The 230,686-nt window shown below is 60.0% G+C and carries 201 protein-coding genes, 3 tRNA genes, 1 other RNA gene and 4 pseudogenes (2 of these 209 running past the window's edge); 80 read left to right on the plus strand and 129 right to left on the minus strand.

Going from position 1 to position 230,686, the window contains the following annotated elements; all coding sequences use genetic code 11:
* Positions 1 to 896: the final stretch of a TonB-dependent Fe(3+) dicitrate receptor FecA gene (gene fecA / locus ACMYUN_RS10015; protein ID WP_415763608.1), read on the plus strand. The gene continues 1,438 nt to the left of window position 1, outside the view; 896 of the gene's 2,334 nt are visible here — the last part of the coding sequence; its start codon lies beyond the left edge, outside the window; it ends in the stop codon at positions 894 to 896.
* Positions 897 to 966: 70 nt separating this feature from the next.
* Here fecA and ACMYUN_RS10020 read toward each other — a convergent pair whose 3' ends face one another.
* Together ACMYUN_RS10020 and ACMYUN_RS10025 are read right to left on the minus strand one after the other, a co-directional pair.
* Complete coding sequence (locus ACMYUN_RS10020; RefSeq protein ID WP_039759281.1) at positions 967 to 1,374, minus strand: HPF/RaiA family ribosome-associated protein; 408 nt, start codon at positions 1,372 to 1,374, stop codon at positions 967 to 969.
* 200 nt (positions 1,375 to 1,574) lie between these two features.
* Positions 1,575 to 2,522 (minus strand): LysR substrate-binding domain-containing protein, encoded by a 948-nt coding sequence (locus ACMYUN_RS10025; protein WP_039759283.1) that lies wholly within the window; start codon positions 2,520 to 2,522, stop codon positions 1,575 to 1,577.
* Positions 2,523 to 2,657: 135 nt separating this feature from the next.
* Between ACMYUN_RS10025 and ACMYUN_RS10030 the strand changes: the two genes are divergently transcribed.
* Both ACMYUN_RS10030 and ACMYUN_RS10035 read left to right on the plus strand, forming a co-directional pair.
* Complete coding sequence (locus ACMYUN_RS10030; RefSeq protein ID WP_415763609.1) at positions 2,658 to 4,034, plus strand: L-serine ammonia-lyase; 1,377 nt, start codon at positions 2,658 to 2,660, stop codon at positions 4,032 to 4,034.
* A gap of 263 nt (positions 4,035 to 4,297) precedes the next feature.
* Entirely contained in the window at positions 4,298 to 4,615 is a 318-nt protein-coding gene (locus ACMYUN_RS10035; RefSeq protein WP_130928281.1) for a DUF3509 domain-containing protein, read from the plus strand.
* Here the strand turns inward: ACMYUN_RS10035 and ACMYUN_RS10040 are convergent.
* On the minus strand, positions 4,612 to 5,112 hold the full coding sequence (locus ACMYUN_RS10040; protein ID WP_016771633.1) for a phosphate-starvation-inducible protein PsiE: 501 nt from the start codon (positions 5,110 to 5,112) through the stop codon (positions 4,612 to 4,614). The two genes, ACMYUN_RS10035 and ACMYUN_RS10040, sit on opposite strands and share 4 nt — an antisense overlap.
* Positions 5,113 to 5,448: 336 nt before the next feature.
* Here ACMYUN_RS10040 and ACMYUN_RS10045 point away from each other — a divergent pair.
* Positions 5,449 to 5,703 (plus strand): annotated as a pseudogene (locus tag ACMYUN_RS10045) (YebG family protein); the annotation flags it as partial.
* Positions 5,704 to 5,858: 155 nt separating this feature from the next.
* Here ACMYUN_RS10045 and ACMYUN_RS10050 read toward each other — a convergent pair.
* Positions 5,859 to 6,878, minus strand: a complete 1,020-nt coding sequence (locus ACMYUN_RS10050) for a Glu/Leu/Phe/Val dehydrogenase dimerization domain-containing protein (protein WP_415763610.1) — start codon at positions 6,876 to 6,878, stop codon at positions 5,859 to 5,861.
* A gap of 184 nt (positions 6,879 to 7,062) precedes the next feature.
* Here ACMYUN_RS10050 and ACMYUN_RS10055 point away from each other — a divergent pair, with 184 nt between their 5' ends.
* Positions 7,063 to 7,866: a SirB1 family protein gene (locus tag ACMYUN_RS10055; protein WP_039759293.1), complete on the plus strand. Its 804-nt coding sequence runs from the start codon at positions 7,063 to 7,065 to the stop codon at positions 7,864 to 7,866.
* Positions 7,867 to 7,956: 90 nt separating this feature from the next.
* On the opposite strand, the gene ACMYUN_RS10060 is transcribed toward ACMYUN_RS10055, so the two are convergent.
* The 4 genes from ACMYUN_RS10060 to hmgA form a co-directional block, all read right to left on the minus strand.
* Positions 7,957 to 9,327: an aromatic acid/H+ symport family MFS transporter gene (locus ACMYUN_RS10060; RefSeq protein ID WP_310409035.1), complete on the minus strand. Its 1,371-nt coding sequence runs from the start codon at positions 9,325 to 9,327 to the stop codon at positions 7,957 to 7,959.
* 124 nt (positions 9,328 to 9,451) lie between these two features.
* Positions 9,452 to 10,090 (minus strand): maleylacetoacetate isomerase, encoded by a 639-nt coding sequence (gene maiA, locus ACMYUN_RS10065; protein WP_415763611.1) that lies wholly within the window; start codon positions 10,088 to 10,090, stop codon positions 9,452 to 9,454.
* A gap of 12 nt (positions 10,091 to 10,102) precedes the next feature.
* On the minus strand, positions 10,103 to 11,407 hold the full coding sequence (fahA, locus tag ACMYUN_RS10070) for a fumarylacetoacetase (RefSeq protein ID WP_415763612.1): 1,305 nt from the start codon (positions 11,405 to 11,407) through the stop codon (positions 10,103 to 10,105).
* 3 nt (positions 11,408 to 11,410) lie between these two features.
* The gene (hmgA, locus tag ACMYUN_RS10075) at positions 11,411 to 12,715 is read right to left on the minus strand and encodes a homogentisate 1,2-dioxygenase (protein WP_415763613.1); all 1,305 of its coding nucleotides are present in this window, start codon (positions 12,713 to 12,715) and stop codon (positions 11,411 to 11,413) included.
* 163 nt (positions 12,716 to 12,878) lie between these two features.
* Here hmgA and ACMYUN_RS10080 point away from each other — a divergent pair, with 163 nt between their 5' ends.
* Positions 12,879 to 13,658: an IclR family transcriptional regulator gene (locus ACMYUN_RS10080; RefSeq protein ID WP_415763614.1), complete on the plus strand. Its 780-nt coding sequence runs from the start codon at positions 12,879 to 12,881 to the stop codon at positions 13,656 to 13,658.
* Between the two features lie 27 nt (positions 13,659 to 13,685).
* Here ACMYUN_RS10080 and ACMYUN_RS10085 read toward each other — a convergent pair whose 3' ends face one another.
* The 8 genes from ACMYUN_RS10085 to ACMYUN_RS10120 form a co-directional block, all read right to left on the minus strand.
* Positions 13,686 to 17,147, minus strand: a complete 3,462-nt coding sequence (locus ACMYUN_RS10085; RefSeq protein WP_415763615.1) for a dermonecrotic toxin domain-containing protein — start codon at positions 17,145 to 17,147, stop codon at positions 13,686 to 13,688.
* A 159-nt stretch (positions 17,148 to 17,306) separates the two neighbouring features.
* Positions 17,307 to 19,862, minus strand: a complete 2,556-nt coding sequence (locus tag ACMYUN_RS10090) for a LuxR C-terminal-related transcriptional regulator (RefSeq protein WP_415763616.1) — start codon at positions 19,860 to 19,862, stop codon at positions 17,307 to 17,309.
* 138 nt (positions 19,863 to 20,000) lie between these two features.
* The gene (locus ACMYUN_RS10095; protein ID WP_415763617.1) at positions 20,001 to 21,368 is read right to left on the minus strand and encodes a DUF1329 domain-containing protein; all 1,368 of its coding nucleotides are present in this window, start codon (positions 21,366 to 21,368) and stop codon (positions 20,001 to 20,003) included.
* A gap of 23 nt (positions 21,369 to 21,391) precedes the next feature.
* Positions 21,392 to 23,185 (minus strand): DUF1302 domain-containing protein, encoded by a 1,794-nt coding sequence (locus ACMYUN_RS10100; RefSeq protein ID WP_129999908.1) that lies wholly within the window; start codon positions 23,183 to 23,185, stop codon positions 21,392 to 21,394.
* A gap of 506 nt (positions 23,186 to 23,691) precedes the next feature.
* Positions 23,692 to 24,603 carry an SDR family oxidoreductase gene (locus tag ACMYUN_RS10105; RefSeq protein ID WP_415763618.1) on the minus strand — a complete coding sequence of 304 codons (912 nt, stop codon included), beginning with the start codon at positions 24,601 to 24,603 and terminating at the stop codon, positions 23,692 to 23,694.
* A 153-nt stretch (positions 24,604 to 24,756) separates the two neighbouring features.
* A complete protein-coding gene (locus tag ACMYUN_RS10110) occupies positions 24,757 to 25,659 on the minus strand; it encodes an alpha/beta fold hydrolase (RefSeq protein WP_415763619.1) in 903 nt (300 codons plus the stop codon).
* Positions 25,659 to 26,441, minus strand: a complete 783-nt coding sequence (locus ACMYUN_RS10115; protein WP_039759314.1) for a class II aldolase/adducin family protein — start codon at positions 26,439 to 26,441, stop codon at positions 25,659 to 25,661. Before ACMYUN_RS10115 ends, ACMYUN_RS10110 begins: the two co-directional genes overlap by 1 nt.
* A 176-nt stretch (positions 26,442 to 26,617) precedes the next feature.
* Positions 26,618 to 27,073 carry a flavodoxin gene (locus ACMYUN_RS10120; protein ID WP_129999912.1) on the minus strand — a complete coding sequence of 152 codons (456 nt, stop codon included), beginning with the start codon at positions 27,071 to 27,073 and terminating at the stop codon, positions 26,618 to 26,620.
* A 153-nt stretch (positions 27,074 to 27,226) separates the two neighbouring features.
* Between ACMYUN_RS10120 and ACMYUN_RS10125 the strand changes: the two genes are divergently transcribed.
* The gene (locus tag ACMYUN_RS10125; RefSeq protein WP_129999913.1) at positions 27,227 to 27,703 is read left to right on the plus strand and encodes a PAS domain-containing protein; all 477 of its coding nucleotides are present in this window, start codon (positions 27,227 to 27,229) and stop codon (positions 27,701 to 27,703) included.
* A 54-nt stretch (positions 27,704 to 27,757) separates the two neighbouring features.
* Positions 27,758 to 28,363, plus strand: coding sequence for a hypothetical protein (locus ACMYUN_RS10130; RefSeq protein WP_415763620.1), 606 nt, complete (start codon positions 27,758 to 27,760; stop codon positions 28,361 to 28,363).
* 3 nt (positions 28,364 to 28,366) lie between these two features.
* Here ACMYUN_RS10130 and ACMYUN_RS10135 read toward each other — a convergent pair whose 3' ends face one another.
* On the minus strand, positions 28,367 to 29,326 hold the full coding sequence (locus ACMYUN_RS10135; RefSeq protein WP_129999914.1) for a MerR family transcriptional regulator: 960 nt from the start codon (positions 29,324 to 29,326) through the stop codon (positions 28,367 to 28,369).
* 210 nt (positions 29,327 to 29,536) lie between these two features.
* Here ACMYUN_RS10135 and ACMYUN_RS10140 point away from each other — a divergent pair, with 210 nt between their 5' ends.
* From ACMYUN_RS10140 to ACMYUN_RS10160, 5 genes are all read left to right on the plus strand, one after another.
* Positions 29,537 to 30,106, plus strand: a complete 570-nt coding sequence (locus tag ACMYUN_RS10140; RefSeq protein ID WP_039759321.1) for an antibiotic biosynthesis monooxygenase — start codon at positions 29,537 to 29,539, stop codon at positions 30,104 to 30,106.
* A gap of 58 nt (positions 30,107 to 30,164) precedes the next feature.
* A complete protein-coding gene (gene folM, locus ACMYUN_RS10145) occupies positions 30,165 to 30,875 on the plus strand; it encodes a dihydromonapterin reductase (RefSeq protein ID WP_310409011.1) in 711 nt (236 codons plus the stop codon).
* Positions 30,876 to 30,947: 72 nt separating this feature from the next.
* Positions 30,948 to 31,319 carry a dihydroneopterin triphosphate 2'-epimerase gene (gene folX, locus ACMYUN_RS10150; protein ID WP_016771653.1) on the plus strand — a complete coding sequence of 124 codons (372 nt, stop codon included), beginning with the start codon at positions 30,948 to 30,950 and terminating at the stop codon, positions 31,317 to 31,319.
* Positions 31,320 to 31,445: 126 nt separating this feature from the next.
* On the plus strand, positions 31,446 to 31,742 hold the full coding sequence (locus ACMYUN_RS10155; RefSeq protein ID WP_056782977.1) for a DUF1244 domain-containing protein: 297 nt from the start codon (positions 31,446 to 31,448) through the stop codon (positions 31,740 to 31,742).
* Positions 31,735 to 32,082 (plus strand): HopJ type III effector protein, encoded by a 348-nt coding sequence (locus ACMYUN_RS10160; RefSeq protein ID WP_415763621.1) that lies wholly within the window; start codon positions 31,735 to 31,737, stop codon positions 32,080 to 32,082. The genes ACMYUN_RS10155 and ACMYUN_RS10160 overlap by 8 nt, the downstream gene beginning before the upstream one ends.
* Before the next feature lie 181 nt (positions 32,083 to 32,263).
* Here the strand turns inward: ACMYUN_RS10160 and trxB are convergent, their stop codons facing one another.
* Positions 32,264 to 33,226, minus strand: coding sequence for a thioredoxin-disulfide reductase (gene trxB, locus ACMYUN_RS10165; protein WP_016771656.1), 963 nt, complete (start codon positions 33,224 to 33,226; stop codon positions 32,264 to 32,266).
* A 312-nt stretch (positions 33,227 to 33,538) separates the two neighbouring features.
* Between trxB and cysZ the strand changes: the two genes are divergently transcribed.
* Positions 33,539 to 34,291, plus strand: coding sequence for a sulfate transporter CysZ (cysZ, locus tag ACMYUN_RS10170; protein ID WP_042607646.1), 753 nt, complete (start codon positions 33,539 to 33,541; stop codon positions 34,289 to 34,291).
* Positions 34,292 to 34,331: 40 nt separating this feature from the next.
* Positions 34,332 to 35,531, plus strand: coding sequence for a glycosyltransferase family 4 protein (locus tag ACMYUN_RS10175; protein WP_039759328.1), 1,200 nt, complete (start codon positions 34,332 to 34,334; stop codon positions 35,529 to 35,531).
* Between the two features lie 127 nt (positions 35,532 to 35,658).
* Here ACMYUN_RS10175 and ACMYUN_RS10180 read toward each other — a convergent pair whose 3' ends face one another.
* From ACMYUN_RS10180 to ACMYUN_RS10190, 3 genes are all read right to left on the minus strand, one after another.
* Positions 35,659 to 36,762: an NADH:flavin oxidoreductase gene (locus ACMYUN_RS10180; RefSeq protein WP_415763622.1), complete on the minus strand. Its 1,104-nt coding sequence runs from the start codon at positions 36,760 to 36,762 to the stop codon at positions 35,659 to 35,661.
* 154 nt (positions 36,763 to 36,916) lie between these two features.
* A complete protein-coding gene (locus ACMYUN_RS10185; protein WP_415763623.1) occupies positions 36,917 to 37,399 on the minus strand; it encodes a glutathione peroxidase in 483 nt (160 codons plus the stop codon).
* 123 nt (positions 37,400 to 37,522) lie between these two features.
* Positions 37,523 to 38,008: an FKBP-type peptidyl-prolyl cis-trans isomerase gene (locus ACMYUN_RS10190; RefSeq protein ID WP_016771661.1), complete on the minus strand. Its 486-nt coding sequence runs from the start codon at positions 38,006 to 38,008 to the stop codon at positions 37,523 to 37,525.
* Between ACMYUN_RS10190 and ACMYUN_RS10195 the strand changes: the two genes are divergently transcribed.
* From ACMYUN_RS10195 to ACMYUN_RS10205, 3 genes are read left to right on the plus strand one after another with little or no spacing between them, the layout of a single operon-like run.
* A complete protein-coding gene (locus ACMYUN_RS10195; RefSeq protein ID WP_073473919.1) occupies positions 37,977 to 38,303 on the plus strand; it encodes a DUF3565 domain-containing protein in 327 nt (108 codons plus the stop codon). The two genes, ACMYUN_RS10190 and ACMYUN_RS10195, sit on opposite strands and share 32 nt — an antisense overlap.
* A 51-nt stretch (positions 38,304 to 38,354) precedes the next feature.
* On the plus strand, positions 38,355 to 40,454 hold the full coding sequence (pta, locus tag ACMYUN_RS10200; protein ID WP_415763624.1) for a phosphate acetyltransferase: 2,100 nt from the start codon (positions 38,355 to 38,357) through the stop codon (positions 40,452 to 40,454).
* Positions 40,455 to 41,360, plus strand: coding sequence for an acyltransferase (locus tag ACMYUN_RS10205; RefSeq protein WP_122610824.1), 906 nt, complete (start codon positions 40,455 to 40,457; stop codon positions 41,358 to 41,360).
* A 232-nt stretch (positions 41,361 to 41,592) separates the two neighbouring features.
* On the opposite strand, the gene cysN is transcribed toward ACMYUN_RS10205, so the two are convergent.
* The 3 genes from cysN to ACMYUN_RS10220 all read right to left on the minus strand — a co-directional run bounded on the left by cysN (position 41,593) and on the right by ACMYUN_RS10220 (position 45,434).
* The gene (gene cysN / locus ACMYUN_RS10210) at positions 41,593 to 43,491 is read right to left on the minus strand and encodes a sulfate adenylyltransferase subunit CysN (RefSeq protein ID WP_129999918.1); all 1,899 of its coding nucleotides are present in this window, start codon (positions 43,489 to 43,491) and stop codon (positions 41,593 to 41,595) included.
* 9 nt (positions 43,492 to 43,500) lie between these two features.
* Positions 43,501 to 44,418: a sulfate adenylyltransferase subunit CysD gene (cysD, locus tag ACMYUN_RS10215; RefSeq protein WP_016771664.1), complete on the minus strand. Its 918-nt coding sequence runs from the start codon at positions 44,416 to 44,418 to the stop codon at positions 43,501 to 43,503.
* Positions 44,419 to 44,675: 257 nt separating this feature from the next.
* Positions 44,676 to 45,434 (minus strand): Nif3-like dinuclear metal center hexameric protein, encoded by a 759-nt coding sequence (locus ACMYUN_RS10220; protein WP_415763625.1) that lies wholly within the window; start codon positions 45,432 to 45,434, stop codon positions 44,676 to 44,678.
* Between the two features lie 104 nt (positions 45,435 to 45,538).
* Between ACMYUN_RS10220 and algW the strand changes: the two genes are divergently transcribed.
* From algW to ACMYUN_RS10240, 4 genes are all read left to right on the plus strand, one after another.
* Positions 45,539 to 46,696 carry a Do family serine endopeptidase AlgW gene (gene algW, locus ACMYUN_RS10225; RefSeq protein WP_039759347.1) on the plus strand — a complete coding sequence of 386 codons (1,158 nt, stop codon included), beginning with the start codon at positions 45,539 to 45,541 and terminating at the stop codon, positions 46,694 to 46,696.
* A gap of 88 nt (positions 46,697 to 46,784) precedes the next feature.
* Positions 46,785 to 48,890, plus strand: a complete 2,106-nt coding sequence (locus ACMYUN_RS10230) for a TonB-dependent siderophore receptor (RefSeq protein ID WP_415763626.1) — start codon at positions 46,785 to 46,787, stop codon at positions 48,888 to 48,890.
* Positions 48,891 to 48,902: 12 nt separating this feature from the next.
* The gene (locus ACMYUN_RS10235) at positions 48,903 to 49,619 is read left to right on the plus strand and encodes a DUF4198 domain-containing protein (protein ID WP_415763627.1); all 717 of its coding nucleotides are present in this window, start codon (positions 48,903 to 48,905) and stop codon (positions 49,617 to 49,619) included.
* Positions 49,620 to 49,749: 130 nt separating this feature from the next.
* On the plus strand, positions 49,750 to 50,202 hold the full coding sequence (locus tag ACMYUN_RS10240) for a hypothetical protein (RefSeq protein ID WP_415763628.1): 453 nt from the start codon (positions 49,750 to 49,752) through the stop codon (positions 50,200 to 50,202).
* A 66-nt stretch (positions 50,203 to 50,268) separates the two neighbouring features.
* On the opposite strand, the gene hisC is transcribed toward ACMYUN_RS10240, so the two are convergent.
* From hisC to ACMYUN_RS10290, 10 genes are all read right to left on the minus strand, one after another.
* Entirely contained in the window at positions 50,269 to 51,321 is a 1,053-nt protein-coding gene (gene hisC / locus ACMYUN_RS10245) for a histidinol-phosphate transaminase (protein WP_415763629.1), read from the minus strand.
* Positions 51,322 to 51,324: 3 nt separating this feature from the next.
* Entirely contained in the window at positions 51,325 to 52,662 is a 1,338-nt protein-coding gene (hisD, locus tag ACMYUN_RS10250) for a histidinol dehydrogenase (RefSeq protein WP_415763630.1), read from the minus strand.
* Positions 52,663 to 52,787: 125 nt separating this feature from the next.
* On the minus strand, positions 52,788 to 53,423 hold the full coding sequence (gene hisG / locus ACMYUN_RS10255) for an ATP phosphoribosyltransferase (RefSeq protein WP_016771668.1): 636 nt from the start codon (positions 53,421 to 53,423) through the stop codon (positions 52,788 to 52,790).
* A gap of 128 nt (positions 53,424 to 53,551) precedes the next feature.
* Entirely contained in the window at positions 53,552 to 54,817 is a 1,266-nt protein-coding gene (gene murA / locus ACMYUN_RS10260; protein ID WP_016771669.1) for a UDP-N-acetylglucosamine 1-carboxyvinyltransferase, read from the minus strand.
* 22 nt (positions 54,818 to 54,839) lie between these two features.
* Positions 54,840 to 55,079: a BolA family protein gene (locus ACMYUN_RS10265; RefSeq protein ID WP_016771670.1), complete on the minus strand. Its 240-nt coding sequence runs from the start codon at positions 55,077 to 55,079 to the stop codon at positions 54,840 to 54,842.
* Between the two features lie 115 nt (positions 55,080 to 55,194).
* Positions 55,195 to 55,500 (minus strand): lipid asymmetry maintenance protein MlaB, encoded by a 306-nt coding sequence (locus tag ACMYUN_RS10270; protein ID WP_039759362.1) that lies wholly within the window; start codon positions 55,498 to 55,500, stop codon positions 55,195 to 55,197.
* On the minus strand, positions 55,497 to 56,150 hold the full coding sequence (locus ACMYUN_RS10275) for an MlaC/ttg2D family ABC transporter substrate-binding protein (RefSeq protein WP_415763631.1): 654 nt from the start codon (positions 56,148 to 56,150) through the stop codon (positions 55,497 to 55,499). Before ACMYUN_RS10275 ends, ACMYUN_RS10270 begins: the two co-directional genes overlap by 4 nt.
* A gap of 11 nt (positions 56,151 to 56,161) precedes the next feature.
* Positions 56,162 to 56,629, minus strand: coding sequence for an outer membrane lipid asymmetry maintenance protein MlaD (mlaD, locus tag ACMYUN_RS10280; RefSeq protein ID WP_016771673.1), 468 nt, complete (start codon positions 56,627 to 56,629; stop codon positions 56,162 to 56,164).
* Complete coding sequence (mlaE, locus tag ACMYUN_RS10285; protein ID WP_039759366.1) at positions 56,629 to 57,426, minus strand: lipid asymmetry maintenance ABC transporter permease subunit MlaE; 798 nt, start codon at positions 57,424 to 57,426, stop codon at positions 56,629 to 56,631. The genes mlaD and mlaE overlap by 1 nt, the downstream gene beginning before the upstream one ends.
* Positions 57,426 to 58,235 (minus strand): ATP-binding cassette domain-containing protein, encoded by an 810-nt coding sequence (locus tag ACMYUN_RS10290; RefSeq protein WP_039759369.1) that lies wholly within the window; start codon positions 58,233 to 58,235, stop codon positions 57,426 to 57,428. The genes mlaE and ACMYUN_RS10290 overlap by 1 nt, the downstream gene beginning before the upstream one ends.
* A gap of 272 nt (positions 58,236 to 58,507) precedes the next feature.
* Between ACMYUN_RS10290 and ACMYUN_RS10295 the strand changes: the two genes are divergently transcribed.
* The 10 genes from ACMYUN_RS10295 (at position 58,508) to ACMYUN_RS10340 (ending at position 65,511) form a co-directional block, all read left to right on the plus strand.
* Entirely contained in the window at positions 58,508 to 59,482 is a 975-nt protein-coding gene (locus tag ACMYUN_RS10295) for a KpsF/GutQ family sugar-phosphate isomerase (protein WP_039759372.1), read from the plus strand.
* On the plus strand, positions 59,482 to 60,006 hold the full coding sequence (locus ACMYUN_RS10300; protein WP_016771677.1) for a KdsC family phosphatase: 525 nt from the start codon (positions 59,482 to 59,484) through the stop codon (positions 60,004 to 60,006). The genes ACMYUN_RS10295 and ACMYUN_RS10300 overlap by 1 nt, the downstream gene beginning before the upstream one ends.
* Positions 60,007 to 60,014: 8 nt before the next feature.
* A complete protein-coding gene (gene lptC / locus ACMYUN_RS10305; protein WP_039759708.1) occupies positions 60,015 to 60,587 on the plus strand; it encodes an LPS export ABC transporter periplasmic protein LptC in 573 nt (190 codons plus the stop codon).
* Positions 60,574 to 61,119 carry a lipopolysaccharide transport periplasmic protein LptA gene (gene lptA, locus ACMYUN_RS10310; RefSeq protein WP_016771679.1) on the plus strand — a complete coding sequence of 182 codons (546 nt, stop codon included), beginning with the start codon at positions 60,574 to 60,576 and terminating at the stop codon, positions 61,117 to 61,119. The genes lptC and lptA overlap by 14 nt, the downstream gene beginning before the upstream one ends.
* Positions 61,119 to 61,844: an LPS export ABC transporter ATP-binding protein gene (lptB, locus tag ACMYUN_RS10315; RefSeq protein WP_024011621.1), complete on the plus strand. Its 726-nt coding sequence runs from the start codon at positions 61,119 to 61,121 to the stop codon at positions 61,842 to 61,844. The genes lptA and lptB overlap by 1 nt, the downstream gene beginning before the upstream one ends.
* Positions 61,845 to 62,010: 166 nt before the next feature.
* Positions 62,011 to 63,501 (plus strand): RNA polymerase factor sigma-54, encoded by a 1,491-nt coding sequence (locus ACMYUN_RS10320; RefSeq protein WP_110603721.1) that lies wholly within the window; start codon positions 62,011 to 62,013, stop codon positions 63,499 to 63,501.
* 73 nt (positions 63,502 to 63,574) lie between these two features.
* On the plus strand, positions 63,575 to 63,883 hold the full coding sequence (gene hpf / locus ACMYUN_RS10325; protein WP_007912419.1) for a ribosome hibernation-promoting factor, HPF/YfiA family: 309 nt from the start codon (positions 63,575 to 63,577) through the stop codon (positions 63,881 to 63,883).
* Between the two features lie 12 nt (positions 63,884 to 63,895).
* Entirely contained in the window at positions 63,896 to 64,360 is a 465-nt protein-coding gene (gene ptsN, locus ACMYUN_RS10330) for a PTS IIA-like nitrogen regulatory protein PtsN (RefSeq protein WP_039759380.1), read from the plus strand.
* A gap of 2 nt (positions 64,361 to 64,362) precedes the next feature.
* Positions 64,363 to 65,220: an RNase adapter RapZ gene (rapZ, locus tag ACMYUN_RS10335; protein ID WP_039759382.1), complete on the plus strand. Its 858-nt coding sequence runs from the start codon at positions 64,363 to 64,365 to the stop codon at positions 65,218 to 65,220.
* A 15-nt stretch (positions 65,221 to 65,235) separates the two neighbouring features.
* The gene (locus ACMYUN_RS10340) at positions 65,236 to 65,511 is read left to right on the plus strand and encodes an HPr family phosphocarrier protein (protein WP_039759385.1); all 276 of its coding nucleotides are present in this window, start codon (positions 65,236 to 65,238) and stop codon (positions 65,509 to 65,511) included.
* Positions 65,512 to 65,605: 94 nt separating this feature from the next.
* On the opposite strand, the gene ACMYUN_RS10345 is transcribed toward ACMYUN_RS10340, so the two are convergent.
* The 6 genes from ACMYUN_RS10345 to pmbA all read right to left on the minus strand — a co-directional run bounded on the left by ACMYUN_RS10345 (position 65,606) and on the right by pmbA (position 70,961).
* On the minus strand, positions 65,606 to 66,499 hold the full coding sequence (locus tag ACMYUN_RS10345; protein ID WP_415763633.1) for a ZIP family metal transporter: 894 nt from the start codon (positions 66,497 to 66,499) through the stop codon (positions 65,606 to 65,608).
* A gap of 29 nt (positions 66,500 to 66,528) precedes the next feature.
* A complete protein-coding gene (locus tag ACMYUN_RS10350) occupies positions 66,529 to 67,140 on the minus strand; it encodes a superoxide dismutase (protein ID WP_039759389.1) in 612 nt (203 codons plus the stop codon).
* A gap of 1 nt (position 67,141) precedes the next feature.
* Positions 67,142 to 67,582 carry a hypothetical protein gene (locus ACMYUN_RS10355; RefSeq protein WP_039759390.1) on the minus strand — a complete coding sequence of 147 codons (441 nt, stop codon included), beginning with the start codon at positions 67,580 to 67,582 and terminating at the stop codon, positions 67,142 to 67,144.
* 27 nt (positions 67,583 to 67,609) lie between these two features.
* On the minus strand, positions 67,610 to 68,986 hold the full coding sequence (locus ACMYUN_RS10360; protein WP_415763634.1) for a class II fumarate hydratase: 1,377 nt from the start codon (positions 68,984 to 68,986) through the stop codon (positions 67,610 to 67,612).
* On the minus strand, positions 68,967 to 69,374 hold the full coding sequence (locus ACMYUN_RS10365; protein WP_415763635.1) for a FagA protein: 408 nt from the start codon (positions 69,372 to 69,374) through the stop codon (positions 68,967 to 68,969). Before ACMYUN_RS10365 ends, ACMYUN_RS10360 begins: the two co-directional genes overlap by 20 nt.
* Before the next feature lie 240 nt (positions 69,375 to 69,614).
* On the minus strand, positions 69,615 to 70,961 hold the full coding sequence (gene pmbA / locus ACMYUN_RS10370; protein ID WP_415763636.1) for a metalloprotease PmbA: 1,347 nt from the start codon (positions 70,959 to 70,961) through the stop codon (positions 69,615 to 69,617).
* Positions 70,962 to 71,069: 108 nt separating this feature from the next.
* Between pmbA and yjgA the strand changes: the two genes are divergently transcribed.
* Positions 71,070 to 71,594: a ribosome biogenesis factor YjgA gene (gene yjgA / locus ACMYUN_RS10375; protein WP_016771692.1), complete on the plus strand. Its 525-nt coding sequence runs from the start codon at positions 71,070 to 71,072 to the stop codon at positions 71,592 to 71,594.
* A 51-nt stretch (positions 71,595 to 71,645) separates the two neighbouring features.
* On the opposite strand, the gene tldD is transcribed toward yjgA, so the two are convergent.
* The 8 genes from tldD to mreB form a co-directional block, all read right to left on the minus strand.
* The gene (gene tldD / locus ACMYUN_RS10380; RefSeq protein WP_016771693.1) at positions 71,646 to 73,088 is read right to left on the minus strand and encodes a metalloprotease TldD; all 1,443 of its coding nucleotides are present in this window, start codon (positions 73,086 to 73,088) and stop codon (positions 71,646 to 71,648) included.
* 4 nt (positions 73,089 to 73,092) lie between these two features.
* Positions 73,093 to 73,953 carry a carbon-nitrogen hydrolase family protein gene (locus ACMYUN_RS10385; protein WP_415763637.1) on the minus strand — a complete coding sequence of 287 codons (861 nt, stop codon included), beginning with the start codon at positions 73,951 to 73,953 and terminating at the stop codon, positions 73,093 to 73,095.
* A gap of 58 nt (positions 73,954 to 74,011) precedes the next feature.
* Complete coding sequence (locus ACMYUN_RS10390) at positions 74,012 to 77,815, minus strand: YhdP family protein (protein WP_415763638.1); 3,804 nt, start codon at positions 77,813 to 77,815, stop codon at positions 74,012 to 74,014.
* A gap of 75 nt (positions 77,816 to 77,890) precedes the next feature.
* Entirely contained in the window at positions 77,891 to 79,348 is a 1,458-nt protein-coding gene (gene rng, locus ACMYUN_RS10395; protein ID WP_016771696.1) for a ribonuclease G, read from the minus strand.
* A gap of 58 nt (positions 79,349 to 79,406) precedes the next feature.
* On the minus strand, positions 79,407 to 80,003 hold the full coding sequence (locus ACMYUN_RS10400; protein WP_129999936.1) for a Maf family protein: 597 nt from the start codon (positions 80,001 to 80,003) through the stop codon (positions 79,407 to 79,409).
* Between the two features lie 37 nt (positions 80,004 to 80,040).
* Entirely contained in the window at positions 80,041 to 80,532 is a 492-nt protein-coding gene (gene mreD / locus ACMYUN_RS10405) for a rod shape-determining protein MreD (protein ID WP_024011608.1), read from the minus strand.
* Positions 80,532 to 81,599, minus strand: coding sequence for a rod shape-determining protein MreC (gene mreC / locus ACMYUN_RS10410; RefSeq protein WP_415763967.1), 1,068 nt, complete (start codon positions 81,597 to 81,599; stop codon positions 80,532 to 80,534). The genes mreD and mreC overlap by 1 nt, the downstream gene beginning before the upstream one ends.
* A 176-nt stretch (positions 81,600 to 81,775) precedes the next feature.
* Complete coding sequence (gene mreB, locus ACMYUN_RS10415; protein WP_002555108.1) at positions 81,776 to 82,813, minus strand: rod shape-determining protein MreB; 1,038 nt, start codon at positions 82,811 to 82,813, stop codon at positions 81,776 to 81,778.
* Positions 82,814 to 83,024: 211 nt separating this feature from the next.
* On the opposite strand from mreB, the gene gatC reads away from it, so the two are divergent.
* The 6 genes from gatC to ACMYUN_RS10445 all read left to right on the plus strand — a co-directional run bounded on the left by gatC (position 83,025) and on the right by ACMYUN_RS10445 (position 88,311).
* Entirely contained in the window at positions 83,025 to 83,312 is a 288-nt protein-coding gene (gene gatC, locus ACMYUN_RS10420) for an Asp-tRNA(Asn)/Glu-tRNA(Gln) amidotransferase subunit GatC (RefSeq protein WP_024011606.1), read from the plus strand.
* A gap of 16 nt (positions 83,313 to 83,328) precedes the next feature.
* A complete protein-coding gene (gene gatA / locus ACMYUN_RS10425) occupies positions 83,329 to 84,780 on the plus strand; it encodes an Asp-tRNA(Asn)/Glu-tRNA(Gln) amidotransferase subunit GatA (RefSeq protein ID WP_415763639.1) in 1,452 nt (483 codons plus the stop codon).
* A 10-nt stretch (positions 84,781 to 84,790) separates the two neighbouring features.
* Positions 84,791 to 86,236, plus strand: a complete 1,446-nt coding sequence (gene gatB, locus ACMYUN_RS10430; RefSeq protein ID WP_016771702.1) for an Asp-tRNA(Asn)/Glu-tRNA(Gln) amidotransferase subunit GatB — start codon at positions 84,791 to 84,793, stop codon at positions 86,234 to 86,236.
* A gap of 218 nt (positions 86,237 to 86,454) precedes the next feature.
* A complete protein-coding gene (locus ACMYUN_RS10435) occupies positions 86,455 to 86,826 on the plus strand; it encodes a septal ring lytic transglycosylase RlpA family protein (protein ID WP_016771703.1) in 372 nt (123 codons plus the stop codon).
* 97 nt (positions 86,827 to 86,923) lie between these two features.
* Complete coding sequence (locus tag ACMYUN_RS10440; RefSeq protein ID WP_052269099.1) at positions 86,924 to 87,934, plus strand: calcium/sodium antiporter; 1,011 nt, start codon at positions 86,924 to 86,926, stop codon at positions 87,932 to 87,934.
* Positions 87,931 to 88,311: a carboxymuconolactone decarboxylase family protein gene (locus ACMYUN_RS10445; protein WP_039759431.1), complete on the plus strand. Its 381-nt coding sequence runs from the start codon at positions 87,931 to 87,933 to the stop codon at positions 88,309 to 88,311. The genes ACMYUN_RS10440 and ACMYUN_RS10445 overlap by 4 nt, the downstream gene beginning before the upstream one ends.
* A gap of 100 nt (positions 88,312 to 88,411) precedes the next feature.
* Here the strand turns inward: ACMYUN_RS10445 and ACMYUN_RS10450 are convergent, their stop codons facing one another.
* The 5 genes from ACMYUN_RS10450 to kdgD form a co-directional block, all read right to left on the minus strand.
* Positions 88,412 to 89,353, minus strand: coding sequence for an AEC family transporter (locus ACMYUN_RS10450; RefSeq protein WP_039759433.1), 942 nt, complete (start codon positions 89,351 to 89,353; stop codon positions 88,412 to 88,414).
* A gap of 207 nt (positions 89,354 to 89,560) precedes the next feature.
* On the minus strand, positions 89,561 to 91,114 hold the full coding sequence (gene garD, locus ACMYUN_RS10455) for a galactarate dehydratase (RefSeq protein WP_415763640.1): 1,554 nt from the start codon (positions 91,112 to 91,114) through the stop codon (positions 89,561 to 89,563).
* An 11-nt stretch (positions 91,115 to 91,125) separates the two neighbouring features.
* Entirely contained in the window at positions 91,126 to 92,490 is a 1,365-nt protein-coding gene (locus ACMYUN_RS10460) for an MFS transporter (protein WP_039759710.1), read from the minus strand.
* 153 nt (positions 92,491 to 92,643) lie between these two features.
* Positions 92,644 to 94,089, minus strand: coding sequence for an aldehyde dehydrogenase family protein (locus ACMYUN_RS10465; protein WP_129999941.1), 1,446 nt, complete (start codon positions 94,087 to 94,089; stop codon positions 92,644 to 92,646).
* Between the two features lie 71 nt (positions 94,090 to 94,160).
* Positions 94,161 to 95,072, minus strand: a complete 912-nt coding sequence (kdgD, locus tag ACMYUN_RS10470; protein WP_039759443.1) for a 5-dehydro-4-deoxyglucarate dehydratase — start codon at positions 95,070 to 95,072, stop codon at positions 94,161 to 94,163.
* A 298-nt stretch (positions 95,073 to 95,370) separates the two neighbouring features.
* Between kdgD and ACMYUN_RS10475 the strand changes: the two genes are divergently transcribed.
* The gene (locus ACMYUN_RS10475; RefSeq protein ID WP_415763641.1) at positions 95,371 to 95,751 is read left to right on the plus strand and encodes a hypothetical protein; all 381 of its coding nucleotides are present in this window, start codon (positions 95,371 to 95,373) and stop codon (positions 95,749 to 95,751) included.
* Between the two features lie 147 nt (positions 95,752 to 95,898).
* On the plus strand, positions 95,899 to 96,249 hold the full coding sequence (locus ACMYUN_RS10480; protein ID WP_415763642.1) for a hypothetical protein: 351 nt from the start codon (positions 95,899 to 95,901) through the stop codon (positions 96,247 to 96,249).
* Between the two features lie 15 nt (positions 96,250 to 96,264).
* Here the strand turns inward: ACMYUN_RS10480 and ACMYUN_RS10485 are convergent, their stop codons facing one another.
* The 4 genes from ACMYUN_RS10485 to ACMYUN_RS10500 all read right to left on the minus strand — a co-directional run bounded on the left by ACMYUN_RS10485 (position 96,265) and on the right by ACMYUN_RS10500 (position 100,838).
* Positions 96,265 to 97,011, minus strand: coding sequence for a FadR/GntR family transcriptional regulator (locus ACMYUN_RS10485; protein WP_415763643.1), 747 nt, complete (start codon positions 97,009 to 97,011; stop codon positions 96,265 to 96,267).
* Positions 97,012 to 97,197: 186 nt separating this feature from the next.
* On the minus strand, positions 97,198 to 98,925 hold the full coding sequence (locus tag ACMYUN_RS10490; protein WP_129999944.1) for an ABC transporter ATP-binding protein/permease: 1,728 nt from the start codon (positions 98,923 to 98,925) through the stop codon (positions 97,198 to 97,200).
* Positions 98,926 to 99,021: 96 nt separating this feature from the next.
* Positions 99,022 to 99,582 (minus strand): response regulator transcription factor, encoded by a 561-nt coding sequence (locus tag ACMYUN_RS10495; RefSeq protein WP_003221630.1) that lies wholly within the window; start codon positions 99,580 to 99,582, stop codon positions 99,022 to 99,024.
* A complete protein-coding gene (locus tag ACMYUN_RS10500; protein WP_129999945.1) occupies positions 99,579 to 100,838 on the minus strand; it encodes an ATP-binding protein in 1,260 nt (419 codons plus the stop codon). The genes ACMYUN_RS10495 and ACMYUN_RS10500 overlap by 4 nt, the downstream gene beginning before the upstream one ends.
* Positions 100,839 to 101,089: 251 nt before the next feature.
* Between ACMYUN_RS10500 and ACMYUN_RS10505 the strand changes: the two genes are divergently transcribed.
* Positions 101,090 to 101,806: an SIMPL domain-containing protein gene (locus tag ACMYUN_RS10505; RefSeq protein ID WP_016771714.1), complete on the plus strand. Its 717-nt coding sequence runs from the start codon at positions 101,090 to 101,092 to the stop codon at positions 101,804 to 101,806.
* A 197-nt stretch (positions 101,807 to 102,003) separates the two neighbouring features.
* On the opposite strand, the gene ACMYUN_RS10510 is transcribed toward ACMYUN_RS10505, so the two are convergent.
* Positions 102,004 to 102,366: a DUF6124 family protein gene (locus ACMYUN_RS10510; protein WP_415763644.1), complete on the minus strand. Its 363-nt coding sequence runs from the start codon at positions 102,364 to 102,366 to the stop codon at positions 102,004 to 102,006.
* 965 nt (positions 102,367 to 103,331) lie between these two features.
* On the opposite strand from ACMYUN_RS10510, the gene ACMYUN_RS10515 reads away from it, so the two are divergent.
* The 9 genes from ACMYUN_RS10515 (at position 103,332) to ACMYUN_RS10555 (ending at position 115,964) form a co-directional block, all read left to right on the plus strand.
* Positions 103,332 to 104,933: an ABC transporter substrate-binding protein gene (locus ACMYUN_RS10515; RefSeq protein ID WP_415763645.1), complete on the plus strand. Its 1,602-nt coding sequence runs from the start codon at positions 103,332 to 103,334 to the stop codon at positions 104,931 to 104,933.
* A 260-nt stretch (positions 104,934 to 105,193) separates the two neighbouring features.
* Entirely contained in the window at positions 105,194 to 106,819 is a 1,626-nt protein-coding gene (locus ACMYUN_RS10520; protein WP_016771716.1) for an ABC transporter substrate-binding protein, read from the plus strand.
* 300 nt (positions 106,820 to 107,119) lie between these two features.
* On the plus strand, positions 107,120 to 108,718 hold the full coding sequence (locus tag ACMYUN_RS10525; RefSeq protein ID WP_415763646.1) for an ABC transporter substrate-binding protein: 1,599 nt from the start codon (positions 107,120 to 107,122) through the stop codon (positions 108,716 to 108,718).
* A 176-nt stretch (positions 108,719 to 108,894) separates the two neighbouring features.
* The gene (locus ACMYUN_RS10530) at positions 108,895 to 110,310 is read left to right on the plus strand and encodes an OprD family porin (protein ID WP_130000134.1); all 1,416 of its coding nucleotides are present in this window, start codon (positions 108,895 to 108,897) and stop codon (positions 110,308 to 110,310) included.
* 77 nt (positions 110,311 to 110,387) lie between these two features.
* Entirely contained in the window at positions 110,388 to 111,983 is a 1,596-nt protein-coding gene (locus ACMYUN_RS10535) for an ABC transporter substrate-binding protein (RefSeq protein WP_310408030.1), read from the plus strand.
* Positions 111,984 to 112,056: 73 nt separating this feature from the next.
* Positions 112,057 to 113,067, plus strand: coding sequence for an ABC transporter permease subunit (locus ACMYUN_RS10540; protein WP_016771720.1), 1,011 nt, complete (start codon positions 112,057 to 112,059; stop codon positions 113,065 to 113,067).
* Between the two features lie 11 nt (positions 113,068 to 113,078).
* Complete coding sequence (locus ACMYUN_RS10545; protein ID WP_016771721.1) at positions 113,079 to 114,005, plus strand: ABC transporter permease subunit; 927 nt, start codon at positions 113,079 to 113,081, stop codon at positions 114,003 to 114,005.
* A 10-nt stretch (positions 114,006 to 114,015) separates the two neighbouring features.
* On the plus strand, positions 114,016 to 114,984 hold the full coding sequence (locus tag ACMYUN_RS10550; RefSeq protein ID WP_016771722.1) for an ABC transporter ATP-binding protein: 969 nt from the start codon (positions 114,016 to 114,018) through the stop codon (positions 114,982 to 114,984).
* Complete coding sequence (locus tag ACMYUN_RS10555; protein ID WP_039759476.1) at positions 114,984 to 115,964, plus strand: peptide ABC transporter ATP-binding protein; 981 nt, start codon at positions 114,984 to 114,986, stop codon at positions 115,962 to 115,964. Before ACMYUN_RS10550 ends, ACMYUN_RS10555 begins: the two co-directional genes overlap by 1 nt.
* 216 nt (positions 115,965 to 116,180) lie before the next feature.
* Here ACMYUN_RS10555 and ACMYUN_RS10560 read toward each other — a convergent pair whose 3' ends face one another.
* Together ACMYUN_RS10560 and ACMYUN_RS10565 are read right to left on the minus strand one after the other, a co-directional pair.
* The gene (locus ACMYUN_RS10560; protein WP_039759479.1) at positions 116,181 to 116,444 is read right to left on the minus strand and encodes a hypothetical protein; all 264 of its coding nucleotides are present in this window, start codon (positions 116,442 to 116,444) and stop codon (positions 116,181 to 116,183) included.
* Positions 116,445 to 117,206: 762 nt separating this feature from the next.
* Positions 117,207 to 118,790, minus strand: a complete 1,584-nt coding sequence (locus ACMYUN_RS10565) for a peptide chain release factor 3 (RefSeq protein ID WP_415763647.1) — start codon at positions 118,788 to 118,790, stop codon at positions 117,207 to 117,209.
* Between the two features lie 357 nt (positions 118,791 to 119,147).
* Between ACMYUN_RS10565 and ACMYUN_RS10570 the strand changes: the two genes are divergently transcribed.
* From ACMYUN_RS10570 to ACMYUN_RS10590, 5 genes are all read left to right on the plus strand, one after another.
* The gene (locus tag ACMYUN_RS10570; RefSeq protein WP_166554532.1) at positions 119,148 to 119,837 is read left to right on the plus strand and encodes an ABC transporter permease; all 690 of its coding nucleotides are present in this window, start codon (positions 119,148 to 119,150) and stop codon (positions 119,835 to 119,837) included.
* A gap of 20 nt (positions 119,838 to 119,857) precedes the next feature.
* Positions 119,858 to 120,751: a glycine betaine ABC transporter substrate-binding protein gene (locus tag ACMYUN_RS10575; protein WP_016771730.1), complete on the plus strand. Its 894-nt coding sequence runs from the start codon at positions 119,858 to 119,860 to the stop codon at positions 120,749 to 120,751.
* Between the two features lie 13 nt (positions 120,752 to 120,764).
* Positions 120,765 to 121,418, plus strand: coding sequence for an ABC transporter permease (locus ACMYUN_RS10580; RefSeq protein ID WP_123443381.1), 654 nt, complete (start codon positions 120,765 to 120,767; stop codon positions 121,416 to 121,418).
* Positions 121,415 to 122,572 carry a betaine/proline/choline family ABC transporter ATP-binding protein gene (locus tag ACMYUN_RS10585; protein WP_016771732.1) on the plus strand — a complete coding sequence of 386 codons (1,158 nt, stop codon included), beginning with the start codon at positions 121,415 to 121,417 and terminating at the stop codon, positions 122,570 to 122,572. The genes ACMYUN_RS10580 and ACMYUN_RS10585 overlap by 4 nt, the downstream gene beginning before the upstream one ends.
* A gap of 637 nt (positions 122,573 to 123,209) precedes the next feature.
* Positions 123,210 to 124,373: a type III PLP-dependent enzyme gene (locus ACMYUN_RS10590; RefSeq protein ID WP_034154440.1), complete on the plus strand. Its 1,164-nt coding sequence runs from the start codon at positions 123,210 to 123,212 to the stop codon at positions 124,371 to 124,373.
* Between the two features lie 186 nt (positions 124,374 to 124,559).
* Here ACMYUN_RS10590 and ACMYUN_RS10595 read toward each other — a convergent pair whose 3' ends face one another.
* Both ACMYUN_RS10595 and ACMYUN_RS10600 read right to left on the minus strand, forming a co-directional pair.
* Positions 124,560 to 125,318, minus strand: a complete 759-nt coding sequence (locus ACMYUN_RS10595) for a tetratricopeptide repeat protein (RefSeq protein WP_415763648.1) — start codon at positions 125,316 to 125,318, stop codon at positions 124,560 to 124,562.
* A complete protein-coding gene (locus ACMYUN_RS10600; RefSeq protein ID WP_415763649.1) occupies positions 125,315 to 125,995 on the minus strand; it encodes a Fe2+-dependent dioxygenase in 681 nt (226 codons plus the stop codon). Before ACMYUN_RS10600 ends, ACMYUN_RS10595 begins: the two co-directional genes overlap by 4 nt.
* Positions 125,996 to 126,202: 207 nt before the next feature.
* Here ACMYUN_RS10600 and ACMYUN_RS10605 point away from each other — a divergent pair, with 207 nt between their 5' ends.
* Positions 126,203 to 128,518: a TonB-dependent receptor gene (locus ACMYUN_RS10605; RefSeq protein WP_415763650.1), complete on the plus strand. Its 2,316-nt coding sequence runs from the start codon at positions 126,203 to 126,205 to the stop codon at positions 128,516 to 128,518.
* Between the two features lie 236 nt (positions 128,519 to 128,754).
* The gene (locus ACMYUN_RS10610) at positions 128,755 to 131,283 is read left to right on the plus strand and encodes a PepSY domain-containing protein (RefSeq protein WP_415763968.1); all 2,529 of its coding nucleotides are present in this window, start codon (positions 128,755 to 128,757) and stop codon (positions 131,281 to 131,283) included.
* A gap of 119 nt (positions 131,284 to 131,402) precedes the next feature.
* Here the strand turns inward: ACMYUN_RS10610 and ACMYUN_RS10615 are convergent, their stop codons facing one another.
* The 4 genes from ACMYUN_RS10615 to ptsP form a co-directional block, all read right to left on the minus strand.
* Positions 131,403 to 132,944, minus strand: coding sequence for an alkaline phosphatase D family protein (locus ACMYUN_RS10615; RefSeq protein WP_415763651.1), 1,542 nt, complete (start codon positions 132,942 to 132,944; stop codon positions 131,403 to 131,405).
* 247 nt (positions 132,945 to 133,191) lie between these two features.
* Positions 133,192 to 134,925, minus strand: coding sequence for a PTS fructose-like transporter subunit IIB (locus ACMYUN_RS10620; protein ID WP_415763652.1), 1,734 nt, complete (start codon positions 134,923 to 134,925; stop codon positions 133,192 to 133,194).
* A gap of 11 nt (positions 134,926 to 134,936) precedes the next feature.
* Positions 134,937 to 135,878 (minus strand): 1-phosphofructokinase, encoded by a 942-nt coding sequence (pfkB, locus tag ACMYUN_RS10625; RefSeq protein WP_415763653.1) that lies wholly within the window; start codon positions 135,876 to 135,878, stop codon positions 134,937 to 134,939.
* A complete protein-coding gene (gene ptsP / locus ACMYUN_RS10630) occupies positions 135,879 to 138,740 on the minus strand; it encodes a phosphoenolpyruvate--protein phosphotransferase (RefSeq protein WP_415763654.1) in 2,862 nt (953 codons plus the stop codon).
* 305 nt (positions 138,741 to 139,045) lie between these two features.
* Between ptsP and cra the strand changes: the two genes are divergently transcribed.
* On the plus strand, positions 139,046 to 140,041 hold the full coding sequence (cra, locus tag ACMYUN_RS10635) for a catabolite repressor/activator (RefSeq protein ID WP_415763655.1): 996 nt from the start codon (positions 139,046 to 139,048) through the stop codon (positions 140,039 to 140,041).
* 3 nt (positions 140,042 to 140,044) lie between these two features.
* Positions 140,045 to 140,821: a TatD family hydrolase gene (locus ACMYUN_RS10640; protein ID WP_415763656.1), complete on the plus strand. Its 777-nt coding sequence runs from the start codon at positions 140,045 to 140,047 to the stop codon at positions 140,819 to 140,821.
* A 125-nt stretch (positions 140,822 to 140,946) separates the two neighbouring features.
* Here the strand turns inward: ACMYUN_RS10640 and ACMYUN_RS10645 are convergent, their stop codons facing one another.
* The 5 genes and pseudogenes from ACMYUN_RS10645 to ACMYUN_RS10665 form a co-directional block, all read right to left on the minus strand.
* Positions 140,947 to 141,876 carry a methyl-accepting chemotaxis protein gene (locus ACMYUN_RS10645; RefSeq protein WP_401205007.1) on the minus strand — a complete coding sequence of 310 codons (930 nt, stop codon included), beginning with the start codon at positions 141,874 to 141,876 and terminating at the stop codon, positions 140,947 to 140,949.
* Positions 141,853 to 142,944: pseudogene (locus ACMYUN_RS10650) on the minus strand (methyl-accepting chemotaxis protein); the annotation flags it as partial. The gene ACMYUN_RS10645 and the pseudogene ACMYUN_RS10650, both read right to left, overlap by 24 nt.
* 215 nt (positions 142,945 to 143,159) lie before the next feature.
* A complete protein-coding gene (gene ampE / locus ACMYUN_RS10655; protein WP_415763657.1) occupies positions 143,160 to 143,999 on the minus strand; it encodes a regulatory signaling modulator protein AmpE in 840 nt (279 codons plus the stop codon).
* On the minus strand, positions 143,996 to 144,556 hold the full coding sequence (gene ampD / locus ACMYUN_RS10660; RefSeq protein WP_130000122.1) for a 1,6-anhydro-N-acetylmuramyl-L-alanine amidase AmpD: 561 nt from the start codon (positions 144,554 to 144,556) through the stop codon (positions 143,996 to 143,998). The genes ampE and ampD overlap by 4 nt, the downstream gene beginning before the upstream one ends.
* Positions 144,557 to 144,620: 64 nt before the next feature.
* Entirely contained in the window at positions 144,621 to 146,798 is a 2,178-nt protein-coding gene (locus ACMYUN_RS10665; protein ID WP_415763658.1) for a DUF1631 domain-containing protein, read from the minus strand.
* Positions 146,799 to 147,064: 266 nt separating this feature from the next.
* Here ACMYUN_RS10665 and nadC point away from each other — a divergent pair, with 266 nt between their 5' ends.
* Entirely contained in the window at positions 147,065 to 147,913 is an 849-nt protein-coding gene (gene nadC / locus ACMYUN_RS10670; protein WP_415763659.1) for a carboxylating nicotinate-nucleotide diphosphorylase, read from the plus strand.
* Positions 147,914 to 148,002: 89 nt separating this feature from the next.
* Here the strand turns inward: nadC and ACMYUN_RS10675 are convergent, their stop codons facing one another.
* From ACMYUN_RS10675 to rlmE, 17 genes are all read right to left on the minus strand, one after another.
* The gene (locus ACMYUN_RS10675; RefSeq protein WP_024011573.1) at positions 148,003 to 148,302 is read right to left on the minus strand and encodes a DUF6388 family protein; all 300 of its coding nucleotides are present in this window, start codon (positions 148,300 to 148,302) and stop codon (positions 148,003 to 148,005) included.
* Positions 148,303 to 148,531: 229 nt separating this feature from the next.
* Positions 148,532 to 148,607 (minus strand) — tRNA-Thr (locus ACMYUN_RS10680).
* Positions 148,608 to 148,764: 157 nt separating this feature from the next.
* Positions 148,765 to 150,870 (minus strand): polyribonucleotide nucleotidyltransferase, encoded by a 2,106-nt coding sequence (pnp, locus tag ACMYUN_RS10685; protein ID WP_415763660.1) that lies wholly within the window; start codon positions 150,868 to 150,870, stop codon positions 148,765 to 148,767.
* Positions 150,871 to 151,074: 204 nt separating this feature from the next.
* Entirely contained in the window at positions 151,075 to 151,344 is a 270-nt protein-coding gene (gene rpsO / locus ACMYUN_RS10690) for a 30S ribosomal protein S15 (RefSeq protein WP_016771751.1), read from the minus strand.
* A gap of 142 nt (positions 151,345 to 151,486) precedes the next feature.
* Positions 151,487 to 152,404, minus strand: a complete 918-nt coding sequence (truB, locus tag ACMYUN_RS10695; RefSeq protein ID WP_024011571.1) for a tRNA pseudouridine(55) synthase TruB — start codon at positions 152,402 to 152,404, stop codon at positions 151,487 to 151,489.
* 4 nt (positions 152,405 to 152,408) lie between these two features.
* Entirely contained in the window at positions 152,409 to 152,810 is a 402-nt protein-coding gene (rbfA, locus tag ACMYUN_RS10700) for a 30S ribosome-binding factor RbfA (protein ID WP_016771753.1), read from the minus strand.
* A 159-nt stretch (positions 152,811 to 152,969) separates the two neighbouring features.
* Positions 152,970 to 155,498, minus strand: coding sequence for a translation initiation factor IF-2 (infB, locus tag ACMYUN_RS10705; protein WP_415763661.1), 2,529 nt, complete (start codon positions 155,496 to 155,498; stop codon positions 152,970 to 152,972).
* Between the two features lie 27 nt (positions 155,499 to 155,525).
* Positions 155,526 to 157,007 carry a transcription termination factor NusA gene (gene nusA / locus ACMYUN_RS10710; RefSeq protein WP_024011569.1) on the minus strand — a complete coding sequence of 494 codons (1,482 nt, stop codon included), beginning with the start codon at positions 157,005 to 157,007 and terminating at the stop codon, positions 155,526 to 155,528.
* 47 nt (positions 157,008 to 157,054) lie between these two features.
* The gene (rimP, locus tag ACMYUN_RS10715; RefSeq protein ID WP_007973115.1) at positions 157,055 to 157,513 is read right to left on the minus strand and encodes a ribosome maturation factor RimP; all 459 of its coding nucleotides are present in this window, start codon (positions 157,511 to 157,513) and stop codon (positions 157,055 to 157,057) included.
* Positions 157,514 to 157,652: 139 nt separating this feature from the next.
* Positions 157,653 to 157,729 (minus strand) — tRNA-Met (locus ACMYUN_RS10720).
* Between the two features lie 97 nt (positions 157,730 to 157,826).
* Positions 157,827 to 157,912: transfer RNA gene (locus ACMYUN_RS10725), tRNA-Leu, on the minus strand.
* A 22-nt stretch (positions 157,913 to 157,934) separates the two neighbouring features.
* Positions 157,935 to 158,318 carry a preprotein translocase subunit SecG gene (gene secG, locus ACMYUN_RS10730; protein WP_016771756.1) on the minus strand — a complete coding sequence of 128 codons (384 nt, stop codon included), beginning with the start codon at positions 158,316 to 158,318 and terminating at the stop codon, positions 157,935 to 157,937.
* Positions 158,319 to 158,322: 4 nt separating this feature from the next.
* The gene (tpiA, locus tag ACMYUN_RS10735) at positions 158,323 to 159,078 is read right to left on the minus strand and encodes a triose-phosphate isomerase (protein WP_041477932.1); all 756 of its coding nucleotides are present in this window, start codon (positions 159,076 to 159,078) and stop codon (positions 158,323 to 158,325) included.
* 65 nt (positions 159,079 to 159,143) lie between these two features.
* Positions 159,144 to 160,481 carry a phosphoglucosamine mutase gene (glmM, locus tag ACMYUN_RS10740; protein ID WP_130000120.1) on the minus strand — a complete coding sequence of 446 codons (1,338 nt, stop codon included), beginning with the start codon at positions 160,479 to 160,481 and terminating at the stop codon, positions 159,144 to 159,146.
* Positions 160,482 to 160,497: 16 nt separating this feature from the next.
* Positions 160,498 to 161,349: a dihydropteroate synthase gene (gene folP / locus ACMYUN_RS10745; RefSeq protein ID WP_415763662.1), complete on the minus strand. Its 852-nt coding sequence runs from the start codon at positions 161,347 to 161,349 to the stop codon at positions 160,498 to 160,500.
* Positions 161,350 to 161,357: 8 nt separating this feature from the next.
* The gene (gene ftsH, locus ACMYUN_RS10750; protein ID WP_016771759.1) at positions 161,358 to 163,265 is read right to left on the minus strand and encodes an ATP-dependent zinc metalloprotease FtsH; all 1,908 of its coding nucleotides are present in this window, start codon (positions 163,263 to 163,265) and stop codon (positions 161,358 to 161,360) included.
* Positions 163,266 to 163,467: 202 nt separating this feature from the next.
* Positions 163,468 to 164,097: a 23S rRNA (uridine(2552)-2'-O)-methyltransferase RlmE gene (rlmE, locus tag ACMYUN_RS10755; RefSeq protein WP_016771760.1), complete on the minus strand. Its 630-nt coding sequence runs from the start codon at positions 164,095 to 164,097 to the stop codon at positions 163,468 to 163,470.
* Between the two features lie 101 nt (positions 164,098 to 164,198).
* Between rlmE and ACMYUN_RS10760 the strand changes: the two genes are divergently transcribed.
* A complete protein-coding gene (locus tag ACMYUN_RS10760) occupies positions 164,199 to 164,507 on the plus strand; it encodes a YhbY family RNA-binding protein (RefSeq protein ID WP_016771761.1) in 309 nt (102 codons plus the stop codon).
* 9 nt (positions 164,508 to 164,516) lie between these two features.
* Here the strand turns inward: ACMYUN_RS10760 and ACMYUN_RS10765 are convergent, their stop codons facing one another.
* From ACMYUN_RS10765 to grpE, 8 genes are all read right to left on the minus strand, one after another.
* Complete coding sequence (locus tag ACMYUN_RS10765) at positions 164,517 to 164,921, minus strand: hypothetical protein (RefSeq protein WP_016771762.1); 405 nt, start codon at positions 164,919 to 164,921, stop codon at positions 164,517 to 164,519.
* A gap of 28 nt (positions 164,922 to 164,949) precedes the next feature.
* A complete protein-coding gene (gene greA / locus ACMYUN_RS10770; protein WP_038861135.1) occupies positions 164,950 to 165,426 on the minus strand; it encodes a transcription elongation factor GreA in 477 nt (158 codons plus the stop codon).
* A 2-nt stretch (positions 165,427 to 165,428) separates the two neighbouring features.
* Complete coding sequence (gene carB / locus ACMYUN_RS10775) at positions 165,429 to 168,650, minus strand: carbamoyl-phosphate synthase large subunit (RefSeq protein ID WP_039759558.1); 3,222 nt, start codon at positions 168,648 to 168,650, stop codon at positions 165,429 to 165,431.
* A 124-nt stretch (positions 168,651 to 168,774) separates the two neighbouring features.
* A complete protein-coding gene (gene carA / locus ACMYUN_RS10780) occupies positions 168,775 to 169,911 on the minus strand; it encodes a glutamine-hydrolyzing carbamoyl-phosphate synthase small subunit (RefSeq protein ID WP_415763663.1) in 1,137 nt (378 codons plus the stop codon).
* A 258-nt stretch (positions 169,912 to 170,169) separates the two neighbouring features.
* Positions 170,170 to 170,973, minus strand: a complete 804-nt coding sequence (gene dapB / locus ACMYUN_RS10785) for a 4-hydroxy-tetrahydrodipicolinate reductase (RefSeq protein WP_016771766.1) — start codon at positions 170,971 to 170,973, stop codon at positions 170,170 to 170,172.
* A 9-nt stretch (positions 170,974 to 170,982) separates the two neighbouring features.
* Positions 170,983 to 172,107, minus strand: coding sequence for a molecular chaperone DnaJ (gene dnaJ / locus ACMYUN_RS10790; protein ID WP_415763664.1), 1,125 nt, complete (start codon positions 172,105 to 172,107; stop codon positions 170,983 to 170,985).
* A gap of 297 nt (positions 172,108 to 172,404) precedes the next feature.
* The gene (gene dnaK / locus ACMYUN_RS10795; RefSeq protein ID WP_310408124.1) at positions 172,405 to 174,321 is read right to left on the minus strand and encodes a molecular chaperone DnaK; all 1,917 of its coding nucleotides are present in this window, start codon (positions 174,319 to 174,321) and stop codon (positions 172,405 to 172,407) included.
* 102 nt (positions 174,322 to 174,423) lie between these two features.
* Positions 174,424 to 174,990, minus strand: a complete 567-nt coding sequence (grpE, locus tag ACMYUN_RS10800) for a nucleotide exchange factor GrpE (RefSeq protein ID WP_039759570.1) — start codon at positions 174,988 to 174,990, stop codon at positions 174,424 to 174,426.
* A gap of 240 nt (positions 174,991 to 175,230) precedes the next feature.
* Between grpE and recN the strand changes: the two genes are divergently transcribed.
* Entirely contained in the window at positions 175,231 to 176,904 is a 1,674-nt protein-coding gene (recN, locus tag ACMYUN_RS10805; protein WP_415763665.1) for a DNA repair protein RecN, read from the plus strand.
* 76 nt (positions 176,905 to 176,980) lie between these two features.
* Here recN and fur read toward each other — a convergent pair whose 3' ends face one another.
* Positions 176,981 to 177,385 (minus strand): ferric iron uptake transcriptional regulator, encoded by a 405-nt coding sequence (fur, locus tag ACMYUN_RS10810; protein ID WP_016771770.1) that lies wholly within the window; start codon positions 177,383 to 177,385, stop codon positions 176,981 to 176,983.
* Between the two features lie 97 nt (positions 177,386 to 177,482).
* Between fur and ACMYUN_RS10815 the strand changes: the two genes are divergently transcribed.
* On the plus strand, positions 177,483 to 178,010 hold the full coding sequence (locus tag ACMYUN_RS10815) for an outer membrane protein assembly factor BamE (RefSeq protein WP_039759575.1): 528 nt from the start codon (positions 177,483 to 177,485) through the stop codon (positions 178,008 to 178,010).
* Between the two features lie 61 nt (positions 178,011 to 178,071).
* Here ACMYUN_RS10815 and ACMYUN_RS10820 read toward each other — a convergent pair whose 3' ends face one another.
* The 3 genes from ACMYUN_RS10820 to ACMYUN_RS10830 are packed head-to-tail and all read right to left on the minus strand — an operon-like array spanning position 178,072 to position 180,224.
* The gene (locus tag ACMYUN_RS10820; RefSeq protein WP_415763666.1) at positions 178,072 to 178,386 is read right to left on the minus strand and encodes an RnfH family protein; all 315 of its coding nucleotides are present in this window, start codon (positions 178,384 to 178,386) and stop codon (positions 178,072 to 178,074) included.
* The gene (locus ACMYUN_RS10825; RefSeq protein ID WP_415763667.1) at positions 178,379 to 178,813 is read right to left on the minus strand and encodes a type II toxin-antitoxin system RatA family toxin; all 435 of its coding nucleotides are present in this window, start codon (positions 178,811 to 178,813) and stop codon (positions 178,379 to 178,381) included. Before ACMYUN_RS10825 ends, ACMYUN_RS10820 begins: the two co-directional genes overlap by 8 nt.
* 7 nt (positions 178,814 to 178,820) lie before the next feature.
* Complete coding sequence (locus ACMYUN_RS10830) at positions 178,821 to 180,224, minus strand: sodium-dependent transporter (RefSeq protein WP_130000113.1); 1,404 nt, start codon at positions 180,222 to 180,224, stop codon at positions 178,821 to 178,823.
* A 119-nt stretch (positions 180,225 to 180,343) separates the two neighbouring features.
* Between ACMYUN_RS10830 and smpB the strand changes: the two genes are divergently transcribed.
* A complete protein-coding gene (smpB, locus tag ACMYUN_RS10835) occupies positions 180,344 to 180,826 on the plus strand; it encodes an SsrA-binding protein SmpB (protein WP_415763668.1) in 483 nt (160 codons plus the stop codon).
* Positions 180,827 to 180,942: 116 nt separating this feature from the next.
* On the opposite strand, the gene ACMYUN_RS10840 is transcribed toward smpB, so the two are convergent.
* Complete coding sequence (locus ACMYUN_RS10840) at positions 180,943 to 181,710, minus strand: FCD domain-containing protein (RefSeq protein ID WP_016771775.1); 768 nt, start codon at positions 181,708 to 181,710, stop codon at positions 180,943 to 180,945.
* Positions 181,711 to 181,973: 263 nt separating this feature from the next.
* Here ACMYUN_RS10840 and ACMYUN_RS10845 point away from each other — a divergent pair, with 263 nt between their 5' ends.
* The 7 genes from ACMYUN_RS10845 to ssrA all read left to right on the plus strand — a co-directional run bounded on the left by ACMYUN_RS10845 (position 181,974) and on the right by ssrA (position 190,466).
* The gene (locus ACMYUN_RS10845) at positions 181,974 to 183,668 is read left to right on the plus strand and encodes a lactate permease LctP family transporter (protein WP_122601818.1); all 1,695 of its coding nucleotides are present in this window, start codon (positions 181,974 to 181,976) and stop codon (positions 183,666 to 183,668) included.
* A 149-nt stretch (positions 183,669 to 183,817) separates the two neighbouring features.
* Positions 183,818 to 184,642: a (Fe-S)-binding protein gene (locus tag ACMYUN_RS10850; RefSeq protein ID WP_415763669.1), complete on the plus strand. Its 825-nt coding sequence runs from the start codon at positions 183,818 to 183,820 to the stop codon at positions 184,640 to 184,642.
* Positions 184,639 to 186,096: a LutB/LldF family L-lactate oxidation iron-sulfur protein gene (locus ACMYUN_RS10855; RefSeq protein ID WP_415763670.1), complete on the plus strand. Its 1,458-nt coding sequence runs from the start codon at positions 184,639 to 184,641 to the stop codon at positions 186,094 to 186,096. Before ACMYUN_RS10850 ends, ACMYUN_RS10855 begins: the two co-directional genes overlap by 4 nt.
* Positions 186,093 to 186,764 (plus strand): LutC/YkgG family protein, encoded by a 672-nt coding sequence (locus tag ACMYUN_RS10860; protein ID WP_415763671.1) that lies wholly within the window; start codon positions 186,093 to 186,095, stop codon positions 186,762 to 186,764. Before ACMYUN_RS10855 ends, ACMYUN_RS10860 begins: the two co-directional genes overlap by 4 nt.
* On the plus strand, positions 186,761 to 189,571 hold the full coding sequence (locus ACMYUN_RS10865) for an FAD-binding and (Fe-S)-binding domain-containing protein (RefSeq protein WP_415763673.1): 2,811 nt from the start codon (positions 186,761 to 186,763) through the stop codon (positions 189,569 to 189,571). The genes ACMYUN_RS10860 and ACMYUN_RS10865 overlap by 4 nt, the downstream gene beginning before the upstream one ends.
* Positions 189,572 to 189,700: 129 nt before the next feature.
* Complete coding sequence (locus ACMYUN_RS10870) at positions 189,701 to 189,979, plus strand: hypothetical protein (RefSeq protein ID WP_415763674.1); 279 nt, start codon at positions 189,701 to 189,703, stop codon at positions 189,977 to 189,979.
* A gap of 98 nt (positions 189,980 to 190,077) precedes the next feature.
* Positions 190,078 to 190,466: a transfer-messenger RNA gene (ssrA, locus tag ACMYUN_RS10875) on the plus strand.
* A gap of 602 nt (positions 190,467 to 191,068) precedes the next feature.
* On the opposite strand, the gene ACMYUN_RS10880 is transcribed toward ssrA, so the two are convergent.
* The 11 genes from ACMYUN_RS10880 to ACMYUN_RS10930 all read right to left on the minus strand — a co-directional run bounded on the left by ACMYUN_RS10880 (position 191,069) and on the right by ACMYUN_RS10930 (position 206,264).
* Positions 191,069 to 191,980, minus strand: a complete 912-nt coding sequence (locus tag ACMYUN_RS10880) for a restriction endonuclease (protein WP_415763675.1) — start codon at positions 191,978 to 191,980, stop codon at positions 191,069 to 191,071.
* 26 nt (positions 191,981 to 192,006) lie between these two features.
* Entirely contained in the window at positions 192,007 to 195,207 is a 3,201-nt protein-coding gene (locus tag ACMYUN_RS10885) for a type I restriction endonuclease subunit R (RefSeq protein ID WP_415763676.1), read from the minus strand.
* Positions 195,207 to 196,613, minus strand: a complete 1,407-nt coding sequence (locus tag ACMYUN_RS10890; protein WP_415763677.1) for a restriction endonuclease subunit S — start codon at positions 196,611 to 196,613, stop codon at positions 195,207 to 195,209. Before ACMYUN_RS10890 ends, ACMYUN_RS10885 begins: the two co-directional genes overlap by 1 nt.
* Positions 196,610 to 198,586, minus strand: coding sequence for a type I restriction-modification system subunit M (locus ACMYUN_RS10895; protein ID WP_415763678.1), 1,977 nt, complete (start codon positions 198,584 to 198,586; stop codon positions 196,610 to 196,612). Before ACMYUN_RS10895 ends, ACMYUN_RS10890 begins: the two co-directional genes overlap by 4 nt.
* A gap of 999 nt (positions 198,587 to 199,585) precedes the next feature.
* Positions 199,586 to 200,479 (minus strand): glycine betaine ABC transporter substrate-binding protein, encoded by an 894-nt coding sequence (locus ACMYUN_RS10900; RefSeq protein ID WP_415763679.1) that lies wholly within the window; start codon positions 200,477 to 200,479, stop codon positions 199,586 to 199,588.
* Between the two features lie 42 nt (positions 200,480 to 200,521).
* Positions 200,522 to 201,190, minus strand: a complete 669-nt coding sequence (locus ACMYUN_RS10905; protein WP_415763680.1) for an ABC transporter permease — start codon at positions 201,188 to 201,190, stop codon at positions 200,522 to 200,524.
* A 2-nt stretch (positions 201,191 to 201,192) separates the two neighbouring features.
* On the minus strand, positions 201,193 to 202,191 hold the full coding sequence (locus ACMYUN_RS10910) for an ABC transporter ATP-binding protein (RefSeq protein WP_415763681.1): 999 nt from the start codon (positions 202,189 to 202,191) through the stop codon (positions 201,193 to 201,195).
* Positions 202,188 to 202,877 (minus strand): ABC transporter permease, encoded by a 690-nt coding sequence (locus ACMYUN_RS10915; protein WP_415763682.1) that lies wholly within the window; start codon positions 202,875 to 202,877, stop codon positions 202,188 to 202,190. Before ACMYUN_RS10915 ends, ACMYUN_RS10910 begins: the two co-directional genes overlap by 4 nt.
* Positions 202,878 to 203,200: 323 nt before the next feature.
* On the minus strand, positions 203,201 to 204,196 hold the full coding sequence (locus ACMYUN_RS10920; protein ID WP_415763683.1) for a GlxA family transcriptional regulator: 996 nt from the start codon (positions 204,194 to 204,196) through the stop codon (positions 203,201 to 203,203).
* Between the two features lie 162 nt (positions 204,197 to 204,358).
* Positions 204,359 to 205,333 carry an alpha/beta hydrolase gene (locus ACMYUN_RS10925; protein ID WP_415763684.1) on the minus strand — a complete coding sequence of 325 codons (975 nt, stop codon included), beginning with the start codon at positions 205,331 to 205,333 and terminating at the stop codon, positions 204,359 to 204,361.
* 37 nt (positions 205,334 to 205,370) lie between these two features.
* Entirely contained in the window at positions 205,371 to 206,264 is an 894-nt protein-coding gene (locus ACMYUN_RS10930; protein WP_415763685.1) for an amidohydrolase family protein, read from the minus strand.
* 399 nt (positions 206,265 to 206,663) lie between these two features.
* Between ACMYUN_RS10930 and ACMYUN_RS10935 the strand changes: the two are divergent.
* Positions 206,664 to 207,249 (plus strand): annotated as a pseudogene (locus ACMYUN_RS10935) (GNAT family N-acetyltransferase).
* A gap of 28 nt (positions 207,250 to 207,277) precedes the next feature.
* Here ACMYUN_RS10935 and ACMYUN_RS10940 read toward each other — a convergent pair.
* Together ACMYUN_RS10940 and ACMYUN_RS10945 are read right to left on the minus strand one after the other, a co-directional pair.
* Positions 207,278 to 208,099: a phosphatase PAP2 family protein gene (locus ACMYUN_RS10940; protein ID WP_415763686.1), complete on the minus strand. Its 822-nt coding sequence runs from the start codon at positions 208,097 to 208,099 to the stop codon at positions 207,278 to 207,280.
* Positions 208,096 to 208,767, minus strand: coding sequence for a histidine phosphatase family protein (locus tag ACMYUN_RS10945; RefSeq protein ID WP_415763687.1), 672 nt, complete (start codon positions 208,765 to 208,767; stop codon positions 208,096 to 208,098). Before ACMYUN_RS10945 ends, ACMYUN_RS10940 begins: the two co-directional genes overlap by 4 nt.
* A 387-nt stretch (positions 208,768 to 209,154) precedes the next feature.
* Between ACMYUN_RS10945 and ACMYUN_RS10950 the strand changes: the two are divergent.
* Positions 209,155 to 210,033 (plus strand): annotated as a pseudogene (locus ACMYUN_RS10950) (methyl-accepting chemotaxis protein); the annotation flags it as partial.
* Positions 210,034 to 210,234: 201 nt separating this feature from the next.
* Positions 210,235 to 210,939 carry a methyl-accepting chemotaxis protein gene (locus ACMYUN_RS10955; RefSeq protein WP_370593651.1) on the plus strand — a complete coding sequence of 235 codons (705 nt, stop codon included), beginning with the start codon at positions 210,235 to 210,237 and terminating at the stop codon, positions 210,937 to 210,939.
* Between the two features lie 330 nt (positions 210,940 to 211,269).
* Here the strand turns inward: ACMYUN_RS10955 and ACMYUN_RS10960 are convergent, their stop codons facing one another.
* The 5 genes from ACMYUN_RS10960 to ACMYUN_RS10980 form a co-directional block, all read right to left on the minus strand.
* Complete coding sequence (locus ACMYUN_RS10960) at positions 211,270 to 211,689, minus strand: type II toxin-antitoxin system VapC family toxin (RefSeq protein ID WP_415763688.1); 420 nt, start codon at positions 211,687 to 211,689, stop codon at positions 211,270 to 211,272.
* Positions 211,686 to 211,931 carry a FitA-like ribbon-helix-helix domain-containing protein gene (locus ACMYUN_RS10965; protein WP_415763689.1) on the minus strand — a complete coding sequence of 82 codons (246 nt, stop codon included), beginning with the start codon at positions 211,929 to 211,931 and terminating at the stop codon, positions 211,686 to 211,688. The genes ACMYUN_RS10960 and ACMYUN_RS10965 overlap by 4 nt, the downstream gene beginning before the upstream one ends.
* A gap of 219 nt (positions 211,932 to 212,150) precedes the next feature.
* Entirely contained in the window at positions 212,151 to 213,701 is a 1,551-nt protein-coding gene (locus tag ACMYUN_RS10970) for an FGGY-family carbohydrate kinase (RefSeq protein WP_415763690.1), read from the minus strand.
* Complete coding sequence (locus ACMYUN_RS10975) at positions 213,698 to 215,293, minus strand: glycerol-3-phosphate dehydrogenase/oxidase (RefSeq protein WP_415763691.1); 1,596 nt, start codon at positions 215,291 to 215,293, stop codon at positions 213,698 to 213,700. Before ACMYUN_RS10975 ends, ACMYUN_RS10970 begins: the two co-directional genes overlap by 4 nt.
* Positions 215,290 to 216,894, minus strand: a complete 1,605-nt coding sequence (locus ACMYUN_RS10980) for an FAD-binding oxidoreductase (protein WP_415763692.1) — start codon at positions 216,892 to 216,894, stop codon at positions 215,290 to 215,292. The genes ACMYUN_RS10975 and ACMYUN_RS10980 overlap by 4 nt, the downstream gene beginning before the upstream one ends.
* A 188-nt stretch (positions 216,895 to 217,082) precedes the next feature.
* On the opposite strand from ACMYUN_RS10980, the gene ACMYUN_RS10985 reads away from it, so the two are divergent.
* Both ACMYUN_RS10985 and ACMYUN_RS10990 read left to right on the plus strand, forming a co-directional pair.
* The gene (locus tag ACMYUN_RS10985) at positions 217,083 to 218,099 is read left to right on the plus strand and encodes an AraC family transcriptional regulator (RefSeq protein WP_415763693.1); all 1,017 of its coding nucleotides are present in this window, start codon (positions 217,083 to 217,085) and stop codon (positions 218,097 to 218,099) included.
* 501 nt (positions 218,100 to 218,600) lie between these two features.
* Positions 218,601 to 218,966: a DUF6124 family protein gene (locus ACMYUN_RS10990; RefSeq protein WP_041477886.1), complete on the plus strand. Its 366-nt coding sequence runs from the start codon at positions 218,601 to 218,603 to the stop codon at positions 218,964 to 218,966.
* Positions 218,967 to 219,037: 71 nt separating this feature from the next.
* On the opposite strand, the gene ACMYUN_RS10995 is transcribed toward ACMYUN_RS10990, so the two are convergent.
* The 8 genes from ACMYUN_RS10995 to ACMYUN_RS11030 all read right to left on the minus strand — a co-directional run bounded on the left by ACMYUN_RS10995 (position 219,038) and on the right by ACMYUN_RS11030 (position 226,821).
* The gene (locus tag ACMYUN_RS10995) at positions 219,038 to 219,406 is read right to left on the minus strand and encodes a glyoxalase superfamily protein (RefSeq protein WP_039759638.1); all 369 of its coding nucleotides are present in this window, start codon (positions 219,404 to 219,406) and stop codon (positions 219,038 to 219,040) included.
* A gap of 118 nt (positions 219,407 to 219,524) precedes the next feature.
* Positions 219,525 to 220,982 carry an N-acyl-D-amino-acid deacylase family protein gene (locus ACMYUN_RS11000; protein WP_415763694.1) on the minus strand — a complete coding sequence of 486 codons (1,458 nt, stop codon included), beginning with the start codon at positions 220,980 to 220,982 and terminating at the stop codon, positions 219,525 to 219,527.
* A gap of 1 nt (position 220,983) precedes the next feature.
* Entirely contained in the window at positions 220,984 to 221,844 is an 861-nt protein-coding gene (locus ACMYUN_RS11005; RefSeq protein ID WP_042608818.1) for a MurR/RpiR family transcriptional regulator, read from the minus strand.
* Between the two features lie 16 nt (positions 221,845 to 221,860).
* On the minus strand, positions 221,861 to 223,210 hold the full coding sequence (locus ACMYUN_RS11010) for a GntP family permease (RefSeq protein WP_415763695.1): 1,350 nt from the start codon (positions 223,208 to 223,210) through the stop codon (positions 221,861 to 221,863).
* 69 nt (positions 223,211 to 223,279) lie between these two features.
* A complete protein-coding gene (locus ACMYUN_RS11015; RefSeq protein ID WP_415763696.1) occupies positions 223,280 to 223,732 on the minus strand; it encodes a hypothetical protein in 453 nt (150 codons plus the stop codon).
* A 482-nt stretch (positions 223,733 to 224,214) separates the two neighbouring features.
* Entirely contained in the window at positions 224,215 to 225,108 is an 894-nt protein-coding gene (locus ACMYUN_RS11020) for an NAD-dependent epimerase/dehydratase family protein (protein ID WP_415763697.1), read from the minus strand.
* A gap of 103 nt (positions 225,109 to 225,211) precedes the next feature.
* Positions 225,212 to 226,123: a LysR substrate-binding domain-containing protein gene (locus ACMYUN_RS11025; RefSeq protein ID WP_415763698.1), complete on the minus strand. Its 912-nt coding sequence runs from the start codon at positions 226,121 to 226,123 to the stop codon at positions 225,212 to 225,214.
* Between the two features lie 107 nt (positions 226,124 to 226,230).
* Positions 226,231 to 226,821 (minus strand): NAD(P)H-dependent oxidoreductase, encoded by a 591-nt coding sequence (locus ACMYUN_RS11030; RefSeq protein WP_415763699.1) that lies wholly within the window; start codon positions 226,819 to 226,821, stop codon positions 226,231 to 226,233.
* 182 nt (positions 226,822 to 227,003) lie between these two features.
* On the opposite strand from ACMYUN_RS11030, the gene ACMYUN_RS11035 reads away from it, so the two are divergent.
* A complete protein-coding gene (locus tag ACMYUN_RS11035; RefSeq protein ID WP_042608813.1) occupies positions 227,004 to 227,318 on the plus strand; it encodes a putative quinol monooxygenase in 315 nt (104 codons plus the stop codon).
* Here ACMYUN_RS11035 and ACMYUN_RS11040 read toward each other — a convergent pair.
* Complete coding sequence (locus ACMYUN_RS11040; protein WP_415763700.1) at positions 227,308 to 228,072, minus strand: sulfite exporter TauE/SafE family protein; 765 nt, start codon at positions 228,070 to 228,072, stop codon at positions 227,308 to 227,310. The two genes, ACMYUN_RS11035 and ACMYUN_RS11040, sit on opposite strands and share 11 nt — an antisense overlap.
* Positions 228,073 to 228,287: 215 nt before the next feature.
* Here ACMYUN_RS11040 and ACMYUN_RS11045 point away from each other — a divergent pair, with 215 nt between their 5' ends.
* The gene (locus ACMYUN_RS11045; protein ID WP_415763701.1) at positions 228,288 to 229,226 is read left to right on the plus strand and encodes a LysR family transcriptional regulator; all 939 of its coding nucleotides are present in this window, start codon (positions 228,288 to 228,290) and stop codon (positions 229,224 to 229,226) included.
* Positions 229,227 to 229,267: 41 nt separating this feature from the next.
* On the plus strand, positions 229,268 to 229,618 hold the full coding sequence (locus ACMYUN_RS11050) for a cupin domain-containing protein (protein WP_016770579.1): 351 nt from the start codon (positions 229,268 to 229,270) through the stop codon (positions 229,616 to 229,618).
* A 201-nt stretch (positions 229,619 to 229,819) separates the two neighbouring features.
* Here ACMYUN_RS11050 and mmsB read toward each other — a convergent pair whose 3' ends face one another.
* Positions 229,820 to 230,686 carry the 3' portion of a 3-hydroxyisobutyrate dehydrogenase gene (gene mmsB / locus ACMYUN_RS11055; protein WP_016770578.1) on the minus strand. It continues 21 nt past the right edge of the window, so only the last 867 of its 888 coding nucleotides appear in the window; its start codon lies beyond the right edge, outside the window; its stop codon occupies positions 229,820 to 229,822.

Here is a 230,686-nt window from a genome sequence, read left to right on the forward strand (position 1 = left end):
CCGAGGCCAACGCATTCTTCGTCGATGACCGTATCGATATCGGCAAATGGACCATCACCCCGGGCGTGCGCTACGAGATGATCGAGTCGCAGCAGACCAACAACCTGACCAACGTCAAATACAAGGGCGACTACAACACCGCGCTGCCGGCGCTGAACGTGCTCTATCACCTCACCGACAGCTGGAACCTGTACGCCAACACCGAAGGCTCGTTTGGCAGCGTGCAATACAGCCAGATGCCCAACCGCGTGAGCAGCGGCGAAGTGAAGCCGGAAAAGGCCCGCACCTGGGAGCTCGGCACGCGCTACGACAACGGTGCCCTGCGCGCGGAGATCGGCGCATTTCTGATCAACTTCGACAACCAGTACGAAAGCAACCAGACCAACGATTCGGTGATCGCTCGTGGTGAAACCCGCCATCAAGGCATCGAGACCAGCGTCAACTACGCACTGGATGACTTGAGCCCGGCGCTGGCCGGTTTCGATGTCTACGCCAGTTATGCCTATGTCGACGCAACTATTCGCGAGAATGGTCCGAACAAAGGCAACCGCGTGCCGTTTTCTTCCAAACACAAAGGCACGATTGGCGTCGGTTATACCGAAGGGCCATGGAAGCTGAATCTGGACAGCAGCTTCCAGAGCGACCAGTTTGCCGACAACGCCAACACTTCGAAGGAAAGCGCCGATGGAAGCACCGGCAAGATCCCCGGCTACATGCTGTTCAGCAGCCGCGCCGGGTATGACTTCGGACCGCAGCTTTCCGATCTGAACGTGGCGGTGGGGGTGAAGAACATTTTCAACACGCAGTACTTCACACGCTCGTTCGATGACAACAACAAGGGCAAGTATGCAGGTGAGCCGCGGACGGTTTATGTGCAGACTTCGGTGACGTTCTAAAAAATCGCCAAAAAAAACGGGCCTGCATCAGCAGGCCCGTTCTCCTTGTGTGACTTGTGAAATCAGCGCATCAACTGTTGATCGCTGCCTGTTCGTTCTCGTCGAATTCTTCCGCCAACAGCTTGTCGTTGGCTTTGCCGCTAAATGGCACTACAGCGGCGCGTGGTTTACCTCGCAGTTTGCCGAACAGATGATCCAGTTTGTGCTCGAGTTTCTCGGCAGCACCGTCGATCGCCTGTTCCAGCGAATCGGCTTTGTGGGTCACGGAAATCGGTTGGTGGCCTTTTGGCCGCGCTTCCAGTTGGCAGCGCAAGTCATGGGGACCTGGTTTCTCGCCGTTCTCGTCGCTGAGGTGGACTTCGACACGGGTCAGGTCTTCTTCATAACGGTCGAGCGTGCTCTCAATAGTTGTACGTACCCACTCCTCCAGTCGCTTACTGCTTTGAATATGGTTATCGCTGTTGACTTGGATTTGCATAGTTCATCCCTTATTTCAGCTAGCTCGCTGGAGGCCTTGAAGTGAATTTCCTGACCTCCTGGTTACAACAATCGGCCCGAGCGGCGAACATTTCAACCCCTGAAAAAAGAAAAATATTCATTCGCAAAAAAAGCCGGACAACCGAGCGAGGCGCTGTTAATGTCGGGAGTTGGGTCGCCTCGCCCATTGGCAAAATCTGCTCACAATTGCCCGTCATTCAGCGGGTGCAGACTGCGGAAAATTCCCGCCTCCTCCACCAGCCAGTCATGCACAGCGCGCACGCCCGGATGGCTCAACGCCCCCGGCGCATACAGCAGCACGTAACGCTTGTGATTGGGCACCGACAGGCCGAACGGCACGATCAAGGTACCGCGTTCCAGCTCATCATTGAGCAACGTGCGCCGGGCAATCGCCACGCCCATGCCGGCAATCGCCGCTTCGATGGTCAGGTGATTGCGATTGAACGTGTGGCCGCGTCGTACATCGGCACCTTCGAAGCCGATCGCATTCAAATAGAACTCCCATTCCGCGTATTCGTAACTGCCACGCCAGGCGGTGATGTCGTGCAGCAACGGGAAATGCACCAGATCCGCCGGCCCGTGCAACGGCGGTCGCCCGCGCAACAGGCTCGGCGCGCACACGGGGAAAATCTGCTCGTCGAGCAAGGCTGTGGATAACAATCCCGGGTAGCTGCCATCGTTGAGGTCGATGGCCAGATCAAAATCGCCCTCGTGCAACGGCACGCTGCTGTCCTCCGCCACCAGGCGCAACTGGATATCCGGAAAACGTTGCTGCAAGCGCGGCAGGCGTGGGGTCAGCCACTTGCCGAGAAACGACGGTATCGAACGCAACCGCAGCGTCCCGCTGATCATCCCGGCGTCCAGCCGGCGCAACTCCGCATCGATGCTGCCATAGGCTTCGTTGACGGTCATCGCCAGCCGCTGCCCCTGCGCACTCAACTCAACGCCCCGCGCGCGCCGATGAAACAGGCGAAAGCCCAAGCGTTCTTCCAATTGGCGAATCTGCTGGCTGACCGCGCCCGGGGTGATGTGCAGCTCTTCGGCACAACGGGTGAACGACAGGTGCCGCGCGGCACAGGCAAACACCTGCAGCCAGACATAGGTCTGGGCATGCAATTGACGACTCATTGTTTAGTCCTGCTAAAGGCTGTCTTAGGAGGTTTCGTTGGTCACCTCGAAGCGAGGCAGGCAGTATCGCCGACATTGCGCTTGTCCGACAAAAAATGGCAGCGATTCCTACTCCATTGCTTGTAAGGGTTTAGCATGGCTATCAGTGTTTTTGATCTATTTAAAGTGGGCATCGGCCCGTCCAGTTCCCATACCGTCGGCCCGATGCGTGCAGCGGCGACCTTTGCCCAGGCTCTTGTAGATCAGCATTTGCTCAATGATGTGCGACGGGTGCAGATCCGCCTGTACGGTTCGCTCTCGGCCACCGGCGTCGGCCACGCGACTGACCGCGCAACGGTCATGGGCCTGATGGGCGAGTGGCCGGACAGCATCGATCCTTCGACCATCGAGCCACGCATCCAGCAACTGCGCGAAACCGGGCAACTATCCCTCGCTGGTCAGCGTTCGATTGCTTTCGATTGGCAGAATGATCTGCTGCTGCTCGATGAGAGCCTGCCCTATCATCCCAATGCTATGTCGCTGACGGCCCTTGGCGAAAGCGCCGAGCTGTTCGCGCAAACCTATTACTCGGTGGGGGGCGGATTCATCGTCGAAGCGGCTGAAGCCGAATCCGGTGTGGCGCCCGCCAGCGACGTGGTGTTGCCCTACGATTTTTCCAGCGCCGCCGAGCTGCTCGCTTTGTGCAAACAGCACAATCTGCGCGTTTCCGAACTGATGATGGCCAACGAGCGCGCCTGGCGCAGCGACGCCGAGATCCGTCAGGGCCTGTTGCACATCTGGTCGGTGATGCGCGAGTGCGTCGAACAAGGTTTGCGCCACGAAGGCATCCTGCCCGGCGGTCTGAAAGTACCGCGTCGCGCGGCGAAACTGCACCGCAGTTTGCTCGAAATCGGCAAACCGAATGTGATCAGCTCGACCCTGTCGGCGATGGAATGGGTCAACCTGTTCGCCCTCGCCGTCAACGAAGAAAATGCTGCCGGCGGGCGCATGGTCACCGCGCCGACCAATGGCGCCGCCGGGATCATTCCGGCCGTTCTGCACTACTACATGAAATTCAATCCGGATGCGTCTGATGATGACGTCGTCGCGTTCTTTCTCGGTGCAGCTGCCGTCGGCATTCTGTGCAAGAAAAATGCATCGATCTCCGGCGCCGAGGTCGGCTGTCAGGGCGAAGTCGGCTCAGCTTGTGCGATGGCTGCCGCCGGTCTGGCCGACGTCCTCGGCGCGACACCGGAGCAACTGGAAAACGCTGCCGAAATCGGCCTGGAACACAACCTCGGCCTGACCTGCGATCCGGTCGGTGGCCTGGTGCAAGTGCCGTGCATCGAGCGCAATGCCATCGCGGCGGTGAAAGCAATCAACGCCACGCAAATGGCCCTGCGCGGCGACGGCAATCACTTCATTTCCCTCGACCGGGTGATCCGCACCATGCGCGACACCGGCGCCGACATGCACGATAAATACAAGGAAACCTCGCGGGGCGGGCTGGCGGTGAACTGGGTGGAATGCTGATCGGCCTGTTTGCACTGTCAGCGGTCATCGCCCGATTCCTGCCCTGAAAACGCGCCATAAAAAACGGCGAGCCAAATGGTTCGCCGTTTTTTATGGCGTATTCATTGTCTGACAATTTTTCCGGCATGCCCCTTGCTATATCCCTCTTGAGGCAAACGGACGTTGCAAACCTCAGCGAACGAGATGCCAGTGGTCTGGTGTTGCGAACCAAATCGGATCATGGCCGGTCAACAACTGCACGTTCAATCAGGCGGTGACGCATCATGGACAACCCATTTCAAATCATTACCGATGCCTTCGCGCCGGACTATCAGATCAATCTGAGCATTCAGGGCCTGGACGGCAGCATCATGCTGACGCTTTCCAACGCCGGCCGCATCGTGGCCAAGCGCATGATCAGTGCCGAACAGCGCAATGATCCCGAGCGTTTGAAACGGCTGGTGCAAAGCATCCAGTTCGGCATCGCCATCGAACAGGGCCACAGCGCCATGTCGATTCTCGAAGCCATGACCAGCGGCGTCGGACTGACCCCGCCACCGCCACGGGTCAAAGGTCAGCCCGGCCAGGCGGCGGGCCTTTAGAGCTCGCCCTTTTCCACTTCAGGATGCTCGCTGGAACCCGTGCCGATCTTGCGCTGCGGGTTCTCGATCTTCACTGAGGGGAACTGCGAGGAGGCGTAACGCACTACCAGAATCGCGAATGCCAGTAACAGAATGCCGCCGCACAGGTAGATGATGCCCATGTCCGGCGGGTTGTGGTGCGAGACGTTGGAAATCAGCAAGCGCGTCAGTGCAGTGATCGCCACGTAGATCAGGAAGCGCACCGGCATGTGGTTGGTCTTGAAATAAATCCCGACCATCGCGCCCAGTTCCAGATAGATGAACAGCAACAGGATGTCATCAATCTTGATGTGCCCGACTTCGAGCATGCCGAGAAACTCCATCACCGCCGCCCACGCCGTCACCGCACCGATGGCGAACAGCGCCAGGTAATGAAAGGTTTCGACGAACAGGTTGCCCAGGGACTCGGCCAGTTGGTGCACGTTGCGCCGCAGTTTCTCGGCCCAGTTGATTTTCACGATGAGTTTCCTTAGCCCGTATCGGGCGGATGATGCGTATCGCACGTGACGGTTTTGCGCGTGCGCCTTGTAGCCACGGTTTTCATGCAGGTTCAGGGCCACGCATCATGGCGATCCGCCGCAAATCCCGCGCCGTGGCGTTTGGTCGCACCGCTGGATTTTTTGTGGGAGCGAGCCTGCTCGCGAAGAGCAGCGACACGGTTCCCTGACAAACACCAAATCCGGTCTACATTGAAAAGCCACTACCCATGGCGCAGGGATTCGCTTATCCTTTTCGCTGTATATGGATACAGTAGTCGTCAAGACAACTTAATGTGAAGGCATGTGAGGTGGTGAATGGCCGTCGAAGTGGTATACCGCAGCAGCCGAGATCTGGAGCGCTTGTTCATGGATAAAGCCGAAGCTGATCGTCATGACAAAATGCTCGAACTGGCCGAATATCTGGCCGATGTGCTGCAAAAAGCCGTTCCGTCCCTGACTGAACAGCAAGTGGAAGAAGCCGGAATCTACATGGCGAAGAATCGTGATGTGTTCGCCCGAGCATTCAAGAGCCAGCCCGATGCGCTGTCGGAGCTGATCAATGCGCCGGCCGAGCCTGTCGAAAAAGCTGAAGCGACAGAACCTGATGAGACGCCGACGAAGCCAGCCAAAGCAGCGAAAGCGCCGAAGTAATTAAAAAGATCGCAGCCTTCGGCAGCTCCTACATTCCGAGTGTAGGAGCTGCCGAAGGCTGCGATCTTTTGCTTTCAGCGATACAAAACCTTCTCCGCCAACTCATCCGCCACCCGCGCCGGCGAACGCTTTTCCGCCTGCGCGTGGGCAAAAACTTCGGTCAACCGCGAACTGATTTTCGACAGATGCGCCGTGATGGTCGGCAATTCCTCACCGCGATGTTTCAGCGAAACGTAGATCAGCCCACCGGCATTGATCACATAATCCGGCGCGTAAAGAATGCCGCGCCGTTCCAGTTGATCCGCCACATCCAGATGGGAAAGTTGATTGTTCGCCGAACCGGCCACAGCGGAACAGCGCAGTTGCGACACAGAGTGACTGTTGAGCACCCCACCCAAACCGCAAGGCGCGAGAATGTCGCACGGCGTGCTGAGCAATGCGTCGTTGGCGATCGGATGGGCATTGAGCTGCTCCATCGCCAGTTGCACCTTGCCGTGGTCGATGTCACTGACCAGCAACTCGGCGCCGGCAGCGTGCAGTTGCTCGGCCAGTGCATAACCGACGTTGCCAAGCCCCTGAATGGCAATGCGCAAACCTTCGAGGTTGTCGCTGCCCAGACGCGCCATCGCTGTGGCGCGAATGCCGGTGAACACGCCCATGGCCGCGTGCGGTGCCGGGTCGCCTGCCGAGGTGGTGCTGGTGACATGCCGGGTCTGCTGGGCGATGCAGTCCATGTCGGCCACTGAAGTACCGCTGTCGATGGCGGTGATGTAGCGGCCGTCGAGTTGCTCGATACAACGACCGAAAGCCTCGAACAACGCGGCGCGATTCTCGACATGGACCGGGCGCACGATCACCGCCACCCCGCCACCCTGCGCAAGGCCGGCCAGCGCCGCTTTGTAGCTCATGTTTTGCGCCAGGCGAATGGCGTCCTCGACCGCAGATTCGTCGTTGGGATAGGCAAGGTAACGGCAGCCGCCCAAGGCTGGCCCCAAGCGACTGTCATGAATGGCAATGACCGCCTTCAACCCGGTGACCGGATCCACGCTCAGGTGCAGCGATTCCAGGCGAGTGCTTTGCATGAGAGCGAACATCGATAGGCTCCCGAATCACTTCTTGTAGAACGCCAGTATAGGCTTGCCCCTGAAAATTGCTGGCGCGCACCGGCATGAGCCGCCGAGCGGACAATGTCATGCCGCAATAAGTCGCGCTCAGCGAGCCCAGCACTGGACGAACAACCCGGACGGGGCTAAAACGAGGCATTGGAGGGAGATTCAGATGAGTGCGCGCCAACGCTTTTTCGAATGCCTGCATCGTTCACCGCCAGCCCTGCTGGAAGCTGCGCTGTGGATAAGTGCCGAGCACGACAAAACTCTCGAGCCCGAGACATGGTTGCGTACCTTCAAGGATCTGCAATTACGCGTCAGCTACGGCCTGCCGATGCTGCCGGTCAGCGAACTGGCGCAACCGCTGTTGCGGCGCATGGTCGATCTCGGCTTCGCCCAGGATGATTTCCTGCCGCTGCGTCCACAGGCAGCGCTGCTGCATCGTGTGTTACACACCCAGCGGGGTCAGCCGTTGGCATTGGCGTTGATCGCACTGGAACTGGCGCATGGCCTCGAGATTCCTTTGGTCGGGGTCAACTTCCCCGGGCATTTCCTGTTGCGGGTACCCGGCGCCGACCACTTGCTCGACCCTTGCGGAGGTCGACGCTTGTATCCCAACGACTGTCGCGAGCTGTTGCAACGTCAATACGGACCGAACATGCAGCTCAGCGCCGAGCATCTGCTCACCGCGACGCCAGTGCAGATGCTCCAGCGCCTGTCGCGCAACCTGCGCCAATTGCATCTGACCCACGACGATCACATCGCCGCGCTGATCGACGCGGAACGAGTGCTCGAACTGGGTGGCGCGAAGGCTGCCGATTACATGGCTCGCGCCAGTTTGTATCAACGGCTGGATTGTCCGAACGCTGAACGCTTCGATCTGGAGCACGCGCTGTTGCTCAGCGAAGATCCGATCCAGCGCCTGCGCCTGACCGAACGCCTCGGTCATCTGCCGCCCAACTCCGTCGTTCATTGACCACCTTCCGCAGGCTTGTCCCCATCCTTGAGCCCACACAAACCTGTGTGGGAGCGAGCCTGCTCGCGAAGCAGGCACCTCGGTCTCCGGTCAAACCACGTTATCGTTCTTCGCGAGCAGGCTCGCTCCCACGGTGGCTCGGGAGGCATCAGTCGGCGAGCGCACCTGAATGATCAGCAGCGCGGCAATCACCGCCGGGATCGCGCAGAAGAAGAAAATCTGCTCCACCGGAATGTGCATCGCCAGCAGCAGACTGCCGAACAGCGGCCCGAGGATCGAACCGAATCGGCCTACGCCCAATGCCCAACCGGTACCGGTGGCGCGCACATGAGCCGGGTAGAAATTGCTGGCAAAGGCATTTAGCGTCAGTTGCCCGCCAATGATGCAGAACCCGGCGGCAAACACACAGGCCACCAGAAAACGCGGATCGTCGTGGTTGAGCCCGAGCAGAATCGTGCACAGCGCCGCCCCTGCCAGTACGCCGGACAACAGGCGCACCTTGCGTTGCAACCGGTCGGCGAACCAGGCCATGCAAATCGCGCCCAGGGTCCCGGCGAACAGGAACATCGACGTCACCAGGTTGGCTTCGTTGAGTTTCAAACCGCTTTCCAGCAGCAGTGTGGGCAGCCAGCTGATCATGAAATACAACAGAATCAGGCTGACAAAAAACGTCGCCCAGATCAGCAGGGTCGGCCGCGCATAGCCGTTGCGAAACAACTCGACCACGGTCAGTTTGCTGCCCAGTTCGCGCTCATTCTGCTCGACACTGGCGAGCGGTGGCTGCCAGTCCGGCAACATCCGCGCGGTGACCTTGCGCAGCCGTGCATACGGCGGTGCATCACGCAGCAAACGCGGCAGCGACTCCGGCAGCTTCCACCACAGAATAGGAAACAGCAGCAATGGCGTCACGCCGCCCGCGAGGAACACTGCCTGCCAACCGAACTGATCGATAAAACCGGCCGCGACAAAACCGCCCGCCGCCCCACCGAACGAGAACCCACAGGCCGCCAGCGTCACCATCAAGGTGCGCAGACGCGGTGGCGAATATTCCGACATCAAGGCCATCGCGCTGGGCATTGCGCCGCCCATGCCGATGCCGCAGATGAATCGCGCGATCATCAGCGTGTTGAGCGAATCGGCGAACACCATCAGCACCGTCAGCGTGGCGTAGATCAGCACGCAGCCGAGCAGAATCCGCCGCACACCGAAACGGTCAGCCAGTGGCGTAACCGCGAGAGACCCGAGGGTGAGGCCGAGCAGGTTGGCGCTGAACACCGGGCCGAACGCAGACTTTTCCAGACCCCAGTCCTGAGCCAGCGCGGGCACCACATAACCGAGCACCTGGGCGTCATAGCCATCGGTGACCAGCAACAACGCCAGCAGGATCAGAAGCACCCACTGATAGCGGGACACAGGCCGGGCGTCGAGCGCCGCGCGGAAGCTGGCAATCTGGTTATGCATCGCAAGGTACCTGTTTTTGTTTGATCGTTCCCACGCTCCGCGTGGGAATGCCGTCCCGGACGCTCTGCGTCCAATGTGACGCAGAGCGTCACGAGATGCATTCCCACGCAGAGCGTGGGAACGATCATTTAGGGGTGTCTGGCTGGTTGGCAGGATGCGCCTTGATAAACGCCGGATGTTCAGCCGCCAACGCAGCCACACGGCAGATCTTCGGATATGCCTCCAGGCTGACGTTGAACCGCTCTGCCGCATACAACTGCGCAATCAGATACACATCCGCCACACACGGCCATTCGCCAAAACAGAAACCGCTGTCGCCGATCAACTGCTCCACCGTCGCCAGACCTTGGCTGATCCAGTGGCTGATCCACTCCACCACCTGCGCCTCATCCTGCCCCGACTGGCGCAGGCGATTGAGCACGCTGACGTTGTGCAGCGGATGCACATCGCAGCCGATCACCGCCGCGACAGCTCGCACCTGCGCACGCGCGACAAGATCATCCGGCAGCAACGGCACCTGTGGATAACGTTCCTCCAGATACTCGATGATCGCCGGCGACTGAATCAGCAGCGCGCCATCATCGGTGCGCAAGGCCGGCACCCGACCCTGCGGATTGAGCGCCAGATACGCCGCTTGCCGATGTTCACCACCCGACGGTGCGATCAGGTTGATCGGCAGCGCCTGGTAATCGAGCCCTTTCAATGCCAGCGCAATGCGCACCCGGTACGACGAGGTGGAACGGTAATAGGTAAAGAGATCCATGAGCCGCTCCCGTCAGCGTGCAGCGATCACGGTGCCGCGACATTCGCCGAAGCCGATCGAAGCAAACCCTTCGCGGGCACAGCGGGCGCGCAGGATGATTTCGTCACCGTCCTCGAGGAACTTGCGCACTTCGCCGGAAGCCAGTTCGATCGGTTTCTTACCGCCCTCAGTGATCTCCAGCAAGCTCCCAAACTGGCCGTTTTCCGGGCCGGACAAAGTGCCCGAACCGAACAGGTCACCGGCCTGCAACTGGCAGCCGTTGACGCTGTGGTGCGCGACCATTTGCGCCACGGTCCAGTACATGTAGCGGGTGTTGCTCAGGGTCAGGCGATGGGCCGGCAGGTTCTGCTCGCGCATGGCTTCGGTGCGCAGCAGCACTTCCAACTCGATATCGAAGGCGCCGCCGTCCTGATCACGCTTGTCGAGCAGATACGGCAGCGGCTGCGGATCACCTTCGGGGCGCGCAGGTTGCGCCGTGCGGAATGGCTCGAGCGCTTCGCCCGTCACCACCCACGGCGAGACGCTGGTGATGAAACTTTTCGACAGAAACGGCCCGAGCGGCTGGTATTCCCAAGCCTGGATATCCCGTGCCGACCAGTCGTTGAGCAGGCAGAACCCGGCGATGTGCTCGGCAGCGTCAGCGATGGCAATCGGCTCGCCCATCTCGTTGCCCGGGCCGATCCAGATACCCAGCTCCAGTTCGTAATCCAGACGCGCGCAGGGGCCGAATACCGGTTCGGTCTGGCCGGCCGGCAGCGTCTGGCCTTTCGGCCGGCGCACGTCGGTGCCGGAGGCTCGCACCGTGGATGCGCGGCCGTGGTAACCGATCGGCACGTGCTTGTAGTTCGGTAGCAGCGGGTTATCCGGACGGAACAATTTGCCGACGTTCTGCGCATGCTCGATGCCGACGTAGAAGTCGGTGTAATCGCTGATTCGCGCCGGCAGGTGCATCTGGCAATCGGCAGCCAGTGGCAGCACTGTCGCACCTTGCGCTTCGATGCTGCCGCGCAGGGTGCTGCCTTCACTGAACAGTTCGATCAGCCGTGCGCGCAGGGCCACCCGCGCTTCACGGCCGAGTGCGAAGAACGCGTTCAATTGCCCGCCGTGCATGGCTTCCACGGCACTGCGTGCAACGCCGTCGAACAGACCGGCCTCAAGCGCGACTTGCAAATCGAAGATGTGCTCGCCGATCGCCACGCCTGCGCGAGGCGTCGAACTGTTCAGGCTGAACACGCCCAGCGGCAGGTTCTGCAAGGGGAAATCACTGTGACCGTTGGCCGAAGCGACCCAGCTGCGAGTAATGGAATTGTGTGTCATGAGTTATCTCCGGGTCGGGTCGAACGTAGCGGGCAGTGTCGCCCAGCAGCCGTCGTAACTGGATTGCAATTGTGGGCAGTCGAGGGCGAAACGGCTTGGGCGCAGCACCTGGCTGGTCTCGAACATGAAGGCCATGGTGTTGTCGATTTTCGTGGGTTTCAGTTCGGCATTGATCGCTTTGGTGCAGGTCTCGCCGTCCGGACCGTGGGCGCTCATGCAGCTGTGCAGCGAAGCGCCACCGGGCACGAAGCCTTCGGCCTTGGCGTCGTATTCGCCCTGGATCAGGCCCATGAATTCGTTCATCAGGTTGCGGTGGAACCAAGGTGGCCGGAAGGTGTTTTCGGCGACCATCCAGCGCGGCGGGAAGATCACGAAATCGAGGTTGGCCAGACCGTGCACGCTGGTCGGCGAGGTCAGCACGGTGAAGATCGACGGATCGGGGTGATCGAAACTCACCGTGCCGATGGTGTTGAAACGGCGCAGGTCGTATTTGTACGGCACGTTGTTGCCGTGCCAGGCGACGACATTCAGCGGTGAGTGATTGAGTTCGGTGGCCCACAACTGGCCAAGGAATTTCTGCACCAGAGTGGTCGGTTGCTGGAGGTTTTCGTACGCGGCGACCGGGGTAAGGAAATCCCGGGGATTGGCCAGACCATTGCTGCCGATCGGCCCCAGATCCGGCAAGCGCAGCGGCGCGCCATGGTTCTCGGCGAGGTAACCGCGCGCCTGCGGATCGAGCAGTTCAACGCGGAATTTCAGACCGCGCGGCAGCACGACGATTTCCAGCGGTGCCACTTCAAGCACGCCCAGTTCGGTGGCGATGCGCAGTCGGCCGAGTTGCGGCACCAGCAGCATTTCACCGTCGGCGTTGAAGAACACACGCTCCATCGAACGGTTGGCTGTGTAGTTGTAGATGCTGATGCCGGACGGTTTCTCAGCCCCGGCGTTGGCGGCCATGCTGACCAGGCCATCGATGAAATCCGTCGGTTCGGTCGGCAGCTCCAGTGGATTCCAGCGCAGGCGATTGGGCGTTACTTCACCCAAGGGCCCGCCCGCCAGTTGCCGTTCCAGTTTGACGAACGCCGGGTGATTGGCCGATGGCTGAATCCGGTACATCCAGGTGCGTCGCGCTTCGCTGCGCGGCACGGTGAACGCGGTGCCGGAGAACAATTCGGTGTAGAGGCCGTACGGGGCTTTTTGCGGGGAATTCTGGCCAACGGGCAGCGCGCCGGGCAACGCTTCAGAGCTGAATTCGTTGCCGAACCCGGACTGATACGCCAAAGCCTGAGCGGTTGAATCGAGGTTCATGGAGCCTCCTGAACAGGGAGTCGGCAATGGCCCATCGCTCTGGCTCAGAGGTCTCGGCACGCCGGGGTTGTTATTATCGTAATCTGATTACGCATAACGTAATTTGCTCGCTATCCAGCGTCAAGCTATAAAGACGCCCATTCGAACCGGAACCGCCAGCCCCATGGAAAAAACCAGCGACAGCAACGGCAAACAGAAAGTCCGCTCCGCCGAGGTCGGCACTGACATCCTCAAGGCCTTGGCCGAGTTGTCGCCATCGACTTCGCTGTCGCGTCTGGCCGAACACGTGCAGATGCCGGCGAGCAAGGTGCATCGCTATCTGCAAGCGTTGATTGCTTCGGGATTTGCCGAACAGAACGCCGCCACCAACCATTACGGCCTCGGTCGCGAAGCGCTGCGGGTGGGCCTGGCCGCACTCAACAGCATGGACGTGCTGAAGGTCGCCGCCCTGCCGCTTTCCGAGTTGCGCGACGAACTCAACGAAACCTGCTTCCTCGCGGTGTGGGGCAATCAGGGCGCAACCGTGGTGCATATCGAACCGGCGGTGCGCGCGGTGACGGTGGTGACGCAATTGGGTTCGGTGCTGCCGCTGCTCAGTTCGTCCACCGGGCTGGTGTTCAGCGCTTACCTGCCACACCGGGAAACCGATGAATTGCGCGAACAGGAAATCGCAGTCGACGAGCATCCGCTCAAGGACGAAACAGCCTATGCAGCGCTGTGCGAACAGATCCGCGAACGCGGTCTGCATCATGTGCACGGTTTGTTGATGCCGGGTGTGGATGCGCTTTCTGCGCCAGTGTTCAACGCGGTCGGGCAGATCGCCGCGGTACTGACCATCGTCGGCCCGACCTCGCTGTTCCACGCCGACGAAAACGGCCCGGCGGCGCAGCGGTTGTTGGCTGCGACGCGGGCCGTGAGTTGGCGGATGGGTTATGAAGGATAGGTCCGGACTATGAGCACTCGAAACGGCTCAGCGCACTGTGGTCTTGCTCAATGCGGTGCCAGCATCTTCCATCAGTGACTTGAAGAAGCCGATCAGCTCATCCTGGGGGTCTTCATGGCCGGTGTAATACGTAACGAGTTCGGCGACCGTCCGAGCGTCTTCAAACATGTCGAGAAACGAGCGCTGCACCCGGGTAAGTTGTTTTGCGGGTGCGCCCGCCGCCGCAGCCTTGCCTAATGTCAGCAATCCGGTCAATACATCGCGTACATGTCCCAGCGCAGCGGAATAATCCCCGCGTCGGTGCGACTGTGATGCATCGTAGATGCTCTTCATCATTTGAACGGCGACGACCACCGTACCTATCGGTGGCACCACGAGGCTGACAATGTTTGCGGCCTTCAACAGGTTGTCATAAATCAGGCTGGCGATTACTTCATTGAGACTGGTGGTGCGTTCGTCTATGTCACTGAGTACTCGGCGTACACGCTCGTCATGGAAAGTAAACAGATCAGGAAGCTTTGCGCGATTTTGCGTGCGGAGGACCGGTCTGGTATCAAGGGTGGCAACCAGGTCATCGAAATAACTTTCAACCACCTGCTTGTCAACCAGCATTATCCGCCCACTGTAATACTCTCTGAACGGACCATATCGGAAACGAATCGAAGGAATGAACTCTGCGATCGGCCGGAAGCTGACAAGATCCGGCGCGTCAGGCGTGTAGAGCAAATCATGGAAACCGGATAGCAGTTTCAGACGAAATATATAAACGCCACCCACCGTGCGGTCCCAGGTTGCTGCCAAACCCAGCTTACCAACGTTTAACTTGTAAAGTCCCTCATCACCCTCAAAGTTGTCATTAACGATCGACTGATATCCACCACTTTCCTTCAGACTATCAATGACGCGCTGCACCGCTGCAAAAGTCTCAGACGACAATCTGCCGTTAAAAAAGTCGGAAAACGCGTTGCAGTTCATTTCACAACGAATTTTTCGAGCGTGCACCGCACGTTTGAATGCGTAATCCGGGTGAGCCTTGTCCAGATACTGTTCCTTCAGCATTGCGGCATATCGGTCACCGGGGCGGAATGTTTTCGACAGCGAAGAAAGGTCGCGGATATCCAGTTTTTCAATATTGGGATGCCCATTCACCAGATAGTATTTTGGGCTGAATTTTGTTTCGTAAGCCGGATGCACCGCTTCAAAGGCGAGCCCCTCGAGCAAGACGTCGGTCACACTCTTACGATAATCTTCGGTCTGCACAATAATATGGTCGGGATTGACCGCAACGTCAGTCCCGCGAGAACGCAGGATTTCTTCTATTTGTGCTTTAACGGCGTCATAGGTGAATTGCTCGAACGTCGGGAATCCGTTGTCCCGCGCATCCACTGTGGACAGCGCCTTGAGCTCGGTGGTCAAACCGGCGTAGCGCTTGCGGCCTTCGAAACCAATCGCCCGATAAGCTGCCGGTGCAATGGCTTTATGCAGCGCCACTTCAGCGCGGTAGGCGACATTCACGTAGTCTGCCAACGGGGCTTCAGAGTCCAGATGCAGGTCAACCGGTTGACCATCCAGCGTATAGCTATATTCCAGCTGTGAGAGAGCATTGACGCGCAAAACACCCGCACCGTTCAGGTAGTCTGGGTGGATCAACAACGCCGCGTATTCACGATTTGAGGTCAGCGCCGTCTCCAACCAGCGGTTCGCCGCGTAAATATTGGAAAACTTGTGCAGTTCGAAATCACCTGCAGGGGTTTTGATGAACATCAGCGACGGTGCGTATCCTCCGACCGAGATCATCAGGACATCTTTCAACGCAGGTCCATGTAATCTGATTTTCAATCCCTGGATAGTCACCGAGGAATCACTGGCCATGACCCGCTCGATAATTTCCGCATCGGTGGAATCCAGCCGCCCAGAGTGCCGGGCAACAAAAACCGCAAACTCCATCTGGCTGAACAGATAGTTACGATAGGCCTCCTGATAGTCGACAGAAGGTGTTGAAGCGAGGTCCTGTGCATATTCTAACCGAACGTTGCGGTGCGCCAGCCACTGCTCAAGTGCTTCGGCCGTGAACCGGCTTCCATTGGGCGCGCCGGTAATAGTGAGGGTGGCTTTGTGATCATTGTCATGCAGGCCGAACACAATAAACTCTGTCAGAGTCCGGGTATCTTCCTGCTCAATAGTGCGACCGGCAATGCGCAGAGTGTAAGAGCTATGGACGCTGATCGCCTCTGGATCCAGCTGTTCGCCGAGGACCCGCCCGGCCCATCCAGCGAAGGTACGCAAAACATAGTCTTTGAACGAAAAGCATGCATCGAACGCAGTTGAATAATCAGCCTGGTATTGATCCCTGGAGTCCTCGAGTTCGGTATATCGCTCTTGGACGTCACTGCTGGCGGCCACCAGCCAGTTTGGCCATTCGGTACGTTTCAACGCGCGCCAAAGCAGGAAGAAGCGGGTATTTATGCCATAGCGCAGGACATGCATTTGCTGGTTTTCCTGCAGCGCAGAGGTCAGCGTAGTATCCAGTTGCTCACGGCCATCGACCAATGCCGACACGCTGTCAAGCTGGCCCTTGAGATGTGCCTCTGCGCAGAACCGATGAGCGCTCTGACCGGCTTTCAGATATCGGATCTGGTCGCCGGGCACAGAGAGTCGGCCTTGCAGATGTTCGTGCAATTCGCTGTTTTTCTCAAATAGCTCAAAGCCGTTTTCCGGCGTATGCAGGAGATAGCTGGTTGACTCATTGACCAGCGGCATTTCCGCTTCCGGACGCTCGGCATTGTCAAGAACGAAGCAGGGCTGCAACGACTGGAGATAATCCGGCACAGGCTGGAGGTTGACTTCAAATGTCCCGCGGCCCATGCCGTCGAGAAGATAAGCGAATCTCTCACCCAGACTGGCGTCAAAATTATTGGCCATGACCGATAGCGAAAGCTCTGCACTCGTGACCGACGCGTAGGCCTCGATGAATGCCTGCTTGTTGGACGACGACTCAGCGTCGGGACGAGCGGATTGCACCGAAGCCGCCCAGAACTTTCCGATGTCGCTGCGCAGCGCTGTTGGCAGTCCGGCAGACACTGCCGCAATTAGATCTTCGACAATCAGCGTATCGAGGGTTTCGACCTTGAACTGCTCGCCAAACGTATCCGGGAGAAGGAAAACTCCATCGCTGCCGTCAATGTAGAGCGGGCTGACATTGTTATCCAGGCAATAAAGAGTCACTTCCCAAAGCGTGCCCGACGGTCGATTTTCATCAGCCGGAAAAACAGGGTCTGTGTTGATGTACACCTTATCGATATCAATATTCTTGCGCAGCCGTGCCAACTCACTCTCAAGCAAATTCCGCACTGTATCTGCCACGGTCGGCATTGCATCGATGATTGCAAAAAGTCTGGATTTTGCCTGACTTGCCTTTTCCCACTCTTCAGCCCATGTAACTTGCTCTCCGAGCGAATGGCGCATCAGGCTTTTAAACAATTTACTCACAACTTGTCCTTGTTTTATAACTATCCAGAGCTGCGATTGCAGCCACTGCAGATAGCCGGCAAGGTAAATTCTTTTTCCACCGACCAAAAGGCCCAACAATTTACAAAACATGCACAACGAAAGGAAACAAACTAACTTTAATTAATCTTTCACAGCCCACTAAACAATTAGTCCCATTACCTTGGCTTTCGCCACAGCCTGGGTTCTACGCTCCACACCCAACTTGCCATTGATACGCCTTGCGTGAGTCTTGACGGTATGTAATGAAATAAAGAGCTTCTCGGCAACTTGCTGATTCGAAGCGCCTTGAGCAATAAGCATCAGCACTTCGCGTTCACGCCGACTCAGCCCCGGCGCAGGGTCGCCCGGCTCGGAATGCAAAGGCGGAACTTGCGCCCCGGACATTTGGCCGGCATTGCCTCGGCGCAATTCCCATTCCCGCAGGGCCTGCTGTAACCGGCAGCGCTCCACCAGCATCCCGGCGCGCTGGAAAGCTTGCTGTGCCGCTGCCGTGTCACCGCTCGATTCGGCCAACTCGGCGCAGGCCAGCAGTAACTCCGTTTCCGCCGTCAGCATGCCTTTGGCATGGGCGTGACGTAATAATCGCTCAATCGTTGGCAGACAATTTTCGGATCGATTCAATTGTGCATGCGCGCAGGCGAGCAGGTATTCAATGCGGATAATCAGCTCAAACGTCGCGGGAGGCGCCTGCAGCGCAGAAGGTCCACAGTAATGCCGTAACAGCCGGCCCAGCGCCTCCTGCACCAGTTGCGGCCGGCCCTGCTGCAACCAGAACTGGCTACTGACCTGCAGCACGACGCCGCGATAAACCGTATCGGGAATCTGCCGCTGTTGCATGACCCTCTCCGCTTCGCGCAGGCGTTCGAAAGCGCAGGCATAATCGCCGCGATTACCGGCCAGTTGCGCCTGCCCCAGGTAGCCATACAAGACCCGTTTGTCAGCACTGCGCGAGCAATCCTCAAGGCCGCGGCTGAACAGGTCCGCGGCCTGCACCTCAAGGCCCATGCACAGCGCCAGCCGTCCGCGGCGCAGGGCAATCCGGCCGAGCAGCGGCGTGGGCACCATGATGCGCTGGCGCAGCAGGTGCTCGATGTCCACCAGCAGATTCTCTGCACGCAGGGGCGCCCCGCGCTGCTCGAGCCATTGCGCGTGGTCAAGCTCAAGCAACCCTTCGAACAGCAATGAGCCGTGAGCACGCGCCAGGCACAGCGCTTCGCGGTTCAGGGCATGGGCCTGATCCAGCTCACCGCACAGTAACGCCTGCTGGGTCAGCCCCGACAGACACATCAAACGGGCCTGCCAGGCATCATCCGCCAGCGCCGCCAGCGCCTCCTGAAAGCAGGCGCGCGCCGGCTCCATCTGCCCTTGCAGATGACTGAGCCAGCCCTGTTGCGCTTGCCAACGCGCCAGCAACTGCTGTTGCAGATGCGCTGTCGGCTGCGGCATGAAGCGCGCAAGATGGGCCAGGCATTCCCCGGCCTGTTCGAATCGGCCGGCGAACAACAAAGCCCCGGTGACCAGCCCGATCAACTGCGCAGTCATCAAGGTCAGCTCCTGACTCTGTTGCTCATGCAAGCGCAACAGCAGGACGACGGTCTGGTCTTCGAACAAGTCCTCAAAGCTCAGATGCTGCAACAGGCTTACGGCGGTTTCGTATTCCTCGGCCAATAACGCTTGCTCGAACGCTGCTCGCCAATCCTGCGTCGCGGTAAACCACTGACAGGCGCGCCGGTGCCAGGAACGCGCGCACGGCCAAAGCGACGCTTGCATGATTCGCGACAGCGGGCGGAAGACCTGTAGCCAGTCAGCGGAGTCCTGCCATGGCTCGATAAAACAGCCCAGCACCTGCAGATCGTGCAGCAATTGCGCGCCTTCGCCGGGGCCGAACAAGTGCTCGCATAACGGCGCGTTGAACCGTGGCAGGTGAGCCAGAACACGCCACGCCTCGTCCTGCTCCGGCGTCAGGTGGTTGAAGAGTTCGTGCTGCAGATAGTCGAGCAACGTGTCGACCCGCTGCTGCGGCTGCGGGTTCTGCGACCAGTCGCACTTTTGCAAAATCGCCATGCGCGCGCCTGCGCACCAGCCGCCGGTACGCTCAAGGATACGAGCGGCGACACGGTCCGCCTGATCTGGCGGCAAATGGCGCAACACCGATACAACCTCATCGTGAGTCAGCGCCAGACTGGCGGGCTCGGACTCGTAGAGTTCGTCATCGAGCAACAGCCGCGGCCAGTTGCACTGCGGCCGGCGGCGAGTGCTGAGCCACCATGTGAGCATCGGGCTGCTGACCGCCAGCAAGCGATCCAGCAGAGCATCCAGAGGCGGATTTGGCTGACGACAGTAGTCGTCGATAAACAGCGAAGTCGGCCTTGACCAATGCGCCAGCTCCGTCATCAGTTGCGGTATTTCGAGACCTTCGACCAGTCCGAGCGCCCGCGTCAGACGCAGGCAGAATTCCTCGGGGCTGAACGCTGCTCCTGCCAGCGGCAGCCAAATGGCCTCGCAATCTGAGCGCACCTGCAGAAGGCATTCGGTCAGCAGTGCGGTTTTGCCGCTGCCTGCGGGGGCACATAACAGCCTGACCCGCGCGCTTGATGCCAGCAACGGTTCGCTCAGGCGATTGCGAGGCTGATGATGTGAAGAAAGCCTGGGCAGAAATCCGGGTCGATCCAGGCACGCGGTCATGGCGGTCATCGGGTGAGCCTTCTTATCGTTGTGCGCTCACCCTAGCCCTCTCCCGCGCCCTTGTTGACGAGTATTCAGCACGCTGATTGATGACCATAAAAAAGGCGACCGTGTGGTCGCCTTTTGTCCAGCGGTGGCGGCCAATCGTCAGCGTACGCCTTCGGCGCGCAGGGCCGATGGCGTGTAATCGGCAGCCTTTGCTTCGAAGCCGAATTCGAAGCTGTGCTTCTCTTCGTTCTTCATGCCCAGAGCAATGTAACGGCCGGCAATGATGTCGTAGAGCGCTTCCAGCGTGTAGGCCTGAGCCTGGTGATCGTAGTAATACTGAGCGTGGCCTTCGGCGACGCGCCACAGTTGCCCGCGACCGTCGTAGTGATCGGCCAGTGCCACTTGCCAGCTGTCTTCGTCGATGTACATGTGGCGCTTGGCGTAGATGTGCCGCTCGTTCGGTTTCACCGTGCCGATCACTTCCCAGACGCGGTGCAGTTCGTAACGGGTCAGGTCCTGATTGATGTGCCCGGCCTTGACGATGTCGTCGTACTTGAGCTTCGGCGAGTCGAGTTTGTAGCTGTTGTAGGGAATGTACATTTCCTTCTTGCCGACCAGTTTCCAGTCGTAGCGATCCGGCGCGCCGGAGAACATGTCGAAGTTGTCGGAAGTGCGCAGGCCGTCAGCCGCTGTACCCGGGCCGTCATAGGCCACTTGCGGCGCCCGACGTACGCGGCGTTGACCGGCGTTGTAGATCCACGCCAGACGCGGTTCCTTCACCTGATCGAGAGTTTCGTGCACCAGCAGTACGTTACCGGCCAACCGCGCCGGGGCAGTCACCGATTGCTTGAAGAAGGTCAGCACGTTGGCGGCTTTTTCCGGATCGATGTCCTTCATCAGTTGCGGCACGGCGATCTCTTCTTCGAAACGGATCGGCGTATAGCTGCCGTTGGTCTGCGGCGTGACTTGGGTGATGATCCGCCGCAGGTTGCCGCCGTGATAACGGGTGATGTGGTTCCACAGCACCTCGACGCCATTCTTCGGAATCGGGAACGCGTAGTAGCGATTGCCGGTGAAATTGGCCAGGCCGTTGCCGTCATTGATCGCGTTGACGTTCAGCGCGCTGCGCTTGGCCGACTCGTAGATGTCCGCCGGCGCACCCACAGTGCGGTGGGTCGGGTAGACCGGGATTTTGTAGGTTTCCGGGTAGCGTTTGAACATCGCCACCTGGCCATCGGACAGCTTGCTCTTGTACTGCTCGACGTTGACGGCAGTGATGGTGAACAGCGGTTTTTCGTTGGCAAACGGGTCGGCGAGGAAGCCTTTGCTGTCTACCGCGCCGGCGTTTTTCGGGATACCGCCGGTCCAGGCCGGAATCGAACCGTCAGCATTGCCGGCCTTCTCGGCACCGAGCGGGGTCAGGCTGGTGCCGAGTTTGTTCGCTTCATCCGGCGACACCGCCGCCATCACCTTGGCCGCCAGCAGACTCAAGGCCAGCACGCCACATTGCAGAATCGTTTTGCGCATTGCAGTCATCCTTCTCGGGCAGATCAGAAGTTCACGCCGAAGCTCAGGGCCACGAAGTCACGGTCTTCGAGGACGTTGTAGTCACCACCGAAAAAGTCGGTGTAACTCAGGCTCGCGGTGTAGGTGTTGCGGTAGTCGGCATCGACGCCGAAGCTGATGGCTTTCGCACCTTCGTTGAACAGACCGTTGGGGCCGTAACCGGCAACGTCGTGCGACCACGACAGGTTGGGCTTGAGGTTGATCCCGCCGATGACGTTGGCGTAATCGAGAATCGCCCGGGCGCGATAGCCCCACGAAGTCGAGGTGACGAAGCCGTCGGTGTCGCCGCCGAATCCGTACTGGCCGTACACCGAATCTCGGCCATAACGCAGCTCACTGCGTGACTCCAGACCACCGACATGCACCACCGCCGCTTCGCCGACCACGGTCAAGCGTTCGGCGCCCAGCACCTGATCGAAGAAGTGCGTGAGGGTGCTCTGGATCTGGGTGACTTCCTTGCGCCGGTAGCCTTTGTTGTCGGCACCCGGCGAAGTCGCAAGTGGCGATGCGGTACCGCCGGCAATCGGGTTGACCAATGCCAGGGTCAGATCGTTGGTGTTGACCTGCACCGGTGCGTTCGGCCGATAGCTGATCTCGCCGGTCCACGCGGTGCCGGTGGGCAGAGTGGTGGAGAAACTCGCGCCGTACAGGCGAATGTCTTCCGGGTATTCGAGGTAATACTGACCGCGCCCGAGCATCACACTTTGCGCCAGCCCCGCGCCGCTGCCAGGCGCAAGGCCGTTGGCAATGCCGACCAGACCTGGCAACGCCGCCAGCGTCGACAGCCCCGCCGTGGTGGTGCCGACCGTCGGCGTACGGCTGTGGTAGTTCATGAAGTAGAGGCCGTATTCGGTGTCTTCGCCGAGCCAGCGCAGCGCCGTGCCCCACTGCCCGGAATCCCGCGCATCACGATCACCGCCACGGGGAATGACAACGCCTTCGCGGGTGACCTGAATGCCTTGGCCAAACGCGGTGGTCAGCGGCACCAGCGGCGCCACCGCCGGACTGCCGACCGTGTAACCGTTGTTGCAGCCGTCCGCTGCCACGTCGACGCCAAAGAAGGTGCCGCAGTTGTCGAGAACGGTCTGGTCCCACTCCAGTTGGTAGAAACCTTCAACCGAAAGTTTGTCGGTCAGGCTCTGCGAACCAAACAGCATGTTTACCGGAATCAGGCCTTCCTTGATCTCGGCACCGGGACGGCGGAATGCCGAGACGTCGACCGGGTTGATGCTGTTGATCGAGTTGCCGATGAAGGTACTTTCGCCCCAGCTCACCACCTGCTTGCCGGCCCGCACGGTGCCCGGCAGATCGGCGATGGCGTAGTTGTGATAGACGAAGGCATCGAGGATCTGCGCGCCGGAAGACTTGGCGCCCTCCTTGCGGCCGCTGTCGCTGATCTGTTTGAACTCGCGGTCTTCGTCCTTGAGTTCGAAGTCGTACCAGTATTTGCCCCGCACGAACACGCCGGTGTCGCCGTACTTCAATTCGAGGTCGTGGATGCCCTTGAAGATCTTCGAGAAGGTTTCGCCCTTCTTGAAATTCAGGCGCCCGTCATCACCGGTGGACGATTGTCCGCTGCCGCCATTGACCGTGCCGACCAGCGAATTGTCGGCATCGCGCAGGCCCCAGCTCGCGCCGACCGAAAGTGACGAGTCGAAGGTGCCTTCGATTTCGCCGATGTTGAAGGCGACCGCGTGCGCCTGGGCGCAGCAACCCAGAGCCACCGCAGCGGCCAGCGCCTGCGGTGTGAAGATGGCGCGCATTGTTGTTTTTGTCATGCGTCTTCCCCGGTGAGTGACAGAAGGCCCCACCCTACTGCCGGGTGAAGCGGTCGATAAGCGCACCAAGGAGGTATTTGCGTTGTCGCTCGAAAGGATGAATGGCCATGTACGGCGGGGCCTGGAGTCGTTCATGGACTGGCTGGATGGCACATCATCAGTGCCATGCATGCCCACGCTACTGTTGCGCGCCCCGTAACAGTGCATGTCTGGAATCGGTATTTTTCCTACAGGCGCAAGCCCTTATCCTGAGCGCGCTTTCCCGGCACACGCTGGAAAACACGAAGCCCGCTACGCTGAAAGCGCAAGCGATTGGCTACCGATTTCGGATGAATCGATCTTCGATTTATCGCCCCGCTGTTCACTGACGTTGATTTGTAGCTCCTTGATCCAACGTCTTACCTTGGCCGCTGCGTTTGCAGCGGCCTTTTTTATGGGCGATTTCTTGTGCGATGCGCATGGGAGCGGGAATCAGGGCCCAGCAGCCCTGTGACCGGAGGGAAGGCTTAAATCGAATACTTCTGCAAATTCGCCATCATTTCCTTCAACGCTTCGATATTGTCCTTCGGGTGCGCCGCGCCTTCGAAATCACAAATCTGCTGCCAGTGCGCCGCCACATCCTCTGGCGAGAACCCTTCGCGCGGATCGAAGCCGGCACCGAGGCTGCGCTCCCAGCGCACCTTGCCCATCCAGCCGCCGCCGACCTCGAACAGGCCAGACGTTTCCTGACATTGCTCGCTGCCCAGATACACCACCAGCGGGCTGACCAGTTCCGGCTTCAGTTGCTCGAATACCTGTGGCGGGATCAGGCCCTCGGTCATGCGCGTGCCGCCGGTCGGGGCGATGGCGTTGACCAGAATGTTGTTCTTGCGGCCCTCGATCGCCAGCGTTCGGGTCAGCCCGTACAGCCCGAGCTTGGCCATGCCGTAGTTGGACTGGCCGAAATTGCCGTAAATGCCCGAAGTCGATGCAGTGAAAATCACCCGGCCGTAGTTTTGTTCGCGCAGATGCGGCCAGGCAGCGCGGGTAACCTTATAGGCGCCTTCGACGTGGACGCGATAGACCAGATCCCAGTCGGCGTCGTCCATCTTGTGAAACGATTTGTCGCGCAGGATCCCGGCGTTGTTGACCACGACGTCGACGCGGCCGAAAGCATCGAGAGCGTTCTGCACCAATTTATCGCCGTCGGTGACCGAGTCATGGTTGGCTTCGGCAATACCGCCCGCATCGCGAATTTCCGCCACCACGCGGTCGGCGGCCGAGGCATTGGCGCCCTCACCCTGCGTCGAGCCGCCGAGATCGTTGACCAGCACCTTGGCACCCTGCCTGGCGAACAGCAGCGCATGCGCACGACCGAGGCCGCCACCAGCGCCGGTGACAATCACGACTTTATCTTCGAAACGCACGGGTTCATTCATCGCAGCAACTCCAGCAGGCCAAGGGTTAATGCTCCCGAGTGTCAGGCACGACGCTTTGGCTCACAACGAACACGGCTGAGGCTGAATGGTGCGCGATAAGGTAGGGGGATGGTCGAGACTGTATAGCGCCGAGAGCGAGTGCTCCCGGTGAAATCAGGAGTACGCCACTTTGCGCGGAGGCAATACCAGACGATCACGAAACGCCAGATAGTGCTTGAGCACCTGCACCGGCGCCTCGGTCTGCGGGTAGTGGCCGATGCCCGGCAACAGCACGGTGTCCGGATCAGGGATCAGTTCGCGATAACGTTCGACCATGTGCACGCCGGAGATCGGATCGACTGCGCCGTCAATGACCCGTAGAGGAACGTCGCCACCCTGCATGGCCGCCACCCAGCGCTCGCGCTGCACCCGGCGTTCGGGAATGTAGGTGATCAGTTTGTGCAGAATGCGCGGGCCGTGGTTGCTCTCGACCAGGCTCCAGTAATCATCCAGTTCGCTTTCAGTCGGCTGGGTCTGCGGGCCGAAGATCTGCCGGAAACCTTTGACCAACGCCTCACGACTGAATGCGCGACCAAGCAGCCAGCCAATCGGGCTGAGCAGCAGTTTCTGCATCAGCAGCGGACGATGGGTTTCCGGAAACAGACCACCATTGAGAAACACACAACTGGCAACGTCGAGGTGTTTTTCGTAGTGCCGCGCGAGCAATTCCTGAGCGACGCTATCGCCATAATCGTGGGCAAGAAGGTGCACCGCTTGTTCAATCTGCAGATGGGCGAGCAGCGCCTGCTGCAGATCGGCCTGCTCCAGCAGGCTGTAGGTGTGACTGCGCGGTTTTGCCGAATCGCCGAAGCCAAGCATGTCGCAGGCGATCACCTGATAACGCTGTGCCAACGGCTGCCACAGGTAGTGCCAATCCCAACTGGCGGTGGGAAAACCGTGAATCAACAACAGCGGCTCACCCTGTCCCGCCACCCAGTAATGGATCGTCTGGCCACGAAAAACAAAGGTCCGGCTGCGCTTGCGCCAGATACACAGGGGAATCTCGGCGAGTGGCATTAGAATTTATACCCCGGATCCTGGAGATCGAGTTTGCGCAGCAGCGCCGGCCACGCCAGCGCGCCGCCCATGCCTTGAGCGCTCTTGGTGACGCCGGCAATCATTGCCTTGGCGCCGGCGAGAATCTGCGGTTCGATGGCGATCAGTTCCGTCCCGCCGGTTTGCGCCATGACTTGAATGTCGCAGGCACGCTGGAAGGTGAACATCATCAGAAAAGTATCGGCAATGGTGCCGCCACAGGTCAGCAGACCGTGGTTGTGCAGCATGAGGAAATTGTTGTCGCCGAGATCGGCTTGCAGGCGCGCCTTTTCTTCATGATTCAGCGCCACACCCTCGTAAGCGTGATAAGCCAGGCTCGACAACACGAACAGTGATTGCTGACTGATCGGCAACACCCCCTGCTTTTGCGCCGAAACGGCGACGCCTGACGCGGTGTGTGTATGCAGCACGCAAACTACATCGTGGCGGACTTCGTGAACGGCACTGTGGATGGTGTAACCAGCGGGGTTTATTTCGTAGGGACTGTCCATGAGTTTGTTGCCAGCCTGATCGACTTTCACCAGGCTTGAGGCGGTGATCTCGTGGAACATCAGCCCAAACGGATTGATCAGGAAATCTTCGGTGCCGGGCACCTTGGCGGAGATATGCGTGAAGATCAGATCGTCCCAGCCGTGCAGCGCGACCAGACGGTAACAGGCGGCAAGATCGACGCGGGTCTGCCACTCGGCAGCGCTGACCTGGTCTTTGACATTCGGCGACGATTGGACGGGGGCTACGCTCACTGTATGCACCTCTGCGTTCTTCTTGTTCTGCTCGTGTCAGCAGTCTAGTCAGGCGCTGGGCATCGCGTAGTTGCATTGGCAGCCAGCTTGATGACTGAACGAGTCAGTCGAGCAAACAGCCTGAACCACTTCCAACGCAACGACGCTTGTCCAGGTGCAGCGATATCTCTGGGCGATCAGCCCTTGAGCGCGTCGATCAGTTGCGCCAGCCACGGCTCGGCATCGGTTTCCGGCGTGACGCTTTCGCTGGCGTCGATGCGCAACATTTCCTGCACCTCGTTCACGCTCAGTTCGGCAAACAATTCTCGCAGCTGTTCACCGCCGCCGCAGAAGGTGTCGCCGTAGCTGGCATCACCGAGCGCGATCACCGCGCCGGGCAGGCCGCGCAAGGTAGCTGGCAACTGATCGCGCAAAGCTGAATACAAAGGTTGCAAGTTGTCCGGCAGCTCGCCCATGCCCGTGGTCGAAGTCACAGCGAGAAGGGCCTCCGGGCCGAACGCCTGAATATCGGCCAATGTGGCGCGGGAGTTGTAGAAGGTTTCGAAGCCGGCGGCTTTCAGCAGGTTCTGGGCGTGGCGGGCGACTTCTTCGGCGGTGCCGTAGACGGAACCTGAGAGGATGGCGACTTTCATCAATCTGATCCTGGAACTGAAAAAAAGAGCCGCGATAGTAACAGCCCACGCTGCGATGTTGCGATTCGCTCTCAATGGAGGGTGCTGGCCTATAGACAGTCCGCGGCTTTCTTCTAGAATGCCTGCCACTGACACAACGGAAGGGATTCTCGGATGATCAACGCCAGCCTGCTGCAAATGGTGATCAATGCGTCGAATGACGGAATCGTGGTCGCTGAAAAGGAAGGCGAGCAGGACAACATCCTTATTTACGTCAACCCTGCCTTTGAGCGCATGACCGGTTACAGCAGTGAGGAGATCCTCTACCAGGACTGTCGTTTTTTGCAGGCTGGAGACCGTGATCAACCAAGCCTGCAGCTGATTCGCGAGACATTGCGTGAAGGCGGTCGCTGCCGGGAAATCCTGCGCAACTATCGCAAGGATGGCACGCCGTTCTGGAACGAATTGTCATTGTCGACGATAAAAAATGCCGATGACGGACAGACCTATTTCATCGGCGTGCAGAAGGATGTGACGGTTCAGGTCAAGGCGCAGCAGCGGGTTGCGCAGCTGGAAGCACAAGTGGCGGCGCTGCAAAGCGAGTTGGCAGCACTCAAAGCGACGAACGGCGCAAACAAAACCGCGAACTGATGGTCATTAACTACAATCACCAATGACTTTGTAACTATTCACTTCGAGTTAACCATGCAGCGCGACGCCCTCCTCACCCAGGACGAGCTGGATTTCATCCAGACCATGCAGCACAACCCGCAATTGAATGTGCGGGATGCGACGTCGAGTCTGCTGGTTAATGGCGGTTCGCAAATCCGCGATCTGCTGACACGTCTGGCTGCTCATGAACAAGTGACGATCCAGGCCAATTTCGAAAATCAGCAGATGACCTTCCCGCTGCATCTGGTTGAAGACGAGTTCCACGCGCTGCATCTGCGTCTCGGTGTGCCGAGCATCTACGAAGACGGCCCGATGGTGCGCCCATGGCGCCTTCTACTGGAAGAGCCGGTGGCACTGGAAAATGCCAAAGGCCAGCCCGGCACGCTGTGGGTGCATGAGGTATCTCATAAAGGCGTGTTGCTGGAAGTGCGCAACAAGACCAAGCCACCAAAGCATTTCGCCCTGTGGTTCAGCCCTTCCGGTTATGAGCGGATATCCCTGCGCGGCCATTTCGAACGGGAAACCGAGCAAGGTTTCTTCGCTTACGAACTGAGCCAGACCGATGCCGACGAAACCGAGCGCCTGCGCCAGTTCATCCTGCAACAACATCGCCTGACTCACCCCGCCCTGCACGCCTGAGTTTCAGGTATCCAGTTTGCCTGCCATGAATTGCTTCATGCGCTGACGCATGGTCGCGCCCTCGTTACCAAGACAGGCCACCGATGAGCCGGCCAGGCTGTCCTCAGCCAAATCCGAGGCATCGCCGGCCAGCATCAATTGGCAGTCGAGGCTCATCGCCAGACGATTCAGGCGTCGCGGCAGTTCCGGCCCCGGGGCATGATTGGAAAACAGCACAAGCGCCGCAGGTTTGACCTTTTCACAAACCAGGGTCAGCTCGTCGAAGGGTTGGCCGGTGGTCAGCACCCGTACACCGGAATCGTTGCCGCTGAGAAACAGCGCCGCCACCAGTAACTCAAGTTCACGACACTGCCCGGCGAGCGCACTGACGATGATTCGACGCGGTTGCGCGCCACGCAGCATGACGATGCGCTGCAATACGCGCGCCCTGAGAAAACCATCGAAAAACAACCATTCGCTGGTCTGCCCGAACGCGTCCTGGCGCTGAAGCAGTTGCCGCCACAACGGCAGGATGATGGCTTCGAACACAACCGGCAGCGTGTACGACGAAAAAATCTGCCCGTAGACACGATCCAGTTGCTGGTCGTCGAACGCACTCACCGCCTGCTGAATCTGCTCCTGCCATTGCTTGTAATCGGCCTGCACATGGTCATCAGGAATAAAATTCGCCAGAACCTTCGCAGGTTCAGTCTTCGCCAGAATCTTGCCGACTTTACTTACCGCCACGCCACGATCGATCCAGTCGACAATGCTGCGAACGCGCTCAATGTCGTTCATTGAATACAGACGATGCCCGCTTTCGGTGCGGGTCGGCTGGATCAATCCGTAGCGGCGTTCCCAGGCACGCAAGGTCACCGGGTTGACACCGGTCAACCGCGCCACCTCGCGGATGGGAAACAGCTCTTCGCGATCGAGCGCGCCGGGGGCTGTCGAAGCCGGGCGAGTGTCCGTGATTACAGGCATCTGCGGTCAACGTCCATGTCGGTGAATTGGATCCCATTCTAAACATGATGGGGCGCAAACGTCCAAGCAATGATCTACGACGAATGTGGCTGGTTTAATCGACAAAATCAGGAATAATCCTTGCTTGTTACAAAGCGCAGGCCTCTACCCCGGCCCGCGTCAGGCGAGACTCTTACCCGGAGCGCCGCACTCGAAATACGGAGATACAAAATGTCTACTTCCCCCGTCACGCTGATGGTAGCGCGTCGCGTCGCCGATGGCCGTTATCACGATCTGATCGCCTGGCTGCGCGAAGGCGAACAATTGGCAACCGACTTCCCCGGCTATTTGGGCTCCGGCGTGCTTGCGCCGCCGCCAGGCGACAACGAATTCCAGATCATTTTCCGCTTTGTCGATGAGCAGACGCTGCATGCGTGGGAGTACTCGGCATCGCGCACAGCCTGGCTGAACCGTGGCAGCGATCTGTTCGAGCATCCCAAAGAACATCGGGTCAGTGGCATTGAAGGCTGGTTCGGTGCGGCCGGGCAACGCCCACCGCGTTGGAAGCAAGCCGTGGCGATCTGGCTGGCGTTTTTCCCGGTGTCGCTTATTTTCAACTTTATCCTCGGCCCGCTGCTGGCTGAGTTGAGCCTGTTGCCGCGGATATTGATCGGCACGGCGTGCCTGACACCGCTGATGGTGTATTTTTTCATCCCCTTATCGACGCGGCTGCTGGCGAACTGGTTGAACAGCCCACCGACGCGGCCACTGGCGGCTACACCGTCGGCGCAGAATCGCTGATCTCCAGCGGGCGGCGAGCCTGTTATAGTTTTCGCTTCAACCGCGAAGCGAGCCGCCCATGCCAGATTCCGCAGCCCCGATCCTCATCACCGGCGCCGGTCAGCGGGTCGGCCTGCACTGTGCGCAGCGCTTGCTCGAAGATGGCCATCGAGTCATCTTCACGTACCGAACCGAACGCCCCGGCGTGCAGCAATTGCGCGATCTGGGCGCGACAGGTCTGTACGCGGACTTTTCCAGCGAGGCCGGGATTCTGGCTTTTATCGATGCACTTAAAGCCCACACCGACAGTTTGCGCGCGATCGTGCACAACGCTTCTGAATGGCTGGCGGAAACTCCGGGCAGCGAAGCTGAAGCCTTCAACCGCATGTTCAGTATCCACCTGCTCGCGCCCTACTTGATCAACCTGCACTGCGCTGAGTTGCTGCAGCGTTCGGCGCCAGCCGACATCGTTCACATCAGCGACGACGTCACCCGCAAGGGCAGCAGCAAGCACATTGGTTATTGCGCCAGCAAGGCGGGGCTCGACAGCCTTACCCTGTCGTTCGCCGCGCGCTTTGCGCCCGCCATCAAGGTCAATGGCATTGCTCCGGCGCTGCTGTTGTTCAACCCCGACGATGACGCCGCTTACCGTGCCAGGGCGCTGGCCAAATCCGCGCTGGGCATCGAACCCGGCAGCGAGGTGATCTATCAAAGCCTGCGCTATCTGCTCGACAATCCTTATGTCACCGGCACAACCCTGACCCTCAACGGCGGCCGGCACGTCAAATAGGCCGTCCCGCTTCGGCTGCGAGTCGAGTAATATCCACCAGAACGCCTGCAATAGACTGGACGGAGCAAATCAATGCCACAACTTCAACCGGGAATGGCGCGCATCCGGGTCAAGGATCTGCGCTTGCGCACGTTTATCGGCATCAACGAGGATGAAATCCTCAACAAGCAGGACGTGCTGATTAACCTGACCATCCTGTACGCGGCGCAAGAAGCCGTGCGTGACAACGACATCGACCACGCGCTCAATTACCGCACCATCACCAAAGCGATCATCGCTCATGTCGAGGGCAACCGCTTCGCGCTGCTCGAACGCCTGACGCAAGAATTGCTCGATCTGGTGATGACCAATGCATCGGTGCTGTACGCCGAAGTCGAAGTCGACAAGCCGCACGCGCTGCGCTTCGCCGAGTCGGTATCGATTACGCTCGCGGCGAGCCGCTAGCTTCAAGCTTCAAGCTTCAAGCTTCAAGCTTCAAGCTTCAAGCTTCAAACGGTAAGCTAACAGCCGACCCCGATCCATCTTGCAGCTTGCAGCTTGCCGCTTGAAGCTGTCTCGAAGAGACCCCTCATGACCGATCAACAACGCCTGGAACTCGAAGCCGCCGCCTTCCGCCGACTCGTCGCTCACCTCGACAGCCGCAAGGACGTGCAGAACATCGACCTGATGAACCTCGCCGGGTTCTGCCGCAACTGCCTGTCCAAGTGGTACAAGGCCGAGGCCGACCAACGCCAGATCGAGGTCAGCCTCGATGATGCCCGGGAAGTGGTGTATGGCATGCCCTACGCCGAGTGGAAGGCCCAATACCAGCAAGAAGCCAGCGCCGAGCAGCAAGCAGCGTTTGCCAAAGGAAAACCCAATGACTGATCTGAACACCCTGCGCGCCAGCCTCAAGAGCGGCGAGCATGCTTTCGCCGACACCCTGGCGTTCATCGCCGCCGGTTACGACTACCAGCCGCAAGCGTTCAACAACGGCGGCGTGGAAAACGCTGCCGGGCAGAACGAAGGCTCGTGCAAGACGCTGGGTCTGGCCCTGCTCGAAGGTTTGAGCGATGAAGAAGCGCTGCTGGCGTTCGGCGAGCATTACCGCTCGGTGCTGGCGACCCCTGAAGGCAGCGATCACGGCAATATCCGCGCGTTGATCAAGCACGGCCTGGCCGGGGTTAAATTCAGCGCACAACCGCTGAACCGCCGCTGCCCCCAATAGCCACACCTACCCACTGTGGGAGCGAGCCTGCTCGCGAAGACGGACTGACATTCAACGTTGATGTCGACTGATACCCCGCTTTCGCGAGCAGGCTCGCTCCCATACTGGATGCGTGGCGGCTGCGAATCTCGGGCACAAAAAACCGGCCAATCTCTGGCCGGTTTTTTTGTGCCCTGCGGTCTTAGAACGTGGCGTTCTGCAGGCCGTCCAGGTAACGCTCGGTGTCCAGTGCCGCCATGCAACCGGCGCCGGCCGAGGTGATGGCCTGACGGTAAACGTGGTCAGCCACGTCACCGGCAGCGAAAATGCCTTCTACGCTGGTGGCCGTCGCGTTGCCTTCACGGCCGCCCTGCACCACCAGGTAACCGTCTTTCAGGGTCAACTGGCCTTCGAACAGGGAAGTGTTCGGGGTGTGGCCGATGGCGATGAACACGCCGTCGACTTTGATTTCGTCGAAGCTGCCATCGTTATTGCGCAGACGCGCACCGGTGACGCCCATGTTGTCGCCGAGGACTTCGTCCAGGTTGGCGTTCAACTTGAGGATGATCTTGCCTTCAGCCACACGGGCGTTGAGCTTGTCGATCAGGATCTTCTCGGCGCGGAAAGTTTCGCGACGGTGGATCAGAGTCACGGTGCTGGCGATGTTGGCCAGGTACAGCGCTTCTTCGACAGCAGTGTTGCCACCGCCAACCACGGCGACCGGCTTGTTGCGGTAGAAGAAACCGTCGCAGGTCGCGCAGGCCGAAACACCTTTACCCATGAACGCTTCTTCCGAAGGCAGGCCCAGGTAACGGGCGCTGGCACCGGTGGCGATGATCAGTGCATCGCAGGTATAGACGGCGCTGTCACCGGTCAGGGTGTACGGCTTGGCAGCGAAGTCCACGGCGTTGATGTGGTCGAAGACGATCTCGGTTTCAAAACGCTCGGCGTGCTCGCGCATGCGCTCCATCAGCACCGGCCCGGTCAGGCCGTGCACATCACCCGGCCAGTTGTCGACTTCGGTGGTGGTGGTCAGTTGACCGCCGGCCTGCATGCCGGTGATCAGCAGTGGCTTGAGGTTGGCGCGGGCCGCGTAGACCGCAGCGCTGTAACCGGCAGGGCCGGAACCGAGAATGATCACTCGCGAATGACGGACTTCAGACATAAATCTGCTCCTGTTGGCCGGCCATGAAAAATCTGGCGCGGACGCCGGACGGCCGGCGGAATAAAAAAGGACCGTGGACACCTTGGGGAAGGCTTGAACTCGACAGTCCTGTAAAAAGTTGGGTGCAGCGTATCGAGGGGGGCAAGATTAAGGAAATACGGTTTAACAATCCAGCTCATAGGTGGTCTCTATGCCGAGACGCTGACGACATAGACCTCTTTGTTACAGTGAATGTCGATTGCCCTGCCGCGCTTTCGCCGCTGGGGCAAAGCCGGTAACGTCGGCGCGTTTTCCCTTGCTTCGGAGCACCTTATGCCCGCCCCTGTTCTGTCAGGCCCGCAATACCTGCGCGAAGGCCTCAAATTGGTCCTGAGCCCTGGCCTGCGCCTGTTCGTGTTGTTGCCGCTGGCGATCAACCTGGTGCTGTTCGTCGGATTGATCTATCTGGCCGGCCACCAGTTCAGCCTGTGGGTCGACACACTGATGCCGTCGTTGCCTGAATGGCTGAGTTTCCTAAGCTATATCCTCTGGCCGCTGTTCGTGGTCCTCGTGGCCTTGATGGTGTTTTTCACCTTCACCATGCTCGCCAACATTATTGCCGCACCGTTCAACGGCTTCCTCGCGGAAAAAGTCGAAGTGGTGGTGCGCGGCACCGATGATTTCCCGGCGTTCAGTTGGGGCGAACTGATCGCGATGATCCCGCGCACCCTCGCCCGGGAAATGCGCAAGCTCGGCTACTTCTTGCCGCGCGCCATCGGCCTGTTCATCCTCTCCTTCATCCCGGTGGTGAATATTGTCGCCGCGCCGTTATGGCTGCTGTTCGGTGTGTGGATGATGGCCATCCAGTACATCGACTACCCGGCGGACAACCACAAACTCGGCTGGAACGAGATGCTCGCCTGGTTGCGGCAGAAGCGCTGGCAGAGCATGAGTTTTGGCGGGATCGTTTATCTGGTGCTGCTGATTCCAGTAGTCAATATCCTGATGATGCCAGCGGCGGTGGCCGGGGCTACGCTGTTCTGGGTGCGTGAGCGCGGTGCCGAGAATCTGGTGATTCAACACTGACCGCGTCACAAATCCATCATCCGAACGTCACAACGTCGACATGGCCTCAGCCGACACTGAGGCCATGACGACAGCTCTGCATATCACCCTCATTAGCGAAACCTTCCCTCCGGAAATCAACGGCGTGGCCAATACCCTTGGCCGCTTGTGCGAGGGTCTGCGCGCACGTGGGCATCAGGTGGAGCTGGTGCGTCCGCGCCAGGCCGGCGATCCGCAACGCAGCACAGACGATGCACTGTTGCTGTGTCGCGGATGGCCGTTGCCGGGCTATCCGGGGCTGCAGTGGGGCCAATCGTCGATGCATAAGCTGCTGCGGCGCTGGAAACGCCAACGTCCGGATGTGCTGTACATCGCCACGGAAGGGCCGCTCGGGTTGTCGGCACTGCGTGCGGCACGGCGCCTGGGGATTGCGGTGGTGAGCGGTTTTCACACCAACTTCCAGCAATACACCAGCCAGTACGGCCTCGGCCTGCTGACGCGGATGCTGACCCATTACTTGCGCTGGTTTCACAATCGTTCGGCAATGACTCTAGTGCCGAGCGTCAGTCAGCGCCTGGAGCTGGAGCGGCGGCATTTCGAGCGGCTGGCGTTGTTGTCGCGGGGTGTGGACAGCCAGTTGTTTCATCCGAGCAAACGTCAGAGCGCGTTGCGTGAGCAATGGGGGCTCTCTGATACGGATATCGCGGTTATCCACGTAGGAAGGCTCGCCCCGGAGAAGAATCTGGGGCTGCTCAAACGCTGCTTTGACACCCTGCGGGAAACTTATCCACAGCGCCATCTGAAGCTGATTGTGGTCGGAGATGGCCCGCAACGTTCAACGCTGGAAAAAGAGATGCCGGAGGCGATTTTCTGCGGAGCACAGCGCGGGGAAGCGCTGGCAGCGCACTACGCCTCAGGGGATCTGTTCGTATTTCCCAGCCTCACCGAGACCTTCGGCAATGTGGTGCTGGAAGCCCTGGCTTCGGGACTCGGCGTTGTTGCCTATGATCAGGCAGCGGCGGCGCAGCATATTCGCCACGGCTACAACGGCGTGTCAGCCATGCCCGGCGATGAGCAGGCGTTTTGCGAAGCGGCGGCATGGTTGCTGGAGGAGGATGAGCGGTTGCGCTGCGTCAGGCTGAATGCGCGGCAGCATGGCAGTCGCCAGGGCTGGGGGGCAATTATCGAGCAGTTCGAGGGGTATTTGCGTGGGGCTTGTGTGGGGGAGCTGGTAGTGACTGGGGCTCAGGCACAACCTTAGATTTTCGGCGACATAGAAACAGCTTTCGCGAGCAGGCTCGCTCCCACATGGGTACTGCATTCTTTCAGATGGAATGCGGTCGAAGGTGGGAGTGAGCCTGCTCGCGAATGGTTCGAAATGGCGCCGCTTAAACCAGCGTCATCAACGCCTCACGACTAAACGGCAGAATATCCTGTTCACGCCCGTCACGGACTTTCTGCGCCCAATCCGGATCGACCAGCAACGCGCGGCCCACTGCTACCAGGTCGAACTCTTCTTTGTTCAGACGCTCCAGCAGATTCTCCAGGCTGGCCGGTTGCGCGACCTTGTCGGTGTTGACCATGAACTGCAGGAACTCGCCGTCCAGGCCGACGCTGCCGACGGTGATGGTCGGTTTGCCGGTCAGCTTGCGGGTCCAGCCAGCAAGGTTCAGGTCGGAACCGTCAAACTCCGGCTCCCAGAAGCGGCGGGTCGAGCAGTGGAAAATGTCCACGCCGGCGTCAGACAGCGGCTTGAGAAACTCGCCCAGCGCTTCGGGGGTTTGCACCAGACGCGCGGTGTAATCCTGCTGTTTCCATTGCGAGAAGCGGAAAATGATCGGGAAGCCTTCACCGACCGCCGCGCGCACTGCTTGAATCAATTCGATGGCAAAACGCGAACGATTGGCCAGGCTGCCACCGTATTCATCGGTGCGCTGATTGCTGCCTTCCCAGAAGAACTGGTCGATCAGATAGCCGTGAGCGCCGTGGATTTCCACGCCATCCATGCCGATGCTCTGCGCATCTTTGGCAGCCTGGGCGAACGCAGCGATCACGTCCTGGATGTCCTGTTTGGTCATGCCGTGAACCACGACCTGACCGTCCTTGAGTTTTTCCGACGGACCGTAGCCCGGCACGCTGGCGTCCGGCTCGGTGCCGAGGCGGCGTACGCTGCCGACATGCCACAGTTGCGGGACGATCTTGCCGCCCTCGGCGTGCACGGCGTCGACAACTTTTTTCCAGCCCGCGAGTGGCGCTTCACCGAAAAACTGCGGCACATTTGGATAGCCATTGGACGCGATGTGGCCGACCGTGGTGCCTTCGGTGATGATCAGACCAACCCCAGCGGCCGCACGACGACGGTAGTATTCAATGACTTTAGAATTCGGCACACCGCCCGGCGAGAATGAGCGGGTCATTGGCGCCATGACCACGCGGGTCGGCAATTCGAGGGCACCGAGGTGGAAAGGTTTGAACAGGGCTTGAACGGACATCGAGAGGCTCCACGAAAACATTGGCGACGAACATTGATCGATATGACGGCGATAATATCCGGCAGGCCATCCCCGTGACAGCACTATTGATCAGAATGATTAAGGGTCAAAAGGCAGGTAAAAAAATCGCAGCTCAACGCTGCGATTTTCTGATTCAGGCTAAGGCTTTTTCGATCGCGGCGATCACTGTCGGATCATCCGGCGCCGTGCGCGGCGAGAACCGCGCCAGTACCCGGCCGTCCTTGCCTAGCAGAAACTTTTCGAAGTTCCAGGTGATGTCGCCGGGAAACTCGGCGCCTTCGCCCGCCAGCAGGCGATACAACTGATGCCGTTCGTGGCCGTTGACTTCGAGCTTGCTCGACAACGGAAAGGTCACGCCATAGTTGAGGCTGCAAAACTCCTGGATTTCTTTCTCCGAGCCCGGTTCCTGGCCGGCAAACTGGTTGCAAGGCAAGCCCAGCACAGTGAAGCCCTTCTCTTTAAATTGCTGGTACAGGTTTTCCAGTGCCGCGTACTGGGGGGTCAAGCCGCATTTGGAGGCCACGTTGACCACCAGCACGACTTGGCCCTTGAACGGCGCCAGCGGTAGCTCCTGACCATCCAGGGCTGTCAACTTAAGGTCGTGAAAAGCACTCATGCCGAACTCCAGGATTCTCGTGTTCTACTCGAAACAGCCACTTGGCGAGGCCACCAAGGACAGCCGCGGACTAAAAAGGCGCCCACAGGCGCCTCTCCAGTACTCGAAGCTTAGCGCAGAAAATCAGTGGTGATGTCCACCTTCGCCATGGACGTGACCATGAGCGATTTCTTCCTGGCTGGCGTCACGGATATCAACGATCTTCACTTCGAAGTTCAGGCGCTGACCGGCCAGAGGGTGGTTGCCATCAACGGTGACGTCGTCGCCGTCCAGATCACGGATGGTGACGATCTGCATCTGGCCGTCCGGCGCCGAAGCGTGGAACTGCATGCCGACTTCCAGCTCGTCGACGCCTTCGAACATGCTGCGGCTCAGGGTGCTGACCAGCTCGGCGGCGTATTCGCCGTAAGCATCTTCCGGCTCAACGGCTACTTTCAGCTCGTCACCGACGGCTTTGCCTTCCAGGGCTTTTTCCAGGCCCGGGATGATGTTGCCTGCGCCTTGCAGGTAAACCAGCGGAGCGCCGCCGGCGGAGCTGTCGATGACCTCACCAGCGTCGTTGGTCAGGGTATAGTCGATGGAGACAGCCTTATTGGCGGCGATCAGCATGGGGCGAGACCTTTTGCATAAGAATATAGAAAGGCCAAGTTTAGCGAAGCAATCGCGTGAAAGCGACCACAACCCGGACAAACGGGTTTCGACGATCACCGGCTTCCATCAGGACGAAGACGGCCATTGGGTGGTCGAGCTTTCCTGTGGTCACACCCAGCACCTGCGCCATCAGCCGCCGTGGCAAACCCGCGCCTGGGTCCTGGATCCGGCGCAACGTATTGAAAAAACAGGTCAACCCTTTGCCTGCGGTTGGTGTGCACAAGGCTCGGTTAGCGCTAACCTTGGCGACTGAATTTCGGTAGTCGGCCAGACATAGGCTGACACCCTTGCATAGAGAATTCCCATGCAAACTTTTTTTATCGCCCCCACCGATTTTGGCGTGGGTCTGACCTCCATCAGCCTCGGGCTGGTGCGCACGCTTGAACGCGCCGGGCTGAAAGTCGGCTTCTTCAAACCGATCGCCCAGCCACATCCGGGCGACACTGGCCCTGAGCGATCCACCGAACTGGTGGCGCGCACCCACGGCCTGAAGCCGCCGCAGCCGTTGGGGCTGGCGCACGTCGAGCGCATGCTCGGCGACGGTCAGCTCGACGAACTGCTCGAAGAAATCATCACGTTGTATCAACAGGCCGCCGTCGGCAAAGACGTGCTGGTAGTCGAAGGCATGGTGCCGACCCGTAGCGCCAGTTACGCCGCGCGGGTCAATCTGCACTTGGCCAAAAGCCTCGATGCCGAGGTGATTCTGGTCTCGGCGCCGGAAAACGAAGTGCTCGCCGAGCTTTCTGGCCGTGTCGAGCTTCAAGCGCAATTATTCGGTGGCCCGAAAGACCCGAAAGTACTCGGGGTGATCCTCAACAAGGTCAAGACCGACGAGAGCATGGAGGCCTTCGCCACGCGGCTGAAGGAGCATTCGCCGTTGTTGCGTAGCGGTGATTTCCGCTTGCTTGGCTGCATCCCGTTTCAGCCGGAACTCAACGCGCCGCGCACGCGCGACGTCGCCGACCTGATGGGCGCGCAAGTGCTCAACGCGGGCGACTACGAAACCCGGCGCATGAGCAACATCATCATTTGCGCACGGACCATGCGCAACACCGTCGAGCTGCTCAAGCCCGGTGTGCTGGTGGTGACGCCGGGCGATCGCGACGACATCATCCTCGCCGTCAGCCTCGCAGCGATCAACGGCGTGCCGCTGGCGGGCCTGCTGCTGACCAGCGACACCCTGCCCGACCCGCGCATCATGGACCTGTGCCGGGGCGCGTTGCAGGCCGGTTTGCCGGTGTTGTCGGTAAGCACTGGCTCGTACGACACCGCCAACCAGCTCAATGGCTTGAACAAGGAAATCCCCATCGATGACCGCGAGCGCGCGGAGATCATCACCGATTTCGTCGCCAGCCACCTCGACGCCAACTGGCTGCACCAGCGCTGCGGCACCCCACGGGAGATGCGCCTGTCACCGGCAGTGTTCCGCTATCAATTGATCCAGCGCGCGCAAGCGGCGAACAAGCGCATCGTCCTGCCTGAAGGCAGCGAGCCGTTGACCGTGCAAGCAGCGGCGATCTGCCAGGAACGCGGGATCGCCCGCTGCGTATTGCTGGCTAAACCCGCGGACGTCGAAGCGGTCGCCCGCGCCCAAGGGATCGTGCTGCCGCCGGGTCTGGAAATTCTCGACCCGGACCATATCCGTGAGCGTTACGTCGAACCGATGGTCGCCCTGCGCAAAAGCAAAAGCCTCAATGCACCAATGGCCGAGCAGCAACTGGAAGACACCGTGGTGATCGGCACCATGATGCTTGCGCTGGACGAGGTCGACGGCTTGGTCTCGGGTGTGATCAATACCACCGCCAATACCATCCGCCCGGCCTTGCAACTGATCAAGACCGCGCCAGGCTGCACGCTGGTGTCGTCGGTATTCTTCATGCTGTTCCCGGAAGAAGTGCTGGTCTACGGCGACTGCGTGATGAACCCGCACCCAAGCGCTGCCGAACTGGCCGAAATCGCCCTGCAAAGCGCCGACTCGGCGGCCGCATTCGGCATCAACCCACGGGTGGCGATGATCAGCTATTCCAGCGGCGAATCGGCGACTGGCGAGGAAGTCGAAAAAGTCCGCGAAGCCACCCTGCTCGCCCACGAACAACAGCACTCGCTCTTGATCGACGGCCCGCTGCAATACGACGCCGCCGCCAACGCCGATGTCGCCCGGCAACTGGCGCCGAACAGCCAGGTCGCCGGGCGAGCCACAGTGTTTGTATTCCCCGATCTGAACACCGGCAACACCACGTACAAAGCCGTACAACGCAGCGCCGATTGCGTCAGCCTCGGGCCGATGCTGCAAGGCCTGCGCAAACCGGTGAACGACCTGCCGCGCGGCGCGCAGGTCGATGACATCGTCTACACCATCGCGCTCACCGCGATTCAAGCCGCCAACCGACCTATGGATGTGTAAATGCTGGATTTTCTACCCGCACCCGTGCGCGGCGTGATCGCCTCGCTGCTGTTGGCGCTCAACACGATTCTGCTCTGCTCGTTCCTGTTCTGCGTGGCGCTGGTCAAGGCCCTGCCGTTTGCCTTTACCCAGCGCATTGCCGGTTGGCTGATGAGCCACACCCACGAGGCGTGGATCAGCAACAACAAGGGCTGGATGAATCTGGTACGGCGAACCCGCTGGCACCTCAGTGGCCTGCAGGGCCTCGACTATCAGCACTCGTACCTGATCACCAGCAACCACCAGAGCTGGGTGGATATCCTGGTGCTGCAATACGTGCTCAACCGCAAGATCCAACCGCTGAAGTTTTTCCTCAAGCAGGAGCTGATCTGGGTGCCGGTAATTGGCCTGGCCTGGTGGGCGCTGGGCTTTCCGTTCATGAAGCGCTACTCCAAGGCGTATCTGGAAAAACACCCGGAGAAAAAAGGCAAGGACCTGGAAACCACGCGCAAGACCTGCGCGAAGTTTCGCCATAACCCGGTGGGGATTTTCAACTTTGTCGAAGGCACGCGGTTCACCGAAGGCAAGCATGCGCAGCAGCAGTCACCGTTCAAATACCTGCTCAAACCGAAGGCTGGCGGCATTGCGTTTGTACTGGATGCGATGGGCGAGCAACTGGAGTCGATCGTTAACGTGACGATTCACTACCCGGCCGGGCGTCCGGGGTTCTGGGACTTGCTCTGCGGCAATGTGCGCGATGTGGTGGTGCACTTTGAAGAAATCAAAATTCCGCCGGCCTTCATCGGCAAGAACTACGACCAGGACGGCGAGTACCGCTTGCAGTTTCAGGGCTGGATCAACCAGCTGTGGCTGGACAAGGATGCGTTGCTGGAGCAGATGCACCGCGAATATCCCCCCAAACACTGACCCCTGTGGGAGTGAGCCTGCTCGCTCCCACAGTTGATCGTTCCCACGCTCCGCGTGGGAATGCGCCCGGGACGCTCCGCGTCCCTGCCGAAGCGGACGCGGAGCGTCCAATGAGGCATTCCCACGCGGAGCGTGGGAACGATCACCTAGCACAAAAAAAGCCCGCCGATGATCACTCATCGACGGGCTTTTTCTTTCCGCTTGCAGCTAAAAGCTTGCCGCTGCTTCTGCCTTAGATCGCGCCACGCTGACGCAACAACTCCAGCACTTGCTTGACGCTTTCTTCCAGGCTCAGCGACTGCGTGTCGATCACCAGGTCGGCATTGAGCGGCACATCGTACGGGAAGGATTCGCCCGGGATGTTGTCGCCGCCAGCGGCGTACAGACCTTGCGGATCACGCTCGGCGCACACGGTCGGCGAGGCCTGCACGTAGACCGTCAGCAAGCGATCCTTGCCGATCAGTTCCTTGGCCTGCTCGCGACCCTCGGCACTTGGCGCAACGAACGCGGCCAATGTCAGCAGCCCTGCTTCGTTGAACTGACGCGCCACGTGCGCGGCACGACGCCAGTTTTCGGTGCGCCCGGCGCGATCCTGCGGCAGACCTTTGTTCAGATCGTGACGCAGGTTCTGGCCGTCGAGCACAAACACCGCGCGGCCCATGTCGAACAGCTTGCGCTCGACCGCGTATGCCAGAGTGCTTTTGCCCGCGCCCGACAGACCGCTGAACAGCACGGTAGCCGGTTGCTGGCCGAAGCGCTGGGCACGTTCTTCAGTCGCCACGTGGGCCAGTTTGCCGTGGTGGGTGGCGGTGCCATGCGTTACAGGCTGAGCGACGATCATGCCGGCGCCAACGGTGCCGTTGGTCAGGCGATCGATGACGATGAATGCGCCGGTGGTGCGGTTGCTGTCGTAACCGTCGAGGGCGATCGGCGCGTCGAGCGCGATCTTCACCTTGCCGATTTCGTTGAGCTGCAACGCGCTCGCCGGGCCTTCTTCCAGAGTGTTCACGTCTACCTTGTTGACGATGCTGGCGATCGAGCCCGGCACGTAACTGGTGGCGCGTTTGATGTCGTATTTCTTGCCCGGCAGCATCGGCTCTTCAGCCATCCACACCAGCATCGCTTCGAAGCTGTCGGTGACCGGTGGCACGTTGTCGGCATGCACCAACAGGTCGCCACGGGAGATGTCGATTTCGTCTTCCATGGTCAGCGTCACCGCTTGACCTGGGCCGGCGTGCTCGAGCTCACCTTCGAAAGTGACGATGGATTTCACCCGGCTGCTCTTGCCCGACGGCAGCACTACGACTTCGTCGCCCTTGTGCACGATGCCGCTGGCCAGCGTACCGGCGAAACCACGGAAGTTCAGGTTCGGACGGTTGACGTATTGCACCGGGAAACGCAGATCGGTGAAGTTGCGATCGCCAGCGACTTCGACAGTCTCGAGGATTTCCATCAGCGACTGGCCGGTGTACCACGGCGAGCGCTCGGACTTGTTCACCACGTTGTCGCCTTTAAGGGCAGACATTGGCACGAAGTGCATGCTGGTCGGCTTCATCTTCAAGCCTTCGGCGAACTTCAGGTAGTCAGCCTTGATCGACTCGAACACGCCTTCGTCGAAGTCCTTCAGGTCCATCTTGTTGATAGCGACGACGATGTGCTTGATCCCCAGCAGGGACGCGATGAAGCTGTGCCGACGGGTCTGGGTCTGCACGCCGTAACGAGCGTCGACCAGAATGATCGCCAGGTCACAGGTGGACGCACCGGTGGCCATGTTGCGGGTGTACTGCTCATGGCCGGGGGTGTCGGCGATGATGAATTTGCGCTTGGCGGTGGAGAAATAGCGGTAGGCGACATCAATGGTGATGCCCTGCTCACGCTCGGCCTGCAGACCGTCGACCAGCAATGCCAAGTCGATGTCGTCACCGGTGGTGCCGGATTTCTTCGAATCGCGGGTGATCGCTTCGAGGTGATCTTCGTAGATCATCTTCGAGTCGTGCAGCAGGCGCCCGATCAGGGTGCTCTTGCCGTCATCGACGTTACCGCAAGTCAAAAAGCGCAGCAGCTCTTTACGTTCGTGCTGGCCCAGGTAGGCGAGGATGTCCTCGCTGATCAAATCAGATGCGTGCGACATGACAGCCCCTTAGAAATAGCCTTGACGTTTTTTGTCTTCCATCGAGCCTGCGCCATCGTGGTCGATGACCCGGCCCTGGCGCTCGGAAGTTCGCGTCAGGAGCATTTCCTGAATGATGTCCGTGAGGCTTTCGGCCTCGGACTCCACCGCGCCTGTCAACGGGTAGCAGCCAAGGGTGCGGAACCGCACTTTCTTTTTCACGATGCGCGCTTTGTCTTCGTCGGACAGGTGCTCGAGGATGCGCTCGTCGTCGATCATGATCAGCGTGCCGTTCTTCTCGATCACTTCGCGTTCGGCAGCAAAATACAGCGGCACGATCGGGATGCCTTCGAGGTAGATGTACTGCCAGATGTCCAGCTCTGTCCAGTTCGACAACGGGAACACACGGATGGATTCGCCCTTGTTGACCTTGCCGTTGTAGACGTTCCACAGCTCGGGGCGCTGGTTTTTCGGGTCCCAGCGGTGCTTGCTGTCGCGGAAGGAGTACACGCGCTCTTTGGCGCGGGATTTCTCTTCATCGCGACGGGCGCCGCCGAAGGCTGCGTCGAAACCATGCTTGTCGAGTGCCTGTTTCAGGCCTTCGGTTTTCATGATGTCGGTGTGCTTGGCGCTGCCGTGGGTGAACGGGTTGATGTTCTGCGCCACGCCATCGGGGTTGATATGGGTGATGAGGTCCAGGCCCAAGTCTTCGACCATCTTGTCGCGGAACTTGTACATCTCCTGGAATTTCCAGCGGGTGTCGACGTGCATCACCGGAAACGGCAGTTTGCCCGGGAAGAACGCCTTGCGTGCCAGGTGCAGCATCACGGCGGAGTCTTTACCGATGGAGTACAGCATCACCGGGTTGTCGAACTCGGCGGCCACCTCGCGGATGATGTGGATGCTTTCCGCCTCCAGCTGTTTCAGATGCGTCAGTTTGTCGACCATGGCTACTCACGAAAGCTTTCTTATGAACGGCCAGCGGGCCGTGTTCGAGCGGGGAATCCTAGCACAGCGACCTCTTCTAATCAGGACGCCAACTAGATCGAAAGGGTATATCAATATGCCTGCCAGTTAGGCCGAACAGCTGCTTTTCCTGTGGGAGGGGGCTTGCTCCCGAAAGCGTTGTGTCATTCGAAATCATCGTCGAATGACACACCGTTTTCGGGAGCAAGCCCCCTCCCACATTGGAGAGATGTTTAACCTCAGATCGGATTCGGGCAATCGATGAAGATGTGCTCCAGGGCAAAACGCTTCGCCAGATACTCACCCAGCGCCTGCACGCCATAGCGTTCGGTGGCGTGATGGCCGGCGGCGATGAAGCTGATGTCGTTTTCCCGCGCGCTGTGGAAAGTCTGCTCGGAGGCCTCACCGCTGATGAACAGATCGACACCCGCCGCCACGCCCTGATCGATATAACCCTGGCCACCACCGGTGCACCAGCCGACGCGACGGATCATGCCGCTGCCTTCGATCAACAGCGGCTCGCGGCCCATGACCTCCTGCACCTTGCGCGCGAAATCCCGTGCGGTCATTGGCTCATTCAGCGAACCGACCAGCCCGACGACTTTCGGGTTGCTCGGATCCAGCGGACCTTCGACAGTGATGTCGAGCTGACGCGCCAGTTGCACGTTGTTGCCGACGTCCGGGTGCAGATCCAGCGGCAGGTGATAGGCGAGCAGACTGATGTCGTGCTTGAGCAAGGTCTTCAAGCGGCGCTGTTTCATGCCAGTGACGCAGGGGGTTTCGCCTTTCCAGAAATAACCGTGATGGACCAGGATCAGGTCGGCCTCGGCTTCGACGGCGGCATCAAGCAACGCCTGGCTGGCGGTGACGCCACTGACGATGCGCATCACCTGCGGGCGGCCTTCGACCTGTAATCCGTTGGGGCAATAATCGGCGATTTTCGCACTGCCCAGGTAACGGTCGGCTTCTTCGACGAGGGTGCTGAGGGCAACGGCCATGAAAGACTCCTAAATATCCCGTTCAGAGGCACGCGCGGCCTCGTATAATGCGCGACATTATGGGCGGTCTGACCTCGCCTGCAACCTTTCCAGGAACGTGCTTAATGCTCAAGGCGCTGCGTTTTTTCGGCTGGCCGCTGTTGGCCGGTGTGCTTATCGCTCTGTTGATTATTCAGCGTTACCCCGAGTGGGTCGGGCTGCCGAGCCTCGATGTCAATCTGCAACAGGCGCCACAGACAACGATCGTGCAACAGGGCCCGGTGTCCTATGCCGACGCGGTAAGCATCGCCGCGCCGTCGGTGGTCAACCTGTACACCACCAAGGTCATCAACAAACCGGCGCATCCCTTGTTCGAGGATCCACAGTTCCGCCGCTTCTTCGGTGACAACTCGCCGAAACAGAAGCGCATGGAATCGAGCCTCGGTTCCGGGGTGATCATGAGCCCGGAAGGCTACATCCTCACCAACAACCACGTCACCAGCGGCGCCGACCAGATCGTCGTGGCGCTGAAGGATGGCCGCGAAACACTCGCGCGGGTGATTGGCAGCGATCCTGAGACTGACCTTGCGGTCCTGAAAATCGACCTGAAAAACCTGCCGGCAATCACCGTCGGCCGCTCCGACAGCATTCGCATCGGCGACGTCGCGCTGGCCATCGGCAACCCGTTCGGCGTCGGCCAGACCGTGACCATGGGCATTATCAGCGCCACCGGCCGCAATCAGCTGGGGCTGAACAACTACGAAGACTTCATCCAGACCGACGCGGCGATCAACCCGGGTAACTCCGGCGGCGCGCTGGTCGATGCCAACGGCAACCTCACCGGCATCAACACGGCGATCTTTTCCAAATCCGGCGGCTCGCAAGGCATCGGTTTTGCCATCCCGGTGAAACTGGCGATGGAAGTGATGAAATCGATCATCGAGCACGGTCAGGTGATTCGCGGCTGGCTGGGCATTGAAGTGCAGCCGCTGACGCAGGAACTGGCCGAGTCGTTTGGCTTGTCCGGGCGTCCGGGGATTGTCGTCGCCGGGATCTTCCGTGACGGCCCGGCGCAGAAAGCCGGCCTGCAACTGGGCGATGTAATTCTGAGCATCGATGGCGAGCCGGCCGGCGACGGTCGCCGCTCGATGAACCAGGTGGCGCGGATCAAACCGACCGACAAGGTGACGATCCAGGTCATGCGCAACGGCAAAGAGCTGAAGCTGACCGCTGAAATCGGCCTTCGTCCACCACCGGCACCGGTCAAAGAAAAAGAAGAGTAAAAATGTTTTCGCGCCAGCGGCGCGAATAACAGACATTCTCAAAGGGCATGTTATATTGTTTCAATTCTAGCAATTGGAACAACATAACATGTCGTCTCGCAAAAAGGCCTCACTACTCGGCCTGACCCTGGGTTTGCTCTGCGATCCCGCCTTCGCCGATGAGCCGCAGCCCGTTGAGCTGGAAGCCATCAGCGTCACTTCCGACTACGAATCACCCACCGGCCCGGTCAGCGGTTATCGCGCGACTCGCTCGGCCAGTGCGACCAAAACCGACACGGCGATTCGCGATATCCCACAAGCCATCAGCGTCGTTCCGGCCAGTGTGCTCTCGGATCTGGGCAGCAGCAGCGTTGAACGCGCGCTGGATTTTGCCGGCGGCGTGTCGAAGCAGAACAACTTCGGCGGCCTGACCCTGTACGAATACAGCGTGCGCGGCTTCACGACGTCCGAGTTCTACAAGGACGGCTTCAGTGCCAATCGCGGTTATCCGAGCACGCCGGATGCGGCCAACATCGAGCGCATCGAAGTGCTCAAAGGCCCGGCGGCGAGCCTGTACGGCCGGGGCGATCCCGGCGGCACGGTAAACATCGTCACCAAGAAGCCGCAGCCTGAAGCATTCGCTACATTGCAGACCAGCGCCGGCAGTTGGGACCGTTATCGCACCGCGCTGGACGTCAATACGCCCCTCGATGAACAGGGCAATGTGCTCTCGCGTATCAACCTCGCCGTAGAAGACAACAACAGCTTTCGCGACCACGTCGACAGCCAGCGGGTATTCGTCGCGCCTTCGTTCAGTTGGCAGTTGAACCCGGACACCTCGCTGCTGGTGGAAAGCGAAATCGTCCGTCACAACTCGACGTTCGATCGTGGCGTGGTGGCGCCGAACAACAAGTGGAGCGGCGTATCCCGTTCGACGTTCTTGGGCGAACCCAACGACGGCAACATCGACAACCACAACAACCTGCTCCAGGCCACCCTTGAGCACCATCTGAACGACAGCTGGAAACTGCGTCTGGCCAGTCACTACAAGGAAGGCAAGCTCTGGGGCGACGCTTCCGAAGCACGACCGCTGAACGCCGACGGCCATACGGTCAACCGCCGCTTGCGCGAACGCGACACGAGTTGGCACGACAGCATCACCCAACTGGAACTGCGCGGCCTGTTCGACCTCGGTGCGTGGCAGCATGAGTTGCTGATCGGCACCGAGTACGAGAATTACCGCAAGGACGAACGCGTCACCACCATTGCTGGCGGCCCCTACGCCATCGACATCTATAAGCCGGTCTACGGCCAGCCGAAACCCAACGGCGCACGCTCGGGCACCGACTTTTTCGAACACGTCGAAAGTCATGCGCTGAATCTGCAGGACCAGATCATCTTCACCGACAAGCTGCGCGGCATGCTCGGCGCGCGCTTCGAGCATTTCGATCAGCGCATCGACGATCACAGCCGCAACGCCAGAAGCCAGCAACGCCACGACGCGCTGACCCAACGCGCCGGCCTGCTCTATCAGCTCACGCCATACACCGGCCTGTTCGCCAACGCCTCGACCTCGTTCAAACCGAACAACGGCGTGGATGCCTCCGGCAAATCCTTCGACCCGGAAGAAGGCGTCGGTTACGAAGTGGGGATCAAGAACGAGCTGTTCGATGAGCGCGTGAGCAGCACCCTCGCCTTCTTCCACATCGACAAGGAAAACGTTCTCGCCCTCGATCCGGACACCGACACCAGCCGCGCCATGGGCAAGGCGCGCAGTCAGGGTTTCGATTGGCAAGTGAGCGGCCAGGTGACCGACGCAGTGCGGGTCATCGGCGCCTTCGCCTGCATCGACGCCGAGGTGACCAAGGGCGACGCGACCATTCCCACCGGCAGCCGCATCCTCGGCGTGGCCAAACGCAGCGGCAGTCTGCTGGGTGTTTATAAATTTCAGGATGGCCGACTGCGCGGTTCAGACGTCGGTGCAGCGTTCACCTACGTCGGTGATCGTTCGGGCGAATCCGGCAGCGACTTCGAATTGCCGGCCTACCAGACCGTCGACTTGCTCGCGCACTACAAGGCCAGCGACAACGTCACCGTCGGCCTGAACCTGAACAACATATTCGACGAGAAATACTACGAGCGCTCCTACAGCAACTACTGGGTCAACCCCGGCGAGCCACGCAATTTCACCGTCAGCCTGACACTCAACCTGTAAAAGGACGTCACCATGCACTACGGCAAATCCCTTCTGCTCATCGCTGCGCTGTTCACTGGTCAGGTATCGGCCCATGGCCTGTGGACAGAAGAACGACGCGGCAACATCGAAGTGGTCTACGGCCATGGCGCAGAAGACAACGCGTTCAAGGCGCGGAAGATCAGCGGCGCCTGGGCTTATGACGCCGGCGGCAAGATGATTCCGGTCAGCGTTGAGCGGCTCACCGATCACGCACGCTTGAAACCGCTGAAGTCGCCTGCGGTGATGGCCGTGGCGCTGAACAATGGCATGTGGTCGCAGACGGCGGACAAGAAGTGGGTCAACGAAGGACGCAGCAAAGTACCCGGCGCCACCGAGGCCACGCAGACGTTCAAGTACAGCCTGGCGATCTATCAGCCGGGGGCGAAGTTGCCGAAGCTCGATCAGATCAAGTTGCTGATTGTGCCCGAGATTGATCCGCTGACGGTCGGACCGGGGAATTCGCTGCCGGTGCGCGTATTGCTCGATGGCAAACCGGCGGCGGGGGTGAAGTTGTATGGCGATTACCGCAGCGCGCCGAACACGCTGAGTACCGAGACGGACAAGGATGGGCGTGCGCAGGTATTGGTGAGAAATGAGGGCTTGAATGTGATTGTGGCGCAGGTTGAAGTGCCGGTGAAGGACAGCGCGGATGTGGATAGTCGCGGGTTGTTCACGTCGCTGACATTCCTTGGCGAGCCGCATCATTAACAACTTCTCCGACATTATGGCGATTGTATATATGAGCAATCGTTATAAAAAACCGTCATATCTGACAGTTAATATTTACGCTAAAAATAGATAGTTTCATGTTTCGGATCCATCAATTCAGGACATAAATATGACTGGCAAATTGATTGAAAAGAACGACGGAACTTCAGTAACAACCGGACAGATCACATTTAGACGCGATCATGAAGCAGTGATCATTCTGAACAGATCGCCTTTCCTATACCCTCTTCCCGACACCGGAATCGGCGGAGGCTTATTCTCAGCTTCCAGTTTCAATGACGCCACTCAAGAAGCCACAACTATCCATTTGTGCTATCCAAAGGGTCTTTCATCAGGGACCAGCCATGAGCTGATCTTTGAGGATATACGCAAGCAGCTGCTACAAGGATGGGAGTTCCACTTCGAAGGCAAAGCTTACGAAGCGGTAACGGGGTCCATGAACATCCACACCGAGGCGAACAGTAGAGAAGTCTATGCCGTGAAAGGCACTTATTTTTTTACGACCGAGGAAAAAATAAAAATTGCCGGAGCATTCAATTTAATAAACTCTAACCCCAAATAACCAAACAGCCCCTGTTTACGAAAAATGCTTTGCGTAAACAGGGTTATTCCACACGCTGGCTTCTGCTTACAGTTCTCCGATGCCTTCGATCAACGCCTGATTCTGCTCCGGCGTACCCACCGATATCCGCAAGAACTGCGCAATCCGCTGCTGCTTGAAGTGCCGTACGATCACACCCTGTTCGCGCAGTTTCGCCGCCAGGCCCGCCGCGTCATGCTGCGGGTGCCGCGCGAAGATGAAGTTGGCCGCCGACGGCAGCACTTCAAAGCCCTTGGCCTGCAACTGCGCGACCACCCACTCGCGGCTCTCGATCACCTGACGACAGGTCTTGTCGAAATACTCGCGGTCTGCAAACGCCGCCGCCGCGCCGACAATCGCCAGACGATCCAGTGGATAGGAGTTGAAGCTGTTCTTGATCCGCTCCAGCGCCTCGATCAGATCCGGGTGCCCTACCGCCAGACCGACACGCAGGCCAGCCAGCGAGCGTGACTTGGACAGCGTCTGCGTCACCAGCAGGTTCGGGTAGCGATCCACCAGACTGATCGCCGTCTCGCCGCCAAAGTCGATGTAAGCCTCATCCACGACTACCACCGAATCCGGGCTGGCCTTGAGGATTTGCTCGACCGCGTCCAGCGCCAGCAGGCACCCGGTCGGGGCGTTCGGGTTGGGGAAAATGATCCCGCCGTTCGGTTTGGCGTAGTCGGCCGGGTTGATCTGGAATTGCGCATCCAGCGGCACCGCATCGAATTCAATGCCGTACAGACCGCAGTAGACCGGATAAAAGCTGTAGCTGATGTCCGGAAACAGCAGCGGCTGACCGTGTTGCAGCAAGCCGTGAAAGATGTGCGCGAGCACTTCGTCCGAACCGTTGCCAAGGAACACCTGACTGGTTTGCACGCCGTAGTATTCGGCGACGGCGTTTTTCAGCAGGTCACTGTTCGGGTCCGGGTACAGGCGCAGGTTGTCGTTGAGCTCGGCCTGCATCGCCGCCAGCGCCTTTGGCGATGGGCCGTACGGATTTTCGTTGGTATTGAGCTTGACCAGCTTGGTCAGCTTCGGCTGTTCGCCCGGCACGTAGGGCACCAGATCCTTGACGAACGGGCTCCAGAATTTACTCATCGCTCAGTTCCCCTGCCCTTTCAGAAAGTCTTGGTCTTTGATGCGGTATTCAGCGCTGCGCGCGTGGGCGCTCAGTGATTCGCCACGGGCCAGTACCGATGCAGTTTTGCCCAGCTCGGAAGCGCCGGCCTCGGAGCAGAAGATGATCGATGAGCGTTTCTGGAAGTCGTAGACGCCCAGCGGCGAGGAGAAGCGCGCGGTGCCCGAAGTCGGCAATACGTGGTTCGGGCCGGCACAGTAATCGCCCAACGCTTCGGACGTGTGGCGACCCATGAAGATCGCGCCAGCGTGGCGAATTTGCGGCAGCCAGGCTTGTGGATCAGCGACCGACAATTCCAGGTGTTCCGGGGCGATGCGGTTGGCGACTTCGATCGCCTGCGCCATGTCGCTCACTTGAATCAACGCACCGCGGCCATTGATCGAAGTTTCGATGATGGTCGCGCGGTCCATGGTCGGCAGCAATTTATTGATGCTTGCGGCCACCTTGTCGAGAAACTCGGCGTCGGGGCTGACCAGAATCGCTTGCGCGTCTTCGTCGTGCTCGGCCTGGGAGAACAAGTCCATGGCGATCCAGTCCGGATCGGTCTGGCCGTCGCAGACCACAAGAATTTCCGAAGGACCGGCGATCATGTCGATACCGACCTGGCCGAACACATGGCGCTTCGCAGTGGCGACATAGATATTGCCCGGGCCGACAACCTTGTCGACACGTGGAACGCTTTCGGTGCCGTAAGCCAGTGCGGCAACCGCTTGCGCACCACCGATGGTGAACACCCGGTCCACCCCGGCGATGCAGGCAGCGGCCAGCACCAGCTCGTTGATTTCACCGCGCGGGGTCGGCACGACCATGACCACTTCGGTCACGCCGGCGACCTTGGCCGGAATCGCGTTCATCAATACCGATGACGGATACGAGGCCTTGCCGCCCGGCACGTACAGGCCTGCGCGATCCAGTGGCGTGACTTTCTGGCCGAGCACCGTGCCGTCAGCTTCGGTGTAGCTCCAGGAGTCCTGCTTCTGTTTTTCGTGATAGCTGCGTACACGCGCGGCGGCTTTTTCCAGGGCCTCGCGCTGCGGCACGGTGATGCGGGTCAGGGCCAATTCGAGGCGCTCGCGCGGCAGGATCAGGTCAGCCATCGAGGCGACTTCGAGGCCGTCGAACTTCTGGGTGAACTCGACCAGCGCCGCGTCACCGCGCTCGCGCACAGCCTTGATGATGTCCAGCACGCGCTGATTGACCGAGTCGTCGGACACACTTTCCCAGCTCAGCAGATGATCCAGATGATGCACGAAATCCGGGTCAGCAGCGTTGAGTCGGCGAATTGCAGTCGGTGCGGTCATAGCGAGAGCCTCATAGGAATTGGCAAAAACTCAGGCGCCCGAAACTAGCATTCGATCCGCTTGGGCACCTGAGAATTCTGGCTATGAGGCGGATAGACGGCGCGGCCTCGGGCCGCGCTGGTAGATCAGCCGCGGTGTCGCGATTCCACTGCGTTGCGCAGGGTGTCGATCAACGCCTGGATTCGGGCGTGCTGCATTTTCATTGAAGCCTTGTTGACCACCAGGCGCGAGCTGATCGTGGCGATCAATTCTTGTGGCTCCAGGCCGTTGGCGCGCAGGGTATTGCCGGTGTCGACCACGTCTATGATCTTGTCGGCCAGCCCGATCAGCGGCGCCAGTTCCATCGAGCCGTACAGCTTGATGATGTCGACCTGACGGCCCTGCTCGGCGTAATAACGCTTGGCGACGTTGACGAACTTGGTCGCCACGCGCAGACGGCCCTTGGGCTCGGCGGCGCCGATCTTGCCGGCGGTCATCAGCTTGCACTGGGCGATCTGCAGGTCCAGCGGCTCGTACAGGCCCTGGCCGCTGTATTCCATCAGCACGTCCTTACCGGCGACGCCGAGGTCGGCCGCGCCATGCTCGACATAGGTCGGCACGTCGGTGGCACGCACGATCAGCAGACGCACGTCGTCCTGGGTCGTGGGAATGATCAGCTTGCGGCTCTTGTCCGGATTCTCGGTCGGCACGATGCCCGCTTCAGCGAGAAGCGGCAGGGTGTCGTCAAGGATGCGGCCCTTGGACAGTGCGATGGTCAACATGGGAAACGTCAGTCCTTATCAAGGTACTCATGCCCGGTCGCAATCGGCGCCGGACACACATCGAGGGTGCGTACACCCTCGACTCGAAACGAATTCAACGGACACGTCCCTGTGTCCCGATGCAGCGATCAGCCCGGAACGCGACGGATCTTGGCACCCAGCATTTGCAGTTTTTCTTCGATGCACTCGTAACCACGGTCGATGTGGTAGATGCGGTCGATCAGCGTGTCGCCTTCGGCAACCAGCGCCGAGATCACCAGGCTGGCCGATGCGCGCAGGTCGGTGGCCATGACTGGCGCGCCCTTGAGCTTCTCGATGCCGGTGACGATCGCGGTGTTGCCTTCAACCTGGATATGCGCGCCCATGCGGTGCAGTTCGTACACGTGCATGAAACGGTTTTCGAAGATCGTCTCGATCACTGCACCGGTGCCTTCGGCAATGGCGTTCAGCGAGATGAACTGGGCCTGCATGTCGGTCGGGAACGCCGGGTACGGCGCGGTGCGCACGTTGACCGCTTTCGGCCGCTTGCCGTGCATGTTCAGCTCGATCCAGTCTTCACCGCAGGTGATTTCCGCGCCGGCTTCACGCAGCTTTTCCAGCACTGCTTCGAGAATGGTCGGATCGGTGTCCTTGACCTTGACGCGGCCACCGGTCACGGCAGCAGCGACCAGGTAGGTGCCGGTTTCGATACGGTCAGGCATGACCTTGTAGAAAGCCGAACCCAGACGCTCGACGCCATCGATGGTGATGGTGTCGGTGCCGGCGCCGGAAACCTTGGCGCCCATGGCGTTGAGGAAGTTCGCCAGATCGACCACTTCAGGCTCACGCGCGGCGTTCTGCAACACGCTGCGGCCTTTGGCCAGTGCAGCGGCCATCATGATGTTTTCGGTACCGGTCACGCTGACGGTGTCGAAGAAGAAATGCGCGCCGCGCAGGCCGCCTTCAGGCGCCTTGGCCTTGATGTAGCCGCCTTCGACGTCGATGACCGCGCCCATGGCTTCCAGACCGCGGATGTGCAGGTCAACCGGACGCGAACCGATGGCGCAACCGCCAGGCAGTGCGACTTCGGCTTCACCGAAACGGGCAACCATAGGGCCTAGTACCAGAATCGACGCACGCATGGTTTTCACCAGTTCGTACGGGGCGATCAGGGTCTTGATGGTGCGCGGGTCGATTTCGACGCTGAGCTTCTCGTCGATCACCGGCTCGATGCCCATGCGCCCGAACAGCTCGATCATGGTGGTGATGTCGTGCAGGTGCGGCAGGTTGCCAACGGTGACCGGGCCATCGCACAGCAAGGTCGCGGCCAGAATCGGCAGGGCGGAGTTCTTCGCGCCGGAAATGCGGATCTCGCCATCAAGACGAGCGCCACCGGTAATAATCAATTTATCCATTAGTATCTCGACGCCCTAGGGCTCAGGTGCGCTCGGCCCAGGCCGCGCGGCTGAAAAATTTCATAGTGACCGCATGGATGCTGCCATCGGTGATCCATGGGTTCAAATGGGCATAGACCTGCTGCTGACGCTTCACCGGGCTCAACGCCGCCAGTTCATCGCTAATCACATTCAGCTGGAAGTTGCAGCCTTCGCCTTCAACTTCTACCAGCGTTCCTGGCAGCTTTCCTTCAAGGAAGCTCTTCACTTCTACGGCCTGCATGCTCAACCTCAATCGGCGCCCTGTGCGCACGGGTCGGACATCATACAAAAAAGCCCCGCGCCTGCGAACCCCGCAACGCAGGACTCTGACGGGGGGCTTCTTTATAGATGTCGGTTCAGGGATGCGCCAACAGCTCGGTCAGTTCACTGACCTGAGCGATTTCGCGCATGTCTTCGGGCATCGCGCGAATGCTGACGGCCTTGCCGGCCGCCTGCGCATCGCGCATGAAGCACAGCAGCAATGACAGGCCGACGCTGCTGGACTTCTGCACCGCCGAACAATCGATGACCAGCGCCGATGCCTTGCTCGATTTGATCAGCGCCTGCCCTTCCTTGCGCAGGTCGGGCCCGGTGCGGTAATCCAGCACGCCGCTGAGCACCAGCTCGTCGACATCACTCATGCGAACTGCCGCCTCACTCATTGCGCTGGCTTCGCGGCGGCTTTGTCGGTTTCCTGCTTGGCCTTGGCCACTTCACCGGCCCAGCCATCGATGGTCTTGTCCAGATCGTTGCCATTGCGCTGCATGGCGTCGGCGAACTGATCACGGAACAGCTTGCCGATGTTGATGCCGTTGATGATCACGTTGCGCAGTTTCCACTCGCCACCGATCTTCTCAAGGGTGTACTGCACCGGATAAATCGCGCCGTTGCTGCCCTTGACGGTCATGTTGACGCTGGTGCGGTCGCCAGATTCGTCCTTGGCCGGGTCAACCGTGATGCCCTGGTTGTTGTATTCCAGCAGCGCGTTGCCGTAGAACTGGAACAGACCGCGCTTGAAGTTTTCCTGGAAGCGTTGCATCTGCTCAGGCGTGGCCTTGCGCGAATACTTCACGGTCATGATGCTTTTGGAGATGCCCTCGGCATCCACCACCGGACCGACAATGTTGTTCAGCGCCGCATAGAAATCCTGCGGATCCTGCTTGTACTTCTCTTTGTTTGCCTGCAAGTCGGCAAGCATCCGGTTCGTGGTGTCCTGAATCAGGTCATGAGCCGATTGCCCCGGTGCAGCGTTAGCCATCAACGGCAGGGCCGCGAGCAACACCAACAGGCCACGTCGCAAGATAGAGATCATTCAAAAGCTCCTCATTTGGCGTCTTTGCTAACGGTATTGAGCAGGAATTTACCGATCAGGTCTTCCAGTACCAGTGACGACTGCGTGTCGTGGATGGTTCCACCGTCTTTCAACTGGGTGTCTTCACCGCCGACGCTGATACCGATGTATTTCTCGCCCAGCAGACCCGCGGTGAGGATAGACGCTGTGGAATCGACCGGCAGGTTGTCGACCTTTTTATCCACTTGCAGCGTGACCCGACCGGTGAAGCTGTCGCGATCCAGATCGATAGCGGTGACCTTGCCGATGGTCACACCGGCCATGGTCACTTTGGCTCTGACCGTCAGACCGGCGATATTGTCGAAATACGCATACAACTTGTAAGTATCGGTGGACGAAGTCGGAGACAGGCCGCTGACGCGCAAGGCGAGCAGCAGCAAAGCCAGGATCCCTGCCAGCAGGAACAGGCCGACACCGATTTCCAGGGTGCGGTTTTGCATCAGAAATCTCCAAACATCAAAGCGGTCAGAATAAAGTCCAGGCCGAGCACTGCCAGCGAGGCAAACACCACGGTCTTGGTGGTGGCACGACTGATTCCCTCGGAAGTGGGTTCACAGTCATAGCCTTGAAATACGGCGATCCAGGTCACGACGAAGGCGAAAACGACACTTTTGATCACGCCATTGAGCACGTCACTGGTGAAGGTCACGCTGTTCTGCATGTTCGCCCAGTACGAGCCTTCGTAGACACCCAGCCAGTCGACCGCGACCCACGAACCACCCCAGATGCCGACGACGCTGAAGATCATCGCCAGCACCGGCAAGGAAATGAAGCCGGCCCACAGGCGCGGGGCGATGATGTACTTGAGCGGATCGACACCGATCATTTCCAGGCTGGACAGCTGCTCGGTGGATTTCATGTTGCCGATCTCGGCGGTCAGGGCCGAACCGGCGCGACCGGCAAACAGCAATGCCGTAACCACCGGCCCGAGTTCACGCAGCAACGTCAGGGCGACCATCTGCCCCACCGCCTGCTCTGAACCATAGCTGGAAAGAATGCTGAAGCCCTGCAACGCGAGGACCATGCCGATGAAAATGCCCGAGACCACAATGATCACCAGCGACATGACGCCGACCGAATGCAGCTGCTTGATCAACAGGCCGAAACCACCGCTGATACCGCCACGGCCCAGCAGGGCGTGAAACAGGAACAGGGTCGCTCGACCAAACACCGCGACCGCGTCGATCGCCGATTCGCCGAACCGACGCACGCGTTCCATCAATGAAATTCTGCGCATCAGCGCTTCCCCAGAAGATCTGCGCGGTAATCCGTCGCTGGAAAGTGATACGGCACCGGGCCATCGGGATCGCCGGTCATGAACTGGCGGATACGCGGCTCATCCGAATTCATCAGCTCATCCGGCGTGCCCTGCCCCAGCACCTGACCATCGCCCACTACATAGATGTAGTCGGCAATGCTCGCGGTTTCCGCCAGATCGTGAGACACCACGATGCTGGTAATGCCCAACGCATCGTTGAGCAGACGGATCAGGCGCACCAGCACGCCCATGGCGATCGGGTCCTGGCCCACGAAGGGCTCGTCGTACATGAGAATCTGCGGATCGAGGGCTATCGCCCGGGCCAGCGCCACGCGGCGCTTCATGCCGCCGGACAGTTCGTCCGGCATCAGCTCGATGGCGCCACGCAGCCCCACGGCCTGCAGTTTGAGCAGGACGATGTCGCGGATCATGTCTTCCGGCAGCTGGGTGTGCACCCGCAGCGGAAAGGCCACGTTCTCGAACACATCGAGGTCGGTGAACAGCGCACCGCTCTGAAATAGCACGCCCATGTGCTTGCGCGCATCGAACAGATCACTGCGCGACAGCGTCGGCAGGTTCTGCCCATTGACCCAGACTTCGCCGCTGGACGGCCGCAACTGCGCGCCCATCAGGCGCAACAGCGTGGTCTTGCCGCAGCCAGAAGGCCCCATGATGCCGGTGACCTTGCCGCGCGGGATGCGGATATCGACGTTATTGAAAATGCTCCGCGCACCGCGCTTGAAGGAGACTCCCTTCAGCTCGACCGCGTAGGCGTTATCGGCACTCATCTAAACTCCTTGCGATGCAGCCTCTCACTGGGATGCCAGACTTTCCTCGGAAACACCTGCATCCCGGGCAGGCCGAACTGGCGGCGAACTATATCACTGCAAAGGCTGAGCGCCCAAGCGAGAACCCGGCCAAGATCGCCGACTGAAGAGGGCCTGAGCGAGTTTCAGAGGGTTTTGGTAACCAGTAATGACAAAGCACGTCGAACTTGCGTGAGGCTTTGCCACATAACCGCTATAATCGCCGCCTTTTCATCGGCCCATACGATTCTGACATGAGCAAAACCCGCGACCTGATTCAATCGGCACAACGCACCATCCGCCTCGAAGTGGAAGCCGTCCAAGGCTTGATGGCCCATATCGACGCCGATTTCGTACGCGCTTGCGAGATGATTCTGGCCAGCAAGGGCCGTGTGGTCGTGGTCGGCATGGGCAAATCCGGGCACATCGGCAACAAGATCGCCGCCACCCTCGCCAGCACCGGCACTCCGGCGTTTTTCGTGCATCCGGCCGAAGCCAGCCATGGCGACATGGGCATGATTACCCGCGACGACGTGATTCTGGCCCTGTCGAACTCTGGTTCGACCAATGAAATCGTGACGCTGCTGCCGCTGATCAAGCGCTTGGGCATTCAACTGATCAGCGTCACCGGCAATCCGCAGTCGCCCTTGGCGAAGGCTGCCGAGGTCAATCTCAATGTGCATGTCGAGCACGAAGCCTGCCCGTTGAATCTGGCACCGACTTCTTCTACTACTGCTGCGCTGGTCATGGGCGATGCCCTGGCCGTGGCGCTGCTGGAAGCTCGTGGATTTACCGCCGAAGATTTTGCCTTCTCGCATCCGGGTGGCGCCCTTGGCCGTCGCCTGCTGCTGAAAGTGGAAAACGTCATGCACGCCGGGCAAGAGCTGCCGCAGGTACAACGCGGCACCCTGCTCAAGGACGCACTGATGGAAATGACCCGCAAAGGCCTGGGCATGACCGCTATCCTTGAAGCCGACGGCAAGCTCGCCGGGATCTTCACTGACGGTGATTTGCGCCGCACCCTGGATCGCGCCATCGACATCCGCAGCGCCACCATCGATCAGGTGATGACCGCCCACGGCAAGACCGCCCGGCCCGACATGCTCGCCGCCGAAGCCCTGAAAATCATGGAAGACCATCGAATCAACGCCCTGGTAGTCGTCGACGAGGAGGATCGCCCGATCGGCGCCTTCAACCTCTCCGATCTGCTGCGCGCAGGAGTCATGTAATGAGCAACGATCTGCTGCAACGCGGCAAAGCGATCAAACTGGCAGTCTTCGATGTCGACGGTGTGCTCACCGACGGCCGCCTGTACTTTCTTGAAGACGGCAGTGAGTTCAAGACCTTCAACACCCTCGACGGCCAAGGCATCAAGATGTTGATGAATGCCGGCGTACAAACCGCAATCATCAGCGGTCGCAAGACCCCGGTGGTCGAGCGCCGCGCTAAGAACCTCGGCATCCCGCATCTGTTTCAGGGGCGTGAAGACAAACTGGTGGTGCTCGACGGCCTGCTCGCGCAACTGGGCCTAAGCTATGAAGAAGTCGCCTATCTCGGTGACGATCTGCCAGACTTGCCGGTAATCCGCCGTGTAGGGCTGGGCATGGCGGTGGCCAACGCTGCCGATTTCGTCCGCGAACACGCCCACGGCGTTACCCGCGCCCGTGGCGGCGAAGGTGCCGCCCGCGAATTCTGCGAATTGATCCTGCGCGCCCAGGGCCGCCTCGAAGCGGCCAACGCCGCGTACCTGTGAGCCTGACCATGTTTAGCAAAAAGTTTCGCAACTTCCTGCTGTTCGGCTGCATCGCGGCGATTTTCGCTGCGGTCGGCTACTGGAACATCAGCCCGGAACGCTTCCTCGACAAGCCACCGGTTTCGGCTGCCGAGAATCCGATCGACTGGTACGCGACCAACACGCATACCATTCAGTACCTGCCCGACGGTAAGGTGCAGTACGAGATGACTTCCGACAAGGCCGAGCACGTCAAGGCGACCGATGTCACCCTGGTGACCAAGCCTGACTTGAACATGTATCGCGGCACCGACTTCCCCTGGCACGTGACCAGCGAACGCGGCGAAGTGAACTCGGGCGGTACCGAAGTGGAATTGATCGATTCGGTCCGTGTGCAGCGCACCGATGAGAAAAAGCGCGGCACGCTGATCACCAGCACGCGCATGACCGTGTTCCCGCAGCAGGAATATGCGCAGACTGCGCAACCCGTTAGAATCGAGGGCGCTGGTGGCGTATCGACTGGCGTCGGAATGAAAGCGTACCTGAAGGACAGCAGGATACACCTGCAATCGAACGTAAGAGGACAGTATGAGGCTCGTTAAAACCCTCCCTATTTTGCTCAGTCTGGGCGCAGCACTGGGAAGCGCGAGCGCCTGGTCCCTGCCGAACGATCAGCAGCAGCCTATCCGCATTCAGGCCGACGACGCCCAACTGGACGACAAGAATGGCATCGCCACCTATAAAGGTGACGTGATCATTACCCAGGGTTCGATGATCGTTAAAGGCAACACCGTGACCATGACGCGCGCGCCCAATGGCGACATCGACGTGGTGACCTCGGTGGGCAACCTGGCTTACTTCGAGCAGCTGCAGACCCAGGGCGACGCCAACCCGGTCAAGGGCTACGGCGTGACGATTCAATACCACGCCCAGCAGAACCGGGTGGTGCTGATCGACAAGGCCAAGGTTATCGACAAGGATAACAACGTCACCCAGGGCGAAAAAATCGTCTACGACACCGTGAAGAAACTGGCCAGCGCCGGTCGCGCCACGGGCAGCAAGGTCACCGAATCGCGTCCGCGCATCGACATGGTGATCCAGCCGAAGAAGAAAACCGAAGAGAAATCCCAGTAATGGCAACTCTGAAAGCTCAGCACCTGGCCAAGGCCTATAAAAGCCGCCAGGTCGTGCGTGACGTCAGCCTGTCGATCGACAGCGGGCAGATCGTCGGCTTGCTCGGCCCGAACGGCGCCGGCAAGACGACGTGCTTCTACATGATCGTCGGCCTGGTGCAGGCCGATCAGGGCCGTGTGCTGATCGATGACCTGGACGTCAGCCACCAGCCGATGCACGGCCGCGCCAAGGCGGGTATCGGCTATCTGCCGCAAGAAGCGTCGATCTTCCGCAAACTGTCGGTTGCCGATAACATCATGGCGATCCTCGAGACGCGTCCGGAACTGGACAAGGCCGGTCGTCGCAAGGAGCTGGAAAGCCTGCTGCAGGAATTCCACATCAGCCACATCCGCGACAACCTCGGCATGAGCCTGTCCGGTGGTGAGCGTCGCCGGGTGGAAATCGCTCGTGCGTTGGCGACTGCGCCGAAATTCATCCTGCTCGACGAACCGTTCGCCGGTGTCGACCCGATCTCGGTGGGCGACATCAAGCAGATCATTCACCACCTCAAGGCCAAGGGCATCGGTGTGCTGATCACCGACCACAACGTCCGCGAGACACTGGATATCTGCGAAACCGCTTACATCGTCAACGACGGTCAATTGATCGCTGAAGGCGATGCCGAGACCATCCTGGCCAACGATCTGGTCAAGGAAGTGTATCTGGGTCACGAGTTCCGCCTGTAAGCGCGACAGCGCTGTATCGATTCAAGGCGCATTTATCCGCTTTAATTGTTACAGCGCTCTAGGCAAACACTTCAGTTTCAGGCATATAATTTGCTTAAGTTTGGCGCTTCGGCGCCCTGTAGTGGATGGCGCAAAGCGCCGGCGAATAAGGTGTTAAGCCCCTGCCATGAAACCATCGCTAGTCTTGAGAATGGGCCAGCAGCTGACGATGACACCGCAGCTGCAACAGGCCATCCGCCTGCTCCAATTGTCGACCCTGGACCTGCAACAGGAGATCCAGGAGGCTCTGGAATCCAATCCGATGCTTGAGCGCCAGGAAGAAGGCGACGACTTCGACAACGCCGATCCTCTGGCCGACAACGCCGAACAGAAGCCCGCCGAGATTCAGGAACCCTCCTATCAGGAAACCGCCCCGACGGTGGATAACCTCGAGGATGGCGAATGGAACGAGCGCATCCCCAACGAATTGCCGGTGGATACCGCCTGGGAAGACGTCTACCAGACCAGCGCCAGCAGCCTGCCCAGCAGCGATGACGACGAATGGGATTTCACCACCCGCACGTCCGCCGGGGAGAGTCTGCAGAGCCATCTGCTCTGGCAACTGAACCTGGCACCGATGTCCGACACCGATCGCCTGATCGCCGTGACCCTGATCGACTGCATCAACAATCAGGGCTACCTGGACGAAACGCTCGAAGAAATTCTTGAAGCGTTCGATCCTGAACTGGACATCGAGCTCGACGAGATCGAAGCCGTCCTGCATCGCATCCAGCAATTCGAGCCCGCCGGGATCGGCGCCCGCAACCTCAGCGAATGCCTGCTCCTGCAATTGCGTCAGTTGCCCGCGAAGACGCCGTGGCTGAGCGAGGCCAAACGGCTGGTCGCCGATTACATCGACCTGCTCGGCAGTCGCGATTACAGCCAGTTGATGCGCCGGATGAAGCTCAAGGAAGACGAGCTGCGCCAGGTCATCGAACTGGTGCAGAGTCTCAATCCGCGTCCCGGCTCGCAGATCGAATCGACCGAAGCCGAATACGTCATTCCCGATGTGATCGTGCGCAAGGACAACGAGCGCTGGCTGGTCGAGCTGAATCAGGAATCGGTGCCACGTCTGCGCGTCAATGCCCAGTACGCCGGGTTTGTTAAGCGTGCCGACACCAGCGCCGACAACACCTTCATGCGTAACCAGTTGCAGGAGGCCCGCTGGTTCATCAAGAGCCTGCAGAGCCGCAACGAAACGCTGATGAAAGTGGCCACGCAGATCGTCGAACATCAGCGCGGCTTCCTCGAATACGGCGACGAAGCGATGAAGCCGCTGGTATTGCATGACATCGCCGAAGCGGTCGGCATGCACGAATCAACGATTTCCCGGGTAACCACGCAAAAATTCATGCATACCCCGCGCGGTATTTATGAGCTGAAATACTTTTTCTCCAGCCACGTCAGCACCTCCGAAGGCGGCGAATGCTCGTCCACAGCGATCCGCGCGATCATCAAGAAACTGGTCGCCGCGGAAAATCAGAAAAAGCCGTTGAGTGACAGCAAGATCGCTGGTTTACTGGAGGCACAAGGCATTCAGGTGGCTCGCCGCACCGTCGCCAAGTACCGCGAATCCCTCGGAATCGCGCCTTCGAGCGAACGCAAGCGGTTGATGTAAGCCACGTTACAGCGTTCCAGTGGCAGGCTTTTCGGCCTGCCGCTTTATGCACTGGCAACGAAGGAGAAGCTGTATGCAAGTCAACATCAGTGGACACCAACTGGAAGTGACCCAACCTCTGCGTTCCTACATCGAGGAAAAACTCCAACGACTGGAGCGACATTTCGACAAGATCACCAACGTGCAGGTCACGATGTGCGTCGAAAAGCTGAAGCAGAAGATCGAAGCCACCTTGCATATCCCCGGCAGCGAAGTGGTCGCCAACGCAGAAGATACTGACATGTACGCTGCGATCGACTCACTCACCGACAAGCTGGATCGCCAACTCAAAAAGCATAAGGAAAAGACCCAGAGCCTCCTCCAGGGCGCAACCGGTCGTTAACACCCCTATCCCATGATCCGACTTGAAACCATCCTGACCCCCGGCCGTTCCCAAGTGAACGCGCCGGGCGGCAGCAAGAAAAAAGCCCTCGAACAGATTGCCAACCTGATCCACCGCGAAGTGCCGGATCTGGCGATGCAGGATGTCTTCGAGGCGCTGATCGCCCGTGAAAAACTCGGTTCCACCGGTTTCGGCAACGGCATCGCCATTCCCCATTGCCGCCTCAAGGGCTGCACGGCGCCAGTCAGCGCCCTGCTGCACCTGGAAGCCCCGATCGATTTCGACGCCATCGACGGCGCCCCGGTCGACCTGCTCTTCGTGCTGCTGGTCCCGGAGGCCGCGACTGATGCGCATCTGGAGTTGCTGCGCCAGATCGCCAGCATGCTCGACCGCAAGGAAGTGCGCGAAAAACTGCGCAGCGCCGCGAGCAACGAAGCCTTGTACCAGGTTGTACTGGACGAGCAGAACGGGCACTAATCATGCGCTTGATCATCGTCAGTGGCCGTTCGGGCTCGGGCAAAAGTACCGCCCTGAATGTCCTTGAGGACAACGGCTACTACTGCATCGACAACCTGCCGGCTGGTTTGCTGCCGGAACTGGCCGAGCGGGCGCTGATCCACACGGAGCTGGCGCAGCCGCTGGTCGCCGTGTCGATCGATGCACGCAACTTGCCCAGCCATCTGTCACGCTTTCCTGAATTGCTCGAAGACGTCCGTGCCAAACATATCAAGTGCGATGTGCTGTATCTGGACGCCGACGAAGAAACCCTGCTCAAGCGTTTTTCCGAGACCCGTCGTCGTCACCCGTTGAGTAACGCCAATCGCTCACTGGCTGAAGCGATTCACGATGAAAGCGCCCTGCTCGGCCCGATCGCCGATCTGGCCGACCTGAAAATCAACACCACCCATCTCAATCTGTACCAGCTGCGCGACACCCTGAAGTTGCGCCTGTTGAATCAGCCTGAGCCCGGCACGGCGTTCCTGGTTGAATCGTTCGGCTTCAAGCGCGGCATGCCGGTCGATGCCGATCTGGTCTTCGATGTGCGTTGCCTGCCCAATCCGTACTGGAAACCGGAGCTGCGCGCGCAGTCGGGCCTCGATGCACCGGTGGCAGAATATTTGGCCCAGCAGCCCGATGTCGAAGAAATGTATCAGGACATCTACGCTTATCTGAACAAATGGCTGCCACGTTTCGCCGCGAGCAACCGCGCCTACGTCACCGTTGCCATTGGCTGCACCGGCGGGCATCACCGCTCCGTCTACCTGACCGAACGCCTGGGTCAGGCTCTGCAGAAAACCTTGAAGAACGTCCAGGTTCGCCACCGCGACCTCACCTAAAGGATCCACACCGCGATGCCTGCTCGTGAAATCGAAATCATCAATAAGCTGGGCCTGCATGCCCGGGCATCGGCCAAGTTCGTCGGCGTGGCCGGTCAGTATCCAGACTGCACGATCAGAGTGGGACGCACACCTGAAACGACTGTCGACGGCAAGAGCATCATGGCAATGATGATGCTCGCGGCGGGCAAGGGCACCAAAATTTATTTGAGTACTGAAGGGCATCAAGAGCAGGAAGCCATGGATGCGCTGGTAGCGTTGATCAACAACTACTTCGACGAAGGTGGCTGATAGCCAAAGTCAAAAGATCGCAGCCTGCGGAGCTCCTACAGGAAACGCATTCCAAGGTGGGAGCTGCCGCAGGCTGCGACCTTTTGATCTTCTTTCAACCCAACGCCGTATCCATCACCATCATCAGACAAAACCCGATCAACAAGCCAAGACTCGCCAGTTTGTCATGTCCGTGACGGCGCGACTCCGGGATCACTTCGTGGGTCACTACCAGCAACATCGCCCCGGCCGCCAGTGCCAGTCCCAGCGGCAACAGTACCTGAGCCAGACTCACTAGCCACGCACACAACAGCGCAAACACCGGCTCAACCAACCCCGACGCCGCGCCGATCAGAAACGCCCTGACCCGTGACATTCCTGCCCCGGCCAGCACCAAAGCAATCACCAGTCCTTCCGGCACATCCTGCAGAGCGATGCCCATCGCCAGGCTGTCGGCATCCGGCATGCCGCCGCCGGCAGATACGCCGACCGCCATACCTTCCGGAATGTTGTGCGCAATGATGGCGAACACGAACAGCCAGATTCGCGGTGGAATCACCGGATGCTCCAGCGTGCCGAAGAGCATCTCCGGCGAGGCACCGGAAACCCTGCGATCAACCAGATACAGGCCAAACGCGCCGAGCAGGATGCCGAAACAGATCAGGCCACTGGCAGCCCACGGCGTCAGACCAAGACTTTCGGCCGCAGCAATCCCCGGCACGATCAACGAAAATGCGGTCGCCGCCAGCATCACCCCGGCACCAAATCCCAGCAAGGTGTCGCTGAGTGCCTGCGGCATGCGCCGGATCACCAGCACCGGCACCGCGCCAAGCGCCGTACCCAATGCGCAGATGGCACCGCCCTGCAAGGCGCGCAACAGCCTCGGTTCCAGATTCAGCCATTGCAAACCGTGGGCGACCAGTAAAGTCATCCCCGCCAACAGCAACAGTGAACCCACCGCGTAACGAAACATGCGCCCGCTGCCAATCGCCAGTGTTTGCGTGCCCATACTCAGCCCTGATTGTTTTTATGGAAGGCTTAAACCAGCGCGGCCTGATAGCGCGCAGCAACTTCCGGCCAGTTGATCACGTTGTAGAACGCGCTGATGTATTCCGGGCGACGGTTCTGGTAGCGCAAGTAGTAGGCGTGCTCCCAGACGTCGAGACCGAGGATTGGGGTATTGCCGTTCATCAACGGGCTGTCCTGGTTGCCGCTGCTTTCCACGATCAGTTTTTTCTCCGGGGTCACGCTGAGCCACGCCCAACCGCTGCCGAAACGGGTGAGCGCGGCTTTGGTGAAGGCTTCCTTGAAGCTGTCGAGTCCGCCCAGTTGCTCATCAATAGCCGTGGCCAGCGCGCCGTCGGGCTTGCCGCCACCGTTGGGCACCATGACTTCCCAGAACAGCGAATGGTTGGCGTGGCCACCGCCCTGATTGATCACCGCCGCGCGAAGCTTTTCCGGCAGTTGCTGGACACTGGCGACGAGTTTTTCCACCGGCCATTCAGCAAACTCGGTCCCTTCTACGGCGGCGTTGAGGTTGTTGATGTAGGTCTGGTGATGCTTGGTGTAATGGATCTCCATGGTCTGCGCATCGATGTGCGGCTCGAGGGCATCGTAGGCGTAAGGCAAGGCAGGCAAGGTAAAAGCCATTTCAATGGACTCCATACTGATGAGAATTTGAGGCGCGGCGAGCATTGCCGGTGTCCGGATGCAGCAGGCGCTGGGTGCGCGGGTATTCGCCGTGCTCGCTGATGAAATTCAGCAGTTCGACGTAAGTCTTGCTGCTCTGGCGCAATGCCGCTTCACGCAGGGCCGGACGCAGCCGTTCGTCCTGCATGGTCTGCAACAGGCGTTGGTGGATGGCGCAGAGGTATTCGGCGCTCTCCTCCGGTTGATTCAGGCGCAGATGCAGGTCGGCGAGGTTGTGGTGAGAGACGACGCAGGCCGCCACCGCTTCGTCGGCATCCGCCCAGCGTTCGAACAACACTTGCGCCAGGGCCAGCGCTTGCAGGTAAGCCTCACGGGCGTCGATCAGCTCGCCCAGCATGAAACAGCGATTGGCCCGTTCGATCGTGCGTTTCCAGTGCTCCATGGTGAGCCTCCAAAGCGGTTGCGGGGTTTACACGCCGCCGGCGGTGAGTTTCTCGGGGTTGAGCAACTCTGCCAGTTGGCTGCGCGACAGGTCGGTGTGTTCCAGAGCGACGTCGATCACCGCGCGGCCTTCCTTGTAGGCCTGCTTGGCGATTTCAGCGGCTTTCTGATAACCGATGATGGGGTTGAGCGCGGTGACCAGAATCGGGTTGCGCGACAACGCTTCTTGCAGGCGCGATTCGTTGACCTTGAAAGTAGCGATTGCCTTGTCAGCGAGCAGGCGACTGGAGTTGGCCAGCAGTTCGATGCTGCTCAGCAGGTTCTGCGCGATGATCGGCAGCATCACGTTCAGTTCGAAATTGCCGGATTGACCGGCGACGGTGATCACCGAGTCGTTGCCAATCACTTGCGCAGCGACCATCGCGGTGGCTTCCGGGATCACCGGGTTGACTTTGCCGGGCATGATCGACGACCCCGGTTGCAGCGCTTCGAGTTCAATTTCGCCGAGACCGGCCAAGGGACCTGAGTTCATCCAGCGCAGGTCGTTGGCGATTTTCATCAGTGATACGGCGGTGGCCTTGAGCTGCCCGGAGACGGCGACGGCGGTGTCCTGCGAGCCAATCAACGCGAACAGATTTTTGCCCGGAGTGAATTGCACGTCGGTCAGTTGGCTCAGGTGCCGACTGAATCGAGCGGCGAATTCCGGATGCGCATTGATCCCGGTACCCACCGCCGTGCCGCCCTGCGCCAGTGCTTGCAGACTCGGCAGCAAATCCTGCAGATGCGCAATGTTGGCCTTGAGCTGCTGCGCCCAGCCGTTGAGCACTTGGCTCATGCGTACCGGCATCGCGTCCATCAGATGGGTGCGCCCGGTTTTGACGTGGTGATGCACCTGCTCGGCCTTGCGCTCGATGACCTGGACCAGATGCAACAGCGCCGGCAGCAGTTGTTCATGCAGCACTAGCGCGGCGCTGACGTGGATGGTGGTCGGGATGATGTCGTTGCTGCTTTGCCCGCAATTGACGTGATCGTTGGCGTTGACCGGTTCATCGAGCATGCGGCTGGCCAGCGTGGCAATCACTTCGTTGGCGTTCATGTTCGAGCTGGTGCCAGACCCGGTCTGGAAGATGTCCACCGGGAAGTGCTGCATGAAATCACCTTCGAGCAGACCCTGCGCGGCATCACTGATGGCTTTGCCCTGGGCCGCGCTGATCTGGTTCAGCTCGACATTGGCGCGGGCGGCGGCGGCTTTGGCGAGGATCAATGCGCGAATGAACTGCGTCGGCATCGGTTTTCCGCTGATCGGGAAGTTGTCCACGGCGCGCTGGGTCTGCGCGCCATAGAGCGCATCGACCGGCACCTGCAGTTCGCCCATGCTGTCGCGTTCAATACGTGTCTTGGTCATGCGAATGTCCTTGCAGCAAATCAATGAGAGGAATCGACGGTTGCAACTCGCAAGTGGCGAGCTGCCAGGTGTAGCGTTGCCAGCGCCGCACGCGGCATTGGCATAGCGACAGGCGTTCCATTTCACGCAAGGGACGCCAGGCTTGATCGACACAGAGGCTGCGCCAATGCCACGGCAACGCGACATCGGTGGCAGTGTCGAGCAGCAGACGAAAAGACGTTTCGGCGACAGTCCAGGGCGAAATGGCTGTGCAACAGGACAGATAGCGCCCTTCGGCGAGGTAGTGTTCGATCAGGCGCGGTTCGTCGGGATCCAGCGCGCAACGGATCTGGCGGCTCATCCAGCGCCAGCTTTCGAGGTAGGGCTGCTCGTGCAAGGCAGAACTCATGATCCGGGACTCGTTCGGAGATGAGATTTATTATTAGATGATAATGAGAACCAACACAAGCAGACATGCACGCAATCCGTGGGAGCGGGCTTGCTCGCGAATGCGGTGTGTCCAGCCAGAGATGTTCTGACTGAAAGACCGCATTCGCGAGCAAGCCCGCTCCCACAGGGGATTTATGCAATCATAAAAAAGGCGCACCACCCGATGAGGTGGCGCGCCTTTTTTGTGTAACGGCCGGGCTTAGCTGCCGGCGACAGTCATCCGCTCGATCAACACCGAGCCGGTGCGGATGTTGCTGCGCAGCTCCAGATCATTACCCACCGCGACAATCTGCTTGAACATGTCGCGCATGTTGCCGGCGATGGTCACTTCCTGCACAGCGAACTGGATCTCGCCGTTCTCCACCCAGAAGCCCGCCGCACCGCGCGAATAGTCGCCGGTCACCATGTTCAGGCCATGGCCCATCAACTCGGTGACCAGCAATCCCCGGCCCATGCGCTTGAGTAGTGCTGCCTGATCTTCATCGCCATGGGTGACGAACAGGTTGTGCACCCCGCCCGCGTTGGCGGTGCTCGGCATGCCCAGTTTGCGCCCGGAGTAGGTGCCGAGGATGTATGAGACCAACTCGCCTTTTTCGACGAACGGTTTTGCGTAGGTCGCCAGGCCATCACCGTCGTAGGAAGCACTGCCCATGGCACGCATCAGATGCGGACGCTCATCGATGGTCAGCCAATCCGGGAACAACTTCTGTCCCAGCGTGCCTTCGAGAAACGACGATTTGCGATACAGGCTGCCGCCCGACACGGCCGAGAGGAAGCTGCCGAACAGGCCACCCGCAAGCTCAGCGGAAAACAGCACCGGCACCTCGCAAGTCGGTACCGGACGCGCGCCCAGACGGCTCGCTGCCCGTTGCGCGGCACGCTGGCCGATGCTCACCGGATCGGCGAGCAGACTGCCCTGGCGATTGACGTCATACCAGTAATCGCGCTGCATCTGGCCTTCGGCTTCAGCGATCATCACGCAACTCAGGCTGTGCCGGGTCGATGCGTAACCGCCGATGAAACCATGGCTGTTGCCATAAACCCGGCAGCCCTGATGGGTGCTGAGGGTGGTGCCGTCGGCGTTCTTGATCCGCGCATCGGCGTCAAACGCCGCTGCCTCGCAGAGCAAAGCCTTCTCGATAGCTTGCTCCGGGGTGATGTCCCACTCGTGAAACAGGTCGAAATCCTGCACATCCCTGGCCATCAATGCCGCATCGGCGAGGCCTGAGGCTTCATCTTCGGAAGTGTGCTTGGCGATGGCCAGTGCTGCTGCGACGGTTTCACGAATCGCCTCTGGCCCGGTGGCCGAGGTGCTGGCCGAGCCCTTGCGCTGGCCGACGTACAGGGTGATGCCAAAACCCTGATCACGATTGAATTCAACGGTTTCGACCTCGCGCTGACGCACCGAGGTCGACAGCCCCTGCTCCAGCGACACCGCGACTTCACAGGCGCTGGCGCCCTGGCGCTTGGCTTCGGCGATGATCTGCTCGACCTGTTCTTGCAGTGCCGGCAATGCCTGCGGGCCGACGCTTTGAACTGCACTCATGCTCATCTCCACTCAAATTCTGCTTTCGGCTGGGGTCATCGAGCGACCGGGCCGGACAAGCGGCCCCCGACTGGTTATCATGGCGGCGTTTCTTTGCGGACTGCCACCATGGTTGATTCTTACGACGACTCCCTCGATACGGGAGAAAAAAGCAAATCTCAGGTCAAACGCGAGCTGCATGCGCTGGTTGACCTCGGCGAGCGCCTGACCACACTCAAGCCTGATCTGGTCGCCAAACTGCCGTTGACCGACGCTTTGCGCCGGGCATTGGCCGATGCGCCCAAGCACACCGCGAACATCGCGCGTAAACGGCATTTGCAGTTCATCGGCAAACTGATGCGCGACCAGGACACGGACGCGATTCTGACTCTGCTCGATCAACTCGATGCCTCCACTCGCCAGTACAACGAGCGTTTCCATAATCTGGAACGCTGGCGTGACCGCCTGATCGCGGGCGATGACGCCGTGCTGGAGAAATTCGTCATCGAGTACCCGGACGCCGATCGCCAGCAATTGCGTTCCCTGATCCGTCAGGCCCAGCATGAGGTTGCGCAAAACAAACCACCTGCTTCGAGCCGCAAGATCTTCAAATACATTCGGGAGCTGGACGAGACTCAACGCGGCCTGCGTTGATAATCGCCACCGGGTGGCCGTCCTGCGCGCCACCCGAAAGCCCCGCCTCTCTTATGCGCCCGTGCCACCCACGGTAATCGCATCGATTTTCAGCGTTGGCTGGCCGACACCCACCGGCACCGACTGCCCATCCTTGCCACACGTACCCACACCGCTGTCCAGCGCCAGATCGTTACCGACCATCGACACCCGGCTCATCGCCTCGGGACCGTTGCCGATCAACGTCGCGCCTTTGACCGGTGCGGTGATCTTGCCGTCCTCGATCAAATAGGCCTCGCTGGTGGAGAATACGAACTTGCCGCTGGTGATATCGACCTGACCGCCGCCGAGGTTGGCGCAGTAGATGCCCTTCTTCACCGAAGCGATAATTTCCGCCGGATCACTTTCGCCACCGAGCATGTAGGTGTTGGTCATCCGTGGCATCGGCAGGTGCGCGTAGGATTCGCGGCGACCGTTACCGGTGCGCGCCACGCCCATTAGCCGCGCGTTGAGCTTGTCTTGCATGTAGCCCTTGAGTACGCCGTTTTCGATCAGCGTAGTGCACTCGGTGGGCGTGCCTTCGTCATCGACGCTCAGCGAACCGCGACGGCCGCTCAAGGTGCCGTCATCGACGATGGTGCAAAGTTTGGAGGCAACCATTTCACCCATGCGCCCGCTGTAGGCCGAGCTGCCCTTGCGGTTGAAATCGCCTTCCAGACCGTGACCGACCGCTTCGTGCAGCAGCACGCCGGACCAGCCGGAACCCAGCACCACCGGCAAGGTACCGGCCGGCGCCGGAATCGCTTCCAGATTCACCAGCGCCTGGCGCAGCGCTTCGCGGGCATAACCCATGGCGCGGTCTTCGGCGAGGAAGTAGCGGTAATCGGTACGCCCACCGCCGCCGTGCCCGCCGCGTTCGCGACGGCCATTCTGTTCGACGATAACGCTGACGTTGAAGCGCACCAGCGGTCGCACGTCGGCGGCCAGGCCACCGTCGGTGGACGCGACCAGAATCCGCTCCCAAACCCCGGCCATGCTCACGCTGACCTGCTGAATCCGTGGATCGAGTGCGCGGGTGGCGACGTCGATGCGTTTGAGCAACTCGACTTTTTCCGCGCGGCTGAGCACTTCCAGCGGGTTATCGGGCGCGTACAGTTGCGCGACGTCCTGGCTGGTGAATGCCTGCACGGTGCCATTCTGCCCGGCACGTGAGATCGAACGCGCGGCGCGGGCCGCTGCACCGAGGGCTTCGAGGGTGATCGCGTTGCTGTAGGCAAAACCGGTTTTCTCACCGGACTGCGCGCGCACGCCGACACCCTGATCGAGGTTGAAGCTGCCTTCCTTGACGATGCCGTCTTCCAGCGCCCATGACTCGGAAATCTGGCCCTGGAAATACAGGTCGGCGGCATCGATGCCCGGCCCGGCCAGATCGCCGAGCACGCCTTGCAGGCTCTCGATCGTGACACCGCCGGGTGCCAACAGGTGATCACTGACTGAGGACAACAACTCGCTCATAGGTTTACGCCTTAAATTCGTGTTCTGAAGCAGGCCGCTGAGCGCCCTGCGAGAAAAACCGCCGATGACGCGTCACCGGCATGCGCGCCCGAATGGACGCTTGTTCATCGCTGTCGCGGGCGGCCAGCAACACCGCCTCGCCTTGATCCTGCTGGGCCAGCACACGCCCCCACGGGTCGACAATCGCCGCATGCCCGAAAGTCTCGCGTGGCCCCGGATGGCTGCCGCCCTGTGCCGCCGCCAAGATATAACACTGTGTTTCGATGGCCCGCGCGCGGATCAGTACATCCCAATGCGCGGCGCCGGTCACGGCAGTAAAGGCCGACGGTGCGGTAATCAACTCGGCACCGGCGGCACGCAATTCGCTGTACAGCTCCGGGAAGCGCAAGTCGTAACACACGCTCAGACCAACGCGCCCCACCGGCGTGTCCGCCACCACTACATTACCGCCATAAGCATAGTCATCTGATTCACGGTACCGGCCGCGATTGTCGGCGACATCGACATCGAACAGATGCAGCTTGTCATAGCGCGCGACAATCTCGCCGTGATCGTTGATCAACAACGAGCAGGCATTGGCTTTGGCCGTGGGTTGACCCAATGGTGGCAACGGCAATGTGCCGGCGACTATCCATAAGGTGAGGTCGCGGGCGGCCTGTTTCAACCAGGGCAGGATCGGCCCTTCGCCCAAGGCCTCGGCGCGACCGATATCGGCGACATCACGACGGCCCATGGCGGCGAAGTTTTCCGGCAGCACCGCGAGTTTCGCTCCGCTGGCGGCAGCCTGTTCAAGCAAGCGTCGGGCCTGGGCCAGATTGGCCGGCACGTCGCTCTGGCTGACCATTTGAATCACCGCTAAAGACATGGCGAACTCCCAAAGAGGTATTTGGCCATGCTACTCCATCGCTTCAACGCCGGGCCGCTCAAAAAGGCTTGTCGAAGGTGATTTTCGGCTCTTTCCATGGCCCTTTGACGGTGTACTTGACGCTGGCGAAGCGCGCGACGCGGTCACCGATCAGCTTGTCGATGAGGAACAGCGCGCCGCCGACCGCCGGTGCGCCGACGAGCAGCGCGGCGATCGGCAGGTTGTTGGTCACCGGCAGTGTCACCAGCAATTTCGCATCGACCTTGTCGTCGACCAGATCCAGCGTGCCGTCCAATTCCAGATTGCTTGAAGGCCCGGTCAGGCGAATCGGCTCTCGGGTGACGTAGACGCCATTGTTCGCCACCAGCAAGCCTTTGACCCGATCGTAGCTCAAGCCCTTGCCGAACAGGTCGGAGAAGTCCAGACGCAGGCGCCGGCCGATTGAGTTGAAGTTGAGCAGGCCGAACACCCGCAGCGCCTGCGCGCCGCCCTCCACTTCAACGAACTGGCCCTTGTTCAGCGAGGCGTCAAGGGTGCCGGAGAAGCGCTTGGTCGCCAGCCACGCCGGCGAGCCTGGCCAACGTCCATCGACATCCATGTGGAATTCTTCACTGGTGACGCTCGGCGCAAAGCCCCAGCCTTTGAGCACGTCAGCCAGATTCTTGCCGCCAATACGCCCCTTGTACCAACTGCTGGTCGCACCCGGGGTGCCTTCCCAGCCGCCGTTGCCTTGCAGGAGGATGCCCTTGAGGCCCATGTCGAGGTTGTTCAGGGCAATGCCTTTGGCAGTCGGCCGCACTTTCAGCGACCAGCCACCGACCAGATCGGGGCCGAGGAACAACTGATTGAGGGTGATATCCAGCGCCGGGATTTTCGTCGGATCGACCGACGCCAATGGATCGGGCGCATTCTCGTCGGCCTGCACCGCCGGGTCCGGCGCCGGCAGTTTCACGTATTGCAGATTCACCGCGATCGGCATGCCCTTGACGTCCGGCAGGCTGGCCGTGCCCTTGGCCTGCTGGCTGTCGAGGGCGAGATTCCATGCGCCGGGCTTGCGATTGATCTGCACCGAGGCCTGATCCAGTGTGGTGCCGAGCGCGGTCAATTTGCCGACCTTGATGTCAGCGCTGCTGAGCAACTGTTTGGCGCTGCCGCCCGGATCCTGCCCGGCGTATTTATTCGCCAGTTCCTGCCACGGCGCAACGTCCAGCTCTGACAGCACCCCACGAATGCGCAGACCCTTGGCGCCCGGCAACACCGCTTCGCCAGCGCCGAGGAACAGTTCGCCACGGCCATCGGCGAAATTGCTCGGCGGCGCAGCAAAAGTGAAATTGGCCAGTTGATCGTAATTGACCCAGTACCGCCGCTCCTGCCCTTGCAAGGTCATGCGGAACACCGTGTCCCGCCCGACATCGGCGGCCATGCCGAAGGGCGCCGGCAGATCCACTGCCACGCCTTTGAGGCTGGAGCTGACCAGCAACTGGCTGTCTGCCCCGGAAAGATTCAGCTGCAACTGATACGGAATCGTCCCGGACACCGGCAACGGCTGGGTCACGCCCAGCCAGTCGGTGAGCTTTTTCACTTCGACCTGCCCCGACGCCGCCACCCGGGTCTTGATCTGGTTGGCGCTGCCATCGGCGAAGATCTGCGCAGTGACCGGTTTGTCGAAGGCCCGTGCAGAGATGTTCTGGCCGCTCAGGCCTTTGTTACTGTCGAAGCGGAAATCGCCCTTGAGCTGGCTCAGTTCCAGTTTCGGCTCAGCCAGTTTCAGCCGCGCATTGGCGGTCTTGAAATCAACGAGGATTTTCGGCTGTTCGCCCTTGGCCAACGGAATATCCAGTTTGAGCTTGCCGTTCAGATCACCAGCGCCTTCCCAACCGGCGAAGGTTTCGCCAGTGCCGATCGGCGCGTCCTGAAGAATCTTCAAGCCATCGCCCAGGCCACCGGCAAACGCGCCATCGAGCAACAGATGGCTGTTCTGCCCGGCCGGTACGTGAGGAATATTGACGAAGACATCGCTGACTTGGGTATCGAGCAACTGGCCTTTGCTGGCCCAGATGCGCACGCCGCTGTCTTCGATGAACACATCGCCGCTGACCTTGCTCACGTGCGGCCAGCCCGGCTGAAAGGCCAATTCGGCATCATGTACCTTGAAGAACAGGCTGATACTGCGATCAGCCTCGCCGGCATTCTTGCTCAGCGAGCCCTGATACTGGAAGAAACCCTGATCCACCGCGCCTTTGAGGATCGCTGTGCGCAGCCACTCATCAAGCGCCGGGCTCAACACCGCCGGCAGATATTTCGCGGTATAGCGGCCGTCGCCATCGACCAGACCAACGCGCAGGTCCATGTAGTCTTCCTGGCTATGGTCGAAGTGCAGGCGGATGAGGAAGTCACCGGCAATCTTGCCCTCCTCGCCCAGCACCTTCAGGTACGGCGCAATCAGGGTGAAGCCATCCTTGTCGAGCTTCCACGTCAGCCGCGCATTGGCCTGCAGGTATTGCCATGGCTTGGCGAAAATCGGATCGAGGTGCAGGACGAAATCCTTGCTGTCGAGGCGCAATTCGCCGCCGTCGAGATTGCCGCTAAGGCTGCCGCTGACATTTCGCGCCGCCGGAGCGCCGTGATAGGCATCGAAACCGACGTTGTCGAGGTTGGCGGCAAAGCCGAATTTGTTGCCGTCGGCGGCGGTCGGACGGAAGTCCAGCAGGACATTGCGCAGTCCGCCGGTGACCTTCAAACGCTCGACCACCGTGGCGAAACTCTGCGGCAGCGGCCCCAGCGCATTGATCAGCGGCGTGATCGGGGTCAGATCGAGGCGATCGGCCTGCAAGTGCCAGAGCTCTTCCGCCTTGGCGCTGGCCCGGGTCTGCTGTACCTGCACGCGGGATTCCCAGCGGGTTTCGCCAAAACTCATCGCCAGCGAATCAAGAGTGACCTTCACCCCCTCGGCGGTGTTGCGGTAATAGGCGTTGAGCGCCAGATTATTGATCTGGATCGGCTTGCGCTCGGCGTAGGCACCAGTCACTTGCGGTGCATTCAGGCGCAACGCAGCGCTCTGCAATGCGCCTTCGGCCCAATCGACCCAGAGTTCGCCGCCGGCCTTGATCTCGGAAAAATTCCATTGCTGGGTCAGGCGTTCGGGGAGCCATTTCGACCAGTCGCTTTGCGGCAGGCTGGCATAACCCTCGATGGCGCTGTTCTGCCATTGATCAGGACGCAATTGGGTCTTCAGGCTCAGCGCCACTGGCTGGCCATCGGGCAGCGTCAGACGCGCGTCGAGACGCTGGCGGCTCGCGCCGGTACGCAGATTGAGGCCGACATAGGTGAGCGTCATGGGCGGGTGGTCGAGCGGTTGCAGGGTCACCTGACTATCGAGCACCGACAGTTGCTTGATCATCTGCGAGCGCTGGAACAGTTGTGCCGCATCGAACGGCTGATCCTTCTGCACCGGCAGACCTTCCAGCGCCCAGGTGCCGTCTTCGGCTTCCTTGAGGCTGATCTTCAAACCATTGAGTTCGATATGTGCGAGGCGCACCTCGCGGGCGAGCACACTGGCCCAGAGGTCCGGTACCACCCGCACACGATCGAGGCGCAGCGCATTGGCGCCGTCGCCGACCATCACGTCGTGGGCCAGCAGAATCGGTGCGAAACCGCTCCAGTTGCCTTCCAGCTCACCGATCTGCAAGGGCATGCCGAGGGCGGCGCTGGCCTTGTCTTCGATGTCGGCGCGGTATTCCGCTACCAGCGGCGTCAGCTCGCGGCCGAGGCTGACGTACAGCGCCATCAACACCAGAACCAACGCGCACAGGCCCAGCCCCCAACGGGTGAGTGCGGCCAATATGCGTGTCAGACGTTCCATGTCAGTTGGCTCCCATGGCAAAAATACTGCGAAAAGCTGAGGCCAGCCGCGTTGAATGAAGGGTGATGCAGGGCTTCAGAGCAGCACCACGTCATATTGTTCCTGGGAATACATGGTTTCCACCTGGAAGCGTATGGTGCGGCCGATAAAGCCTTCAAGCTCGGCGACGTTACCGGATTCTTCGTCAAGCAGGCGATCCACCACTTTCTGGTTGGCCAGTACCCGATAACCCTCGGCCTGATAGGCCCGGGCCTCGCGCAGGATCTCGCGGAAGATCTCGTAACAGATGGTTTCGGCAGTCTTCAGTTTGCCGCGTCCCTGACAACTGCTGCACGGCTCGCACAGCACCTGTTCAAGACTTTCACGGGTGCGCTTGCGGGTCATCTGCACCAGGCCCAACTCGGTGATGCCGATGATGTTGGTCTTGGCGTGATCGCGCTCCAGCTGTTTCTCCAGAGTGCGCAGGACCTGCCGCTGATGCTCCTCATCTTCCATGTCGATGAAGTCGATGATGATGATCCCGCCGAGGTTGCGCAGGCGCATTTGCCGGGCAATCGCCGTGGCCGCTTCGAGATTGGTCTTGAAAATGGTTTCTTCGAGATTGCGATGGCCGACGAACGCCCCGGTGTTGACGTCGATGGTGGTCATGGCTTCCGCCGGATCGATCACCAGATAACCGCCGGACTTGAGCGGCACCTTGCGCTCCAGCGCACGCTGGATTTCGTCTTCGACACCGTAGAGGTCGAAGATCGGTCGCTCACCCGGATAGTGTTCCAGACGATCGGCGATTTCCGGCATCAGTTCGGCGACGAATTGCGTGGTTTTCTGGAAGGTTTCCCGCGAGTCAATGCGAATTTTCTCGATCTTCGGATTGACCAGGTCACGCAGAGTACGCAGGGCCAGGCCTAGGTCTTCATAGATCACGCTGGGCGCAGCGATGGTCTTGATCTGCTCGTTGATCTGGTCCCAGAGACGCCGCAGGTAGCGGATGTCCATGAGGATTTCATCAGCGCCCGCGCCTTCAGCGGCCGTGCGCAGAATGAAGCCGCCGGCCTCCTTGATACCTTCTTTGGCCACGCAATCGCTGACCACCTGCTTGAGGCGCTCGCGCTCGGCTTCGTCTTCGATCTTCAGGGAAATGCCGACGTGGGCGGTGCGCGGCATGTACACCAGATAACGCGAAGGGATCGACAGTTGCGTGGTCAGACGTGCGCCTTTGGAGCCGATCGGATCCTTGGTGACTTGTACCACCAGGCTCTGGCCCTCGTGCACCAGCGAACTGATGCTTTCCACGGCCGGGCCTTCACGCAGGGAAATTTCGGCGGCATGAATGAAAGCCGCGCGATCGAGGCCAATGTCGACAAATGCTGCCTGCATGCCCGGCAGGACGCGCACGATCTTGCCTTTATAGATGTTGCCGACGATCCCGCGTTTCTGCGTGCGCTCAACGTGGACTTCTTGCAGCACACCGTTTTCGACCACCGCCACGCGCGACTCCATCGGCGTGATGTTGATCAGAATCTCTTCACTCATGGCAGGATCTCGTTCAGGCATGTTCACGATAGTGGCCGCATCTGGATTCGTACGACGCTCAGGGCGTGTTCAGGTTTTGCCAACAGGGTATGCCGAAATGGCCCAACGCCTCGCAGGTTTCGCACAGCGGCAGGCCGACCACCGCCGAATAGCTGCCTTCGAGCCCGGCGACAAACACCGCGCCCAGGCCCTGAATGCCATAGCCGCCGGCCTTGTCGCGCGGTTCGCCACTGGCCCAGTAGGCGCCGGCCTCTTCGCGACTGATGGTGCGGAAACGCACGCGGCTGCGCACCACCCGCGACTCGCAGCGCTCACCTTCAAGCACGGCGATGGCGGTCAGCACTTCGTGTTCGTTGCCGGACAACATCATCAGCATGGCGCATGCGTCGGCTTCGTCCACCGGTTTGCCAAGTATTTTGCCGTCGAGCACCACAGCGGTGTCGGCGCCAAGCACGCAGAACGGCTGGCCAGAGACGACCGAGCGGCGCCCGGCCTCAGCCTTGCCACGCGCGAGGCGCTCGACATAGGCCGAAGGGGATTCTTCAGGAAGCGGGGTTTCGTCGATGTCTGCACTGATGGCGGAAAAGCGCACGCCGATCTGCGTGAGCAATTCACGGCGACGCGGTGAGCCGGAGGCGAGGTAAAGCAGTTTCATCAAAACATCTCCCTGTTCAGTGCCCTGCTTCACCGGCTCAATAGATTCTGTAGCGTCGGCACATCCCGCGCAGGGCGAAGCTGACCCACGGCCAGAGCAAGGCACTGACCAGCGCCGGCAAGACCAGCGCCAGGGTTGGCTGACGGTTGCCGGTCAGAGCGCTGAGCCACAGTTGCGCCAATTGTGCGAGGCCGAAGATCACCAGGATCACCAGGCACTGCTGCCACATCGGGAACATGCGCAGGCGCTGCTGCAACGACAATACAAGGAAGGTAATCAGGGTCAGGATCAGCGCGTTCTGCCCGAGCAGGTCGCCCTGCAGGACATCTTCGGCCAGTCCCAGACAGAACGCCGTCACCATGCCAACCGTGTGCGGCATGTACAGCGCCCAAAACGTCACGAGCAAGGCCAGCCACAGCGGGCGAAGGATTTCCATGAAGATCGGCAACGGTGAAACGCTGAGCAGGATGCCAACGAAGAACGTCAGCCAGATCATCCAGCCGTTTCCGGATTTTTTCGCGCCGACCATTATTCTCGTCCCCCGGTAGTCGCTGGCGGTTTCGCCGGTGGTTTGCTGGTGGCCGGTGGTTTGGCAGCGGCCGGAGCGGCAGCGGGCGGCTTGCTCGCGGCGGGCTTGGCTGGCGTGGCGGCAGGCGATGCGGCTTCAGTGGCCGGCGCTGCGGTAGCGGTCGATGGCGTGGCAGGCATGATCAACGGTTTCGGCACGCTGGCCGGCAACATCGGGCCACCGCCGTGGGCATCGAGCTGTTCTTGGGCTTGGGCCGCGTCATTGGCGCGTTCCTCGGCAGTGCGGCTGTCGCTGAACACCAGCAGCAGGTAGCGACTGCGGTTCAGGGCGGCTGTGGGCACGGCGCGGACGATAGCGAACGGTTGGCCGGAATCGTGGATGACCTCTTTTACCGTCGCCACCGGATAACCGGCCGGGAATCGCTGGCCGAGGCCGGAGCTGACCAGCAGATCGCCTTCCTTGATGTCCGCCGTGTCGGCGACATGACGCAATTCCAGGCGCTCCGGGTTGCCGGTGCCACTGGCAATCGCGCGCAGACCGTTACGGTTCACCTGTACGGGAATGCTGTGGGTAGTGTCGGTCAGCAGCAGGACACGCGAGGTGTACGGCATCAATTCAACCACCTGGCCCATCAACCCGCGGGCATCGAGCACCGGTTGGCCGAGCACCACGCCGTCGCGCTCACCTTTGTTGATGATGATGCGATGGGTGAAGGGGTTGGGGTCCATGCCGATCAGCTCGGCCACTTCGACCTTTTCATTGACCAGTGCGGAGGAGTTGAGCAACTCGCGCAGCCGAACGTTCTGCTCGGTCAGGGCCGCGAGCTTTTGCATGCGTCCCTGCAACAGCAGGTTTTCGGTCTTGAGTTTTTCGTTTTCGGCGACGAGCTCGGTGCGGCTGCCGAACTGACTGGCGACCCCTTCCCACAAGCGGCCGGGCAGGTCCGTAATCCAGTAGGCATCCATGAGCACCAGCGACGCTTGCTTGCGCGCGGGTTTGAGCAGGTCGAAACGTGCATCGACCACCATCAGTGCGACCGCGAGCACGGCCAGCACCAACAGGCGCACGCCCAACGAAGGGCCTTTGGTGAAAAGCGGTTTAATAAGCCGCTCCTCCCAGGCAAATGTTCTGTTTATTCATACGGCATCAAACCGGCCTGGATGAAGACTGACAGAAGATAAACGCCAACAGGCAGCACTGCAAAGTGCTGCCTGTGCGTTCACCCACGTATTGCATTCGAAGCTTATTCGCTCGAAAGCAGATCCATGGTGTGCTTATCCATCATTTCCAGCGCACGGCCACCGCCGCGAGCAACGCAAGTCAGCGGGTCTTCGGCAACGATCACCGGCAGACCGGTTTCCTGGGCCAGCAACTTGTCGAGGTCACGCAGCAGCGCGCCACCACCGGTCAGCACCAGGCCACGCTCGGCGATGTCGGAGGCCAGTTCCGGCGGCGATTGCTCCAGCGCGCTTTTCACCGCCTGAACGATGGTTGCCAGCGACTCTTGCAGAGCCTCGAGCACTTCGTTGGAGTTCAGGGTGAATGCGCGTGGAACGCCTTCGGCCAGGTTGCGACCGCGAACATCGACTTCGCGTACTTCGCCGCCCGGGTAGGCGGTACCGATTTCCTGCTTGATGCGCTCAGCGGTGGATTCACCGATCAGGCTGCCGTAGTTGCGGCGCACATAAGTGATGATCGCTTCGTCGAAACGGTCGCCGCCGACACGTACGGATTCGGCGTAAACCACACCGTTCAGGGAGATCAGGGCGATTTCGGTGGTACCACCACCGATGTCCACGACCATCGAACCGCGCGCTTCTTCAACCGGCAGACCGGCACCGATCGCAGCAGCCATCGGCTCTTCGATCAGGAACACTTCACGGGCACCGGCGCCAAGGGCCGATTCACGGATGGCACGACGCTCAACCTGGGTGGACTTGCATGGAACGCAGATCAGCACTCGTGGGCTGGGCTGCAGGAAACTGTTTTCGTGAACCTTGTTGATAAAGTACTGCAGCATCTTTTCGCAGACGCTGAAGTCGGCGATCACGCCGTCCTTCATCGGACGAATGGCAGCAATGTTGCCCGGCGTACGGCCAAGCATGCGCTTGGCCTCGGTGCCGACAGCGACGACACTTTTCTGGTTACCGTGTGTCCGAATGGCCACAACCGATGGCTCATTCAGGACGATACCGCGCTCGCGCACGTAAATAAGGGTGTTGGCAGTGCCCAGGTCAATGGAAAGATCGCTGGAAAACATGCCACGCAGTTTCTTGAACATGGGAAAGGGACCCTAGGCAACGCGTGGGTAAAAAAGTGCGGCAAACTCTAACAACGACAGGGATTTTGGGCAAGGCGCCAATATGTTAAATTGGCCGCTTTTCTGTGCACCAAGCCCCACAATCGCGGCCTTATGACCGTAGAAGTGCGGTAGTGTTCCGACAATCTAACACACGGACGCCGTCCGTTCTGTTTTCCACTGGAGAATCCCGATGGCGCTAGAACGCTCCGACGTGGAAAAAATCGCGCATCTGGCCTGCCTTGGCCTCAACGATGCCGATCTTCCGCACATTACTTCCGCCCTCAACAGCATTCTCGGGCTGGTCGACGAAATGCAGGCCGTTGATACCGACGGTATCGAGCCGCTGGCCCACCCTTTGGAAGCCAGTCAGCGCCTGCGCGCCGACGTGGTAACCGAGACGAATAACCGCGAGGCCTACCAGTCCATCGCACCAGCGGTCGAAAACGGCCTGTATCTGGTTCCGAAAGTCATCGACTAAAGGGAAAGAGCCTGCAATGCATCAAATGACTCTGGCCGAGATCGCCCGCGGTCTCGCCGATAAAAAGTTTTCCTCCGAAGAGCTGACCAAAGTCCTGCTGGCGCGTATTACCCAGCTCGATCCGCAGCTCAACAGTTTCATCAGCCTCACCGAGGATCTGGCCATCGAGCAGGCGAAAGCCGCCGATGCGCGCCGGGCCAATGGTGAGAGCGGCGCCCTGCTCGGCGCGCCGATCGCCCACAAGGATCTGTTCTGCACCCAGGGCATCCGCACCAGCTGCGGCTCGAAGATGCTCGACAATTTCAAGGCTCCCTACGACGCCACCGTAGTCGCGAAACTGGCCGCTGCCGGCGCGGTGACTCTGGGCAAGACCAACATGGACGAATTCGCCATGGGTTCGGCCAACGAGTCGAGCTGGTACGGCGCCGTGAAAAACCCGTGGAACCTGGAACACGTGCCAGGCGGTTCGTCCGGTGGCTCGGCGGCGGCGGTTGCCGCTCGTCTTTTGCCAGCGGCCACGGCCACTGACACCGGCGGTTCGATCCGTCAGCCGGCGGCGTTCACCAACCTCACCGGCCTGAAGCCGACCTACGGTCGCGTTTCGCGCTGGGGCATGATTGCCTACGCGTCCAGCCTCGATCAGGGCGGCCCGTTGGCGCGCACGGCCGAAGACTGCGCGATCCTCCTGCAAGGCATGGCCGGCCTCGACCCGAATGACTCCACCAGCATCGATGAGCCAGTCCCGGATTACTCCGCCAGCCTCGGCGAGTCGCTGCAAGGCCTGCGCATCGGCGTGCCGAAGGAATACTTCAGCGCCGGTCTCGACCCGCGCATTGCCGAGCTGATCCAGAACAGCATCCAGCAGTTGCAGAAGCTCGGTGCGGTGATCAAGGAAATCAGCCTGCCGAACATGCAGCACGCCATTCCGGCCTACTACGTGATCGCCCCGGCAGAAGCGTCTTCCAACCTGTCGCGTTTCGACGGCGTGCGTTTCGGCCATCGCTGCGAGAACCCGGAAAACCTCATCGACCTGTACAAGCGCTCCCGTGGCGAAGGCTTCGGCGCCGAAGTACAGCGCCGGATCATGGTCGGTGCCTACGCGCTGTCCGCCGGTTACTACGACGCTTACTACCTGAAAGCGCAAAAGATCCGTCGTCTGGTGAAGAACGACTTCATGGCTGCCTTCAATGAAGTCGACATCATCCTCGGCCCGACCACGCCGAACCCGGCGTGGAAACTCGGCGCGAAGAACAGCGACCCGGTCGCTGCCTATCTGGAAGACGTCTACACCATCACCGCCAACCTCGCCGGCCTGCCGGGCCTGTCGATGCCGGCCGGTTTTGTCGACGGTCTGCCGGTGGGCGTGCAGTTGCTCGCGCCGTATTTCCAGGAAGGTCGCCTGCTCAATGTGGCGCACCAGTACCAGCTCAATACCGACTGGCACACCCGCACCCCAACCGGCTTCTGAGGAGACACACATGCAATGGGAAGTCGTGATCGGGCTGGAGATTCACACTCAGCTCACCACCCGGTCGAAAATCTTTTCCGGTAGTTCCACCACGTTCGGTTCCGAGCCGAACACTCAGGCCAGTCTGATCGACCTGGGCATGCCCGGTGTGCTGCCGGTGCTCAACCAGGAAGCGGTGCGCATGGCGGTGATGTTCGGTCTGGCGATTGACGCCGAGATCGGCCAGCACAACGTGTTCGCCCGCAAGAACTACTTCTACCCGGACCTGCCGAAGGGCTATCAGATCAGCCAGATGGAATTGCCGATCGTTGGCAAAGGCCACCTGGACATCGCCCTGGAAGACGGCACGGTCAAACGCGTCGGCATTACCCGCGCGCACCTGGAAGAAGATGCCGGCAAGAGCCTGCACGAAGAATTCAACGGTGCCACCGGCATCGACCTGAACCGTGCCGGCACGCCGCTGCTGGAAATCGTTTCCGAGCCGGACATGCGCAGCGCCAAGGAAGCCGTGGCTTACGTCAAGGCGATCCACGCGCTGGTGCGCTACCTGGGCATTTGCGACGGCAACATGGCCGAAGGCTCGCTGCGTTGCGACTGCAACGTCTCGGTACGGCCGAAAGGCCAGGTCGAGTTCGGTACCCGCTGCGAGATCAAGAACGTCAACTCGTTCCGCTTCATCGAGAAGGCGATCAACTCGGAAATCCAGCGTCAGATCGAGCTGATCGAAGACGGCGGCAAGGTCATCCAGCAGACCCGCCTGTACGACCCGAACAAGGACGAAACCCGTCCGATGCGTTCGAAAGAGGAAGCCAACGACTACCGTTACTTCCCCGATCCGGACCTGCTGCCGGTGGTCATCGAAGAGTCGTTTCTCGGTGAAGTGCGCGCGACTCTGCCGGAACTGCCACCGCAAAAACGCGAACGCTTCCAGAGCCAGTTCGGTCTGTCGGCCTACGACGCCAACGTGCTGGCCACCAGCCGTGAGCAGGCGGACTACTTCGAGAAAGTCGCGGCCATCGGTGGCGACGCGAAACTGGCGGCGAACTGGGTGATGGTCGAGTTGGGCAGCCTGCTCAACAAGCAGGGCCTGGACATCGAGGATTCGCCGGTGTCCGCCGAGCAACTGGGCGGCATGCTACAGCGCATCAAGGACAACACCATCTCCGGCAAGATCGCCAAGGTGGTGTTCGAAGCGATGGCCAACGGCGAAGGCAGTGCTGACGAGATCATCGAAAAGCGCGGCCTCAAGCAAGTCACCGACACCGGCGCGATCTCGGCCGTGCTCGATGAAATGCTCGCGGCCAACGCCGAACAGGTCGAACAGTACCGCGCGGCAGACGAAGCCAAACGCGGCAAGATGTTCGGTTTCTTCGTCGGCCAGGCCATGAAAGCCTCCAAAGGCAAAGCCAACCCGCAGCAGGTGAACGAACTGCTGAAAAGCAAGCTCGAAGGCTGACCACCAATGGAGCCAGATCCAAAGCCTGGCTCCATCCCCTGTGGAAGGGACCTGTGGCGAGGGGATTTATCCCCGTTGGGCCGCGAAGCGGCCCCAATTGCTGAGCTTGATTTGCACCAGATAAATCGAGTTTTCAGTTTTGGGACTGCTGCGCAGTCCAACGGGGATAAATCCCCTCACCACAGGTCAATCCTACATTTGATCCGGGATACCTTTGAATGAAGCGCCTGTTTTTGAGCAGCGCCCTGCTCTCTCTGCTGGCCGGTTGCGCCAGTACCGACACCATCGACCCGCACGGTTACGACCAGACCGGCGTCGCCTCCTATTACGGAGCCAAACATCACGGTAAACGCACTGCCAGCGGCGAAGCGTTCAACCAGCATTCCCTGACCGCCGCCCACCGCCAGTTGCCATTCGGCACGCGGGTGAAGGTCACCAACCTGAAAAACGACGAATCGGTCGTGGTCCGCATCAACGACCGGGGCCCGCACACCCGTGGCCGATTGATCGATCTGTCACGCGAGGCCGCCGACGAAATCGGCATGCTGCGCAGCGGCACCGCCCGGGTACGCGTGCAGGCCCTCGACTGATGGAGCGCCGACCATTTTCGGACTAGCTGATCTGCCGCTGATCAACGTCATCGAATTGCTCAGTGGCCTGTGTCTTTTGCTCATCGGCGCCGAGCTGATGGTGCGCGCCGCCGTGCGTCTGGCCGAGCGTCTGCATGTGCGCCCGCTGATCATTGGCCTGACCATCGTCGCTCTCGGGAGCAGCGCCCCGCAAATGGCGGTGAGCCTGCAAGCGGCGCTGTCCGACAACCCCGACATCGCCGTCGGCAGCGTGGTCGGCAGCGGCATCTTCAACATCCTTGTAACCCTTGGCCTGTCGGCACTGATCATCCCGCTGCGCGTGTCGCGGCAACTGGTGCGCCTGGACATCCCGCTGATGATCGGCGCCAGCCTGTTGGTATTCATCCTCGCCTGGAACAAGGACATCGGGCGTTTCGACGGCGTGCTGCTGCTCGGCGCTTTGGCGTTGTACCTCGGCTTGCTGTTTCGCCAGTCGCGACACTCGACGCGACCGCATACAGAACCACCCACCGAGACGCAGCAATCCTGGCTGATCAGTGGGCTGATGATTCTCGCTGGCCTGGCCATGCTGGTGTTCGCCGGGCGTCTGCTGCTTGGCGCCGCCGTGGTCGTGGCCACCGACTTGGGCCTGTCGGAACGGGTCATCGGTCTGACCGTGGTCGCGGTCGGCACTTCGCTACCCGAACTGGCGACTTCGCTGATCGCTGCGTTGCGCGGACAGCGCGACATTGCCGTGGGCAACGTGATCGGCGCCAACCTGTTCAACCTGCTCGGGGTGCTCGGGCTGACCGCCCTACTCGCACCGACGCCGCTTTCCGTTTCCCCGAATGCGCTGGATTTCGACTTGCCGGTGATGCTCGGCGTCGCGGCGCTGTGCCTGCCGGTGTTCTATTCCGGCTACCGCGTGACCCGGGCCGAAGGCTTGCTGCTGCTTGGTTTGTATCTGGTCTACGGGCTGCATGTGGTGTCGTTCACCACCGGCATGCCGCTGGCCGGCAGACTCGAGCGCTTGATGCTGTTTTATGTCCTGCCGGCGCTGCTGACGTTTCTGTTGTTCACGTCGATCCGCGCCTGGCGTCGCCAACACCACAAAAGAGATGTGCCATGAACGAGTCGAAGCAGTCCGGGGTTGAAATCCGTCGTCAGGTCATGGGCGATGCCTTCGTTGATCGCGCCTTGGGCAACGCCACCGAGTTCACCCAGCCGTTGCAGGATTTCGTCAATGAACACGCCTGGGGCGGGGTGTGGAACCGCGAAGGTCTGTCGCTGAAAACCCGCAGCCTGATTACCCTCGCCGCGCTGACCGCGTTGAAGTGTCCGCAAGAGTTGAAGGGCCACGTACGCGGCGCGTTGAACAATGGCTGCACGGTGGAGGAGATTCGCGAAGCCCTGCTGCATTGCGCGGTGTATGCCGGCGTGCCGGCGGCGATCGATGCGTTTCGCGCGGCGCAGGAAGTGATCGACAGCTACCAGAAACCGCAGTGACCGCCTTCGCGAGCAGGCTCGCTCCCACATTTGCAATGCGTTTCCCTGTGGGAGCGAGCCTGCTCGCGAAGAGGCCCTGCCAGACACCGCAAATCCTTGATCAGATCCACCCACCCCACTGCAACACAAAGATCCCGACGTTGGTGGTAATCGCCGCCATCAACGTGGTCAGCACAATGATCGCCGCCGCCAGCTCATGATTGCCCTGTGCCGCCCGGGCCATGACGAAACTTGCCGCCGCCGTCGGGCTGCCAAAGTAGAGAAAGAGAATCCCCAACTCCGCCCCGCGAAAGCCCCACAACCACGCGCCCACGGTTGCCAGTAACGGCAGACCGACCATTTTCACCAGGCTGGAACTGAGCGCCATCTTGCCGCTCTTGCGCAACGCCGCCAGTGACAGCGTGCCACCGATACAAATCAGTGCCAACGGCAAAGTGGTCTGCGCCAGATACTGGCCGGAGGTTTCCAGCCAACCCGGCAAACCGATCTTGAAATAGGCGAACGGGGCCGCCGCAATCACGCTGATGATCAGCGGGTTGCTGAACACGCTTTTGCAGATGCTCCACGGATCGGACTTGATCACCGGGCTGTATACGGCCAGCACAATGGTCGACAGCGTGTTGTAGAACAGGATCACCAGCGCCGCCAGAATCGCCCCGAGCGAAATGCCGTAATCGCCGTACATGCTTGCAGCGAGCGCCAGGCCGATCACGCCGTTGTTGCCGCGAAACGCGCCCTGGGTGTAGATGCCGCGATCTTCACGCGGACACTTGAAAATTGCCCAGCCCCAGGCCACGGCGAAACTCACCAGGGTGGCGAGGGAAAAGTAGATCAGTAGCGAAGGTTGCAGCGCGGCGTGCAGGTCAGCGTGGAGGATGCCGAGAAACAGCAATGCCGGCATCGTGACGTTGAACACCAGCGATGAGGCGGTGTGGATGAAGTTGTCGTTGATCCAGTCGATGCGCTTGAGCAGCACACCGAGAAACAGCATGGCAAACACCGGCGCGGTGATGTTCAGGGTTTCAAGAAAGATTGCCAGCATGCCGGGGAGCCTTGGGTGAGCGTCGATAGGGGGCTAATGATAAGCCACTTTCGCCCTGATCGTTCCCACGCTCTGCGTGGGAACGATCACAGGCACCGCAAGTCCTTCGGCGTCTGGCAGATCGCTTTCGCGAGCAGGCTAACTCCCACATTTGCAATGCATTTCCCTGTGGGAGCGAGCCTGCTCGCGAAGAACGATGACGCGGTCTCAGGTAATCGGCGCCGGGTTGAACAAGGTGATGTCGTTATGCAGCTTGTGCTTCTCCGCCCAGGTCTGTTGCTTGCCACTGGCAACGTCCAGGTAATAGTGGAACAACTCCCAGCCGAGCTCTTCGATGGTCGCGCGCCCGGTAGCAATGCGGCCGGCGTCGATGTCGATCAGGTCCGGCCAGCGCTGCGCCAGTTCGGTCCGCGTCGATACCTTGACCACCGGCGCCATGGCCAGCCCGTATGGCGTGCCCCGACCGGTAGTGAACACGTGCAGGTTCATCCCCGCCGCCAGTTGCAACGTACCGCAGACAAAATCGCTGGCTGGCGTCGCGCAGAAAATCAGCCCCTTCTGCTTGAAACGCTCGCCTGGTCCGAGCACGCCGTTGATCGCGCTGCTGCCGGACTTGACGATCGAGCCCAGGGACTTCTCGACAATGTTCGACAACCCGCCCTTCTTGTTGCCGGGCGTGGTGTTGGCGCTGCGATCGGCTTCGCCCTTGGCCAGGTAACGATCGTACCAGTCCATCTCCCGTACCAGCTCTTCGGCGACGGTTTGCGTTTGCGCCCGCGACGTCAGCAGGTAGATCGCATCGCGCACTTCGGTGACTTCGGAAAACATCACCGTCGCCCCCGCACGCAACAGCAAGTCTGAGGCATAACCCAGCGCCGGGTTGGCGGTGATGCCGGAGAACGCGTCGCTGCCGCCGCACTGCATACCGAGAATCAGCTCGGAGGCCGGCACGGTTTCGCGGCGGCGCTGGTCGAGCTTCTTCAGGCGCACTTCGGCCAGTTCCATGATCTGCTCGATCATTTCGGTGAAGCCGTGACTGGAATCCTGCAAGCGGTACAGCCACGGATCGCTGAGATCCACCGAGGCATCGTCCTCGTGCATCACTTGCCCGGCCTGCAATTTCTCGCAGCCCAGACCGATCACCAGCGCCTCGCCGCCCAGGTTCGGGTTGCGCGCCAGATTGCGCACGGTACGAATCGGGATATAGGCGTCGGTCGCGGTGATCGCCACACCGCAGCCATAACTGTGGGTCAGTGCCACCACGTCATCGACGTGCGGGTACTTCGGCAGCAGCTCTTCCTTGATGCGCTTGACCGCGTGATCGAGCACGCCGGTGACGCACTGCACGGTCGTAGTGATGCCGAGAATGTTGCGCGTGCCGACAGTGCCGTCGGCGTTGCGATAACCCTCGAACGTGAAGCCTTCCAGCGGTGCCTGCGCATCCGGCACATCGGTGGACAGCGGCAAGCTGTCCAGCGGTGGCGCGGTCGGCATGCGCAGTTGATCTTCCTTGACCCAACTGCCGCGACGGATCGGCTGCAAGGCGTAGCCGATGATCTGCCCGTAACGAATCACCGGGCCGCCTTCGGGAATATCCTCCAGGGTGACCTTGTGGCTCTGCGGTACGAAATCCAGGGTGACCAGGCCGTCGGCGAACTCGGTACCGGCCGGTACGCCCTGATCGTTGACCACCACTACAACGTTGTCCCGCTCGTGCAGGCGGATGTAGCGCGGCGAGTCGGAATGTTCAATCAACTGCATGACGCCGCTCCTCAGGAATGCGCTTGAGACAAATTGCCGGTGGCTTCATTGCCGCCCTTGGCTGGCGGCTCTTTCAAGACCACACGCTTGATCGGGCCGACGATCACCAGGTAGCTGAACACCGCCACCAGTGCGTTGGCACCGACAAACACCAGCGCCCATTTGAACGAACCGGTGGAGCTGATGATGTAGCCAATCACGATCGGCGTGGTGATCGAAGCGATGTTGCCGAAGGTGTTGAACAGGCCACCGCTCAGACCGGCGATCTGTTTCGGCGAAGTGTCGGAAACCACCGCCCAGCCCAGTGCACCCACGCCTTTGCCAAAGAATGCCAGCGCCATGAAGCCCACGACCATCCATTCCACGTCAACATAGTTGCACGCAACGATGCTGCTAGACACCAGCAGACCAGCGATGATCGGCGCCTTGCGGGCGAAAGTCAGCGAGTGGCCCTTGCGCAGCAGGTAATCGGAAATCACCCCGCCGAGCACACCGCCGATAAAGCCGCAGATCGCCGGCAACGAAGCGATGAAACCGGCCTTGAGAATGGTCATGCCACGCTCTTGCACCAGGTACACCGGGAACCAGGTCAGGAAGAAGTAGGTGATGCCGTTGATGCAGTACTGGCCCAGATACACGCCAAGCATCATGCGGTTGGTCAGCAACTGACGGATGTAGTCCCACTTCGGCCCATCGGCTTTTTTGCCTTTGTTCTGGTCCATGTCGACCATGCCGCCGTTGTCAGCGATGAAGTTGACTTCAGCTTCGTTGGCCATCGGGTGTTGGCGCGGGCTGTGGATAACCTTCAGCCACACCAGCGAGAAGATGATGCCCAGAATCCCCATGACGATGAACACGTGCTCCCAGCCGAAGCTGTAGACGATCCAGCCCATCAGCGGCGCGAACAACACGGTGGCAAAGTATTGCGCCGAGTTGAAGATCGCCGAAGCGGTGCCGCGTTCAGCGGTCGGGAACCACGCCGCCACGATGCGCGCGTTGCCGGGGAACGATGGCGCTTCGGCCAGGCCCACGAGGAAACGCAGCATGAACAGCGCAACCACTGCCGTGGACATGCCGAATTCACCGACGAAGCCTTGCAGCACGGTGAACAGCGACCAGGTGAAAATGCTCAGGGCGTAGACTTTTTTCGAGCCGAAGCGATCGAGCAGCCAGCCACCGGGAATTTGCCCGGCGACGTAGGCCCAACCGAATGCGGAGAAGATGTAGCCGAGGGTAACGGCGTCAATGCCAAGGTCCTTTTGCAGGCTGGAGCCGGCAATGGCGATCGTGGCACGGTCGGCGTAATTGATCGTGGTCACCAGAAACAGCATGAGCAGGATCAAATAGCGGACGTGAGTCGGCTTGGAGGATTGCATGCAGATGTACTCCCACTGATTATTTTTATGCGGGTAAAACATTCTTTGGTCTTTGTGGGAGCTGGCTTGCCAGCGATGGCATCAGCGCGGCGTGCCTGAAGCACCGCGTTGCCCGAATCGCTGGCAAGCCAGCTCCCACAGGTATTGCGTGTATCAGGAACCGATGTAGGCAGTCTTCACGACCGTGTAGAACTCTTGTGCATAGCGGCCCTGCTCACGCGAGCCGTAGGACGAGCCTTTACGGCCACCGAACGGGACGTGGTAATCCACACCGGCGGTCGGCAGGTTGACCATCACCATCCCGGCCTGGGAGTGGCGCTTGAAGTGGTTGGCGTACTTCAGCGAAGTGGTCGCGATGCCGGCCGACAAGCCGAATTCGGTGTCGTTGGCCATCGCCAGCGCGGTTTCGTAATCGGCCACGCGAACGATGTTGGCCACTGGGCCGAAGATCTCTTCGCGGCTGATACGCATTGACGCTTCACTGTCGGCGAACAGGGTCGGCGCGAGGAAGTAGCCCTCGGTGTCGCATGTCACCACACCACCGCCGCTGACCAGACGCGCACCTTCGGACTGGCCGATGTCGATGTACTTCATGTCCTGCTCAAGCTGCGCCTGGGAGACCACCGGACCGATGTCGGTGCCGGCCTTCAGCGCGTGGCCGACCTTGATCGACTTCATGCGCTCGGCCATGGCTTCGACGAATTTGTCGTGGATCCCGGCAGTCACGATCAAGCGGCTCGACGCTGTGCAACGCTGGCCGGTGGAGTAGAACGCGCTCTGCACCGACAGCTCGACCGCTTGCTTGAGGTCGGCGTCGTCGAGAATGATTTGCGGGTTCTTGCCGCCCATTTCCAGTTGCACTTTGGCCTGGCGCGAAACGCAGTTCACGGCGATCTGACGACCAACGCCCACCGAACCGGTGAAGCTGATGCCGTCGACTTTCGGGCTGTTGACCAACGCCTCGCCAACCACGCGACCGCTGCCCATCACCAGGTTGAACACACCGGCCGGGAAACCTGCGCGGGAGATGATTTCCGCCAGCGCCCAGGCGCAGCCCGGCACCAGATCGGCAGGCTTGAGCACTACGCAGTTGCCGTAGGCCAGGGCCGGAGCAATTTTCCATGCCGGGATGGCGATCGGGAAGTTCCACGGGGTGATCAGACCGACCACGCCCAGTGCTTCGCGAGTGACTTCAACGTTGACGCCCGGGCGTACCGACGGCACGTAGTCACCGGACAGACGCAGGCACTCACCGGCGAAGAACTTGAAAATGTTGCCGGCGCGGGTCACTTCACCGATCGCTTCCGGCAGGGTCTTGCCCTCCTCACGGGCCAACAGCGTGCCGAGCTCTTCGCGACGGGCGAGGATCTCGCTGCCGACCTTATCCAGCGAATCGTGACGGGCCTGAATGCCCGAAGTGGAGTACGCCGGGAACGCAGCGCGCGCAGCGTCGATGGCGGCGTTGACCTGGCTCAGGTCGGCCTTGGCGTAGTCGCCGATGGTGTCGCTGAGTTCGGACGGGTTGATGTTGGCCGAGTAATCGGCACCGGCGACCCATTCGCCATTGATGTAGTTGTCGTAGCGTTTTGCAGTTGTCACAGGGCAGCCCTCAACTCTAAAAGCCTTCACGCAAAAAGCCGCTGATTGCTCAGCGGCCTCGCTTTTCTCGTTTATTGCGCGCCTTGCTTGTCGATCAGCGCGGCGAGCATTTCGTACTCTTCGCCGGTCAGGTCGGTCAGCGGCGCACGCACCGGACCTGCGTCATAGCCGGCGATTTTTGCACCTGCCTTGACGATGCTCACGGCGTAACCGGCCTTGCGGTTGCGGATGTCCAGGTACGGCAGGAAGAAGTCGTCGATGATCTTGCCGACGGTGGCGTGATCTTCGCGAGCGATCGCGTGGTAGAAGTCCATCGCGGTTTTCGGGATGAAGTTGAACACCGCCGAGGAGTACACCGGCACGCCCAACGCCTTGTAGGCAGCGGCGTAGACTTCGGCGGTCGGCAAACCACCCAGGTAGCTGAAGCGATCACCAAGGCGGCGACGGATCGACACCATCAACTCGATATCGCCCAGGCCATCCTTGTAGCCGATCAGGTTCGGGCAGCGCTCGGCCAGACGCTCCAGCAGCGGCGCGGTGAGGCGGCAGACGTTGCGGTTGTAGACGACCACGCCAATCTTCACCGACTTGCACACGGCTTCTACGTGCGCGGCAACACCGTCCTGGCTTGCTTCGGTCAGGTAGTGCGGCAGCAGCAGCAGGCCTTTGGCGCCCAGACGCTCGGCTTCCTGAGCGTACTCGATGGCCTGGCGGGTCGAACCACCGACGCCGGCGAGGATCGGAACGCTGGTTGCGCAGGTGTCGACGGCGGTCTTGATGATTTCCGAATATTCGCTGGCGGCCAGGGAGAAGAACTCACCGGTGCCGCCGGCAGCGAACAGAGCCGAAGCGCCATACGGAGCCAGCCATTCCAGGCGTTTGATGTAGCCCGCGCGGTTGAAATCGCCCTGCGCGTTGAAATCGGTCACCGGGAAAGACAGCAGGCCGGCAGAGAGGATGGACTTCAGTTCTTGTGGATTCATTATTCGAACACCCTGGTAGCAACGTTTTATTGTGAGTGGACCGTTCAGCCTTCGCCGAAGTTGTAGGTCATCGTACAACTTAAAAGATAACCGTCAACTGCATTTCATCGTTGCCAGCGATTTTTTGTCGGACAAAATCGCTTTTTGCGCTTGCTGAAATCGCTGGAAGGCCCGTCCTTGAAGCCTTCGCTGGCGGAAATATCTGGTCTGGATTCGTTTAATTGCGAGGGGACGAGCCGCTCCTAAAATACGTCGACTGCCACGAAGGATCGTGGCGGACCACTCAAAGGAAGCTGTTATGTCGATGCACTTTGCCGCCCCTACCCTCTCCCACACCGCCCCTGCTCAAGACGATTGCGTGACGCTTCAGCTCTCGCAGATGCCGGATATCCTCACCGTACAGGTGCCGGATTCCAGCGATTTCGCAGCGAACTGGAGCGTTTACGCGATTCTCGGCAGTGATGGAGAAGAACCCGAATGGGAAGGTGATGAGGTGGACACCGGCGCCTGGGACGACGCCGAGGATGAAATGGAAAAGCTGCTCGACATCGAGGTGCAGTTGCCGAAAGAGGCGCTTCAACCGTACCTGAACCGCGAGGTGGAGCTGCGCTACAAGTTTCGTGATGAGTCGAGTATGGAGCCGTATTCGCGGGCGTTGAGGCTGCGGGTCGAGGCGTAAGCATTTCCGCGTTTGAGGCCTGACCGTTGGTCGGGACTGGTATTTCTTACAGGTGCGCCCTCCCCAGACATTCAGATTAGATCAGCGGGTGAGGTGAGAACATCCCCTCATCATCCGTCCATTTCAATTTCGAGAAGGAACATCGATATGAGTTCTCAAACAAAAGTGCTCGCTGCCCCAAACGTCAAAGACGCCAACAACAATCAGTTGAAGCTAAGTGCGATCAAGGGGGATGCTGTTACGGTCCACATCCATGCATTCCCTCCAGCTATTACCGACGGAAGCAGGATCAAACTCTTTACAAAAATGGGCAATGCCGAGGACTTTGCGGAGAGCACTGTCACCACCGTCCCCAGCATCATTGAGTTGAAAGTCCGCAAGAGTTTTTTTGAAGAAAACCTGGCATCGGCCTCAAGCGCGACGTTTCATTACACCGCTGCAAACGTCGGAGGAGCCGAAGAGACTTCCGAGAAAATTATCTTGACAGTCGTCAATTAAGACTATCGCTCAATTTCACGCCTGCGCCTGCGCCTCTTCATGGGCCTGGCGCAGTCTTTCGCGGCTGTTGGTCAGGTGCAATCTCATCGCCGCACGCGCTGCATCGGAATCCTGTCGGGCAATTGCGTCGTAGATTTCTTCGTGCTCACGGCTCAGACGGCCCATGTAGTGCTGTTGATCGTCGTGGGCCAGGCGCGCCGAGTTCAGCCGGGTACGCGGAATGATGCTGGTGCCCAGGTGGGTCATGATGTCGGTGAAATAGCGGTTGCCGGTGGACAGGGCGATTTCCAGGTGGAAAGCGAAGTCCGACGACACCGCATCGCTGGCATGGGAGGCGCTTTCGTTCAGAGCGTCGAGGGCGGCGCGCATGGTTGCCAGTTGTTCGGGGCTGCGGCGTTGCGCGGCGAGGCCGGCGGATTCGACTTCGAGGCTGATGCGCAATTCGAGAATTGCCAGCACGTCACGCAGAGTGACGACGGTGGCCGGGTCGATGCGGAAACCGCTCGGGCTCGGCGTGTCGAGGACAAAGGTGCCGATGCCGTGGCGGGTTTCCACCTGGCCGGCGGCCTGCAGACGGGAAATCGCCTCGCGGACCACGGTGCGGCTGACGCCATGGGCTTCCATGATCGCCGACTCGGTGGGCAATTTGTCGCCACGTTTGAGCAGGCCATCACGGATCTGCTCGCTCAACACCGTCACCAATTCCTGGGCGAGGCTACGGCGCTTGCGGGGGAGGCGCGGGGTGTCGATCAGCTTTTCCATGATTTGTATCTTGTCTCGAAAGTTCGGCTTGGCGCCATCATAGCTCAAGCGGGTTGTACGATCACCGGGCAGATCACATTACCCCACTGTGGGAGCGAGCCTGCTCGCGAAAGCAGTGGTTCAGACGACAGATTCGTCGACCGATATGGCCCCTTCGCGAGCAGGCTCGCTCCCACAGGTGAGTGTTCAGACAGTTATGGCCTGTTCGACCAGACGACCGCTGTCGATCCGCACATGCCGTGGATGGAATCGTTTCAAACTGCTTCGATGACCGACGCTGACAATGCTCAACCCTGGAATCTCATCGATCAGCGCCTGGTACAAGGTCGCTTCGTCTTCTTCATCCATCGCCGAAGTCGCTTCGTCCATGTACAGCCATTGCGGTGCATAGAGAAGTGCACGGGCGAAAGCCAAGCGTTGCTGCTCACCCGGCGAGAGCATGCGCTGCCAGTGATTGGCCTCATCGAGCCGCCCGAGCAGATGTGGCAAACGGCAGGTTTCCAGCACCTGTGCATAACGCTCCGGCGCATAGGTGTCACCGGGTTGTGGATAACTCAGCGCCTCACGCAATGTACCGATGGGCAGATAAGGCTTCTGCGGCAGGAACAGATAACGCGCTGCCGGCAAACGAATATTGCCGTGGCCCGCCGGCCACAAATGCCCCATCGCCCGCAGCAGTGTCGACTTGCCGCTTCCGGAACGGCCGCTGAGCATCACGCGCTCACCCGGCTCCACAGTCATGTCGGCGTCGGTCAGCAAATGACGTCCATCGGCCAGATCCAGGCCGAGGCTGTGCACCTGCAATTCGCTGCCCTGGTTCTGCACATCGATGGCGGGCACGCGCTCCTCGTTGTTGCTCATGGCATTGCGGAAACTCAGCAGACGATCGCAAGTGGCGCGCCACTCGGCCAGATCCTGGTAAGCGCTGATGAACCAACTGAAGTTCTCCTGCACATTGCCGAACGCCGAGTTGATTTGCATCAGCTCACCCAGCTCGATCTTGCCGCTGAAATAACGTGGCGCGGCAACAATGAACGGGAAAATGATCGCGATCTGCCCATAGCCCGAAGTAAAGAACGTCAGGCGCTTGGACACGCGCATGATGTCCCAGAAGTTATGCCAGACCAGCCCGAAACGATTGCTCAAGCGCCGATTTTCATTCGGCTCGCCGTTGTACAACGCGATGCTTTCAGCATTTTCGCGCACCCGCACCATTGAGAAACGCAGGTCGGCTTCGAAACGCTGCTGGTTGTTGTTCAAGTCGATCAGACGTCGGCCGATCAAATGCGTCAGCCAACTGCCGACCGCCGCATAGACCAGTGCACACCAGAACATGTAGCCGGGAACAGTGAAACCGAACACCTCGATGCTGCCGGAGACGCCCCACAGAATGATCGAGAACGACACCAGACTGACGACCGTACGGATCAAGCCCAAGCCAAGCGCCAGTGTGTTCGCAGTGAATTTATTAAGGTCTTCGGAGATTCGCTGGTCCGGGTTATCGGTGTAACCGCCCTGCTCCAGCTGGTAGTAATTCTTGTGTTCAAGCCACCGGGTGAAGTGCTTTTCGGTCAGCCACGCCCGCCAGCGAATGGTCAGCATCTGCGTCAGATACTGGCGATACACCGCAGCAAGAATCGCCACAGCGGCAATACCGCAGAAATACAGGATCAACTGCCAGAACGCCGCCTCATCCTTTTTCTGCAGGGCGTTATAGAAATCCTTGTACCAACTGTTCAACCACACCGCGATCCATACGCTGAACAGCGTCAGCGCGATCACGGCAATCAGCAACGTCCAGGCCTTGCCCTTCTCTTCGCTGCGCCAGTAAGGCGTGGTCATCGCCCAGACTTTGCGAAAAAACTGCCCGCGCACAGCATCGTTGACCGCGGAATATTCAGCGTTCTGATTCATGGATAAGGCTCGATATAGAAAACAACAGACACGCGCCGATCATAGAGGATCGGCGCGATTTATCGCGAGGGCTGGCGATAGTCGTTCAGCGCAGGTTCAGCGACGGACCGGACGCTTCTGCAGTTTGCGCTGCAGGGTGCGGCGGTGCATGCCCAGCGCGCGGGCCGTGGCGGAGATGTTGCCTTCGTGCTCGGTGAGCACGCGCTGGATGTGTTCCCACTGCAAACGATCGACCGACATCGGGTTCTCCGGCACCAGACTGTCGAGGTCGGCGTGCTCGGACAGCAGCGCGGCCAGCACGTCGTCGGCATCGGCGGGTTTGCACAGGTAGTTGCAGGCGCCACGCTTGATCGCCTCGACTGCCGTGGCAATGCTCGAATAACCGGTGAGGATCACCACGCGCATTTCCGGATCGAGTTCCAGCAGCTTGGGCAGCAACACCAGTCCGGAGTCGCCGTCCATTTTCAGGTCGAGCGCGGCGTAATCCGGCAGATCGGCCTGAGCGATGGTCAAGCCTTCTTCGGCGGAACCGGCGGTGCTGACGCGAAAGCCACGGCGGGCCATGGCACGCGCCATCACGCGGGTGAAGGTCGCGTCGTCATCGACCAGCAGCAAATGCGGCAGTTCTTCGCCTTCGACTTGGATTTCGTCACTCATGTTAGGTCTCCTCGGGCGCCGTGGGGCAGGCGCAGCTCGGTGAGCGTGCCGCCTTCCTCATGACTATAGAGTTTCACTGAGCCGCCGGCGCGTGTCACGCTGGCCTTGCTCAAAAACAGGCCCAGGCCGAAACCTTTGCCCTTGGTGGTAAAAAACGGTTTGCCGATCTGCTCGGCGATGGCCAGCGGCACACCGGCGCCATGGTCGCGAATGCTGATGGTCAGCGTTTCCGCATCCCAATCCAGGGTGACCTGGAGATTTTCCGGGCAAGCGTCGGCGGCGTTGTTGAGCAGATTCAGCAGGGCCTGCGTCAGGTCCGGCGGCGGCGCCATGCGTGGCACTGCGCCTTGGCCGAGACGCTGGAAGCGATAACTGGCTTCCGGGCGCATCAGGTGCCAGCGGTTCAGCGCCTCGTCGAGCCAGTCGGTGACGTCCTGCATCTCGACCGCCAGACGCCGATTGGCCTCGGCGGCGCGGACCAGTTGCTGCAAGGTTTCCTTGCACAGTTTGACTTGATCCTGCAGCACCTTCAGATCGTCCTGCAACATCGGGTCGGGATGGTCCTGCTGCATTTCCTTGAGCAACACGCTCATGGTCGCCAGCGGCGTACCCAGCTCATGCGCCGCACCCGCGGCCTGGGTCGCCACGGCAAGCAATTGCTGATCACGCAGCCCCTCTTCACGGCGGATTGCGCGCAATTCTTCCTGCCGCCGCAACTCTTCAGCCATGCGCGCGGCGAAGAAGGTAATCACCGCTGCAGCCAGCGCAAAGCTCAGCCACATGCCGTAGATCTGCAGATTCTCACGGGCGACCGGCAGCGTTTCCAGCGGATAGAAACGCGTCAGCATCACCGTGTACAGCGCCAGCGCAATGCCGGACAGAATCACCGAATAACGCCACGGCAGCGTCACCGCCGCGATGGTCAGCGGCACCAGATAATAGGAAACGAAGGGATTGGTCGAACCGCCGGAGAAATACAGCAGCGCACTGTGAATCACCAGATCGCAGGCCAGTTGCAGCGCGTATTCAAGCTCGGTCACCGGCCACGATGTGCGCAGGCGCACGGCAGTGAACACGCAGAGCAGAATCGAACAGCCCAGGGTCATCGCCAATTGCACCCACGGCAACGGCAACAATTGCAGCCAGTAGGCCAGGCCCACGGACCCGGCCTGCGCGGCGAGCACCAGGGTGCGGATGAAAGTCAGCCGCCAGAGGTTCTGGCGAGTGGCGGAAGTCAGTTGTACGGGGGCGAGCATGAGCTCTCCTGATGAGCGCTCCAGGCGGATCGCACGGAGTATAACCAAGGCGCGGGGCTCAGAGGCGAAAGTGCGGCAAACGACCACAGGAGAGCAGCTGCAAGTTGCAAGCTTCAAGCGGCAAGCAAGATCAAAAGCGCCGCAGTTCTTGCTCTTGCCTTTACTTGCAGCTTGAAGCTTGCAACTTGCAGCTGCTTTATAGAGTCTGATGGCTCACGCAGCGCCCTCTGCGCCTCATTCAAGGAGCCTTCATGCACACATTTCGCCGCAGCGCCGCCCTCCTCGCCCTGACCGTCGGCAGCGTCGCCAGCCTCCCGGCGCTGGCCGCCGATGAGCTGCATTACAACCAGATTTCCCTGCGCGCCGAAGTCAGCCAGGAAGTGGCTCGCGACCAGATGATCGTGACGCTCTACACCGAAGAGCAGAACACCGACCCGGCCAAACTCGCCGCGGCCATCAGCACCACCATGAACAAGGCCACCGCCCAGGCCAAGCAAGTCAAAGACATCACCTTGCGCACGGGCAGCCGCAACAGCTATCCGATCTACGACACCAAAGGCCAGAAGATCACCGGCTGGCGCGAACGTGCCGAACTGCGCCTGGAAAGCACCGACTTCGCCGCCCTGTCGAAACTCACCGGCGAGCTATTGACCGACCTCAAAATGGGCGGCATGGATTTCGCCATCGCTGACCCGACCCGCAAGGCCAGCGAAGACCAATTGCTCAAAGAAGCCGTCACCGCCTTCAAGACCCGCGCCCAACTGGCCACCGATGCGCTGGGCGGCAAGGGTTACAAAATCGTCAACCTGAACCTCAACAGCAACGGTTACCCACAACCGTACCTGCGTGCGCCGATGATGATGAAAGCAGCGGCCATGGATTCCGCCCCGGTGACACCTGAAGTTGAAGCCGGCACCAGCCAGGTCAGCATGACCGCGGATGGCTCGATTGAAGTGTTGATGCAGTGATTTGAGCCTGGCTGAATGAAGGACCGGCAATCAGTAAATGGTTGCCGGTTTTTTTTGTGTCCGGGTTTTGTAGTGAATGATCCACCGCTATCGCTGGCAAGCCAGCTCCCACAGGTTTTGTAGTGTTTTGAAAATTGCATATAACACTGTGGGAGCGGGCTTGCCCGCGAAAACGATAACGCGGTGGCCCTCCCTGATTACGTACGCGGATCAACTCGATCCAGCGCCCGATTCACCGCCAGCTCCGCCAGCATGATGATCTGCTGGATCGCCAGCGCGGTATTGCGCTGCGGCCGACCGAGCTGATCGGCGAAATCGCTGGCTAGCGTATTGGCTGAAGCGAGAGATTCACAGGCGTGAGCCAGCAGGCTTTCGGTGTCGATGTCGGGCCGGATCGAAAACATCGTGCTTGGTGGATGCGGTTTGCCGGGTGGCGGGCAGAGATAGAAATCGAGGGCACGCTTGATGGCTTCGCGGTTCTTCGCGAGATCGTCGGCACGCAGCGCGGCTTCGAGGGGGGTTGGGGTTTCTTCGGGTGGGTCGGGGACTGGCTTGGTCATTAAATAGCCCTACTTTGCTAAATGAACGCCATCACCTGCCGTTTCTCACGCGGCGAAGTGGGTGGCAGCTATGTGCGGGGTGAGAAACCGGAAAAATAGGAAAACCGGCCAGACCGAAGTCTGCCCGCACACAGCCGCCATATCGCTATTGCAGACAACTGAAGAGCTGGCGGCAATTATGCGGACATGCGCACTGAATCACTAATTTTCCGGGTTCTCACACCCGATCGCTGAACAACCAGCGACGACCCAAGCCTAGAGAGCGGACGTCCGACGGACAACCTGAAAACCTTGTGGGAAGGTTCTGGCTGTTTCGCATCGGATTTAAACAGCCAAAAAGCAAACCCTCACCCTAACCCTCTCCCAGAGGGAGAGGGGACTGACCGAGGTGTTTGGGGGAGATACGCCGACGTGAAAGTCTGAGTTGAACTCAGGATTTGAAAAGCACACAAATCAGCTCCCTCTCCTCGGGGAGAGGGCTGGGGTGAGGGGCGAATTCACCACAAAGCCAAAGCCAAACACCCGCTCTTCACCACTCAATAGGCCGAGTGTCAGCTCGCCTGCTTTTGATCTTGATCCACCGGCGACGTCGGAAGGCTGAGTGGAGGGATTGATCCGGGCGTGGGAGCGCAGCGACCGTCTGGCGCAGCCAGACACAGCGGAAGGAGGTGCAGCGCAGCAAACCGTAGCCGCTGCGCCAGGATCGATCCCGGAGCGAAGGAACCCGAGCCTGCGAGGGCCGAACGCAGGAGCTAGCGTTTTTTGCTTACTTTTTTTGGCGCTTGTAAAAAAGGAAGTCGCCGTCAGGCGAAACCGTCAGCCGCAGCACCCGAAGCAACGGATACACCCCCAAACCAAGCCGCTATATACCGAGACAGACACCCCAACACAAAAAACGATATTTCCGAAGCCCTCCAAATCCCCGCTACCCTGAAAGCATAACCAGCAAATTCCCCGGGGACTCCATGCCAAGATCCACCCTCAAACCACTACTGATCACCCTCGCACTTACAGCCATCGCCCCGATCACACATGCCGCCACAACCCTGGTCTACTGCTCCGAAGCCAGCCCCGCCGGCTTCGACCCCAGCCAATACACCAGCGGCACCGACTTCGACGCCTCCGCCGAAACCGTCTTCAATCGCCTCACCCAATTCCAGCGTGGCGGCACCGACATCGAACCCGGCCTGGCGACAAAATGGGACGTCTCCAGCGACGGCCTGCACTACACTTTCCACCTGCGCGAAGGCGTGAAGTTCCACACCACCGACTATTTCACCCCGAGCCGCGACTTCAACGCCGACGACGTCCTGTTTACCTTCCAGCGTCTGCTCGACCCGGAGAGCGCCTTCCGCAAGGCCTACCCCGCCGAATCCCCGTACTTCACCGACATGGGCCTGAACACCACGATCAAGTCGGTGGAAAAACTCGACGACCACACCGTGCGCTTCAACCTCAACAACGTCGACGCCGCCTTCGTGCAAAATCTCGCCATGAGCTTCGCCTCGGTGCAGTCAGCCGAATACGCCGCACAACTGTTGAAGGACGGCAAAGCCGCCGACCTCAATCAGAAGCCGGTCGGCACCGGCCCGTTTGTGTTCAAGCGCTATCAGAAGGATTCGCAGATCCGCTACGCGGCCAACAAGGCCTACTGGAAACCCGAAGACGTGAAAATCGATAACCTGATTTTCTCGATCACACCCGACGCCGCCGTGCGCCTGCAGAAGCTCAAGGCCGGCGAATGCCAGGTCAGCGGTTATCCACGCCCCGCCGATATCGAGGTCATGGAAACAGACCCGAACCTGCGCGTGCTGAAACAGGCCGGATTCAACCTTGGCTTCCTCGCCTACAACACCACCCACCCGCCTCTTGATCAGCTCAAGGTCCGTCAGGCGCTGGACATGGCCATCGACAAACCGGCAATCATCAAGGCGGTTTACCAAGGCGCCGGTCAGTTGGCACAGAACGCTTTGCCACCTGCGCAATGGTCGTTCGACCCGAACATCAAAGACGCGCCTTACGACCCGGTGAAAGCCAAGGCGCTACTCAAGGAAGCCGGGGTTGCACCCGGTACAACCATCAACCTTTGGGCGATGACAGTGCAGCGTGCGTCGAACCCGAATGCACGTATGTCGGCGCAAATGATCCAGCAGGATTGGGACAAGATCGGCATCAAGGCCAACATTGTCAGCTATGAATGGGGCGAGTACATCAAGCGCGCAAAGAATGGCGAACATGACGCGATGATCTACGGCTGGACCGGCGACAACGGCGACCCCGACAACTGGCTGGGCGTGCTGTACAGCTGCGCGGCAGTCAAAGGCAGCAACTATGCGAAATGGTGCGACCCGGCTTACGACAAACTGGTGCAGCAGGCCAAAGTGGCCACGGATAAAGCGCAACGGGTAAAACTGTATCAACAGGCGCAACTGATCCTTAAACAGCAGGTGCCGATCACCCCGATCGCCAACTCCACAGTGTTCCAGCCGTTGCGCAAGGAAGTCAGCGACTTCCGCATCAGCCCTTTCGGTCTGACCCCCTTCTATGGGGTGGGTATAAATAAGTAACACCCGGCCCCAAGGCGGCGCGCAGCAGGTGACTGCCGCACCGTTTTGGGGCTGCATTTGCACCTTAAAAACCACTCGCAAACGGTCAAATGCGTCAAAAGTTATACGGATGCGACATTAAGGTACGTTCGTGCCACGGTTTAACGCCGTCGACCGCTCTGGATCTTGCATTGGGTATGGGCCCTGCATAAGTATCCGCAGGCACGACTCACGAGGTCGTACCTCACAACTAAAAAATGACAACAAATCATGAGGCCAACATGCTTAAACACGCGGTCATTCCGTTTCTAGTCGGCGCAGGCTTGTTAGCCTCCGCACCTTTCGCCACCGCTGCGACTAACCTGGTGTTCTGCTCCGAAGGGAGCCCGGCCGGTTTTGATCCAGGCCAGTACACCACCGGAACCGACTTCGACGCCTCAGCCGAAACCATGTTCAACCGCCTGACCCAGTTCGAGCGCGGCGGCACCGCCGTGATTCCTGGCCTGGCGACCAAGTGGGACATTTCCGATGATGGCCTGACTTACACCTTCCACCTGCGTGAAGGCGTCAAGTTCCACACCACCCCGTATTTCAAGCCGACTCGTGAATTCAACGCCGACGACGTGCTGTTTACTTTCAACCGCATGATCAACAAGGACGACCCGTTCCGTAAGGCGTACCCGACCGAATTCCCGTACTTCACCGACATGGGGATGGACACCAACATCACCAAGATCGATAAAGTCGACGACCACACCGTCAAGTTCACCCTGAAAGAAGTCGACGCCGCGTTCATTCAGAACATGGCCATGAGCTTCGCGTCCGTGCAGTCCGCCGAATACGCGGCCCAACTGCTCAAGGATGGCAAAGCCGCCGACATCAACCAGAAGCCGATCGGCACCGGCCCGTTCGTGTTCAAGAGCTACCAGAAAGACTCGAACATCCGTTACACCGGCAACAAGGATTACTGGAAACCTGAAGACGTGAAGATCGACAACCTGATCTTCGCCATCACCACCGACCCGTCGGTGCGTATCCAGAAGCTGAAGAAGAACGAGTGCCAGGTCACCCTGTTCCCGCGTCCGGCGGATCTGAAAGCGCTGAAAGAAGACAAGTCGCTGAAGATGCCGGATCAGGCCGGCTTCAACCTGGGCTACATCGCCTACAACGTGATGGACAAGGTCAAGGGCAGCAACGAGGCCAACCCATTGGCTGACCTGCGCGTGCGGCAGGCGCTGGACATGGCCGTGAACAAGCCACAAATCATCGATTCGGTTTACCAGGGCGCGGGCCAACTGGCCGTCAACGCCATGCCGCCGACCCAATGGTCCTACGACACCACCATCAAGGATGCCAAGTACGACCCTGAGAAAGCCAAACAGCTGCTCAAGGAAGCCGGCGTCAAGGAAGGTACCGAAATTGTCCTGTGGGCAATGCCGGTGCAGCGCCCGTACAACCCGAACGCCAAACTGATGGCTGAAATGCTCCAGTCCGACTGGGCCAAGATCGGCTTGAAAGTGAAGATCACCAGCTACGAGTGGGGCGAGTACATCAAGCGCTCCAAAGGTGGCGAAAACCAGGCCATGATCATTGGCTGGAGCGGTGACAATGGTGATCCGGACAACTGGCTCAACGTTCTGTTTGGCTGCGACTCGCTGAGCGGCAACAACTTCTCCAAGTGGTGCGACAAGAAATTCGACGGCCTGGTGAAAGAAGCCAAACGCACTACCGACCAGGGCAAGCGCACCGAGCTGTACAAACAGGCGCAACACGTCCTCAAAGATGCAGTTCCAATGACACCTATCGCTCACTCGACGGTGTATCAACCCATGCGCGCCAACGTGCAGGATTTCAAGATCAGCCCATTTGGCCTGAATTCCTTCTACGGCGTCAGCGTCAGCAAGTAAGACATCGCGACGGCGGCGTTTCTGACGTCGCCGTTGCTTTATCTACCGGGAAAAAAGGAAAAGGCCTACACCCAAATCCGCCGCAGATGATTGCTTCGGTATAGGCGCGTCGACTTTTCCTACGAGCATTAAGGCAATTACGTATTTACTGCCAGAGGCACGGTGCCTACCGTCGCGTACTGACCAGTGTCTGCGTGGGCCACCGGTTTTGCCGTACGTATTGGATTGAGCTCAATGCGACCAGAAAGTCCCGGGATAGGGACCCTGACGCATTGCACAACACTAAAAAGAGGGAGCGTCATGCGCCATACCTTGGTTTTTTCCGCTCTGTTGGGCGCCGGCCTGTTGGCCGCCACGTCTGCAAGCTACGCCGCCAGCGACAGCCTGGTGTTTTGCTCGGAAGGCAGCCCGGCGGGTTTCGATACCGCGCAGTACACGACGGCCACCGACAACGACGCCGCCGAGCCGCTGTACAACCGCCTGGTCGAGTTCGAAAAAGGCGCGACCAATGTCGTACCGGGCCTGGCGACCAAGTGGGACATTTCCGAAGATGGCCTGAAATACACCTTTCACCTGCGTGAAGGCGTGAAATTTCATACAACTCCTTACTTCAAGCCGAGCCGCGATTTCAACGCTGACGATGTCGTGTTCACGTTTAACCGCATGCTCGATGCGCAGCAGCCGTTTCGTAAGGCCTATCCCACCGAGTTTCCGTATTTCAACGGGATGAGCCTGAACAAGAACATCGCCAAGGTCGAGAAGACCGGGCCGCTGACCGTGGAGTTCACGCTCAACAGCGTTGACGCCGCGTTCATCCAGAACATCGCCATGAGCTTCGCTTCGATTCTGTCTGCCGAATACGCCGACAAGCTGCTGGCCGACGGCAAGCCGAGCGATATCAACCAGAAGCCGATCGGCACCGGGCCGTTCGTGTTCAAGAGCTACCAGAAAGACTCCAACATCCGCTACACCGGCAACCCGCAGTACTGGGATCCGAGCCGGGTCAAGCTGAAGAACCTGATTTTCGCGATCAACACCGATGCCTCGGTGCGCGTGCAGAAGCTCAAGGCTGGCGAATGCCAGATCACCCTGCACCCGCGTCCGGCCGATGTTGAAGCGCTGAAGGCCGACCCGAAGCTGCAACTGATTTCCAAGCCGGGGTTCAACCTCGGCTACATCGCCTACAACGTGCGCCACAAGCCCTTCGATCAACTGGAAGTGCGTCAGGCATTGGACATGGCCGTGAATAAACAGGGCATTCTCAACGCTGTTTATCAAGGCGCCGGGCAACTGGCCGTCAACGCCATGCCACCGACCCAGTGGTCCTACGACGACACCATCAAGGACGCCGCCTACAACCCGGAAAAAGCCAAGGAACTGCTCAAGGCTGCCGGCGTGAAAGAAGGCACCGAGATCACCCTGTGGGCAATGCCGGTGCAGCGTCCATACAACCCGAACGCCAAACTGATGGCCGAAATGCTCCAGTCCGACTGGGCCAAGATCGGCCTGAAAGTGAAGATTGTCAGCTACGAATGGGGCGAGTACATCAAGCGCACCAAGAACGGCGAGCACGACGTCAGCCTGATCGGCTGGACCGGTGACAACGGGGACCCGGACAACTGGCTGGGCACGCTGTACAGCTGCGACGCGATCGGCGGCAACAACTACTCCATGTGGTGCGATCCGGCGTATGACAAGCTGATCAAACAGGCCAAGGTCGTCACCGACCGCGACCAGCGCACCGAGCTTTATAAACAGGCCCAGCAATTGCTTAAACAGCAAGTGCCGATCACGCCTGTCGCCCACTCGACGGTCAACCAGCCGTTAAGCACCCGCGTCGAAGGGTTCAAAGTCAGCCCGTTCGGCCGCAACGTGTTCTCGGGTGTCAGTATCGATTAAACCCACCGATTAGCCGCAATGCTGAGGGGAGCCATCTACTCCCCTCACGCAAGCGCTTTGCCGAAATTCGCCAATCCGGCGTTTTGCAAACGTTTGCGATGTGTGAACGAGTTCTAAACCAATAACCGGCATACCAAAAAAAGCCGGGATAAAAAGAAAGTAAAGGAGCTTCACCCATGAAACTGAGCAGCACCGCGATACTGGCCCTGGCCATCAGCAGCATCACCGCTACGGCTTATGCGGAAACCCAAAGCCAGGCGTTCACCCCGGTGACCGTCAACGAGAAGAGCGCCCAGGCCGAAGCCACTGGCTTCCTCGAAGGGCAATCGATCAGCGGTTCGACCCGTAACTGGTACGCCAACGAACAACTCAAACGTGGCGGCAAGTTCGCGTATCGCAAGAACGGCCAGTCCACCGAAACCGATCGCCGGATCAACTGGGTCCAAGGCACGATCATCAAGTACAACTCGGGCTTTACCGAAGGTACCGTCGGCTTCAGCACAGAAGTGGCTGCTTACAACGCGATCGCCCTTGAGCGCGACCGCGAGAACCTTGCCGCCAACAACGGCGGCGCTCCGGGCACCCGCCCAGGCGCAGGCAACAACCGTACCCTGACCCGCGAAGGCGGTGACGCTGTCGGCCAGTGGAGCAAGCTGGGCCTGGCCAACGTCAAGGCGCGCATCTCCAACACCACTCTGACCGCCGGCCGCATGAACTTCAGCAGCCCGCAAGTCGATGTGATCGGCAACCGTCCGCTGCCATCGAGCTTCGAAGGCATCGCGATCCACAGCGAAGAGCTGAACAACCTGGCATTCGACGTCGCGACCTTCGACCGCGTTTCGCCACGTACCGAAGAAAGCCTGAGCAAGTTCCGCTCCGAATACGGTGACATCAACGCTGAAGCCGATCACGTCAACACCGCCGGTATTTCCTACCAGCCGTTCGCCAGCCTGACCACCAGCCTGTGGGGCACCCAGGCCGAAGACCTGTGGAACCAGTACTACTTCGGCGCCACCCACGTGTTGGGCGACAGCTCGGTGCTGAGCCTGACCACCGGCCTGAACTACTACAAGACCGTCGACGAAGGCAAAAAACTGCTCGGTGACATCGACAACGACACCTACTCGCTGTCGTTCGGCCTGACGCACCAGGCCCACACCGTGACCTTCTCCTATCAGGAAGTGAACGGTAACGAGTACTTCGACTACCTGCACGAAACCAACGGTATCTACCTGGCCAACTCCCTGCTCTCGGACTTCAACGGCCCGAACGAGAAATCCTTCCAGGTTTCCTATGGCATCAACATGGCCGAGTACGGTGTGCCAGGCCTGAAATTCAACATCTACCAGGCACGCGGCTGGGGCATCGACGGCACTCACTACAAGGGTGGCGGCTACGATGGCGTGCAGGCAATGGACGGCGAGCACCACTATGAATACGGCGTCGGTGCAACCTACGCAGTACAGAGCGGCCCGCTCAAGGCCACAACGATTCGCGGCACCTACACCGCGCACCGTGCCAGCGAAAACCAGGCTGACGGCAGCATCAACGAATTCCGTCTCGTAACCACCATCCCGTTCAACATTCTGTAAAAACGCCAACCGACGGCTGACTCATGATGAGTCGGCCGTTCGGTTTTCTGTCTTCAACCGATTGCAGAGGGTTATCGATGAAAATGCTTCCCCTACGTGCGGCCATCGCGGCTGCGTTGCTGAGTGTCGCTGTCGGCGCCTCGGCCAAACCCTTGGTGGTCTGCACCGAAGCCAGCCCGGAAGGCTTCGATATGGTCCAGTACACAACTGCAGTCACGGCGGACGCTGTGGCCGAAACCATCTTCAACCGCCTGGCCGATTTCAAACCCGGCACCACCGAGGTGATCCCGGCACTCGCCGAGTCCTGGGACATCAGCGAAGACGGCCTGAGCTACACGTTCCATCTGCGCAAAGGCGTCAAGTTTCACACCACCGAATACTTCAAGCCGACCCGCGACATGAACGCCGACGATGTGGTCTGGAGTTTCCAGCGTCAGCTGGACCCGAATCACCCGTGGCACAAACTGTCGAGCGTGGGCTTCCCGTACTTTGAAAGCATGGGCTTCAAGGAACTGCTCAAAAGCGTCGAGAAAGTCGACGACAACACGGTCAAGTTCACCCTGACCCGCCGCGAAGCGCCGTTCCTGGCCGACATCGCCATGGCCTTCTCGTCGATCTACCCGGCCGAATACGCCGACCAGTTGCTCAAGGCCAACAAGACCGGCGACCTGAACAACAAGCCGATCGGCACCGGCCCGTTCATCTTCCAGCGCTACGCCAAGGATGCGCAGGTGCGCTTCAAGGCCAACCCGGATTATTTCCGTGGCAAGCCGCCGGCCGACGCGTTGATTCTGGCCATCGCCACCGACAACAACGTGCGCCTGCAGAAGCTCAAGGCCAACGAGTGCCAGGTCGCGCTGTATCCGAAACCGGATGACATCCCGAGCATCAAGAAAGACAGCAACCTGAAAGTCGACGAGCTGGACGCGATGACCGTTTCGTACATCGCCATGAACACCCAGCACAAGTACATGAGCGATGTGCGCGTGCGCAAAGCCATCGACATCGCCTTCGACAAGGAGGCCTACGTCAACGCGCTGTTCGGCAAGGGCAACGCGTCGGTGGCGGTCAACCCGTACCCGCCGACTTTGCTCGGCTACAACCATGACTTGAAGAACCCGCCACGCGACCTCGATGCAGCGCGCAAGCTGCTCAAGGAAGCCGGGGTTCCGGAAGGCACCACGTTCACCTTGTTCACCCGTAACGGCGGCGGTCCGACCAACCCCAACCCGATGCTCGGCGCGCAGATGATGCAGGCTGACCTGGCGAAAGTCGGGATCAAGATCGACATCCGCGTGATGGAATGGGGCGAGATGCTCAAGCGCGCCAAGGCCGGCGAGCACGACATGGTCTCGGCCGGATGGGCGGGCGACAACGGCGACCCGGATAACTTCCTGACGCCTATGCTCAGTTGCGAGGCCGCCAAGAACGGCGAAAACTACGCACGCTGGTGCAACGAGAAATTCCAGGCACTGCTGGATGAAGCGCGGGCTAAAGTAGATCCGGCCGAACGCGCCGCGCTCTACGAACAGGCTCAAGTGCTGTTTAATCAGGACCAGCCATGGATCAGCATGGCCCATACTCGGATGTTCACTGCAATGCGCAACAATGTAGAGGGCTACCACATCAGCCCTCTCACCACTAATAACTTCGCCACCACCCAGGTGAAGTAGATAAGAAACGCCCGGCGTCCCTGACCTGAGGGACGCCGGACACGCCTAACCGGCTGATGAGGTACCACACAAGATGTTTAGTTTTATTGCCCGCCGACTGGGGTTGTTGATCCCCACGTTTTTCGGCATCACCTTGCTGACTTTCGCGTTGATTCGCATGATTCCGGGCGACCCCGTGGAAGTGATGATGGGCGAACGTCGGGTCGACCCCGAAATGCACGCTCAGGCAATGGAACGCCTGGGGCTGAACAAGCCGCTGTATGCCCAGTATCTGGACTACATCGGCAAACTGGCCCAGGGCGATCTCGGTGAGTCGTTGCGTACCCGTGAAAGCGTGTGGACCGAGTTCACCTCTCTTTTCCCGGCGACCCTGGAACTGTCCATGGCCGCCCTGCTGTTCGCTGGCATCCTCGGGCTTCTGGCCGGGGTGATCGCGGCACTCAAACGAGGATCGCTGTTCGACCACGGGGTGATGGGCATCTCCCTCGCGGGCTACTCGATGCCGATCTTCTGGTGGGGCCTGATTCTGATCATGTTCTTCTCGGTGAGCCTGGGCTGGACTCCGGTGTCCGGGCGCATCGACCTGCTGTATGACATCGAGCCGAAAACCGGCTTCATGCTGATCGACACGCTGCTGGCCGATGACGTCGGCGCGTTCTTCGACGCCCTGCATCACCTGATCCTGCCGGCCATCGTGCTAGGCACCATTCCGCTGGCGGTGATTGCGCGGATGACCCGTTCGTCGATGCTCGAAGTGCTGCGCGAAGACTACATCCGCACCGCCAAGGCCAAAGGCCTGTCGCCGTCGCGCGTGGTCTTCGTGCACGGTCTGCGCAATGCGCTGATTCCGGTGCTGACCGTGGTCGGCCTGCAAGTCGGCACGCTGCTGGCCGGTGCGGTCCTGACCGAAACCATCTTTTCCTGGCCCGGCATCGGTAAATGGCTGATCGAAGCCATCGGCGCCCGGGACTATCCGGTGGTGCAAAACGGCATCCTGTTAATCGCCTGCCTGGTGATTCTGGTCAACTTCGTGGTGGACATCCTCTACGGCTTTGCCAACCCACGCATCCGTCATCAGCGCTGAGGTCAATACCCATGAGCACTCCAACATCCTCAGTAGCCACCGCCACGTCCGCCGTGGATCAAAGCCTGCTGTACCCGTCGCCGTACAAAGAATTCTGGCAAGCGTTCTCCAAGAACAAGGGCGCCGTTGCCGGCCTGCTGTTCATGCTGCTGATCATCTTCTGCGCGATCTTCGCGCCGTGGGTCGCGCCGCATAACCCGAGCGAGCAATACCGTGACTTCCTGCTGACGCCACCGGCGTGGCTCGAAGGCGGGCAGATGCAGTTCCTGCTCGGCACCGATGAACTCGGCCGAGACCTGCTCTCGCGTCTGATCCAGGGTTCGCGTCTGTCGCTGCTGATCGGCTTGTCGTCGGTGGTCATGTCGCTGATTCCGGGGATCCTGCTGGGTCTGTTCGCCGGTTTCTTCCCGAAAGTGGTCGGCCCGACCATCATGCGCCTGATGGACATCATGCTGGCCCTGCCGTCGCTGCTGCTGGCCGTGGCGATCGTCGCCATCCTCGGCCCTGGCCTGATCAACACCGTGATCGCCATCGCTGTGGTTTCCCTGCCGTCCTACGTGCGTCTGACCCGTGCTGCCGTAATGGGCGAACTGAACCGCGACTACGTCACCGCCGCGCGCCTGGCCGGTGCCGGTCTGCCGCGCCTGATGTTCATCACCGTGCTGCCCAACTGCATGGCGCCGCTGATCGTGCAGGCGACCCTGAGCTTTTCTTCGGCGATTCTCGATGCCGCCGCACTGGGCTTCCTCGGCCTCGGCGTACAACCGCCAACCCCAGAGTGGGGCACCATGCTGGCCTCGGCCCGCGACTACATCGAACGCGCCTGGTGGGTGGTAAGTCTGCCCGGCCTGACCATTTTGCTCAGCGTGCTGGCAATCAACTTGATGGGCGACGGCCTGCGCGATGCGCTGGACCCGAAACTCAAGAACGCCGCCTGAGGAGATTCACATGTCACTGTTGGAAATCAAGAATCTCAACGTCCGCTTCGGCGACAAGACCGCGACCCCGGTGGTCGACGGCCTCGACCTCAAGGTCGACAAAGGCGAAGTGCTGGCCATCGTTGGCGAATCGGGTTCGGGTAAATCCGTGACCATGATGGCGCTGATGGGCCTGATCGAGCATCCCGGCATCGTCACCGCTGACTCGCTCAGCTTCGACGGCAAGGACATGCTCAAACTGAGCAACCGTCAACGTCGGCAGATCGTCGGCAAAGACCTGTCAATGGTCTTCCAGGACCCGATGACCGCACTGAACCCGAGCTACACCGTCGGTTTCCAGATCGAAGAAGTGCTGCGCCTGCACCTGAAAATGTCCGGCAAGCAAGCGCGCAAGCGTGCCATCGAACTGCTGGAAAAAGTGGAAATTCCGGGCGCCGCCAGCCGCATGGACGCCTATCCGCATCAACTGTCTGGCGGTATGAGCCAGCGTGTCGCGATCGCCATGGCGATTGCCGGCGAGCCGAAACTGCTGATCGCCGACGAGCCGACCACCGCGCTGGACGTGACGATTCAGGCGCAGATCATGGATCTGCTGCTGGCGTTGCAGAAAGAACAGAACATGGGCCTGGTGCTGATCACCCACGACCTGGCGGTCGTCGCGGAAACCGCCCAGCGCGTCTGCGTGATGTACGCAGGTCAGGCCGTTGAAGTCGGTCAGGTGCCGCAACTGTTCGACATCCCGGCGCACCCGTACAGCGAAGCACTGCTCAAGGCGATTCCCGAACACAGCCTCGGCGCCTCGCGTCTGTCGACCTTGCCGGGCATCGTCCCGGGCCGTTACGACCGACCGCAGGGTTGCCTGCTGTCGCCGCGCTGCCCGTATGTGCAGGACAACTGCCGCACCCAGCGTCCGGGCCTTGATCCAAAAGCCAACAGCCTCGCCCGCTGCTTCTACCCGCTGAACCAGGAGGTGGCGTAATGGCCGTCGTACTCACCGCCCGCGACCTGACCCGTCACTACGAAGTCTCCCGTGGCCTGTTCAAGGGCCACGCCACCGTGCGCGCGCTCAACGGCGTGTCGTTCGAACTGGAAGCCGGCAAGACCCTCGCCGTAGTAGGTGAATCGGGTTGCGGCAAATCCACCCTCGCCCGCGCTTTGACACTGATCGAAGAACCGTCGTCGGGCTCGCTGCAGATCGCCGGCCAGGAAGTCGCCGGCGCCGACAAGGCCGAGCGCAAGCAACTGCGCAAAGACGTGCAGATGGTCTTTCAGAGCCCATATGCGTCGTTGAACCCACGGCAGAAAATCGGTGATCAACTGGCCGAGCCGCTGCTGATCAACACCAAGCTGTCGGCCAGCGAACGTCGCGAGAAAGTCCAGGCGATGATGAAGCAGGTCGGCTTGCGTCCCGAGCATTACCAGCGCTATCCGCACATGTTCTCCGGTGGTCAGCGCCAGCGTATCGCGCTTGCCCGGGCAATGATGCTGCAACCGAAAGTGCTGGTCGCGGACGAACCGACTTCAGCGCTGGACGTGTCGATTCAAGCCCAGGTGCTCAATCTGTTCATGGACCTGCAGCAGGAGTTCAACACCGCCTACGTGTTCATCTCGCACAACCTCGCGGTGGTGCAGCACGTAGCCGATGACGTGATGGTGATGTATCTCGGTCGCCCGGTTGAACTGGGCCCGAAGAACGACATCTACGAGCGCCCGCTGCACCCGTACACCCAGGCGCTGCTGTCGGCGACCCCGACCATTCACCCGGACCCGAACAAGCCGAAAATCAAGATCGTCGGCGAACTGCCCAACCCGCTGAACCCGCCATCGGGCTGCGCCTTCCACAAGCGCTGCCCGTACGCGACCGAGCGTTGCACCACGGAAGAACCGCTGTTGCGTGAACTGGATAACCGGCAGGTGGCTTGTCACTACGCCGAGCAGTTTCTCGACGGCGCGGCGTAAGCAGATCCGGAGGCCACAAAACCCCATGTGGGAGCGAGCCTGCTCGCGAAGGCGTCATCTCGGTCAACATCATCGGTGACTGATTAACCGCTTTCGCGAGCAGGCTCGCTCCCACAGGGAGTTCGTGTTGATTCAAGAATTCATGCGTTAACAAAACCCCTTCCACCTCGATTGCGCATCAGTCGAGGCAGAAGGGGTTTTTCTTTGCCCGGCGATCTACGTCTGGCTGTCGCCTTCGTCATCCGGATCATCGCTGTCCGGCTCGTCAGTGGTCGAGTCGTCATCATCGGCGCTGCCGCCCTGATTCATATCCCCGGGCTCCGACTCGGACTTGGCGAGCATCAGCCCGCTATGCCCGACCTGGCCGTTGAACGCCTGCGAATCGTGATCCTCACACTCAGCCCACGCCGTTGCAGTACCGAGGGACAGCATCACCATCACTTTCAACAACATCAAAATCCGTAGCAATCTGCTTTTCATGGCCGACTCCATCCTGTTGCGCTAAGACATGCTTGCCGGACTGGCTCGATGTGAATCTAGTTGCGATCCGCCCGGCTCACCACTTAGGACGCGGCGGGGCGGGCAGAAATGCCATCGGTGGACAGATTGGTTTCGAATAACAGCAATAACAGAAACAGCTAAGCCCACGCGTAGCCTGAATGGGTTTCAAAGGACGTATAGCTTTCACTCAGCACTCACTCCCCTAAATGGATTCGCAGGCAGTCTGCTAAATATCGGCCGGCTGTCAGGCGGCCTTCGCGAGCAGGCTCGCTCCCACAGAAAAGCTAAATCAAAAGATCGCAGCCTTCGGCAGCTCCTACACACGATGAGCGCAAGCTCGAGTACCGCTTTTGATCTTGATCCACCGGCGACGTCGGAAGGCTGAGTGGAGGGATTGATCCGGGCGTGGGAGCGCAGCGACCGTCTGGCGCAGCCAGACACAGCGGAAGGAGGTGCAGCGAAGCAAACCGTAGCCGCTGCGCCAGGATCGATCCCGGAGCGAAGGAACCCGAGCCTGCGAGGGCCGAACGTAGGAGCAAGCCTTTTGGTTCCTTTTTGGCGTCTGAAAAAGGGACTCGCCGTAAGGGCGAAACCGCCAGCTGCAGCACAGCAAAAAACGGATATTCACCCAAATCAACCAACGCCTGGTCGGCCCAAAGGCCGCCAAGACCAAAACCGGCAGCCCATAAAAAAGCCCCCAAGGTCTACACCTCAAGGGCTTTCAGAACAACAACTCAAAACTTAGTGATGCTCCCGCGTCGCGCGGAATTTCACGTCCGGCCAGCGCTCTTCCATCAGCGCCAGATTCACCCGCGTCGGCGCCAGATAGGTCAGATGCCCACCGCCATCCAGCGCAAGGTTCTCCACCGCCTTGTTGGAAAACTCCTCAAGCTTCTTCTTGTCGTCGCACTCGATCCAGCGCGCCGAATACACCGTGATCGGCTCATACGAGCATTCGACCTTGTATTCCTCTTTCAAACGGCTGGCGACCACATCGAACTGCAGCACACCGACGGCGCCAAGAATGATGTCGTTGCTGCGCTCGGGGAAGAACACCTGCGTCGCGCCCTCTTCCGCCAACTGCTGCAGGCCCTGACGCAGCTGCTTGGATTTCAGCGGATCACGCAGACGCACGCGACGGAACAGTTCCGGGGCGAAGTGCGGAATACCGGTGAAACCGAGGACCTCGCCTTCGCTGAAGGTGTCGCCGATCTGGATCGTGCCATGGTTGTGCAGACCGATGATGTCGCCGGCGTACGCCTCTTCCAGCTGTTCACGCTCGGAGGAGAAGAACGTCAGCGCATCGCCGATGCGCACGTCCTTGCCGGTACGCACGTGGCGCATCTTCATGCCTTTTTCGTACTTGCCCGAGCAGATACGCATGAAGGCGATGCGGTCGCGGTGTTTCGGGTCCATGTTCGCCTGGATCTTGAAGATGAAGCCCGAGAACTTCTCTTCCACCGGCTCGACGGTGCGCTCGTTGGCCACACGGGCCAGCGGACGCGGCGCCCAATCGACGACAGCATCGAGCACGTGGTCGACACCAAAATTGCCCAGCGCCGTACCGAAGAACACCGGGGTCAGTTGACCGTCGAGGAATTCCTCCTGGTTGAATTCGTGGCAGGCGCCCTGTACCAGTTCCAGCTGCTCGATGAAACGATCGTACTCGTCGCCCAAGTGCGCGCGCGCCTCGTCGGAGTCGAGTTTCTCGATGATCTTGGTTTCGGTGCGCTCGTGACCGTGACCGGCGGTGTAGACGATGATGTAGTCGTCGGCCAGGTGATACACGCCCTTGAAGTCGCGGTAGCAACCGATCGGCCAGGTGATCGGCGCCGCCTTGATCTTCAGAACGGCTTCGATCTCGTCGAGCAGTTCGATCGGGTCGCGGATGTCACGGTCGAGTTTGTTGATGAAGCTGACGATCGGCGTGTCACGCAGACGGCAGACGTCCATCAGCGCAATGGTCCGTGGCTCTACACCCTTACCGCCGTCGAGCACCATCAATGCCGAGTCCACCGCCGTCAGGGTGCGGTAGGTATCTTCGGAGAAGTCTTCGTGGCCCGGGGTGTCGAGCAGGTTGATCATGTGTTCGCGATAGGGGAACTGCATGACCGACGTGGTAATGGAAATACCCCGCTGCTTCTCCATTTCCATCCAGTCGGATGTCGCATGGCGATCGGATTTACGGGATTTCACCGTACCGGCCACTGCAATCGCCTTGCCCATCAACAGGAGCTTTTCGGTGATCGTGGTTTTACCGGCATCGGGGTGGGAAATAATGGCGAAAGTGCGGCGTTTCGCGACTTCGGCGGCCTGTTGGGTCATGGGAAATCGCCTGGCGGTGATTCAAAAAAGGGCCGCGATTATAGCCCAACTCAGGACAATAACCGAACCGTTGAGCACATTAAGGGTGGCCAAATGCTGCCTCAGATGGGAACCTTTTAAAGCATGGAGACGTCCATCCCCTGTTACGAATCTTCGTCAGGGGCTGAAAAATCAGCAAGTTAGCCTGACGAGGCTGCGCTCATGGCTCGCTTTCGCACCGCTTGGCCGGTGCTGGAAAACGGCTACTTTTCGCGAACGCTGACTCCGGCAGCCAGGAATGGCTTGCCACGCGGAGCAGCGCTCGCCGACTACAAAAAAAGGAGTCCGCCTGTGGCTATCCGCTATGGCAAAGGGCTGATGGGAGGTGCGGTGGTGATCGCGCTCCTGGCCCTGCTGGTCCACTGGATCGGCATCAACACGATCGAACACTACCGCGACGATTTGTTGTTTTACCTGCAAGCTCATCTGATTCTCGTCCTCGCTTCCATGCTGGCCGCCCTTGTCGTGGGCATCCCCGCCGGTATCTTCCTCAGCCGCCCGAGCATGGTCGGCCGCGCCGAACGCTTCATGCAGATCTTCAATATCGGCAACACCGTGCCACCGCTGGCCGTGCTTGCGATTGCGCTGGGCATCCTCGGCATCGGCAGCGGCCCGGCGATCTTCGCGCTGTTCCTCGCCTCGCTGTTGCCGATCGTGCGCAACACCTATGAAGGCCTGAAAAATGTCCAGGGCTCGCTGAAGGAAGCCGCTGTCGGCATCGGCATGACCCCGCGCCAGGTGCTGTGGAAAGTCGAATTGCCCAATGCCGTGCCGATCATCGTCGGTGGCGTGCGTGTCGCGCTGGCAATCAACGTCGGCACCGCGCCGCTGGCCTTCCTGATCGGCGCCAACAGCCTCGGCAGCCTGATCTTCCCCGGCATCGCCCTGAACAATCAGCCGCAACTGCTGCTCGGCGCTGCGTGCACCGCGCTGTTGGCGCTGCTGCTCGATGGCGTGGTCACCCTCGCCAGCCGTCTCTGGCTGGAACGCGGTCTGCGCCCGTCTTAAGGCTTTGCGAAGGAGTATTTATGAAACGACTTAGCTTGATCCTAGGCTGCGTCCTGCTGTTCGCAGGAATCGCGCAAGCCGCTGAAAAACCGGTCATCCGCCTCGGCGCCCGGGTCTTCACAGAGCAGACCCTGCTCGCCGAAATCACCGCGCAATACCTGCGCAGCAAAGGCTACGACGCACAGATCACCGGCGGCCTGGGCAGCAACCTCGCGCGCAGCGCCCACGAAAGCGGCCAGTTGGACCTGCTCTGGGAATACACCGGCGTGTCGCTGGTGGCCTATAACCATGTCACCGAGAAACTCGACAGCGCGCAGTCCTACGCCCGGGTCAAAGAACTCGACGCGAAAAAAGGCTTGGTCTGGCTGACGCCGTCAAAATTCAGCAACACCTATGCCCTTGCCCTGCCGAAAAAAGTCGCCGAGCAATACCCGCAGATCGGCAACATCAGCCAGCTCAACGAAGTGCTGCGCGCCGAGGCCAAGACCAACCATCTGGTGGCTTTGGACACCGAGTTCGCCAACCGCTCCGACGGCCTCGACGGCATGGTCAAGCTCTACGACATGAACCTGACCCGCAAGAACATCCGGCAGATGGACGCCGGCCTGGTTTACACCGCACTGCGCAACGGCCAGGTGTTTGCCGGTCTGGTCTACACCACCGACGGCCGCCTCAACGCCTTCGGCCTGAAATTGCTGGAAGACGACAAGCATTACTTCCCCGACTACACCGCCGCTCCCGTGGTGCGTCAGGCCACGCTGGACGCCAACCCGAAACTGGCCGAACAACTCAAGCCGCTGGCCGAACTGTTCGACGACGAAACCATGCGCCAGCTCAACGCGCGGGTGGACGTCGACCACGAGAGCCCATCGTCCGTTGCCGCCGATTTCCTGCGCCAGCATCCATTGAATTAAGAGAGGAGAAGTCATGGAATTTCTGAACGCCTTTTCCCATCTCGACTGGCAGCAGGTGATGCACCTGACCTGGCAGCACATCACTCTGGTCGGCATCGCCGTAACGCTGGCGATCGTCATCGGCGTGCCGCTGGGCATTCTGATGACGCGTTTCCCCACCCTCGCCGGCCCGTTGCAGGCCAGCGCCACGGTGCTGCTGACCGTGCCGTCGATCGCCCTGTTCGGCCTGCTGCTGCCGTTCTACTCCAAGTTCGGCCAAGGCCTCGGGCCGCTGCCGGCGATCACTGCCGTGTTCCTTTATTCGTTGCTGCCGATCATGCGCAACACCTACCTCGCCCTCACCGGCGTCGAGCCGGGCATCCGCGAAGCCGCGCGCGGCATCGGCATGACCTTCGGCCAGCGCCTGCGCATGGTCGAGTTGCCGATTGCGGTGCCGGTGATCCTCGCCGGCGTACGTACGGCGGTGGTGATGAACATCGGCGTGATGACCATCGCCGCGACCATCGGCGCCGGCGGCCTCGGTGTGTTGATCCTCGCCTCCATCAGCCGCAGTGACATGTCGATGCTTATCGTCGGCGCGCTGCTGGTCAGTCTTCTGGCGATCTTCGCCGACCTCCTCCTGCAGTGGCTGCAACGCACGCTGACTCCAAAAGGACTCCTGAAATGATCGAACTTCAAAACCTCAGCAAAACTTTCCAAAGCAACGGCAAAGACGTCAAAGCCGTGGACTCGGTAAGCCTGACCGTCAATGAAGGCGAGATCTGCGTGTTCCTCGGGCCATCGGGTTGCGGCAAAAGCACCACGTTGAAAATGATCAACCGCCTGATCAAGCCAACCTCGGGCAAGATCCTCATCAACGGCGAAGACACCACCGATCTCGACGAAGTGACGCTGCGCCGCAACATCGGCTACGTGATCCAGCAGATCGGTCTGTTCCCGAACATGACCATCGAAGAGAACATCGTCGTGGTGCCGAAACTGCTCGGCTGGGACAAACAGAAATGCCACGACCGTGCCCGCGAACTGATGAGCATGATCAAGCTCGAGCCCAAGCAGTATCTGCATCGTTATCCGCGGGAATTGTCCGGTGGTCAGCAACAGCGTATCGGCGTGATTCGTGCGCTTGCGGCTGACGCCCCACTGCTGTTGATGGACGAGCCGTTCGGCGCGGTCGACCCGATCAACCGCGAGATGATCCAGAACGAATTCTTCGAGATGCAGCGCGCGCTGAACAAGACCGTGATCATGGTCAGCCACGACATCGACGAAGCGATCAAACTGGGCGACAAGATCGCCATTTTCCGCGCCGGCAAACTGCTGCAGATCGACCACCCGGACACCCTGCTCGCGCATCCGGCGGATGACTTCGTCAGCAACTTCGTCGGCCAGGACAGCACCCTCAAGCGCCTGCTGTTGGTGAAGGCCGAAGACGCGGCGGACAACGCGCCGTCGGTCAGCCCGGAAACGCCAGTGGCCGATGCGCTGGAATTGATGGACGAGCATGACCGCCGTTATGTCGTGGTGACTTGCGCCGAGAACAAGGCGCTGGGTTACGTGCGCCGTCGCGACCTGCATCGCCAGACCGGCACCTGCGCGCAATTCCTGCGTGAGTTCAACGCCACCGCAGCGTACGACGAGCACCTGCGTATCCTGCTGTCGCGCATGTACGAGTTCAACCGCGCCTGGCTGCCGGTGATGGATGCCGAACGGGTGTTCCTCGGCGAGGTAACGCAGGAGTCGATTGCGGCGTACCTGAGCTCGGGACGTTCGCGGGGAATGAAGACCAGTATCGTCTCGCCGGCTGAGACGGTCGTCGCCTAAAAATACAGGCCCTGTGGGAGCGAGCTTGCTCGCGAAAGCGCAATATCAGTCAACAACGATGTCGACTGTGAAAATGCCTTCGCGAGCAAGCTCGCTCCCACAGGATCCGAGTGATTTTTTCTTCACTCATCAGGCGGAAAAGAATCTCAACATATGATATTCAGAGAGCGTCTGAGAAACTCCGTCTCAAACAGCCAAAATCCCCCTACCGCCCACCTCTCGACGCCAACGTCGCCGATGTTGCCGCCATCACACTTACCTGCGATCTAGCTGACAAAAGCCACGAACGTGCAGATATGTTTAACACTCGAAAATTCGCCGGGAACATCTCCCCGTCATCTCGGTCGGGTAGAAGGAGTGATGAACGCGACGCACGTCAGAACCGTGCAAAAACGCGACATTTTTAGTTGATCTCGCGCCCCTCACGCCCTAAAGTTCGCGCCGAACGTCCATGCTGGAAACGATCCATCCGGCTCAAGTACTGACGACGAGACAGCAAGGCCAAGGGATAGCTGCACATCTCTGGGCCTTTTTGCTTTCGGCGACATGCCTTGGGAAGTAGGCGAACCAAAGTGGGGATACGGAGGGCGTTCATGCACCCATTGTTTTTACGAGTTTGCCCATAGGAGCACCCAGCATGTCGATCCAGGTCGAAGACTATTTCGCGCGCGCTACATTCGACAAAATGAAGGCGTTCGCCGACAAACAGGAAACCCCGTTCGTGGTGATCGACACCGCGATGATCGCCCAGGCCTACGATGACCTGCGCGCCGGTTTCGAATTCGCCAAGGTCTACTACGCGGTCAAGGCCAACCCGGCCGTTGAGATCATCGACCTGCTCAAGGAAAAAGGTTCGAGCTTCGACATCGCCTCGATCTACGAACTGGACAAGGTCATGGACCGCGGCGTCAGCGCCGACCGTATCAGCTACGGCAACACCATCAAGAAATCCAAGGACATCCGCTACTTCTACGAGAAGGGCGTGCGTCTGTTCTCCACCGACTCCGAAGCCGACCTGCGCAACATCGCCAAGGCTGCGCCGGGCTCGAAAGTTTACGTGCGCATCCTGACCGAAGGCTCAACCACCGCTGACTGGCCGCTGTCGCGCAAGTTCGGCTGCCAGACCGACATGGCCATGGACCTGCTGATCCTCGCCCGTGACCTCGGCCTGGTGCCATACGGCATCTCTTTCCACGTTGGTTCGCAACAGCGCGACATCAGCGTCTGGGACGCAGCGATCGCCAAGGTCAAAGTGATCTTCGAGCGCCTGAAAGAAGAAGACGGCATTCACCTCAAGCTGATCAACATGGGCGGCGGCTTCCCGGCCAACTACATCACCCGCACCAACAGCCTAGAAACCTACGCCGAAGAAATCATCCGTTTCCTCAAGGAAGATTTCGGTGATGACCTGCCGGAAATCATTCTGGAGCCGGGCCGTTCGCTGATCGCCAACGCCGGCATCCTGGTCAGCGAAGTGGTACTGGTTGCACGCAAGTCGCGCACCGCCGTCGAGCGTTGGGTGTATACCGATGTGGGCAAGTTCTCCGGCCTGATCGAAACCATGGACGAAGCGATCAAGTTCCCGATCTGGACCGAGAAGAAAGGCGAGATGGAAGAAGTGGTGATCGCCGGCCCGACCTGCGACAGCGCCGACATCATGTACGAGAACTACAAGTACGGCCTGCCGCTGAACCTGGCGATTGGTGATCGCCTGTACTGGCTGTCGACCGGTGCGTACACCACCAGCTACAGCGCGGTCGAGTTCAATGGCTTCCCGCCGCTGAAGTCGTTTTACGTTTAAGGAGCAGCTGCAAGTTTTGAGCTGCAAGCTGCAAGTGAAAAGCCCATGACGTGTCATGGGCTTTTTTGTGATCCATGAATAACTGGAGATCCCTTGTGGGAGCGAGCCTGCTCGCGAAAGCGGTGAGTCAGTACAGATGTGGGTGACTGACACGACGACTTCGCGAGCAGGCTCGCTCCCACAGGGTTATGCGGTGCGGGTCAGTTCATCTGCACGCCGCTGGTACCGAGTTGCCAAAGCCTGAATCCGCAAATCTGTCGCATCAGCCAGCGTCTGACTCGCCACCCGCAGAAAATTCAGATTTCCGGAGGCCAAGGCTTTCTCAAGCCAATCGACCGCCTCATCAATCCGCCCCTCATCCGCTAAAACTGCAGCAAAACTGAATTGCCCACGAAAATCCCCACCCTCAGCCGAGCGCCGATACCATTCACGCGCCGCAACTGGATCCGCCGGACACACCTGCCCTTCCTCCAGATAACGCCCCAGCAGATTCATCGATTTCGCATGGCCCAACTCAGCCGCGCACCGGTACAACGCCAGCGCTTGCTGATGATCTACCGCCACCCCGCGTCCGGTAGCCAGCAGATTGGCGAGGTTGTACATCGCCCAGTCCAGCCCCGCCTCCGCGGCGATCCGATAATGCTGCGCCGCCACCGAGGCATCCGCCGCACAGCCCCAACCATGCTCATGACAACGCCCGAGCATGTTGCGCGCCATCAGGTGCCCGCGACCGGCGGCGATGCCGAACCAGCGCAACGCCAGCGGTTGATCCTGCGCGATGCCCTGCCCGTCCAGCAGGATCTGCCCAAGCAACGCCTGCGCTTCAACCTCGCCCTCGCCCGCCGCCAGCAAGATCGCCTGCGCAGCGCGGGCGGGACTTTCTTCAAGCATTGCCGCCAACCCGGCGGCGTCGAGAACTTCCTCGCGGCGCAACTGGAAACTCATACCTCGACCCAACGGCGCAGCAAGTTGTGATAAGTGCCGGTGAGGCAGATCAGCGAAGGGTGATCGGGGACGTCCTGAGTCAGCTGCTGAATCGCCCCGTCCATTTCGAACAGCAGCGCACGCTGGCTGTCTTCGCGCACCAGGCTTTGCGTCCAGAAAAACGACGCATAGCGCGCACCCCGTGTGACCGCATTGACCTTGTGCAAACTGGTGCCCGGATACAACACCATGTCACCGGCCGGCAGCTTCACGCGCTGGGTGCCGTAGGTGTCCTGAATCTCCAGTTCGCCGCCGTCGTAATCTTCCGGCTCGCTGAAAAACAGCGTCGCCGACAGATCGGTGCGCACCCGCTCGATGCTGCCCTTGGGCTGGCGCACGGCATTGTCGATGTGAAAGTCGAAACTGCCGCCGGCCGTGTAGCAGTTCACCAACGGTGGAAAGACTTTGTGCGGCAATGCGGCGGACATGAACAGCGGATTCTTCCACAGCCGCTCGAGCATCGCCGCGCCAATTTCCTTGGCCAGCGGGTGGCCTTCGGGCAATTGCAGATTGTGCTTGGCCTTGGCCGACTGGAAGCCGGCGGTGATCTTGCCGTCGGCCCAATCCGCTTGCTCCAGCGCCAGGCGGATGCGCTGCACTTCGTCTTTAGCAAACAGCCCGGGAATGTGCAGCAGCATGGCGATGTCACCTGATGGCAAGAAGGCGGCAATGGTATTGATTCTTATTGACCGTGTAAAACCCGCGAGACGAACGAACAGGCAAAAACCGTAAGGGCAAATTGTAAAGAATGTAAATTCAATGCGAATAACAATGTTTCGCAATTGATACGAATACCTGTTTACCCTATATTCCGCCGCCTCAAATCCTTGGGGAGGGGAATAAAAATGGCACGTCAACACGCACAATTACCGGTCAGTTCACCACGTCTGCTCGCCTCGGCAATCGGTGTCGCAATCACCGCCGGCTCCGCTGGACAGATGGTCTTCGCAGCAGAAAAGACCGACAGCAAAGCGTCCGGCAACGCCATCGCCCTGGACGCCACCGCCATCACCGGCGAAGCCCAGGACTCGACGTCCTACCAAGTCGAAAAAGCCTCCTCGCCCAAGTACACCGCGCCACTGGTCGACACGCCGCGCTCGGTAACCGTCATCCCGCAACAAGTGCTCAAGGACACCGGCGCGCTGAACATGCAGGACGCCTTGCGTACCGTGCCGGGCATCACTTTCGGCGCCGGTGAAGGCGGCAACCCGCAGGGCGATCGTCCGTTCATTCGCGGCTTCGACGCCCAGGGCGACACCTATCTGGACGGCGTGCGCGACACCGGTTCGCAGAGCCGCGAAATCTTCGCCGTGGAAAACATCGAAGTCAGCAAAGGCCCGAACTCGGCGATTGGCGGTCGTGGCGCCGCCGGCGGCAGCATCAATCTGGTGAGCAAGAAAGCTCATCTGGGCAACTCGTTCGACGGCGGCTTCACCTACGGCTCCGACCAGACCCAGCGCTACACCCTCGACGGCAACTACCAGTTCAGCGACAGCGCTGCCGGCCGTCTCAACCTGATGAGCCACGAGAGCAACGTCGCCGGTCGCGACAAGGTCGATTACGACCGCTGGGGCATCGCGCCGTCGCTGGCCTTCGGCCTGGGCACCGATACCCGCGTAAACCTCGACTACTACCATCTGGAAAGCAACGACACCCCGGACTCGGGTATCCCTTACACCATCCCTACCGGTGGATCGGCCGCGCGCACCAAGTCCAACCCGGACAAGCCGTACGCCGGTGGCGATCACGACAATTTCTATGGTCTGGATCGCGACTTCCGCAAGGGCCGCACCGACACCGCGACCTTCGCCATCGAGCACGACCTCAATGATGCGCTGACCATCAAGAACACCCTGCGCCACGGCACCAGCATGCAGGATTACATCCTGACCCAGCCGGACGACAGCAAGGGTAACGTCAACAACGGCAGCGTCTGGCGCCGGGCCAACACGCGGGTGAGCAACACCGAAACCACCACCAACCAGACCGATCTGTTCGGCACCTTTTACGTGGCCGGTTTCAAGAACAGCTTCTCCACCGGGGTTGAGTACACCCGCGAGCAGAGCGAGAAATCCTCGTACAACGTCAACACCGACACCACGCCGCGCACCAGCGCTGTCACTACCAACTGCAACCCGGGCCTGATCGGCGCGGCCAGCGGTTACAACTGCACCTCGCTGTCTAACCCGAATCCAAACGACCCGTGGAACGGCGCGATCTCGCGCAACTACGCCGGCACCGACACCCAGGCCGACACCTACGCGCTGTACGTGTTCGACACGCTGGAGTTATCCGAGCAATGGCTGGTGAACATGGGCCTGCGCTACGACCATTTCGACACCGACTACAAGACCTACAACGCCGCCGGTACCACCACCTCCAAGGGTGATGACACCAGCGAATTCGTCACCGGCCAGTTCGGCGTGGTCTACAAACCGGCGGAAAACGGCAGCATCTACGCCTCCTATGCAACCTCGGCGACGCCGCCGGGCAACACCCTGGGCGAAGGCCAGGAAGGCAACCCGCTGGGCGGCACACCGGATCGCAGCGGCAACCTGCTGAGCAGCGACATGGAGCCGGAAACCACCAAGAACTACGAGATCGGCACCAAGTGGGATCTGCTCAACGATCGCCTGTCGCTGACCGCCGACATCTTCCGCACCGAGAAGGAAAACGCTCGCGTGCAGGTCGACACAAGTTCCTACGAGAACGCCGGCAAGACCCGCGTGCAAGGCTTCGAACTGTCGGCCAGCGGCAAGATCACCGACAAGTGGCAGGTGTTCGCCGGTTACGCCTTCATGGACAGCGAACAGGTTGATGGTGGCCCGCTGGGTCGCGCCAACGACGGCAACGATCTGCCGAACACACCGAAAAACAGCGCCAGCCTGTGGACCACGTATCAGGTCACGCCGAAGCTGACGATCGGTGGTGGCGCATTCTACGTCGACGACGTCTACGGCAGTGTCGCCAACACCACGATGGTCGATTCGTACGTGCGTTACGACGCGATGGCGGCCTACAAGCTGACCAAGAACGTCGACCTGCAACTCAACGTGCAGAACCTGACCGACGAAACCTATTACGACAAAGCCTTCTCGACTCACTTCGCCAACCAGGCGGCGGGACGGACGGCGCTGTTGAGCACCAACTTCCACTTCTGACCGATGTGAGAACCTGTGGGAGCGAGCTTGCTCGCGAAAGCGGTGGCTCAGTGAAGTCGATGCTGACTGACACGACGCCTTCGCGAGCAAGCTCGCTCCCACATGAGATCTGCGAAACGGATCAGGCCCCGTTCATTCAGTTGAACGGGGCTTTTGTGTGTTACGCAAAACGCTTCTTGATAACCCACGGCATAATGCGCGCCGTGATGACAATTTCCGAACGGACGGCGAGTGACGTGTTGAAGAAAACCCTGTTCCAGTTGCACTGGTTTTTTGGCATCACCGCAGGGCTGGTGCTGGCCCTGATGGGCATCACCGGCGCGGCCTATTCGTTTCAGGACGAGATCCTGCGCGCGCTGAATCCGTCCGTTCTGCAGGTGGAAAAACAGGTCGCCGGCGTGCTGCCGCCAGTTGAACTGGTGGAACGCATCGAAGCCGCGTCCGGCAAGAAAGTCGCGATGCTCTGGGTCGAGACCGACAGCGGTCACGCCGCACGGGTGTTCTTCACCCCGCCCAAGGGCGAACGGCGTGGCGAAATGCGCTACTTCGATCCGTACACCGCCGAGTTCAAGGGCGACGCCACCGGTCAGGATTTCTTCGGCCTGATGCTGCAACTGCACCGCTTCCTCGCCATGGGCGATACCGGGCGCAATATCACCGGCGCCTGCACCTTGATGCTGTTGTTCTTCTGTCTCTCTGGCCTCTATCTGCGCTGGCCGCGCCAGTGGAACAGCTGGCGCGTGTGGTTGACCCTGGACTGGAAAAAGAAGGGCCGCGCGTTCAATTGGGATCTGCATTCGGTAGCCGGCACCTGGTGCCTTTTGGTCTATCTACTGCTGGCGTTGACCGGCTTGTCATGGTCGTACGAGTGGTACAACAAAGGCCTGACCCGACTGCTTTCCGACGCGCCGCAAAACGAACGCGTGCGCGGCGGGCGCGGCCCGGCGCCGGAAGGTCCGGCACCGACCGCCGACTACGCGGCGATGTGGAGCAGCATCTACAGCGCCGCCGGCCCGGGTCTGGCCGCGTACAACATCCGCATGCCAGCAGTGGCCGGCCAACCGGCAACCGTGTTCTACCTGCTCGACAGCTCGCCGCATGATCGCGCGCTGAACCAGATCACACTCGACCCGGCGACCGGCGTAGTCAAACGCGTCGACCGCTATGCCGAGAAAAGCTTCAAGGCACAATTGCTGACCAGCATTTATGCGCTGCACGTGGGCAGCTATTTCGACCTTGTCGGGCGCATTATCGTAACGATTGCGGCGGTGTGCATGCCGCTGTTTTTCATCACTGGGTGGCTGCTGTATCTGGATCGCCGGCGCAAGAAAAAGCAGATCAAGGATGCGCGCCAAGGCCTCGCGCAACCGTCCGCCGATGCTTCGGCATGGCTGATCGGTTTCGCCAGTCAGAGCGGTTTCGCCGAGCAACTGGCGTGGCAGACCGCCGGGCAATTGCAGGCCGCCGGGCTGCCGGTCAACGTGCAGCCGCTGGGCAATCTCAGCGAACAGGATCTGCGGGACTCGAATAACGCATTGTTTGTGGTCAGCACCTTCGGCGACGGCGAAGCGCCGGACAGCGCCCGCGGTTTCGAACGCAAAGTGCTGGCCAAGGCCTCGACACTCGATAGCCTCAACTACGCCGTCCTCGGCCTCGGTGATCGGCAGTACGCGCACTTCTGCGGCTTCGCCAAGCGCCTGCATCAATGGCTCGGCGAACACGGCGGCAAGACGTTGTTCGCCCCAGTGGAAGTCGACAGCGGCGATCCCTACGCGCTGCGTCACTGGCAAACGCAACTCGGCCAGCTCACCGGACAGGCGCCGAGCGAAACCTGGCAAGCACCCAGCTACGACAACTGGACGCTGGTCCGTCGCGAACTGATGAACCCCGACAGCAGCGGCGCGCCGGTCTACCTGCTCGGCCTCAAAGCCCCGGACACCCGCAGTTGGCTGGCCGGTGACCTGGTCGAAGTGCTGCCGCGCAACTGCCCGTGGGCCATCGAGCATTTCCTCGACGGCCTCGGCATCCGTGGCGAAACTCAGGTGAAGGTCAATGGGATCGACGAACCACTGGAAGTCGCCCTCGCCTCACGCCAGTTGCCCGAACACCGCGCGCATCTGGTCGGTTTGCATGCGCAGTCGCTGGTCGACGCGATGGTGCCGCTGGCGATGCGCGAATACTCGATTGCCTCGATTGCCGCTGACGGCGTGCTGGAACTGATCGTCCGTCAGGAACAGCACAACGACGGCAGCCTCGGCATCGGCTCCGGCTGGCTCACCGAACACGCGCCAGTGGGCGGCAGCATCAGCCTGCGCGTGCGGCGCAACAGTGGTTTTCACCTGCCGAACGAGCCGGTGCCGATGATCCTGCTGGGCAACGGCACCGGGCTGGCCGGCCTGCGCAGCTTGCTCAAGGCACGCATTGCCGACGGTCAGCAACGACAGTGGCTGCTGTTCGGCGAGCGTAACCGCGAACACGATTTCCTCTGCCGCGCCGAGCTTGAGGAATGGCTGGTCAATGGTGATCTTGCGCGGCTGGACCTGGCGTTTTCACGGGATCAGGCTGAAAAGGTTTATGTGCAGGATCGCTTGCGTGAGTCGGCGGATGAATTGAAGAAATGGTTGGCAGATGGTGCCGTCATCTATATCTGCGGCAGCCTTCAGGGGATGGCCTCAGGCGTCGACCAGGCCCTCAACGATATCCTCGGCAGCGCCGAAGTCGAACGCCTGATCGAACAGGGCCGCTATCGCCGGGATGTTTACTGACCCAACACCATCCCCTTGTGGGAGCGAGCCTGCTCGCGAAGGCGATTTAACAGTCAACATTGGTGTTGGCTGGAAGTCCGCTTTCGCGAGCAGGCTCGCTCCCACAGGGGACGCGGTGCTCAGACCGGTTGGAGTTTCTGTTCGAAAACAGCGATGCCATCCAGATCCCGCAACACCACACTCATCTCACCGCTCTGCCCGTCGATATTCACCTCGCCAAAAAACTGAAACCCGGCAAACGGCGAGGTGTTCTGCGCCGGCGGCGCCTTCTCGAACACCACCTCAGGCCCGAACGTCTTGTCCAACGGATTCGGCCCGAAGCTGCCGGCATTCAACGGCCCGGCGACGAACTCCCAGAACGGTTCGAAATCCTGAAACGCGGCACGGTCCGGGTGGTAGTGATGCGCCGCGCAGTAATGCACGTCCGCCGTCAGAAACACGAAATTGCGCACCTGCTGCGCACGTAGAAATCCGAGCAATTCGGCAATTTCCAGCTCACGCCCCTGCGCCGGGCCAGGGTCTCCGTTGGCCACGGCTTCCCAACGCGCCACGCCTGGGCTTACCTCGCCGTCCGGGACGCCAAGGCCGATGGGCATGTCGGCGGCGATGACTTTCCACTGCGCCTTCGATGCCTTCAATTCGCGCTTGAGCCAATCCAGTTGCTCACGGCCGAGAAACGGTTTTGCCGCGCCAAGGTTGTCGTCATTGGCTTCGCGATAGCTGCGCATATCCAGCACAAATACGTCGAGCATCGGCCCGTAGCTGAGCTTGCGATAAATGCGCCCGCCGCCGTCCGCCGCTTGCAAACGCATCGGCGCGTATTCCAGCCACGCCTGCCGGGCGCGACCGACCAGCTTGTGGATATCTTTCTCCTGATAGCGCTCATCCAGTTGCTTGCCCGGTGACCAGTTGTTGACCACTTCGTGATCGTCCCACTGCCAGATCTGCGGCACTTCGGCGTTGAAGCGGCGGATGTTTTCGTCCATCAGGTTGTAGCGATAGTTGCCACGATAATCGTCGAGGGTCTGCGCGACTTTGCTCTTGGCTTCAGTGGTGATGTTGCGCCAGATGCGCCCGCTTTCGGTGGTCAGTTGCGCGGGCACCGGGCCGTCGGCATAAATGGTGTCGCCGCTGTGGATAAAGAAGTCCGGCAAGCGCAAGCGCATGGCTTCGTAGATGCGCATCCCGCCGATGTCCGGGTTGATCCCGAAGCCCTGGCCGACGGTGTCACCGCTCCAGACAAAACGGATGTCGCGTTTTGTCGTTGGCACGCTGCGCAAATGGCCGAACCACGGTTCACTGGCGACGCCGCTCTGGGCATCTTCGAAGTGCACGCGATAGAAAATTGCCTGGTTGGCCGGCAGGCCGGTGAGTTCGACGCGGGCGGTGAAATCGCTGCGCGCATCGGCCAGTGGCGAGACGAATTTGCGCGGGTTGCCGAACAGGCTGCCGGTGTCCCACTCCACCACCATGCGCGCCGGCCGATCGCTGCGGCTCCAGATCATCGCGCGGTCGCCGAGCAGGTCGCCGGACTGCACGCCGTCGGTGAGCTGCGGACGATCCTTGACCGAAGCAATCACCGCCGGCGCCAGCCCCGGCAGCAACAGCCCGGCGCCGACCGCTTGCATGACGCGACGCCGGCCGAGATTGAAATCGCTCATGGTGTTCTCCCTGCAAAAGGGAAAACTTAAGCATGCCTATATGAACTCGCCATGACACCAGACACCCCGTAGTTCCAATGTGGGAGCAGGCTCGCTTGCTCCCACCATTGATCGCGGTCCGTCTGAGTAACCGCGACTGAATGTGGGAGCGGGCTTGCTCGCGAAGACGTTGTGTCAGGCGATACTTTTTATCTGCCACTCCGCTTTCGCGAGCAAGCCCGCTCCCACAGGGATTTGGTGTTGTCGGTCAGGCCTTGGCAGGTTCCAGCGCCAACTCGACAGCCTCAGGCCTTTTGAGCAGCGCATACACCACCGCCGTGACCAGGCTCCCCGCGACAATCGCCAGCAGATACAGCAGTGCATGGTTGATCGCATTGGGAATCGCCAGCACGAACAAGCCACCGTGCGGCGCCATGAGTTTGCAGCCGAAGTACATCGACAAGGCACCGGTCAGCGCGCCGCCGGCGATGCTCGCCGGAATCACCCGCAGCGGGTCTTTCGCGGCAAACGGAATCGCCCCTTCGGAGATAAAGCACAGGCCCAGCACGAAAGCGGCTTTGCCGGCCTCGCGTTCAGTCTGGGCAAACTTGCGCCGGGCAATGAAGGTGGCGATGCCCAGACCAATCGGCGGCACCATGCCGGCGGCCATGGTCGCGGCCATCGGTGCGTAACTCTGCGAGGCCAGCAGCCCCACCGAAAACGCATAGGCCGCCTTGTTGATCGGCCCACCGAGGTCGACGCACATCATGCCGCCGAGCAACACACCCAGCAGAATTGCGTTGGTGGTGCCCATGCTATCGAGGAACTGCGTAAGCGCCGCGAGCATGCCGGCGACCGGTTTGCCGACCACGTAAATCATCACCAGGCCGGTGACCAGACTGGCCAGTAACGGGATGATGAGAATCGGCTTCAGCGCTTCCAGGCTCTGCGGCAATTTCACATAGCGGGCGATGGCTTTGGCGGCGTAACCGGCGATGAAACCGGCAATGATCCCGCCGATGAATCCAGCGCCCAAGGTGCCTGCGAGCAAGCCGCCGATCATCCCCGGAGCAAGGCCCGGACGGTCGGCAATCGAGTAGGCAATGTAACCGGCGAGCAGCGGCACCATCAGCTTGAACGCGGTTTCGCCGCCGATCTGCATCAGCGCCGCCGCCAGCGTGCCTTCTTCCTTGTACGCGGTGATGCCGAACACGAAGGACAACGCGATCAGCAAACCACCCGCCACCACCATCGGCAGCATGTACGAAACACCCGTGAGCAGGTGTTTGTAGACACCGGTTTTCTCGGACTTGGCCGGAGCCTTGCCGTCGCTTGCTGCGCTTTCCACAGCGCCTTCGGCCAGGGCTTTTTTCAGGGTTGCTTCGGACTGCTTCAGCGCAACGCCCGTGCCGCAGCGATAGATTTTCTTGCCGGCGAAACGCTCGGTGGCGACGTCGATATCTGCCGCCAGCAGCACCACGTCTGCCTCGGCGATGGCCGTTGCGCTGAGTGGGGTTTTCGCGCCGACCGAGCCTTGGGTTTCGACCTGCAATTCATAGCCCAAGCGCTTGGCCGTCTGCTGCAACGCTTCGGCGGCCATGAAGGTGTGGGCGACGCCGGTCGGGCAGGCCGTGATGGCGACGATGCGCGGCGCACGGGGCGCATCGATCGCCGGTTCGCCCTCGCTGGCCACGTAGACTTCGGCCTCTTCAGCACCGCGACGCAGCACCGCTTCGACATCCTGCAAGGCCTGCGCCGGAGCGATCTGGAACACGCGCTTGCCGACGAAGCGACTCATGTCCACCGCGCCAGTGGTGACCAGCAACACCCACTCCGCCGCTTCGATGGTCGCCGCCGACAATTCGCGTTCCGGGTGCGCCGGATCAACCACCTCGACGCTGGTGCTCCAGCCCTGACGCTGCGCCGCTGCATCGAGCAGACGCGCGCACAGCACACTGGTGACCATGCCGTTCGGGCAAGCCGTAACAATGGCTAACTTCATCACAAACCCTCTTATTGTTCTGTCAGGGGACGCACGCGCACGCCCTGTTCGAGCTGCGCCAGTTGCGCAGCGTCGTTGATGCCAAAACCGATCTGGGTCACCGCCATCGCCGCAATCGCGGTGGCGGTGCGCAGGGTTTGCTCGGGGGTATCGGCACTGAGCAAACCGTGGAGCATGCCGGCCAGCAAGGAATCGCCGGCCCCGACCGTGCTGGCCACGCTGACCTTCGGCGGCGTGGCGTGCAGGGCCGAGCCGACACTGAACCAGTTGACCCCGTCGGCGCCGTGGGAGATCACCACGTGCTCGATGCCTTGCGCATGCAGACGTGCCGCGGCTTGTGCTTCGGCGATCGGCGAGACCACTTCGCAGCCGAGGGCGTGGGCCAGTTCTTCGGTGTTCGGCTTGATCAGCCAGGGGCTGGCTTGCAACGCAGCGCGCAAGGCTTCGCCGCTGGAATCGAGGGCGACTTTCAAGCCGAGCGCGTTCAACCTTTCAATCAGCTCGCGCAACCACTGCGCAGTGACGCCGCGCGGCAGACTGCCGGCGACCACGACGGCATCGTGCCCCGGTGCGATCTGCAGCAAGCGATCAAGCATAGCTTGCTGCGCCATTGCATCGACCATTGGCCCCGGACCGTTGATGTCGGTGATGCGCCCGTCCTGTTCAGCGACTTTGATGTTGCTGCGCGTCTCGCCCGGCACGCGGATGAAGGCGTCGATAAAACCGCGCTTGGCGAACAGGGTTTCGAACGCTTGCTGATTGTCTTCGCCGAGAAAACCGCTGACGGTGACCTGATGGCCGAGATCCGCCAGCACCTGGGCGACGTTGACGCCTTTGCCCGCAGCGTGGGTGTGCATCTCCTCGCTGCGATTGACCTGACCAGCGTCCAGCCGCGACAGCTCGACGGTGAGGTCAAGAGCCGGGTTGAGGGTCAGGGTGAGAATCTTGGCCATTTACAGGGCCTCCACTAATGCGCGCACTTCATTCGCGCTGCCCAGGGCCAGGGCCTGTTGAGCGAGGGTTTGCGCCTGGGTCAGGCTGAGTTCACGGATGCGCGCCTTGACTTCGGCAATGCTGCGCCCGGAGACGCTGAGTTCGTCGACACCGAGGCCGACCAGCACCGGCACCGCCAACGGATCAGCCGCCAGCTCGCCGCAGACACCGACCCATTTGCCATGGGCATGGGCGGCGCGCACGGTGATGTCGATCAGTTGCAGGACCGCCGGGTGCAAGCCATCCGCTTGTGCAGACAGCGTCGGGTGACCACGGTCGATGGCCAGGGTGTATTGGGTGAGGTCGTTGGTGCCAACGCTAAAGAAGTCGACTTCCTTGGCCAGCACTGGCGCAAGCAACGCGGCGGACGGCACCTCGATCATGATCCCCAATTGCAGGTCGGCGACCGGAATTTCCTTGCGCAGACGTTCGGTCATGTCGCGGGCCTGGCGCCACTCTTCGACGCTGCCGACCATCGGGAACATGATCCGCAGCGGACGGTTGTCAGCCGAGCGCAGCAAGGCACGCAGTTGCGCTTCCATGATCTGCGGCCGCTGCAGGGTCAGGCGAATGCCGCGCACGCCGAGGAACGGGTTCTCTTCCTTGGCAATCGGCCAATACGGCAACGGTTTGTCACCGCCGACGTCGAGCGTGCGCACTACTAGCGGGCGCCCGGCCAAGCCATCGAGGACGCGACGGTATTCCGCTTCCTGGGTCGCCTCGTCCGGCACCTGCGGGTGGGCCATGAAAATCAGTTCGGTGCGCAGCAGACCAATGCCTTCGGCGCCCTGCTCCACCGCGCTGGTCACACCTGCGCTTTCGCCGATGTTGGCGAACACTTCAACGGCGTGACCGTCAGTGGTGTGCGCCGGTTGATGGCGCTGTTCAGCGGCAATCTTCAGGCGTTGCTCGCGGGTGTCGCGCTCTTCGGCGGCACGCTTGAGGGTCGCGGCATCAGCGTCGACATGCAGACGCCCGCGCTGGCCGTCGAGCAGCAGCGGTGTGCCCGGTTCGAGCAGCAACACCGCCGCACCCGCGCCGACCAGTGCTGGAATACCGAGGGCACGGGCGACGATCGCGCTGTGCGCGGTAGCGCCGCCGCGTGCGGTGAGAATACCCGCCACTCGCGCCGGGTCCAGCCGCGCGACATCGGACGGGCCAACTTCGTCCATCACCAGAATGTACGGTTGCTCAGGCTCGTTCGCGGTTTGCACGCCACACAACTGCGCCAGCACCCGGCGGCCGATGTCGCGCAGATCGGCGGCACGCTCGGCAAGCAAAGCGTCCTGCAGCGATTCCTGCTGTTTGGCCGCAGCTTCGATCACCGCCATCCATGCCGCTTCGGCGCTTTCGCCTTGCTTGAGGCGGGTGTCGACTTCGTCGGTCAGATCCGGGTCGTCGAGCATTTCCTGGTGAGTGATGAAAATTTCCCGAATGGCCTTGGCCTTGCTGCGTTCGATCAAGCCCTGAATGTCGCGGCGCACGTCGCTCAGCGCTTGCTTGAGGCGCTCGCGCTCGATCGCAGCAGACTCGCCGCGCAACGGGTAATCGATGGCTTGTTGCACCTGAATGTGCGCAGGGCCGATGGCAATGCCCGGTGCGGCGGGAATCGCCTGCAACAGGCTGCCCGACGCCGGAGCGACCAGCACTTCGGCGATGTCGGCGATCACTTCCCGCTGCTGACTTACGGCCGGCAGCGGCTCGACTTCCTCACCGAGGCCTTCTTCAATCGCCGCGAGCAGGGCCGGCAAGGCATCGGCGGCGATGCTCGGCTCGGCGATCAGCTCCAGCACCTGACCGCGGCGGGCGCCGAGGCTGAGCAGTTTGCTCAGGCTCTTCACCGACACGGCGCTGTCAGTGCTGTCGACGATGCGCACGCGGATTTCGCCATCAAAGCTTTTCGCCAACTGCGCGAGAATTTTCGCCGGGCGTGCGTGCAAGCCATGGGCGTTGGCCAAGGCAATGCGTGCACTCGGCCAATCGGCCGGCAGTTCACCGCCGAGCACTTCAAGGACTTTGCGGCTGCTGGTGGCGCGGCCCAATTCGTGGCCGCGACCTTCGATCAGCAACGCGCACAAACGCTCGAGCAACGCCTGATGCGCTTCGCCCAGACTGGCGAGGCAAAACAGACCGCTGAGCGGCTGGCCGAGGTAGCGCATCGGTTTGTCCGGGGTGACGAACGCCAGCCCCGGTCGCTTCACGGTCTGTTCGCTGTGCAACCACCACAGGCCATCGCCCAGTGGCAGCGCTTCGACTTGCTGCAAAACACCGGCAAAACCATTGCTGACGCAATCGGCCTGACGCAACAGACGCGCGCCACGCCAGACCAGCTCTTCGAAATCATCGGCCGACACGCCGAGGCCGATCATCTGCGCATCCAGTGCCAGTTCCTGCGGCGCGCCTTGCAGCAGTTTCAGCAACGCTTCGGGGGAGCTGGCGCGACGCAGGGCCTGGCCCAGATCGGTCTCGCCGAGGGCGCGGGTCAGCAGTTGCAGCAGGCGCAGGTGTTCATCCGATTTCGCCGCGATGCCGATCGCCAGATAAACGATCTGGCCATCGCCCCAGTCGACGCCGTCGGGAAACTGCATCAGGCGCACGCCGGTGGCGAATACCTGATCGCGGGTTTCCGGGGTGCCGTGGGGAATGGCGATGCCTTGACCGAGAAAGGTCGAGCCCTGGGCTTCCCGGGCCTGCAGGCCGGCGAGGTAACCGTCGGCCACCAGACCGTCGGCAACCAGATGACTGGCCAGCAATTGCAGGGCAGCGGGTTTATCCACGGCCGACTGGCCCATGGATATCTGCTCTATAGTGAGCTCGAGCATGCGATCTCCTTTTTGGCGCAGTTCAACGCCAGGTATTGTTTTGAATGGTTCACAGCTTAGGCGCTCTGCCGCGCTTTTCAGCGGCAGTTTTGGCGGTTTCACGGCAGGACCGGCCAAAGGCGTCTAAAACGTAGAAAATACGCTTGCTGAAACGTTTAATCTAGATTGATCGGCACGTTACTCGATAATGTCTCATCCTTGAAGTCCAACTGGTCGGATCTGCCCAGGCAACAAGTCGACTGCCCTTATCGGGTAGGATTGGCGAAAATGTCGCGGCATGCTCGAAACAACAAGGAAATACCGGGTTGAAACTCAGTGATATCGCGCGGTTGGCCGGCGTCTCCGTCACCACCGCCAGCTACGTCATCAACGGCAAGGCCGAACAGCAACGCATCAGCAACGCGACCGTCGAGCGCGTGCGCGCGGTGGTCGATCTGCACGGCTTCACGCCCAATCCGCAAGCGGCCGGCCTGCGCAGTCGGCACACGCGCACCCTGGGCTTTATCCTGCCGGATCTGGAAAACCCCAGTTACGCGCGGATCGCCAAGTTGCTCGAACAAGGCGCGCGGGCGCGCGGTTATCAATTGCTGATCGCCAGTTCCGACGATGCGCCGGACAGCGAGCGCCAGTTGCTGCAACTGTTCCGCGCGCGTCGCTGCGATGCGCTGATCGTTGCCAGTTGCCTGCCCGCCGATGATGACAGCTACCGCCAGTTGCAGGCCAAAGGTCTGCCGATCATCGCCATCGACCGGGTCATGGAGCCGGAGCATTTCTGTTCGGTGATCAGCGACGACCGCGAGGCCAGTCTGCACCTGACCCAGAGCCTGCTCGATCCGCAGCCCAAACAGATCGTGCTGCTCGGCGCACGCCCGGAGCTGAGCATCAGCCAGGAGCGTGCCGCCGGTTTCCGCGCAGCGCTCAGCGACTTCAAAGGCGAAGTGCTGGTCGAGCACGCCGAGTCGTTCAGCCGCGAGTGCGGCAAGCAATTGATGGAAGAACTCCTGCAGCGTCTGGGGCATTTGCCTGACGCGCTGGTGACCACTTCCTACGTGCTGCTGCAAGGCGTGTTCGATGCGCTGCATGATTTCCCGCTTAAATCGCGGCCGCTGCGCCTCGGCACCTTCGGCGACACGCAGTTGCTGGATTTCCTGCCGCTGCCGGTCAATGCCATGTCCCAGCAACATCAGTTGATCGCCGACAAGGCCCTGGAACTGGCCCTGGCCGCGGTCGAGCAGGACGACTACCAACCGGGCGTGCAAGCCATTGCGCGGACCTTCAAGCAGCGTATTCATCGGGACTGAATCGTGGAGCTGATCGACAGCCACACCCACCTCGACTTCCCCGACTTCGACGCCGATCGCGCCGAGTTGCTGGCCGAAAGCCGCGCCCTCGGCGTGCGGCGCATCGTTGTGCTGGGCGTGCATCAGGACAACTGGCAACGGGTCTGGGATCTGGTGCAGAGCGATGCCGAGCTGTACGCGGCGTTCGGTCTGCACCCGGTGTTTCTCGATCGCCATCGTCCCGAGGATTTGCATGCGCTGGGGGACTGGCTGACACGGTTGCGTGGGCATCGGCAGCTGTGCGCAGTCGGCGAGATCGGCCTCGATTATTTCATCGAAACCCTGGATCGCGAGCGCCAGCAATCGTTGTTCGAAGCGCAGCTGCAACTGGCGGCGGACTTCGAGTTGCCAGCACTGATCCATGTCCGCCGCAGCCACGCAGCGGTGATCGCCACGCTCAAACGCTTCAAGCTCAAGCGCGCCGGCATCATCCACGCCTTTGCCGGCAGCCGCGAGGAAGCGCGGGAATACATCAAGCTCGGTTTCAAACTGGGTCTTGGCGGTGCACCGACCTGGCCGCAGGCATTGCGCATGCATCGGGTCCTGCCGGAACTGCCGCTGCAATCGGTGGTGCTGGAAACCGATTCACCGGACATGGCCCCCGCGATGTTCCCCGGCCAGCGCAACAGCCCGGCGCATCTGCCGGCGATTTGTGCGGCGCTGGCCGAGCTGATGAATATCACCCCAGAACAACTGGCCAACGTCAGCACCGCCAACTGCTGCGAAGTCTTCGGCTGGTAACACCGCAAATCCCCTGTGGGAGCGAGCCTGCTCGCGAAAGCAATCTGTCAGTGACATCGCCAGTGCCTGACCCACCGCCTTCGCGAGCAGGCTCGCTCCCACATTTTTGATCCGGCTCCAGCCTTTCAGACGCGAAACGCGCTGATCAGTTGTTTGAGTTCTACCACCTGCGCCGACAGCGCGCGGCTGGCATCTTCGGTCTGGTGCGCACCTTGCGCTGTGCGTTCGCCGGCTCGGTTGATCTCGACGATGTTCTGGTCGATGTCATGGGCCACGGCGGTCTGCTGTTCGACGGCGGCGGCGATCTGCTGGTTCTGGTCGACGATCATGCCCACCGCGCCAAGAATATTTTCCAGTGCCTGCTGGACCTTCTCCGACTGCCCGACCGTGCCATTGGCCATCTGATGGCTGACACCCATGGCCTTCACCGCCGCGCCGACGCCGCCGTGCAACTTGGCGATCATCTGTTCGATTTCTTCGGTCGATTGCTGGGTGCGCTTGGCCAAGGTGCGTACTTCGTCGGCGACCACTGCGAAGCCTCGGCCCTGCTCACCGGCCCGGGCCGCTTCGATCGCGGCGTTGAGCGCCAGCAGGTTGGTCTGTTCGGCGATGCTTTTGATCACTTCCAGCACCCGGCTGATCGACTGGCTGTCGCTGGCCAGTTGATTGATCACTAGCACCGACTGATCGATTTCGCTGGCCAGCGCGGCAATGCTGCCTTGCTGCGATTCCACCAGACCGCGCCCGCTGAGGGTTTCGTCGTTGACGCTATGGGCGCTGCTCACCGCGGCCGCAGCACTGCGCGCGACTTCCATTGACGTCGCCGACATCTGGTTCATCGCCGTCGCCACTTGTTCGATCTGCGTACGCTGCCCGGCGACGGCCTGATTGCTTTGCGCCGACACGCTTTCGACCTGTCCGGCCTGACGCTCGACCTCGCCGACGGTGTGACCGACACGTTCGATCAAGTCGTGAATCTTCTTCACCGTGCCGTTGAACACCTCGCCCAACTCGCCCAGTTCATCACGGCTGCTGGCCTTGAAGTTGACGGTCATGTCACCGGCCGCGACCTTGTCCATCATCGCGCCAAGGCTTTTCAGGGTGGTGCGGGTCGAGGCGTAGAAACCGCCATAAAGATAGAAAATCAGCACGAACACCACCGACAGCGCCGAGGCTTGCAGAATCATGTGCGCGCGGTTCTGCGCCAGACGCTGCTGCAACTGGCTGTCGAGGAATTTCAGCGTGGCCTGATTGAGCTGGTAGGTGTGTTCCATCAGCCCGGTGACCTGATCGTAGAACGCCTGCCACGGCGCATCGAGGGTGTCGGCCATCACCACTTGCTCTTCGAACAGCTCGCTCGCCTGCTTGAGCGAGGCCTTGCTGGTGTCGGCCTGGGCACTGAGGGATTCGCGGGCGGCGCTGCTGGAACCGAGGGCGTCCTGCAGTTTCAGAGCGTACTCAGCCTGAAGTTTTTCGATCTGCACCAGCAACTCGTCAAAACGCGTGCTCGAGGAACTGTTTAGAAAGCCCTGGCCCAACGAATACGAGCCCATCGCCCGGCCTTCGCCGAGAGTCTGCGTGACGCTGGGGGTGATCAGCGTCACCAGTTCGCTGAGCTGGCGAATGTCGCTCTGGTTATCGCGACTGAGGCCGGCCTGACTGGTGATGATCTGGCTGAAAATCTGCGCACTGGCCAGCAATTTGCCAATCAACGCGCTTTTGCTTTGCAGCGAGCTCTCCGCCTGCTGGGCCTTGAACGCGGCGATCATTTCATCGCGCTTGGCCTCGAACTGCTTGATCTGCTCCGGGTCCTCGGTCATCGCCGCCAGCCCTTCCAGGCGCCCGAGCAAAGCCTGCTCCAGCGTCTGGATCTGCGCTTCGACGTTGCCGGCCTTGCCGGACTGGCCGAGGGTGACGTCGATCTGCACCAGATTGTTCAGGGTCTCCAGATCGCGACGCAGGCTCAGGCTGCTGCCCAGCAGGTCAAGGCTCTGCAGTTCGACGCGGGTGCCCTGAAATTCGCGATAGGAGTCGCGCACCAGATAGAAATTGGTCACCAGCATCGGCACCAGGAACAGCACGCTGATCAGGCTGAACTTCATGCCGAAGCTCAGACGGTTCATCAGCGAGACGGCGGGATAGAGCAAGCTCTTCACTGGAAGTCTCCCTTGGTTTTTCTTGTTTTTATTGGCAGGCGCGGGACGAGAGCAGATAGCCACTATCGGGCGCTATCTCTGTATAGCGTAAATCGGCGGGAGGTTTTGTAACTTAAGGTTAACAACGAAAAGATCGTCCGAAGGCTCGGGCCGCGATCGGACGATCTTTGATCTTGCTGTGATCAGTGAACCAGAACAGTCCACAAGGCAAACCCGGCATACCACAGCACCGCCGCGCGCAGCAGCAGTTCCCACAGGCAGTCGAGGGTGTTGATGCCGTCCGGGCCGACCACTGGCGGTGGAACCTCCCCGGCTGCCAGGCCGACCTTGTTGATCAACTGCGCTGCGCTGATGTTCCAGTTCAACAGTTCGTGCAGCATCACTCGACTGACCGCGACGAAGTTGCCGACAAGCGCCAGACTCGCCGCCAGCAAACGCACCGGCACCCAATCGAAGGCATGGCGCAACTGCGCAGCACGCTCGACCAGCGCCGGGTTGGTCCCGTGCTCTTCGGCCAGCGCCAACAGCCGATAGGCCAATGCTGCCACCGGACCGAGGAGGAAATACCAGAAGATCACCGCGAAGAAACTCTGATAGGCCTGCCACAACAAATGACCTTGCACCTGCTCGAGCAATTGCTCGCCGCTGTCAGCGCAGATGTTCAGGTCGCGCTTGGCCACGTGCGCCGCCGCTTGCAGGTCCTCACGACGCCAGGCATCGCGGAACGGCCCGAGGCCGCCGAGCAGATCGCCACGCCCGAGGCTGTAAATCACCACCAACAAGTGCACCGGCAGCGCCAGCAGACCGTAAGCCACCGGTTCCAGTACCAGCAGCAACAGCGCCAGCAACGCCACCGGGAACAGCACCAGAATCGTCAGCACCAGCCACGGCTGCCTGGCCAGTCGATTGCTGTTTTCGAGTTTGTGCAGTTCGCGGATCCATCCGCCGTCGCGTTGAAGCCGATGGCGCAGGGCCGAAAACTTCTCGATCCACACCGCCAGCAGTAACACCAGAAAACTCATTGTCCTTCCTCTTTTGCCAGGGCGGCGCGGTAGCGTGCCCAGTCGAATGCCGGTCCCGGATCGGTCTTGCGCCCCGGCGCGATATCGCTGTGGCCGCAAATGCGCTGAGCGGTGATCGCCGGAAAACGTTTCTGCAACTGCCGGGTCAGCGCAGTCAACGCGCGATATTGCTCGTCGGTGAATGGCAGATCATCGGTGCCTTCCAGCTCGATGCCCACGGAAAAATCGTTACAGGTTTCACGACCTTCGAACATCGAAACGCCGGCATGCCACGCCCGCGCAAGACAGGAGACAAACTGGGTGACCTTGCCGTCACGTTCGATCAGAAAATGCGCCGAGACGCGCAGCTCAGCGATGCCTGCAAAATAGGGGTGTTCGGTGACATCCAGACGATTCTGGAAAAATTCCTGCACCTTGCCCGTGGCGAATTGCGCCGGCGGCAGGCTGATGTTGTGGATGACCAACAGGGACACTTCGCCCGCCGGGCGCTCATTGAAGTTGGGCGACGGGCAGATCTGCACGCCATGACACCACCCGCTCGCGGGATCCAACTGCATACCGATTCCTTCAACACCGACCATGTGGGCGCCCAGTATGCCGCGATCCGCCCCCGCCGCGCGATCACTTGCCGCGATTGAGTCGCCGCAGGTCGCCCAGCACCGACTCCAATGCGCGGTCGAACAACAAGGTGTCATCCAGCGCACGCGCCGCGCCTCGGCTGAACGCCAGAGCCAGATCGGTGCGGCTGCGCTCCAGCACTTTCGTCCCGGTGCGGTCGACGAAGACATATTTGCCGGTCTCTTCGATGATCGCGGCGAGTTTGCAACGCAAGCTCTGTTCGTCGTCCTCGTCGAACACCACCCAATTGCCTACGCGCAACTGCTCGACCTGAGACAGCCCGGCAGCGTCTTGCGCCAGGCGCGGCGCCGGCGTGGCTGCTGCTTGGTCGGCGCTGTGCTGCAAGACCTCGGGCGTGACTTCGATCAGCGGCGTAACGCTGTGATCGGCGTCGTCGGAACGCTCCAGCACGCGTACGTGCAGAGCCTCCAGCTCGCTGAAGAATTCACTGGTGGCAAACGGATCGAACGCGGTGCTGCTGAGGCCATCGCGCAGCGATTTGAGCAGCCCCGGGACCAGTGCCAGCAGGCGCAGGCTGGATTCGCCGTCGTCATGGCGTTGCACGCTCCAGACCAACTGTTCCATGGTCTGCACGTCGGCGTGCCATTCGGCGGACTGATCGCCGTGCTTGAGACAGGTCAGCAACAGCACTTTGCTCCAGGCCTGCTGGACGAAACCCACCACCGTCGCCGGCAGCACTTTGCCCAGCAATGCCTGCTGTAACGCCTGCGCGACGCGCCGCTGAGCCAGCTCGGCCTTCGCCCGGCCTTCCTCGGCGTCCCGCAAACGTTGTTCAAGCAGTTCGGTGCGGCGACGTTCCTCCTGGGTGAAGGCGAGGAAGTCCGCGAGCAGTTCGGAGAAGATCGCCGGGTCGTCGACAAACTCGCTCAGCAAGCGCTGTACCACTTGCTCGATGCGCACGTAGAGGCTGTCGCGCTCAGCACCGTCGCAATCGCTCCAGCCCATTGCGGCCTCGGCGATTTCGTTGAGCAGGCGCCGCGCCGGGTGCGTGCTACGGCTGAAGAAACTTTTGTCCAGTACAGCGACCTTGAGCATCGGAATCTGTAATCGGCCGATCAGCGTCTTGAGCGCGTCAGGCACGTTGCGATCATCGAGGATGCAGTCGAAGACCATGGCGATCAGGTTGATCACGTCTTCGTCGGCGGTCGCGACGACGCGGGATCTGCCGCTTCTGACGCTGACCCGGGTCAGCAGTTGCTCGAGCTGGTGGCGCAGATCGAAATCCTCCTGAGCCTCGAGCGCAGGGACGTATTGCTGCAAGTGCGACAACAACCGCAGCAGGTCGCGGGTATTGATCGGATGCGCCGGGGCACCGGGCTCCAGGGTCGGTGTGACGCGGCCGCGCACGTGGGCGAGCAATTGCTGCATCGCTGCGAACACTTCCTCGATGCCTTCGTCCGCTGGCGGCTCGTCGAGATCTTCAATGAATGTGTCGCTATCGGCAGGCTCGACCATGCGACGAGCCACGGCGGGTTTCAGATGTGGCAACACGCCGGTGGCGAGCAGCAACTGATTGGCTTCGGCATACAGTTGCTCGGTGTCGGCCAGCACATAGCGTTCGAACAGTTTGAGCAGGATCAGCTTGACCTTGATCTCGACGCCGAGGTTACGCCCGGCCTGCAGGAAGTATTCGCAGAGCATCGCCGGGCTGAGGGGATTGTGCTGATCATCGAGACGCTTGCCGAGCATCGAGCTGAACCGTGCGGTCAGTTGGTCGAGAGCGAAGCCGTCGCGCTTGAGCACACGGCTGACCATGGTCTGCACGGCTACGGTGCGCTCCATGGCATCGGTGCGCGGCGCCGAATCTTCGACCACCAGCGTGCGTGGCAGGGTAATGGCGGCAGGGTCGTATTGGGTAAGGCCGGCGAAGGCCTCAAAGAACAGTTCAAGAAAACCGCGCTCGATGTTCTTGCGCTTGAGGCGCAGGTCGCGCATGGCTTCGAAAAAGATGTTCTGATCGACGTCGTTGCGCGCCCGGTCGGCCATTTCGAACAGGGTGTCATCAGCGTTATCGAACAATTCCTGCAAATCGTGGCGCAACTGCTGCGCGGCCTTGTCGCGAACCTGCAGCAGAATCACCGGCAGGCGGGCAAGTGGCGAGTGGTCCGCCAGATCGGCAGTCGCCCGGTGCAAAGGCACCACTTTCCCGTCGTTGCGCATCCAAGCCTCCTGGAACGGTGATTCGGTTCGTCGCTTTGACACTGCTCCCGTGGAGTCGTTCGTCAAAGCCATGACGTCAAATACAAGGCGGATTATCTGGCAAAAGAGGCCGGCGATGCTATAGGCCTCAGGGTTTCCCCTATACACCACGCACCACGCACTCAGCTCAGGAAAATCGACCAGATGCGTCAGGGACGCGCGTTCTCGCCTTGGGTTGGCTCGCGCCCTGCCCCTATAATCGAACCACTTTGTTTGTGGAGTCCGTTATGCCGAATCTACGTCTCGCCGATCTGACCGCCGAAATCGAAAACAACGTGCGCCGAGCGTTGCTCGAAGACGTCGGCAGCGGCGACATCACCGCGCAACTGATCCCGGCCGAACGCCTGGCCAAAGCCACCATCATCACCCGTGACGACGCCGTCATCTGCGGCACCGCGTGGGTCGATGCGGTGTTCCGCCAGCTCGATCCGCGCGTGGCGGTGCATTGGCAAGTGGTCGACGGCCAGCGGGTCCAAGCCAATCAGCCACTGTTTCACCTGGAAGGTCCGGCTCGCTCACTGCTGACCGGTGAACGCAGCGCGTTGAACTTCTTGCAGTTGCTGTCCGGTGTGGCGACACGCGCGCAGTTCCTGGCGGACTTCGTCGGCGAGACGCAGGTCAAGTTGCTCGACACCCGCAAGACCCTGCCCGGCCTGCGCCTGGCACAGAAATATGCGGTGACCTGCGGCGGCTGTCACAACCACCGCATCGGTCTCTACGACGCTTTCCTGATCAAGGAAAACCACATCGCCGCCAGCGGTGGCATCGCCGAAGCAGTGGCCGCCGCACACAAGATCGCCCCGGGCAAACCGGTGGAGATCGAAGTGGAAAGTCTTGAAGAACTGAAGCAGGCGCTGGAAGCCGGCGCCGACATCATCATGCTCGACGAACTGAGCCTGGACGACATGCGCGAAGCGGTACGCCTGACCGCCGGCAAAGCGAAACTGGAAGCCAGCGGCGGCATCAACGAAAGCACGCTGCTGCCGATCGCCGAAACGGGCGTGGATTACATTTCGATTGGCGCGATGACCAAGGATGTCAAAGCGGTGGATCTGTCGATGAGACTGAGTCTCTGAGCTGTAAGCTGCAAGCTGCAAGCTGCAAGCTGCAAGCTGAGCGATTCTGCTTTAACTTGTAGCTTGCAGCTCGAAACTTGTAGCTGCTTTTAAACGACTAGATTATTCATCTCGCAGTACTCTTCCCACTCGACACCCAATACTTCCGCCGCTTCCTTGTGCAGCACGAGGCGCTGCGCCTCGAACTCCTCCGGCGTGCTGGTGTACTTGAGCGTCAGCTCCCACGGCTGCAAGCCCTGCGCTTCGGCTTCGTCTTCGAAGGCCCACTGGATCTGGTCTTTCTGATCATCGGGACTCAGGTCCTTGATCTCTTCCTTCAGGTCCGGCACATCCAGAAGATATTTTTCCAGCGCTTGTTCGTGGCGTTGCTCTTGGGTCAATTCAGTCATGGGGTTCTCGCTGATCTTAGGAATGGAGGATGGATCTGGATCATCAAGGATCTCTCTGACGCGGACTGGCCGGCCTTCGGAACCATTCGGGATCATCTGAAAACTGCTAAGCGATGCTCATGCAGGCACCGAATATAGGACGTTTGCATGACGAATTACACGGCTCTTTACATCTCTTGCACAAAAAGCTGACCTGCGGAACATGTATCGACGTGGCGCGCTGAGGAGTTGGTGCCCGAGACAGGAATCGAACCTGCGACCTTCGCGTTACGAGTGCGCTGCTCTACCGGCTGAGCTACACGGGCGGTGGGCTAAACCTAGCACCGGACTCGGGCTGCGGCAAATTTGTGGGTTGTCTGATGGTTTTCTTTTGAGAACTACAATTTCTTTATTTCAGATAAAAAAATGCCCCCGCCGTTTACACGGCGGGGGCATTTTCATTGCGCTAAAGCTTTCGGGTAATTAAACGCCCGAAGCCTTGGCAGCTGCCACGTCTTTGATGGACAGCTTGATACGGCCGCGGTTGTCCACGTCCAGTACCAGCACTTCCACTTCCTGGCCTTCCTTCAGGATGTCGGTGACTTTCTCTACGCGAGCGTCGCTCAGCATCGAGATGTGCACCAGACCGTCCTTGCCTGGCAGGATGTTTACGAATGCGCCGAAGTCGACGATGCGCTCAACCTTGCCGACGTAGATCTTGCCGATCTCGGCTTCTGCAGTGATGCTCAGAACGCGCTGACGAGCAGCTTCTGCGGCATCCTTGGTTTCGCCGAAGATCTTGATCGAACCGTCGTCTTCGATGTCGATCGAAGCCTTGGTTTCTTCGCAGATCGCACGGATGGTCGCGCCACCTTTACCGATAACGTCACGGATTTTGTCGGTGTCGATCCTCATCGCGATCATGGTCGGAGCGTTGGCCGACAGTTCGGTACGCGACTGGCCAATGATCTGGTTCATCTGGCCGAGGATGTTCAGGCGCGCTTCAAGGGCCTGGCCCAGAGCGATTTCCATGATCTCTTCGGTAATGCCCTTGATCTTGATGTCCATCTGCAGCGCAGTAACGCCTTTGGCGGTACCGGCTACCTTGAAGTCCATGTCGCCCAGGTGATCTTCGTCGCCGAGGATGTCGGTCAGGACGGCGAACTTCTCGCCTTCTTTAACCAGACCCATGGCGATACCGGCCACCGGTGCTTTCATCGGTACACCAGCGTCCATCAGCGCGAGGGAAGCACCGCACACGGAAGCCATCGAGCTCGAACCGTTGGATTCGGTGATTTCCGACACCACGCGGATGGTGTACGGGAACACGTCAGCGGCCGGCAGCATGGCCGAAACCGAACGACGGGCCAGACGGCCGTGACCGATTTCGCGACGACCGGCGCCACCCATGCGACCACACTCGCCCACCGAGAACGGCGGGAAGTTGTAGTGCAGCATGAACGGGTCTTTCTTTTCGCCTTCCAGGGTGTCCAGCAGTTGCGCGTCACGGGCGGTGCCCAGTGTTGCAACAACCAGCGCCTGGGTTTCGCCGCGGGTGAACAGCGCCGAACCGTGAGTCTTCGGCAGAACGCCGACTTCGATGTTCAGCGGACGCACAGTCTTGGTGTCGCGACCGTCGATACGTGGCTTGCCGTTAACGATGTTTTCGCGAACGGTGCGGTATTCGATTTCGCCGAAGGCTGCCTTGACTTCAGCAGCGCTTGGCTGGCCTTCTTCACCGGACAGCTTGGCAACCACTTGGTCCTTCAGCTCACCCAGGCGAGCGTAACGGTCGGCCTTGATGGTGATGGTGTAGGCCTGGGAGATCGCGTCGCCGAACTCGGCACGGATCGCGCCCAGCAGCTCGGTGGCTTCTGGCGCAGGAGCCCAGTTCCAAGTTGGCTTGGCGGCTTCGGCAGCCAGTTCTTTAACAGCGTTGATCACAACCTGGAATTCGTCGTGAGCGAACAGTACTGCGCCCAGCATCTGGTCTTCGGTCAGCTCTTTGGCTTCCGATTCAACCATCAGCACGGCGTCGGAAGTACCGGCAACGACCATGTCCAGGCTCGAAGCGGCTTGCTGTTCGTAAGTCGGGTTCAGCAGGTAGCCGGTGCTTTCGTGGAAAGCCACGCGAGCGGCGCCGATCGGGCCGTCGAACGGAATGCCGGAAATGGCCAGGGCAGCCGAGGTACCGATCATCGCAGCGATGTCCGGATCGGTCTTCTTGCTGGTGGAAACGACGGTGCAGACAACCTGCACTTCGTTCATGAAGCCTTCTGGGAACAGCGGACGGATCGGACGGTCGATCAGTCGGGAAGTCAGGGTTTCTTTCTCGGAAGGACGGCCTTCACGCTTGAAGAAACCGCCAGGGATCTTACCGGCAGCGTAAGTCTTTTCCTGGTAGTGCACGGACAGAGGGAAGAAACCCTTGCCCGGATCGGCTTGCTTTGCACCGACAACAGTCACCAACACGCTGACGTCGTCGTCAACGGTGACCAATACTGCGCCGGAGGCCTGACGGGCGATACGGCCTGTCTCGAGGGTAACGGTCGATTGACCGAACTGGAATTTTTTGATTACCGGGTTCACGGTGTCCTACCTTCTTTGTGGCTCTTGGGGGAAACGGTTTCTTGCGAATTCTTGGGCAATCTCGGGAATCGGCCCGATGGCAATTGTCCGGGTGCTACGGGTAAAGCCATGCTGCAGATAAAACTTGAGGCTGGGAGCCTGCAAGGCGCCAGCGGAAAACCGCTGACGCCCGACAGACCACCAACCTCATAGCGCAATCGCTGATTAGCGACGCAGACCCAGGCGAGCGATCAGCGCGGCGTACCGGCTTACGTCCTTGCCTTTCAGGTAGTCCAGCAGCTTGCGACGCTGGTTAACCATGCGGATCAGACCACGACGGGAGTGGTGATCTTTACCGTTGGCCTTGAAGTGACCTTGCAGTTTGTTGATGTTGGCGGTCAGCAGTGCAACCTGCACTTCTGGCGAACCAGTGTCACCAACAGCTTGCTGGTAGTCAGCAACGATTTGAGCTTTTTCTTGAACGTCGAGAGCCATGAGGCAATCCTTCCTTATCAGGAAACTGTTTCAGGGAAACAGCTTCAACAGGCCAGGGACAAATCCCTGTATCTATAAATGAGTAGTGACCATGCCTGTTAACAGCCACACTCGCCGGCCCGCTTGCGCAGACCGGTTCCGGTCATTCTGACCGAATCAAGCGACGCGGCGCGATACGCCCGTCTTCGCTCACTTCACCGATACCGATGAAGCGACCATTGTGATCCTGTACTCGTACCATGCCGAACTTCGGTGCATCCGGGGCACGTACCGGCTGGCCGTTGAGCCAGTAGAACGCGCTCGCTTCCGAGAAGTGCAGCAACGGCCAATCCTGCAGGCCGCTGTCCGATGGCATCAGGAAGCGATCGACCGCTTCGTTGCCGCCTTCGGCATGTACCGCTTCCAGCTCTTCGAGGGTCACGGTCTGCGCCAGGGTGAAAGGCCCGGCCTGGGTCCGGCGCAGTTCTGCGACGTACGCACCACAACCGAGTTGCTCACCGATATCCTCCACCAGGGTGCGAATATAGGTGCCCTTGCTGCAGTCCACCGCAAGCCGCGCAGTATCGCCTTCGAAGGCCAGCAATTCCAAGCGCGCAATAGTAACAGAACGCGGTTCGCGCTCCACTACTTCGCCTGCACGTGCCAGTTTGTACAGCGGCTGGCCATCACGCTTGAGTGCCGAGTACATCGGCGGTATCTGACTGATTTGCCCACGAAATTTCGGCAGAACCGCTTCGACATCGGCGCGACCAACGGTCACCGGACGCTCCTGCAAAACCTCGCCTTCGGCATCGGCCGTGGTGGTGGTCTTGCCCAGTTGCGCCAGAGTCTCATAGCCCTTGTCGGAATCGAGCAAGTACTGCGAGAACTTGGTCGCCTCGCCGAAGCACAGCGGCAACACGCCGGTGGCCAGCGGGTCGAGGCTGCCGGTGTGCCCGGCCTTCTCGGCATTGAGCAGCCAGCGCACCTTCTGCAAGGCAGCGTTGGAGGTGAACCCCAATGGCTTGTCGAGGAGGATGATGCCGCTGACGTTACGACGGATACGTTTGACCTGAGCCACCGAATTACTCCTTGGTGTCTTCAGGTGCAGGAGCGGCAACGTGCTGATTGTCTTCAGCGACGGCGCGCTCGATCAGCGCCGACAGGTGCGCGCCACGCACGACGGATTCGTCGTAGTGGAAGTGCAATTGCGGCACACTGCGCAGCTTCATTTCGCGGGCCAATTGCATGCGCAGGAAGCCTGCGGCGGCATTGAGCACCTTGATGCTTTGCGCGATGTCTTCAGCGTTGTCCTGACCCATCACGGTGATGAAAATCTTCGCGTGACCAACGTCACGGGACACTTCCACAGCGGTGATGGTGACCAGGCCGACGCGCGGGTCTTTGACTTCGCGACGGATCAGTTGCGCCAGCTCGCGCTGCATCTGATCGCCGATACGTTGGGTACGGCTGTATTCTTTTGCCATGATTTGTTACCTGTTACTGCCCAGCGGTGAAACCCGCAAGGTCTGAAAGCGGCAAACGCCCGGCCTGACAAAAGCCAGACCGGGCGTTGCGTTTAGAGTCCGGACGCTGTGCCGTGCATTTGCATGCTACGGCCCATCGTGGCCCTTGAAGTGCGCGAGTCAGAGGCTGCGAGCAACCTGAACCTTCTCGAAGACTTCGATCTTGTCGCCGACTTTGACGTCGTTGTAGCTCTTCACGCCGATACCGCATTCCATGCCGGCGCGCACTTCGGAAGCGTCATCCTTGAAGCGGCGCAGGGATTCCAGCTCGCCTTCGAAGATAACGATGTCTTCACGCAGTACACGGATCGGACGGTTACGGTGCACAACACCTTCGATCACCATGCAACCGGCGATCGCGCCAAACTTCGGCGAACGGAACACGTCACGCACTTCGGCCACACCCAGGATGTTCTCGCGAACATCGCTGCCGAGCATGCCGGTCAGGGCTTTCTTGACGTCTTCGATGATGTCGTAGATCACGTTGTAGTAACGCATATCCAGACCTTCCTGCTCGACGATCTTGCGGGCGCCGGCATCGGCACGCACGTTGAAGCCGAACAGTACAGCGTTGGAAGCCAGTGCCAGGTTGGCGTCGGACTCGGTGATACCACCGACACCGCCACCCACGACGCGCACTTGAACTTCGTCGTTGCCCAGGCCATTCAAGGCACCGTTCAACGCTTCCAGCGAACCACGGACGTCGGATTTGAGGACGATGTTGAGCGTCTTCTTCTCCGCCTGACCCATGTTTTCGAAGATGTTTTCCAGCTTGCCGGCGTGAGCACGAGCCAGTTTGACTTCGCGGAACTTGCCTTGACGGAACAGAGCCACTTCACGGGCTTTCTTCTCGTCGGCAACCACGCTCATCTCGTCGCCAGCGTCCGGGGTACCGTCCAGGCCGAGGATCTCGACAGGGATGGATGGACCCGCTTCCTTGATTGGCTTGCCGTTCTCGTCGAGCATGGCACGTACACGGCCGTAGTTCGAACCGACCAGGACCATGTCGCCTTGACGCAGCGTACCGTCCTGAACCAGCACGGTTGCGACTGGGCCGCGACCTTTGTCGAGACGCGATTCAACCACCACACCACGGCCAGGAGCCGACGGAGTAGCTTTCAGTTCGAGAACTTCGGCCTGCAGCAGAACGGCTTCAAGCAGCTCGTCCACGCCAGTACCCATCTTCGCCGAAACCGGAACGAAAGGCGTGTCGCCACCCCAGTCTTCGGAAGTCACGCCGTGAACCGACAGTTCGCTGCGGATGCGATCGAGATCGGCGCCCGGCTTGTCGATCTTGTTCACTGCTACCACCAGCGGTACGCCAGCTGCCTGAGCATGCTGAACCGCTTCGATGGTTTGTGGCATCACGCCGTCGTCCGCTGCAACCACGAGGATCACGATGTCGGTCGCCTTGGCACCACGGGCACGCATTGCGGTAAACGCAGCGTGACCCGGGGTGTCGAGGAAAGTGACCATGCCGCGATCAGTCTCTACGTGGTATGCACCGATGTGCTGGGTGATACCGCCGGCTTCGCCAGCAGCTACCTTGGCACGACGGATGTAGTCGAGCAGGGAAGTCTTACCGTGGTCAACGTGGCCCATTACGGTCACGACTGGTGCACGGGAGAACGACTCGCCTTCAAACTTCAGGGACTCGGCCAGGGAATCTTCCAGAGCGGTGTCGCTGACCAGGGTCACTTTGTGGCCCAGTTCTTCGGCTACCAGTTGAGCAGTTTCCTGATCAAGCACCTGGTTGATGGTCGCTGGGGTACCCAGTTTGAACATGAACTTGATGATTTCAGCCGCTTTGACCGACATCTGGTTGGCCAGGTCGCCAACCGTGATGGTCTCGCCGATCTGCACATCACGCACGACAGGGCCGGTTGGGCTCTGGAAACCGTGGGCGTTGCGCTTCTTCAGCTTGGCCTTGCCGCGACCACCACGACGGAAGCCATCGCTTTCTTCGTCGGTAGTGCGTGGCGCCACACGTGGCGCCGGGGCTTTTTCTTTGACCGATGCGCGATGCGGAGCGTTTTTGCGCTCGCCATCACCGCCACCGCTGCGACGATTGTTGTCGTCGGCACGTGGCTTGTCCGGACGGCGCTGTTCGTTCTGCTTGTTGCGAACGTCAGCCGATGGAGCAGGAGCAGCAGCCACTACCGGTGCGCTTTCGCGAACAGGCTCAGCAGCAGCCGGCGCCGCAACGGCGTCGCTGGCAGCGGTTTGCGCAGCAGCAGGCTGGCGACGCGCTTCTTCTTCGGCGCGTTGCTTGGCTTCTTCTTCAGCCTTCTGACGGGCAGCATTTTCTACTGCGCGACGCTCATCCAGTTCACGCTTGCGCTCGGCTTCGATTTCTTCCGGGCTGCGCTGTACGAAAACTTTCTTCTTGCGAACTTCAACGCTGATGCTCTTGCTACCAGCCACACGCAGGGTGCTGGTGGTTTTACGCTGCAGCGTGATCTTGCGTGGTTCTTCCACTTTCGCCTTGTGACTGCTCTTCAAGTGAGTCAGCAGGGATTGCTTCTCACTGTCAGTCACATTTTCGTCGGCGGCGGTGTGCGGCAGACCTGCCTCACGCATCTGCTGCAACAGGCGCTCTACCGGTGTTTTGACCTCATCGGCCAGTTGTTTCACCGTGACTTGCGTCATGCACTTCTCTCCTCAGGCCGCGCCTAATTACTCGAACCAGTGGGCTCGGGCGGCCATGATCAACTTGCCGGCACGATCATCGTCAATGCCGTCGATGTCGAGCAGGTCGTCAATAGACTGCTCGGCCAGGTCTTCGCGGGTAATTACGCCGCGCACCGCCAGTTCCATCGCCAAATCCTTGTCCATACCCTCAAGCGAGAGCAGGTCTTCGGCCGGATGGGCGTCTGCCAGCTTTTCCTCAGTAGCGATGGCTTTGGTCAACAAGCGATCCTTGGCGCGAGCACGAAGCTCGTTGACGATGTCCTCGTCAAAGCCGTCGATGTTGAGCATTTCCTCCACCGGTACGTAGGCAATCTCTTCCAGGCTGGTGAAGCCTTCATCTACCAGCACCTGAGCCAGTTCTTCGTCGACTTCCAGCTCGTCGATGAAGTTGCGCAGGATGTCGCCGGTTTCTGCTTGCTGCTTAGCCTGGATGTCCGATTCGGTCATCACGTTCAGGGTCCAGCCAGTCAACTGGCTGGCCAGACGCACGTTCTGACCACCGCGACCGATGGCCTGAGCCAGATTGTCTGCGCCAACGGCGATGTCCATGGCATGGGCATCTTCGTCAACGATAATTGCCGCAACCTCGGCCGGGGACATGGCGTTGATCACGAACTGGGCCGGGTTGTCGTCCCACAGCACGATATCAACACGCTCACCGCCCAACTCACCCGATACCGCCTGGACGCGCGAACCGCGCATACCGATGCAGGCACCTTGTGGGTCGATGCGCTTGTCCTTGGAGCGGACGGCGATCTTGGCGCGCGAACCCGGATCACGGGAGGCGGCCATGACCTCGATGAGGCCTTCAGCAATTTCCGGCACTTCGATACGGAACAGCTCGATCAGCATTTCCGGCGCGGTACGCGACAGGATCAGCTGCGGGCCGCGGTTCTCAGTGCGGATTTCCTTGAGCAGCGCACGCAGACGCACGCCGACACGGAAGGTTTCGCGAGAAATGATGTCTTCACGGGCCAGCAACGCTTCAGCGTTGTTGCCCAGATCGACGATCACGTTGTCGCGGGTAACTTTTTTCACGGTGCCGGAGATGATTTCTCCCAGGCGCTCGCGATAGGCGTCGACCACTTGAGCGCGCTCGGCTTCGCGAACTTTCTGCACGATGACCTGCTTGGCAGTCTGTGCAGCGATGCGGCCGAACTCGATGGATTCGATTTTCTCTTCGACGACGTCACCAACCTTGGCGCCAGGGTGCGTTTCGGCAACCTTGCTTGGCCAGGTCTCGATGGCCGGATCGTCGAGATCATTCTCTTCGACGACCGTCCAGCGACGGAAGGTTTCGTAGGAACCGGTGTGGCGGTTGATTTCCACACGCAGGTCCACTTCGTCTTCAAAACGCTTTTTGGTAGCAGTGGCCAGAGCCAGCTCCAGCGCTTCAAAAATTACGCTTGCCGGTACACCCTTTTCATTGGATACCGACTCAACAACCAGCAGTACTTCTTTGCTCATCGTACGCCTCGCCTTTCGCAAGCCATTGGATCCGCGGGATCCGCGTCTCAGTCAAAACTGGGAATAATGTTGGCCTTGTCGATCATATCGATCGGCAACAGGAACTCGTGGTCTTCTACCTGCACCACGACGTCCTGCTCTTCTACACCGCGCAGAAGGCCCTGAAAGTTGCGTCGACCTTCGAAAGGCGAGCGCAGCTTGATCTTCACTTGTTCACCGGCAAATTTTGCAAACTGCTCAAGAGTGAACAGCGGGCGCTCCATGCCAGGCGAGGAAACTTCAAGGGTGTATTCAACGGAGATCGGATCTTCAACATCCAGAACACCGCTGATCTGACGGCTGACAATGGCGCAATCGTCCACCAGCACGCCACCCTCTTTATCGATATAAACGCGCAACATCGAGTGACGACCCTGAGCCGAAAACTCGATACCCCAGCATTCATAGCCCAGGGCCACGACCACCGGGGCCAGCAAGGCCTGCAACTCTTCTAGCTTGCTCGACACCTGAACCCCCTAGTGCATGATATGTGCATGCTTTGCAAAATAAAAAAATGGGCATAACGCCCATCCTTGAAACGCCGTCGAACAGCGGCGTTGAAAGTATCCAGCTAACAAAAAGCCCCTTAAAAGGGGCTCCTTAAACTGGTTGCGGGGGCCGGATTTGAACCGACGACCTTCGGGTTATGAGCCCGACGAGCTACCAGACTGCTCCACCCCGCGACAAAGCTGGGGCGGAAGTATACGACCGATCCCTTTTAGGGTCAATGTAACCTTCCACCTGCAAGAAAGCCCGCAACAGCGGGCTCTCCTGACTAATTGGTACCGAGAAGGGGACTCGAACCCCTACACCCTATGGGCACAACCACCTCAAGGTTGCGTGTCTACCAATTCCACCACCTCGGCAATACTACGTTTGGAACTCTTCTTACTTCTGCTCTTGAGCTGGAGGCACGTCAGTCGCTGGAGTAGCCGACTTTTGCTCTTGAAGCACCGGGACATCATCAGAAGCCGGTTGTTGCTTAGGTACTTCCAACACTGCTGGATCTGGCAGACCTGCTTGAGTCAGCTGATGAGCCTTCTCTTTAGCAAAGTAACCTAACCCCAAGCTGGTTATGAAGAAACCGGCGGCAAGTATAGCAGTAAACTTACTAAGAAAGGTAGAGGAACCTTGGCTTCCGAACACAGTATTTGAAGCACCTGCTCCGAAAGACGCGCCAGCGTCCGCACCCTTACCCTGCTGCAGCAAAACCAGAGCAACTACGCCCAATGCACCCAGCAGATGAAAAACGACTACGACTGTTTCCAGCATTTTTTCAGTTTCCCGCGGCGCGACAGATCGCACCGAACTCATCTGCATTCAGGGAAGCTCCACCAATGAGCCCCCCATCGATATCCGGCATGCCGAACAGTTCGACCGCATTGGCCGCCTTCACGCTGCCGCCGTATAGAAGCCGCACACCTCGTGCGACTTCAGAATTCTCTGCCGCCAACTGCTCGCGAATGGCCTTATGCACATCCTGAGCCTGTTGCGGCGTTGCAGTCAGCCCGGTACCAATGGCCCAGACCGGCTCGTAAGCAATCACTGCCTTGGCAAACGCACCGACACCCAGCTCCTCGATGATGCTGCCCAGCTGACGCCCGACAACTTCAAGCGTTTTTCCGGCTTCGCGCTGCTCGAGGGTCTCCCCTACACACAACACCGGAATCAAGCCACATGCCTGTGCCGCTGCGAACTTGCGATTCAGCATCCCGTCTCGCTCGCCGAGAATCTGGCGGCGCTCGGAATGCCCGACAAGCACCAGGGAACAACCTGCATCCACCAGTTGGCTGGGAGCAATCTCACCAGTCAACGCACCTTGCATGGCTTCCACCGCAGAATTCTGCGCGCCGACCGAAATCGACTTGCCTTTCAAGCCATCAATCACTTGATTGATATACAAGCAAGGCGGGAACACCGCGACATCAACACCGCTTGGCAAGGCCAGATGACGAAGGCCGTTGATCAGCTCAGCGACGCTGGCGCGGGTACCGTGCATCTTCCAGTTACCAGCTACCATAGGGCGACGCATGCTGTACCTCGTCGGTCAAAGTGGGCGCAGATGTTACCCAACACATTCATGGCTTGCAAGCCGTATCAGGCAGAAACTTCAGTTACCAGTTTTGCCAGCTCTTCGGCATAGCCGCGAACCTGGTTTTCGTCTTCGCCTTCGACCATGACGCGCACCAGAGGCTCTGTACCGGACTTGCGCAGAAGCACGCGGCCGCGCCCCGCCATCGCCTGAGTGACACGGGCACTGGCCTCCTTGACAGCCGGATGGTCCAGCGGGCTTTCACCGCCGCCGAAGCGGACGTTGATCAGCACCTGCGGGCACTTGCGCAACGCCTGCCGGGTTTGTGCAAGACCTTCGTTACGGGATTTCAGGGCCATCAACACCTGCAAGGCGGCGATGATCGCGTCCCCCGTGGTGGTGTGGTTGAAGCAGACCACATGCCCGGAATTTTCCCCGCCAATGAGCCAGTTGCGCTCCTGGAGTTCGGCGATCACGTAGCGGTCACCGACATTGGCGCGAACGAACGGGATCGACAGATCTGCCAATGCCAGCTCGAGGCCGAGGTTGCTCATCAACGTACCGACAACACCGCCCTGCAGTTTTCCGCGCTCGTGCAGATCGCGAGCGATGATAAACAGCAGATCGTCACCATCGACGATGGTGCCGGTGTGATCGACCATCAACACGCGATCGCCATCGCCATCGAAAGCGATGCCGAGGTCGGCATGTTCAGCCAGCACCGCAGCCTGCAACGGCCCCATGTGCGTGGAACCGCAGTTATCGTTGATGTTCAGCCCGTTCGGCTGAGCAGACAGCACGACGACTTCGGCACCCAGCTCACGGAAGACGCTCGGCGCAACCTTATAAGTGGCACCGTGCGCACAATCGATGACGATTTTCAGACCGGCGAAACTGGTCCCGGTAGGCACACTGCTTTTGCAGAACTCGATGTAGCGACCCGATGCATCATTGATTCGCGAGACTTTGCCGATCTTGCTCGACTCGACGACGGTCATCGGCGTATCGAGCAACTCTTCGATCATCAATTCCAATTCATCCGGCAGCTTGGTGCCTTTGCCGGAGAAGAACTTGATGCCGTTGTCATCATGCGGGTTGTGCGATGCACTGATCACGATCCCGGCCTCTGCCTGGAAAGTGCGCGACAGATAGGCGATGGCAGGCGTCGGCATCGGGCCGAGCAGCATCACATCGGCACCCGCCGAGGTCAGGCCCGCCTCCAGTGCCGATTCGAACATATAGCCGGAGATCCGCGTGTCCTTGCCGACCAGCACCTTGCAGGCACCCATCTTGCGGAAAGCCATGCCAGCCGCCCAGCCGAGCTTGAGCATGAAGTCAGGCGTGATCGGGTATTCACCTACGCGACCGCGAATGCCGTCGGTACCAAAATATTTCTTGCTCATAAGTGCTCCATCATTCTTATTCGGCTGATTCTACGGCCGCGATCATTCGCACTACATCGACAGTTTCCGCCACATCGTGGACGCGCAATATCCGCGCGCCCTTGACCGACGCCAGCGCTGCCAGCGCCAGGCCGCCATGCAGACGCTCGCCCACGGGACGATTCAAAGCGTGGCCAATCATACTCTTGCGTGAAACACCTACCAGCAAAGGTCGACCCAGCGCATGCAGGGCCTCCATGTGCTTGAACAAGCTTAGATTGTGCTGCAGGGTTTTGGCGAAGCCGAAGCCGGGATCGAGGATGATCCGCTCGGCAGGAATACCCGCCTGCGCGCACTGATCCATGCGTTCGGCGAGAAACTCCCCGACCTCGCGAGTGACATCCTGATACCGCGGATTGTCCTGCATATCCCCCGGTTCGCCGAGCATATGCATGAGACAGACCGGCAACCCTGTCGCGGCCGCCGCGTCCAGCGCACCATCGCGACGCAACGAACGCACATCATTGATCAGGCCAGCACCGAGCCGTGCGGTTTCGCGCATGACTGCCGGGGTGGAAGTATCGACCGAGATGATGACATCCAGCTCGCGATTGATCAGCTCGACAATCGGCGCGACGCGCTCGAGCTCCTCCAGCGGAGAAACCGCTCGCGCGCCGGGCCGAGTCGACTCGCCGCCGACGTCAATCAGCGTCGCGCCAGCCAACACCATGGCTTCGGCGTGGCGCAGAGCCGCGTCGAGCTGGCTATAGCGGCCACCATCGGAGAAAGAATCAGGAGTGACATTGAGAATGCCCATGACATGCGTCTGGGCCAAATCAAGAACCCGGTTGCCGCAAGGCAACCGGGTCAGGGACTGAACAGAAGTCATTTCAAGCCTTAAACGTCAGCAGCCGGACCGCCAATCGGTTTTTCCGGACGCTCATCCTGCACGACAGGTGGCGGAGGCGTACCGGTGCCACCCGACCAGTCGCGAGGCTCGCGTGGTGTGCGGCCGGCCATGATGTCGTCGATCTGCTCGGCATCGATGGTTTCGTACTTCATCAGCGCATCAGCCATGGCATCCAGCTTGTCACGGTTATCCGTGAGAATCTGCTTGGCGGTGCCGTAGCACTGATCAATGATGCTGCGCACTTCGGAGTCGATCAGCTTGGCGGTCTCACCGGAGAAGCTCGCAGCCTGACCACCACCGCCGCGACCGAGGAACACTTCGCCCTCTTCTTCGGCATACATCAGCGGACCGAGTTTTTCCGACAGGCCCCATTTCGTCACCATGTTCCGGGCAATCTGACTTGCACGCATGATGTCGTTGGACGCACCGGTGGTCACACCATCAAAGCCCAGAGTCATTTCTTCAGCGATACGGCCACCGTACAACGAGCAGATCTGACTGATCAGCGCACGCTTGGACAGGCTGTAGCGGTCTTCCTCCGGCAGGAACATGGTCACACCCAGCGCACGACCGCGCGGGATGATCGATACCTTGTAGACCGGATCATGCTCAGGCACAACGCGACCGACGATGGCGTGGCCGGCTTCATGGTAAGCAGTGTTCTGCTTTTCTTTCTCGGACATGACCATGGATTTGCGCTCGGCGCCCATCATGATCTTGTCTTTGGCCAGTTCGAACTCTTTCATCTCGACGATGCGCTTGCCGCTACGAGCAGCGAACAACGACGCTTCGTTGACCAGGTTGGCCAGGTCAGCACCGGAGAAGCCCGGAGTGCCACGTGCGATCACTGCCGGAGCAACGTCGTCGCCCATTGGCACTTTGCGCATGTGCACTTTGAGAATCTGCTCGCGACCACGAATATCTGGCAAGCCAACCACCACTTGACGGTCGAAACGGCCCGGACGCAGCAGCGCAGGATCGAGTACGTCCGGACGGTTGGTTGCTGCGATCACGATGATGCCGTCATTCATTTCGAAGCCGTCCATCTCCACCAGCAACTGGTTGAGAGTCTGCTCACGCTCGTCGTGACCGCCGCCCATGCCGGCGCCACGATGGCGACCTACGGCATCGATTTCGTCGATGAAGATGATGCAAGGGGCATGTTTCTTGGCTTGTTCGAACATATCGCGGACACGGCTCGCGCCGACACCCACGAACATTTCGACGAAGTCGGAACCGGAAATAGTGAAGAACGGCACTTTCGCTTCGCCAGCGATCGCCTTGGCCAGCAAGGTTTTACCGGTACCCGGCGGGCCGACCATCAGCACACCGCGCGGGATGCGGCCACCCAGACGCTGGAACTTGCCCGGATCACGCAGGAACTCAACCAGCTCGCCGACTTCTTCCTTGGCTTCGTCGCAACCGGCAACGTCAGCCAACGTGGTTTTCACCTGATCTTCGGAGAGCAGGCGCGCCTTGCTCTTGCCGAAGCTCATCGGCCCGCCCTTGCCACCGGCACCGCCCTGCATCTGGCGCATGAAGAACATGAACACCGCAATGATCACCAGGATCGGGAAGCTGGCTACCAGGAGCTGGGTCCAGATGCTTTGCTGTTCAGGCTGCTTGCCTTCAACCACAACGTGATTGTCTACCAGATCGCCGATCAGGCCATTGTCCTGAATTGCCGGACGAATGGTCTTGAAGCTGTCGCCATCGGTGCGCTTGCCGGTAATCACATAGCCGTCAACAGCTACGCGCTCGACCTTGCCATCCTTGACCTGCTGGATGAAGTCGGAATAGTTGAGGGTCTGCGGCTCGTTAGGGCTGGAGAAGTTGTTCATCACCGTCACCAGGACTGCCGCGATGATCAACCACAGGATCAGATTCTTTGCCATATCGTTCAATTAACTACCCTCTGAAGCAAGCTCCGCTACTGGCGCGCGCTTCGCATGATATTCACCGGCCTAACTTACTACATTACCTACAACTCTGGCAGGCGCCGTCTGTAACCCTTTGTGAAACACTTTCTACACAATATTCGCTTATGCCTGCAGAGCGAAATATGAAAAACCTATCGCCCCGCTGAAAAACCTCGTTTTACGCATCACCGCCGCGATAACCCCAGGCCAGCATGTACTGCTCACGGGAGCTGCCACGGGAAGAGTCTGGCTTGATCATCTGGATCTTGTCGAATTTCTTCCGCGCATCCTTCAGATAAACATCAAACCCTTCGCCCTGAAAAATCTTGATGACGAAATTGCCACCGGGCTTGAGGATCCGTTCCGCCAGGTCCAGCGCCAGCTCACAGAGGAACATGGCCTTGGGCATATCCACTTCGGGCGTACCACTCATATTGGGGGCCATATCGGAAATCACAAGGTCCACCTGCGAATTACCCACGGCCTCAAGGATCTCAGCGAGCACCGAGTCCTCAGTGAAGTCGCCCTGGATAAAATGCACGTCCGGAATGCTGTCCATTTCGAGGATGTCCGAGGCGATCAGACGCCCCTGCCCACCGATCAGCCGACTGGTGACCTGCGACCAGCCACCTGGCGCCGCGCCGAGGTCGACCACGCTCATGCCCGGGCGGATGAGTTTGTATTTTTCCTGGATCTCCAGAAGCTTGTAACTCGCACGCGAGCGGTAGCCATCCTTCTGCGCCTGCTTCACATAAGGATCGTTGACATGTCTTTTCAGCCAACCAAGGCTTGTCTTGGAACGCGCCATTGGGCACCTCGATGATTAGGGTCGTGATTAGTTGGGCGGATCCACGAACCCTCGGGTAAAATGGCCGCCATTTTACAGAATCCAGACGAAAGGGTCAGATTATGCCGCTCACTCCAGAGCAGAAGAAACAGTACAAATCCATCGGCCACCACCTCAAACCAGTGTTGACGGTGGCGGACAACGGTTTGACTGAAGGTGTTTTAGCCGAACTTGAACGCGCCCTGGCGGATCACGAGCTGATCAAGATCAAGCTCAATATCCTCGACCGCGAGTCGCGCCTGGCGCACATCGCCGAGCTGTGCAAGGTCGGCAAAGCGGACCTGGTCCAGGTCATCGGCAAGATGGCTCTGGTCTACCGCAAGAACTTCAGCGCCAACAAGCAGCTGTCGAACGTTCATCGCTTCAAGTGATGCGCAGGGTCAAGGGTGTGCTTCGCGCACCCTGCCACTCCATCCCGGCACCGGCTGCATGACCAGCACCAGCCCGGAAAATCCCAGTACCAGATAACTGAATACCTGCCAGCGCTGCGCATCCGGCCAGCCGACACGCACGGCGACATACATCGCGCACGCGTACAACGCCATTAACAGCACCTGCCCGCGAAAATCCCGCCATAGACTGCCAAGGCCCTCGGCCTGTACCAGCACCAAAGCCTGAAAGATCACGCACAGAGCGGCGAACCCCACCACCAGCACTTCGAATGCACTGGCGACTTCGTCGATCAACAGCGGCGCGAGTCCGATCTGGCCCAACGCCGGCTGCAAACCGATATGAATCAACCATAGGCCACCGACCCAAAGCATCTGGGTCAGTTGCCAAAGCATGGCGCCCGCATGCAGCGGGCGCCTTCTTTCAGATGTGACGAACTTCGACAATCTCGTACTCGATCACGCCGCTTGGCGTTTTGACGGCGACGACGTCACCCTCTTCCTTGCCGATCAAGGCACGGGCCAGCGGCGAACCGACGGAGATCTTGCCGAGTTTGAAGTCAGCCTCATCCTCACCCACGATGTGGTAAGTGACGCTTTCATCTGTCTCGACGTTGGCGATCTCGACGGTGGTACCGAAAATCACTTTACCGGTGTGAGGAATGGTCGTGACGTCGATGATGACCTGATTCTGAATCCGGCCTTCGATGTCACGAATCCGTGCTTCGACCATGCCCTGCTGTTCGCGGGCGGCATGGTATTCAGCGTTTTCCTTCAAGTCACCCAACTCGCGGGCCGTACCGATGTCCTGGCTGAGCTTCGGACGAACGACCTTGGTCAGGTGAGCATGTTCTTCTTCCAGGGCGCGAGCGCCCTGAACAGTCATTGGGTACTTGGTTATGCTCATGCCTTCAATCCTGCGTGTAGATCCTGCAAGCGGCGCACGGTCTTTTCCGGACCGAACTTCAGCGCTTCGCAGATCGCTTCGCCCGCAGCGATGGTGGTGGTGCAGTAGATCTTGTGCTGCAGGGCATTGCGACGAATGGAGTACGAATCGGCAATCGACTGACGACCTTCGGTGGTGTTGATGATCAGCGTGACTTCGTCATTCTTGATCATGTCGACCACGTGCGGACGACCCTCGGTCACCTTGTTCACGCGGCGCACTTTCAGGCCTGCCGCTTCGATCAGCTTGGCAGTGCCGGCAGTGGCGACCACTTCGAAGCCCAAGTTGATCAGATCACGGGCCACGCCTGCAACCAGTGGCTTGTCGTCATCGCGCACGCTGATGAACGCGGTACCGCCGGTCGGCAGTACTTCGCTGGCGCCCATTTGCGCCTTGGCGAATGCTTCGCCGAAGGTGTCGCCGACGCCCATCACTTCACCGGTCGATTTCATCTCTGGGCCGAGGATCGGGTCAACGCCAGGGAACTTGGCGAACGGGAACACCGCCTCTTTCACGCTGTAGAAGTTCGGGATGATTTCCTTGGTGAAGCCGATTTCCTTCAGCGTCTTACCGGCCATCACGCGCGCAGCGATCATGGCCAGGGAAACACCGATGCACTTGGAAACGAACGGCACGGTACGCGAGGCGCGCGGGTTGACTTCGATGACGTAGATGTCTTCGCCCTGCAAGGCCAACTGCACGTTCATCAGGCCGACAACGCCCAGTTCCAGAGCCATTTTCTTGACCTGTTCGCGCATCTCGTCCTGGATGTGCGCCGGCAGCGAGTACGGCGGCAGCGAGCATGCGGAGTCACCGGAGTGAACGCCAGCTTGTTCGATGTGCTGCATGATCGCGCCGATGACGACGTCTTTGCCGTCGCAAACCGCATCCACGTCCATTTCGATGGCGCAATTGAGGAAGTGGTCGAGCAGCACCGGGCTGTCGTTGGACACTTGCACCGCGTCACGCAGATAGCGCTTGAGTTCGTCTTCCTTGTAAACGATTTCCATCGCACGGCCGCCCAACACGTAGGACGGGCGCACCACCAGCGGATAACCGATCTTCGCCGCAGCGCGAACAGCTTCATCTTCGCTACGCACAGTGGCGTTTGGCGGCTGACGCAGGTTCAGGCGCTCGACCATTTGCTGGAAGCGCTCGCGGTCTTCGGCGCGGTCGATGGCGTCAGGGCTGGTGCCGATGATCGGCACGCCAGCAGCTTCCAGAGCACGAGCCAGTTTCAGCGGAGTCTGGCCGCCGTACTGGACGATCACGCCTTTCGGCTTCTCGACGCGACAGATTTCCAGCACGTCTTCCAGGGTTACCGGCTCGAAGTACAGACGGTCGGAGGTGTCGTAGTCGGTGGAGACGGTTTCCGGGTTGCAGTTGACCATGATGGTTTCGTAGCCGTCTTCGCGCAGGGCGAGAGCAGCGTGAACGCAGCAGTAGTCGAACTCGATGCCCTGGCCGATACGGTTCGGACCGCCGCCCAGGATCATGATCTTGTCGCGACCCGACGGCGCGGCTTCGCACTCTTCCTCGTAGGTCGAGTACAGGTAAGCAGTGTCGGTGGCGAATTCGGCGGCGCAGGTGTCAACGCGCTTGTAGACCGGGAACACTTCCAGCTTCTGACGGTGCGTACGCAGGTTTTTCTCGGTCACGCCCAGCAGCTTGGCCAGACGCTGATCGGAGAAGCCTTTGCGCTTGAGCTTGAACATCAGGTCGCGGTCGATCGAGGACAGACCGAGGGTCTTGACCTTCTCTTCGTCCTTGATCAGGTCTTCGATCTGCACCAGGAACCAAGGGTCTATCATGTTCATGCCGAAGATGTCTTCGACCGACAGACCGGCGCGGAAGGCGTCAGCCACGTACCAGATACGCTCGGCGCCCGGCACGGTCAGTTCGCGCTTGAGCACGCTCATGCTTTCCGGGTTACTCAGGTCGAGTTTCTCGTCCAGACCGCAAACGCCGACTTCCAGGCCGCGCAGGGCTTTCTGCAGGGATTCCTGGAAGGTCCGGCCAATGGCCATGACTTCACCGACCGACTTCATTTGCGTGGTCAGGCGCGCATCAGCCTTGGCGAATTTCTCGAAGGCGAAGCGTGGCAGCTTGGTGACGACGTAGTCGATCGACGGCTCGAAGGACGCCGGGGTCTTGCCGCCGGTGATGTCGTTCGACAGTTCATCAAGGGTGTAACCCACAGCCAGTTTGGCCGCGACCTTGGCGATCGGGAAACCGGTGGCTTTCGAAGCCAGCGCCGAGGAACGCGATACACGCGGGTTCATCTCGATCACGACCATGCGGCCGGTGTTCGGGCAGATACCGAACTGCACGTTGGAACCGCCAGTTTCCACGCCGATCTCGCGCAGTACCGCCAGCGAGGCGTTACGCAGGATCTGGTATTCCTTGTCGGTCAGGGTCTGGGCTGGAGCCACGGTGATCGAGTCGCCGGTGTGCACGCCCATCGGGTCGAAGTTTTCGATCGAGCAGACGATGATGCAGTTGTCCTTTTTGTCGCGGACAACTTCCATTTCGTATTCTTTCCAGCCGATCAGCGATTCATCGATCAGCAGCTCTTTGGTCGGCGACAGGTCCAGACCACGGGCGCAGATTTCTTCGAACTCTTCACGGTTGTAAGCGATACCGCCACCGGTGCCGCCCATGGTGAAGGACGGACGGATGATGCACGGGAAACCGAGGGTTTCGAGAACCGCGTTGGCCTCTTCCATGCTGTGGGCGATGCCAGAACGCGGGCACGCCAGGCCGATGGATTTCATCGCCTTGTCGAAACGCGAACGGTCTTCAGCCTTGTCGATGGTGTCGGCGTTGGCACCGATCATCTCTACGCCGAACTTCTCCAGAACGCCTTCGCGCTCCAGATCCAGGGCGCAGTTCAGAGCGGTCTGGCCGCCCATGGTTGGCAGAACGGCGTCCGGACGCTCTTTTTCGATGATCTTGGCCACGGTCTGCCACTTGATCGGCTCGATGTAGGTGGCGTCGGCCATGTCCGGGTCGGTCATGATGGTGGCCGGGTTGGAGTTCACCAGGATGACGCGGTAACCCTCTTCGCGCAGGGCTTTGCAGGCCTGGGCGCCGGAGTAGTCGAATTCACAGGCCTGGCCGATCACGATCGGGCCAGCGCCGAGAATCAGGATGCTTTTAATGTCTGTACGTTTTGGCATGGGTTGTCACTCAAATCCGCAGGTCAGTCGGCAAGCCGTCTTGATCGATTTCTGAAGTCCCGAAGGGGCCACCGGTGCCGGGGCCGCCCTCGAGGGCTTCTCTCTACAGTCTCAAGGCGAACGCTTAGCGTCGCTTGGCCATCTCGTTGATGAAGCGGTCGAACAGTGGCGCAACATCGTTCGGGCCCGGGCTCGCTTCAGGGTGGCCCTGGAAGCTGAACGCGCTCTTGTCGGTGCGCTCGATGCCTTGCAGGGTGCCGTCGAACAGCGATTTGTGGATCGCGCGCACGTTGCCCGGCAGGGTGGCTTCGTCGACCGCAAAACCGTGGTTCTGGCTGGTGATCATTACAACGCCAGTGTCCAGGTCCTGCACCGGGTGGTTGGCACCGTGGTGGCCGTGGCCCATTTTCACGGTCTTGGCGCCGGAGGCCAGAGCCAGCAACTGGTGGCCGAGGCAGATGCCGAATACCGGCGTCTCGGTTTCCAGCACTTCCTTGATCGCCTGGATCGCGTAGTCGCATGGCTCCGGATCACCCGGGCCGTTGGACAGGAACACGCCGTCCGGCTTCAGCGCCAGGACATCGGCGGCCGGGGTCTGGGCAGGCACCACCGTGACGCGGCAGCCGCGCTCGACCAGCATGCGCAGGATGTTGACCTTGACGCCGTAGTCAAAGGCCACCACGTGATACGGCAGTTCGGAGGCTTCGATGGTCGCGTGGCTGTCGGTTTTCAGATCCCAGACAGTCGAGCGCCATTCGTATTGCTTCTGGGTGCTGACGACTTTCGCCAAATCCATGCCCTTCAGGCCCGGGAAGCCTTGCGCAGCGGCGATAGCCGCTTCTTCGGAGATGTTGTCGCCGGCCATGATGCAGCCGTTCTGAGCGCCTTTTTCACGCAGGATGCGGGTCAGGCGACGGGTGTCGATACCGGCAATTGCCACAACATTGTTGGCTTTCAGGTAATCGGACAGGGACATCGTGTTACGCCAGTTGCTCGCTACCAGCGGCAGGTCACGGATGACCAGGCCAGCGGACCAGACGCGGTCGGACTCGGCATCTTCCGGCGTGGTGCCGGTGTTGCCGATGTGCGGATAAGTCAGGGTAACGATCTGTTGGGCGTAGGAAGGATCGGTAAGGATTTCCTGATAGCCGGTCATTGCGGTGTTGAACACCACCTCACCAACGGTCTGACCGTCGGCTCCAATGGCTTCGCCGCGAAAAATGCTGCCATCAGCAAGGGCGAGTATGGCTGGCTTAGTCAAGAAGACCTCCCGTAAATAACGCATGAAAGGGCAATCGCAGGTTGTAAAAAAGCGGAGTGACGTATGGACACGTCACCCCGCTTCTTCACTGAAATTATTCTGCGCGCTTTTAGTGGACACACTAAAGCTGTAGCTTACAGAAAAGGCCGTTTTTGGTCCACCGCTAAAGAGCCCTAAAGGCCGGAGAATGCGACAGGTCGTCGCCAAGCGGTAAAAACCGGCGCAAAACGGGACGTTTGCGCCGGGTTCAGCAACAGCTCAACGCAGGTCGAGCACGTCCTGCATGTCGTACAGGCCCGGCTCGCGACCATCCAGCCACAGCGCCGCACGCACCGCGCCCTTGGCGAAGGTCATGCGGCTAGAAGCCTTGTGAGTAATCTCGACGCGCTCGCCATCGGCAGCGAACAGAACGGTGTGATCACCAACGATGTCGCCAGCACGCACGGTGGCGAAACCAATGGTTTCACGCTCACGCGCCCCGGTCTGGCCTTCACGGCCGTAAACCGCGACCTTCTTCAGATCACGCCCCAAGGCATCGGCAATCACTTCACCCATGCGCACCGCGGTACCGGATGGAGCATCGACCTTGTGCCGGTGATGGGCCTCCATGATCTCGATATCGACATCGTCGCCCAGCACGCGCGCAGCGGTGTCGAGCAATTTCAGGCAGAGGTTGACGCCGACGCTGAAGTTGGCGGCGAAGACGATCGGAATGTCCTTGCCCGCCTCGGCCAGCAATTGCTTCTCTTCAACACTGAAGCCGGTGGTGCCGATGATCATCGCTTTGCCGTGTTTGCGGCAGAACGCGAGATTTTTCAAGGTCACGGTCGGGTGAGTGAAGTCGATCAACACATCGAACTCTTCAACTACACGGTCCAGATCACCGGACAGCGGCACGCCGATACGGCCCAGCGCTGCCAGCTCACCGGCGTCCGCGCCGACCAGCGTGCTGTCCGGACGATCAACCGCCGCCGTCAGACCAGCGCCCGGCGTCTGCTGCACCGCCTCGATCAGGGTCTTGCCCATGCGCCCGGCGGCGCCCATCACTGCAATACGTCGCATGCCGACTCCTTACAAATCGCCGAAGAAACGCTTCACACCGTCGAACCAACCGGTGGTTTTCGGCGAGTGGCTGTTGTCGTCGGCCAGGGAGCTGCGGAATTCTTCCAGCAGTTCACGCTGACGACGGTTGAGATTGACCGGCGTTTCCACAGCGACACGGCACATCAGGTCACCGGCACCACCACCACGCACTGGCGCAACGCCTTTGCCGCGTACGCGGAATTGCTTGCCGGTCTGCGTACCTTCGGGGATTTTCAATTTGACGCGACCGTCGAGGGTCGGAATTTCCAGCTCGCCGCCCAGTGCTGCGTCGACGAAGCTGATCGGCACTTCGCAGAACAGATGCTTGCCGTCACGCTGGAAGATGTCGTGTTCGCGCACGTTGATCACAACGTACAGGTCGCCAGTCGGCCCGCCCTGGGTACCCGCCTCGCCTTCGCCAGACAGACGAATGCGGTCGCCCGTATCGACACCGGCCGGTACTTTGACCGACAGGGTTTTGTACTCTTCGACGCGACCGTCGCCGTGGCAGGAATCGCACGGATCGGAAATGATCTTGCCCTGGCCATGGCAGCGCGGGCAGGTCTGCTGCACCGAGAAGAAGCCCTGCTGCATGCGCACCTGACCAATGCCGCCGCAGGTCGGGCACGTCGTCGGCGAGGAGCCTTTCTTGGCGCCGGAACCATCGCACGGCTTGCAGTTGACCAGTGTCGGAACGCGGATATTCACCGACGTGCCGCGCACCGCTTCTTCCAGATTCAGCTCCAGGGTGTAGCGCAGATCGCTGCCACGCTGAGCGCCGCCACGGGAACCGCCGCGACCGCCGCCGAAGAAGTCACTGAAGACATCGCCGAAGATGTCCGAGAAGTTCTGGCCACCGAAACCGGCACCGCCGCCGCCCATGCTCGGATCCACGCCGGCATGACCGTACTGGTCGTATGCCACGCGCTTGCTGGAGTCGGACAGTACTTCGTAAGCCTCGTTGGCCTCTTTGAACAACTCTTCCGATGCTTTGTCATCGGGATTACGGTCCGGGTGGTGCTTCATGGCCAGACGACGATAGGCCTTCTTCAGGTCCGCTTCGCTTGCGCCTCGCTCGACACCCAATACTTCGTAATAGTCACGCTTTGCCATAAGTTCTTTGCACTCTTAAGGACGTTCGGCAAACCCCTCCTGAGCCTCGCCAAACTCGTTGAGCCCCCATTAAGGCCCGGACCCAACTCACGTCAATTCAACGATCCTGGTCTTGATTGATGCGGTATCTGCGGCGCGAAAAGCAGGAGCATTCCCGGCCATACCGCCAGCATCCGAACGCTGTCGCATGCTGTAAAAATTCGCGTATTCCAGATACGCCAACGCGGGAGGCAAGCTCCCGCGCGGCGACATCCTACCAGTCACCGCCGCAAGGCAGTCAACCGGGCGACCAACAACTTACTTGTGGTCTTTGACTTCTTCGAACTCGGCATCGACAACGTCGTCAGCCTTCTCAGCCGATTCGCCTTGCGGGGCTGCGCCATCAGCTGGCTGAGCCTGTTCGGCGTACATCTTCTGAGCAACCGGAGCGGAGACTTTCGACAGCTCTTCAACCTTGGCTTCGATGGCAGCCTTGTCGTCGCCCTTGACGGCGGCTTCCAGGGCAACCACAGCAGCTTCGATTGCAGTCTTCTCTTCGGCGGTGACCTTGTCGCCCGCGTCAGCGATCATCTTGCGAGTCGAGTGCACCAGTGCATCACCCTGGTTACGGGCAGCGGCCAGCTCTTCGAACTTGCGGTCTTCCTCGGCATTCGCCTCGGCGTCACGCACCATGCGCTCGATTTCTTCGTCGGACAGACCAGAGTTGGCCTTGATCACGATCGACTGGGTCTTGCCGGTAGCCTTATCTTTCGCGCCGACGTGCAGGATGCCGTTGGCGTCGATGTCGAAGGTCACTTCGATCTGCGGCACGCCACGTGGAGCTGGTGGAATGTCGGCCAGGTCGAACTTGCCCAGCGATTTGTTCTGTGCGGCTTGCTTGCGCTCGCCCTGCAGAACGTGAATGGTCACAGCGCCCTGGTTGTCGTCGGCGGTCGAGAACACTTGCGATTTCTTGGTAGGAATCGTGGTGTTTTTCTCGATCAGCGCAGTCATCACGCCACCCATGGTTTCGATACCCAGGGTCAGCGGGCTGACGTCGAGCAGCAGCACGTCTTTCACGTCACCGGCCAGAACAGCGCCCTGAATCGCAGCACCCATGGCAACAGCTTCGTCCGGGTTAACGTCTTTACGCGCTTCTTTACCGAAGAAATCGGTAACCAGCTTCTGTACCAGCGGCATACGAGTCTGACCACCGACCAGAATCACGTCGTTGATCGCGCCGACGTCGATACCGGCGTCTTTCATGGCAATGCGGCAAGGTTCGATGGTGCGCTGAACCAGGTCTTCAACCAGTGCTTCGAGCTTGGCACGCGAGATTTTCACGTTCAGGTGCTTAGGACCGGTCGCGTCTGCAGTGATGTACGGCAGGTTGACGTCGGTCGACTGAGCGGACGACAGCTCGATCTTGGCTTTCTCAGCGGCTTCTTTCAGGCGCTGCATCGCCAGCGGGTCACCTTTGAGGTTCATGCCGCTTTCTTTCTTGAATTCGTCAACGAGGTAGTCGATCAGACGAATGTCAAAGTCTTCACCGCCGAGGAAGGTGTCACCGTTGGTGGCCAACACTTCGAACTGGTGCTCGCCGTCAACTTCAGCGATTTCGATAACGGATACGTCGAAGGTACCGCCACCCAGGTCATAAACGATCACGGTGTGATCGCCCTTGGCCTTGTCCATACCGTAAGCCAGAGCAGCTGCGGTTGGTTCGTTGATGATACGTTTTACGTCCAGACCAGCGATGCGGCCGGCGTCTTTGGTAGCCTGACGCTGGCTGTCGTTGAAGTAGGCCGGAACGGTGATCACCGCTTCGGTGACTGCCTCGCCGAGGTAGTCTTCGGCGGTCTTCTTCATCTTCTTCAGAATTTCAGCCGAGATTTGTGGCGGTGCCATTTTCTGGCCGTTCACTTCTACCCAGGCGTCATTGTTGTCAGCCTTGACGATCTTGTAAGGGACCATCTGGATGTCTTTCTGCACAACTTCTTCGTCGAAACGACGACCGATCAGACGCTTTACCGCGTACAGGGTGTTGTGCGGGTTGGTGACAGCCTGACGCTTGGCCGACTGACCTACCAGAATTTCGCCATCATTGGCGTAAGCGATGATCGACGGCGTGGTGCGCGCGCCTTCAGCGTTTTCAATAACTTTGGCTTTGCCGTTTTCCAGCACGGAGACGCAGGAGTTGGTAGTCCCCAGGTCGATACCGATAATTTTGCCCATGTTCACTCTCCCGAAACTTTGGATTTTGTTGCCGCAGCAGTGGTGGCTGACTGCGGTAGCACTTAAACGCTTGACTTCTAAATGGGGGCCTTGCGGCTAATTTCAAGCCTGCTCGTCAATCGAAGGCGAAACCGGTGCCGGCGCCTTGCTGACCACGACCATCGCCGGGCGCAGCAGGCGACCATTGAGCTGGTAGCCCTTCTGGAAAACCTTCAGCACGCTGTTCGGTTCGACGTCGGCACTTTCCTGCATGGCCATCGCCTGATGGTGAACGGCGTTGAACGGTTCGCCATGCGGATCGATCGCTTCAAGCTGGTAGCGCTTGAGGGTGTCGTGGAACATTTTCAGGGTCAGCTCGATGCCTTCGCGCATCGGACGGATGCTTTCGTCGTCCGGGCTCGACAGCTCGAGGCCGCGCTCCAGGCTGTCGACGATCGGCAGCAGGTCGCTGGCGAATTTCTCAAGGGCAAACTTGTGCGCCTTCTCGACGTCCTGCTCGGCCCGGCGGCGAACGTTCTGCAGATCGGCAGCAACACGCAGAGACTGATCCTGCGCGGCGGCCAATTGCTCTTCGAGCACTTGCACACGGGTCGCCAGGTCGTCACCCGAACCTTCGGGCGCCTGATTGGCATCTGGGTTTTGCGTATCTACTGTCTGTTCGTCAGCCATAGAATTCTCCTTTCAATTTCGTCCGCGAGCCTGACTCGCGCTTCTGCCCCGATATATGGGGCCGCAAAATCAGGCTTCAAGGGCTGAAAACAATTGTCCCTACAAAAAAGTGCTGAATACTCATTCTTGAATGCACTAAGAAAACGCTTCTATCAAGCAAATCGAGCTAAGCGAGAGCATTGTCAGCCCTGAGCAAAACACTGTATAAATAACCAGACCTCAAGCCTGGGAGCGGCCTTTATGCTGGTGCACCTGTCCGTACACAACTACGCCATCGTTGAACATCTCGATCTTGAACTTGATCGCGGGATGAGCGTGATCACAGGGGAAACCGGCGCCGGCAAGTCGATCATGCTCGACGCCCTGGGCCTGACGCTGGGCGATCGCGCCGACAGCGGCGTGGTTCGCCCAAGCGCCGATAAAGCCGACATTTTAGCCACCTTCGATCTCGCTGATATCCCTGAAGCCAGCGCCTGGCTGGCCGAGCGCGATCTGGAACACGACGGGCCGTGCATCCTGCGCCGGGTCATCACTTCGGAAGGTCGTTCGCGCGGCTATATCAACGGCACGCCCTGCCCGCTTGGCGACCTCAAAGCCCTCGGTGAGCTGCTGATCGATATCCACAGCCAGCATGAACATCAGTCCCTGCTGAAAACTGATACTCATCGCCGCTTGCTCGACGAGTACGCCGGCGCTACCGACCTGGCGCGTCAGGTGCAGCTTGCCGCGCAGCGCTGGCGCCAGACTCGCCAGGAACTGGAGCGGCTCTCCAACTCCGGCGACGAACAGCGCGCACGTCATCAACTGCTCAGCTATCAGCTCGAAGAACTGGAAAACCTCGGCCTCGGCGAAAACGAACTCGAGCAGTTGGAACAGGAACACAAGAACCTGACCAACGCCGAGACCTTGCTGGGCATTTGCCGGCAAGTGGTCGAGCAGTGCAGCGAAAGCGATTCAGGCAATGTGCTGAATGCGCTGACCGCCAGCCTCAATCGACTTTCCAGCGTGAACAGCTCGGTGGGGGCGCTGGGTGAAGCCAGCAGCCTGCTGACCAGCGCACAGATTCAGGTGGAAGAAGCGGTCGGCGAGCTCAACCGCTTCCTTGATAACTTCGATGCCGACCCGGCTCGCCTGCAATATCTCGAAGAACGTCTCGACGCGATCTACACGTTGGCGCGCAAACACCGGATCCAGCCGACCGAAGTCGGCGAGATGCAGCAGAAGCTGCTGGATGAAATCGAAACCCTCAACGCCAATGATGAATCCATCGAGCGCTTGGGTGAGGAACTGGCGTCCTATGCCCGCCACTATCAAGAGAAAGCGCGCGAGCTGAGCGACCTTCGCCATCAAGCCGCCGGCAGCCTCGCCAGCGCGGTGGAGCAGGAAATCCAGCGCCTGGGCATGCCGGGTGGTCGCTTCACCATCGAACTGAAAGCCAACAGCAGCGACGAGTTGCTGCCGAACGGGCTGGAACAGGTTGAACTGCTGGTCAGCGCCAACCCCGGCCAACCGCTCAAGGCGCTGGCAAAAGTCGCCTCCGGTGGTGAGCTGTCGCGGATCAGTTTGGCGATCCAGGTCATTACCGCCCAGACCTCCCGTGTGCCGACGCTGGTGTTCGACGAAGTGGACGTAGGCATTGGCGGCCCGACTGCCGAGATTGTCGGCCAGTTACTGCGCCGTCTCGGTGATCGCGGCCAGGTCTTGACCGTGACGCACTTGCCGCAAGTGGCGGCGCAGGGGCATCAGCATCTGTTCGTGCACAAGGTCCGCGACGAGAAGGCGACTCACACCGCCGTCGCCAAGCTCACAAAGAACGAGCGCATCGAAGAAGTCGCGCGCATGCTCGGCGGTATCGACCTGACCAAGGAATCCCTGGCTCACGCGAAAAAAATGGTGGTGACTGCCAAGGCTTAATAAAGAGTAGGAAGCACGAAGGCGACCCTTGGGTCGCCTTCGTTCGTTTCGCGAATGTGAAATTCGCGCGACATGCTTACTTTTTCTTGCGTACGTACAGCACCAGGTTGTGATCAACCATCTCGAAGCCATGCTTCTCGACGATCGACTTCTGAAGTTTTTCGATTTCTTCGTCGAAGAATTCGATCACTTCACCCGATTCCACGTTGACCATATGGTCGTGGTGGCCACCGTCAGCCAGTTCGAAGACCGCGTGGCCGCCGTCGAAGTTGTGGCGGACCACGAGGCCGGCCGCTTCGAACTGGGTCAGAACACGGTAAACCGTGGCCAGACCGACGTCCTCACCAGCTTCCATCAACGCCTTGTAGACGTCCTCGGCACTCATGTGGCGCTGCTCGGTAGAGTCGAGCATTTGCAGGATCTTGACCCGTGGCAGGGTCACTTTGAGGCCGGCTTTGCGTAGTTCGCTATTTTCAACCATGGTCAGCTTTCTCGCGATGCTGCTTCGCAGCTTCTCTTAATGCGGGTATGATCGGCGTTTACGTTGTCCCAGCCAAGATAGTGGAAGTCGCCCACCGATGCAAAACACCAAGCTCTTGCTAACCAGTTTCACCTTTGTGGGACTGCTCGCACTCGCCGGTTGTTCATTCCCCGGGGTTTACAAAATCGACATCCAGCAGGGCAATGTCGTCACGCAGGACATGATAGACCAGTTACGCCCGGGAATGACCCGGCCGCAAGTACGGTTTATCATGGGCAACCCTCTGCTTGCCGACACGTTCCATGCCGATCGCTGGGATTATCTGTACAGCCTGCAACCGGGTGGCGGTGAACGCCAGCAGGAACGAATCAGCGTTATCTTCAATTCCAATGACCAGCTTGTCAGCCTGTCCGGTGACTTCATGCCCGGCGTGAGCCGTGACGAAGCCATTCTCGGCAAGGACAGCGGCACGAACGTGACCGCGCCTGCTGAAAACACCGACAAGCCAGAAGCTGAAAAGCCAGCCAAACCAGGCTCCTTGCTGGATCAGATCCAGAAGGACGTCGATGGTGTGGAAACCGTACCGGTTCCGACACCAGAGCCGCTGGACACCTCGCCGCAGTAATAGGCGAGGCAATAAAAAACCCGGACATTCCGGGTTTTTTATTGCCTGCCGTTTGGCCTGATCAAATATTCCGCGCTTTCGCCTCAGCAGCCTTGGCCGCACGCAAGCGTCGAACTTCTTTGGGATCCGCCAGCAGCGGTCGATAAATTTCGATGCGATCCCCCGCCTGAACCGCGCGAGAATCGGCGTCAGTCACGACCTTGCCAAAAATACCCAGCGGGCACTCCGCGAGATCCAGCTCAGGAAACTCGGCCGCGATGCCCGATGCGTGCACCGCCGCCCGAACGCTGACGCCTTCAGCCACGCTGATCGCACGCAAAACCTGGCGATCAACCGCCGCGTACACGACTTCTATCTCGATCACCGGCTCAACCATGCATCTGCTTGGCGCGCTGGCAGAAAGCATCCACCAACTGGTTAGCCGCCTGATTGAACAGTGGCCCCAAAGTTGCGCGCACCAGCGGGCCGGCGTAGTCGAACGACAGATCCAGACTGATCTTGCAGGCCTTTTCGTTCAGCGCCTTGAATAACCAGATGCCGTGCAACTGAGTGAACGGGCCTTCTTCAAGGTTCATCTCGATCGACTGCCCCGGCACCAGCGTATTGCGCGTAACGAAATGCTGACTGAGGCCGCCCTTGGCCACGCCGACGCTGGCGCGCATATGTTCCGCCGAGCTTTCCAGCACTTCAGCCTCCGAGCACCACGGCAGAAACTCCGGGTAACGCGCGACGTCGTTGACTAGGTCGTAGAGAAACTGCGCCGGGTACGGCAGGAGCGCGGATCGTTGGATATGTGTCGTCATGTAAGCGTTACTTCCAGAGCTGAGCGGCAAAGACTACAAGAATGCCGATAGGCGCCACGTAGCGCATCAAGAACAGGGACAGGGCAAACAGAACCGGGTTACGGATGGACAATTCATCCCGCACCGCCTCACGCCCCATCACCCATCCCGCGAACAGCACGAAACACAAGCCACCGAGGGGCAACATGATCCGCGAGGTGAAGAAATCGATCACGCCGAAGAAGTCGAGACCGCTCTGCGCACCCCATTGGTAGAGGCTGAACGTCCCGCCTTCGTTCACGAAAAACTTGGCTTCCTTCCAGATATTGAAAGAAAACACTGTACCCAGACCGACAAACCAGCAGGTGAACGCCAGCCAGAAAGTCACCCAGGTGCGGCTGATTTTAGTGCGTTCAACCAGGTAAGCCACCATCGGTTCGAGCAGGGAAATCGCCGAACTCCAGGCAGCCACCGCGACCAGCACGAAGAACACCACGCCCATCAACTGGCCGAAAAATACATTACCAAAAGCAAATGGCAGGCTGACGAACATCAGTCCCGGGCCTTCGCTTGGATTCAGGCCAGCAGCAAATACAATTGGAAACAATGCCAGACCGGCCACCAGCGATACGAAAGTATCCAGCAGCGCGACACCGACCACCGTGCCCGACAGCGAGGTGTTCTTCGGCATGTAGGCGCCGTAGATCATGATCGAACCAACGCCGACGCTCAGCGAGAAGAACGCGTGCCCCATCGCTGGCAGCAGGCCGTCGAGGACTTTTTCCGGGTGGAAATCGAACATGAAATGCACGCCTTCCATGAAATGCCCGGTGGTCATGCTGTAGCCCAGCAGCACCAGAATCATCACGAACAGCAGCGGCATCATGATCCGCAGACTGCGTTCAAGCCCGGCGACCACGCCTTTGGCGATGACGAAGGCCGACAGCAGCATGAAAATCGTGTGCCAAAGTGTCAGGCGCCATGGGTTGGAGATGACATTGCCGAAATAGGCGCCGACCTGATCGGCCGTCGCGCCCTGGAAATCGCCGCGACCCATGTCGACGATGTAGTCCAGCGACCAGCCGCCGACCACACTATAGAAAGACAGAATCAGCAGAGCCGTGATCATTCCGGCAAACGCGCCCCACGACCATTTCGCCGAGTGTCCCGCTTCCAGCGCCAGCACCTTCAAGGCGTTCGCCGGACTTTGCCGGGCGCGCCGGCCGATCAGGGTTTCCGCGAGCATGACCGGCACGCCGATGAGCGCGATGCACGCCAGGAACATCAGCACGAAGGCGCCGCCCCCGTAGACCCCGACCATGTAGGGGAACTTCCAGATACTACCCAGTCCCACGGCCGAACCGGTCGCGGCGAGTATGAATACCCAGCGGCTAGCCCAACTGCCGTGGACAGAAACCTTGTCTGTCGACATCGTTTATCACGCCCAAGCGTTAGAAAAAGAGGCCGCATTGTCCGGGATTCACTCAACCTGCTCAAGCACGCAGCAACACCGTAGCCGACAGCCGAACAACTCCATATAATGCCGCCCCTATGGCTAAACAGAAGAAACACCCAATAGGGACCATCGCGCAGAACAAAAAGGCGCGACACGATTACTTCATCGAGCACAAGTTCGAGGCTGGTCTGGTCCTGGCCGGCTGGGAAGTAAAAAGTCTGCGGGCGAGCAAGTTGCAGCTGGTCGACAGCTATGTGCTGCTCAAGGACGGCGAAGCATGGTTGCTCGGCAGCCACATCACGCCGTTGATGACCGCAAGCACTCACGTCATCGCCGACCCGGTGCGCACACGCAAACTGCTGCTCAACCGCCGCGAGCTGGACAAGCTTGCCGCCGCCGTGCAGCAAAAGGGTTACGCCTGCGTCTGCCTGTCCTGGTACTGGAGCAAGCACATGGTCAAGTGCGAGATCGCTCTGGGCAAGGGCAAGAAGGAATACGACAAGCGTGACACCGAGCGCGAGCGCGATGCCGGTCGTGAATTGCAGCGTGCGGTGCGCAACAAGGGCAAGGAAGACTGATCTTTCTCCTTTAGCGCCAATTCGCGAGCAGGCTCGCTCCCACATTCGGATGCATTTCCATGTGGGAGCGAGCCTGCTCGCGAAAGCTATTTCAGCATCAACCCAAGCACACCTGATCACATCCCCTTGCGCCGCTCCGCCCGAGCCATGCGCTGCACCTCCTGACGCACCTCTTCCAGCACTTCCTGCACATACAGAATATGTCGGCTGGACACTTCTCGCGCCTGCTCGGCACGCCCTTCGATAATCGCCAGATACAATTCCCGATGTTGCGAGATCAGCATGTCGCGGGTTTCCGTACGCTGCTTGTACATGCCGCCGATGTTGGTCACGACGTTGCGCTTGAGCAGATCGAACAAGCCACGAATCGTGTGCAGCAACACCGCATTGTGGCTGGCCTCGGCAATCGCCAGATGAAACTTCGCATCCGCCGCGCCCTCTTCCGCGCGGCTGACTTCTTCATGGCGCGAGTAGCAATCCTGCAACTCTTCGAACGCAGCGGTCAGGCGCTCGCGATCAACATCGGTAGCGCGCAATGCGGCGTAGTAGGCACACGATGCCTCCAGGGTGTGGCGAAACTCGAGCAAATCGCGCTGCGCTTCGGGATTGCTCTCAAGCAATTGCAACAGTGGATCGCTGAAGGTCGAACCCAGGCCTTCCACCACATAATTACCGCCGCCCTGACGGCTGACCAGCAAGCCTTTGGCCGCGAGTTTCTGAATCGCCTCGCGCAACGACGGGCGTGATACGCCAAATTGTTCGGCCAGCGTGCGCTCGGCCGGCAATCGCTCGCCCGACTTCAGCGTGCCCTCGAGGATCATTCCCTCGAGGCGCTCGACAATATCGTCAGACAAACGGCGCTGACGTATCTGATCAAAGCCCATAACTCATTTCTCCACGATCCCGACCGCTCGCCGGGGTGTCTATTCTGGCCTATCCGCAAGCCGCCGACACCTGCCAGACGCCAGTTCGCCAAAGCGGATCAGTTGCCCCCTGCACCGCATCTTCGACGAAAGATTCAGGGCGGCAAATTGACACACCGCTACCAAGGCTTTTACCCTAGCCAACAGCGCTTGTAAATTGGTCTTACCAATTATCCAAGATTGCTCACAGTGCCTGACCAACAACAATTAGGGGCCACCCCACTATGCAAACCTGGCAACAGCTCTACAGCCCGCTCGGCAGTCTTGGCGTCTCCGCTCTCGCAGCCGTCATTCCCATCGTGTTCTTCTTTCTCGCCCTGGCGGTGTTCCGCCTCAAAGGCCACGTGGCCGGCAGCATCACCCTCGCGCTTTCGATCGCCGTGGCGATTTTCGCCTTCCAGATGCCCGTGGACATGGCCTTCGCCGCCGCTGGTTATGGTTTCGCTTATGGTCTGTGGCCGATTGCCTGGATCATTGTCGCGGCGGTGTTCCTCTACAAACTGACGGTGAAAAGCGGTCAGTTCGAGGTCATCCGCAGCTCGGTCCTGTCGATCACCGATGACCAGCGCTTGCAGGTGTTATTGATCGGTTTCTGCTTCGGCGCATTTCTGGAAGGTGCCGCCGGCTTCGGCGCGCCGGTAGCGATTACTGCCGCATTGCTTGTTGGACTGGGCTTCAATCCGCTGTACGCCGCCGGCCTGTGCCTGATCGCCAACACCGCTCCGGTGGCGTTCGGCGCGCTGGGGATTCCGATCATCGTGGCGGGCCAGGTCACTGGCATCGACGCCTTCAAGATCGGCGCCATGACCGGTCGCCAACTGCCACTGCTGTCGCTGTTCGTGCCGTTCTGGCTGGTGTTCATGATGGACGGCCTGCGCGGTGTGCGCGAAACCTGGCCGGCCGCGCTGGTGGCAGGTCTGAGTTTCGCTATCACCCAATACTTCACCTCCAACTTCATCGGCCCGGAACTGCCGGACATCACCTCGGCACTGGCCAGCCTGATTTCCCTGACCCTGTTCCTCAAGGTCTGGCAACCACGTCGCGCCGCCGGCCAGCACATCGTTGGCGCCGTATCCGCTTCGGTGGTCAGCGCCAGCGTCGGCGGCTTCGGCCAGAAGCGCACCACCGTCGCTTCGCCCTACAGCCTCGGGGAAATTTTCAAGGCGTGGTCGCCGTTCCTGATCCTCACTGTGCTGGTGACGATCTGGACGCTGAAGCCTTTCAAAGCGATGTTCGCTGCCGGCGGCTCGATGTACGGCTGGGTGTTCAACTTCGCGATTCCGCACCTTGATCAACTGGTGATCAAGACTGCGCCGATCGTGGCCAACCCGACCGCCATTCCAGCGGTGTTCAAACTCGACCCGATTTCCGCAACCGGCACGGCGATTTTCTTCTCCGCGCTGATTTCGATGCTGGTGCTGAAGATCAATTTCAAAACTGGTCTGACCACTCTGAAAGAGACCTTTTACGAACTGCGCTGGCCGATCCTGTCGATCGGCATGGTGCTGGCGTTCGCCTTCGTCACCAACTACTCCGGCATGTCCTCGACCATGGCCCTGGTGCTGGCAGGTACCGGCGCCGCGTTCCCGTTCTTCTCGCCATTCCTCGGTTGGCTGGGCGTATTCCTCACCGGTTCGGATACGTCGTCGAACGCGCTGTTCAGTTCGTTGCAAGCGACCACCGCACACCAGATCGGCGTCAACGACACTTTGCTGGTGGCGGCCAATACCAGCGGCGGCGTGACCGGCAAGATGATCTCGCCGCAATCGATCGCCGTGGCCTGCGCCGCGACCGGTCTGGTCGGCAAGGAATCGGATCTGTTCCGCTTCACCCTCAAGCACAGCCTATTCTTTGCAACGATTGTCGGTTTGATCACCCTGGCTCAGGCCTACTGGTTCACCGGCATGCTGGTGCACTAAACCTACAAGAAAGACGGAAATAACCGACGCCGGCCCGTGATCCGGCGTCAGCAATTCACCACCGGGTCTGTAAGGCTGCTGAAAGCAATGCGCTTTATATTCGGCAGCCGCAGCAGACGGATAACCGGGCCCACCCGGAGACACGCCTGATGAGCGAGCTTTTTTACAACGCTGTGCCGAACGCGACCCGCGTGGCACCGCCACTGCCCGAACCTCGGCAATACCCCAGCGAGAAACCGTCGCGGGTCTACCTTTTCGGCACGTGTGTGGTCGACCTGTTCTACCCCGAAGCCGGGATGGACGCGATCCATCTGCTGGAGCGTGAAGGGATCCGGGTCGAGTATCCGCAAGGGCAAAGTTGCTGCGGGCAACCGGCCTACACCTCGGGTTACACCGAGCAGGCACGGACGGTGGCGCGCTCGCAACTGGCGCTGTTTGCCGGGGATTATCCGGTGGTGGTGCCGTCGGGTTCCTGCGCCGGCATGCTGCGTGAGCATTACGCCGACTTGTTCAAGGACGAGCCGGAAACGTTGAAACAGGTGCAGGCCCTTGCGGCGCGCACTTATGAACTGGCCGAGTTTCTGCTGTTCGTCTGCAAGGTGCAGCTCAAGGACAGCGGCGAACCGGTGAAAGTCGCGCTGCACACCTCGTGTTCGGCACGCCGCGAAATGAATACCCACCTGCATGGCCGCGAGTTGTTGGCGCAGTTGAGCAATGTGGAGCGGGTCAATCACGACCACGAAAGCGAATGCTGTGGCTTCGGTGGGACATTCAGCGTCCGTATGCCAGACATTTCCGGCGCGATGGTGGCTGACAAGACCCGCGCACTGAAGGAGTCCGGCGCGCACAAGGTACTGAGTGCCGACTGCGGCTGTTTGATGAACATCAACGGCGCGCTGGAGAAACAGCAGGAAACGTTACGCGGGCAACATCTGGCAAGCTTCCTTTGGCAGCGAACCGGAGGTGCACAATGAGCACCTCGACGATTATTCCTACGGTCGCCGTCGAAGAAGACTTTCGCACCCGGGCACACAACGCCCTAGGTGATCAGCAGCTGCGGAACAACTTCCGCACTGCCATGGATTCACTGATGACCAAGCGGGCAGCGGCTTTCAGCGATGCCCACGAAAGAGAACACTTGCGCGCACTGGGCAATTCGATCAAGGCCCGCGCGCTGTCCAAGTTGCCCGACCTGCTCGAGCAACTGGAACAGAACCTGACCCGCAACGGTGTGACAGTGTACTGGGCGGAAACGGTGGACGAGGCCAATGGCATCGTCCTCTCGATCATCCGCGCTCACGAGGCGCGGCAAGTGATCAAGGGCAAATCGATGGTCAGCGAAGAGATGGAGATGAACCATTTCCTCGAGGCTCGGGACATTGAATGTCTGGAGTCCGACATGGGGGAGTACATCGTCCAGCTCGACCACGAGAAGCCTTCACACATCATTATGCCGGCGATCCACAAGAATGCCGGTCAGGTCGCGTCCTTGTTCCACGACAAACTTGGCGTGGAATACACCAAGGACGTTGACCAACTCATTCAGATCGGTCGCAGGGTCCTGCGGCAGAAATTCTTCGAAGCCGACATCGGCGTCTCCGGCGTCAACTTCGCCGTCGCCGAAACCGGCACCCTGCTGCTGGTGGAAAACGAAGGCAACGGGCGCATGACCACCACCGTGCCACCGGTGCATATCGCCGTGACCGGCATCGAAAAAGTCGTGGAAAACCTGCGTGACGTGGTCCCACTGCTGTCACTGCTGACGCGCTCGGCGCTGGGCATTCCGATCACCACTTACGTCAACATGATCTCCGGCCCGCGCAAGGAACATGAACTCGACGGCCCGCAGGAAGTGCATCTGGTGTTGCTCGACAACGGTCGCAGCCAGGCTTTCGCCGACAGTGAATTGCGCCAGACCCTGAACTGCATCCGCTGCGGCGCCTGCATGAATCATTGCCCGGTTTACACCCGAGTCGGCGGCCACACTTATGGCGAGGTCTACCCAGGGCCGATCGGCAAAATCATCACCCCGCACATGGTCGGCCTGGCCAAGGTTCCGGACCACCCGAGCGCGTCCTCACTGTGCGGCGCCTGCGGTGAAGTCTGCCCGGTGAAGATTCCGATCCCGGCCATCCTGCGCCGTCTGCGTGAGGAAAACGTCAAAGCTCCGGACGCGCCGAATCAGGTGATGCGCGGTCAGGGCAGCAAGTATTCGCGCAAGGAACGGTTCATCTGGAACGCCTGGGCCAAACTCAATAGCTCGCCGACGCTGTACCGCTTGTTCGCTTTTTTCGCCACGCACCTGCGCGCCCTCACGCCGAGCAATGTCGGCCCTTGGACGCAAAACCACAGCGCACCAAAACCGGCCGCGCGTTCGTTGCATGACATGGCCCGCGAGCATCTGGGCAAACAGGGAGAGCGTCGATGAGCGCCAAGCAAAATATCCTCGGCAAGCTGCGGAAAAGTCTGACCGGCACCACGCCGATCACCGACAACTTCGATGTCGACCTGGTCACCCAGCCCTACACCTACAGCGCCGAGCAACGCATCCCGCAATTGCGCAAACTGATGGAAGCGGTGCACACCGAAATCCACCTGACCTCGGCCGAGGAGTGGCCGGCATTACTCGCGCAACTGCTGCGCGACCGCCAATTGCCGAGCCTGCTGATCGCACCGACTACACCGCACGGGCAACGCATCACACAGCACTGGGCGAACAATCCCGAGCTGCCAGAACTGAAGTCCTACGACCGCCCGATGGAAGAGTGGAAAGCCGAGCTGTTCAACGACACCCCGGCCAGCCTCACCGGCACCCTCGGCGCGATCGCCGCGACCGGCAGCCTGATCATCTGGCCTACCCGTGAAGAACCGCGCCTGATGAGCCTGGTGCCGCCGGTGCATTTCGCTTTGCTCAAGGCCAGCGAAATCCGCGACAACTTCTATCAGGTGCAAGAGGAATTCGAATGGGCGCAAGGCATGCCGACCAACGCGCTGCTGGTCTCCGGCCCGTCGAAGACTGCCGATATTGAACAGGTCCTCGCCTACGGCGCGCATGGCCCGAAAGATTTGGTCGTGCTGATTCTGGAGGATCAATGAGTCTTCCTGCCGCTTTCCTGCGTGATGCCGAGCAACTGATTCCAGCACAGCGGCGCTTCGACGATCCGCTGTCGACCCTGGCCTTCGGCACCGACGCCAGTTTCTATCGGCTGATCCCGAAACTGGTGATCCGCGTCGAGTCCGAAGACGAAGTGGTGGCGCTGCTGCAACTGGCCCAGCGCGACCACGTGTCGGTGACCTTCCGCGCCGCCGGCACCAGCCTGTCCGGGCAGGCGATCAGCGACTCGGTGCTGATCGTGCTCGGGGATAACTGGAACGCCCGCGAGATTCGCGGTCAGGGCACGCAGATCCGCCTGCAACCGGGCGTGATCGGCGCGCAGGCCAACGCCTGGCTGGCACCGTTCGGGCGCAAGATCGGCCCGGATCCGGCGTCGATCAATGCCTGCAAGATCGGCGGCATCGTCGCCAACAACGCCAGCGGCATGTGCTGCGGCACCGCGCAGAATACCTATCACACCCTGGCCGGGATTCGTCTGGTGCTGGCCGACGGCACGCGCCTCGACAGCGAAGACCCTGCCAGCGTCGCGGCATTTCGTTCTAGCCACGGCGACCTGCTCGAAAGACTGGCGACATTAGGCCGCGAGACCCGCGCCAACGCAGAACTGGCCGCAAGAATCCGCCACAAATACCGTCTGAAAAATACCACCGGCCTGTCGCTCAACGCCCTGGTGGATTTTGACGAGCCTGTTGATATCCTGAGCCACCTGCTGGTCGGCTCCGAAGGCACCCTCGGCTTTATCAGCGCGGTGACTTACGACACCGTCATCGATCACCCGAACAAGGCCTCGGCGCTGATCGTGTTCCCCGATGTCGAAATCTGCTGCAACGCGGTGACCGTGCTGAAAAGCCAACCGGTATCCGCCGTGGAACTGCTCGACCGACGCAGTCTGCGCTCAGTGCAAGACAAAAAAGGCATGCCCGCTTTCGTACAGCTGCTGTCGGAAAATGCCTGCGCACTGCTGATCGAATCCCGCGCCGCGTCATCGACATTACTGCAGGAACAACTGGCGCAAATCATGGCGTCCTTGCGCAATTTCCCCGTAGAAAAGCAGGTCGACTTCACTGAAGACCCGGTGGAAAACGCCCGCCTCTGGGCCATCCGCAAAGACACCTTCCCCGCCGTCGGCGCCGTGCGCAAAACCGGCACCACAGTAATCATCGAAGACGTGACCTTCCCGGTCGAACAACTGGCCATCGGCGTCAATCGCCTGATCGAGCTGTTCGACAAACATGCCTACGACGAAGCGATCCTTTTCGGACACGCACTGGAAGGCAATCTGCACTTCGTCTTCACCCAAGGCTTCAACAGCCCGGAAGAAATCGCACGCTACCAAGCGTTCATGGACGACGTCGCGCAACTGGTCGCGGTGGAATTCGGCGGCTCGCTGAAGGCCGAACACGGCACCGGCCGCAACATGGCGCCGTTCGTGGAACTGGAATGGGGCAGCGACGCCTATCAATTGATGTGGCAGCTCAAACGCCTGCTCGACCCCAACGGCATTCTCAATCCGGACGTGGTGCTCAGCGAAGATCCGCAGATCCACCTCAAGCACCTGAAACCGCTGCCGGCGGCGGACGAGATTGTGGACAAGTGCATCGAGTGCGGTTTCTGCGAACCGGTCTGCCCATCGAAAGGCCTGACCTTGAGCCCACGCCAGCGCATCGTCATCTGGCGCGATATCCAGGCGAAAAAGCGCGCCGGCGTCGACACCACCGAACTGGAAAAAGCCTACGACTACCAAGGCATCGACACCTGCGCCGCGACCGGCCTGTGCGCGCAACGCTGCCCTGTAGGCATCAACACCGGCGAACTGGTGAAAAAGCTCCGTGGCCGAAACGCCACGCATCAGAAAACCGCTGACTGGATCGAAGGAAATTTCGCCAAGACCCTGCAAGGCGCGCGCTTCACTCTGCACGTCGCCAACGGTGCGCGAATGATGCTCGGTGCGCCGCGTCTGGCGAAGTTGTCGGCGACGCTGACGCGCTTGTCCAAAGGCCAGGCGCCGCTGTGGACCAACGCCATGCCACAGCCGGAAAAAGCCATTCGCTTCAGCCCGAGCGTGGCGGACGAGCGCCCGCGCGTGGTTTATCTGGCGGCTTGCGTCTCACGGGTCATGGGCCCGGCGGCGGGCGACAAAGAACAGATGTCGCTGTACGACAAAACCCGTGGCTTGCTGGAAAAGGCCGGTTACCAGGTCGTCTTTCCCGACAACCAGGACAACCTCTGCTGCGGCCAACCGTTCGCCTCCAAAGGCTACGCCGAACAGGCCGAGCACAAGCGCCAGGAACTGATCAGCGCCCTGCTTCACGCCAGCCGCGGCGGCCTCGATCCGATCTATTGCGACACCAGCCCATGTACGCTGCGACTGGTCCAAGACATCGGCGAAACGCGACTGGATCTGTACGATCCAGTGCGCTTCATCCGTACGCATCTGCTGGATCGTCTGGACTTCACACCCCAGGAAGCGCCGATTGCCGTGCACGTGACCTGCAGCACTCAGCACTTGGGCGAAAGCCAGGCGCTGATCGATCTGGCGCGCAAATGCAGCAACACCGTGGTGATTCCCGAAGGCATCCATTGCTGCGGGTTTGCCGGCGACAAAGGCTTCACCACGCCGGAGCTGAACAGCCATTCGCTGCGGACGCTCAAGGACGCCGTCCAGCATTGCAGCGAGGGCATTTCCACCAGCCGCACCTGCGAAATCGGCCTCACCCAGCACGGTGGCATCGACTACCACGGGCTGGTTTATCTGGTGGATCGAGTAACGCGGGCAAAAGTCGTCTGAAGAAAAATAGAACTCTTGAGCGAGACGGCAATCCACAGAACAGGCCCCGACAAATCGGGGCTTTTCCTCCATTCGGTGGCTCGCCCAGCGGTCAGCGAAGCCTGGATCCCTCAGTTCAAGGAGATACACATGAAGCGTTCTGTACTGTTAGGTCTGTTCGTTACTGCCTCGATGATGGCGTCCACTTCGTTCGCCGCAGACAAGCCTGCCGATCTGTGCGATGCCAATATTCAAACCATCAATGGTATGAAAGCTCAGCTGTCAGCGAAGCCAGAACTGAGCCAGCGTGCCGAAACCAGCGTGAGCAAGGCCCAAGCGCTGAAAGCCGAAGGCAAAATCGACGACTGCGTTGCCGAAACCTCGCAAACCATCGTAGAGCTGCGTAAATCGACCGGTACCAACAACTGATACATGCTGACGAGCCAACCTGCGGGTTGGCCTCGTCGGCGGATTGACGTACACTGTGCACGCTTGTTGCCCGATCAGATTCACCGGGCAATGAGTTCGGGGCCGTTTAGGATTCGACGCCGGTTGCGAAACTCTAGGTGCATGCCGACTTGGTAACAGAAGTCGTAAATCCACTGTTGCAACTACTTATAGTTGCCAATGACGACCAATACGGTGTTGCTCTCGCTGCTTAATTGCAGCTGACAATGCTCCTGGTACCTTCGGGTCCAGCAATCATCAGGGGATGTCTGTAAACCCGAAATGATTGTCATATAGAACAGAATCGCCGTGCAGTACGTTGTGGACGAAGCGGCTAAAACTTACACAACTCGCCCAAAGCACCCTGCCCGTCGGGTCGCTGAGGGTTAACTTAATAGACACGGCTACGCATGTAGTACCGACAGCGGAGTACTGGCGGACGGGGGTTCAAATCCCCCCGGCTCCACCAACTCGATGAAGAAGACGCCTTAGGGCGTCTTTTTTTTGGCTGGGATTTGGTGCAATCAAGGACTTCAGTTCCGGTAGCCAATCCGCCCACCAGCACCAGACGGTCAAGCAAACAACAGTCGATAAGACTCAGCGGTGATAATAACGACCAAGCCTGAGCCAAGGAAAAATGACTCGATGGGGCGGGGTTCTAGCTAGCGCGAGAGCTCAATACCTCGAATGACCGTGTTAGCCTTAACCCAAGCTTGCCGCAACAGCCTAATGGGTAGTCTCGCCATGATTAACGAACACCCGCATGCACACGACCTCGATTTTTCAGAGATGATGAGAATCAAAAGGCTCTCACGTAACCGGCAGGTTGATGCTGTCTATTCAGCTAGCCCACAATCGCTAGACTTAGCATCTCAAACTGTCAAAGCAATCCTTCGTGGAAAGACTGGCTCATTCGCCCGCCCAAAACGTTTTGCTGACATGAGCGATTGTTGAACGTCGGCAAGCCTTCGCTATCAATTGGGATAGGAGCTGTAGCAGGCCACGTTAAGCAGGGCCCTAGCCTTGAAAAATGTCCCGCACGTTGACTGCCCCTGCCAGCGACGTTGCAAGTCATTCCCCCGCGAAGTAGTCACTGTCGAGTTGCTTCACTTCGTAAACTTGCTTGATGCTCACGCCCAGGTTGTTTTCTACCATCAGGCGCGCCAGTTCAACACCGTCGATCAATACCACTTTGATATCCAGCCCGAGCGCTGCTGTGCGAGCCCCTTCAGAAAAGTCCGAGGTGGTAATAAACACGCCCTTTCGTGCACGCTGTCGAGTCAGGGCGCCTATAAACTTGTCGATTTCGGGGCGATGAACAGTGTTGGTCCAGCGCTTGGCCTGCAGATAAATCACATCAAGGCCTAGCTTGTCTTCTTTGATGATGCCGTCAATGCCGTCATCATTGGTCGCTTGGGTCGCCTTACCAGCCTCTTTACGCGAGCCGCCATATCCCATGGCGATCATGAGATCGACGACCAACTGTTCAAAGAAGCTAGGGCTGGCCAGCCTAACTTGCGTCAGCAACTCATCTGCCAAAGACTGCGTCAGCGCCTGATGCGCCTCTGCTAGTTGCTCGTCTGGAGTGGTTTCGGCAGTACCAACGTTCGGCACAGCGGGGACATCATCTGCTTGCGCTTTGGCAGTATGGAATTCTGCGAATTCGGGATACTGCTTCAGCCAGCTAACCGTGATGCGCTGCGGGCCATTGGCCAAGGCGTCAAGGCCTCGCGGAGTAATTTGCACCATGCCCTTGGTCGGAATGCAAAGCAGCCCAGCTTTATTCAAATAGGTACGAGCCCAGCCCACTCGATTGTTGATCACCGTCTGATAACCGGAAGGCAGGCGCTCCTTGCGTTCGTCCTCGGTCAGCTGAAACTGATCGGCTACACGCTCGCGCAACTCATTTAGCGGCAGCGCAGCAGTGTTCTGAACGATGCTCAACACAGGGCGCATCACACTTTGAAAATCCGGAATAGCCACTGTTGCTCCTTAATTTACCGCCTGCTTCAGACACCGCCCGTATGAATATCATCGAGGGTAGCTACCGTTTTAAGCATCTTCAAAATCACTAGCGCAAACGCCCGGCTCTTCGTCTCGTTATCCAACACTTCAAGCGACAGCTTTTCGTGGTCAGTCATGGCGTCCAGCACAGTGTCGAGAACGCGCTTGGGAAACAGGCCGTGCATAACTTGATCAATCGAATGGTTGTTTACCTGCGCCATGACATCGTCCTGGCGGCTGATGCGTTGCGCGATGCCGGTAAGGAACTGCAATTGGTCGTCGTCACTCACTTCGGCACCGAAGATATCGTTGAGCGCCTCTATGATTTCGGATAACCGCTTCTTCTCTGGATCGTGAGGTTTACCGCTGCCCACATCACTTCCCGGCTTGAGGGTGTATTCGCCAGTTTCCTCGCTCAGGCGTAGCTGGTGTTCGGCGCGTTTGCTCAGGCGATAGTGGCTCAGTTGCAGCTCGCCCACATCCACGTCGTCTTCTAGCAAGCGATCAACGCGCAGCAACGGGTGCAGGTGCTTGGCGTATACGCACAGCTGCTCCAGTTCGCGATCCTCGTAAGGCACGATCTGCGACAGAAACTCGTACAGGCGCACGAAACTCTGCAGGTTCTTGCGAAACAGGTCGAGCTGATCAACTTGCTCACCAGCTTCTTTCAATGCGTGCTCGGCTTTTTTTAGACCGGCGCTGTCTCCATTGGCTTCAGCAGTACGCTTGTAATCCAGTGCCTGCTGACGCGACTCCAGCGAGAAGGCGTACCGCTTGGCAAAGCGCTCCTTGGCCGGCGCGCAGTAATAACTGAGTTTGCTGGCTTGCGCCTTCGGGTCAAAGAAAGCCAACGCGAACGCTTCTACCTCCTGCCAGTGATAGATGCCCTCAGCATCCAGCTTCTTTTGCAGGTCATAGATGATCTGCGGGTCGGTCACGTCGGTCAGCTCGGCCTTGGTGTAGTACGGCAAAAAGGCATCGAGAATGTCCTGCGGCTCGTTAAAAAAGTCGAGGATAAAGGTTTGCTTGGTGTCACCAAAGGTGCGATTCAACCGCGATAAGGTCTGCACGCAGTCCACACCTTGCAGCTTCTTATCCACGTACATGGCGCACAGTTTGGGCTGATCGAAGCCGGTCTGGTACTTATTGGCAGCAATCATCACGTTGAAGTCTTGAGTGTCGAAAGCGTCCGCCAGGTCGCGGCCATTCAGGCCTGCATTGAGCAGACTGCTGTTTTCCGTCACCTCTTCGGGGATTTCCTCGTCCGGTAATACGCTGCCGGAGAACGCCACCAGCGGATGCACATCGCTGTAACCCATCTGCTGCACATAAGCTTTTAATGCCAACTGATAACGAACAGCTTCTTGACGACTGCTGGTCACTACCATGGCCTTGGCTTGACCATTGAGCAGACCGCGAATATTGGCGCGAAAATGCTCGACGATTACCTCGACCTTCTGGCTTATGTTGTACGGGTGTAAACGCACCCAGCGTGCCAGCTTGATGCGCGCTTTTTTGCTGTCCACCTCGTCGTCTTCGCCATCCGGGTGGGCGATCTTCCATGCGGTGCTGTAGGTGGTGTAATTGCTCAGCACGTCGAGGATGAAACCCTCTTCAATCGCCTGGCGCATGGAGTAAAGGTGAAACGGCTCAGGCTTGTTGCTGGTGCTCGCTGGCAGCGTGGAATCGGCCGGACGACCGAACAGCTCCAGGGTTTTAGCTTTTGGGGTGGCAGTAAAGGCGTAGTAGCTGATGCGCTCATTGGGTTGGCGAGCTTGTACGGCAGCATCCAGTAGCTCTTCAGCGCTGATTTCTTCCGCCTCCAGAACATCGCTGCCTAGAATCTGTTTCAGCTTGCTGGCCGAAGAGCCGGTTTGCGAGGAATGCGCCTCGTCGGCGATCACTGCATAACGCCCGCTGGCAAGTTTGGGGTACTTATCCAGCGCATCAAACAGCGCCGGGAAGGTCTGGATGGTGACGATGATGATGCGCGTCTGCTCAGCCAGCGCCTCGGCCAGTTGCTCGGACTTACTTTGGTTTCCGATATCCCGGCTGATCGGTTTGACGACGCCCTGGGCGTGCTCGAACTGATAAATGGTGTTTTGCAACTGACTGTCGAGCACCGTGCGGTCGGTGACCACGATCACCGAATTGAAAAGGCGCTGACCGGCTTCGTCGTACAGCGAAGCCAATTGATGTGCAGTCCAGGCGATGGAGTTGGACTTACCAGAGCCTGCGCTGTGCTGAATCAAATATCGCTTGCCCGGCCCTTCGGTACGGGTGGTATCGATCAGCTTATTGACCACTTCCCATTGGTGGAAACGCGGGAAGATCATCGTCTCCTTGGTCACCAGCGTGCCGTCGAAGCTTTCACTGGTTTTCTTGTCCAAGTGCAGAAAGCGCCCCAGCACCTTGAGCCACGTATCTGGCTGCAACAGGCGTTGCCAGAGGTAGCTCGTGGCGTATTGACTATCGTCCTCAGGCATCGGGTTACCCGCACCACCTTCCGCGCTGCCGAGGTTAAACGGCAGGAAGAAGGTATCTTTACCCGCAAGTTTGGTGGTCATCGCCACTTCGTTCTGGCCCACAGCAAAGTGCACTAGCGCACCGCGTTTGAAGGTCAGCAGCGGCTCAGGTTTGCGCGTTAGCGGGTCTTTTACTGGGCGGTCATTGCGGTACTGGCGCTTGGCGTTTTCCACCGACTGCTTGAACTCGCTTTTCAGCTCTAGTGTGGCGGTGGGGATGCCGTTGACGAACAGCACCAAGTCCAACCGTGGGTTGTAGCTCTGTCCACCGCTGCCAGCCTCACGCGCATGCGGCGAATAGGACACCTCAGGCACCACGCGCAGTCGGTTGCTATGGTAGCGCTTTAAGGTATCCGGGTTCATGCCGTGGTCGGGCTGGAAGCTGCACAACTCCACCTTCACCGCCGGCAGTTTAAAGCCATGGCGCAGCACATCGAGGGTGCCGCTCTGCTCCAGCTCGCGCACGAGCTTCTGCACCAGCACATCATTCGGGTTGTTCGGGTTGGCCTTGGCGAACTTGTCCCAACGCTCCGGCCAAGCTTCCTTGAAGTAGGCCAGCACGTCCTCGGTATACAACGCCGTGCGCCGGTCGTAGCCGCTGGCGGTGCCGACCAACCAGCCTTGTGCGGCCAGGGCGTCGATGATGTCCTGCTGAAACTGAGCTTCCTTGCTGTCCGCCATTACACAGCCTCTTGTTCTAATTCGGAGGATTTCGCGCGGGCCGGTGGCAGCCAGCCGCGCACGTCCATTTTGCCGGTTACGGCGGCGGAGATTAGGGCGGCGCGGCGCTCTTGGAGCAGCTCAACAATCATTTCAGAATCTCTTGTTAGCCCGTCAAGGTTGACCAGGTGATTTTCGATCACCTCAACCAACTTAACCTGCTCCGCAAGCGGTGGCACCATCAGAGGCGCTTCAGCAATATCAGTAAGACTAAGCCCCTCTTTCAGACCATATTGTTCAACATTGAAATAACTCTGACAGGCGGATGAAGACAATGCATATCCGAGATATCGAGAGTTACACGCCAGTACATACGGCCGGACAAGTCCGAGATGCTGATTGACATATGCAGCCTCGCACACCTTACCCACCACTGCTACACGACCGGTATTTGCCCCGGTAATGCAGACAACCAAATCGCCATCTTGCAGCCGAGTCCTTAAGCCTTCAGCACCTTCCGGGGTGATGATTCGCTTGGCTTTATCGAATAACACGTTCAGGCGATTATCCATATCCCCGCTTTGTAGAAAAATATCTTCACCTGATTCATCAATATAATCTGACCACCCACGTGAGCCTGATGTGATGAACGAGGCAACATTTTTTACGCGCGAAACAACCCAATGTTCCGGTACCTTTCCTAGCCACTCCACGCCAGAGTCTTTCATCGGCACGGTAGAATCGACGCCTTTGGTGACGGCGTGGGAGATCACAGCCTGACGCTTTTCCTTGAGCAGTTCGATCAGGCGCCGTTGCTCTTCGATTAGCGCGTCGATGCGTGCAGTTTCGTAGTCGAGGAAGCGGGCTATTTGGGTTTGCTCGCGAAGAGGTGGATATGGAATTCTGAGTTTCTTAATTTGACCAAGGTTGATACGTATCCGTGTGACGCCTGATGACATCAGCTCTGCGCTAATCCGAACGCAGTCAGAATTGATTGCCCAAATCAGGAAACTCAAATCAACAGACGTCAAGTCTGGAGTCATTTTCACGCAGTCAGCAACTATCACGTATTCAGAAAATTCATCAGATACAATGGCTGAACGAGCAACGGGATCAGCCATCTTCGCAATGACTATGTCGCCTGGAAAAGCAGAGTGCCGGTATAGTTCATTTCTTTTTTCTTCACTGATAAATTTCATGTTTCGAAGAACATGCAGGCCATCCCTAATGTTATTCAGCTGTATTAAAGGAATACCTTCTTCCTGGTAATCACTGCTTTTTAAATCAGAGCCAAAGGGGCCATCTACGAAAGCCGTACGTGATTCGACAGCAAGAAGTCCTAACCATTTTTGCTGCCAATGCTCGGGAATCTTGCCCAACCAGTCGACACCAGCATCCATGTAAGCGGAATACGCAGGGAAGCTCATGCCGACAGCCCCTCGATCATCTGCTTAATGCGGTCGGTACAGGCTTTCAGGTCGCGATCGATCTCGACTAGCGGACGCGGCGGCTGAAAGACGAAGAAGTGGCGGTTAAAGGGAATCTCGAAACCGACAATACCGACCCCGCCGTCCAGCTCGTCGGTTTTGCTTTGGTCGATCCAGGCATCCGGCACATGGGGGATGACTTCGCGCGCAAAGTAATCGTACACCGACTCGCCCAGCGGCACGTTCTCGTTATCGCGCAGGCCGGCGTCGGCTTCCGGCTGGCCCTTGGTCATACAGATATCCGCCTCGGGGTCGCGCTCGCTCAGGGCACTCATCAGGGCTTTTAGCTCCGATGTACTCAGGCTGACGCCGTCCGCGGCGAGGGCTCTATTGAGCAGCTTGCTGAAATGCTCACGGTTGCGGTGAAGCTGGCTGCCATCCATCGCTTGCAGGGCGGCCAGCAGTTGTTGCTGAGCGGCGCTGTCGAGCTTGTGCAGGGCTTTTTCTTCCAGCACTTTAGCGACGCGCTCGGCGCTGGTCTGGAAGTTCAGGCGCAGTGGGCGTTCGACGGTGATACGGCGGTAGCCGAAAGCATCAATGGGAAAAATTTTGCTCTGCGCGGTTTGCTCGAAGCTGCCATACAGGCGCACCAGCTCACTGATTTGATGCTCGGTGATGTACTGGCGCTTACTGCCCAGCGACTTGCGCATTTTGGCGTAGTACTGGGTGCCGTCGATCAACTGCACTTTCCCTTGGCGCGCTGCCGTTTTCCTGTTGCTGAGGATCCATACATAGGTGGCAATGCCGGTGTTGTAGAACATGTCCGTCGGCAGCGCGACGATGGCTTCGACCAAGTCGTTTTGCAGCAGGTAGCGGCGAATCTCCGATTCACCCGAACCTGCACCGCCAGTGAACAGCGGCGAGCCGTTGAGAATGATGCCGATGCGCGAGCCACCTTCACGCGGGTCACGCATCTTGCTAACCAAGTGCAGGAGGAAAAGCAGCGAACCGTCAGATACACGCGGCAGGCCCGGGCCGAAGCGGCCGTCGAAGCCCTTGTGGCGGTGCTCATCTGTGATCTGTTTTTGTACCTTCTTCCACTCCACGCCGAACGGCGGGTTGCTGAGCATGAAGTCGAAGGATTTGCCGGCCAGTTGGTCGTTGGACAGGGTATTGCCGAGCTTAATGCTTGCCACGTCCTGGCCCTTGATTAGCATGTCCGCCTTACAGATGGCGTAAGACTCGGGGTTGAGCTCCTGGCCGTGCAGCGACACGCTGACCTTCTCGCTGATTGACTGGATGTACTCATCACCCTCAGACAGAAAGCCGCCGGTACCAGCGGTTGGGTCATAGATGGTGACGATGCTGTTGGGCGCGAGCTTGTGGTCCTGATCGGTGATCACCAGCGAGGTGGTGAGGTGCACGATATCGCGCGGGGTGAAGTGCTCCCCGGCGGTTTCGTTGGAGCTTTCAGCGAACTTGCGGATCAGCTCTTCGAAGATGATGCCCATGCCGAAGTTGCTGATGAACTCGGGGCTCAGATCGGTTGCCGCGAAACGCTGCACCACCTGGTACAGCAGGTTGGCGGTTTCCAACTGCTGTACGAAGTCTTCGAAGTGGAAATGCTCGAAGATCTCTCGTGCGTCTTTGCTGAACGCCTGCACGTAGCTCATTAAGTCGGCGGCAGTCTGTGTATCGGACAGTGTGCTGAGGGTCAGCGGCGAGGCATTGAAGAACTGCTGACCGGCAGCGCGCAGCAGAATCATTTCGCGCACGGTATCCGGGCGACCTTCTTGGGCGAATGTCTGCTTGATTACCTCATCCTTGGTCGGAGCAAGTACGCACTCCATGCGCCGTAACAGGGTGAATGGCAGGATAATGCGGCCGTATTGCGATTGTTTAAAGTCACCGCGCAGCAGATCGGCAATGGACCAAAGAAACGCGGCCGTCTGGGAATGATTTTCCGTGTTCACGCAATAACTCCTTGGAGTACGGGCAAAAACGGAATTCTAACACCCGAGGGGCCCCATCCGGAGCTTTCACTTTAGGCTCTGAAGTCGCTGACCCCAGTCCACTTGGAGATGCCTTTGCTAGCGCTGAGAGCTATCCACAGATCGTTTCGTTGGCCACAATTTCACAAAGCTTGTTGGACAGATTGAAAATTAAGTGCTCACGCGACGTCAGGTATTCCAATCGGTATTCCAGCCAAAAGCGAAAATCGTTATTCGTTTTTAAAAATCAATAACCTACCAACTCAATTCAGATTACCCCGGCTTCTAAAGACGTCCACGGACGTCTATTTTTTGGCCTGGAATCAAGTAAATACGGGGATTTCAGGGCCATTGAGCTCCACAGCACCTCGTACAGATCAATTTTGAAAGGTATTTCAAGCCCGTGACCGGGAAAGTTTTGACTACACGAACAGCGTTGGAATGCCTAGGGGAGCTCAAGTCACATGCCTTTCAGACGTGAAAATTCAAAGCCGCAAGCCCAAGAACTTGCTCCGCATGGCGTCAGGCTCCAACCCGAATCATATTTGATGTTTTGACAGCGGGGATTGGCTGATCTTCACTCAGACTTCAACAACCCAATGGTTCAAGGAGCGGCTATGACTTGGGAGCTGAGGCACGATCCAGAAGAGTACGTCTCAATCATCGCGGAAGTTTTCTATGACCCAGCCCGCCGCAAGAATGGTGTTCGACCAGCCAGCGGAGAGTCTTTTGCCCAGAACATGAAGATAGAGTGTTCTAGAGAAATCCGGGGCTATCCGGTAGGCACGAAGGTGCGCCTGAGGGTTGTGGAGACCAAAAAGGAGGACAGTCGGCCTTTCTTGTACAGCAGCTATAAGTGGGCACATGAGCTCGTCTAGCTGGTATCACTGGCCGGGCGGAATCCACTTCGATATTCACGGTTTGGCTAGATCCGTCCCGGACAACCTATAGCGAGATCACAGCTCCCGCCACCCCCGCCAACTAAAGCAAACCGCTTTGTTGCAGAAACGCTTTAGACACCCCCTCAATCGACTCCCGCCCCACATCAACCCGCGAATTAAGCCCCGCAATCGTCCCATCATCCAGCTTGGAAGAAAGCGCATTCAGCAACTCCCCAATCTTCGGATTTACCTCAAGCACCTGAGTACGAACAACCGGCGTCAACGCATAGCCAGGAAAGAACCCCTTATCATCCTTCAACACCACAAACCCAAACGCCGGAATTCGTCCATCGGTGGAAAGGACCAACGCCAAATCAACCTGACCATCCCTAAGCGCCTGATACGTCAACCCGCCATCCATCCGCACAATATTCTTGCGCTCGAATTCAAACCCGTATTCCTCCTGAAGAGGACGCAGGCCATCCGGCCGGGAGAAGAACTCGGCATTCGAAGCAAACTTGTACGATTTGCCCGCTTCGATGTTTTTCGCCAGATCGCTGATCGAGACGACGCCATCCTTTTCGGCGTCCACTTTGCGCATGGCCAGTGCGTAGGTGTTATTGGCCTTGGAAGGGTTCAGCCAGGTGATGCCCTTTTGCGCATCCAGTTCGCTGATTTTTTTGTAGGTTTCCTCAGCGCTGAGTTTGTCGGTGACTTTATTGTAAGTAATCAGGGAGGTGCCGGTGTATTCCCAGTACACATCGACCTGGCCGTTCTCTTGCGCCGCGCGCAGTACCGATGAGCCCAAGTCTGCGCGTTTATCGACCTTGTAGCCGTTGGCGCGCAGTAGTTGTGCGGTCATTTCGGCGACCAGTTGCTGTTCGGTAAATTTCTTGCCGCCGACGACAATTTTGGTATCGGCAGTAGCGTTGCCGACAACACCGGCAACGAGACTAAAGCTGAAGATCAGATTGGCCAGGATTCGATAAATCATCGTGCACCTCATGTTATTGATTTAGGTGAAGGGTGTTCGGATTCATTGGCGTCCGGCCATGCGCAAGCCTCGGGAGACTGCAGCGTGTTGAATCAAGCCGCAGCCCAGATCGACCGCAATCGCCAGGAGCGCGGTCGATAGGGCGCCGGCCAGCATCATGCCGAAGTCGTTCAGGTCGATGCCGGTGAAGATCAGCTCGCCCAGCCCGCCGCCACCGACGAGGAAGGCCAGCGGTGCGGTGCCGACGTTGATCGCCAGCGCGGTACGGATGCCGGCGAAAATCACGTTCAGCGCATTGGGAATTTCGACTTTCCACAGCGTTTCCCGTGGCGTCATGCCCATGGCTTCGGCCGCTTCGACCAGATGCTGCGGCACCGCGCGCAAGCCTTCGTAGGTGTTGACCGCGACGGGGAGCAAGGTCGCGACAAACAAGCCGAAGATCGCTGCCCCGCTGCCGACGCCGGTCAAGCTCATGGCCAACGCCAGCAGCGCGAGTTTGGGAATTGCCTGCCCCACGTTCAGGACCTGCATGCTGGCCATGGCATAACGCTGGTTCGCCGGGCGGCTCATCCACACACCCAACGGCAGCGCAATGGCGATGGCCAGCACTCCGCTGACGGCGACGATCTGCAAATGCTGGACGGTCAGGTAGCTGATGTCGCCCCAGTAGAACTGCAGCCCCTGCCAGAATCGGTTGAGTAAGTCCGCCATCGTCAGTGCACCGCCGGAGTGATGTTTTCAACCAGGCGCGCGAGAATGTCTGCCTGGTGCACATAGCCGAGAAAGCGCCCGTCGCTGTCGTTGCACAGCGCCCAGTCCTGGCCGCGACCGAGCAGTTGCGAGAGCACTTGGCGCAGGTCATCACCTGGTTTGACGATCAGGTGCGAGTGCGCGGTGATGCCGCTGGTACTGCCGACGATCTGCATGTGTTCGCGTGGCGCGATTTTGCTGACGACGTCCGCCGCGCGCAGCAGGCGCAAGCGTTTCATGATCCGATCGCCGCCCATGAAGTTCGCCACGAAGTCGCTGTTGGGTCGGGCGAGCAAATCATCCGAGCTGCCGAACTGCTGGATTTTGCCGTTGTGGAACAGGGCGACGCAGTCGGCCATCTTCACCGCTTCATCAATGTCGTGACTGACGAACAACACGGTCTTGTTGACGAGGCGCTGGATGCGCATGAATTCGTCCTGGATCACTTCGCGGTTGATCGGATCGATCGCACCGAAAGGCTCATCCATCAACATTACCGGCGGATCCGCCGCCAGCGCCCGCGCCACGCCTATGCGTTGTTGTTGCCCACCGGACAGCTCACAGGGATAGCGCTTGAGAAATTTCGCCGGATCCAGCGCGACCACTTCCAGCAACTCGGCGGCGCGCTTACGGCTTTTGTTTTTGTCCCAGCCCAACAGATTGGGCACGACGCAGATGTTTTCCTCGACGGTCATATTCGGGAACAGGCCGACTTGCTGGATCACATAGCCGATGGAGCGTTTGAGGGTGACGCTGTCCAGTCCGGACGTGTCGCGACCGTTGATTCTGATCGTGCCGGACGTCGGCGTGATCAGTCGGTTGATCATTTTCAGCGTCGTGGTTTTGCCACAGCCCGACGGCCCGAGCAGTACGCAGATCTGTCCCTCTTCGACGTTGAATGAGACATCTTCTACCGCCGTGACAGCGCCGAATTGCTTGTTCAGGTTTTCGATCTGGATCACGTCGTCGCTTCCTTCATTCGGCCGGTGGCCAGTTTGTTCTTGTTCAAGCCGTTGGGCGTCAGCAAGCGCTGCAAGCCGTACAGCGCGTAATCGGCGGCGATCGCGATGACGCTGATAACGATCGCACCAGCCAGAAGCTGTCGGGTATCCGATTGCGCGATGCCGCGAATGATCAGGCTGCCCAGGCCGCCGGCGCCGATATAAGCCGCGATGGCTGCAATGCCTATGTTGATCACGGTGGCCATCCTTACACCCGCCATGATCAGCGGCACCGCAATCGGCAGCTCAACCTTGCGCAGTCGTTGCCCGGTCGACATGCCCATGCCGATGGCGGCTTCACGCAACGCGGGGTCGATGTTGGCGATCGCCGTGGTGGTGTTGCGGATGATCGGCAACTGGGAGTAGAGAAACAGCGCAATGACCGCCGGCACCACGCCGATCCCATAGCCGATCAGCGACAGCGCCGGGATCATCAGCCCGAACAGCGCGGCGGAGGGAATGGTCATCAGCACGGCGGCGAAGGCCAGGACCCACCGACGTGTTCTGGGGTGCTGGGAGATGACGATGCCGACGGGCACGCCGGTCAGTATTGCCAGCCCCACCGCTATCGCCACGATGAGCAGGTGCTGGCCGAGTAGCAGACCGATCAGCCCCGCGTTTTCCAGAATGAAACTCAAGGTTTCCATGAGGGTTGTGCCTTCTGTACGTCATTGTTGTTTTTATCGGTCGCGCATCTGGAGTGAACGCCGTGTGTGGACGAAACAGTACCGCGCCGGTGCAAGCACTCTGAGCTTGGAGTTCGACGATTTCTATCAAAAAATCGACGTCACGCACCCAGAATGCATGAAGTGCAGGGCGTTGGATGGATGGCAAATGGCTGCAGGCGCAATCGCCAAATGAAAAGATTCGCCAGAGTTCTCAGCTCGGCAGGCCGAGTCATTAGCTAGCTATGGGATTTTGCCGGATTAGAGGTTCTGAAGTTTTACGGTGGATGTTCCGTGTAACAAAATCAGGAGTGAGCATCATCAAATTTCCGCCGCTCCTCTCCGGGCGTACAGCCCCAGACACGACGGTAAGCAGCGCCCAGGTGGGATGCCGAAACGAACCCGCAGCTGTAGGCAATCGACGCAATGGGCTGGGTACTCTCCCGCAGCAATCGGCGCGCTTCATTCAACCGCAGCTCCAGATAGAACTTTTTCGGCGTCATGCCGAAGTGCTGGTGCCACAGACGCTCGAGTTGCCGATGGGACAGGTTGCAGCGGTCGGCAATTTCTTCGATGCCGACGATGTTTTCCAGATTGTTTTCCATGAACGCGATGGCGGCGGTCAGCCGTCGATCATGAATACCGAACCGCCACTGGATCGACATTCGCTGATGCTCTTCCGGCGCACGTATCCGCGCGTGCAGAAATTGTTCGGCGATATTTGCCGCGAGCTGATTACCGAAATCGAGCGCGATCTGCGCCAGCATCAGGTCAATGGCCGCCGTGCCCCCGGCGCATGTCCAGCGGTTGTCATGGTTGACGTAGAGCTCCCGGGTGACTTCGATGGTCGGGAATTCTTCGGAAAACTGGCCGATGGATTCCCAGTGCAACGTACAGCGCTTGCCTTCCAATAATCCGGCGCGGGCGAGGATGAAGGTGCCGGTGCTGAGTGCGCCTACAGTGATTCCGCGCGAGGCGGCACGCTGGAGGAAACGCAATATTTTCGGCGGCTTCTGATGCTCGATGTCCAGACTTGCCAGGACAAACACGCGATCCAGTTCCGGCGCCTGATCAACCGGCACGGTGTGGATTTCGATGCCGCTGCTGGAGCTGACCGGTCCGCCCGATTCAGTCAGCAGGGTCCAGTCATACAGCGTTTTGCCGGACAGCCGATTCGCCGCACGCAACGGCTCGCTGGCACCCGCCAGCGCCATCATGGAGAACTGCGGGAGAATCAGCAGCCCGATTCGCTTGGTCGTCGAGTTATTCACAGACGTCGCTGAATCGATGGGGGCTGTCATCGCCAGATCCTTTCATGGGGGGCAGCCGTTCGAGCGAACGGCTATCGACCCGCATGTTAGGGGCTGGGCACGCATTCAGCCAGACAGGAACAACTCCCGCAGGGCTGGGGAATCGCTGCGAGACCTCGACACCCGAGGTCTCGCAGGCGAATGGCGAGCGGCTCAGGCCCGCGCGCGGATGGCTTGGTCGATGGTCTGGATCATCGATTTGAACACCGGGTGGTCGGCCTGATTCTGCTGACCATGTTGCATCTTCGAAATGATCAACGCATGCGGGCCGGCATCGCCCGGATAGTTTTGATGCAGACGCACGGACTCCGATGGCATGTGCAAAGTATTGTCTGCGCCATGGATGATCAGCGCCGGCGGGAAGCCTGTTGCGCCTTCGATGGATTGCTCCGGGTCATAGTGCACATAGGACGTGTAGGATTTCGCCGTCACGTGGGTGCAGCCCGGCCAACGGTCCGCGCCGCCCGCTTCGGTGTAGCCGCCCAGTTGCTGGTCGACGTAGGCCTGGGTTTCAGGATCCAGCGGGTAGTAGCCGAGTCGGGTCTCATCGGTGCCGGTGTCGAACGGCGGGATCGGCGCGTCATCGGCCAGTTTGGCGATGGCCGCATCAGCCGCCGCCGGATCTGCGCGCAAGGCCTGCAGTTTGCGGATGTTGGTGTAGCTCATCGGCACCCAGAAGCGGATCTGTTCGGCGCCGGCGGCGGCGAGTTCAGCCACCGCTCCAAGGCTGGCCACCGAGCCCATCGCCCACGACGCGACCACCGGCATCTCACCGAATATCGCCCGTGCCCAGGCAACGGCCCCCAACACTTCATCTTTCTGGTCTTCGAGAATGACGTTGGTGATGACCTTGTCGCCTGACCCGATGGTGTTACGGATGTGCTTGTTGGAAAAGAAACCGGCCACGTCGTACGTCATGACCCGATAACCAAGGGCCGCCAGGGCGCGACCGAACAACTGGCCGTACATCGTGACTCCGCCGGTGAAGCCGGAGTTGAAAATTACCGGTGGCAGTTTTTGCGATTGCGCGTCGTGTTGTTCCGGTTGAAAGACCGTGCCTTTGAGGCTGAGTGTTTCATCGCCGTAGTTGACACTGAAGTTGATGTCTCTTGTTGTAATGTTCGTCATTTCTGAGTGATCTCGAAGTGAGAGGTGTGGGCGTAGATCAACTTGCCAACTGGCCAGACGCTCCTCGCAGAAGTTGGCCAACAGGAATTTCGCTTGCTTGGGAAACATGCCGTGCAACGGCATCAACAAAGTTGAACGCCTTGCTCGGATCGAACCGCTCGGAATACTTGACTCCTTCGTTGTCCGTTCCGACATGAGGCGCATCGGTTGCTTCCAGCAGGATCTTGTCTGCGCCGACGGCGCGGACGATTTGCGTCACGAAACGAGCGGTTTCTTCGGGCTGGCTGCTGGTGCGATAGCCGGGCCCCTTGAACCACACGTTGCCCCGCGCGCTGGCGTCGGCAAGCAGCGCGATCCAGGCAGGCTCGGTGATGCCGCGCTCGGGATGACAAGTGCCGAGGTGATCGATGAAGACCGGCACATCGCAAGGGATCTGGCGCAGTACGCGCAAATTGGTCTCGGCTTCTTTCGCGTAAATGTGCAGATGCTGGTGCGGTTGCAAGCGTTGATAAAACGCCTGCCACTGTTCATCACTGAACTGGGTGGGAGAAACGCTTTCCGGCCGTGCATCGTGCAAAACGATGCGGGCGCCAATCACCTGTGGGTGCGAAAGCCGTTCATTGGTGGCATAAGCCGGGTCTGCCTTGATCGTGCCCACTAACCTCACACTGCCGTAGCGCTGAGGGTTGGCTGCCTGAAGCTTGTGGAGTTCGTCAAACGAGGCAAATACGTTTTCCGAGTCCGGCAGAATACTGAGATGGACGTTATTGATCAGCGTCGGAGCCATACCGGCAGCCATCAAGTTGTCCAGATAAGCCGTCAGCGAGTGCGGCGCAGGTAATGCATAGGGCAGCGCAGCGGACACTCGGCGCAGGTCTTGCGAAGTAAAAAAATGAACGTGACTGTCTGTTCTTTCAATCGACGGCAGCATGATTAGTGTTTCCTGCTTTTGTGCGAAAACAATAATCGTCGTCAGTCCCTCGTCGCTCCCGCCAACTCGACGTCTAGTATCAAAATTTCGCCATGCGCGAATGTGTGAGCAAAGATGTTCTGAAAATCATCGCTTGGTTTTGCAGGCATTGAAGCCTTTAACTGTTTAGGGATGGCGGCCCCTCAGAAAGTATGGCGAAAAATTGATGCGCCTGTTTCGACATGAATATTTCTTCACCGCCCCCCACCCCTCGAACCGATAAAATCCCCCCGCTCATTCAAGAAACTACGGTTCGCCCGCGCTCCTAGCGGGCTTTTTTTCGTCTGCCATCCAGCACACCTTGCCGCTTCCCAGCATATGCGCGACTCTGCCAGCAGATCCCTCGCCAAGGAGCGCTCGATGCCGCTGTTATCCCTGCCCTGCCCGCGCCTGACGCTGGCGATCCTCTCCCCCGATCAGGCCGAGCTCGAAAGCGCTTTCTCTACGCAACCAGCGGCACCTGGCTCGCTGGTCGCCCATCCGCACCACCGACTACTTCTCCACTGCCAACATCCGTCGTCGCTTGGAGATCCAGGCCAGCGCCTTCGAAGCCGGGTTAGCCATGCATTTCGCGCTGCTGTCGCTGGACGGCCAGCAGATGATCGGGGCGTGCAATTTCAGCGGGATTATTCGCGGGGCGTTTCAGGCGTGTTATTTGGGTTATCACATCGATGAGGCGCATCAGGGGCAGGGTTTGATGCAGGAGGGGCTGGAGGCGGGGATTGGTTATATGTTCGATACGCAGAATCTGCATCGGATCATGGCCAATTACATTCCGGACAATGAGCGCAGTGCGCGTTTGCTTGAGCGCTTGGGTTTTGAGCGTGAGGGCTATGCGAAGGCGTATCTGAATATCGCCGGGCGCTGGCAGGATCATGTGCTGACGGCGCTGGTCAATCCGGGGTTCGAGGCGCCGGATCAGCGTTGGTCGCGGCGCTTGGGCTGATATTCAATCCATGTTTTTCTGAACGCGTTCAGAGCAAGACTTCAGGCTGTGCGGTGAAAGCTTCCTGCGTGCTTTTGGCCCGCACCGGTAAATCCAAGCGTGCCCGTCCGTAGAAGGCCAATGCCGTCAGTAAACAGGTCAGCCAGACGAAGATGCCGGCCCAAAACGTGTGGGACATGTAGTGCCAGCCCTGCAGGACGCGAGTGGTGCCGTAGACCAGGCCCAGCAGCAGCGAGCCCCACAAGATCGCACTGGAAAAACGCCACTGATGCCGCCGCGCGACGAAATACAGCGCCAGCATGGTGAAGCCGCCCGACGCATGGCCGCCCGGCCAGCAACGGCCACTCCCGGCCTCATGAAACAGTTGGAAATTGCTGTACCACTCGATGTGGGGCATTTTCCCGCCGTACATCGTGGTTTCGATCGGGCAGTAGACGCTGGTGTGGGATTTGAGGAAGTGGATCACGCCTGTGCAGAGCGCAAATGCGACCACGACGAAGAAAAAATCCCTACGGTGATCTGCGGCAAATCGCAGCACTGGTGCGACTCTGCTGCGCTGCAGAAAGGCACCGAGTCGTGGACGTTTGTGCGGATTGACCACTGGCCAGATCAGCGACAGGAGTGCGCCGATCAGGGCGATCTCCGCCGTCCAGTTCGGGATGATCCGCGCCCATTTGTGGGTGAGTTTTTCGAAGAAATGGATTTTGTCGATCGGGAAGGTCTGGCTCAGCGGGTCGAACAGCAGATTGCTGAAGGCAATGTCGATGTTGCTCATGTCGAACATCAGGAACACCACGGCCGCACAAACCAGCGCAATGCCGAGGTTGTAAGCGTAGAAACGGGTTTTCATCGGGTAGTCACCGTGCGCCAGTCGGAAGCTTCAATGAAGCCGAGCATCTTCGGTGCAGACGGGCTGGCCGCTGATATGAACAAGGACGCGCCGTACCCCATGTTCGAGGCCGGCACTTTCAGGTCTTTTTCGATCTGCGCCATGCACTCGCTGTGGGTCACCAGAACCAGGTTACGCCCGGGAACCTTGTGCGCCAGGGCATCCTGCAACATGCGGCCTCTGCAGTTGATCAACCAATCATCGCCCCTGGCCGCATGGTTGAACATATAGCCGGCCGTCTGCACGGTGCGCATTGACGGGCTGTTATAGATATCAGCGTCGGCCAGGCCCAGTTGTTCGAAACGAGCACCGACTGCCACTGCGACACTGCGCGAGCGGTCGGTGATGCCGTCACTGCCGCTCAGGCACGCCGCTTTGGAGTGATCGCAACGTTCGACGTGGCGCACCAGCACGATCATCTCGCCCTTGGCCCACCCCGTCGCTAAAGCTTGCGCACCCGCCAGATTACCGTGGGCCAGATCCGGCACGGCGTTCGGCGCCAGCAACCACAGGGTCAGCGGGACCACCAAAATCGATGCCGCCAGCACCACCCACGCATCGCGAAAACGCGCCAGAGCGCTCAGATCGATCGAGCGTTTGACGCCGAACAGACTCAGTCTCAATTCCACAAAAACCGCCTCGCCACTCTGCATCACAGGTCATTCGATGCGGCGAAAGTACAGAGGCGTACGTGGGCAGCCAGTGAAACCCATGTGAAAAAGTCCTTGGGATTCTTGCTCCGGGGACTGTCAGACAAAAATCCTTTCAGCTCTCGGGTTTGCGGCCGATACAGACCTGCTAACACCCCTGCTGGCTCAAAAGAACAACAATCTTCCAGCCTAACTGACGACCAAGAAACCCAACGTTTCTGGAGGATTTGCATGAATAGCTGGTTCGGTAACATCAGCGTGAACATGAAACTCGGCCTGGGCTTCGGCCTGGTGCTGGCCCTGACCTGCATTCTGGCGCTGACCGGCTGGACCAGCCTCGGCGGCCTGATCGACCGCAGCAACTGGATGAGCGACATCACCCAGCTCAACGCCGGCTTGACCAAATTGCGCGTGGTGCGCCTGCAATACATGCTGACCAACGGCGACGAAACCGCCGCGCAGAATGTGCAGACCACCCTCGAAAGTTTCGCCGCTCAGCAGCAGGCGCTGATCAGCAAATTCAAGAGTCCGGAGAACGTCAAACTGCTCAAGCAGCAGGCCGCGACCATCGCTGAATACCAGACCTCGCTGAACAAAATGCGCAACGCCTATCGCACCGGCAACAGCGCCCGCGACACCATGAGCGTCAACGCCCAGACCGCCTACAACCTGATCGAATCGATCAGCCAGCGCGTGCAGCAGATGGAGTTGAGCGATCAGCGTTTCGAGCAGTTCCAGGCGGTCACTGCGGCCAAGGAAGCCTTCATCCTCGCGCGCTATGAAGTGCGTGGTTACACCGCGACCAGCAATGCCGAGACCGAGCAGAAAGCCGTCGGCCAGATCGACGCGGCCATCGCCAGTCTCAAGCCACTGAACGCGCAATTTGCCGCGACTCAGCAGGACGCCTTGCGCCAATTGGAAACCGCGCTGACCAGCTATCGCAGCGCGTTGATGGCGTACAAAAACGCCAACGCCGACGCCGTGCAGGCGCGTAAGGAAATGACTGATCAGGGCAACACCATCGTCGCCCTGAGCGAGCAGCTGTACCAGATCCAGCTTGATCGCCGTGATGCTGAAAGCGCCCAGGCGCGCACCTTCCAGTTGATCAGCACGTTGCTGGCGCTGCTGGTTGGCGTGATTGCTGCGGTGATCATCACCCGTCAGATCACCCGGCCGTTGCAGGAAACCCTGGCCGTGGTCGAGCGCATCGCCAGCGGCGACCTGACTCAGAATGTCACCGTCACCCGCCGCGACGAACTCGGCGTGTTGCAGCAAGGCATTGCGCGCATGGGCGTGACCCTGCGTGATTTGATCAGTGGCATCCGCGATGGCGTCACCCAGATTGCCAGCGCCGCTGAAGAACTCTCCGCCGTGACCGAGCAGACCAGCGCTGGCGTGAACAGCCAGAAAGTCGAGACCGATCAGGTCGCCACGGCCATGCACGAAATGACTGCCACCGTGCAGGAAGTTGCGCGCAATGCTGAGGAAGCGTCGCAAGCCGCTGCCGCTGCGGATGGTGAGGCCCGTGAAGGCGACAAGGTGGTGAATGAGGCCATCGCACAGATCGAGCGTCTGGCCAGCGAAGTGGTGCGTTCGACCGAAGCGATGAGCGTGCTGCAACAGGAAAGCGACAAGATTGGTAGCGTCATGGACGTGATCAAGGCTGTTGCCGAACAGACCAATCTCCTCGCGCTCAACGCCGCGATTGAAGCGGCACGTGCTGGTGAAGCCGGGCGTGGTTTTGCCGTGGTTGCGGATGAGGTGCGCGGTTTGGCCCAGCGTACGCAGAAATCCACCGAGGAAATTGAAGGTCTGGTGGCCGGTCTGCAGAACGGCACCCAGCAGGTTTCGGCAGTGATGAACAACAGCCGCGCGCTGACCGACAGCAGCGTCGCCCTGACGCGCAAGGCCGGCGCCTCGCTGGAAAACATCACCCGCACGGTGTCGAACATCCAGTCGATGAACCAGCAGATCGCCGCCGCTGCCGAACAGCAAAGCGCCGTGGCCGAAGAAATCAGCCGCAGCATCATCAACGTCCGCGACGTGTCCGAGCAGACCGCAGCGGCGAGTGATGAGACGGCAGCGTCGAGTGTTGAGCTCGCGCGGTTGGGTGGTCAGTTGCAGCAGATGGTCAGCCACTTCCGCGTTTGATTTTGGTTTTGCGCTGAGGCTGACACCAAATCGCGGGCAAGCCCGCTCCCACAGGTTTTCGTGATCGAGCACTGTTGATGTGTTCACCTCGCTCCCACATTTGGTTTTGTGTGACTCACCGGATTTTGAGCTCACCGAAAATCCCTGTGGGAGCGGGCTTGCCCGCGATGGCGGTGGGTCAGTCAAACCAACGTCGCCTGACACTCCGCCTTCGCGAGCAAGCTCGCTCCCACATTGGATTTGTGTGGCTCGCTGGATTTTGATCCCGTCGCATAATCCCTGTGGGAGCGGGCTTGCCCGCGAATGCGGTTTAAATGACAGAGCAGGTTTTCAGACCTGCCACGGATTGATCACTTCAATCCCGGAAAACTCGAAATCCCGGACATTGCGCGTAGCAATCGCGGCTCCGTGGCCTCGGCAGATGGCCGCGATTTGGGCATCGGCCATTGCAATCCCCCGCCCTTTCGCCTCTGCATCGGCTACCAGCGTCGCGTACTCGACGGCTGCGTGGGCATCAAACGGCAAAATCCGCCCGGCAAAATCCTCTTCAAACATTGCCAAAGCGTGGGCCTGGAGTTTTTGTTTGCGCTTGCCGGAAGGTAATCGAGCGATGCCGTGCAGTATCTCCGCCACGGTGATTGCGCTGATGGCCAGGTCCATGGCCGGTTGCGCATCCACCCAAGCCAACACTCGAGCCTCGGGTTCGATGCGCATGAATTCGGATAGAACGTTGGTATCGAGCACTATCATTCAGAAAAATCCACCCCGAGCGGTTTTTCTGCACGCGCAGGCAGATCGAGCTCGGTTCCGCCCTCGGCACTGAAACGCTGGTGGATTCGACTGCCCAGCCCTCCGGCACGATCAACCGTGGTGAGCGCTCGGCCCAGAATCAGCCGAGCCTCTTCTTCCATGGAATGTCCGTTGTGTGCAGCGGTAATGCGCAACTGCTCCTTGAGCTTCTCGTCAAGGTTTCGAATGGTGATGCTGGCCATGTCGCCCTCCTGCAATCAATGAAATCATCGATTGCAGGCTAGCATATTCAGGTTTGAATGGAGTCAGGCCCGCCGAGTGGCATCGTCGGTAGCGGCACACTGCAATACCCCCGTGGGAGCGAGCCTGCTCGCGAAAGCGGTGGATCAGACAAATCAACAGTGCCTGACACTCCGCATTCGCGAGCAGGCTCGCTCCCACAGGGGTCCAGGGTGTCGGCACTATTCGGGATACCCGGTGATTTTGCGGATGCTTTGATACAGCGGTTTGAGCTGCCGGTACATCCGCAAATACACCTCTCTGTACAACTGTTCATAAACCTTCTGTGCATCAGGCTGCGGTGTGAAAACCGCTCCAACCCGAGTCATCGCCGCAATGGCCGATGGAAAATCCCTGTGCATTCCCAACCCCACCGCACAGCAAATCGCAGCACCCAACCCGGACGCTTCATACACATGCGGGCGTTCTGCCGGCAGGCCGAAGATGTTGGCGGTCAGTTGCATGGCGGCGTCACTTTGTGAGCCGCCGCCGGCGACGCGCAGGCGCTGGATCGAGACCGTTGAACGTCGCTCAATGTTCTCCATGCCCTGGCGCAGCGCGTAGGCCAGGCCTTCGAGAATCGCCCGGTAGATGTGCGCGCGGGTGTGTACGTCGCCGAAGCCGATCATCGCGCCTTTGGCTTCCACGCCCGGTTCGCGGATGCCCGGTGACCAGTAAGGTTGCAGCATCAAACCCATCGAGCCCGGCGGCACCGCGTCGACCAGTGCGTCGAACAGTTGCTCCGGTTCGATGCCCTGTTCTTTTGCCTGTTGCATCTCGCGCAGGCCGAATTCGTTCTTGAACCAGCTGACCATCCAGTAGCCGCGATAGATCATCACTTCGCAGTTGTACTGATCAGGCACGGCCGAGGGATACGGCGGGATCAGCGGGACAATTTCCAGATAGCGCGAGCGGGTGCTGGTGATGGTCGCGGTGGTGCCGTAGGACAGGCACACGGTGCTCGCATCGACCACGCCGGAACCGATCACTTCACAGGCCTTGTCCGCGCCAGCGGCAATCAGCGGCAGGCCTTCGGGAATACCTGTGTGACGGGCAGCTTCGGCCGTGATGTAGCCGAGGGTTTCGCCGGGTTTGTGCAGGCTTGGCAACTGCTCGGGGCGCACCGCCAGTGCCTGCCATTTCCAGTCGCGCGGCGCCGCCCATTTCAGGCGTTTGAAGTCGAAGGGCAGATAGCCGACGCAGCAGCCGACCGAATCGACGAAGCGCCCGCACAGGCGATGAGTAAGAAAGCCCGAGAGCAGCAGAAACTTGTCGGTCGCCGCCCACACTTCGGGTTGATGCCGGGCGATCCAGTTGGCCTCGGCCTGGGCGCGGAAATAATCCACCGTTGCCTTGGCGCCGACCAGTTTGAACAGCCAGCCCCACGGCCCTTTGATGCCGCCCTCGACCTCGGTCTGGCGTTGATCGAGCCAGACAATTGCCGGGCGCAACGGTTTGCCCTCGGCGTCGACATTGATCACCGTACCGCGCTGGGTAGTCAGCGACACCCCGGCAATCTGCGCACGATCGATGCCGGTCTGCTGCCAGAGTTGCTGGCAGGCCTCGCCGAGTTTCGCCCAGTAATATTCCGGGTCCTGCTCGGCCCAACCGGGTTGCGTCGAGTAGTACGCCTGCAGATCGACTTTGCCTTTGCCGAGTAGATTGCCCTGCTGATCGAAGAGCAATGCGCGCACGCTCTGAGTGCCGTTGTCGATTGCTAACAGGTATTTCATGGCGTGATCTCCGGCAAGCCGTGTTCGCGCAGCCACAACGACCGATAACGCTGAGTTTCCGCATGCCAGCGCTCATCGTCCCAGGCCAATCGCGGCTGGCAGAGCGTGCGAATCGCAGGCAGATAGTCCTCGCCACCGCGCGGCAGCAACAGGCCCAAACGGGTGCGGCGCAGGAGCAAATCATCCAGGTGCAGAATCATTTCCGCCTCGCAGGCGAACGCCAGTTCTGCCCACAACGTATCGCTGGCGCCAACCGTTTCCGGACCGAGTTCGCCGAGCAATTGCGCCAGCCTCGGCAAGTCTCGACCGTGACGTCCGGCCAAGCGTCGCCATTGACTGCCGCTCAGTCCCGCAATCGTCAGCGGCGGCACAGCGGCGAACACCGGCGCGCCGTCATCGACAAAAGAACGCCCGAGCATCGCCGCACAGGCCTTGAGCACTTCGATCGCTTGCGGGCGAAATGTGGTCAGTTTGCCGCCGGCCAACGTCACGCAACCCGGCTCCTGCCACAACACATGCTCGCGGGTCTCGTTGGACGGTTTGCCCTGCTGCGCACCCGTCGCGCTGCCGACCACCGGGCGCACGCCTGACCAAGTTGAAAGCACATCGTCGGCACCAATTTCGGCGCCGGGAAATTGCTGCTGGCAAGCGGCGAGCAGATAGTCGAGCTCTTCGCTGGAAATGCGTGCGCTGTGGTCGAGGTCTTCGCGGTGATCGAGGTCCGTGGTGCCGACCACCGTCGCGCCTTCCCACGGAAACACAAACACGGGGCGCTGATCGCGCTGATGCAGAAAAGTGAACGCCTGCGCCACCGGCAAACGCCAGCCCGGCAGCAACAGATGACTGCCGCGCAACGGGCGCAATTGCTTCGCAGCGTCAGCGGGACGGAGGCGCTCAGCCCATGCACCCGTGGCCACGGCCAGCACAGAGGAGCGCAATTGCAGCGTCGCGCCGCCCTCGCCATCTTCGATCTGAACCCCGCTCACCCGCCCGCCTTCACGCAGCAGTTGCGTGACGCGCACACCGCTGACAATCACCGCACCATCGGCCCGGGCCTCGCGCAGTACGCGCATCACCAGTCGCGCGTCATCGGTCAGCGCATCGACAAAACAGCTGCCGCCGAGCAGGCCGTTTTCCTTCACTCCTGGGGCGAGAAAACGCAGTTGCTGGGCGTCATGAAAACCATGGTTGCGCCGCCCCGCCAGCGCGTCGTACACCGAGAGCAAGCCGCCCATGACGCGCGGCCCGGGAAAGCCGCCGCGATAGTGCGGCATCATGAAACTCATCGGCTCGACCAGCCCCGGCGCTTCGTCGAGCAGCCGCTGACGCTCGCGCACCGAATCGCGGGTCAGGCGCCACTGGCCCTTGGCGATGTAACGCAAACCGCCGTGGACCATTTTCGATGATCGGCTGGAGGTGCCCCAGGCAAAATCGCGCTGCTCCAGCAGCAGACAGCGCCAGCCCCGGCGCGCCGCTTCGCGGACAATCCCGGCGCCGCTGATGCCGCCGCCGATGACGATCAGGTCCCAGGCTTCATCCGCCAGCGTCGGCAGAATCTGCTCGCGCCACTGCGCATTCCATTGCGCCGTCATGGCCGCGACTCTGGCAATAACGTGCCCGGGTTGAGACGCCCTTCCGGGTCGAAATGTTCGCTCAGCGCCTGCAACGTCTGCATCGCCAGCGGGCCTTTTTCGCGCAGCAGATACGGCGCGTGATCCTTGCCGACGCCATGCTGATGGCTGATGGTGCCGTGGTTGTCGACGATGGTCTGGCTGGCCGCGTGTTTGAGCACCCGCCAGCGCGCCAGCGTCGCGGCATAGTCCGCTGCCGGGCGAAACACGTAGGTGGTGTAAATGCTCGAGCCCTCGCCGTAAACGTGCGAGAGATGAGTGAACACATGCACACGTTCGCCCTCGGCGGCCAAGGCGTCACGCAGGCTGTTTTCGATCAGGCTGAGCAAGTGGTCGACGTTGCTCCAGTCGGTGGCGGTTTCGAGGGTGTCGACCACGTAACCGGCGTTCCACAGGTTCTCGCGCAGGTAGGGAAAACGGAAGCGGTTCTGCGCCCACTTCTTGCCCAGCAGCGTGCCGGTGAATACGCCGCCGAAGGCTTTCAGATGCTGGCGCGCCTGTTTCAGTGACAGTGCGTTTTGCTGGCGATTGCCGGTGACGCCGAAGGTCAGCAGGCATTTGCCGTCGCCGGCGCCGCGCAGCTTGAGGTACTTTTCCAGCCAGGCGATCTGCTGCGGATGACCGGCCAGCGCCAGTTGCGTTTCGGTTTCCACCGCGTTCGACAGACGCAGCATCGACAGCGGTACGCGCGCCTGCGCCAGTTGCCGGATCGCTTGCAGCGCCTGCGGCCAGTCGGGCAGGAACACACCGTAGAAACGTTCGTCCGCCGGCAACGCACTGACCCGCACTTTGACTTCGGAAATGATCCCGAAACGGCCCTCGCAACCGAGCACCATTTCACGCAGATCGGGACCTGCCGCCGACGCCGGAAACGTCGGAATCTGCAGAGGCCCGGCGAACGTTTCCAGGGTGCCGCCCGCGAACAATTGCTCGATCCGCCCGTAGCGCAACGACTGCTGGCCGCTGGAACGACTGGCCACCCAACCGCCGAGCGTCGACAGCTCCCACGATTGCGGAAAATGCCCCAGCGTGTAGCCGCGCGCGCGCAACTGGCTTTCGACTTGCGGCCCGCTGGCGCCGGGGCCGAACGTCGCCAGCAGGCTCTGTTCGTCGAGGTCGGTCAGGCGATTCATCCGCGCCAGCGACACCGTCAGCACCGGGCGCGCGGAGTTCGGCGGATTGATGTGCCCGGCCACCGAGGTGCCGCCGCCGTAGGGAATCAGGCACAGATCCTGATTATGGGCGAGCGCCAGCAATTGGCGGATCTGCTCGGCGGTTTCGGGAAACGCCACGGCATCGGGATACGTGCCCAGCGCGCCTTCGCGCAACGCCAACCAATCCGGCAGGCTCTGGCCGCGCGCGTGCAGCAGGCGATCGTGAGTATCGACGCTGTACAAGCGATGCGGCACCAGGCGCGAAGTCGGCACTTGCGCCAACGCCGCCGCCAAGGTCGCATCGGGCAATGCCCGGCCAGCGCCCAAGCGTTCGTGGAGAAATGTCGCGCCCTGGGCCGGCAGTTCGACCACCGTGCCTGCCTCTCCCCAGCCGTTCCAGCGTCGCATGCGTGTGTCCTTTTTCTGCCGTTGGATCAAGCTTGCATACTAGTCAGCGCTGGAGATCTGTCACGGTCGCATCCGGCCAGATCCTGTAGCGAATGGCGCCAAACGTCCGGGCATTTACTTTCGCCGGGCAATCCTCTTACCTTGCGGCATTCATTCGCTCACGCGCCGTCGATCAAAGGACCGCGACCATGCCATCGCTCGGCTTCACTTCCGTTCCGCCGCTGCTCAAATACCTGCGTCATGCCGAACAGTTGGGCATGGCCATCGAGCCTGCGTTGGCGGCGGCCGGGTTGCAGGCGCAGCAGTTGAGCGACAACACCTTGCGCCTGCCGGGTGAGGTTCACGAGCGCTTGCTGGATTATTTCTGCGAGCACTCCGGCGATGGGTTGTTCGGCCTGCATGCGGCGAATTTCGTCCTGCCCAATTCGTGGAGCGTGCTTGGTTACATCACCATGAATTGCGCGACGTTGGGCGATGCGATGAGCCGGATCATGCCGTTCGAAAAACTCGTCGGCGACATGGGCGTCAGCCGCGCCGAGGTGCAGGGCGAGCACGTGCATCTGATCTGGAGCTGCCGCTACCAGCGGCCACGGATTCGTCGGCATCTGGTGGAGAACGTGCTCGGTTCGTGGCTGCACTACGCGCGCTGGATCGCCGACACGCAGCTGCCGCCGGCCTGCGTATGGCTGGAGCATGGGCGGCCGGATGAGGTCACGCAGGCCGAGTACGAGGCGTTTTTCGGTTGCCCGGTGCGGTTCGATCAGGCGTATTCGGCGCTGGTCGTGCCGGTGGCGTATTTGCAGTTGCCGCTGCGCCAGGCCGATGCGCAATTGCTGCGAACCCTGGAAGAACACGCGATGGGTTTGCTGGCGACGCTGGAGGATGTGTCGCTGGCGCAACAGGTGAAAAACATCCTGCGCGGATTGCTCAAGGAGGGCCTGCCGCGCAAGGAGCAAGTGGCCGAACAGCTCAGCGTCTCGGTGCGCACGTTGCAGCGGCAATTGCAGCACGTCGGGACGTCGTATCAGCAGATTCTTGATGAGCTGCGTAAGGAACTGGCGGAGCACTATTTGCTCAACAGCACGTTGCCGATTCAGGACATTGCGCAGTACCTGGGTTTCACCGAACCGCGCTCGTTTCATCGCACCTTCAAGAGCTGGCGCGGGATGCCGCCGGGGGAGTTTCGGTTGCGGAATCGGCGGTGATGCTGATGGCCCTATCGCTGGCAAGCCAGCTCCCACAGGTTCGGTGCAAGCCACAGATATAGTGATCAACTCGGACACTGTGGGAGCTGGCTTGCCAGCGATGGCGTCATCGGCAGCGCCGTAAATTTCCGCCAGATACATCGCGCAATAAACACGACGCCCTTCGACTGTTTAAAACCGCCCAGCATTCCGCGAAACCACCCACAATTCCTTGCGCCGCTGCCTACGCCTGCGCCAGAATCCGCCGGCTTGTGCGCCTTGGGGCCTGCCGGTAACTTGATTCGGTCACTGATTTCTCAGTGATCGAGCTTAGCGGCTCGGACAGCATTCCGGTTGTACAAGTCCAATCCGGTCAGGCTCACGCCTGCACTCGATGGTGGCTGTGTGCATGGCATCTTCGGATGCACCGGGTTGAATGCTTACCGGTCCGCTAACTTGCGCACAGCTGCCTCCCTTTGCTTAGCGGCGAAACGGATGCAGCTTCATAAGAGGCAAGCATTCATGTTCAAAGTAACCCCAAACCCGCCAACCACCGACCCGGCATCCCCCTACGAATCCGCCGACTCGAAGAAATTCCACGAAGCCGCCGACCGCGCCCTCGACCATTACCTCGGCCCGTCCAGCGCTGAATTCATGGCCCCGCCCTACAAGTCCAACACGCTGTACATGGCCAATCCCGAGGCCGACAACGAATCGCTGCTGGCCGACGCCTGCGAAACCCTGGGCTCGGCGACGGTGATGCTCAACGATCAGGCAGGGCTGGTGAACGGCTCGCAGCGCAAGACGTTGCAGGGCATCGCGCAGATTGTGATGGTGGCGGAGATGGCGGTGAATCGGGTGCTGGATCGGTTGGTGCCGACGGAATGAGGTGAGCGCCCGCAAGTGTTACTGATGCCTGCGGGCAATTCCAAGAGGTCAGGTCGCGCCAGGCGTTCAAGTCAAAGACTGATCGCATTGGTAAACACCAACCGATTGCCAAACGGATCGGCAATCGTCATGTCCTGACTGCCCCAAGGCATCGCCTGAATCTGCGGATGCGAGAACTGGTAATCCTTGGCCATCAGTTGCTGCTGAAACGCCTCCAGCTCATCGGTCTCGATACGCAGCGCCGAACCCGGGCAGGCATCGCCGTGATGCTCGGACAGATGCAGCACACACTCGCCCCGTGACACCTGCAGATACAGCGGAAAATTCGCTTCGAAGCGATGCTGCCAGTCGATCTTGAAACCGAGAAAATCGACGTAGAACTCGACAGCCTTGGCCTCATCGAAGATCCGCAGGATCGGGGTGGTTTTGCCGAAGCTCATGGGGTGCTCCCTGACTGATTGGCCCCACAGTGTAGACGGGGAGGATGTCAGCAAATCGGCTTGTGGATGGCTTTCTTTAATCGCAATGTGCCATCACTGTGACGCAAACCACGAATCCTTAACGAAAGTTGTCGCGCAGGTCGCCCTGTCGCGCAAGAAACCGCCCTGCCCTCGCCCCATTCGCCTGCCCGTCGCGATAACTCAACACGCCGTTGACCCAAACCCCGTCGATCCCCTGCGCCGCCCGCTGCGGATCGTTGAAATCGGCCACGTCACGCACGGTCGCCGGATCGAACAACACCAGATCCGCCCAATGTCCTTCACGAATCTCGCCGCGTTCCTGCAAGCCAAAACGCGCCGCCGACAGGCCGGTCATCTTGTGCACGGCGGTGTGCAGTGGAAACAGGCCGACGTCGCGACTGAAATGGCCGAGCACCCGTGGGAAAGCGCCCCACAGGCGTGGATGCGGAAACGGGTCTTCGGGCAGTCCGTCAGAGCCGACCATCGAAAGCGGATGGGCGAGGATTCTTCTGACATCGGCCTCGTCCATGCCGTAGTAGACCGCGCCCGCCGGTTGCAGACGTTTCGCGGTTTCTTCCAGCGACAGCTTCCATTCGCCAGCAATGTCGATCAGGTCGCGCCCGCTGACTTCCGGGTGCGGCGTGGACCAGGTGATGGTGATGCGGTGGGCGTCGGTGACTTGCTTCAAATCCAGCGTCGAAGAACTCGCCGCGTACGGGTAGCAATCGCAGCCGACCGGATGGGTTTTCGCTGCCTCTTCCAGCGCTGCGAGCAATTGCGGACTGCGTCCCCAGTTACCGACGCCGGCGCATTTGAGGTGGGAAATGATCACCGGCGATTGCGCGTGTCGGCCGATCTGAAATGCTTCGTCCATCGCCTCCAACACCGGGGCGAATTCGCTGCGCAGATGGGTGGTGTACACCGCGCCGAACGCCGTCAGTTCTTCGGTCAGTTGCATGACTTCATCGGTCGAGGCGTTGAAGGCGCTGGCGTAGGCCAGGCCTGTGGATAAGCCCAACGCGCCGGCCTCAAGGCTTTCGCGCAACTGCTCACGCATCGCGGTGATTTCTTCGGGCGTTGCGGTGCGGAACAAGTCGTCGAGGTGATTGCTGCGCAGCGCCGTGTGGCCAACCAGCGCGGCGACATTCAGCGTGGTATTGGCCGCTTCGACGGCGGCGCGGTAGTCGCTGAAACGCGGGTAGACGAACGCCGCTGCGCTGCCGAGCAGGTTCATCGGATCCGGCGGATTGCCCTTCAAAGTGACCGGCGAAGCGCTGATGCCGCAGTTGCCGACAATCACCGTGGTCACGCCCTGGCTGAGCTTGGGCAGCATCTCGGGCTGGCGGATGACCACGGTGTCGTCGTGGGTGTGCACGTCGATGAAACCCGGCGCCAGCACCCGGCCGGCGGCGTCGATTTCTTCGCTGGCGCGAGCATCGTGCAGGTCGCCGATGCGCTCGATGCGACCATTGAGAATCGCCACGTCTGCGCGGTAGCCCGGCGTGTTGCTGCCGTCGATGACCAGCGCGTTGCGGATCAGGATGTCGTACTGCATGTCAGTCTCCCAGCGGCAGGTGATCGTCGCCGCCACGGTATTCGTCGAGGGCGAGTTTGATTCGCCGCAGACGTTCTTGATTGTCTTCAGGGCTGGCCAGCGCCAGCTCGGTGGCGAGCACGTCAATGGCCAGCAGCATGCCGTAGCGCGCCGCCGTCGGTTTGTAGATGAACGAGGTTTCCGCGCCTTGCAGCGGCAGGACGACGTCGGCCAGTTCGGCCAGTGGTGAATCGCCGCGAGTGATGGCGAGAATGCGCGCGCCGTAGTTGCGCGCCAGCTCCACGGTTTCCAAAAGCTCCGGGGTGATGCCGGTCAGCGAGCAGACGATCAGCACTTGCTCGGCGTTCAGACTGGCGGCGGTGACGCGCATCATCACCGCGTCATGACACACCGCAATCGGGTAACCGAGGCGCACCAGGCGCACCTGCAATTCATCGCTGCACAGGGTCGAGCAACCGCCCATGCCGAACGCGTGAATCATCCGCGCCTGGCTGAGTAATTTCACTGCGTCGGCGAAGCGCGATTCGTCGAAACCAGCCAGATGCTGGCGCAGCGTGGTTTCGATGTCGCCGACGATCTGCCCGTAAAACGCCGACTGCTCGGGCGTGCCCGCCGGGTCGAGAAAACGGCTGCCAACGCCGCTGGCCTGGGCCAGTTGCAGGCGCAGATCACGCAGGTCACGGCAGCCGACCGTGCGGGCAAAGCGCGACAGCGTGGCGGTGCTGACCTCGGCCCGTTGTGCGAGGTCTTCGAGGCTGGCGCTGGCGGCAAACCCGACATCGTCGAGCATCAACCGCGCAATGCGGCCCTCGCCGGCGCTGAAGGAATCCTGGCGGGCGCGGATCTGGTAGAGGATGTCCATGGGCGGCGGGCTCCGGTTACAGCAGATAGGAAAGGCCGACGGTCAGCGCGAACGCGACCAGCGAGATCAGCGTCTCGAGCACGGTCCAGGTCTTGAACGTCTGCGCGACCGTCATGTTGAAGTATTCCTTGATCAACCAGAAGCCGCCGTCGTTGACGTGGGAAAAGATAACCGAGCCTGCGCCGGTCGCCAGCACTAAAAGCTCAGGGTGTGGATAACCCAGACCGATGGCCACCGGCGCGACAACGCCCGATGCGGTGGTCATCGCCACGGTTGCCGAACCGGTGGCGACACGCATCAGCGCGGCGAACAACCAGCCCATGATCAGCGGCGACAGGTGAAATTCATGGGCGAGGCCAACGATCTGATCGGTGACGCCGGCATCCACCAGAATCCGGTTCAAGCCGCCGCCCGCGCCGACCAGCAAGGTGATGCTGGCGGTGGGCGCGAGGCATTCGTTGGTGAACTTGAGGATCGATTCGCGGTTGAAACCCTGTGCGATGCCTAGCGTCCAGAAGCTCAGCAAGGTCGCCAGCAACAGCGCGATCACCGAGTTGCCGATGAACAGCAGGAATTGATTGAACGCGCTGCCGGGGGTGGAAATCAGGTTGGCCCAGCCGCCGATCAGCATCAGCACCACCGGCAGCAGAATGGTCGCCATCGTAATGCCGAAACCCGGCAGTTTGTCGCGCGGTTCGCGGTCGAGAAATTGCTTTTCCAGCGGGTTGTCCGCCGGCAATTGAATGCGCGGCACGATGAACTTGGCGTACAGCGGGCCGGCGATGATTGAGGTCGGAATGCCGATCGCGATCGCGTACAGCAAGGTCTGCCCGACCGAGGCCTGATAGGCCTGCACCGCGAGCATCGCCGCCGGGTGCGGCGGCACCAGCGCATGCACCACCGAAAGGCCGGCCACCATTGGCAGCCCGACCATCAGAATCGACACGCCAACGCGGCGGGCCACGGTGAAAGCGATGGGCACCAGCAAGACGAAACCGACTTCAAAGAACAGCGGCAAGCCGACCAGAAACGCGATGCAGACCATCGCCCAATGCGCGTTCTTCTCACCGAACCTTTCGATCAGCGTGCGCGCCATCTGCTCGGCCCCACCGGACTCGGCCATCATCTTCCCGAGCATCGTCCCCAACGCCACCACCAGCGCAATATGCCCCAGCGTCTTGCCGACGCCAGCCTCATACGCACCGACCACCGCCGACGGCGGCATCCCGGCCACCAGCGCCAGGCCCAGGGAAATCAGGGTGATGACAATGAACGGATTGAGCCGGTAACGGGCGATCAACACGATCAGCGCGATGATGGCCACGGCGGCATAGACCAGCAGCCAATAGCCGAAGGAAGGCGTCATGCGGTACTCCTCGAAAGGGTCACGTTCGAATGGGTTGTGAAACTCATAAATCATTTCGAGAAAGAGATTTCAAACCACATGAAAGTAATTTTCGTGGAGAGACAAGACGTGTCGCTGGTGGGTATGGCGTGTCGTGATTAATGAAAATCGGAGGGCGGGATTTTCATGGCTTTCCAGATCACCACATAACCCTGTGGGAGCGAGCCGGCTCGCGAAGACGGCTTCACATTCAACATCTTCATTGCCTGGGCCACCGCTTTCGCGAGCAAGCCCGCTCCCACATTTTGATCGCATTTCCTTCAGGCAGACCGCGGTCATCTGTGGGAGCGAGCTTGCTCGCGAAGGCGGCGTCACATCCAACATCTTCATTGCCTGACCCGCCGCCTTCGCGAGCAAGCCCGCTCCCACATTTTGATCGCATTCCTTCAGGCAGACCGCGGTCATCTGTGGGAGCGAGCTTGCTCGCGAAGCCGGCTTCACATTCAACATCTTCATTGCCTGACCCGCCGCTTTCGCGAGCAAGCCCGCTCCCACATTTTGATCGCATTTCCTTCAGGCAGACCGCGTTCAACCTGTGGGAGTGAGCCTGCTCGCGATTGCGGTGGGTCAAAACGAGATCATTTGACTGACACGACGCTTTCGCGAGCAAGCCCGCTCCCACATTTTGATCGCATTCCTTCAGGCAGACCGCGTTCAACCTGTAGGAGTGAGCCTGCTTGCGATTGCGGTGGGTCAAAACGAGATCATTTGACTGACACGACGCTATCGCGGGCAGGCTCACTCCTACAGTTTTTGATCACCTTCCTCCAGGCAGAATGCGGTCAACCGGTGGGAGCGGGCTTGCTCGCGAAGGCGTCATCACATCCGACATCTTCATTGGCTGACCCACCGCATTCGCGAGCAGGCTCGCTCCCACAGTTTGGACTGCATTCTTTCAGGCAGAACGCGGTCAACCTGTGGAAGCGAGCCTGCTCGCGAATGGCTTCACTCGGTGCGCGCTGGACTCACACCATTTCGTTACGAATCCATTCAACCACCGACGTGCGTTTCGGTGCCCAGCCCAGCAGCTCGCGGGCGTGTTTGCCGCGTACTCGGCTGTTGGAGCCGAGGCCGTAGTTGGCCATTTCATAGCCCCATTCCGCTTCGGCGTCTTGCAGTGGCCAGTCTTGCGGCTTGCCCAGGTTGAGGGCTTCGGCCATGGCGGTGGTCATGTCGATGAACGAGGCTTCTCCGCTTTCCACGAAGTAGAAAGTGCCCGGCACGTTCTTGGTCAGCGCCAACAGATACAGGGCGACGACGTCTTCGATGTGCACGTTGGACCAGATGTTCTGCCCTGTCCCGACGTGGCGCACCACGCCGCTCTTGCGCGCCTGTTTCAGCAGTCGCGGCAGTTGCACGCTGTCGCGGTTGACGCCCAGGCTGTGGCCGTAGATCAGGGTGTTGCAGATCACAGCCGAGTTCACGCCATCCTGCGCCGCCGCGAGCACGAGGTTGTCGATGGCCACGCGCGCCGCCTTATCGACGGTCGGTTCCGGCAGATTGTCTTCGTAATAGATGACATCGCTGGATTTGCCGCCGGAGGCATCGCCGACAATGCTCGAACCGCTGGTGTGCAGAAAGACTTTATCCGAGCCGCGCAAAGCATCGAGCAACGCTTCCACCGCACCGCGATGATCGCTGCTGGCAGCGTTGATCACCGCGTCGGCAGCACGCGCCTGTTGCGCCAGCAATTGGCTGTCATCGAGGGTGCCGATCACCGCATGCATGCCCAATGCTTTCAGCTCATCCGCCTGCTCCGCGCTGCGCACCAGACCCGTAACTGTGTGCCCGGCCTGCACCAGGCCGGTGGCGATGGAACCGCCGATAAAACCGGCAGCGCCGGTAACGAATACGTTCATGGAGTAACTCCCTGCGTGAATAAGTGATGCAGCGAGTATCGGCCGATGAACTCAGGCGAAAAACCCGCTCTCGGCCAATTCACTCTTGCTTAGGGATCACGAATCAGCCCTTGAATTCGGCGCTTGCGTAGGCGGCGAGTTTGCTCTGGATAAAGTCGAGGAAGCACTGGATGCGCAACGCCAGTTGCGAGTTGCGGTAGTACACGGCGTTGATCGGCTGGCGGTAGCCGCTGTTGAATTCGCCGAGCAGGACTTTCAGGCGTCCGGCGCGAATATCGTCGATGGTCATGAAGTGCGACAGACAAGCGATGCCCTGCCCTTCCAGCACCAAATGGCGAACGGTCTCGCCGCTGGAGGCGCTGATCGCCGGGTTAATCGGCCAGCGGTCGCCGTGCACATAGCGCAGCGGCCATTGGTTGAGGCCTTCGTTGTGGGTGAAGCCGAGCAGCGTGTGTTCACTCAGGTCTGCGACCTGCCGGGGCGCACCGTGTTTTTTCAGGTACGAAGGGCTGGCGACGATCAATAACGGACTGCAACCGAGCGAACGCGCGTGCAGCGTCGAATCGGCGAGGGTGCCGATGCGGATGGCGACGTCGGTGCTTTGTTCCAGCAGGTCAATGATCAGGTCATTGCTGTTGAGTTCGAGCTGAATGTCCGGATACAGCTGCCGGAATTCGTCGATGTAGGGGACGATGGCGTGGAGCATGAACGGCGAGGCGGCGTTGATGCGCAGGCGTCCGGAGGGAGTTTGCTGGCGCGAAGACAGGCGTTCTTCGAGTTGCTCCATCTGATCGAGAATCAGCTTGGCCTGTTCGAAGAAATACTTGCCCTCCTCGGTCAGGTCCATGCGCCGCGTGGTGCGGTTGATCAGCGTGGTGTCGAGCTTGGCTTCGAGCTTCGATAACGTGCGACTGACGGCCGACGGCGTCTGCCCCAACTGCTCGGCGGCGGCGGATATCGAACCGCATTCGATTACGCAGACGAAAATCTGCAACTCATCGGATCTGGCTTTCACGGGTGTCCTCGCTGGAATCGCCGATCGCAGCCTGTCGCCATGCCCACTGTAGGAGCTGCCGAAGGCTGCGATCTTTTGCTGTTACCCGGATAGTAGCCCGAAACCCATCAGGCCTTGAGGCCAAACACCTCAGTCAGATGCTGCTCATAACGCGCCACATCGTTCTCGATGTTCGGACGCTTCATCACGTCGACGCAGAGGAAGGTCGGCAACGCGGTCATGCCCAGAAACTCGTTGGCCTTGTGGAACGGGAAGTACACCGCGTCCACGCCTTTGGCTTCGAAGAAATCCGTCGGGTCATCGAAGGCTTGCTGCGGCGCGTTCCAGGTCAGCGACAGCATGTATTGCTTGCCCTGAAGCAGACCGCCACTGCCGTACTTCTGCGAAGCATCGGAACGGGTGCGACCGTCGCTGGCGTAGAGGCTGCCGTGGCCTTCGGTGAAGACTTCGTCGATGTACTTTTTCACCGTCCACGGCGCGCCCATCCACCAGCCCGGCATCTGATAAATGATCACGTCGGCCCAGAGGAATTTCGCCACTTCTTCGGCAACGTCGTAGCCCTCGTCGATAAACGTGGTCTTGACGTCGACGCCGCCGCGATCGAGCACGCTCAGCGCGGTCTCGTGCAGGGTGGTGTTGTAGCGACCATCGGAGTGGGCGAATTTTTTACCGCCATTGAGCAGCAGGACTTTTTTCATCGAAAAACCTCGGCGCAGCCTTTGAGGCTGGATTGAAACAGGAATTGGAATGGCGGCAGATTAACCATCGATCTCGCGCGGAAACAGCCACGTCGGCGCAAAATACATTTGATCAAAACGCACGAATCGACACGCAATTGTTGCCGTAGCATTTGGCGCTTTCTGCATTCGAGGACGTTGTGATGAGTGAACGCCAGGGTTTCATCCTGCACGCCAAGACCCGCCCGGAAAAAGCCGCCGAGTTCGAAGCGCTGTTCCGCGCCTATGTCGAGCCGAGCCGCGCCGAACCGGGTTGCATCGAGTACCACATGCTGCGCGACAAGGAAGATCCGACGCTGTTTATCTTCTACGAAATCTGGGCAAGCCAGGCGCATCTGGATGTGCACTCAGCGTTGCCGCACATGAAAGCGTTCTTCGCCAAACGGATGGAGTATCTGGAGCGCGATTTCGATATCCGCCCGATCGACATGCTCAGCGAATCCTCGGCTAGCCGCTGATCAGCAAATGGGCGCCGAGCGCGCCCAGTCCGATAAAGAACACGCGCTTGAACAGCACCGCACTGATGCGCTGACGCAGCCACTGACCGAGCCACATGCCGAGCATGGCCGGGATCAGCGCCAGCAGCGAGGCGCTCAATTCGCCACCGCCGAGTGCGCCGTGCCAGAGCAGCCCGAGCGCCAGCGCCAGGGTCGAAACCGTGAAGGACAGACCGAGGGCCTGCACCAGTTCATCGCGACTCAGCCCCAGTGCTTGCAGGTACGGCACCGCCGGAATCACGAAGACGCCGGTGGCAGAGGTGATGACGCCGGTGATCAGACCACACAGCGGGCCGAGCCAGCGCTCATGACGCGGGTTGACGTGCAAAGTCGGCAGAAACAGTCCGCTCAATGCATACAGCAACAGCGCCGCGCCAAGTCCACGCACCACCCAATGTCCGCCGGACAGGCCGATCCACAGGGTGCCGATGCCGGTGCCAAGGAAGATCATCAGCAGCACGGGCCAGAGGCGTTTGAGCAAGCTTTTCAGATGGCCGCCGAAGCTCAGCTGCCAGAGGTTGGTAAGGGTCGCCGGAATAATCAACAACGCGGCAGCCTGCGACGGCGCCATAGCCAGACCGAGCAGGCCCATGGCGACAGTGGGCAGGCCGAGACCGATCACGCCTTTGACCGTGCCGGCGAGCATGAAGGTAGCGATGACCAGTAAAGACAGGGCCAGGCCGAGGGTTTGGTAGAAGTCGATTAGCGTGTGCATTGTGATAATGTGCACTGATCCGGGCTGGGGGGAAATCTGCCATATACTGAGGCAGCCTCTTGCTTTGCAAGAGGCTTATATAGGCGTTGAGGCGTTTGGCCTCTTCGCGAGCAGGCTCGCTCCCACACGGGGTCTGCGCTGTACATGCGTCCTTGTGGGAGCGAGCCTGCTCGCGAAAGGGCCAGCCCAGCCACCTCAAACCAGAGGCAAACCCCATGCACTTCGACCTCACCGACCTGCGCCTCTACCTGCACGTCCTCGACACCGGCAACATCACCGCCGGCGCCGCGCGCAGCCATTTGTCCCTCGCCGCCGCCAGCGCTCGAATCCGCGCAATGGAAGCCTCACTCGGCGCTGAATTCCTCGAGCGCGGCCGCCGTGGCGTTACCCCGACTCCGGCCGGCAAAGCCCTCGCCCGCCATGCGCGGATCCTTTTGCAACAGGCCGAACGCATGCAGCAGGATCTGGCCGATTACGCGCATGGCGTCAAAGGCCAGGTGCGGCTGTTGTGCAACACCACGGCGATCACCGAGTACCTGCCGGAACTGCTCGCGGACTTCCTGCGCAGCCATCCCAATCTCGACATCGATCTACAGGAACTGCCCAGCGCGCGGATCACCCATGCCTTGCGCGAAGGCGCAGCGGATCTGGGGATTGTGTCCGACGCGGTCGACACCAACGGCCTACAGACTCAGGCGTTTCGCGACGATCCGCTGGTGCTGATTCTGCCGCTCGATCACCCGTTGTCTGACGCCGCCGAGGTCAGTTTCAGCGACGCGCTGCAGCACGACTTTGTCGGACTCGGCGCCGACAGCGCACTGGCGATTTATCTGGAAGAACAGGCGCTGCACAGCGGCGCGCGAATGCAGGTGCGCATTCGCGCCGATGGCTTTGATGGCGCGATGCGCATGGTCGCCCATGGCGCCGGACTGGCCATCGTGCCCTTGGCTGCTGTCCAACGCGCGACGCTGGAGCGGTTCAAGTGCGTGACTCTGAATGAGCCGTGGGCGCGCCGCAGGTTATTGCTCTGTGCGAGAGACTTCGGCGCGCTGCCGGGTTATGCCCAGGCACTGTTACAAGCGCTCAGCGCTGCGCGCGTTTCTGAGCACTCCGATGTCGACCCCAGACAACTGAGCGGCAACCGGGCGCTATAGGGTGCGACTTCATTTCTCAAGTCTACTTGCCCGGAGTCCTCATGACCGCGACCGCCCCTATCACCGTTTTGCGCGACACTCACCCGCTGCCGGTACTCGACGCCTGCAAGTGGGAAAAACTCGAAGGCGACCCGCACACCGTCAACCTCAATGCCTACACCAGCGAAGACGGCAGCAAGATCATGGGCACGTGGATCTGCACGCCGGGCAAGTGGCGGGTCGATTATGTGAAGTGGGAATACTGCCATTTCCAAGAAGGCTACTGCGTGATCACCCCGGACGGCATGGCGCCGATCCACCTGCGCGCCGGCGATATCTTCGTGGTTGAGCCAGGCATGAAGGGCACGTGGGAAGTTGTGGAGACCGTGCGCAAATATTTCGTCTTCGCCTGATGCAAAAAAGCCGGGAAATCACCCGACGTGATTTCCCGGCAAATGTCCCGGCGTTGCTAAAACCCGTGGCGAGGGGATTCATCCCCGCTCGACTGCGCAGCAGTCGCAAACCCTGAGCACTCGGTTTGCCTGACACAATCCAGGGGGCTGCTGCGCAACCCAACGGGGATAAATCCCCTCACCACAAAGGGCTGATCGCGATTACTGCGGCTTGCGATAGCTGTTGATGATCGCCGAGAAATCTTTCCCGCCATCACCGCGCTGGCTCATCGCCTGATACAACTGCTGCGCCACCGCGCCGAGCACCACCGGCTGGTGCGCCTGCCGCGCCGCTTCCGTCGCCAGCCCAAGATCCTTGAGCATCAATTCCGCACCGAAGCCACCGGTATAACCGCGCGAAGCCGGCGCCGTTTCGACGATGCCCGGCCACGGGTTGTACATTTCCGAACTCCAGCAACGCCCGGTCGAGCTGTTGATGATCCCGGCCAGCACGCCGGTGTCGATCCCCAGCGCATCGCCCAACGCCATCGCCTCACTGACACCGACCATCGAAATCGCCAGCAGCAGGTTGTTGCAGATCTTGGCGATCTGGCCGGTGCCGACTTCACCGCAATGCACGATGTTGCGGCCCATCTGCGCCAGCACCGGTTGCAGCGTGGCGAACAGCTCCGGCGTGGCGCCGACCATGAAGGTCAATGTGCCGGCCGTCGCACCGCCAGTGCCGCCGGAGACCGGCGCATCGGCCATGGCCACGCCGTGTTTGGCGGCGGCCGCTGCAACGTCGCGGGCGGTCTGCGGATCGATGGTGCTGCAATCCACCGCCGGCACGCCCTGGCGAATGCCGGCGAGCACGCCCTCTTCCCCCAGCCAGACACTGCGCACATGCACAGCGGCCGGGAGCATGGTGATCACCAGTTCGGCATCTTCCGCCGCCTCGCGCGCCGAAGCGCGGATGGTGCCACCCAGTTGCTCGAGTTCCGCCAGCACGGTTTTGTTCAGGTCGACCAGGTTCAACGAGTGGCCGGCCTTGATAAGGTTGCGCGCCATCGGCGCGCCCATGTTGCCCAG

This window comes from Pseudomonas sp. CP4, from assembly GCF_047758505.1.
GTDB classification, from domain to species: Bacteria; Pseudomonadota; Gammaproteobacteria; order Pseudomonadales; family Pseudomonadaceae; genus Aquipseudomonas; species Aquipseudomonas fluorescens_AO.

Coding starts and splice junctions, on each gene's coding strand:
- ACMYUN_RS10930 (WP_415763685.1), bottom strand. CDS start 206,264: ATGCTGCCGTCGATTGAAAGAACAGACAGTCACGTTCATTTTTTTACT.
- ACMYUN_RS11005 (WP_042608818.1), bottom strand. CDS start 221,844: ATGGACATCCTCTACCAGATCCGCGCCCGCCAGGATTCCTTCAGCGCC.
- ACMYUN_RS10270 (WP_039759362.1), bottom strand. CDS start 55,500: ATGAGTGAGGCGGCAGTTCGCATGAGTGATGTCGACGAGCTGGTGCTC.
- ACMYUN_RS10265 (WP_016771670.1), bottom strand. CDS start 55,079: ATGCAGGCCGTAGAAGTGAAGAGCTTCCTTGAAGGAAAGCTGCCAGGA.
- folX (WP_016771653.1), top strand. CDS start 30,948: ATGCCACAACTTCAACCGGGAATGGCGCGCATCCGGGTCAAGGATCTG.
- ACMYUN_RS10565 (WP_415763647.1), bottom strand. CDS start 118,790: ATGACCCAACAGGCCGCCGAAGTCGCGAAACGCCGCACTTTCGCCATT.
- dapB (WP_016771766.1), bottom strand. CDS start 170,973: ATGCGACGTATTGCAGTGATGGGCGCCGCCGGGCGCATGGGCAAGACC.
- ACMYUN_RS10180 (WP_415763622.1), bottom strand. CDS start 36,762: ATGTCCGTTCAAGCCCTGTTCAAACCTTTCCACCTCGGTGCCCTCGAA.
- ACMYUN_RS10460 (WP_039759710.1), bottom strand. CDS start 92,490: ATGCAATCCTCCAAGCCGACTCACGTCCGCTATTTGATCCTGCTCATG.
- ACMYUN_RS10920 (WP_415763683.1), bottom strand. CDS start 204,196: ATGACAGCCCCCATCGATTCAGCGACGTCTGTGAATAACTCGACGACC.
- ampD (WP_130000122.1), bottom strand. CDS start 144,556: ATGCAGTTGGATCCCGCGAGCGGGTGGTGTCATGGCGTGCAGATCTGC.
- ACMYUN_RS10965 (WP_415763689.1), bottom strand. CDS start 211,931: ATGGCCAGCATCACCATTCGAAACCTTGACGAGAAGCTCAAGGAGCAG.
- ACMYUN_RS10345 (WP_415763633.1), bottom strand. CDS start 66,499: ATGGGCACGCAAACACTGGCGATTGGCAGCGGGCGCATGTTTCGTTAC.
- ACMYUN_RS10230 (WP_415763626.1), top strand. CDS start 46,785: ATGTCGTCTCGCAAAAAGGCCTCACTACTCGGCCTGACCCTGGGTTTG.
- mreD (WP_024011608.1), bottom strand. CDS start 80,532: ATGGTCGGCGCGAAAAAATCCGGAAACGGCTGGATGATCTGGCTGACG.
- ACMYUN_RS10485 (WP_415763643.1), bottom strand. CDS start 97,011: ATGGAAAAGCTGATCGACACCCCGCGCCTCCCCCGCAAGCGCCGTAGC.
- rbfA (WP_016771753.1), bottom strand. CDS start 152,810: ATGGCAAAAGAATACAGCCGTACCCAACGTATCGGCGATCAGATGCAG.
- ACMYUN_RS10400 (WP_129999936.1), bottom strand. CDS start 80,003: ATGAAACTGCTTTACCTCGCCTCCGGCTCACCGCGTCGCCGTGAATTG.
- ACMYUN_RS10575 (WP_016771730.1), top strand. CDS start 119,858: ATGAAACGACTTAGCTTGATCCTAGGCTGCGTCCTGCTGTTCGCAGGA.
- ACMYUN_RS10870 (WP_415763674.1), top strand. CDS start 189,701: ATGAAGCGTTCTGTACTGTTAGGTCTGTTCGTTACTGCCTCGATGATG.
- nadC (WP_415763659.1), top strand. CDS start 147,065: ATGCCGAATCTACGTCTCGCCGATCTGACCGCCGAAATCGAAAACAAC.
- ACMYUN_RS10830 (WP_130000113.1), bottom strand. CDS start 180,224: ATGTCGACAGACAAGGTTTCTGTCCACGGCAGTTGGGCTAGCCGCTGG.
- hisG (WP_016771668.1), bottom strand. CDS start 53,423: ATGTTGACCATCGCACTGTCCAAGGGCCGCATCCTTGACGACACCCTG.
- ampE (WP_415763657.1), bottom strand. CDS start 143,999: ATGAGTTTTCTGGTGTTACTGCTGGCGGTGTGGATCGAGAAGTTTTCG.
- lptA (WP_016771679.1), top strand. CDS start 60,574: ATGAGGCTCGTTAAAACCCTCCCTATTTTGCTCAGTCTGGGCGCAGCA.
- ACMYUN_RS10905 (WP_415763680.1), bottom strand. CDS start 201,190: ATGGCGGACTTACTCAACCGATTCTGGCAGGGGCTGCAGTTCTACTGG.
- ACMYUN_RS10100 (WP_129999908.1), bottom strand. CDS start 23,185: ATGACAAAAACAACAATGCGCGCCATCTTCACACCGCAGGCGCTGGCC.
- hmgA (WP_415763613.1), bottom strand. CDS start 12,715: ATGAACCTCGATTCAACCGCTCAGGCTTTGGCGTATCAGTCCGGGTTC.
- lptC (WP_039759708.1), top strand. CDS start 60,015: ATGTTTAGCAAAAAGTTTCGCAACTTCCTGCTGTTCGGCTGCATCGCG.
- ACMYUN_RS10530 (WP_130000134.1), top strand. CDS start 108,895: ATGAAACTGAGCAGCACCGCGATACTGGCCCTGGCCATCAGCAGCATC.
- cysD (WP_016771664.1), bottom strand. CDS start 44,418: ATGGTCGACAAACTGACGCATCTGAAACAGCTGGAGGCGGAAAGCATC.
- ACMYUN_RS10605 (WP_415763650.1), top strand. CDS start 126,203: ATGGCACGTCAACACGCACAATTACCGGTCAGTTCACCACGTCTGCTC.
- ACMYUN_RS10590 (WP_034154440.1), top strand. CDS start 123,210: ATGTCGATCCAGGTCGAAGACTATTTCGCGCGCGCTACATTCGACAAA.
- ACMYUN_RS10510 (WP_415763644.1), bottom strand. CDS start 102,366: ATGACCAAGCCAGTCCCCGACCCACCCGAAGAAACCCCAACCCCCCTC.
- ACMYUN_RS10050 (WP_415763610.1), bottom strand. CDS start 6,878: ATGTTCGCTCTCATGCAAAGCACTCGCCTGGAATCGCTGCACCTGAGC.
- ACMYUN_RS10555 (WP_039759476.1), top strand. CDS start 114,984: ATGGCCGTCGTACTCACCGCCCGCGACCTGACCCGTCACTACGAAGTC.
- ACMYUN_RS10940 (WP_415763686.1), bottom strand. CDS start 208,099: ATGAAAACCCGTTTCTACGCTTACAACCTCGGCATTGCGCTGGTTTGT.
- smpB (WP_415763668.1), top strand. CDS start 180,344: ATGGCTAAACAGAAGAAACACCCAATAGGGACCATCGCGCAGAACAAA.
- ACMYUN_RS10445 (WP_039759431.1), top strand. CDS start 87,931: ATGAACGAGTCGAAGCAGTCCGGGGTTGAAATCCGTCGTCAGGTCATG.
- ACMYUN_RS10890 (WP_415763677.1), bottom strand. CDS start 196,613: ATGAGCTTCCCTGCGTATTCCGCTTACATGGATGCTGGTGTCGACTGG.
- ACMYUN_RS10020 (WP_039759281.1), bottom strand. CDS start 1,374: ATGCAAATCCAAGTCAACAGCGATAACCATATTCAAAGCAGTAAGCGA.
- hisC (WP_415763629.1), bottom strand. CDS start 51,321: ATGAGTAAATTCTGGAGCCCGTTCGTCAAGGATCTGGTGCCCTACGTG.
- ACMYUN_RS10520 (WP_016771716.1), top strand. CDS start 105,194: ATGCTTAAACACGCGGTCATTCCGTTTCTAGTCGGCGCAGGCTTGTTA.
- ACMYUN_RS10645 (WP_401205007.1), bottom strand. CDS start 141,876: ATGACCGTCAACTTCAAGGCCAGCAGCCGTGATGAACTGGGCGAGTTG.
- dnaJ (WP_415763664.1), bottom strand. CDS start 172,107: ATGGCAAAGCGTGACTATTACGAAGTATTGGGTGTCGAGCGAGGCGCA.
- ACMYUN_RS10495 (WP_003221630.1), bottom strand. CDS start 99,582: ATGAGTGACGAAATCCAAGTCGAAGGCGAAGAACTGCCGCATTTGCTG.
- ACMYUN_RS10840 (WP_016771775.1), bottom strand. CDS start 181,710: ATGGGCTTTGATCAGATACGTCAGCGCCGTTTGTCTGACGATATTGTC.
- ACMYUN_RS10860 (WP_415763671.1), top strand. CDS start 186,093: ATGAGCGCCAAGCAAAATATCCTCGGCAAGCTGCGGAAAAGTCTGACC.
- ACMYUN_RS10560 (WP_039759479.1), bottom strand. CDS start 116,444: ATGAAAAGCAGATTGCTACGGATTTTGATGTTGTTGAAAGTGATGGTG.
- ACMYUN_RS10155 (WP_056782977.1), top strand. CDS start 31,446: ATGACCGATCAACAACGCCTGGAACTCGAAGCCGCCGCCTTCCGCCGA.
- ACMYUN_RS10365 (WP_415763635.1), bottom strand. CDS start 69,374: ATGAGTTCTGCCTTGCACGAGCAGCCCTACCTCGAAAGCTGGCGCTGG.
- hpf (WP_007912419.1), top strand. CDS start 63,575: ATGCAAGTCAACATCAGTGGACACCAACTGGAAGTGACCCAACCTCTG.
- mlaD (WP_016771673.1), bottom strand. CDS start 56,629: ATGCAAAACCGCACCCTGGAAATCGGTGTCGGCCTGTTCCTGCTGGCA.
- dnaK (WP_310408124.1), bottom strand. CDS start 174,321: ATGGGCAAAATTATCGGTATCGACCTGGGGACTACCAACTCCTGCGTC.
- ACMYUN_RS10105 (WP_415763618.1), bottom strand. CDS start 24,603: ATGAATGAACCCGTGCGTTTCGAAGATAAAGTCGTGATTGTCACCGGC.
- ACMYUN_RS10290 (WP_039759369.1), bottom strand. CDS start 58,235: ATGAGTGCCGATAACGCCTACGCGGTCGAGCTGAAGGGAGTCTCCTTC.
- ACMYUN_RS10025 (WP_039759283.1), bottom strand. CDS start 2,522: ATGAGTCGTCAATTGCATGCCCAGACCTATGTCTGGCTGCAGGTGTTT.
- algW (WP_039759347.1), top strand. CDS start 45,539: ATGCTCAAGGCGCTGCGTTTTTTCGGCTGGCCGCTGTTGGCCGGTGTG.
- ACMYUN_RS10760 (WP_016771761.1), top strand. CDS start 164,199: ATGCCGCTCACTCCAGAGCAGAAGAAACAGTACAAATCCATCGGCCAC.
- ACMYUN_RS10505 (WP_016771714.1), top strand. CDS start 101,090: ATGCACACATTTCGCCGCAGCGCCGCCCTCCTCGCCCTGACCGTCGGC.
- tldD (WP_016771693.1), bottom strand. CDS start 73,088: ATGAGCGAGTTGTTGTCCTCAGTCAGTGATCACCTGTTGGCACCCGGC.
- ACMYUN_RS10060 (WP_310409035.1), bottom strand. CDS start 9,327: ATGCATAACCAGATTGCCAGCTTCCGCGCGGCGCTCGACGCCCGGCCT.
- ACMYUN_RS10185 (WP_415763623.1), bottom strand. CDS start 37,399: ATGAGTGCTTTTCACGACCTTAAGTTGACAGCCCTGGATGGTCAGGAG.
- lptB (WP_024011621.1), top strand. CDS start 61,119: ATGGCAACTCTGAAAGCTCAGCACCTGGCCAAGGCCTATAAAAGCCGC.
- ACMYUN_RS10515 (WP_415763645.1), top strand. CDS start 103,332: ATGCCAAGATCCACCCTCAAACCACTACTGATCACCCTCGCACTTACA.
- ACMYUN_RS10385 (WP_415763637.1), bottom strand. CDS start 73,953: ATGTCTTTAGCGGTGATTCAAATGGTCAGCCAGAGCGACGTGCCGGCC.
- ACMYUN_RS10055 (WP_039759293.1), top strand. CDS start 7,063: ATGAGTGCGCGCCAACGCTTTTTCGAATGCCTGCATCGTTCACCGCCA.
- ACMYUN_RS10850 (WP_415763669.1), top strand. CDS start 183,818: ATGAGCGAGCTTTTTTACAACGCTGTGCCGAACGCGACCCGCGTGGCA.
- ACMYUN_RS10135 (WP_129999914.1), bottom strand. CDS start 29,326: ATGCCTGTAATCACGGACACTCGCCCGGCTTCGACAGCCCCCGGCGCG.
- ACMYUN_RS10820 (WP_415763666.1), bottom strand. CDS start 178,386: ATGGTTGAGCCGGTGATCGAGATAGAAGTCGTGTACGCGGCGGTTGAT.
- ACMYUN_RS10595 (WP_415763648.1), bottom strand. CDS start 125,318: ATGAGTTTCCAGTTGCGCCGCGAGGAAGTTCTCGACGCCGCCGGGTTG.
- ACMYUN_RS10300 (WP_016771677.1), top strand. CDS start 59,482: ATGAGCAACGATCTGCTGCAACGCGGCAAAGCGATCAAACTGGCAGTC.
- ACMYUN_RS11035 (WP_042608813.1), top strand. CDS start 227,004: ATGAGTGAACGCCAGGGTTTCATCCTGCACGCCAAGACCCGCCCGGAA.
- ACMYUN_RS10440 (WP_052269099.1), top strand. CDS start 86,924: ATGGTGCGCGCCGCCGTGCGTCTGGCCGAGCGTCTGCATGTGCGCCCG.
- ACMYUN_RS10855 (WP_415763670.1), top strand. CDS start 184,639: ATGAGCACCTCGACGATTATTCCTACGGTCGCCGTCGAAGAAGACTTT.
- ACMYUN_RS10035 (WP_130928281.1), top strand. CDS start 4,298: ATGGACAACCCATTTCAAATCATTACCGATGCCTTCGCGCCGGACTAT.
- ACMYUN_RS10205 (WP_122610824.1), top strand. CDS start 40,455: ATGCTGGATTTTCTACCCGCACCCGTGCGCGGCGTGATCGCCTCGCTG.
- pta (WP_415763624.1), top strand. CDS start 38,355: ATGCAAACTTTTTTTATCGCCCCCACCGATTTTGGCGTGGGTCTGACC.
- fur (WP_016771770.1), bottom strand. CDS start 177,385: ATGGTTGAAAATAGCGAACTACGCAAAGCCGGCCTCAAAGTGACCCTG.
- infB (WP_415763661.1), bottom strand. CDS start 155,498: ATGACGCAAGTCACGGTGAAACAACTGGCCGATGAGGTCAAAACACCG.
- ACMYUN_RS10120 (WP_129999912.1), bottom strand. CDS start 27,073: ATGAAAGTCGCCATCCTCTCAGGTTCCGTCTACGGCACCGCCGAAGAA.
- garD (WP_415763640.1), bottom strand. CDS start 91,114: ATGCAGTTGATTGAACATTCCGACTCGCCGCGCTACATCCGCCTGCAC.
- rng (WP_016771696.1), bottom strand. CDS start 79,348: ATGAGTGAAGAGATTCTGATCAACATCACGCCGATGGAGTCGCGCGTG.
- yjgA (WP_016771692.1), top strand. CDS start 71,070: ATGGTTGATTCTTACGACGACTCCCTCGATACGGGAGAAAAAAGCAAA.
- grpE (WP_039759570.1), bottom strand. CDS start 174,990: ATGGCTGACGAACAGACAGTAGATACGCAAAACCCAGATGCCAATCAG.
- gatB (WP_016771702.1), top strand. CDS start 84,791: ATGCAATGGGAAGTCGTGATCGGGCTGGAGATTCACACTCAGCTCACC.
- ACMYUN_RS10475 (WP_415763641.1), top strand. CDS start 95,371: ATGTCGATGCACTTTGCCGCCCCTACCCTCTCCCACACCGCCCCTGCT.
- ACMYUN_RS10140 (WP_039759321.1), top strand. CDS start 29,537: ATGTCTACTTCCCCCGTCACGCTGATGGTAGCGCGTCGCGTCGCCGAT.
- ACMYUN_RS11050 (WP_016770579.1), top strand. CDS start 229,268: ATGACCGCGACCGCCCCTATCACCGTTTTGCGCGACACTCACCCGCTG.
- ACMYUN_RS10570 (WP_166554532.1), top strand. CDS start 119,148: ATGGGAGGTGCGGTGGTGATCGCGCTCCTGGCCCTGCTGGTCCACTGG.
- ACMYUN_RS10665 (WP_415763658.1), bottom strand. CDS start 146,798: ATGCGCAACGACGGGAAAGTGGTGCCTTTGCACCGGGCGACTGCCGAT.
- ACMYUN_RS10980 (WP_415763692.1), bottom strand. CDS start 216,894: ATGCGACGCTGGAACGGCTGGGGAGAGGCAGGCACGGTGGTCGAACTG.
- folM (WP_310409011.1), top strand. CDS start 30,165: ATGCCAGATTCCGCAGCCCCGATCCTCATCACCGGCGCCGGTCAGCGG.
- maiA (WP_415763611.1), bottom strand. CDS start 10,090: ATGGATCTCTTTACCTATTACCGTTCCACCTCGTCGTACCGGGTGCGC.
- ACMYUN_RS10885 (WP_415763676.1), bottom strand. CDS start 195,207: ATGGCGGACAGCAAGGAAGCTCAGTTTCAGCAGGACATCATCGACGCC.
- ACMYUN_RS10235 (WP_415763627.1), top strand. CDS start 48,903: ATGCACTACGGCAAATCCCTTCTGCTCATCGCTGCGCTGTTCACTGGT.
- hisD (WP_415763630.1), bottom strand. CDS start 52,662: ATGACCGCACCGACTGCAATTCGCCGACTCAACGCTGCTGACCCGGAT.
- ACMYUN_RS10350 (WP_039759389.1), bottom strand. CDS start 67,140: ATGGCTTTTACCTTGCCTGCCTTGCCTTACGCCTACGATGCCCTCGAG.
- ACMYUN_RS10550 (WP_016771722.1), top strand. CDS start 114,016: ATGTCACTGTTGGAAATCAAGAATCTCAACGTCCGCTTCGGCGACAAG.
- ACMYUN_RS11045 (WP_415763701.1), top strand. CDS start 228,288: ATGCACTTCGACCTCACCGACCTGCGCCTCTACCTGCACGTCCTCGAC.
- ACMYUN_RS10160 (WP_415763621.1), top strand. CDS start 31,735: ATGACTGATCTGAACACCCTGCGCGCCAGCCTCAAGAGCGGCGAGCAT.
- ACMYUN_RS10825 (WP_415763667.1), bottom strand. CDS start 178,813: ATGACGACACATATCCAACGATCCGCGCTCCTGCCGTACCCGGCGCAG.
- trxB (WP_016771656.1), bottom strand. CDS start 33,226: ATGTCTGAAGTCCGTCATTCGCGAGTGATCATTCTCGGTTCCGGCCCT.
- ACMYUN_RS10175 (WP_039759328.1), top strand. CDS start 34,332: ATGGCCTCAGCCGACACTGAGGCCATGACGACAGCTCTGCATATCACC.
- ACMYUN_RS11040 (WP_415763700.1), bottom strand. CDS start 228,072: ATGCACACGCTAATCGACTTCTACCAAACCCTCGGCCTGGCCCTGTCT.
- ACMYUN_RS10480 (WP_415763642.1), top strand. CDS start 95,899: ATGAGTTCTCAAACAAAAGTGCTCGCTGCCCCAAACGTCAAAGACGCC.
- ACMYUN_RS10320 (WP_110603721.1), top strand. CDS start 62,011: ATGAAACCATCGCTAGTCTTGAGAATGGGCCAGCAGCTGACGATGACA.
- rapZ (WP_039759382.1), top strand. CDS start 64,363: ATGCGCTTGATCATCGTCAGTGGCCGTTCGGGCTCGGGCAAAAGTACC.
- ACMYUN_RS11030 (WP_415763699.1), bottom strand. CDS start 226,821: ATGAAAAAAGTCCTGCTGCTCAATGGCGGTAAAAAATTCGCCCACTCC.
- ACMYUN_RS10355 (WP_039759390.1), bottom strand. CDS start 67,582: ATGGAGCACTGGAAACGCACGATCGAACGGGCCAATCGCTGTTTCATG.
- ptsN (WP_039759380.1), top strand. CDS start 63,896: ATGATCCGACTTGAAACCATCCTGACCCCCGGCCGTTCCCAAGTGAAC.
- murA (WP_016771669.1), bottom strand. CDS start 54,817: ATGGATAAATTGATTATTACCGGTGGCGCTCGTCTTGATGGCGAGATC.
- ACMYUN_RS10080 (WP_415763614.1), top strand. CDS start 12,879: ATGGAAAAAACCAGCGACAGCAACGGCAAACAGAAAGTCCGCTCCGCC.
- ACMYUN_RS10675 (WP_024011573.1), bottom strand. CDS start 148,302: ATGACTGAATTGACCCAAGAGCAACGCCACGAACAAGCGCTGGAAAAA.
- ACMYUN_RS10620 (WP_415763652.1), bottom strand. CDS start 134,925: ATGAAGTTAGCCATTGTTACGGCTTGCCCGAACGGCATGGTCACCAGT.
- ACMYUN_RS10545 (WP_016771721.1), top strand. CDS start 113,079: ATGAGCACTCCAACATCCTCAGTAGCCACCGCCACGTCCGCCGTGGAT.
- ACMYUN_RS10275 (WP_415763631.1), bottom strand. CDS start 56,150: ATGATCTCTATCTTGCGACGTGGCCTGTTGGTGTTGCTCGCGGCCCTG.
- ACMYUN_RS10995 (WP_039759638.1), bottom strand. CDS start 219,406: ATGAGCTTCGGCAAAACCACCCCGATCCTGCGGATCTTCGATGAGGCC.
- ACMYUN_RS10535 (WP_310408030.1), top strand. CDS start 110,388: ATGAAAATGCTTCCCCTACGTGCGGCCATCGCGGCTGCGTTGCTGAGT.
- nusA (WP_024011569.1), bottom strand. CDS start 157,007: ATGAGCAAAGAAGTACTGCTGGTTGTTGAGTCGGTATCCAATGAAAAG.
- ACMYUN_RS10110 (WP_415763619.1), bottom strand. CDS start 25,659: ATGCCACTCGCCGAGATTCCCCTGTGTATCTGGCGCAAGCGCAGCCGG.
- ACMYUN_RS10340 (WP_039759385.1), top strand. CDS start 65,236: ATGCCTGCTCGTGAAATCGAAATCATCAATAAGCTGGGCCTGCATGCC.
- ACMYUN_RS10865 (WP_415763673.1), top strand. CDS start 186,761: ATGAGTCTTCCTGCCGCTTTCCTGCGTGATGCCGAGCAACTGATTCCA.
- ACMYUN_RS10585 (WP_016771732.1), top strand. CDS start 121,415: ATGATCGAACTTCAAAACCTCAGCAAAACTTTCCAAAGCAACGGCAAA.
- ACMYUN_RS10815 (WP_039759575.1), top strand. CDS start 177,483: ATGCAAAACACCAAGCTCTTGCTAACCAGTTTCACCTTTGTGGGACTG.
- mlaE (WP_039759366.1), bottom strand. CDS start 57,426: ATGCGCAGAATTTCATTGATGGAACGCGTGCGTCGGTTCGGCGAATCG.
- cysZ (WP_042607646.1), top strand. CDS start 33,539: ATGCCCGCCCCTGTTCTGTCAGGCCCGCAATACCTGCGCGAAGGCCTC.
- ACMYUN_RS10915 (WP_415763682.1), bottom strand. CDS start 202,877: ATGGAAACCTTGAGTTTCATTCTGGAAAACGCGGGGCTGATCGGTCTG.
- ACMYUN_RS10845 (WP_122601818.1), top strand. CDS start 181,974: ATGCAAACCTGGCAACAGCTCTACAGCCCGCTCGGCAGTCTTGGCGTC.
- ACMYUN_RS10095 (WP_415763617.1), bottom strand. CDS start 21,368: ATGCGCAAAACGATTCTGCAATGTGGCGTGCTGGCCTTGAGTCTGCTG.
- ACMYUN_RS10390 (WP_415763638.1), bottom strand. CDS start 77,815: ATGGAACGTCTGACACGCATATTGGCCGCACTCACCCGTTGGGGGCTG.
- carB (WP_039759558.1), bottom strand. CDS start 168,650: ATGCCAAAACGTACAGACATTAAAAGCATCCTGATTCTCGGCGCTGGC.
- ACMYUN_RS10525 (WP_415763646.1), top strand. CDS start 107,120: ATGCGCCATACCTTGGTTTTTTCCGCTCTGTTGGGCGCCGGCCTGTTG.
- secG (WP_016771756.1), bottom strand. CDS start 158,318: ATGCTGGAAACAGTCGTAGTCGTTTTTCATCTGCTGGGTGCATTGGGC.
- ACMYUN_RS10500 (WP_129999945.1), bottom strand. CDS start 100,838: ATGCTCGCCCCCGTACAACTGACTTCCGCCACTCGCCAGAACCTCTGG.
- ACMYUN_RS10960 (WP_415763688.1), bottom strand. CDS start 211,689: ATGATAGTGCTCGATACCAACGTTCTATCCGAATTCATGCGCATCGAA.
- ACMYUN_RS10615 (WP_415763651.1), bottom strand. CDS start 132,944: ATGAGCGATTTCAATCTCGGCCGGCGTCGCGTCATGCAAGCGGTCGGC.
- ACMYUN_RS10435 (WP_016771703.1), top strand. CDS start 86,455: ATGAAGCGCCTGTTTTTGAGCAGCGCCCTGCTCTCTCTGCTGGCCGGT.
- folP (WP_415763662.1), bottom strand. CDS start 161,349: ATGACTTCTGTTCAGTCCCTGACCCGGTTGCCTTGCGGCAACCGGGTT.
- glmM (WP_130000120.1), bottom strand. CDS start 160,481: ATGAGCAAGAAATATTTTGGTACCGACGGCATTCGCGGTCGCGTAGGT.
- ACMYUN_RS10540 (WP_016771720.1), top strand. CDS start 112,057: ATGTTTAGTTTTATTGCCCGCCGACTGGGGTTGTTGATCCCCACGTTT.
- ACMYUN_RS10900 (WP_415763679.1), bottom strand. CDS start 200,479: ATGATTTATCGAATCCTGGCCAATCTGATCTTCAGCTTTAGTCTCGTT.
- ACMYUN_RS10975 (WP_415763691.1), bottom strand. CDS start 215,293: ATGACGGCGCAATGGAATGCGCAGTGGCGCGAGCAGATTCTGCCGACG.
- gatC (WP_024011606.1), top strand. CDS start 83,025: ATGGCGCTAGAACGCTCCGACGTGGAAAAAATCGCGCATCTGGCCTGC.
- ACMYUN_RS10190 (WP_016771661.1), bottom strand. CDS start 38,008: ATGCTGATCGCCGCCAATAAGGCTGTCTCCATCGACTATACCCTGACC.
- ACMYUN_RS10970 (WP_415763690.1), bottom strand. CDS start 213,701: ATGAAATACCTGTTAGCAATCGACAACGGCACTCAGAGCGTGCGCGCA.
- tpiA (WP_041477932.1), bottom strand. CDS start 159,078: ATGCGTCGCCCTATGGTAGCTGGTAACTGGAAGATGCACGGTACCCGC.
- pfkB (WP_415763653.1), bottom strand. CDS start 135,878: ATGGCCAAGATTCTCACCCTGACCCTCAACCCGGCTCTTGACCTCACC.
- ACMYUN_RS10765 (WP_016771762.1), bottom strand. CDS start 164,921: ATGCTTTGGCAACTGACCCAGATGCTTTGGGTCGGTGGCCTATGGTTG.
- kdgD (WP_039759443.1), bottom strand. CDS start 95,072: ATGAATCCACAAGAACTGAAGTCCATCCTCTCTGCCGGCCTGCTGTCT.
- ACMYUN_RS10195 (WP_073473919.1), top strand. CDS start 37,977: ATGGAGACAGCCTTATTGGCGGCGATCAGCATGGGGCGAGACCTTTTG.
- ACMYUN_RS10490 (WP_129999944.1), bottom strand. CDS start 98,925: ATGAATCAGAACGCTGAATATTCCGCGGTCAACGATGCTGTGCGCGGG.
- ACMYUN_RS10030 (WP_415763609.1), top strand. CDS start 2,658: ATGGCTATCAGTGTTTTTGATCTATTTAAAGTGGGCATCGGCCCGTCC.
- ACMYUN_RS11020 (WP_415763697.1), bottom strand. CDS start 225,108: ATGAACGTATTCGTTACCGGCGCTGCCGGTTTTATCGGCGGTTCCATC.
- ACMYUN_RS10360 (WP_415763634.1), bottom strand. CDS start 68,986: ATGACCAAGACACGTATTGAACGCGACAGCATGGGCGAACTGCAGGTG.
- ACMYUN_RS10295 (WP_039759372.1), top strand. CDS start 58,508: ATGAGCAAAACCCGCGACCTGATTCAATCGGCACAACGCACCATCCGC.
- ACMYUN_RS10955 (WP_370593651.1), top strand. CDS start 210,235: ATGACTGCCACCGTGCAGGAAGTTGCGCGCAATGCTGAGGAAGCGTCG.
- ACMYUN_RS10600 (WP_415763649.1), bottom strand. CDS start 125,995: ATGCTGCTGCACATTCCCGGGCTGTTTGCTAAAGACGAAGTGCAGCGC.
- gatA (WP_415763639.1), top strand. CDS start 83,329: ATGCATCAAATGACTCTGGCCGAGATCGCCCGCGGTCTCGCCGATAAA.
- ptsP (WP_415763654.1), bottom strand. CDS start 138,740: ATGCTCGAGCTCACTATAGAGCAGATATCCATGGGCCAGTCGGCCGTG.
- ACMYUN_RS10125 (WP_129999913.1), top strand. CDS start 27,227: ATGATCAACGCCAGCCTGCTGCAAATGGTGATCAATGCGTCGAATGAC.
- cysN (WP_129999918.1), bottom strand. CDS start 43,491: ATGTCGCACGCATCTGATTTGATCAGCGAGGACATCCTCGCCTACCTG.
- rlmE (WP_016771760.1), bottom strand. CDS start 164,097: ATGGCGCGTTCCAAGACAAGCCTTGGTTGGCTGAAAAGACATGTCAAC.
- ACMYUN_RS10985 (WP_415763693.1), top strand. CDS start 217,083: ATGCCATCGCTCGGCTTCACTTCCGTTCCGCCGCTGCTCAAATACCTG.
- mreB (WP_002555108.1), bottom strand. CDS start 82,813: ATGTTCAAGAAACTGCGTGGCATGTTTTCCAGCGATCTTTCCATTGAC.
- ACMYUN_RS10220 (WP_415763625.1), bottom strand. CDS start 45,434: ATGGCCGTTGCCCTCAGCACCCTCGTCGAAGAAGCCGACCGTTACCTG.
- ACMYUN_RS10090 (WP_415763616.1), bottom strand. CDS start 19,862: ATGACCGCCATGACCGCGTGCCTGGATCGACCCGGATTTCTGCCCAGG.
- pmbA (WP_415763636.1), bottom strand. CDS start 70,961: ATGAGTGCAGTTCAAAGCGTCGGCCCGCAGGCATTGCCGGCACTGCAA.
- ACMYUN_RS10990 (WP_041477886.1), top strand. CDS start 218,601: ATGTTCAAAGTAACCCCAAACCCGCCAACCACCGACCCGGCATCCCCC.
- ACMYUN_RS10450 (WP_039759433.1), bottom strand. CDS start 89,353: ATGCTGGCAATCTTTCTTGAAACCCTGAACATCACCGCGCCGGTGTTT.
- ACMYUN_RS10925 (WP_415763684.1), bottom strand. CDS start 205,333: ATGACGAACATTACAACAAGAGACATCAACTTCAGTGTCAACTACGGC.
- fahA (WP_415763612.1), bottom strand. CDS start 11,407: ATGACACACAATTCCATTACTCGCAGCTGGGTCGCTTCGGCCAACGGT.
- ACMYUN_RS10130 (WP_415763620.1), top strand. CDS start 27,758: ATGCAGCGCGACGCCCTCCTCACCCAGGACGAGCTGGATTTCATCCAG.
- ACMYUN_RS10240 (WP_415763628.1), top strand. CDS start 49,750: ATGACTGGCAAATTGATTGAAAAGAACGACGGAACTTCAGTAACAACC.
- ACMYUN_RS10580 (WP_123443381.1), top strand. CDS start 120,765: ATGGAATTTCTGAACGCCTTTTCCCATCTCGACTGGCAGCAGGTGATG.
- ACMYUN_RS11000 (WP_415763694.1), bottom strand. CDS start 220,982: ATGCAGTACGACATCCTGATCCGCAACGCGCTGGTCATCGACGGCAGC.
- rpsO (WP_016771751.1), bottom strand. CDS start 151,344: ATGGCTCTCGACGTTCAAGAAAAAGCTCAAATCGTTGCTGACTACCAG.
- ACMYUN_RS11010 (WP_415763695.1), bottom strand. CDS start 223,210: ATGACGCCTTCCTTCGGCTATTGGCTGCTGGTCTATGCCGCCGTGGCC.
- recN (WP_415763665.1), top strand. CDS start 175,231: ATGCTGGTGCACCTGTCCGTACACAACTACGCCATCGTTGAACATCTC.
- ftsH (WP_016771759.1), bottom strand. CDS start 163,265: ATGGCAAAGAATCTGATCCTGTGGTTGATCATCGCGGCAGTCCTGGTG.